Source organism: Haloarcula sp. CBA1131, from assembly GCF_008728975.1.
In the GTDB taxonomy this organism is placed as follows: Archaea; Halobacteriota; Halobacteria; order Halobacteriales; family Haloarculaceae; genus Haloarcula; species Haloarcula hispanica.
This window is the reverse complement of record NZ_RPCY01000001.1, coordinates 1,049,976-1,276,136: the sequence shown is the minus strand read 5'-3', so window position 1 is coordinate 1,276,136 and position 226,161 is coordinate 1,049,976. Positions and strand designations below refer to the sequence as shown.

220 protein-coding genes, 1 tRNA gene and 2 pseudogenes are annotated in these 226,161 nt (G+C 65.0%); 125 read left to right on the top strand and 98 right to left on the bottom strand.

Going from position 1 to position 226,161, the window contains the following annotated elements; translation table 11 throughout:
• Positions 1-107: 107 nt before the first annotated feature.
• Positions 108-1,034 carry a polyprenyl diphosphate synthase gene (gene uppS, locus Har1131_RS06525; protein WP_079980806.1) on the top strand — a complete coding sequence of 309 codons (927 nt, stop codon included), beginning with the start codon at positions 108-110 and terminating at the stop codon, positions 1,032-1,034.
• Between the two features lie 4 nt (positions 1,035-1,038).
• On the opposite strand, the gene Har1131_RS06520 is transcribed toward uppS, so the two are convergent.
• Positions 1,039-1,647, bottom strand: coding sequence for an undecaprenyl diphosphate synthase family protein (locus Har1131_RS06520; RefSeq protein WP_023843370.1), 609 nt, complete (start codon positions 1,645-1,647; stop codon positions 1,039-1,041).
• Between the two features lie 95 nt (positions 1,648-1,742).
• Between Har1131_RS06520 and Har1131_RS06515 the strand changes: the two genes are divergently transcribed.
• Positions 1,743-3,101, top strand: a complete 1,359-nt coding sequence (locus Har1131_RS06515; RefSeq protein ID WP_014040958.1) for a DUF92 domain-containing protein — start codon at positions 1,743-1,745, stop codon at positions 3,099-3,101.
• Positions 3,098-3,514: an N-acetyltransferase gene (locus Har1131_RS06510; RefSeq protein WP_050036884.1), complete on the top strand. Its 417-nt coding sequence runs from the start codon at positions 3,098-3,100 to the stop codon at positions 3,512-3,514. The genes Har1131_RS06515 and Har1131_RS06510 overlap by 4 nt, the downstream gene beginning before the upstream one ends.
• Here the strand turns inward: Har1131_RS06510 and dnaG are convergent.
• Both dnaG and Har1131_RS06500 read right to left on the bottom strand, forming a co-directional pair.
• Complete coding sequence (gene dnaG, locus Har1131_RS06505) at positions 3,511-4,848, bottom strand: DNA primase DnaG (RefSeq protein ID WP_050036885.1); 1,338 nt, start codon at positions 4,846-4,848, stop codon at positions 3,511-3,513. The two genes, Har1131_RS06510 and dnaG, sit on opposite strands and share 4 nt — an antisense overlap.
• 180 nt (positions 4,849-5,028) lie before the next feature.
• Complete coding sequence (locus Har1131_RS06500; protein ID WP_050036886.1) at positions 5,029-5,739, bottom strand: sugar phosphate isomerase/epimerase; 711 nt, start codon at positions 5,737-5,739, stop codon at positions 5,029-5,031.
• A gap of 51 nt (positions 5,740-5,790) precedes the next feature.
• Here Har1131_RS06500 and Har1131_RS06495 point away from each other — a divergent pair, with 51 nt between their 5' ends.
• The 7 genes from Har1131_RS06495 to Har1131_RS21660 all read left to right on the top strand — a co-directional run bounded on the left by Har1131_RS06495 (position 5,791) and on the right by Har1131_RS21660 (position 12,693).
• The gene (locus tag Har1131_RS06495) at positions 5,791-6,135 is read left to right on the top strand and encodes a tRNA-binding protein (RefSeq protein WP_050036887.1); all 345 of its coding nucleotides are present in this window, start codon (positions 5,791-5,793) and stop codon (positions 6,133-6,135) included.
• A 75-nt stretch (positions 6,136-6,210) separates the two neighbouring features.
• Positions 6,211-6,420 (top strand): DUF3311 domain-containing protein, encoded by a 210-nt coding sequence (locus Har1131_RS06490; protein ID WP_004957724.1) that lies wholly within the window; start codon positions 6,211-6,213, stop codon positions 6,418-6,420.
• A gap of 1 nt (position 6,421) precedes the next feature.
• Positions 6,422-7,948 (top strand): sodium:solute symporter, encoded by a 1,527-nt coding sequence (locus tag Har1131_RS06485; RefSeq protein WP_014040963.1) that lies wholly within the window; start codon positions 6,422-6,424, stop codon positions 7,946-7,948.
• A 102-nt stretch (positions 7,949-8,050) separates the two neighbouring features.
• Positions 8,051-8,476 carry a DUF2892 domain-containing protein gene (locus Har1131_RS06480; RefSeq protein WP_008312632.1) on the top strand — a complete coding sequence of 142 codons (426 nt, stop codon included), beginning with the start codon at positions 8,051-8,053 and terminating at the stop codon, positions 8,474-8,476.
• 72 nt (positions 8,477-8,548) lie between these two features.
• The gene (locus Har1131_RS06475; protein WP_014040964.1) at positions 8,549-9,466 is read left to right on the top strand and encodes a DUF6293 family protein; all 918 of its coding nucleotides are present in this window, start codon (positions 8,549-8,551) and stop codon (positions 9,464-9,466) included.
• Positions 9,467-9,696: 230 nt separating this feature from the next.
• Positions 9,697-12,420, top strand: a complete 2,724-nt coding sequence (locus Har1131_RS06470) for a valine--tRNA ligase (RefSeq protein ID WP_151145569.1) — start codon at positions 9,697-9,699, stop codon at positions 12,418-12,420.
• Positions 12,421-12,516: 96 nt separating this feature from the next.
• Positions 12,517-12,693 (top strand): hypothetical protein, encoded by a 177-nt coding sequence (locus Har1131_RS21660; RefSeq protein ID WP_008312626.1) that lies wholly within the window; start codon positions 12,517-12,519, stop codon positions 12,691-12,693.
• Positions 12,694-12,728: 35 nt separating this feature from the next.
• Here the strand turns inward: Har1131_RS21660 and Har1131_RS06465 are convergent, their stop codons facing one another.
• Entirely contained in the window at positions 12,729-13,499 is a 771-nt protein-coding gene (locus Har1131_RS06465) for a DUF1405 domain-containing protein (protein ID WP_146417049.1), read from the bottom strand.
• Positions 13,500-13,665: 166 nt separating this feature from the next.
• Between Har1131_RS06465 and pdxS the strand changes: the two genes are divergently transcribed.
• On the top strand, positions 13,666-14,574 hold the full coding sequence (gene pdxS / locus Har1131_RS06460) for a pyridoxal 5'-phosphate synthase lyase subunit PdxS (RefSeq protein WP_050036890.1): 909 nt from the start codon (positions 13,666-13,668) through the stop codon (positions 14,572-14,574).
• A 93-nt stretch (positions 14,575-14,667) separates the two neighbouring features.
• On the top strand, positions 14,668-15,891 hold the full coding sequence (locus Har1131_RS06455) for a mechanosensitive ion channel family protein (protein ID WP_008312620.1): 1,224 nt from the start codon (positions 14,668-14,670) through the stop codon (positions 15,889-15,891).
• 1 nt (position 15,892) lies between these two features.
• On the opposite strand, the gene Har1131_RS06450 is transcribed toward Har1131_RS06455, so the two are convergent.
• A complete protein-coding gene (locus Har1131_RS06450) occupies positions 15,893-16,201 on the bottom strand; it encodes a hypothetical protein (RefSeq protein ID WP_050007027.1) in 309 nt (102 codons plus the stop codon).
• 213 nt (positions 16,202-16,414) lie between these two features.
• Here Har1131_RS06450 and Har1131_RS06445 point away from each other — a divergent pair, with 213 nt between their 5' ends.
• Positions 16,415-16,996 carry a DUF2150 family protein gene (locus Har1131_RS06445; protein ID WP_014040970.1) on the top strand — a complete coding sequence of 194 codons (582 nt, stop codon included), beginning with the start codon at positions 16,415-16,417 and terminating at the stop codon, positions 16,994-16,996.
• A gap of 46 nt (positions 16,997-17,042) precedes the next feature.
• Entirely contained in the window at positions 17,043-19,058 is a 2,016-nt protein-coding gene (locus Har1131_RS06440) for a PKD domain-containing protein (protein ID WP_050036891.1), read from the top strand.
• A gap of 19 nt (positions 19,059-19,077) precedes the next feature.
• Here the strand turns inward: Har1131_RS06440 and Har1131_RS06435 are convergent, their stop codons facing one another.
• Positions 19,078-19,827, bottom strand: coding sequence for a CAP domain-containing protein (locus Har1131_RS06435; protein ID WP_014040972.1), 750 nt, complete (start codon positions 19,825-19,827; stop codon positions 19,078-19,080).
• Positions 19,828-20,008: 181 nt separating this feature from the next.
• Between Har1131_RS06435 and Har1131_RS06430 the strand changes: the two genes are divergently transcribed.
• From Har1131_RS06430 to Har1131_RS06420, 3 genes are all read left to right on the top strand, one after another.
• Complete coding sequence (locus Har1131_RS06430) at positions 20,009-20,695, top strand: hypothetical protein (protein WP_014040973.1); 687 nt, start codon at positions 20,009-20,011, stop codon at positions 20,693-20,695.
• Between the two features lie 98 nt (positions 20,696-20,793).
• Positions 20,794-22,131 carry a hydroxymethylglutaryl-CoA synthase gene (gene hmgB / locus Har1131_RS06425; RefSeq protein ID WP_008312608.1) on the top strand — a complete coding sequence of 446 codons (1,338 nt, stop codon included), beginning with the start codon at positions 20,794-20,796 and terminating at the stop codon, positions 22,129-22,131.
• A 292-nt stretch (positions 22,132-22,423) separates the two neighbouring features.
• A complete protein-coding gene (locus tag Har1131_RS06420; RefSeq protein WP_151103656.1) occupies positions 22,424-22,945 on the top strand; it encodes a GrpB family protein in 522 nt (173 codons plus the stop codon).
• Positions 22,946-23,065: 120 nt separating this feature from the next.
• On the opposite strand, the gene Har1131_RS06415 is transcribed toward Har1131_RS06420, so the two are convergent.
• Genes Har1131_RS06415 through Har1131_RS06405 form a run of 3 tightly spaced genes read right to left on the bottom strand, consistent with a single transcriptional unit; the run spans position 23,066 to position 24,998 of the window.
• A complete protein-coding gene (locus Har1131_RS06415) occupies positions 23,066-23,773 on the bottom strand; it encodes a helix-turn-helix domain-containing protein (protein ID WP_151145566.1) in 708 nt (235 codons plus the stop codon).
• A 52-nt stretch (positions 23,774-23,825) separates the two neighbouring features.
• Entirely contained in the window at positions 23,826-24,374 is a 549-nt protein-coding gene (locus Har1131_RS06410) for a type IV pilin (RefSeq protein WP_079980807.1), read from the bottom strand.
• Positions 24,375-24,428: 54 nt separating this feature from the next.
• Complete coding sequence (locus Har1131_RS06405) at positions 24,429-24,998, bottom strand: hypothetical protein (protein ID WP_050036892.1); 570 nt, start codon at positions 24,996-24,998, stop codon at positions 24,429-24,431.
• Between the two features lie 99 nt (positions 24,999-25,097).
• Here Har1131_RS06405 and Har1131_RS06400 point away from each other — a divergent pair, with 99 nt between their 5' ends.
• The gene (locus Har1131_RS06400) at positions 25,098-26,624 is read left to right on the top strand and encodes a replication factor C large subunit (protein ID WP_050036893.1); all 1,527 of its coding nucleotides are present in this window, start codon (positions 25,098-25,100) and stop codon (positions 26,622-26,624) included.
• Here the strand turns inward: Har1131_RS06400 and Har1131_RS06395 are convergent, their stop codons facing one another.
• The 5 genes from Har1131_RS06395 to Har1131_RS06375 form a co-directional block, all read right to left on the bottom strand.
• Positions 26,625-27,605: an amino acid ABC transporter permease gene (locus Har1131_RS06395; RefSeq protein ID WP_050036894.1), complete on the bottom strand. Its 981-nt coding sequence runs from the start codon at positions 27,603-27,605 to the stop codon at positions 26,625-26,627.
• A gap of 3 nt (positions 27,606-27,608) precedes the next feature.
• Positions 27,609-28,361 (bottom strand): amino acid ABC transporter ATP-binding protein, encoded by a 753-nt coding sequence (locus tag Har1131_RS06390; protein WP_050007030.1) that lies wholly within the window; start codon positions 28,359-28,361, stop codon positions 27,609-27,611.
• Positions 28,358-29,038, bottom strand: a complete 681-nt coding sequence (locus Har1131_RS06385; RefSeq protein ID WP_014040983.1) for an amino acid ABC transporter permease — start codon at positions 29,036-29,038, stop codon at positions 28,358-28,360. The genes Har1131_RS06390 and Har1131_RS06385 overlap by 4 nt, the downstream gene beginning before the upstream one ends.
• A 3-nt stretch (positions 29,039-29,041) precedes the next feature.
• Positions 29,042-29,839, bottom strand: coding sequence for a basic amino acid ABC transporter substrate-binding protein (locus tag Har1131_RS06380; RefSeq protein WP_151145563.1), 798 nt, complete (start codon positions 29,837-29,839; stop codon positions 29,042-29,044).
• 64 nt (positions 29,840-29,903) lie between these two features.
• Complete coding sequence (locus tag Har1131_RS06375) at positions 29,904-30,392, bottom strand: COX15/CtaA family protein (protein ID WP_014040985.1); 489 nt, start codon at positions 30,390-30,392, stop codon at positions 29,904-29,906.
• Positions 30,393-30,520: 128 nt separating this feature from the next.
• On the opposite strand from Har1131_RS06375, the gene Har1131_RS06370 reads away from it, so the two are divergent.
• Positions 30,521-32,434, top strand: a complete 1,914-nt coding sequence (locus Har1131_RS06370; RefSeq protein WP_151145554.1) for a methyl-accepting chemotaxis protein — start codon at positions 30,521-30,523, stop codon at positions 32,432-32,434.
• A 171-nt stretch (positions 32,435-32,605) separates the two neighbouring features.
• On the top strand, positions 32,606-34,858 hold the full coding sequence (locus Har1131_RS06365) for an NADP-dependent malic enzyme (protein WP_151145550.1): 2,253 nt from the start codon (positions 32,606-32,608) through the stop codon (positions 34,856-34,858).
• A 283-nt stretch (positions 34,859-35,141) separates the two neighbouring features.
• On the opposite strand, the gene Har1131_RS06360 is transcribed toward Har1131_RS06365, so the two are convergent.
• The 4 genes from Har1131_RS06360 to truD all read right to left on the bottom strand — a co-directional run bounded on the left by Har1131_RS06360 (position 35,142) and on the right by truD (position 38,945).
• A complete protein-coding gene (locus tag Har1131_RS06360; RefSeq protein ID WP_151145547.1) occupies positions 35,142-35,402 on the bottom strand; it encodes a hypothetical protein in 261 nt (86 codons plus the stop codon).
• A 333-nt stretch (positions 35,403-35,735) separates the two neighbouring features.
• On the bottom strand, positions 35,736-36,398 hold the full coding sequence (locus Har1131_RS06355) for a hypothetical protein (RefSeq protein WP_014040988.1): 663 nt from the start codon (positions 36,396-36,398) through the stop codon (positions 35,736-35,738).
• 398 nt (positions 36,399-36,796) lie between these two features.
• A complete protein-coding gene (locus Har1131_RS06350) occupies positions 36,797-37,492 on the bottom strand; it encodes a phosphoribosyltransferase (RefSeq protein ID WP_014040990.1) in 696 nt (231 codons plus the stop codon).
• A 70-nt stretch (positions 37,493-37,562) separates the two neighbouring features.
• Positions 37,563-38,945 (bottom strand): tRNA pseudouridine(13) synthase TruD, encoded by a 1,383-nt coding sequence (truD, locus tag Har1131_RS06345; protein ID WP_151145544.1) that lies wholly within the window; start codon positions 38,943-38,945, stop codon positions 37,563-37,565.
• Between the two features lie 146 nt (positions 38,946-39,091).
• Here truD and Har1131_RS22485 point away from each other — a divergent pair, with 146 nt between their 5' ends.
• Complete coding sequence (locus Har1131_RS22485) at positions 39,092-39,220, top strand: hypothetical protein (RefSeq protein ID WP_255355537.1); 129 nt, start codon at positions 39,092-39,094, stop codon at positions 39,218-39,220.
• Positions 39,221-39,233: 13 nt separating this feature from the next.
• On the opposite strand, the gene Har1131_RS06340 is transcribed toward Har1131_RS22485, so the two are convergent.
• Together Har1131_RS06340 and Har1131_RS06335 are read right to left on the bottom strand one after the other, a co-directional pair.
• Complete coding sequence (locus Har1131_RS06340) at positions 39,234-40,583, bottom strand: MFS transporter (protein WP_151145541.1); 1,350 nt, start codon at positions 40,581-40,583, stop codon at positions 39,234-39,236.
• Between the two features lie 78 nt (positions 40,584-40,661).
• Positions 40,662-42,065, bottom strand: a complete 1,404-nt coding sequence (locus tag Har1131_RS06335; protein WP_151145538.1) for a short-chain fatty acid transporter — start codon at positions 42,063-42,065, stop codon at positions 40,662-40,664.
• A 159-nt stretch (positions 42,066-42,224) separates the two neighbouring features.
• Here Har1131_RS06335 and Har1131_RS06330 point away from each other — a divergent pair, with 159 nt between their 5' ends.
• A complete protein-coding gene (locus Har1131_RS06330; RefSeq protein ID WP_014040994.1) occupies positions 42,225-43,196 on the top strand; it encodes a C-terminal binding protein in 972 nt (323 codons plus the stop codon).
• Between the two features lie 21 nt (positions 43,197-43,217).
• Here Har1131_RS06330 and Har1131_RS06325 read toward each other — a convergent pair whose 3' ends face one another.
• Positions 43,218-44,141, bottom strand: coding sequence for a thiamine-phosphate synthase family protein (locus tag Har1131_RS06325; RefSeq protein WP_014040995.1), 924 nt, complete (start codon positions 44,139-44,141; stop codon positions 43,218-43,220).
• A 196-nt stretch (positions 44,142-44,337) separates the two neighbouring features.
• Here Har1131_RS06325 and tenA point away from each other — a divergent pair, with 196 nt between their 5' ends.
• The 5 genes from tenA (at position 44,338) to Har1131_RS06305 (ending at position 47,871) form a co-directional block, all read left to right on the top strand.
• A complete protein-coding gene (gene tenA, locus Har1131_RS06320; protein ID WP_146417038.1) occupies positions 44,338-44,997 on the top strand; it encodes a thiaminase II in 660 nt (219 codons plus the stop codon).
• Entirely contained in the window at positions 44,994-45,758 is a 765-nt protein-coding gene (locus tag Har1131_RS06315) for a TenA family protein (protein WP_151145535.1), read from the top strand. The genes tenA and Har1131_RS06315 overlap by 4 nt, the downstream gene beginning before the upstream one ends.
• Complete coding sequence (locus Har1131_RS06310) at positions 45,759-47,267, top strand: sodium:solute symporter family protein (protein ID WP_151145533.1); 1,509 nt, start codon at positions 45,759-45,761, stop codon at positions 47,265-47,267.
• Positions 47,264-47,392, top strand: a complete 129-nt coding sequence (locus Har1131_RS22480; RefSeq protein ID WP_004957827.1) for a hypothetical protein — start codon at positions 47,264-47,266, stop codon at positions 47,390-47,392. The genes Har1131_RS06310 and Har1131_RS22480 overlap by 4 nt, the downstream gene beginning before the upstream one ends.
• A gap of 83 nt (positions 47,393-47,475) precedes the next feature.
• Positions 47,476-47,871: a universal stress protein gene (locus Har1131_RS06305; protein WP_151145530.1), complete on the top strand. Its 396-nt coding sequence runs from the start codon at positions 47,476-47,478 to the stop codon at positions 47,869-47,871.
• A 56-nt stretch (positions 47,872-47,927) separates the two neighbouring features.
• Here Har1131_RS06305 and psmB read toward each other — a convergent pair whose 3' ends face one another.
• The 3 genes from psmB to pth2 form a co-directional block, all read right to left on the bottom strand.
• Positions 47,928-48,620 carry an archaeal proteasome endopeptidase complex subunit beta gene (psmB, locus tag Har1131_RS06300; RefSeq protein WP_151145527.1) on the bottom strand — a complete coding sequence of 231 codons (693 nt, stop codon included), beginning with the start codon at positions 48,618-48,620 and terminating at the stop codon, positions 47,928-47,930.
• Positions 48,620-49,354: an archaeal proteasome endopeptidase complex subunit alpha gene (psmA, locus tag Har1131_RS06295; protein WP_007188840.1), complete on the bottom strand. Its 735-nt coding sequence runs from the start codon at positions 49,352-49,354 to the stop codon at positions 48,620-48,622. Before psmA ends, psmB begins: the two co-directional genes overlap by 1 nt.
• Before the next feature lie 69 nt (positions 49,355-49,423).
• Positions 49,424-49,762, bottom strand: coding sequence for a peptidyl-tRNA hydrolase Pth2 (gene pth2 / locus Har1131_RS06290; protein WP_146417035.1), 339 nt, complete (start codon positions 49,760-49,762; stop codon positions 49,424-49,426).
• A gap of 98 nt (positions 49,763-49,860) precedes the next feature.
• Here pth2 and Har1131_RS06285 point away from each other — a divergent pair, with 98 nt between their 5' ends.
• Genes Har1131_RS06285 through Har1131_RS06270 form a run of 4 tightly spaced genes read left to right on the top strand, consistent with a single transcriptional unit; the run spans position 49,861 to position 52,788 of the window.
• Complete coding sequence (locus tag Har1131_RS06285) at positions 49,861-50,583, top strand: YIP1 family protein (protein ID WP_225308087.1); 723 nt, start codon at positions 49,861-49,863, stop codon at positions 50,581-50,583.
• 41 nt (positions 50,584-50,624) lie between these two features.
• On the top strand, positions 50,625-51,212 hold the full coding sequence (dcd, locus tag Har1131_RS06280) for a dCTP deaminase (RefSeq protein ID WP_008312536.1): 588 nt from the start codon (positions 50,625-50,627) through the stop codon (positions 51,210-51,212).
• Between the two features lie 32 nt (positions 51,213-51,244).
• Entirely contained in the window at positions 51,245-52,141 is an 897-nt protein-coding gene (locus Har1131_RS06275; RefSeq protein ID WP_014041004.1) for a thiamine-phosphate synthase family protein, read from the top strand.
• Positions 52,138-52,788, top strand: a complete 651-nt coding sequence (locus Har1131_RS06270) for a class I SAM-dependent methyltransferase (protein WP_151145524.1) — start codon at positions 52,138-52,140, stop codon at positions 52,786-52,788. Before Har1131_RS06275 ends, Har1131_RS06270 begins: the two co-directional genes overlap by 4 nt.
• A gap of 83 nt (positions 52,789-52,871) precedes the next feature.
• Here Har1131_RS06270 and Har1131_RS06265 read toward each other — a convergent pair whose 3' ends face one another.
• Both Har1131_RS06265 and Har1131_RS06260 read right to left on the bottom strand, forming a co-directional pair.
• On the bottom strand, positions 52,872-53,744 hold the full coding sequence (locus Har1131_RS06265) for an ABC transporter permease (protein ID WP_014041006.1): 873 nt from the start codon (positions 53,742-53,744) through the stop codon (positions 52,872-52,874).
• Entirely contained in the window at positions 53,741-54,808 is a 1,068-nt protein-coding gene (locus Har1131_RS06260; RefSeq protein WP_151145521.1) for an ABC transporter ATP-binding protein, read from the bottom strand. Before Har1131_RS06260 ends, Har1131_RS06265 begins: the two co-directional genes overlap by 4 nt.
• 89 nt (positions 54,809-54,897) lie before the next feature.
• On the opposite strand from Har1131_RS06260, the gene Har1131_RS06255 reads away from it, so the two are divergent.
• Positions 54,898-55,572 carry a helix-turn-helix domain-containing protein gene (locus Har1131_RS06255; protein ID WP_225308086.1) on the top strand — a complete coding sequence of 225 codons (675 nt, stop codon included), beginning with the start codon at positions 54,898-54,900 and terminating at the stop codon, positions 55,570-55,572.
• Here the strand turns inward: Har1131_RS06255 and Har1131_RS06250 are convergent.
• A complete protein-coding gene (locus Har1131_RS06250; RefSeq protein WP_151103665.1) occupies positions 55,569-56,330 on the bottom strand; it encodes a DUF7001 family protein in 762 nt (253 codons plus the stop codon). The genes Har1131_RS06255 and Har1131_RS06250 overlap by 4 nt on opposite strands.
• 149 nt (positions 56,331-56,479) lie before the next feature.
• Positions 56,480-56,968 carry an HTH domain-containing protein gene (locus Har1131_RS06245; protein WP_044951969.1) on the bottom strand — a complete coding sequence of 163 codons (489 nt, stop codon included), beginning with the start codon at positions 56,966-56,968 and terminating at the stop codon, positions 56,480-56,482.
• A 210-nt stretch (positions 56,969-57,178) separates the two neighbouring features.
• Here Har1131_RS06245 and Har1131_RS06240 point away from each other — a divergent pair, with 210 nt between their 5' ends.
• Positions 57,179-57,883 carry a class I SAM-dependent methyltransferase gene (locus Har1131_RS06240; protein ID WP_014041011.1) on the top strand — a complete coding sequence of 235 codons (705 nt, stop codon included), beginning with the start codon at positions 57,179-57,181 and terminating at the stop codon, positions 57,881-57,883.
• Positions 57,884-58,015: 132 nt separating this feature from the next.
• Here Har1131_RS06240 and Har1131_RS06235 read toward each other — a convergent pair whose 3' ends face one another.
• Positions 58,016-58,951 carry a sulfide-dependent adenosine diphosphate thiazole synthase gene (locus Har1131_RS06235; RefSeq protein WP_008312519.1) on the bottom strand — a complete coding sequence of 312 codons (936 nt, stop codon included), beginning with the start codon at positions 58,949-58,951 and terminating at the stop codon, positions 58,016-58,018.
• Positions 58,952-59,107: 156 nt separating this feature from the next.
• Here Har1131_RS06235 and Har1131_RS06230 point away from each other — a divergent pair, with 156 nt between their 5' ends.
• A complete protein-coding gene (locus tag Har1131_RS06230) occupies positions 59,108-60,529 on the top strand; it encodes a YjiH family protein (RefSeq protein ID WP_064288885.1) in 1,422 nt (473 codons plus the stop codon).
• Here Har1131_RS06230 and Har1131_RS06225 read toward each other — a convergent pair.
• Complete coding sequence (locus tag Har1131_RS06225) at positions 60,524-61,168, bottom strand: helix-turn-helix domain-containing protein (RefSeq protein ID WP_050036910.1); 645 nt, start codon at positions 61,166-61,168, stop codon at positions 60,524-60,526. The genes Har1131_RS06230 and Har1131_RS06225 overlap by 6 nt on opposite strands.
• 81 nt (positions 61,169-61,249) lie before the next feature.
• Here Har1131_RS06225 and hutU point away from each other — a divergent pair, with 81 nt between their 5' ends.
• The 4 genes from hutU to hutH are packed head-to-tail and all read left to right on the top strand — an operon-like array spanning position 61,250 to position 66,748.
• Entirely contained in the window at positions 61,250-62,998 is a 1,749-nt protein-coding gene (gene hutU / locus Har1131_RS06220) for a urocanate hydratase (RefSeq protein ID WP_151145518.1), read from the top strand.
• Complete coding sequence (gene hutG / locus Har1131_RS06215) at positions 62,995-63,918, top strand: formimidoylglutamase (RefSeq protein WP_050036912.1); 924 nt, start codon at positions 62,995-62,997, stop codon at positions 63,916-63,918. The genes hutU and hutG overlap by 4 nt, the downstream gene beginning before the upstream one ends.
• Positions 63,915-65,177 carry an imidazolonepropionase gene (hutI, locus tag Har1131_RS06210; protein WP_151145514.1) on the top strand — a complete coding sequence of 421 codons (1,263 nt, stop codon included), beginning with the start codon at positions 63,915-63,917 and terminating at the stop codon, positions 65,175-65,177. The genes hutG and hutI overlap by 4 nt, the downstream gene beginning before the upstream one ends.
• Positions 65,174-66,748, top strand: coding sequence for a histidine ammonia-lyase (gene hutH, locus Har1131_RS06205; protein WP_151145510.1), 1,575 nt, complete (start codon positions 65,174-65,176; stop codon positions 66,746-66,748). The genes hutI and hutH overlap by 4 nt, the downstream gene beginning before the upstream one ends.
• Before the next feature lie 7 nt (positions 66,749-66,755).
• Here hutH and Har1131_RS06200 read toward each other — a convergent pair whose 3' ends face one another.
• Positions 66,756-69,308, bottom strand: a complete 2,553-nt coding sequence (locus tag Har1131_RS06200) for an AAA family ATPase (RefSeq protein WP_151145507.1) — start codon at positions 69,306-69,308, stop codon at positions 66,756-66,758.
• A complete protein-coding gene (locus Har1131_RS06195) occupies positions 69,305-70,054 on the bottom strand; it encodes a 4-phosphopantoate--beta-alanine ligase (RefSeq protein WP_151103671.1) in 750 nt (249 codons plus the stop codon). Before Har1131_RS06195 ends, Har1131_RS06200 begins: the two co-directional genes overlap by 4 nt.
• 142 nt (positions 70,055-70,196) lie before the next feature.
• Here Har1131_RS06195 and Har1131_RS06190 point away from each other — a divergent pair, with 142 nt between their 5' ends.
• From Har1131_RS06190 to Har1131_RS06140, 12 genes are all read left to right on the top strand, one after another.
• Entirely contained in the window at positions 70,197-71,108 is a 912-nt protein-coding gene (locus Har1131_RS06190) for a PhzF family phenazine biosynthesis protein (protein ID WP_050036917.1), read from the top strand.
• Between the two features lie 121 nt (positions 71,109-71,229).
• A complete protein-coding gene (gene ppsA / locus Har1131_RS06185) occupies positions 71,230-73,539 on the top strand; it encodes a phosphoenolpyruvate synthase (RefSeq protein WP_151145504.1) in 2,310 nt (769 codons plus the stop codon).
• Positions 73,540-73,597: 58 nt separating this feature from the next.
• Entirely contained in the window at positions 73,598-74,500 is a 903-nt protein-coding gene (locus tag Har1131_RS06180) for a chemotaxis protein CheY (RefSeq protein WP_050036918.1), read from the top strand.
• A gap of 144 nt (positions 74,501-74,644) precedes the next feature.
• Complete coding sequence (gene mfnA / locus Har1131_RS06175) at positions 74,645-75,697, top strand: tyrosine decarboxylase MfnA (RefSeq protein ID WP_050036919.1); 1,053 nt, start codon at positions 74,645-74,647, stop codon at positions 75,695-75,697.
• 114 nt (positions 75,698-75,811) lie between these two features.
• Positions 75,812-76,396, top strand: coding sequence for a YqaA family protein (locus Har1131_RS06170; protein WP_050036920.1), 585 nt, complete (start codon positions 75,812-75,814; stop codon positions 76,394-76,396).
• 46 nt (positions 76,397-76,442) lie between these two features.
• The gene (locus tag Har1131_RS22115; protein WP_225308085.1) at positions 76,443-76,865 is read left to right on the top strand and encodes a hypothetical protein; all 423 of its coding nucleotides are present in this window, start codon (positions 76,443-76,445) and stop codon (positions 76,863-76,865) included.
• A gap of 38 nt (positions 76,866-76,903) precedes the next feature.
• Entirely contained in the window at positions 76,904-77,119 is a 216-nt protein-coding gene (locus Har1131_RS22110) for a hypothetical protein (RefSeq protein ID WP_394345218.1), read from the top strand.
• Positions 77,120-77,190: 71 nt separating this feature from the next.
• Positions 77,191-79,335, top strand: coding sequence for a methionine--tRNA ligase (gene metG, locus Har1131_RS06160; protein WP_151145501.1), 2,145 nt, complete (start codon positions 77,191-77,193; stop codon positions 79,333-79,335).
• A gap of 45 nt (positions 79,336-79,380) precedes the next feature.
• Entirely contained in the window at positions 79,381-79,737 is a 357-nt protein-coding gene (locus Har1131_RS06155) for a hypothetical protein (protein WP_050036923.1), read from the top strand.
• Positions 79,738-79,810: 73 nt separating this feature from the next.
• Positions 79,811-80,413, top strand: a complete 603-nt coding sequence (locus tag Har1131_RS06150) for an NfeD family protein (protein ID WP_014041028.1) — start codon at positions 79,811-79,813, stop codon at positions 80,411-80,413.
• A 71-nt stretch (positions 80,414-80,484) separates the two neighbouring features.
• On the top strand, positions 80,485-81,672 hold the full coding sequence (locus Har1131_RS06145) for an SPFH domain-containing protein (protein WP_050036924.1): 1,188 nt from the start codon (positions 80,485-80,487) through the stop codon (positions 81,670-81,672).
• Between the two features lie 52 nt (positions 81,673-81,724).
• Positions 81,725-82,330 carry a MarR family transcriptional regulator gene (locus Har1131_RS06140; protein WP_050036925.1) on the top strand — a complete coding sequence of 202 codons (606 nt, stop codon included), beginning with the start codon at positions 81,725-81,727 and terminating at the stop codon, positions 82,328-82,330.
• A gap of 19 nt (positions 82,331-82,349) precedes the next feature.
• On the opposite strand, the gene Har1131_RS06135 is transcribed toward Har1131_RS06140, so the two are convergent.
• Both Har1131_RS06135 and Har1131_RS06130 read right to left on the bottom strand, forming a co-directional pair.
• On the bottom strand, positions 82,350-84,230 hold the full coding sequence (locus Har1131_RS06135) for a PAS domain S-box protein (RefSeq protein ID WP_151145498.1): 1,881 nt from the start codon (positions 84,228-84,230) through the stop codon (positions 82,350-82,352).
• Positions 84,231-84,430: 200 nt separating this feature from the next.
• On the bottom strand, positions 84,431-84,673 hold the full coding sequence (locus Har1131_RS06130; protein ID WP_050007044.1) for a hypothetical protein: 243 nt from the start codon (positions 84,671-84,673) through the stop codon (positions 84,431-84,433).
• Positions 84,674-84,926: 253 nt separating this feature from the next.
• Here Har1131_RS06130 and Har1131_RS06125 point away from each other — a divergent pair, with 253 nt between their 5' ends.
• Positions 84,927-85,325: a TRAM domain-containing protein gene (locus tag Har1131_RS06125; protein WP_050007045.1), complete on the top strand. Its 399-nt coding sequence runs from the start codon at positions 84,927-84,929 to the stop codon at positions 85,323-85,325.
• A 2-nt stretch (positions 85,326-85,327) separates the two neighbouring features.
• Here Har1131_RS06125 and Har1131_RS06120 read toward each other — a convergent pair whose 3' ends face one another.
• The 3 genes from Har1131_RS06120 to Har1131_RS06110 are packed head-to-tail and all read right to left on the bottom strand — an operon-like array spanning position 85,328 to position 87,178.
• Positions 85,328-86,077: a YkgJ family cysteine cluster protein gene (locus Har1131_RS06120; RefSeq protein WP_050007046.1), complete on the bottom strand. Its 750-nt coding sequence runs from the start codon at positions 86,075-86,077 to the stop codon at positions 85,328-85,330.
• A gap of 33 nt (positions 86,078-86,110) precedes the next feature.
• A complete protein-coding gene (locus Har1131_RS06115) occupies positions 86,111-86,899 on the bottom strand; it encodes an MBL fold metallo-hydrolase (protein WP_050036927.1) in 789 nt (262 codons plus the stop codon).
• Between the two features lie 9 nt (positions 86,900-86,908).
• Complete coding sequence (locus Har1131_RS06110) at positions 86,909-87,178, bottom strand: helix-turn-helix domain-containing protein (protein ID WP_004591318.1); 270 nt, start codon at positions 87,176-87,178, stop codon at positions 86,909-86,911.
• Between the two features lie 249 nt (positions 87,179-87,427).
• Here Har1131_RS06110 and Har1131_RS06105 point away from each other — a divergent pair, with 249 nt between their 5' ends.
• Both Har1131_RS06105 and Har1131_RS06100 read left to right on the top strand, forming a co-directional pair.
• Positions 87,428-88,132, top strand: a complete 705-nt coding sequence (locus Har1131_RS06105) for a class I SAM-dependent methyltransferase (protein WP_014041035.1) — start codon at positions 87,428-87,430, stop codon at positions 88,130-88,132.
• Between the two features lie 93 nt (positions 88,133-88,225).
• Positions 88,226-89,131 (top strand): glycosyltransferase family 2 protein, encoded by a 906-nt coding sequence (locus tag Har1131_RS06100; protein WP_014041036.1) that lies wholly within the window; start codon positions 88,226-88,228, stop codon positions 89,129-89,131.
• 55 nt (positions 89,132-89,186) lie between these two features.
• On the opposite strand, the gene Har1131_RS06095 is transcribed toward Har1131_RS06100, so the two are convergent.
• Entirely contained in the window at positions 89,187-89,996 is an 810-nt protein-coding gene (locus Har1131_RS06095; RefSeq protein WP_014041037.1) for an amidohydrolase family protein, read from the bottom strand.
• Between the two features lie 175 nt (positions 89,997-90,171).
• On the opposite strand from Har1131_RS06095, the gene thsA reads away from it, so the two are divergent.
• On the top strand, positions 90,172-91,731 hold the full coding sequence (gene thsA / locus Har1131_RS06090; protein ID WP_014041038.1) for a thermosome subunit alpha: 1,560 nt from the start codon (positions 90,172-90,174) through the stop codon (positions 91,729-91,731).
• A 73-nt stretch (positions 91,732-91,804) separates the two neighbouring features.
• Here thsA and Har1131_RS06085 read toward each other — a convergent pair whose 3' ends face one another.
• Complete coding sequence (locus Har1131_RS06085; protein ID WP_050007049.1) at positions 91,805-92,236, bottom strand: DUF371 domain-containing protein; 432 nt, start codon at positions 92,234-92,236, stop codon at positions 91,805-91,807.
• A 26-nt stretch (positions 92,237-92,262) separates the two neighbouring features.
• Complete coding sequence (locus Har1131_RS21655; protein ID WP_165353761.1) at positions 92,263-92,436, bottom strand: hypothetical protein; 174 nt, start codon at positions 92,434-92,436, stop codon at positions 92,263-92,265.
• A gap of 108 nt (positions 92,437-92,544) precedes the next feature.
• Here Har1131_RS21655 and Har1131_RS06080 point away from each other — a divergent pair, with 108 nt between their 5' ends.
• The 3 genes from Har1131_RS06080 to Har1131_RS06070 all read left to right on the top strand — a co-directional run bounded on the left by Har1131_RS06080 (position 92,545) and on the right by Har1131_RS06070 (position 96,283).
• On the top strand, positions 92,545-94,389 hold the full coding sequence (locus Har1131_RS06080; protein ID WP_151145495.1) for a hydrolase: 1,845 nt from the start codon (positions 92,545-92,547) through the stop codon (positions 94,387-94,389).
• 267 nt (positions 94,390-94,656) lie between these two features.
• A complete protein-coding gene (locus Har1131_RS06075; RefSeq protein WP_014041042.1) occupies positions 94,657-95,547 on the top strand; it encodes a coiled-coil protein in 891 nt (296 codons plus the stop codon).
• Between the two features lie 37 nt (positions 95,548-95,584).
• Positions 95,585-96,283, top strand: a complete 699-nt coding sequence (locus Har1131_RS06070) for a LysE family translocator (RefSeq protein ID WP_050036929.1) — start codon at positions 95,585-95,587, stop codon at positions 96,281-96,283.
• On the opposite strand, the gene Har1131_RS06065 is transcribed toward Har1131_RS06070, so the two are convergent.
• Entirely contained in the window at positions 96,278-96,994 is a 717-nt protein-coding gene (locus Har1131_RS06065) for an HD domain-containing protein (RefSeq protein WP_008312457.1), read from the bottom strand. The two genes, Har1131_RS06070 and Har1131_RS06065, sit on opposite strands and share 6 nt — an antisense overlap.
• Before the next feature lie 287 nt (positions 96,995-97,281).
• On the opposite strand from Har1131_RS06065, the gene Har1131_RS06060 reads away from it, so the two are divergent.
• Positions 97,282-97,479 (top strand): hypothetical protein, encoded by a 198-nt coding sequence (locus tag Har1131_RS06060; protein ID WP_008312456.1) that lies wholly within the window; start codon positions 97,282-97,284, stop codon positions 97,477-97,479.
• Here Har1131_RS06060 and Har1131_RS06055 read toward each other — a convergent pair whose 3' ends face one another.
• The 8 genes from Har1131_RS06055 to Har1131_RS06020 all read right to left on the bottom strand — a co-directional run bounded on the left by Har1131_RS06055 (position 97,480) and on the right by Har1131_RS06020 (position 106,487).
• Positions 97,480-98,208 carry a GNAT family N-acetyltransferase gene (locus Har1131_RS06055; RefSeq protein ID WP_014041044.1) on the bottom strand — a complete coding sequence of 243 codons (729 nt, stop codon included), beginning with the start codon at positions 98,206-98,208 and terminating at the stop codon, positions 97,480-97,482.
• Between the two features lie 283 nt (positions 98,209-98,491).
• Positions 98,492-98,564 (bottom strand) — tRNA-Gln (locus Har1131_RS06050).
• 120 nt (positions 98,565-98,684) lie between these two features.
• The gene (locus tag Har1131_RS06045; RefSeq protein ID WP_014041045.1) at positions 98,685-99,119 is read right to left on the bottom strand and encodes a metal-dependent transcriptional regulator; all 435 of its coding nucleotides are present in this window, start codon (positions 99,117-99,119) and stop codon (positions 98,685-98,687) included.
• Complete coding sequence (locus tag Har1131_RS06040) at positions 99,116-99,598, bottom strand: hypothetical protein (RefSeq protein WP_008312442.1); 483 nt, start codon at positions 99,596-99,598, stop codon at positions 99,116-99,118. Before Har1131_RS06040 ends, Har1131_RS06045 begins: the two co-directional genes overlap by 4 nt.
• A gap of 342 nt (positions 99,599-99,940) precedes the next feature.
• Complete coding sequence (gene sufD, locus Har1131_RS06035; RefSeq protein WP_151145492.1) at positions 99,941-101,152, bottom strand: Fe-S cluster assembly protein SufD; 1,212 nt, start codon at positions 101,150-101,152, stop codon at positions 99,941-99,943.
• A gap of 2 nt (positions 101,153-101,154) precedes the next feature.
• The gene (sufB, locus tag Har1131_RS06030; protein WP_064288868.1) at positions 101,155-102,585 is read right to left on the bottom strand and encodes a Fe-S cluster assembly protein SufB; all 1,431 of its coding nucleotides are present in this window, start codon (positions 102,583-102,585) and stop codon (positions 101,155-101,157) included.
• Positions 102,586-102,621: 36 nt separating this feature from the next.
• Positions 102,622-103,554: an ABC transporter ATP-binding protein gene (locus Har1131_RS06025; protein WP_014041049.1), complete on the bottom strand. Its 933-nt coding sequence runs from the start codon at positions 103,552-103,554 to the stop codon at positions 102,622-102,624.
• 125 nt (positions 103,555-103,679) lie between these two features.
• A complete protein-coding gene (locus Har1131_RS06020) occupies positions 103,680-106,487 on the bottom strand; it encodes a DNA-directed DNA polymerase (protein WP_151145489.1) in 2,808 nt (935 codons plus the stop codon).
• A gap of 107 nt (positions 106,488-106,594) precedes the next feature.
• On the opposite strand from Har1131_RS06020, the gene Har1131_RS06015 reads away from it, so the two are divergent.
• The 3 genes from Har1131_RS06015 to Har1131_RS06005 are packed head-to-tail and all read left to right on the top strand — an operon-like array spanning position 106,595 to position 107,683.
• Positions 106,595-106,786, top strand: a complete 192-nt coding sequence (locus Har1131_RS06015) for a hypothetical protein (protein WP_004517169.1) — start codon at positions 106,595-106,597, stop codon at positions 106,784-106,786.
• Between the two features lie 42 nt (positions 106,787-106,828).
• The gene (locus tag Har1131_RS06010; protein ID WP_044951976.1) at positions 106,829-107,233 is read left to right on the top strand and encodes a hypothetical protein; all 405 of its coding nucleotides are present in this window, start codon (positions 106,829-106,831) and stop codon (positions 107,231-107,233) included.
• A 27-nt stretch (positions 107,234-107,260) separates the two neighbouring features.
• Positions 107,261-107,683, top strand: coding sequence for a hypothetical protein (locus tag Har1131_RS06005; protein ID WP_050036933.1), 423 nt, complete (start codon positions 107,261-107,263; stop codon positions 107,681-107,683).
• A 25-nt stretch (positions 107,684-107,708) separates the two neighbouring features.
• Here the strand turns inward: Har1131_RS06005 and rad50 are convergent, their stop codons facing one another.
• The 3 genes from rad50 to Har1131_RS05990 form a co-directional block, all read right to left on the bottom strand.
• The gene (rad50, locus tag Har1131_RS06000; RefSeq protein ID WP_151145485.1) at positions 107,709-110,384 is read right to left on the bottom strand and encodes a DNA double-strand break repair ATPase Rad50; all 2,676 of its coding nucleotides are present in this window, start codon (positions 110,382-110,384) and stop codon (positions 107,709-107,711) included.
• 13 nt (positions 110,385-110,397) lie between these two features.
• Positions 110,398-111,654 carry a DNA double-strand break repair protein Mre11 gene (gene mre11, locus Har1131_RS05995; RefSeq protein ID WP_050036935.1) on the bottom strand — a complete coding sequence of 419 codons (1,257 nt, stop codon included), beginning with the start codon at positions 111,652-111,654 and terminating at the stop codon, positions 110,398-110,400.
• Between the two features lie 69 nt (positions 111,655-111,723).
• Positions 111,724-112,092 carry a hypothetical protein gene (locus Har1131_RS05990; RefSeq protein ID WP_050007877.1) on the bottom strand — a complete coding sequence of 123 codons (369 nt, stop codon included), beginning with the start codon at positions 112,090-112,092 and terminating at the stop codon, positions 111,724-111,726.
• 190 nt (positions 112,093-112,282) lie between these two features.
• Between Har1131_RS05990 and Har1131_RS22475 the strand changes: the two genes are divergently transcribed.
• The 13 genes and pseudogenes from Har1131_RS22475 to Har1131_RS05930 all read left to right on the top strand — a co-directional run bounded on the left by Har1131_RS22475 (position 112,283) and on the right by Har1131_RS05930 (position 125,561).
• Positions 112,283-112,405, top strand: a complete 123-nt coding sequence (locus Har1131_RS22475; RefSeq protein ID WP_255518464.1) for a hypothetical protein — start codon at positions 112,283-112,285, stop codon at positions 112,403-112,405.
• 91 nt (positions 112,406-112,496) lie between these two features.
• A complete protein-coding gene (locus tag Har1131_RS05985) occupies positions 112,497-113,009 on the top strand; it encodes a hypothetical protein (protein WP_151145482.1) in 513 nt (170 codons plus the stop codon).
• Positions 113,006-113,478, top strand: a pseudogene (locus Har1131_RS22670) (hypothetical protein). Before Har1131_RS05985 ends, Har1131_RS22670 begins: the two are co-directional and overlap by 4 nt.
• On the top strand, positions 113,471-115,330 hold the full coding sequence (locus Har1131_RS05975; RefSeq protein ID WP_129755486.1) for an ATPase, T2SS/T4P/T4SS family: 1,860 nt from the start codon (positions 113,471-113,473) through the stop codon (positions 115,328-115,330). Before Har1131_RS22670 ends, Har1131_RS05975 begins: the two are co-directional and overlap by 8 nt.
• Complete coding sequence (locus Har1131_RS05970; protein ID WP_050036939.1) at positions 115,327-117,072, top strand: type II secretion system F family protein; 1,746 nt, start codon at positions 115,327-115,329, stop codon at positions 117,070-117,072. The genes Har1131_RS05975 and Har1131_RS05970 overlap by 4 nt, the downstream gene beginning before the upstream one ends.
• Positions 117,073-117,106: 34 nt before the next feature.
• Positions 117,107-117,568 carry a hypothetical protein gene (locus Har1131_RS05965; RefSeq protein ID WP_014041061.1) on the top strand — a complete coding sequence of 154 codons (462 nt, stop codon included), beginning with the start codon at positions 117,107-117,109 and terminating at the stop codon, positions 117,566-117,568.
• Positions 117,549-117,944: a hypothetical protein gene (locus tag Har1131_RS05960; protein WP_014041062.1), complete on the top strand. Its 396-nt coding sequence runs from the start codon at positions 117,549-117,551 to the stop codon at positions 117,942-117,944. Before Har1131_RS05965 ends, Har1131_RS05960 begins: the two co-directional genes overlap by 20 nt.
• A complete protein-coding gene (locus Har1131_RS05955; protein ID WP_186764062.1) occupies positions 117,941-118,813 on the top strand; it encodes a hypothetical protein in 873 nt (290 codons plus the stop codon). Before Har1131_RS05960 ends, Har1131_RS05955 begins: the two co-directional genes overlap by 4 nt.
• Positions 118,801-121,803: a hypothetical protein gene (locus tag Har1131_RS05950; RefSeq protein WP_151145479.1), complete on the top strand. Its 3,003-nt coding sequence runs from the start codon at positions 118,801-118,803 to the stop codon at positions 121,801-121,803. Before Har1131_RS05955 ends, Har1131_RS05950 begins: the two co-directional genes overlap by 13 nt.
• Positions 121,804-121,853: 50 nt before the next feature.
• Positions 121,854-122,282 (top strand): DUF5791 family protein, encoded by a 429-nt coding sequence (locus tag Har1131_RS05945; protein WP_151103688.1) that lies wholly within the window; start codon positions 121,854-121,856, stop codon positions 122,280-122,282.
• Positions 122,279-123,169, top strand: coding sequence for an SDR family oxidoreductase (locus Har1131_RS05940; RefSeq protein WP_064288854.1), 891 nt, complete (start codon positions 122,279-122,281; stop codon positions 123,167-123,169). Before Har1131_RS05945 ends, Har1131_RS05940 begins: the two co-directional genes overlap by 4 nt.
• Positions 123,170-123,218: 49 nt before the next feature.
• Entirely contained in the window at positions 123,219-124,403 is a 1,185-nt protein-coding gene (locus Har1131_RS05935) for a bifunctional oligoribonuclease/PAP phosphatase NrnA (protein ID WP_014041067.1), read from the top strand.
• Between the two features lie 72 nt (positions 124,404-124,475).
• Entirely contained in the window at positions 124,476-125,561 is a 1,086-nt protein-coding gene (locus Har1131_RS05930) for an aldo/keto reductase (protein ID WP_014041068.1), read from the top strand.
• On the opposite strand, the gene Har1131_RS21650 is transcribed toward Har1131_RS05930, so the two are convergent.
• The gene (locus Har1131_RS21650) at positions 125,562-125,732 is read right to left on the bottom strand and encodes an HVO_0758 family zinc finger protein (RefSeq protein WP_004517187.1); all 171 of its coding nucleotides are present in this window, start codon (positions 125,730-125,732) and stop codon (positions 125,562-125,564) included. It lies immediately after the preceding gene.
• 119 nt (positions 125,733-125,851) lie between these two features.
• Between Har1131_RS21650 and Har1131_RS05925 the strand changes: the two genes are divergently transcribed.
• The 5 genes from Har1131_RS05925 to Har1131_RS05905 all read left to right on the top strand — a co-directional run bounded on the left by Har1131_RS05925 (position 125,852) and on the right by Har1131_RS05905 (position 130,161).
• On the top strand, positions 125,852-126,988 hold the full coding sequence (locus Har1131_RS05925; protein ID WP_044951980.1) for an MFS transporter: 1,137 nt from the start codon (positions 125,852-125,854) through the stop codon (positions 126,986-126,988).
• Between the two features lie 32 nt (positions 126,989-127,020).
• Positions 127,021-127,491, top strand: a complete 471-nt coding sequence (locus tag Har1131_RS05920; RefSeq protein ID WP_014041070.1) for a hypothetical protein — start codon at positions 127,021-127,023, stop codon at positions 127,489-127,491.
• A gap of 89 nt (positions 127,492-127,580) precedes the next feature.
• Positions 127,581-128,201: a CoA pyrophosphatase gene (locus tag Har1131_RS05915; RefSeq protein WP_014041071.1), complete on the top strand. Its 621-nt coding sequence runs from the start codon at positions 127,581-127,583 to the stop codon at positions 128,199-128,201.
• A gap of 70 nt (positions 128,202-128,271) precedes the next feature.
• Positions 128,272-129,057, top strand: coding sequence for a luciferase (locus tag Har1131_RS05910; RefSeq protein WP_014041072.1), 786 nt, complete (start codon positions 128,272-128,274; stop codon positions 129,055-129,057).
• Positions 129,058-130,161, top strand: coding sequence for an FAD-binding oxidoreductase (locus tag Har1131_RS05905; protein ID WP_014041073.1), 1,104 nt, complete (start codon positions 129,058-129,060; stop codon positions 130,159-130,161).
• A 30-nt stretch (positions 130,162-130,191) separates the two neighbouring features.
• On the opposite strand, the gene Har1131_RS05900 is transcribed toward Har1131_RS05905, so the two are convergent.
• Positions 130,192-130,704, bottom strand: a complete 513-nt coding sequence (locus Har1131_RS05900) for an Hsp20/alpha crystallin family protein (RefSeq protein ID WP_014041074.1) — start codon at positions 130,702-130,704, stop codon at positions 130,192-130,194.
• A complete protein-coding gene (locus Har1131_RS21645; protein ID WP_004517194.1) occupies positions 130,701-130,859 on the bottom strand; it encodes a hypothetical protein in 159 nt (52 codons plus the stop codon). The genes Har1131_RS05900 and Har1131_RS21645 overlap by 4 nt, the downstream gene beginning before the upstream one ends.
• 105 nt (positions 130,860-130,964) lie before the next feature.
• Between Har1131_RS21645 and Har1131_RS05895 the strand changes: the two genes are divergently transcribed.
• From Har1131_RS05895 to Har1131_RS05885, 3 genes are all read left to right on the top strand, one after another.
• Positions 130,965-131,762, top strand: coding sequence for a DUF429 domain-containing protein (locus Har1131_RS05895; protein WP_050036946.1), 798 nt, complete (start codon positions 130,965-130,967; stop codon positions 131,760-131,762).
• 69 nt (positions 131,763-131,831) lie between these two features.
• Positions 131,832-133,754, top strand: a complete 1,923-nt coding sequence (locus tag Har1131_RS05890; protein ID WP_151145476.1) for an ABC transporter ATP-binding protein — start codon at positions 131,832-131,834, stop codon at positions 133,752-133,754.
• Positions 133,755-134,026: 272 nt separating this feature from the next.
• Positions 134,027-135,481 (top strand): Na+/H+ antiporter NhaC family protein, encoded by a 1,455-nt coding sequence (locus Har1131_RS05885; protein WP_050036948.1) that lies wholly within the window; start codon positions 134,027-134,029, stop codon positions 135,479-135,481.
• Between the two features lie 59 nt (positions 135,482-135,540).
• Here the strand turns inward: Har1131_RS05885 and Har1131_RS05880 are convergent, their stop codons facing one another.
• The gene (locus Har1131_RS05880; RefSeq protein ID WP_004957999.1) at positions 135,541-135,879 is read right to left on the bottom strand and encodes a hypothetical protein; all 339 of its coding nucleotides are present in this window, start codon (positions 135,877-135,879) and stop codon (positions 135,541-135,543) included.
• A 148-nt stretch (positions 135,880-136,027) separates the two neighbouring features.
• Between Har1131_RS05880 and Har1131_RS05875 the strand changes: the two genes are divergently transcribed.
• The 7 genes from Har1131_RS05875 (at position 136,028) to Har1131_RS05845 (ending at position 144,775) form a co-directional block, all read left to right on the top strand.
• Entirely contained in the window at positions 136,028-137,746 is a 1,719-nt protein-coding gene (locus Har1131_RS05875) for a radical SAM protein (RefSeq protein WP_014041080.1), read from the top strand.
• Positions 137,747-137,814: 68 nt separating this feature from the next.
• Positions 137,815-139,632: a flippase-like domain-containing protein gene (locus Har1131_RS05870; RefSeq protein WP_014041081.1), complete on the top strand. Its 1,818-nt coding sequence runs from the start codon at positions 137,815-137,817 to the stop codon at positions 139,630-139,632.
• A gap of 380 nt (positions 139,633-140,012) precedes the next feature.
• Positions 140,013-140,774: a DUF726 domain-containing protein gene (locus Har1131_RS05865; RefSeq protein WP_225308081.1), complete on the top strand. Its 762-nt coding sequence runs from the start codon at positions 140,013-140,015 to the stop codon at positions 140,772-140,774.
• Positions 140,775-141,110: 336 nt separating this feature from the next.
• Positions 141,111-142,076 carry a transcription initiation factor IIB family protein gene (locus tag Har1131_RS05860; protein WP_004517203.1) on the top strand — a complete coding sequence of 322 codons (966 nt, stop codon included), beginning with the start codon at positions 141,111-141,113 and terminating at the stop codon, positions 142,074-142,076.
• Positions 142,077-142,519: 443 nt separating this feature from the next.
• Positions 142,520-143,548, top strand: a complete 1,029-nt coding sequence (locus Har1131_RS05855) for a site-specific DNA-methyltransferase (RefSeq protein WP_146417001.1) — start codon at positions 142,520-142,522, stop codon at positions 143,546-143,548.
• Between the two features lie 36 nt (positions 143,549-143,584).
• The gene (locus Har1131_RS05850) at positions 143,585-144,274 is read left to right on the top strand and encodes a type I 3-dehydroquinate dehydratase (RefSeq protein WP_151145473.1); all 690 of its coding nucleotides are present in this window, start codon (positions 143,585-143,587) and stop codon (positions 144,272-144,274) included.
• Positions 144,275-144,358: 84 nt separating this feature from the next.
• Complete coding sequence (locus Har1131_RS05845; RefSeq protein WP_014041085.1) at positions 144,359-144,775, top strand: zinc ribbon domain-containing protein; 417 nt, start codon at positions 144,359-144,361, stop codon at positions 144,773-144,775.
• 36 nt (positions 144,776-144,811) lie between these two features.
• Here Har1131_RS05845 and Har1131_RS05840 read toward each other — a convergent pair whose 3' ends face one another.
• The 5 genes from Har1131_RS05840 to trpC all read right to left on the bottom strand — a co-directional run bounded on the left by Har1131_RS05840 (position 144,812) and on the right by trpC (position 150,040).
• A complete protein-coding gene (locus Har1131_RS05840) occupies positions 144,812-145,978 on the bottom strand; it encodes a 3-dehydroquinate synthase II (protein WP_014041086.1) in 1,167 nt (388 codons plus the stop codon).
• Positions 145,979-146,206: 228 nt separating this feature from the next.
• Positions 146,207-147,010, bottom strand: a complete 804-nt coding sequence (locus Har1131_RS05835) for a 2-amino-3,7-dideoxy-D-threo-hept-6-ulosonate synthase (RefSeq protein WP_151145470.1) — start codon at positions 147,008-147,010, stop codon at positions 146,207-146,209.
• 26 nt (positions 147,011-147,036) lie between these two features.
• Complete coding sequence (trpA, locus tag Har1131_RS05830) at positions 147,037-147,918, bottom strand: tryptophan synthase subunit alpha (RefSeq protein ID WP_050036951.1); 882 nt, start codon at positions 147,916-147,918, stop codon at positions 147,037-147,039.
• The gene (gene trpB, locus Har1131_RS05825; protein WP_050036952.1) at positions 147,918-149,228 is read right to left on the bottom strand and encodes a tryptophan synthase subunit beta; all 1,311 of its coding nucleotides are present in this window, start codon (positions 149,226-149,228) and stop codon (positions 147,918-147,920) included. Before trpB ends, trpA begins: the two co-directional genes overlap by 1 nt.
• Positions 149,225-150,040 carry an indole-3-glycerol phosphate synthase gene (gene trpC / locus Har1131_RS05820; protein WP_151145467.1) on the bottom strand — a complete coding sequence of 272 codons (816 nt, stop codon included), beginning with the start codon at positions 150,038-150,040 and terminating at the stop codon, positions 149,225-149,227. The genes trpB and trpC overlap by 4 nt, the downstream gene beginning before the upstream one ends.
• A gap of 129 nt (positions 150,041-150,169) precedes the next feature.
• Between trpC and Har1131_RS05815 the strand changes: the two genes are divergently transcribed.
• The 3 genes from Har1131_RS05815 to Har1131_RS05805 all read left to right on the top strand — a co-directional run bounded on the left by Har1131_RS05815 (position 150,170) and on the right by Har1131_RS05805 (position 153,722).
• The gene (locus tag Har1131_RS05815; protein ID WP_044951990.1) at positions 150,170-150,667 is read left to right on the top strand and encodes a GNAT family N-acetyltransferase; all 498 of its coding nucleotides are present in this window, start codon (positions 150,170-150,172) and stop codon (positions 150,665-150,667) included.
• A gap of 100 nt (positions 150,668-150,767) precedes the next feature.
• On the top strand, positions 150,768-151,955 hold the full coding sequence (locus Har1131_RS05810; protein WP_014041092.1) for a redox-regulated ATPase YchF: 1,188 nt from the start codon (positions 150,768-150,770) through the stop codon (positions 151,953-151,955).
• Between the two features lie 126 nt (positions 151,956-152,081).
• Positions 152,082-153,722: a methyl-accepting chemotaxis protein gene (locus tag Har1131_RS05805; RefSeq protein ID WP_151145463.1), complete on the top strand. Its 1,641-nt coding sequence runs from the start codon at positions 152,082-152,084 to the stop codon at positions 153,720-153,722.
• A 63-nt stretch (positions 153,723-153,785) separates the two neighbouring features.
• On the opposite strand, the gene Har1131_RS05800 is transcribed toward Har1131_RS05805, so the two are convergent.
• The 3 genes from Har1131_RS05800 to Har1131_RS05790 form a co-directional block, all read right to left on the bottom strand.
• On the bottom strand, positions 153,786-154,325 hold the full coding sequence (locus tag Har1131_RS05800) for a hypothetical protein (RefSeq protein WP_050036954.1): 540 nt from the start codon (positions 154,323-154,325) through the stop codon (positions 153,786-153,788).
• 105 nt (positions 154,326-154,430) lie between these two features.
• On the bottom strand, positions 154,431-155,030 hold the full coding sequence (locus tag Har1131_RS05795) for a hypothetical protein (protein WP_151145460.1): 600 nt from the start codon (positions 155,028-155,030) through the stop codon (positions 154,431-154,433).
• Positions 155,027-155,683 (bottom strand): thioredoxin domain-containing protein, encoded by a 657-nt coding sequence (locus tag Har1131_RS05790; protein WP_151145457.1) that lies wholly within the window; start codon positions 155,681-155,683, stop codon positions 155,027-155,029. Before Har1131_RS05790 ends, Har1131_RS05795 begins: the two co-directional genes overlap by 4 nt.
• A gap of 296 nt (positions 155,684-155,979) precedes the next feature.
• On the opposite strand from Har1131_RS05790, the gene Har1131_RS05785 reads away from it, so the two are divergent.
• From Har1131_RS05785 to Har1131_RS05755, 7 genes are all read left to right on the top strand, one after another.
• On the top strand, positions 155,980-156,231 hold the full coding sequence (locus tag Har1131_RS05785) for a hypothetical protein (RefSeq protein ID WP_014041097.1): 252 nt from the start codon (positions 155,980-155,982) through the stop codon (positions 156,229-156,231).
• Positions 156,228-156,698, top strand: a complete 471-nt coding sequence (locus Har1131_RS05780) for a hypothetical protein (RefSeq protein ID WP_014041098.1) — start codon at positions 156,228-156,230, stop codon at positions 156,696-156,698. Before Har1131_RS05785 ends, Har1131_RS05780 begins: the two co-directional genes overlap by 4 nt.
• A 313-nt stretch (positions 156,699-157,011) precedes the next feature.
• Complete coding sequence (locus Har1131_RS05775) at positions 157,012-158,031, top strand: glycine betaine ABC transporter substrate-binding protein (RefSeq protein ID WP_044951992.1); 1,020 nt, start codon at positions 157,012-157,014, stop codon at positions 158,029-158,031.
• Positions 158,032-158,037: 6 nt separating this feature from the next.
• Positions 158,038-160,470, top strand: a complete 2,433-nt coding sequence (locus tag Har1131_RS05770) for a methyl-accepting chemotaxis protein (RefSeq protein WP_225308080.1) — start codon at positions 158,038-158,040, stop codon at positions 160,468-160,470.
• 267 nt (positions 160,471-160,737) lie between these two features.
• Positions 160,738-161,382 (top strand): helix-turn-helix domain-containing protein, encoded by a 645-nt coding sequence (locus Har1131_RS05765; protein WP_151145454.1) that lies wholly within the window; start codon positions 160,738-160,740, stop codon positions 161,380-161,382.
• A gap of 119 nt (positions 161,383-161,501) precedes the next feature.
• Positions 161,502-163,091, top strand: coding sequence for an oleate hydratase (locus tag Har1131_RS05760; RefSeq protein ID WP_050036957.1), 1,590 nt, complete (start codon positions 161,502-161,504; stop codon positions 163,089-163,091).
• 56 nt (positions 163,092-163,147) lie between these two features.
• Positions 163,148-164,524, top strand: coding sequence for a hemolysin family protein (locus Har1131_RS05755; RefSeq protein ID WP_050036958.1), 1,377 nt, complete (start codon positions 163,148-163,150; stop codon positions 164,522-164,524).
• Between the two features lie 65 nt (positions 164,525-164,589).
• On the opposite strand, the gene Har1131_RS05750 is transcribed toward Har1131_RS05755, so the two are convergent.
• The 3 genes from Har1131_RS05750 to Har1131_RS05740 form a co-directional block, all read right to left on the bottom strand.
• Positions 164,590-165,309, bottom strand: a complete 720-nt coding sequence (locus Har1131_RS05750; RefSeq protein ID WP_225306778.1) for an aspartate/glutamate racemase family protein — start codon at positions 165,307-165,309, stop codon at positions 164,590-164,592.
• 104 nt (positions 165,310-165,413) lie between these two features.
• On the bottom strand, positions 165,414-166,604 hold the full coding sequence (eis, locus tag Har1131_RS05745; RefSeq protein WP_151145451.1) for an enhanced intracellular survival protein Eis: 1,191 nt from the start codon (positions 166,602-166,604) through the stop codon (positions 165,414-165,416).
• A gap of 79 nt (positions 166,605-166,683) precedes the next feature.
• Positions 166,684-167,748 (bottom strand): Brp/Blh family beta-carotene 15,15'-dioxygenase, encoded by a 1,065-nt coding sequence (locus tag Har1131_RS05740; RefSeq protein WP_151145448.1) that lies wholly within the window; start codon positions 167,746-167,748, stop codon positions 166,684-166,686.
• 149 nt (positions 167,749-167,897) lie between these two features.
• Here Har1131_RS05740 and Har1131_RS05735 point away from each other — a divergent pair, with 149 nt between their 5' ends.
• Entirely contained in the window at positions 167,898-169,421 is a 1,524-nt protein-coding gene (locus Har1131_RS05735; RefSeq protein ID WP_050036961.1) for an NAD(P)/FAD-dependent oxidoreductase, read from the top strand.
• Between the two features lie 118 nt (positions 169,422-169,539).
• Positions 169,540-170,088, top strand: coding sequence for a hypoxanthine/guanine phosphoribosyltransferase (gene hpt, locus Har1131_RS05730; protein WP_014041107.1), 549 nt, complete (start codon positions 169,540-169,542; stop codon positions 170,086-170,088).
• Positions 170,089-170,106: 18 nt separating this feature from the next.
• Here the strand turns inward: hpt and Har1131_RS05725 are convergent, their stop codons facing one another.
• Complete coding sequence (locus Har1131_RS05725) at positions 170,107-170,409, bottom strand: hypothetical protein (protein WP_014041108.1); 303 nt, start codon at positions 170,407-170,409, stop codon at positions 170,107-170,109.
• Positions 170,410-170,526: 117 nt separating this feature from the next.
• On the opposite strand from Har1131_RS05725, the gene Har1131_RS05720 reads away from it, so the two are divergent.
• Positions 170,527-170,946 (top strand): disulfide bond formation protein B, encoded by a 420-nt coding sequence (locus tag Har1131_RS05720; RefSeq protein ID WP_014041109.1) that lies wholly within the window; start codon positions 170,527-170,529, stop codon positions 170,944-170,946.
• Between the two features lie 62 nt (positions 170,947-171,008).
• The gene (locus Har1131_RS05715) at positions 171,009-172,040 is read left to right on the top strand and encodes an aldo/keto reductase (protein ID WP_050036963.1); all 1,032 of its coding nucleotides are present in this window, start codon (positions 171,009-171,011) and stop codon (positions 172,038-172,040) included.
• Positions 172,041-172,149: 109 nt separating this feature from the next.
• Here the strand turns inward: Har1131_RS05715 and Har1131_RS05710 are convergent, their stop codons facing one another.
• The 5 genes from Har1131_RS05710 to Har1131_RS05690 all read right to left on the bottom strand — a co-directional run bounded on the left by Har1131_RS05710 (position 172,150) and on the right by Har1131_RS05690 (position 178,874).
• Entirely contained in the window at positions 172,150-173,463 is a 1,314-nt protein-coding gene (locus tag Har1131_RS05710; protein ID WP_064288832.1) for an MFS transporter, read from the bottom strand.
• 119 nt (positions 173,464-173,582) lie between these two features.
• The gene (nth, locus tag Har1131_RS05705) at positions 173,583-174,416 is read right to left on the bottom strand and encodes an endonuclease III (protein WP_014041112.1); all 834 of its coding nucleotides are present in this window, start codon (positions 174,414-174,416) and stop codon (positions 173,583-173,585) included.
• A gap of 567 nt (positions 174,417-174,983) precedes the next feature.
• The gene (locus Har1131_RS05700) at positions 174,984-177,452 is read right to left on the bottom strand and encodes a DUF5059 domain-containing protein (protein WP_050036965.1); all 2,469 of its coding nucleotides are present in this window, start codon (positions 177,450-177,452) and stop codon (positions 174,984-174,986) included.
• A 79-nt stretch (positions 177,453-177,531) separates the two neighbouring features.
• On the bottom strand, positions 177,532-178,308 hold the full coding sequence (locus tag Har1131_RS05695; RefSeq protein WP_050036966.1) for an S-adenosyl-l-methionine hydroxide adenosyltransferase family protein: 777 nt from the start codon (positions 178,306-178,308) through the stop codon (positions 177,532-177,534).
• The gene (locus Har1131_RS05690) at positions 178,308-178,874 is read right to left on the bottom strand and encodes a nicotinamide-nucleotide adenylyltransferase (protein ID WP_014041115.1); all 567 of its coding nucleotides are present in this window, start codon (positions 178,872-178,874) and stop codon (positions 178,308-178,310) included. The genes Har1131_RS05695 and Har1131_RS05690 overlap by 1 nt, the downstream gene beginning before the upstream one ends.
• 170 nt (positions 178,875-179,044) lie before the next feature.
• Here Har1131_RS05690 and lonB point away from each other — a divergent pair, with 170 nt between their 5' ends.
• Together lonB and Har1131_RS05680 are read left to right on the top strand one after the other, a co-directional pair.
• The gene (gene lonB, locus Har1131_RS05685) at positions 179,045-181,174 is read left to right on the top strand and encodes an ATP-dependent protease LonB (RefSeq protein WP_014041116.1); all 2,130 of its coding nucleotides are present in this window, start codon (positions 179,045-179,047) and stop codon (positions 181,172-181,174) included.
• Positions 181,175-182,002: a CPBP family intramembrane glutamic endopeptidase gene (locus Har1131_RS05680; RefSeq protein WP_014041117.1), complete on the top strand. Its 828-nt coding sequence runs from the start codon at positions 181,175-181,177 to the stop codon at positions 182,000-182,002.
• Here the strand turns inward: Har1131_RS05680 and Har1131_RS05675 are convergent.
• From Har1131_RS05675 to Har1131_RS05665, 3 genes are all read right to left on the bottom strand, one after another.
• Entirely contained in the window at positions 181,999-182,502 is a 504-nt protein-coding gene (locus tag Har1131_RS05675) for an MGMT family protein (protein ID WP_023843387.1), read from the bottom strand. The two genes, Har1131_RS05680 and Har1131_RS05675, sit on opposite strands and share 4 nt — an antisense overlap.
• Positions 182,503-182,960: 458 nt before the next feature.
• Entirely contained in the window at positions 182,961-183,962 is a 1,002-nt protein-coding gene (locus tag Har1131_RS05670; RefSeq protein WP_014041119.1) for a glycerophosphodiester phosphodiesterase, read from the bottom strand.
• Positions 183,963-184,079: 117 nt separating this feature from the next.
• Positions 184,080-185,087: a deoxyhypusine synthase gene (locus Har1131_RS05665; protein ID WP_023843388.1), complete on the bottom strand. Its 1,008-nt coding sequence runs from the start codon at positions 185,085-185,087 to the stop codon at positions 184,080-184,082.
• 168 nt (positions 185,088-185,255) lie between these two features.
• Here Har1131_RS05665 and Har1131_RS05660 point away from each other — a divergent pair, with 168 nt between their 5' ends.
• Positions 185,256-185,948 (top strand): AzlC family ABC transporter permease, encoded by a 693-nt coding sequence (locus Har1131_RS05660; RefSeq protein WP_050036967.1) that lies wholly within the window; start codon positions 185,256-185,258, stop codon positions 185,946-185,948.
• The gene (locus Har1131_RS05655; RefSeq protein WP_014041122.1) at positions 185,938-186,267 is read left to right on the top strand and encodes an AzlD domain-containing protein; all 330 of its coding nucleotides are present in this window, start codon (positions 185,938-185,940) and stop codon (positions 186,265-186,267) included. Before Har1131_RS05660 ends, Har1131_RS05655 begins: the two co-directional genes overlap by 11 nt.
• Here the strand turns inward: Har1131_RS05655 and Har1131_RS05650 are convergent, their stop codons facing one another.
• The 4 genes from Har1131_RS05650 to Har1131_RS05635 form a co-directional block, all read right to left on the bottom strand.
• A complete protein-coding gene (locus tag Har1131_RS05650; protein WP_151145445.1) occupies positions 186,268-186,831 on the bottom strand; it encodes a SprT-like domain-containing protein in 564 nt (187 codons plus the stop codon).
• A 4-nt stretch (positions 186,832-186,835) separates the two neighbouring features.
• Positions 186,836-187,603, bottom strand: coding sequence for a Nif3-like dinuclear metal center hexameric protein (locus Har1131_RS05645; protein ID WP_014041124.1), 768 nt, complete (start codon positions 187,601-187,603; stop codon positions 186,836-186,838).
• Between the two features lie 51 nt (positions 187,604-187,654).
• The gene (locus tag Har1131_RS05640) at positions 187,655-188,398 is read right to left on the bottom strand and encodes a hypothetical protein (RefSeq protein ID WP_151145442.1); all 744 of its coding nucleotides are present in this window, start codon (positions 188,396-188,398) and stop codon (positions 187,655-187,657) included.
• Positions 188,399-188,531: 133 nt separating this feature from the next.
• Positions 188,532-189,503: an alpha/beta fold hydrolase gene (locus Har1131_RS05635; RefSeq protein WP_151103714.1), complete on the bottom strand. Its 972-nt coding sequence runs from the start codon at positions 189,501-189,503 to the stop codon at positions 188,532-188,534.
• 104 nt (positions 189,504-189,607) lie between these two features.
• Here Har1131_RS05635 and Har1131_RS05630 point away from each other — a divergent pair, with 104 nt between their 5' ends.
• On the top strand, positions 189,608-190,633 hold the full coding sequence (locus Har1131_RS05630; protein ID WP_151145439.1) for an amidohydrolase family protein: 1,026 nt from the start codon (positions 189,608-189,610) through the stop codon (positions 190,631-190,633).
• A gap of 36 nt (positions 190,634-190,669) precedes the next feature.
• Here Har1131_RS05630 and speB read toward each other — a convergent pair whose 3' ends face one another.
• Positions 190,670-191,473, bottom strand: coding sequence for an agmatinase (speB, locus tag Har1131_RS05625; protein WP_050036973.1), 804 nt, complete (start codon positions 191,471-191,473; stop codon positions 190,670-190,672).
• Positions 191,474-191,475: 2 nt separating this feature from the next.
• Entirely contained in the window at positions 191,476-191,856 is a 381-nt protein-coding gene (locus tag Har1131_RS05620) for a translation initiation factor IF-5A (protein ID WP_004515075.1), read from the bottom strand.
• A 183-nt stretch (positions 191,857-192,039) separates the two neighbouring features.
• On the opposite strand from Har1131_RS05620, the gene Har1131_RS05615 reads away from it, so the two are divergent.
• The 7 genes from Har1131_RS05615 (at position 192,040) to Har1131_RS05585 (ending at position 197,480) form a co-directional block, all read left to right on the top strand.
• A complete protein-coding gene (locus Har1131_RS05615) occupies positions 192,040-192,678 on the top strand; it encodes an HAD family hydrolase (RefSeq protein ID WP_050036974.1) in 639 nt (212 codons plus the stop codon).
• Entirely contained in the window at positions 192,672-193,595 is a 924-nt protein-coding gene (locus tag Har1131_RS05610; RefSeq protein WP_050036975.1) for a CobD/CbiB family cobalamin biosynthesis protein, read from the top strand. The genes Har1131_RS05615 and Har1131_RS05610 overlap by 7 nt, the downstream gene beginning before the upstream one ends.
• On the top strand, positions 193,586-194,389 hold the full coding sequence (gene cobS, locus Har1131_RS05605) for an adenosylcobinamide-GDP ribazoletransferase (RefSeq protein ID WP_151145436.1): 804 nt from the start codon (positions 193,586-193,588) through the stop codon (positions 194,387-194,389). The genes Har1131_RS05610 and cobS overlap by 10 nt, the downstream gene beginning before the upstream one ends.
• Entirely contained in the window at positions 194,389-194,928 is a 540-nt protein-coding gene (locus Har1131_RS05600) for an NTP transferase domain-containing protein (RefSeq protein WP_191907487.1), read from the top strand. Before cobS ends, Har1131_RS05600 begins: the two co-directional genes overlap by 1 nt.
• 64 nt (positions 194,929-194,992) lie before the next feature.
• Positions 194,993-196,051, top strand: coding sequence for a threonine-phosphate decarboxylase CobD (cobD, locus tag Har1131_RS05595; protein WP_151145429.1), 1,059 nt, complete (start codon positions 194,993-194,995; stop codon positions 196,049-196,051).
• Complete coding sequence (locus Har1131_RS05590) at positions 196,044-196,760, top strand: adenosylcobinamide amidohydrolase (protein ID WP_151145426.1); 717 nt, start codon at positions 196,044-196,046, stop codon at positions 196,758-196,760. Before cobD ends, Har1131_RS05590 begins: the two co-directional genes overlap by 8 nt.
• A gap of 69 nt (positions 196,761-196,829) precedes the next feature.
• Positions 196,830-197,480 (top strand): cob(I)yrinic acid a,c-diamide adenosyltransferase, encoded by a 651-nt coding sequence (locus Har1131_RS05585; RefSeq protein WP_008308206.1) that lies wholly within the window; start codon positions 196,830-196,832, stop codon positions 197,478-197,480.
• On the opposite strand, the gene Har1131_RS22095 is transcribed toward Har1131_RS05585, so the two are convergent.
• Together Har1131_RS22095 and Har1131_RS05575 are read right to left on the bottom strand one after the other, a co-directional pair.
• Complete coding sequence (locus tag Har1131_RS22095; RefSeq protein ID WP_014041135.1) at positions 197,477-197,755, bottom strand: hypothetical protein; 279 nt, start codon at positions 197,753-197,755, stop codon at positions 197,477-197,479. The genes Har1131_RS05585 and Har1131_RS22095 overlap by 4 nt on opposite strands.
• Before the next feature lie 158 nt (positions 197,756-197,913).
• Positions 197,914-198,555 carry a SatD family protein gene (locus Har1131_RS05575; protein WP_186764061.1) on the bottom strand — a complete coding sequence of 214 codons (642 nt, stop codon included), beginning with the start codon at positions 198,553-198,555 and terminating at the stop codon, positions 197,914-197,916.
• Positions 198,556-198,723: 168 nt separating this feature from the next.
• Between Har1131_RS05575 and Har1131_RS05570 the strand changes: the two genes are divergently transcribed.
• Genes Har1131_RS05570 through Har1131_RS05560 form a run of 3 tightly spaced genes read left to right on the top strand, consistent with a single transcriptional unit; the run spans position 198,724 to position 201,584 of the window.
• Positions 198,724-200,202: a cobyric acid synthase gene (locus tag Har1131_RS05570; protein WP_151103718.1), complete on the top strand. Its 1,479-nt coding sequence runs from the start codon at positions 198,724-198,726 to the stop codon at positions 200,200-200,202.
• Between the two features lie 60 nt (positions 200,203-200,262).
• Positions 200,263-201,030: a P-loop NTPase gene (locus tag Har1131_RS05565; protein ID WP_050036982.1), complete on the top strand. Its 768-nt coding sequence runs from the start codon at positions 200,263-200,265 to the stop codon at positions 201,028-201,030.
• The gene (locus Har1131_RS05560) at positions 201,027-201,584 is read left to right on the top strand and encodes a hypothetical protein (protein ID WP_151103719.1); all 558 of its coding nucleotides are present in this window, start codon (positions 201,027-201,029) and stop codon (positions 201,582-201,584) included. Before Har1131_RS05565 ends, Har1131_RS05560 begins: the two co-directional genes overlap by 4 nt.
• Before the next feature lie 207 nt (positions 201,585-201,791).
• Here Har1131_RS05560 and Har1131_RS05555 read toward each other — a convergent pair whose 3' ends face one another.
• From Har1131_RS05555 to Har1131_RS05545, 3 genes are all read right to left on the bottom strand, one after another.
• Positions 201,792-202,025, bottom strand: coding sequence for an HTH domain-containing protein (locus tag Har1131_RS05555; protein ID WP_008308192.1), 234 nt, complete (start codon positions 202,023-202,025; stop codon positions 201,792-201,794).
• A 312-nt stretch (positions 202,026-202,337) separates the two neighbouring features.
• Positions 202,338-203,153 (bottom strand): winged helix-turn-helix domain-containing protein, encoded by an 816-nt coding sequence (locus Har1131_RS05550; protein WP_050036983.1) that lies wholly within the window; start codon positions 203,151-203,153, stop codon positions 202,338-202,340.
• A gap of 68 nt (positions 203,154-203,221) precedes the next feature.
• Positions 203,222-204,826: an FAD-binding domain-containing protein gene (locus Har1131_RS05545; protein ID WP_151145423.1), complete on the bottom strand. Its 1,605-nt coding sequence runs from the start codon at positions 204,824-204,826 to the stop codon at positions 203,222-203,224.
• Between the two features lie 142 nt (positions 204,827-204,968).
• Here Har1131_RS05545 and Har1131_RS05540 point away from each other — a divergent pair, with 142 nt between their 5' ends.
• A complete protein-coding gene (locus Har1131_RS05540) occupies positions 204,969-205,481 on the top strand; it encodes a hypothetical protein (protein ID WP_050036985.1) in 513 nt (170 codons plus the stop codon).
• 59 nt (positions 205,482-205,540) lie between these two features.
• Here Har1131_RS05540 and Har1131_RS05535 read toward each other — a convergent pair whose 3' ends face one another.
• The 7 genes and pseudogenes from Har1131_RS05535 to Har1131_RS05505 form a co-directional block, all read right to left on the bottom strand.
• Positions 205,541-206,074, bottom strand: a complete 534-nt coding sequence (locus Har1131_RS05535; protein ID WP_050036986.1) for a hypothetical protein — start codon at positions 206,072-206,074, stop codon at positions 205,541-205,543.
• A complete protein-coding gene (locus Har1131_RS05530; RefSeq protein ID WP_151145420.1) occupies positions 206,071-206,475 on the bottom strand; it encodes a hypothetical protein in 405 nt (134 codons plus the stop codon). Before Har1131_RS05530 ends, Har1131_RS05535 begins: the two co-directional genes overlap by 4 nt.
• Positions 206,468-207,171: pseudogene (locus Har1131_RS05525) on the bottom strand (hypothetical protein). Before Har1131_RS05525 ends, Har1131_RS05530 begins: the two are co-directional and overlap by 8 nt.
• Positions 207,168-207,614 (bottom strand): hypothetical protein, encoded by a 447-nt coding sequence (locus tag Har1131_RS05520; protein ID WP_014041146.1) that lies wholly within the window; start codon positions 207,612-207,614, stop codon positions 207,168-207,170. The pseudogene Har1131_RS05525 and the gene Har1131_RS05520 overlap by 4 nt, the downstream one beginning before the upstream one ends.
• On the bottom strand, positions 207,607-208,332 hold the full coding sequence (locus Har1131_RS05515; RefSeq protein ID WP_014041147.1) for a hypothetical protein: 726 nt from the start codon (positions 208,330-208,332) through the stop codon (positions 207,607-207,609). Before Har1131_RS05515 ends, Har1131_RS05520 begins: the two co-directional genes overlap by 8 nt.
• Positions 208,329-210,221 (bottom strand): type II secretion system F family protein, encoded by a 1,893-nt coding sequence (locus Har1131_RS05510; RefSeq protein ID WP_151145417.1) that lies wholly within the window; start codon positions 210,219-210,221, stop codon positions 208,329-208,331. The genes Har1131_RS05515 and Har1131_RS05510 overlap by 4 nt, the downstream gene beginning before the upstream one ends.
• Positions 210,211-212,448: a type II/IV secretion system ATPase subunit gene (locus tag Har1131_RS05505; protein ID WP_151145414.1), complete on the bottom strand. Its 2,238-nt coding sequence runs from the start codon at positions 212,446-212,448 to the stop codon at positions 210,211-210,213. Before Har1131_RS05505 ends, Har1131_RS05510 begins: the two co-directional genes overlap by 11 nt.
• Before the next feature lie 377 nt (positions 212,449-212,825).
• Here Har1131_RS05505 and Har1131_RS05500 point away from each other — a divergent pair, with 377 nt between their 5' ends.
• From Har1131_RS05500 to Har1131_RS05480, 5 genes are all read left to right on the top strand, one after another.
• Positions 212,826-213,347: a hypothetical protein gene (locus Har1131_RS05500; RefSeq protein ID WP_014041151.1), complete on the top strand. Its 522-nt coding sequence runs from the start codon at positions 212,826-212,828 to the stop codon at positions 213,345-213,347.
• A gap of 83 nt (positions 213,348-213,430) precedes the next feature.
• Positions 213,431-214,108, top strand: coding sequence for a helix-turn-helix domain-containing protein (locus tag Har1131_RS05495; RefSeq protein ID WP_014041152.1), 678 nt, complete (start codon positions 213,431-213,433; stop codon positions 214,106-214,108).
• Between the two features lie 96 nt (positions 214,109-214,204).
• Positions 214,205-214,978: an SDR family oxidoreductase gene (locus Har1131_RS05490; protein ID WP_014041153.1), complete on the top strand. Its 774-nt coding sequence runs from the start codon at positions 214,205-214,207 to the stop codon at positions 214,976-214,978.
• Between the two features lie 235 nt (positions 214,979-215,213).
• Positions 215,214-216,437 carry an FAD-dependent oxidoreductase gene (locus Har1131_RS05485; RefSeq protein WP_151145411.1) on the top strand — a complete coding sequence of 408 codons (1,224 nt, stop codon included), beginning with the start codon at positions 215,214-215,216 and terminating at the stop codon, positions 216,435-216,437.
• 87 nt (positions 216,438-216,524) lie between these two features.
• The gene (locus Har1131_RS05480; RefSeq protein WP_014041155.1) at positions 216,525-217,376 is read left to right on the top strand and encodes a translation initiation factor eIF-2B; all 852 of its coding nucleotides are present in this window, start codon (positions 216,525-216,527) and stop codon (positions 217,374-217,376) included.
• A 6-nt stretch (positions 217,377-217,382) separates the two neighbouring features.
• Here Har1131_RS05480 and malQ read toward each other — a convergent pair whose 3' ends face one another.
• Complete coding sequence (malQ, locus tag Har1131_RS05475) at positions 217,383-218,873, bottom strand: 4-alpha-glucanotransferase (protein WP_151145408.1); 1,491 nt, start codon at positions 218,871-218,873, stop codon at positions 217,383-217,385.
• 141 nt (positions 218,874-219,014) lie between these two features.
• Here malQ and Har1131_RS05470 point away from each other — a divergent pair, with 141 nt between their 5' ends.
• Positions 219,015-220,070 (top strand): glycosyltransferase family 4 protein, encoded by a 1,056-nt coding sequence (locus Har1131_RS05470; RefSeq protein ID WP_044952006.1) that lies wholly within the window; start codon positions 219,015-219,017, stop codon positions 220,068-220,070.
• Positions 220,071-220,084: 14 nt separating this feature from the next.
• On the opposite strand, the gene Har1131_RS05465 is transcribed toward Har1131_RS05470, so the two are convergent.
• The 3 genes from Har1131_RS05465 to Har1131_RS05455 form a co-directional block, all read right to left on the bottom strand.
• Positions 220,085-220,414 (bottom strand): hypothetical protein, encoded by a 330-nt coding sequence (locus Har1131_RS05465; protein ID WP_011223949.1) that lies wholly within the window; start codon positions 220,412-220,414, stop codon positions 220,085-220,087.
• Positions 220,415-220,543: 129 nt separating this feature from the next.
• Positions 220,544-221,488 (bottom strand): sugar phosphate nucleotidyltransferase, encoded by a 945-nt coding sequence (locus Har1131_RS05460; protein WP_050036994.1) that lies wholly within the window; start codon positions 221,486-221,488, stop codon positions 220,544-220,546.
• A 50-nt stretch (positions 221,489-221,538) separates the two neighbouring features.
• Positions 221,539-226,074: a glycoside hydrolase family 15 protein gene (locus Har1131_RS05455; protein ID WP_151145405.1), complete on the bottom strand. Its 4,536-nt coding sequence runs from the start codon at positions 226,072-226,074 to the stop codon at positions 221,539-221,541.
• Positions 226,075-226,161: the final 87 nt, after the last annotated feature.

Here is a 226,161-nt window from a genome sequence, read left to right as displayed (position 1 = left end):
GAACGTTAAGCCGGGGTATATTAAAACTATGCGCATATATTTCGATAGATTAGGTGGGAAATAACTGTACCCAGTCCCTTCCACAAAGCCCTTATTGAGTGGTTGAAATGTACACAACGATGCTATCGAGGGGGAAGCGACTGGGATATGCGGCCTACGAGCGATTGCTCCAGTGGGAACTGTCAGGGACGCCCGACCACGTCGCAGTCATTATGGACGGGAACCGAAGATACGCGGAAAAGCAGGGCGCCAAAAAACAGGAAGGCCACAGAGAAGGAGCCCAAACAACGGAGGCGCTGCTGAACTGGTGTGACGAACTCGGCGTTCGTGAGGTGACGCTGTACACGTTCTCGACGGAAAACTTCGACCGCGACCCCGAGGAACGCGAACACATCTTCGACCTCGTCGAACAGAAGCTCCGAACATTTGCCGACGCCGACCGGGTCCACGAGGCCGGCGTGTGTATCCGCGCCATCGGCGAGACAGAGATGCTACCCGACCGGGTCCGAGACGCTGTCGACTACGCTGAAGGGCGAACCGCCCAGTACGACCAGCTCAACCTCAACATCGCGCTGGCCTACGGCGGCCGGGCCGAACTGCTCGGCGCGGCCCGCAACGTCGCCACTGCCGTCGAAGACGGAACCCTCGACCCGACGGACGTCTCCGCGGAGACTATCGAAGCGCGGCTCTACGAGGGGCCGACCCGCGACGTTGATCTCATCGTTCGAACCGGCGGTGACGAACGCACCTCGAACTTCCTGCCGTGGCACGCCAACGGCAACGAGGCTGCCACGTTCTTCTGTACGCCCTACTGGCCCGAATTCCGGAAGGTCGACTTCCTGCGAGCGATTCGGACGTACCAGAACCGAGAGCAGTCCTGGCGGACGACCCGTGCCGAGCGCTCGCTGGCACTGGTTCGTGCCATCGAGCAGTCGGAACTCCCGACGGCCAAACGGATGCTCGGACGGTTCCGGGACGCGCTCCCGAGCGCCGAGCGCGAGCAACTTGAGGACGAGTACGAAATCGCAGACTGACCTCTTACCGACCGAACCGCCGCTGGCGCTCCTGGTAATCCCGCAACGCCCGCAAGTAATCCCGAAGCCGGAAGTTCTGCCAGTTCACGTCAGTGAAATACAGCTCCGAATACACGGACTGCCAGATCATGAAATCGGAGAGCCGCTCGGCCCCGGTCTTGATCACCAGATCCGGGTCGGTCGGGAAGACGAGATGCTCCTCGACCGCAGCCTCGTCGATATCGTTCGGGTCGAGTGAGCCTGCATCGACGTCTTCCGCGAGCTTCTGGACGGCCGTCGCGAACTCCGACTGTCCGCCGAGGCCGATGGAAATCTGGATCGGGGCGTCGGCCGTCGTCTCGTCGTCCGGTACTCTGACCGCTATCTCCCGTGGCGCGGTGACACTTTCGAGTTCACGCTGCAGCGTCGGGATCGCTTCCTCGTCGAGGACACTCACGTAGACGACGACGGTATCGGTGCCGTACTGAACGGCCCAGTCGAAGAATCGCTCTAAGGTCCGGTATGCACCGTCTCCCAGGAGGTCCCGCTCGGTGATCACCAGCGCGACCGTCTCGGGCAGGTCGGCGTCGCTGCGCCGAACGCGCATCGCGAGATATCGGTCGTATAGTCCCACGCCCGCCGGTATGCTGACAGCCCCAGTAAATCTCACGGTACCGTCGCCTCCGCAGTTCGGAAAGGGTAAGTGCCTCTCGGGGATACCGGTGGGACGTGACTGGCACAGTCCGTCGGGCAGGCGCGTTCGCCGCCGTGGGGACCCTCGCGGTCGCCGTCCCGGCCGCAACGGGCTTTCGCTCGCTCGAACTCGCGACTGTCGCCGCTATCGCACCCTTCGTCCTCGTCGCCGCGCTCGGCGTGACGGTCATCGGGCAGGACTCGCGGCTGTTCGACCTGTTCGCCCGTCCCGGCGACTACGAGGACGGGAAACTGTACGGCCTGGCGGCCTTCTCGCTTGCCGCCGCCGGGCTCGCGCTGCTTGCCGTCCGATTCAGTCTACCGGTGCCGGTGTTCGTCGGCGTCGTCGTCATCGTCGCCTACGGGAACCTCGGCCAGCGACTCGCCTACACCGTCCGCTCCGACGAGGTGGTCGCAACCGCAGGCTTCGTGCTCGTCGGCTTCGTCGCCGGCGTCGCGGGACAGGTGGCGGGAACGCGGATTCAGGCCGCCGTCGGCGAGGGAGCGGCCGCCGTCGACATTCCACTCGTGCTGTTTCTCGCCGCCAGCGGCGCGTTCGTCGCTGCCCTGCTTCGCTCGGTCCTGTTCGAACGGGACGACCCGCTGGTGATGCTCACGGTGGGACTGCTGCTGTGGCTGTTTTTCGAACTCGACCCGTCGGTGACTGCACAGCGCGTCGTCATCGCGCTCGCCGTGACAGTACTGCTCGGCTATCTCTCCTACGCGCTCGACACGGCGTCCCTCCCGGGGATGCTCACCGGCGTTCTCCTCTCGTTTTTGACCATCGTTCTCGGCGGTTTCGGCTGGTTCGCCATGCTGATTTCCTTTTTCGCGCTCGGTGGCCTCTCGACGAAGTTCCGCTACGAGGAGAAACTGGACCGCGGCATCGCCGAGGAGAACGAGGGCGCACGCGGGAGCGGGAACGTGCTCGCGAACTCCATCGTCGCGCTGTTCGCCGTCGTCGCCGCGGCGGCGAGTCCGAGCCACATCGCCGTCGACCCGCTGCTGTTCTTCTATGCCTTCGCCGGGGCCGTCGCCGCCGCGATGACCGACACGTTCTCCAGTGAGTTCGGCGGGCTCTACGACAACCCGCGACTCATTACGACGCTCAAACCAGTCGAGCCGGGCACTGACGGCGGCGTCACCTGGCAGGGCGTGGCCGCCGGGGCCATCGGGGCAGGCATCATCGCTGGCATCGCCGCGCTCACGCAGGACATCAGTACAGTCGGCAGCGGCGTCATCCTCCTGTGTGGACTGGTCGGCATGACCGTCGACAGCCTGCTGGGTGCGACCGTCGAGGGCTCGGTCGTCGGCAACCAGGGCGTCAACATGCTCGCGACCCTGGCGGCCGCGCTGACCGGCGCTGGCGTCGTGCTGACCGCCGGCCTCCTATGATCCGGGAGGCTCGTTCCGAAGACGAGGTTCGTCTTCGGGCCATCCAGACGGACGCGCTCGACGAGCCGTGGCCGGAGCTCCTCGGCGTCGGAATCGACGGCCCGCCGCTCGTGCTGGTCCTCGATATCGGCGAACCGCTCGGCTACGCGCTTGTCGTGCCGGACCACCCGGTCGCGTACCTGGCGGAGTTCGCCATCACGCCCGGCAAACAGGGGCAGGGCCTCGGGACGACACTTATGCACGGGCTTCTGGACAGGCTCCGGACTGGTGGGTTCGAAACAGCGAGACTCACCGCGCGCGCTGACGACGAGCGAGCGCGCTCCTTCTACGACGGGTTCGGGTTCTCGGTCGCCGACGAGCTACCCGACCACTACGACGACGGCGACGGTGTGTTGCTCGTTCGCGAACTCTAGTCCTCGATGCGAACCTGTACGGCCGTCGGCTGTTTGACGTACTCGCCGTGGCCGGCAGCGACGACGACATCGACGCCGCGCTGGGCGGCAACGTCGAGGAGCTTCTGCGTGCAGTCGGCATCGATGACGACGGTCTTGGGAACGGCCTCAGCGGCTGCAAGCAGCGAGACGACGGTATCAGCATCGCCTTCAGCGAGCAGCGTCGCGTCCTCGTCGACCAGCCTGGCCGTCCCGCTGTGGTTCTGAATGACGGCCTCGATGTGGTCCGAAAGCGAGGGGATGGTCGGTCCGTCGCCGCTTTCGGTCGACTCCTCGTCGGCTGCGGCATCCGCCACAGCGGTTGCGTTCGAGTTGTCCGCGACACTCGTCGCCCCCTCGGTCGTTTCGGCCTGCGCCGACCCGGCCTGCGGAGCGGGCGCGGGCTGGCTGTCTGCGGTGTCCTCCGACGTCGCGGCCGCCACGGCACCGCCGTCAGCGGTCGTCGACTCCTCGGGATGGGACATCTCCTCGCGGATGCTGTCGAGGCTCTTGGCGCTTGCGACCGTCTCGTAGGGAACCTTGTCCCGGAGCGCCGACATCACCTCGCTGCGTGAGAGGTCCTCGACGGACTTGCCGGTGGGAGTGACAGCGACATAGTCAACGTCGCCGACCTGCGCGAGTTCCTTCAGAATGAGGTCCCCGCCGCGGTCACCGTCGAGGAACGAGGTCACCGTCCGGCCGGCCGTCAGGTCCGCAATGGCGTCGGGGACGTCCGTTCCCTCGACTGCGACGGCGTTTTTGATGCCGTATTTGAGCAGTTGCATCACGTCCGAGCGACCCTCGACGACGACAATCGCGTCGGAGTCGGCCACCCGCGGGCCGGCCGGGAGTCCCTCGTAGTCGGTCACGTCGGCGACCCGGACCTGCTGTCTGACCGTCTCGACGATGTCCGCGGTCTGGATCGACTTCTCCTCGAAGTCGTTCAGGAGTTCCGTCGCGCGCTCGACGACTTCGCGCCGCTTGGCGCTGCGTACGTCCTCTATCTCTGAGACCTCGATTTCGGCGCGACACGGCCCCACCTGTTCGATGGTCTCCAGTGCTGCGGCGAGGATCGCTGTCTCGACTCTGTCGAGACCGCTCGCGACGGTGATCTCGCCGAAGGACTGTCCGCCTTCGGAGCGTATCTCCACGTCGATGCGGCCGACCTTCTTCGAGTCCTGCAGGTCCCGCAGGTCCAGTTCGTCGCCGAGTAGCCCTTCCGTCTGGCCGAACACCGCGCCGACGACGTCGCTCCGCTCGACGACTCCCGCCGCCGTGATGTCGGCATGTATCAGATATTTCGCCGTATCTTGCATGATTGTCCTGTTTTCCAGCCCGTCGAACGCTGTTCCGACGGACTGCTGTCACTATACTGATGTTGGGAAGTACAGCGGAATAACCTTGCGCACGCGAGTCGGTGGAGGAAAACCTCACTCAGTTGACTTTCGAGCCGACACTGCCTCGATGGATCGCTGTGCACCAGACGGGTCAGCCACTCACTCCAGCAACGGGCGCATACCGCCGATACCCGCCTGGATGGCGTCGACCGGGTCCTCGGGGTCGTCGTGTTCGAAAACGAGCCATTCAGTCCCGGCCTCGCGGGCCGCATCCACCACGGCCTGGAGCGGGACGACCCCCTCGCCGAGAGCGGTCGGCTCCCCGTCCTCTGTCATGTCCTTGAGGTGGACGACGGGAACGCGCCCGTCGAGTCGCCGAATCAGGGCGGCAGGGTCTTGACCCGCCGCGTGCGCCCAGCCGGCGTCGAACTCGAAGTCGATCGTCGTCCGGTCGACGAGCGCGTCGAAGGCGGTGCCATCGCCGAGCGGGACGAACTCGTGGTCGTGGTTGTGATACAGCAGGGGTCGGTCGAACTCCGTGTCGAGCATCCCGAGCAGCGTCGCGGTCGACTCGACGGCGCGCTCGCTCGCGAAATGGTCGTCATCGAGATACGGAAGGACGATGGACGGCGCGTCGAGCGTCCGGGCCTGATTCTCAACGGTGCGAGAATCGGACTGCAGGTCCTCCAGTTGGACGTGGACGCCGGCGATACCGAGCCCCGCCTCGTCGAGCGCACGTCGGGATGCGCCCGGGTCGCCGATGCCGGCGAACTCCACGCCGTCGTAGCCGGCGGCGCTGATGCGGTCGAGCACGTCCGATAGCGGCTCCCGGAGTTCCCGGAGCGTCCAGAGCTGGATCGCTGTCTGCATACCGTTGCTGCGAACGCTGTCGTAAAATAACTGGACGGACTACCGGGGGGCATGGGATTCACTGAAACGGAGATCGACCCCGCGCGGTTCCTCGAAGACGTAGAGATGCGTATCGGCGAAATCGTCGACGTCGGACCGTTCCCCGAAGCCCGCAAAGACGTGTACAAGCTCGACGTGGCGTTTGGCGACGAAACGCGCCAGTCCGCCGCAGGGCTGACAGACGTGTACGATCCTGAGGACTTGCTCGGGTCGCAGGTCGTTGCCGTCGTCAACCTCGGGACGGTCTCAATCGCCGGCTTCGAGAGCGAGTGTCTGGTGACCGGGGTCGACAGCGAGGACGGCGTCGTCCACCTGACGCCCGAACGGGACGTCGAACCCGGGACCCGCGTGTATTGAAGAATATAGTTCTTCAACGGCTGTCGGTGAAGGTTCGTTACCCATTAGTACCGCCAGCGGCTAGACTGTCGTAATATGAGTACAGTCAGGGCCGCTGGGTGGACAGTCGTCGCGCTCGTGTTGATGGCGCTGGCAGTGCCGTGGTTCCTCTGGGACACCAGCACGGTCGCGGCCGGGCTGCCCGTATGGCTGTGGTGGCACGTTGGATGGATGGCGCTTGCGAGCGTCGTCTTTGCTGTCTTTGCGCGCACCGACTGGGGCCTCGGCGTCGAGGAGGTGAACTGACGTGGCCGATACTGCGCTCCAGTTGGGTATCGTCGGCGCGTACATGGTCGTCGCGCTCGCGGTGGGCGCAGTCGCCTACCGGCTCACCGAGCGCACCGCCGAGGACTACTACCTCGCAAGCCGGACGCTCGGCACGGTCGTGCTGTTGTTTACCACCTTCGCGACGCTACTGTCGGCGTTTACCTTCTTCGGCGGCCCGAACCTCGCGTTCAGCGCCGGCCCCGAGTGGATTCTCGTGATGGGGCTGATGGACGGCATCATCTTCGCCGTCCTCTGGTACGTGCTGGGATACAAGCAGTGGCTGGTCGGCAAGCGCCACGGCTACGTGACGCTCGGCGAGATGCTGGGCGACCGGTTCGGGTCGACGGCGCTCCGCGTTGTCGTCGCCGCTGTGAGCCTCGTCTGGCTGTTCCCGTACGTGATGCTCCAGCAGAAGGGGGCCGGCCAGGCCATCGTCGGCCTCACGAACGGCGCGGTTCCGTTCTGGGTCGGAGCCGGCGGCATCACGCTGTTCATGATCGCCTACGTCGCGCTCTCGGGCATGCGCGGCGTCGCCTGGACAGACACGCTTCAGGGGCTGTTCATGCTCTCGCTGATCTGGGTCGCCGTCGCCTGGGTCCTGTCGGCCGTCGGCGGCGCGGGTGAGGCGACGGCCCTGCTGGCGTCCGAAAAGCCGGCGTTTGTCGGTCTCGGCGGCGGCCTCTACACGCCGCAGTACATCATCTCGACCGCAGTCAGTATCGCCTTCGGCGTGACGATGTTCCCGCAGATCAATCAGCGCTTCTTCGCCGCCGGCTCGAAGAAGGTGCTCAAGCGCACGTTCGCGCTCTGGCCGGTACTGGTCCTGCTCCTGTTCGTCCCGGCGTTCATGCTGGGGGCGTGGGCGGCCGGGCTTGGTATCACCGTCCCAGAGGGCGGCAACGTCATCCCGGCGCTGCTGGGCGAGTACACGCCGACGTGGTTCACCGCGCTGGTCATCGCCGGCGCGATGGCCGCGATGATGTCCTCCAGCGACTCGATGTTGCTTTCGGGGTCGTCGTACCTCACCCGTGACCTCTACCGGCCGCTGACCGGCCGCGACGATGCCAGCGACGAGGCGACCGACCGTCGCGAGGCGCTCGTCGCCCGCCTCGGTGTGGTCGCTTTCGCCACCCTCTCGTTCATTGCGAGCCTCTACACGCCGGGGACACTGGTCCAGATTGGTGACACCGCCTTCAGCGGCTTCGCCCAGCTAACTGTCCCAGTCGCGCTGGCGCTGTACTGGCAGGGAACCACACGCACCGGGATGTACGCCGGCGTGGTGGGTAGTCAGGTGTTCTACGGCCTGCATGTCTTCCCGGTCATTGCGACGGTTGGGGGACTGGTCGGCCTCGACGTCGCCCTGCCGACAGCGTACCTGGGCTGGACGCCCGGCATCGTCGGCATTCTGGTCGGTCTCGTGTTGACAGTCGCCGTCTCGCTGGTGACTGCCCCCGCCGCGACCGAGAATCGCACTGCCTACGCCGTCACCGGTATCGAAAGCGACTGAGACACGGTCGGTCTGCGTGCCGCCCTCCGGCACGGCAACCACTGGACGGCGGCCGCCGGCAGACATGTAAACCTACAAAAGCGTCCAGACCAATGTGCCGGTATGGACTCCGACCAAAACGTCGGCGGTCGCGACCGCCTGATCCGAGCGGTGCTGGCAGTCGTTCTGACAATCGTCTCCCTGCGCTGGCTTCGCAGCGGGAAGCGCAAGCGCGGCCTGCTCGCCGGAATCGGCGCGCTCGGCCTGGGATTCAACGCCTCGACAGGCTACTGTGGGTTCAACGATACGCTCGACATCGACACGTCGGCCGATGACGACGACGTGTTTGCCCCGGATGCGGACGACGAGCCGGCAGCCGACGAGTCGACGGACGTGAGCGTGGACTTCACCTCCTCCGGCGATACCGAGGCCTCGAACGGCCACGCCAGCGGTAAGCTGACCTGCGCCGTCTGCGAGGACCCTATTGTTCCCGGGGAGCGCCGTGGGCCGAACGATGACGGCGCTATCGTGCACGAAAGCTGCGAGTAACGCGCCGCCCCGATACGCGCTCGGCAGCCCGAGTCTGGTTCTTTTTATAATCACCGTCCCAGTCTTTCACGTATGCAGACCCACATCGTCCCGGTCGGATTCGACTACGACCGGCTCATCGCGCCGCTCGTGCGCGAGCAACTCGACGTTGACCGCGTCATCCTGCTCGAGGGCGCGGTCGGCAGCGAGGCCAACGTCGAGTACTCGCGAAACCTCGCCGAGAAGTTAGAGAAGGACTACCAGAACCTGCTCGGAGCGGAAACCGAGCGGTTCGTCGTCGCCGACGTGTACGACTACGACGAGGCCTTCGAGCAGGCCTTCGAGCTCATCAACGCCGAACTCGACGCGGGCAGCGAGGTGTGGGTCAACGTCTCCGCGATGCCTCGGACTGTCTCGTTTGCCTTTGCGACCGCAGCCCACTCGATCATGGTCGAGCGCGAGGGCGACCGGGACCGCATCCACACCTACTACACGGTCCCCGAGAAGTATCTGGAGACGGAACTCGCCGAGGAACTGCGCAAGCAGATCGACATGCTAGAGGACATGCGCACGGGCGAAGAAGTCGACGAGCGAATTGACGACCGACTCGAAACCGCGCGGGACCTGCTATCGGAGTTCGACGAGCGGGGGACAACCATCGGCGCGAAGGAGATCGACGGCTCCCACATCGTCGAACTGCCGGTCGCCTCCTTCTCGAACGTCAAGCCCTTCGAGGAGGTCATCCTCTTCACGCTGGGCGAACACGGCGAGTTCGAGTCCGTCTCCGAACTGGCCCAGCAGTTGGCCCGGGATCTGGGTGAGGAGTACACCGACTCCTTCCGCTCGAAGGTCATCTACAACGTCGACCGGCTCGGCCCCGGCGGAAAGGGGTACATCGAGCAGGAGGAACACGGGAAATCCTACCGGACGACGCTCTCCCGCATCGGGCAACTGTGGGTCCGGGCCCACTCCGCCGAGGACCGCAAGCACCGCGAGTCCGACCTGCCGTGAGCTGGTCGCTGGTATGAGCCCGTCGGGACGCTGGCGAAAACCGAAGTCATTAATCCTGCCGTAGGTCGAGTATTGTACAGATGGTGCGTCGACTCTCCCGAACGCTGGTTCTCGCGCCCGTCGGTGTAGGGGCCCCCACGCCCCACACCACCCCCACCTATCGACGCACGCACCGCTGATAACCACGCCGCAGTCCGATGCGACCCGGGTGTTACACCCACAGTTTGAATATGAGTGACACACAGGACCCACCGCAGGACGAATCGACCGCAGACGAATCAGAAAACGCCCTCGACGGGGAGTACGACCCCCGCGAGGTAGAGCCGGAGTGGCAGGACCAGTGGGTCGCCGACAAGACCTACGCCTACGACGAGGACGCCGACACCCGCTTTACTATCGATACGCCGCCGCCGACGGTGTCGGGGAACCTCCACATGGGCCACCTCTACCAGTTCACGCTGCAGGACTTCGTCGCCCGCTTCCACCGGATGCGCGACGACACCGTCTACTTCCCCTTCGGCTACGACGACAACGGCATCGCCTCGGAGCGGCTCACCGAGCGCGAACTCGGCATCCGCCACCAAGATTACCCGCGCCGAGAATTCCAGGAGAAGTGCCGAACGGTGTGTACGGAGTTCGAGGACGAGTTCACCGAGGACGTGCAGTCGCTGGCGATTTCTATCGACTGGGACAACACCTACAAGACCATCGCGCCGGACGTGCAGCGAGTCTCCCAGTTGTCCTTCCTCGACCTCTACGAGCAGGGTCGGGAGTACCGCCAGCGCGCGCCGACCATCTGGTGTCCGGACTGTGAGACGGCTATTTCACAGGTCGAGCAGGAGGACAAGGACAAGCACACGAAGTTCAACGACATCGCCTTCGATCTGGTCGAAACCGGCGAGGGACCAGCCGACGAGGGCGCGACGTTCACGATTTCGACGACCCGGCCCGAGCTACTGCCGGCGTGTGTCGCCGTCTTCGTCCACCCCGACGACGACGAAAACCAGCACCTCGTCGGTGGCTCCGCGCGGGTCCCGATCTTCGAGCAGGAGGTGCCCATCATCGCCGACGAGCGCGTCGACATGGAGACCGGCAGCGGCATCGTGATGTGCTGTACCTTTGGCGACCAGAACGACATCGAGTGGTATCAGGCCCACGACCTGCCGCTACGGCTCGCCATCGACGAGTCCGCGACGATGACCGACCTCGCCGGTGAGTACGAGGGGATGCATACCACCGAAGCTCGCGAGGCCATCATCGAGGACCTCGGCGAAGAAGGGTCGCTGCTGGAGAGCCGCGACCACGACCACACCGTGCAGGTCCACGAGCGCTGTGAGGAGGAAGTCGAGTACCTCGTCACCGAGCAGTGGTACATCGAGCTACTCGACAAGAAAGAGGAGTACATCGAGGCCGGCCGCCAGATGGAGTGGTTCCCCGAGAAGATGGCGACCCGCTACGAGCACTGGATCGAGGGCCTCGAATGGGACTGGTGTATCTCCCGGCAGCGCGATTCGGGGATTCCGATTCCGGTGTGGTACTGCGACGACTGCGGCGAGCCCGTGATGGCCGAGCGCGAGCAGCTGCCGGTCGATCCGCTGTCTGACGACCCGCCGGTCGATGCCTGTCCCCACTGCGGCCACGACTCGCTGACGCCCGAGGAGGACGTCTTCGACACGTGGGCAACCTCGTCGCTGACGCCGCTCGTGAACGCCGGCTGGGACTGGGATGCAGACAGTGAGTCGTTCACCATGGAACTGCCCGAGCTGTACCCCTTCGACCTGCGCCCGCAGGGTCACGACATTATCTCGTTCTGGCTGTTCCACACCGTCGTCAAGTGCTACGAGCACACCGGCGAGGTGCCATTCGAGAACGTGATGATAAACGGGATGGTGCTGGACGAGAACCGCGAGGCGATGTCCAAGTCCAAGGGCAACGTCATCCCGCCCAGCGAGGTGCTTGAAGAGTTCCCGGTCGACGCCACCCGCTACTGGGCCGCCGGCACCTCCATCGGCGACGACTTCCCGTACAAGGAGGGAGACCTCGAAGCTGGTGAACGGCTCCTCCAGAAGCTCTGGAACGCCTCCCGGCTGGTCGACCAGCTCACGCCTGCGAGTCAGCCAGACGAGCCAGACGACTTCGCCGCAGTCGACGAGTGGCTGCTGGCCGAACTGGACGCGACCGTCGAGTCAGTCACGACGAAGTTCGAGGACTACGAGTTCTCGAAGGCCCGGAACGAACTCCGGTCGTTCTTCTGGAACACGTTCTGTGACGACTACCTCGAAATCGCCAAGCAACGGCTGTCTGGCGAGGCGCGGAGCGCCTCGGAACAGTCGAGCGGGCAGGGCCCGCGAGACGAGGGTGACGACGCGTCGACCGAGTTCACGCTCCTGCAGGCCCACCGGACCTTCCTGCAACTGTTCGCGCCGTTCCTCCCGCACATCACGGAGGAACTGTGGGAGCGGTGCTACGAGGAAGATAGCTCAATCCACACGACGGACTGGCCGACCTCGGGCGGCTACGATGCCGACCTCGAAGCGGGCGAGACGGCGATGGAGGTCGTCTCCGCGCTCCGGCGGTACAAGACCGAGAACGGACTGCCGCTGAACGCCGACCTCGACCACGTCGAGGTGTTCGGCCACATCGCCGGCTTCGAGGACGCCGTCGCCGAGGCGATGCACGTGGCGCAACTGGACACCTACGACGAGGCCCCGGACATCACGACGGAAATCAGCGGCATCGACCTCGATTACTCGCTCGTCGGTCCCGAGTTCGGCAGCGAAGTCGGCTCGATTGACGACGCTATCGAGAGCGGCGACTACGAGATCGACGGCGACACGCTGCGGGTCGCCGGCGTCGAACTCGACGACGAGATGTTCGCCGTCGAGGAGTCCCGGACCTACTCCGGCGAGGGCGAGATGACCGAAACCGAGAGCGCAGTCGTCGTCGTTCGGTAAGCTCGCCGCGTTTTTCCGACATCCGGCACTCCTATCCGGTCGCACCCATCGCCGCGACCAGTAGCATCAAGACCTGTGGGTCCGGTCATTGGAACCATGCGAACAGAGGAGACGATCCGGGACCGCATCGAGGCGCTGCAGGACGAGTACGACAGGCACGACCCGCCGTCGACCGAGCTAGAAGACGAGGCCGAGGTCGCCATCCTGCGCGCTATCGAGGAACTAGAGTGGGTCCTCGACGAGCGCGAGGCCGAGGACGGGTTCACGACCTGAGACCCGAGGACACCACTAGCGGAGGACAGCGCCGGTCACGCCTGCCGCTTCACTTTCTCTACGCGCGTCGCCAGTGCGAGAAACGTCGCCATGAGCGTCAGCACGACCGCCCAGCCGCCCGCGAGGTCGTGGGCCAGCACCGTGTGGTCGAACCCGCCGGCTGCGGCCAGCGGCTCGGCCCGCAGCCAGGTGTGGTGTGGCCCGTCGAGAACCGGGACGAAGTAGTCCACGATGTCGTTGAAGCCGTACCAGAACACCGCAACGGCGACGGACACGACGGAAAAGCTCGCGTAGCGGTGGATGAGGAAGGCCTCGGCGGCCATCGCCAGGTGGCTCAGAATCAGGAACCAGTAGAGCCACAGCGGAATCCCACCGGGGCCGTTGAGAACGAGTTGGACGTACGGCGTCCACAGACCGAGCTTGATACAGCCGAAGAAGCCGAGCATGTGGAGCCATTGCGTATCCCAGTCGAGCCGCCAGGCCACCAGCGAGAGCCCGATGAACATCGTCGCGACGGGCGAGTCCGGAATCAAGGGGTAGGCGGCCAGCGGAGCCGCGCCGAGTTGGCCCTCCACGAGCGGCGGCGCTGTGTTCAGCGGGCGGCCGGCGTAGTACCAGAAGCCGAACAGCGTCCCGACCAGATTGACGAGCGCGATTGGCCAGGCGAGTCGAAGCCCGACGTTCTCCAGCCACGCCGGCAGCGGCGCGACGTACCGCGGGAGCCCTTCGGCGTCTGGGAGCCGACGGCTGAACACCCGTGCGACAGCCGCGTCGATGCGCCCGCCGACACCCTCGTCCGTAGCCATGTCGATGCAGTGGGGAGACGCGATGAAAACGGTAGTGGTCTCAGCCCCGTCCCCTGGAGAATATTGTGGTCGCTGGCGCGATATCGGGGCCTCTGCGCGTGGGTCAAACGCCGTTCTGTCCCTCGAAAGGACACGCGTTAAGTAAATCCAGTCCTAAGTCTGGGTAATGACTGAAGAGACCGACCTCGAGGACCTCCGTCGCGGGACTGACCTCGTCAAGCGCGGCTTCGCGAAGATGCAGAAGGGCGGCGTCATCATGGACGTCGTCAACCGCGAGCAAGCCCGAATCGCCGAAGACGCTGGCGCAGTCGCCGTGATGCACCTGGAGTCGGTGCCGGCCGACATCCGCAAGCGAGGCGGTGTCGCCCGGATGGCGGACCCCGGCAAGCTCGAAGAGATCATCGAGGAAGTGTCGATTCCGGTGATGGGCAAGGCCCGTATCGGCCACACCGCCGAGGCCCAGATTCTGGAAGCGGCTGGCGCGGACATGGTCGACGAGTCGGAAGTGCTGACACAGGCCGACGACCGCTACCACATCGACAAGCGGGAGTTCACCGCGCCGTTCGTCTGCGGGGCGCGGAACCTCGCCGAGGCGCTGCGCCGCATCGACGAGGGCGCGGCGATGATTCGCACCAAGGGCGAGGCGGGCACCGGCGACGTGAACCAGGCCGTGACTCACCAGCGCAACATCCAGCGCTCCATCGGGATGCTTGAGGGGATGGCCCACGAGGAGCGCGACGAGTGGGCACGCGAACACGGCGCACCGCGGCGACTCGTCCACGAGACGGCGGACCGCGGTCGGCTGCCGGTCGTCAACTTCGCGGCTGGCGGTATCGCGACGCCCGCCGACGCCGCACTGATGATGCAACACGGCTGTGACGGCATCTTCGTCGGCTCGGGCATCTTCGGCGCGGAGAACCCCCAGGCCATGGGCGAGTCCATCGTCGCGGCGGTCAACAACTACGATGACCCCGAACAGCTCAAGGAGATCGCGAAGAACCCCGGCAAGGGCATGAAGGGACAGGCGAACGCGGACCTAGACGAGGAAGAGCAGTTGCAGGGCCGCGGCGTCTAACTGGGGCCGCGACCAGCCGTATTTTCTCCGGTGTCAGGTTCATTACAGACGGCCGCTCAAAGACGAAGACACAAGTTCCTACGGCGGCGATAGGTGGCTGTGCAGGGGACGGCCACGCCGACGCCAGCGGCCAACGACACCGGGGAAGGCCTTTTGGAACTCTTTACCGTGTTACAGCGGTCGCTGGACCAGTTGGTCGCGACGCAGGGGCGACTCGTCGCGACGCTCATCCTCCTGGTCGTCTTGCTTTTCAGTGTCGTCGTCGTTCCAGCAGCCCTCTCCCGGCTTCGGTCTGTCACGTCAGACCGAACTGGCGACTGGCTGCAAGTCATGGCCGACTACACGCCGACGACCATCCGGGGTGTGTTTCTCCGGATCGCCCAGTTCTCGATGGTCGTCCTCGTCGTCGTCTCGTTTCTCATCGTCTGGGGAGTCCTCGATGTAGTCCAGACAGTAGGTCCGTACCTCGACGGGAGCGACCAGTCGGTGCTGGCGACGATACAGACGGTCGTCCTCGTCATGCTGGCCTTTGTCCTGTCCGACCAGATGCAGCGGTGGATCGGCCGGTTCAGCCAGGCCGTCACTGGCTTCACCGAACACCAGGAAGAGATCCTCCTCCGACTGGGGCAGGTCACTGTGTTCGTCACCATCGGCGCGACGATCTTCGCCGTCTGGGGCATCGATCTCAGCGGCCTGCTCGTCGGGGCCGGCTTCCTCGGTATCGTGGTCGGTCTGGCCGCCAGACAGACGCTCGGGTCGCTCATCGCCGGCTTCGTCCTGATGTTCTCCCGCCCGTTCACTATCGGCGACTGGGTGCTCGTCGGCGACCAAGAAGGGATCGTGACCGATATCACCATCTTCAACACGCGGCTGGAGAACTTCGACGGCGAGTTCGTCATCATTCCGAACGACCGCGTGAGTGACCGCGCGGTGACGAACCGTAGCCGCAAGGGGCTGTTGCGTCTCACGGTCGACATCGGTGTGGACTACGACACCGACGTTGACCGGGCGATGGACCTCGCTCGCGAGGCGATGGCCGACATCGAACACGTCGTCGATTCGCCGACGCCGGACGTCGTCCCGAAAGATTTCGGGGACTCCGCTGTGGTGATGGAACTCCGGTTCTGGATAGACCACCCGACGCCACCGCGGAAGTGGCGCGCCATCTCGGCGGTCGTCCGGGGTGTGAAAGCCACCTTCGACGACGAGGACATCACGATCCCGTTCCCCCAGCGGACCCTCTCGAATCGCGTGGACGCGGCGGACGAGGAGTCGCTGGAAGGCGGCGTGGAGATGCGTCCGGACGGCGACGGTTGACCTACAGGTCGAGGCCGTCGAGAAGGAGTCCCAGTCCGAGAACCCAGCATCCCAGTGCGGTCCCGAGCGTGCTGACATAGAACAGCAAAGACAGCCCATGCTCTGTTGTCAGCGGCCCACTCATCGCGGCAGTCGCGGCATCGCTCGCGGCCAAGAGCGACCCAGAGGTCAGAACCATACCGGCGAATGTGCCGACGGCGACCGGTAACGCCACGGCGATCAGCACCAGACCGACACGTTCGGCCAGCGCGGCGACTACAGCCGGGTCGAGGGATCGGCCACAAGTCGGGACCGGCTGCCGCTGTGCCATGTTACTTCATAACATATTCGAATGACATAAAAGTGCGTTCCTCGACAGAGACCGTGACACATATTCGGAGTGCACAGCCGATCCGGTAATCACACAGAACAGCTGCCTTAGGCGCTAAAAATGGTGTTTGCTGTTCGCTCTGGACGGTAGACACGCCGCGGCGGAACGGCCGCCGGTCGAAACTACTATCCCCAACGGGACGAACGGAGTGATATGAGCACTCCGCCGGGGGAGTATTACACCGAAGAACGCTGGCAGAACTGGCTAGACCGTATCGAGGAAGAAGAAGTCGACCCTGAAGACGAGGATTCGGCGCGGCTCCTGTTGAACCTCCAGGACGACGCCGCGATTGCGGTCGCGAAGATCCTCACGGACTACGAGGACGGACCGCTCGACGAAGAGGCGACCATCGACGAGCTTACCGGTGTCCGGGAGATCGTCCTCGACGACATCGACATCGACGACGAGGAGACCGTGATGCTGATCGACGGCGTCCAGACCTCGCTTTTGTGCGTGTTCTACGCAGCCGAGGAGTTCGTCGCGGAAGGTCCCGCGGACGACGCAACCATCACGGACTACATCGAGGCCGCCGCAGACGCGGAAGCGGAGGAGGACCTCGACGCAGCGCTCGGTTACTGTGTGCAGGCCGGCACGCAGATCATCGGCGGGTCGGAGCTCCCGATGGAGGTCGCCGAGGACCTCGAATACGGACTCGTCTCCGAGTGGGTCAACGGACTCGACAGTCTCCAGACCGCGATGAGCGACCCGGAAGTCGTCGAAGAAGACGAGAGTTGATAATTCGGCAGTCAGGTTTTTACCGCCGTCTCCGCAACTCATCGGCATGACTTTCACGGGCGATGAGCGCGCGCAGTCAGTGCAGGTCGGGGCTGTACTGCTGTTCGGCGTGCTTATCATCGCCTTCTCCTCGTACCAGGCGTTTGCCGTGCCGGAGCAAAACCGGGAGGTGGAGTTCAACCACAATCAACAGGTACAGACGCATTTACAGGACCTGCGGAACGCTATCGTCTCCGTCCCGGGACAGCCGAGTCAGCAAGCCGTCTCAGTGCAGTTGGGGACGCGATACCCGAGTCGGCTGGTGGCGACGAATCCCGGACCGCCGTCGGGGCTGCTGTACACGGACGGAACGACCAACGAGTCGCAGAACCTCACGATTCGTAACGCCGAGGCGATTAACCCCGAGACGGCAGATTACTGGGACGGAACCGCACCGCGGCACTACAACACAGGGGCCATCGCCTACAAGCCGGAGTACAACGTCTACGGGGAGGCCCCGGAGACCGTGTACGAGCACTCGGTCGTCTACAACCAGTTCCGCGAGGGGAACATCACGCTCTCGGAACAGGCGATGGTCGATGGGCGCGACATCACGCTCGTCGCACTCAACGGGTCGATGAGCCGCTCGGCGAGCGATTCGGTTACGGTCGACGTGCGGCCGACATCGCAGTCGTCCCGAACGGTTCGCGTCACGAACGCGACAGAGACGTCGAACGTGTCGGTCTCGTTTCTCTCCCGGCTCCCGGCGGAGGAGTGGAGAGTGCTTCTCGAAGACGAAATCGACCCAAGTCCGGGTAACAAAAGCAACGACCGGTACATCGCAAACGTCATCGAGGCCGAGGGGCCAGGCTCGCTCTACAACGTCACAGTCGTCTTCGAGCGGGGAGCCACATATCGCCTGAAGATGGCGAAAGCGGGCGTCGGCACTCGTGTTGCCTCTGAAAGTGACGCGTACCTCACCACTGTCGGCAGTGAGAACGTTACTGTCGCAAAGGGCGACGACGAAGAGATTGTGCTGGAGGTTCGGGACGCGTACAACAACCCCGTAAGCGATGTCGAAGTGAACGGCTCAGTCGATGGGAGTAACGCGGGGTCGCTTACCACGGACACAGAGTCATCCGACAGCGACGGTCGCGTCAGGTTCGTCTACGAGACAAGCCAGTCGACGACAACTGGAACAGCCACCGTCCAGTTCAGCCTCGACGAGATCAATGGTTCGTTCGACGGCGAATCTCCTGAAGACGTCTCAGTGCCGGTGACAGTGACGGAAGCGAATCCCGGATCTGGGGGCGGGTCCGGCAACACAGGTCTCATCTACAACGAGGACGCTATTGCCCTCAACAGCAATGGGAACACTGATGGGGGCGTTGATGGGGGCGTCCAGTTTAGTGTCACCAATGAATTAGGCGAGGAGATCACAATAACGACGGTGGCAATCGACCCGGTTAACGACGATATAATCCGACTCAGTGACACCTTTAGCAACGACCGTGACCCAGCACCACAAGAGAACGAAGTATATATTCAGGCAGACACTAACGGATATACCGACTTCGGTGGCGGAACAGATGTCCCACGGACTGTTGATGTCGACAGTGATGGCAGCCTGAACGGTCCAAACCCAGTGCTGTCCGATACGTCAACGGCGACATTCCACCTGTTCGAGTTTATTCAGGATACCTTGTTTGGCTCTTCCGAGATAGATATGACTGGAGAGAGCGTCACGATAACCGTCACCTACGAGCTATCGAGTGGTGGTACCGATTCGAAGATGTTCACCGTCACTCCCGGAGGTGCGAACACGAACGAGCAACCGAACGCCGACTTCACGATAACCTCTGACGGGTCGGAATCGAATGGCAAGTGGGACTTCGACGCCAGCCCGTCCAGCGATCCGCAAGGCGACATCGTGACCTACGAATGGGATTTCGACGAAGACGGTATCTTCGAAACGACCGGCCAGACAGTAGAAAAGAAAAGAGTGGACTCCGGCACAGTGGTCGCACTCCGCGTCGTTGACTCAGAAGGGAATGCCGACACTGTCCGCAAAGAGGTTCCGTAACGGCCGTTCTCACCGCCCCTCAGCAGAGACTCACGGTAATGTAGACGACGCCGTCAGCGGTGGCCGCACCGACGCCGATGTGGTTCGCGTTCGCCACGTACAACGTGTCACGGGGGCCAGAGAGGTCGAACCAATGGTCGGCGACGGCGTCGGCCGTCCGAGTCGCGTTCGCGCCGTTGGGGTCGACGCTCGTGACCAGTTCGAGGTCGGTTACCGGGCGGATGTACGCGTTTCCTTCGTGGCGGAGGCGACACTGCTCGGACAGTCCGGCGGCCGCGTACCGGTCCGCCGTGTCTGACCCGTTCGCGATCGGTGAGGCCGACCCCTGCGCGGCCATTCGCTCGCTGTGGTTGCCGGCCATGGCTGACAGCGTCTGTCCGGTTTTGGTCTCATCCGAGAGGGAGCCGTCGAAGGCGTCGTTGGCAACCGGGTTGCCGCGTCGGTCGTTGATCGCCGCCACAAGCCGGTCTTCGAGGCGGACCGTATCGATAGCCGTCCCCGAATCAGCTGGCGTGGTCTGTGCCGCGTCCGGGGTCGCGGTCGGTTCTGCGGACTGCGTCACTCCGGCCGCAGTCGCCTCGGTACTCGGCGTCACCGGTGACGCACTTTCTGCACTGGGCGTCGCTGCCAGTGACGGCTCCGTGGATTCCGCCGGCGCTGACTCGGTCGCGTCTGCACCAAGCGTCCCTTCGACTGCTACTCCTGCGAGTCCCGAGACACTGAGTGCCGCCAGAACAATCAATCCGAATGTGATGACCGATCTGTTCATGTGAAACGTTCCTGTCCTGTTCCGAGAGATGATAGCTGAGATACAGTTCTCTCGGGACTGGGTCGAACGGCGTAGATTCGGCTCTCTCTCCACAAATATGTTTGGACAGAATCGGCGTTCTGATTACCAGCGACGAAAACCTGCCCGTAAACATCTTTACTGTGGCTGCGTGTGCTGAGGTATGGGTGACCTGTCGCGGCGCGGCTTCGGGGCCTCGGTGCTCGCCGCGCTCTCCGCCGGCTGTCTCGGGAATCGACCGACACAGGAGTCCGAGACGACGCCAGTTCCGGAACCGACAGCGTCACAGCGTGCTGCTACAACTGACCACGCCGGGGCTGCCTCGACGCCAGCGGCGGACAGTGCTGCGGCTTCAGCGGACCCCCCGACAGCACAGCGCGCCGAGGCGTCGCAGACGAATAGCTCGACGGAAACGTCGGCACGGCTGCAGGTCGAAACCGAGACACCGACGCCGACACCCGAGCCGAACCACCGGTCGGTCGATACGACGTTCCGGCTGGAGGAAGACGAGTACCAGGATTTCACGGTCGAGGCGACCGGCCAGACGACGCTCACCTACGACCTCATCGTTCGGCGTGGCCCGGCCGTCGATGTCATGCTGTTCACCGAGGAAGAGTACCGGGCGTTCCAGAGCCGCTACCGGGCCAGATACGCCGGTGAGGTGTCGCGGTTCCACGAGACGAACATCCGCGACAAGCGGATCACCATCTCGCCGGGGACGTATCGGCTCGTAGTCAACAACACCGACTGGTCGCGTGCCGTTCCGTCACCGGATGAGCCGTACGACGTTCTCGAAGGCGAATGCATGGTCGATTTCTCTTTTAGTACGGAACCGGCGACCAGCGAGTAACTGTCCCACAGAGAGTTCGCGGCCCATCGGCGCAATACTAGTCAACCGTCGAAAAGCCAGTCGACAAGCCCATATACATCCACGCTGACGCTAGACTCATGACTGCAGTCGGTATCGACGCCATGGAGATCTGGACCGGGAAGCTCAAACTCGACCTCGCGGAGACGTTCGCGCCGGCTCAAGGAGACGACCCGGGGAAGTACACGAAGGGGCTCGGCCTGCGCGCGTCGTCGTTCCCGGACGTGTACGAGGATATCGTCACGATGGGGGCGAACGCGGCCCATCGCCTGATGGAGCGCAAGGGGCTGACGCCCGAGGACATCGGCCGGATCGACGTGGCGACCGAGAGCGCCTTCGACAACTCGAAGCCTGTCTCGACGTACATCGCGGGCTGTCTCGAACAGGTGTACGACGAGAACTTCCACCACGCCAACAAGGGCGAGCGGAAGTTCGCCTGTATCTCGGGGACACAGAGCCTTGACGACGCCTACAACTGGATCCGCGCCGGACGGAACCGCGGCCGAGCCGCACTCGTCATCGCAACTGACACCGCACTGTACGCCCGCGACGACCCCGGCGAGGCCACGCAGGGGGCCGGCGCGGTGGCGATGCTCGTCGATGAAGATCCGAATCTGGTCGAACTCTCGACCGAACAGGGGTACGGCAGCGCCGACGAGACTGACTTCCTCAAGCCCAATCAGCAGTTCCCGTCCGTCGACGGCAAGCGCTCGGTGAACGTCTACCTCGCCCGTATGCGCGAGGCGCTGGAGGACTTCGCGGAGGTGGCCGGCGACATCCACCCGGGCGACTACGAGATGATTCCGTTCCACACGCCGTTCCCGGGGATGGTCCGGAAGGCCGCGGCACTCGGCTACCGACACATCATCCGCGGCACCGACGTGGGCGACCTGATGGCCGAGGAAATCGGTCACCAGCCCATGCGCGCGGACTTCGAGACCGACGACGAATTCCACGCCGCTATCAAGGAGTACACCGACGCACTCACGGAAACCGAGCGCTATCAGGACTGGTACGCTAACACCATCGAACCGACGCTTGCGATCTCCCGCGAGGTCGGCAACTGGTACACCGGCTCCGTCCACATCGCCCGCGCCGCCGGCCTGAAACACGCCCGCGAGAGCGGACTGGATCTGGACGAGGCCCGTTTGTTAGTTGCCTCCTACGGGTCCGGCGCACAGGCGGAAGTCCACGCTGAGACCATCGTTCCCGGGTGGGAGGAGGAAATCGGCGCGCTCAATATCGACGAGCAGATACGGAACCGCTACGACCTCTCCTTCGCCGAGTACGAACAGGTCCACGACGTCCATAATCACGAGACCGAGACCGATGTCGAGGAGTTCACCGCGCCCGAAGACGAGTTCGCCTTCGACGGCTGGGGCCGGATGGGTGAGCGGAAATATCGGTACGTGGAGTAGCGAGAGGCACGACCGAAGGGAGTGGCTCTCGAGTCGGAACGGCGACCGCAGGGAGCCGTGGAGAATAGCGAGAGCCCGAGCGAAGCGAGGGGTCTCGTACAGACGAGCGGCGCAGCCGCGAGAATAGCGAGGTTCGGAGCGAGCAGCGCGAGCGAGAACCTCGAATTGAGAGGGATATGTTATGGGCTGCTGCAAATATCCCAGCACTATTTGTGTCGGCAGTGAACAGTACGGAACAACCACCTGTCAGCTCGTCAACCAGATGCGTGCTTGAAACGTAACCAAGGAACCAATGATCGGATTGGAACGAGGGACAGTCGAACTCGTACCGTATCAAGAGGGGTGGAAAACCTCCTACGAGGAAGAGGTTGAGCGCCTGAAAACCATTGCCGGTGAGCGACTGCTCGATTTCGAACACATCGGTAGTACCGCAATTGAAGGCTTGCCAGCGAAACCGATAATTGATATCCTCGCAGTTGTCGAGAGCCTGGAAGAAGCGAGAGACTTGGTTCCAGTTCTTGAACAGAACGGGTATGAGCACCGGCCCGATGAAGACGTATGCGGTCGGCTATTCTTCGCCAAAGGCCCACGTACGAACCGGACGCACTACCTCTCACTCGTTGAATGTGACAGTGATTTCTATCACGAAAAAATCGCCTTCAGGGAGCACCTCAGAGAACATCCAGAGGTTGCTGAACAATACGCGTCGCTAAAGAGGGCACTAGCAGAGAAGTACCCGAAAAGGCGAGAGAGATACACTGCTGAAAAAGGTGATTTCATTCGAGATGTACTTGGCAGTGCAATGAATGAGTAGCAGTCCGACAGACGGTTGTGTCACGCTGTCCGGTGAACAAAGAGATCGCAGTCACGACAACAGTCGTTTTCCAGAGAGTACGTCGACGGGCGCGAAACAGCACGGCCGGAACCGGTGCGCTCAGGGAAGACGCCGCAGCCCGCCGAGCAGGTCCTCCAGATCGATATCGGTGATCGCAAGGGAGAAGTCGTCGATGCGGGCGAGGTCCTGTGCGTGCTCCCAGACCGCCTCGTCGTCAAGCCCGTGGAGGATAACCGCGTTCGGCGTCGGTGAGACGACACGGAGCGCGACCAGCGGGGATTCGCCGCGGGTCACGTTCGTGAACACGAGGGCGCGGTTCGTCGACTGCCCGTATAGCTGGTAAAACTCGTCCGAGGAGAGGCGCGTGATGGCGGCGATGGAGTTGATGACGGTGTGGCCCGCGACGGTGTCCTGACTGCCCCGGAACAGTTCTTCGGCGTCGATAGCGTCGTAGACGCGCTCGACGCCGACGTTGGCGGAGTACTCGCGGAGGTCGTGGACAACGTCGCTGTCGAACCCGGCCGAGAGCACGCGGGCGTGCTGGCGGATGTGGTCGCCGCCGCGATTCTCGTCGATGTTGAGCAGCGCAACGACGAGTCGCCTGACCACGCCGATACCGGGGTTGTCGCGCCGCCCGCTCTCGTAGTCCGAGACCACGGACGGAGAGACGTCGAGTTCATCGGCGAGTTCGGTCTGTGCAACGTCGAAGTCAGTGCGCCACTTCCGCAGGGTCGCCCCTGGGTCGTCGCTCAGTGCCACCTCACCCGCCATTTTCTCCGCGAGGTCGTCGCGTGCGCCCCCTGCCATTAGTTCACACGCTGGAGGGTCGCGAATAAAAGGGTATCGGAACCACGGGCGCTTACCGGCGGGCGGTCAGTTCGACCGCAGCGAGGACGCCGTTTGTGGGAGCGTGAACGACGCGCACTTCGATGCTATCGCCCGGGTCGACAGTGCCGCCGCCGGCGTTCAACTGAAAGGTGATTGCCCGGCCCGCTGACCACCGCTTGCCGCCATTGGCGATGACACCGCCGACACAGTAGTCGTAGACGATGTTGTCGGGGTCGTCGGTGTTGCTCGCTGACAGCGCCGTTCCGGAAACTGGCAGGTCGAGGATGCGGGCGTCGGTGTCTGGCAGTGCAACAGCGATTGCCAGTTCGTCGGCCGGGACCGGGTCGCCGCCGGCGTGTCGAATCGCTACTGTGTTCCCGCCGCATCCCCCCGACGGGCCAGTCACGAAGTTTCCGGTCGAGCGGGCGACGGTGGGCGTCCGCTGGTCCAGGTCGGTAGTCGCAGTGAGTGCGAACCCACCGACTGTCGCGGCTAAGAGGACGGTGACCGAGAGCATGAGCACCACGCCAATGACGGGGCTGACGCCGCGACGGTCTCGGCTGAGGCTGGAGGAATACACGACTGGGACGTACTGTCCTCCTTTTCGGTCAAAAGTCTCAGGAGTGGGGGCCCGCTATGAGTCCCCGAACGCGGTCGCGATTGCGGCCCCGACAGTCCCGAAGACGGCCGGGTAGACGATGCCGGCGAGGACAACTGCCGTCAGCAGCGTCGGCGCGCCCTGTCCGGAATCGCCGGCGCTGACAGTAAACAGCACCGCCCCGAGCGCCGCAAGCGGGAGGTAGCCCAGGACGACAGCGGGACCGACACGGACCGCACGGCTGAGGTCAGTTGTCCCGTCGATACGAGCCGTCGCGATCCCTGCGGCCGTCAGCACTGCCGGCGGGAGCAGGTACAGGATCGGCGACAGCGACTCGTTCTCGGCGATGAAGTTGACCGCCGACGTCCCGCCGAGGAAGGGGATGTTGACCGTAACTGTCGTTGTCACGAACTGGGCGTTGAAAAACACCCAGCCGACGATTTTCCAGGCCGCCCGGTCGTCGCCGAACGACTCGGCGATGTTCGTCAGCAGCGCGTCCTGAACGGTGGAGATGCTCAGGGCGTAGACGAGGACGTACGCCAGAACGAACGCCGCGATACCGGCGAGGGCACCGACCGCGTAGCGCTGACGGGGTGTGTCACTCATGACGGTTAGCCCGCGGCCAGTAACGGGGATATGTCTTCTGGCTTGAGGAGCGGTGTGGCTCCGCAATCCCTAAACGCCGGTCGCGCCAATCACGATCCAATGGATTGGACGGAGAAGTACCGCCCGACGACGCTGTCAGAGGTGCGGGGCAACGACAAGGCCCGCGACGCACTCAAGAAGTGGGCGGACACGTGGGACGACCACCGCGAGGCGGTCATCATCCACGGGTCCCCGGGTATCGGGAAGACCTCGGCCGCCCACGCGCTGGCAAACGACATGGGGTGGTCGACCATCGAACTCAACGCCAGCGACTCCCGGACCAAGGACGTTATCAATCGGGTGGCCGGCGAAGCTGCCAAATCCGGCACGCTGACCGCCGGCGGTGGCGGCCGTCGACTCGTCATCATGGACGAGGCGGACAACATCCACGGCAACGCCGACCGCGGCGGCGCGCGGGCCATCACCGCGCTGGTGAAGGAGGCCAGCCAGCCGATGATTCTCATCGCCAACGAGTACTACGAGATGTCAAACGGCCTGCGGAACAACTGTCAGGACATCGAGTTCCGGGACGTCTCGCCCCGCTCTATCGTCCCCGTCCTCCGTGATCTCTGTCGCCAGGAGGGCGTCGAGTACGAGTCCGACGCGCTGCAGGAACTCGCCGAGCAAAACAGCGGCGACCTGCGGGGCGCGGTCAAGGACCTCCAAGCTATCGCCGAGACGACGGAGCGCCTGACCGCCGACGACGTGGTGACCGGCGAGCGCGACACGACCGAGGGCATCTTCGAGTACCTCGACGTGGTACTCAAAGAAGCCGGCGCGCAGGAGGCGCTGGAGGCCAGTTACGACGTGGACGAGACGCCCGATGACCTCATCAACTGGATCGAGGACAACATGCCCAAAGACTACGAGGGGGCCGAACTGACCCGGGCCTACGAGTTCCTCTCGAACGCCGACCAGTGGCTCGGCCGCGTCCGCGAGACACAGAACTACTCGTTCTGGCGCTACGCCGGCGACAACATGACCGCGGGCGTCGCCGCGGCGCGGGACGGGACCAAGGGCGGCTGGACCCGCTACGGGCCGCCGAGCTACTGGTCGAAACTCGGTCGGTCGAAAGGAACCCGGAACACACGGGACTACGTCGCCCAGCAGATAGCCGCCATCGACGGCGTCTCGATGCGGACCGCCCGCCGGGAGATCATGCCCTTCCTCTCGACGATGACCCACCACTGTCGGAACCGCGAGCTAACGGTGGCGATGGCGGCGACCTACGATATGGAGGCCGAACACGTTTCCTTCGTCACCGGATCGGGCAAGGACACGAACAAGGTGCAAGACATCGTCGCTGACGCCGAGGCGCTCAAGGAGGAAGCCGCCGTCGAACACTCCGGCGGAGTTTTCGAGGGGGCGAGTGCGGACGGCGGTGACGGAGCGGGTGTGGCGGATGGCGACGAAACCGCCGACGCTGACGAGGAGAACGGCGACCAGCAAGTAACGCTTGCGGCCGACGACGAAGCAGGGTCCGATGACACCGGAGCAAGCGATGCGGCTGACAGCGACGATACCGAATCCGCGAGCGAGGCGGCCGAAGACGACGACCAGCAGTCCGGCCTCTCTGACTTTATGTAGTCACCGCCCGGTCGTGCCGAGACCGGGAATCGCGACACGGTCTTCGACGTACTCCATCAGGAGCGACGCCGAGATGACCAGCGCCAGGTACAGCAGGCCGGCGAGGACGAACAGCTCCGTATAGCGGTAGGTCTCACTGGCGATAGAGTCGGTTCGCTGGAACAGTTCGCGGACGGTAATGAAACTCGCGAGCGAGGAGTACTTGATGAGGTACACCAGTTCGTTCGACCAGCCCGGAATCGCGTAGCGCAGGCCCTGGGGCAGGACGACGTGCCGGATTCCATCGACCTTCGAGAGGCCGATAGCGCGCGCGGCGGTGAGTTGCCCCTCCGGGACGGAGTTCAGCGCTGACCGAATGTACTCCGACTGGTAGGCGGCGCTGTTAAGCGTGAACGCGATGACGGCCACCCAGAACGCCTGTGCGGGGATGAATCCGGTCCCGACGGTGGGTAGCTCGCGGATGATCGTCGTCAGCGGCGTCGCGAAGTAGAGGACGAACAGCTGAGCGAGCAACGGCGTCCCGCGGAACAGTTCGGTGTACCCCAGCGCGACCGAGCGGGTGGCGCTCCCGCCGTACACTCGGGCGACGCTGAGCGGGACGGCGATGACGAACCCGAGGGCGATACCCAGCAGCGTCAGCAGTATCGTCGCCCACACGCCGGTCGCCAGCGGTGGCAGGTAGGGGATCGACGCCGCCAGGAACTCGAAGAAGCCGGCGACCCAGCCGACGGGGAACCCGACCGGACCGAGACTCGCCGCGAGACCGCCAAGCGTCGACGCGGCCGACTCGAACGGTGCCGTCGGGAAAAACGACGTGTTGCGCTCGATGAGCGCGCCGTCCAGCAGGAAGTCGTTCGTCCAGCGCACGACGAGCCACGTCCAGAAAGCCCCGACAGTCAGCAGCGTCAGCGGCTGGTCGGTCAGTCCGGCGGCACGGGCGCGGATCGTTCGGCCGGTCGTCGTGGACTCCGGCGTCCCCATCGGTCACTCCCCCTCGTGGGTCGTCTCCAGGCGACTGAGGAACTCGCCGGTTCGGGCCGCCTGCGGGTTCTCGAACAGCTGTTCCGGCGGGCCGTGTTCGACGATTTCACCGTCGTCGAGGAAGATGATGTCCGACGCCGCCGACCGCGCGAACCCCATCTCGTGGCTGACGACGAGCATCGTGATGCCCTCGGCGGCGAGGTCGCGCATCACCGCGACGACTTCCCCGACGAGTTCCGGGTCGAGCGCGCTGGTCGGCTCGTCGAACAGCAGGAGCTTCGGGTCCATGGCGAGCGCGCGGGCGATGCCGACCCGCTGTTTCTGGCCGCCTGAGAGTTCGGCGGGGTAGGAGTCAGCCTGATCCAGTAGCCCGACCTGTTCGAGGTGTTCGTAGCCTTGCTCCTGAGCCGCCGCCTTGTCCATGCCGCGGACTTTCCGCAGGCCGAGCGTGACGTTCCCCAGCGCGGTGAGATGGGCGAAGAGGTTGAAGTCCTGGAACACCATGCCGACCTGTTTCCGGAGTTCGTTCACGTCGGTGTCGACATCGGTGACGCACTCACCATTGAGGTAGATGGCACCGCCGTTAATCTCGGTGAGACGGTTCACACAGCGCAGCATCGTCGACTTGCCGCTCCCGCTGGGGCCGATGACCACGTCGACGTCGCCGGCGTCCATCTCGAAGCTGACCCCGGAGAGCACCTGTTCCTCGCCGTAGGACTTGTACACGTCGTCGAGTTCCAGCAGCGGATCGCTCATGCACGCTCACCGCCGGGGATGCTGAAGTGATCGTCGACGTAGTCGAGCGAACGGTTCGTCACGAACGTGAGAACGAAGTAGATGAGGCTCACAGTCAGGAAAATCTCAAGCGCGGCCGTGCTCTGACCGCCCTGATAGAGGTTCTGGCCGACGGTCAGCAGTTCGCCGAGGCCGATGACGATGGCGATACTCGTGTCTTTCAGGACGATCGTGAACTCGTTTTGGAAGCCGGGCACGCTCCGGCGCAGCGCCTGCGGGACGACTACGCTGCGGATCGCCTGCAGTCGGCCCATGCCGACGGCGCGAGCGGCTTCCAGTTGCCCCTCGTCGACGCTCTGGAGCGCGCCACGGAATATCTGTGATTGATACGCGGCGCTCCGGAGTCCGAGCGCGATAGTCGCCGTCACGAAGGCGCTGCTCGACACCGAGAGACCGAAGAACAGCAGGATAATGATGACGAGCAGTGGCGTCCCGCGGAGGACGACACCGGCCGTCTCGACGGCGCGTTTGAGTGGGCCGCGGCCGTACACCTCGACGGCGCCCGCCGGGAACCCGAGCAGAAAGCCAAGCAGGATGCTCGCCGCTGTCAGGGCGACCGTGACACCCGTACCGACGAGTAGCAGGTCGAGGTTCCCGACAACGAACGCCCAGTCACTCTGCAACGGGAGGGGTGGCATCGGTTACTGCTGGCCGAACCACTTGTTCGTCAGGTCCTGGTAGGTGCTTCCATCCCTGACGGTGGACAGGCCGTCGTTGAGTGCCTGCGTGAACTCGTCGTCGCCATCGCGGACGCCGAAGCCGAAGTTCTCGCCCGTCTCGTAGGTGAAGGCGATGGTGACCGGGCGCTGGGCGGCGAATGTCTGTGCGACCGGCTCGTCGATGACGACGGCGTCGATGTTGCCGTTTTGGAGGTCCTCGACAGCCAACACGTAGTTGCCGTAGGAGTTGTAGTTCGACTCGTCGAGGTTCCCCGGTTCGATGAGCTCTGACTGGACCGTGCTCTCGCCAGTTGTCCCCTTCTGTGCGCCGATGGGGCGTCCGGAGAGGTCCGACAGAGACTCCGGCGAGAAGTCGCCGTCTTCACGGACGACGATTGCCTGATTGGAACTGTAGTACGGGTCGGTGAAGTCGATGGTCTCGTCGCGCTCGTCATTGATAGTCATCCCTGCGGCGACCACGTCGATGTTCTCGTTGGTCAGCGCAGGAATCAGGGACTTGAACTCGAACTCTTCCCAGCCGGCCAGGGTGTAGTCGGCCTCGTCGACGACCGCTTCAAGCAGGTCAATGTCGAACCCGACGAGTTCGCCGTCCTGCTTCATCTCGAACGGGGGGAAGCCCGGTGCAGTTCCGGCAGTGATTTCGGTAGTGCCGTCATCACCGCCACCGCCGCCGCCGAAACAGCCGGCGAGCGATACGGTCACTGCAGTTCCACCGACCGTGGAGAGATACTGGCGTCGTGAAAGGCCGTCGTCTGACATAATCCCCACCACACGACAGACCGGAATATATCTTACGTGTTAACCACGGGGGTGGTACTCGTGTTCAATCGTCTGCGCGTGCCGTGTGCTGGCTGTCGGCTGATTGCACCGACGGCGACTCCGCCGTATCGGTGTAGGCCCACGCCGTCGCCGCGACCATCGCGCCGAAGATGAGTTGTGCAGCCCCGTGGTGGAGGACCTGCGCCGTGGCACCGAAGTTGAAGATGGTGTTTGCGCCGAGGAGGACCTGCACCGGGAGCACGACCGTGGCGACGCCTGTTGCGAGCTTGATCCGCCGGCTGTACTCACCGCGCCACGCGGCGATTGTCGAACCGAGAATACCGAAGCCGGTGATCATCGCGACTAAACGGTGGAACCACTCGACGAAACTCGCCCAGTTTGCGGGGAACAGACCCATCCAGCCGTCACAGAACGGCCAGCGTGCCTCACAGGTCAGCCCGGCGCCGATAGCCCCGGTGTACACGCCAAGCAGGATGAGTGCGAACGTCAGCACCGTCGTCGTCGCCACCAGTCGGCGGAAACGGGTGGTCATACCTATATCTTCGGTTGCACGTACTTATGCTCTCTTTTCGCGCCTTGCCAGCGAGTACCATTATCTTTACTGATATTCTCGGAGTCATCTTTATCTACAGGTGTTCTGGAATGTAACATAGCTACCTTATGTTCGAACAGATCCGCACCTACATCTACGGCCAGGGGTCCCGTTCTTCGGACGCTGCGGCCCGACGGGCGGACGGAGGCCTCGTCGCGAGTGACGGGCAGACCCGCTTTCTGGCCGACGCCATCGACCCGGACTCGCCACGCCTCAACGACCGCTTCGACGACTCCGAGAAGGCCGCTATCGGGACCCAACACGTCGAGCGGCAGTTCGAACTCGAACCCGACGAACTCCGAGCGCTGATCGACGAATACGAAACCGCCGGAATCAGCCAGAGTGAGTTTATTGCGGCCCAGGGCTTCGTCACCGAATCGCTCGTCGAAGGCGCGTTCGAGCAGCTTCGGGACGAACTCGGCCCGGATGCACAGGCCGCTATCGACTCCGTCGAGGTGGAACTCCAAGAAGGGCTGGAAACGACACAGTCAGTCTCCCGGGCCGGTGTCGATGCGTTCACCGACTCTGCGGCGGACAGTGGCTCCGGCACGGGACTCGACTACCACAGCGTGTTGCATCACATCGGGACACCGCTCTTTATTCTGGATACGAACGGCGATATCCTCAGCTGGAACCGTTCGATCGAAAACCTCACCGGCGTCTCCGAGGCCGAAGCAAAGGAGATGGAGATGGCGAGCATGGCGTTCTATCCAGACGGTCGGCGCGGGAAGACCCTCGCCGACAAGGTTCTCGACGCCCCGGAGACCACCCATACGGAGTACGACGTGCCGAAGGTCGAGGACGAGGACTTCACGCTGTACCGCGACACGAGCGTGATGGCCGACCAGCACGGGAACGAACGCCACATCTCCTTTAGCGCCGCCCCGATTTACGACGACGACGGCGAACTCATCGCGGTCGTCGAAATGGTCCAGGACCGGACTGACGAGGCCAACCGCCACGAGGCCGTGACGAGTCTGGTCGATGAGATCAAATCGACCATGGCCGCGCTCAAGAACGGCCGCCTCGACGCCCGGGCGTCGTTCGACCGGACCGACGGCGGCGAGTACGTCGACGACCAGTTGTACGAAGTCGTCGGCTCGCTCAACGATATGGCCGAACAGGTCGAGCAGTTGGCGGACCAGGTGGACGCACAGGCGCAACAACTTGCGACCACTATCGAGCAGGCGAATTCGTCCGCAGAGGCCGTTGAAAGCCGGGTTACCGAACAGACCGACTCCCTTACCCAGGCGGCCGACAACATCCAGGATATCGGGGCTGGGATGGAAGAGGTCGCCGCGACGTCTAGCGAAGTGGCGTCGGCAGCACAGCGTGCGAAGGCGGCCGCGGAAGACGGGTCAGACGCCGGCGAAGCTGTCATGGACGTTACCGACGGGCTCGCCGAGACGAGCGAAGACCTCGTGGACACCGTCACAGACCTCGACGACCAGATGGACGAAGTGAGTGAGATCGTCGAGATAATCGCCGACGTGGCGGAGCAGACGAATATGCTCGCCCTGAACGCCAACATCGAGGCGGCCAGAGCCGGCGAAAGCGGGAGCGGGTTCGCTGTCGTGGCTGACGAGGTGAAGACGCTCGCTAACGAGACGAGCGAGTACGCGTCCGAGATATCGACGAGTATCACCACGATTCAGGACCAGGCGTCCGAGACAGCCGAAATGGTCGAGACGTCCCACGAGCAGGTCGAGCACGCGGAATCCGAGATCGCGGACGCCCTGGATGCGCTGGACGAGATATCCGACGCTGTGGAGGAAGCGACGAGGGGCATCCAGGAAGTCGCCGACGCCAACGACGACCAAGCGAGCGCTATCGAGAACGTGACTTCGATGGTCGAAGACGCACAGAACCACGCTCAGGAGGCCGAAACGGCGACGAAAGAGATTGTCAAAGCGACCGACCGACAGGAAGAGGCGGTCACCGAACTGACCGACCGGGTCGGCGAACTCACCAACACGAACTGAGGTCCGCGGCCGGTCCATCGGGCGGGTCCCCGGCGGCGGCTGTTTTCCAATTGATGGGACACGACCGGGGCAAAAACCGCTGCAACAAGGCGACATTCGACAACCGTCGTTGTACCGCTCGTCCGTTGACGGTAAACTTGTCTTTTTTACAGTAGGGTTCGACATCCGGATATGGGACTTGACGAGGACGCACTGGAGTACCACCGGAGCAAGCCGCCGGGGAAGATAGAGATTGCGACGACGAAGCCGACGAACACACAGCGAGACCTCTCGCTGGCGTACTCGCCCGGCGTGGCCGCACCGTGTGAGGAGATCGACAAAGATCCCGAGAAGGCCTTCGAGTACACCGCGAAGGGGAACCTCGTGGGCGTCGTCTCCGACGGGTCCGCCGTGCTCGGCCTCGGCGACATCGGCCCGGAAGCCGGGAAGCCGGTCATGGAGGGGAAGGGCGTGCTGTTCAAGCGCTTCGCCGACATCGACGTGTTCGACGTGGAGCTGGACACGGACAACGCCGAGGCGATGATACAGACGGTGGAGGCGATGGAGCCGACCTTCGGCGGTATCAACCTCGAAGACATCGCCGCCCCGGAGTGTTTCGAGGTCGAGCGCCGACTCAGCGAGAAACTCGACATCCCGGTGTTCCACGATGACCAACACGGGACCGCGATCATCTCCGGCGCGGCGCTGGTCAACGCGGCCGACATCGCCGACAAGGACCTGGAGGACCTGGAGGTCGTCTTCTCCGGGGCCGGAGCCTCCGCTATCGCCTCGGCGAAGTTCTACGTCTCGCTTGGCGTCTCGAAGGACAACATCACGATGTGTGACTCCTCGGGCATCATCACCGAGGAACGAGCGACCCACGAGGAACTCAACCGATTCAAACAGGAGTTCGCCCGCGACATCCCCGAGGGCGACCTCGCCGACGCGATGGACGGGGCCGACGTGTTCGTCGGGCTCTCCGTCGGCGGCATCGTCGACCAAGAGATGGTGCGGTCGATGGCCAGCGACCCCATCATCTTCGCGATGGCGAACCCGGACCCGGAGATCGGCTACGAGTCGGCCAAGGCCGCCCGCGACGACACGGTCATTATGGCGACCGGCCGTTCGGACTACCCGAATCAAGTCAACAACGTCCTCGGGTTCCCGTTCATCTTCCGCGGCGCGCTCGACGTGCGGGCGACCGAAATCAACGAGGAGATGAAAGTCGCAGCGGCCCGCGCACTGGCCGACCTCGCCAAGCAGGACGTGCCCGACGAGGTCGTCAAGGCCTACGGCGACCAACCCCTGCAGTTCGGCCCGGACTACATCATCCCGAAACCGCTGGACCCGCGGGTCCTGTTCGAGGTGACCCCCGCCGTCGCCGAGGCCGCCATCGAGAGTGGCGCGGCACGGACGAATATCGATACGGAGGCCTACGTCGAAGAGCTCGAAGCGCGGCTGGGCAAGTCCCGCGAGATGATGCGCGTCGTGCTCAACAAGGCCAAGAGCGACCCCCAGCGGGTCGTGCTCGCCGAGGGCCACGACGAGAAGATGATCCGCGCGGCCTACCAGCTGGTCGAACAAGGAATCGCCGAGCCGGTCCTCATCGGTGACGCCGACCGCATCGAGTCCACGCGCCGGAAGTTCGGCCTGGAGTTCGACCCCGTCGTCGTCGACCCCGAGACAGCCGACGTGGCAGACTACGCCGACCGACTGTACGAACTCCGCCGGCGGAAAGGCATCACCCGCCGCGAAGCCGACGAACTCATTCGGGACGGGAACTACCTCGGCAGCGTGATGGTCGAGATGGGTGACGCCGACGCGATGCTGACCGGGCTTACCCACCACTACCCCTCGGCCCTACGCCCGCCGCTGCAGGTCATCGGGACGGCCGACGACGCCGACTACGCGGCCGGTGTGTACATGCTGACGTTCAAGAACCGCGTCATCTTCTGTGCTGACACCACAGTCAATCAGGACCCCGACACGGACGTACTGGAGGAGGTCACCCGCCACACCGGGGAACTGGCCCGTCGGTTCAACGTCGAACCGCGAGCGGCGATGCTGTCGTACTCGAACTTCGGGAGCGTCGACAACCCCGGGACGAAGAAGATCCGCCGGGCGGTCTCGCGCCTGCAGGACGACGACCGCGTCGACTTCCCGGTCGACGGAGAGATGCAGGCCGACACCGCCGTCGTCGAGGACATCCTGCAAGACACCTACGAGTTCTCCGAACTCGACGACCCCGCGAACGTCCTCGTGTTCCCCAACCTCGAAGCCGGGAACATCGGCTACAAGCTCCTCCAGCGACTGGGCGGCGCTGAGGCCATCGGACCGATGCTCGTGGGCATGGACAAGCCGGTCCACGTCCTCCAGCGCGGCGACGAGGTCAAGGATATCGTGAACCTCGCGGGCGTCGCCGTCGTCGACGCTCAACAGGAGTAACAGACGCGAGCGTGGCGAGCGTTTTTCGCCGCCGAAAGACTCGCTGCCCTCGTCTTTCGAGCCCTCGTTCGCTCCGCTCACGAGAACCACGTTTTTCGAGGAGTGGTGTGCGAGTGCTGCGAGCACACCCGACGCTGAAAAAGGTGGTAGCGACATCGTGAACCTTGCGGGCGTCGCTGTCGTCGACGCACAGCAGGAGTAACGACTAGCGACTGCTTTTTTCGAGCTAGGTCGGAATCATCCGTCAGAACATAGCGTTCAGGCCCGTCGCCGGAACGCGATGTCACGTATCGTCTCGCCGTCGGCCGCGGGTCGGTGGGTGGACGAAGAGTGCGTCAATGACCGCCACAGCACCGACAACTGATGCGCCAGCGATCGCTACCTGCATCGAGAGGCCCAGAACGACCGCGGCGACGAGTGTGAGGACGAACACCGCGGGGATGACGGCGAGAACGAGGTCGTGCCGCGTCGGCGACTGACGCGGCAACAGCTGCTCGACGTACTGTCCGCTGAAACCGTCCGGTCCGTCAGTTCTGGTACTCAACGTTGCTCACCTCCCACTGCATACTATCTCATTTCTAATATATAAAATTTGGTCTGTGTGACGTTCCCCAAACGTACGCTAGAATGGTTCCAACTATCTACATAACTTATAGCGATTATCTTCTGTGAAACGTGACTGACAGAGAGCCTCGGAACCACCAGTTACGATGTTTTCTGGCTGTGGTCAGATTTATCCACAGAATCGCGGTCGTATGTGATATTTCAGGTACGACAGCTGTGTGCCGGTCGAAGGGCTGGTACGGCTACGTGCTACTGTCGGCAGCGGCGTGAGAGAATGGGATACCGTGGCCGGCAGGGGTGCCGGTGCGCTCCGTCAGTCAGATGCGCCGCCACGCTCCGCGCGTGATGGCGGCGGGACGCGTTCGTTTACCGTCGGCGCGTCAGGGAGGACACATCGGTCCGGCTCGCCGTTGACGTGAGCGTACTGGTCGGGTGCGTTCGCCAGCGGATGAGCGGGGTTACGGTCGCCGGAGATCCGTGCGGCACGGACCTCGCCGAACCCGTTGATACGTGCCTGGATTCCGCGCCAGTGCAGTCCCGTTGCCGGCGGGACCGACACGGAGTGTGGCGGGTCGTAAGCGGAGCCATGGGAGGCCAGCACCTCCGCGTTCACGTTCTCGGCGAGCTGGTCGTGGTCGATGAGCAGGCCGACGCGGGCGTTGGGCGGGGCCCGTCTCGCAAGCACGTCGAGCCCCAGATGGAGCGCCCGGTACTCCGCGACGTTGTTGTCGGGGCAGGTGTCTGGGACAGACAGCCTGACGACGCGCTCACCGTCGAGCGTTTCGACGACGACACCCAGCCCGCCTGTCGGGCTGTCCGAATCGCTGTCGGGCGATGTCGTGCCGCCGTGGGGCCTGAACGACCCGTCTGTGGCAACGTAGAAGTCTCGATGGTGACTCCGCGGCGGATGCGCGATGTGCGGCGTCGGTGATTCATCGAACAGGTCTCGAAGTGACGGCCGGCCGTAAGCGGCCATAGTTTCCGTTGGGTAAGCAGGGTATTAAATATATTCCCTCGACAGACTTCTCGTCTCAGTACAGCGGTTTGACGGCTTACTGGACGGGCTACTCTCTACTTCAGACCCGCACCCCGTGTCGAATCTGTTAGCTGGTGAGAAAGAGTTATATCTACACAGTTCCATGTTACCAACACACATGACTCCGACGAAAATTCGTGAGCGACTCGAAGAGGCAGAAGGCCGGGTCGACAAAGAGCAGTTCGTCAGCGCGTTAGAGTACGTCCGGGACGACGGTCGCACGCGTCGCTAACCGTATTTTTATCCTGGCTAGCGGAGGCGCGTACTGGGCCTAGCGATGGTGAGCGACGAGACTAGCGGATCTGAGCGATACCTGTTGGGCCACTTTGTGGCCCGGTTCAGTCGTCGGTGAGTTGCCAGCCGTCGCCGACCGATTCGACGACGCCGCGCCGCTCCATCTCGGTCGTGACCTCGCCCAGTCGATTCGGCTGTGCGATCTCTAAATTCGTGCGGCTGACGCCGTGGTACTCCCGCAGTAGCTGACGGATGTCGTCTTCGTTATGGGTCTGCTGGTCGCTCTTTTCCATCACGCCTGCGACGAGTTCGACCATGTCCTCGACGAAGTTCCAGGGGTAGACGACCCAGGTCCACTCCTCAAGGCGCTCGCCGACGAACTCCGGCTCGTGGTCGCTGGTCTGGAGCAACTGGAGCGTCGCTGTCCGGACGCTGCTCGGGTTTCGGTCGCGCACGCACTCGGCGGCCGTTTCGATGGACTGGCCAGTGTCGGCGATGTCGTCGACGACCAGCACGTCCTTCCCCTCGACCGCGCCGTCAGCCAGCGGGTATTTCACCTGCGCCTCCTCGCCTTTCGCCGCGGTCCCGACGTAGTGTTCGACTTTCAGGCTCGCCAGGTCGTCCAGCCCGAGGAAGTCACAGAGACAGCGCCCGCCGAACCAGCCGCCCCGTGCCAGCGCGACGACCACATCGGGTTCGAACTCGGCGGCCTTCACGTCGTCAGCCACGTCTCGACAGAGGCCGTAGATGTACTCCCAGTCGGTGATGGTACACGAGAACTCATCCGGTAGCTCGCCCATACGAGATGGCGTGTGTGGCCGGACTTAACCGTTGCATATTCCGCATCAGTTGCCGAGCACGGTTGAACCGCTACGCGTTCGGGTCGCCTTTCCGGAACTCCCGGAGGAGGACCGTCGCGTAGCTCCCCTTTGGCAGCGAGAACGAGAACGTCAGGTCGGCGTCGTCGCGCTCGACACCGAGGTCCGTTCGGAGCAGGATGGCCCGCCGCGTCCCGTCGCTGTCGAACGCGCCGGGGAGGTCGAAGTCGCCCTGTTCGAGGCCGACGTCGTCGAGGACTTCACGGGCGATGTCGCCCGGTTCGCCACTGCCCAGCTCAGTATCGGTCCCGACCAGCGGCGCGGTGACAAACGCTCTCCCGCGCTCGCAGTGGCGCTCAACGGTCGACAGCCGCTTGGCAGTGACTTCCTGGGTGCGGTCGGCGTCCGGAATCGGGAAGGCCTCGGGTGCGTCGCTGTCACGGAAACAGACTATGTCGCCTTCCACGGGCCGGTCGAAGGGGAGCCCGCGGTCCAGCCGCTCGGAAAGGATGCGGTTGAAGACGTAGGACTGGGCGGCGTTGACGAACAGCGACTGGAGGTTCGACGGCAGCGCCTCCAGCGCCTCGCGGAAGTCCGCCGGCTCGCTGGCTCCGTTCTCGACCAGCCGGTGACAGATGGAGCGCTCGTAACCCAGCGCGCCGGGCAGCCTGTCCAGCGCGCCGGCCCAGTCGTGGGTTTCGTCGACGTATGCTCGCGCCTCCTGCGTCGACTCCGGTTCGCGCTCATCCGGGTTTCCGACGTAGGCGAGGACTGCGTTCTTCCACTCGCCGCGGGCGATGGCCAGCCCGACCTCGTGGGTGACCGGCCGGCGAGACCCGAACCGCTGCTGGCCGAAGTAGTTGGGGACGCCGACCGTCGTGTCGCCGTCTGGCAGCGTGGCGTCGCTGGACCGGGCCCTGTCCCCCGTCGGGTCCTCTCCGCTGGCGAACGCCTGCAGGTCGGCCACCACGCTGGCGGCGTTGTCGGTGTTCTCGGTGTCCCGGACGACAATCTCGAAGGCATTGCCCGCCAGATCGCCGAAGAGGATGGGGCGGCCGGCGCGGCCGATAACCTCGATGTCCGTGCCGCCGATCTCCGGCAGGTCCTCGGCTGCGACTCCCTTTACCGAGAACAACTGGGTCGTGACCGCGCGCTTGTCTTTCGTTCCCGCCCACGACACCCGCTCGCGGGAGATACCCAGCCTGTCGGAGAGTTTGCTGGCAAAGTCGTTGGTCTCCCAGTTACGAAGCTCCGCCCGGAAAACGAGATGCGGATACGCCCCGGTGTCGGCGTCGACCGGTTCGGTGCCGAACGCCTCCAGTTCCCGAACCCGGAAGTCCGCAGGGGAAGCGCGGAGGTGGCCGCCCACCCCGTCGGCGTCGCTGACGTAGTACTCCATACCGACCGCTCGCTCGATTGGGTGGGCCGCTTGCATTGTGTGGCTGTTTGCGGGTCAGCGCTTAGGGCTGGCGTTTGCGGACGCACCCTCGTTTTACGCCGTTCCTCGCACCTAGTGTTATCACGACACACAATCTAGCTGTTTACAGGTCGTGGCTATGCGGGCGACCGGAGAGCACCACGATGCCAAAGCTAGCATGCGAGAGTTGCGGACGAGAGATAACGTTCGACAGGGACGGTCAGGAGTCCCGCGCGCCGATGCGGTACTGTCCACGCTGTGGCGAGGAGTTCCCGCCGCGCGACGAGTGGTAGGCCGGCACGGCGATTATCTGTAGGCCTCGAACTCCCGGCCGAAGATAGCGAAGTAGACGACGCCGACGAGGCCGACGACCGTAGCGACGCCGAAGGCCAGTTCCGGACCGGCCTGTATGACGACATCGCCAACGGGCACTGCCCACTCGCTCCCGTAGAGCCAGCCGCCGAGCGCTGCGCTCGGGATGACCAGCGTGTTCCGAAGCAGGTAGTACGTCCCGGTGACGCGGCCGCCAGCGTCCTGTTCTGCCGGGCCGACGATGAGCGCCTTGTGGGCGGGCAGGCCGGCAAAGCGCAGGCCGGAGAACGCGAACAGGAGCACCAGCACCCACTGGTTGCCCGGCGCGAAGATGAGCAAGAGCGGGAACACGGCGTAGACGAGAAAGCCCAGCGCGACGGCGGGCTTGAGGCCGGCCCACTCGGTGAGCTTTGCGACGGGAGCCATCGAGAGGATGGCGACGACCATCTCGACGCCGAGCAGGACGCCGAAGAAGGCGTCGGGCCGTAGCTCCACGCCAAAGCCGGTGAACCCCACCGAGAGAAATTCCGTGACCACGATGACGAAAAACACGTACACCATACCGTTGGCGAAGCGGACGAACGTATCGGCGACCAGAAGCGGTCGGAGTGTCGCCGGCATCGTCCGCAGGTCGGCGAGTATCTGGTCGATGCCCTCGAAGGACTTTCCGAGCGTGTCCTCGCTGGCGTCGTAGAGGAAGTGCTGTGCAACGGTGGCGACGAGACCACAGGCCAGCGCGACCAGTAGCACGCGCTGGAACCCATCGACGAAGGTCGCCGTCGTCGCGAGCAGCGCCGCGGCAGCGAGGGGCCCGAGCAAGAAGCCGATGCGGCGGAACATCTCCGTACTGGCAAACCCCATCGCAAGCCGCTGTGACGGGACGCTCTGTTTGACGATGGCGAAGGTCGCACCCAGCCCGAAGGACTTCCAGGCCTGTGCGAGAAAGAGCCCGACGAACACGAGCGTCCACGCCGGCAGCGTCGTCGCGCCGAGCGTGATGTCGCCGACGACCGAAGCGAGATACCAGATACCGAAGCCGACCGTCGCCAGCGTCGCGAAGGCAGTCAGTGCCAGCCGCGAGCCGATGCGGTCCGACACCGCGCCGCCCGGATAGGGATACACCGCGCTGATGAGGTTCCCGACGCTCCCGTACAGGCCGATGACGCCGGCGCTGGCCCCCAACAGCCGCATGTACTCGGGGATGTAACGGCTGGTCATCTGGAACGCGAGGCTGAACGCCAGCATGGACAGCGACAGCACGAGCACGTCCCGCTCCAGCGCGAAGAACTGCCGGAAGGAGTCGAGCAGGTCCACGTCCTCCTCGGCTCCCGTCTCGGTTGCCATTATCGGAGTGCAGTTTCTCTAACAACTTAACGCTCGAAGAAGAGGCAATCAGCCTCGGCTGTCCCGCCGGGTCCCTGCTCAGTACGGCAAGACGAACAGCACGACCGCCAGGAACGGCGTGAGCGCGAGCATCATCGCGATAGCGTAGCCGAACATCTCCCGGGCCTTGATGCGGGTGATGGCGAGCAGCGGCAGCGCCCAGAAGGGGTTCAGGAGGTTCGTGTGGGCGTCGCCGACGGCGTAGGCCATCGTCGCCTGCCCGGCCGGGACGCCGAGGTTCTGCGCGGCTTCGAGAATCGGCGGCCCGAGAATGATCCACTCACCGCCGCCGGACGGTGCGAAAATGTTGACCGTGGCACCAGTGAGCCAGGCGATGACCGGGAACGTCTGTGGTGTCGAGACCGAGATGAGCGCGTTGGCCATCAACTGCGCCAGCCCGGAGGTGGCCATCATCCCCTGGATGCCGGCGAAGAAGGGAAACAGCAACACGATGCCCGAGGCGGCGGTCGCCGCCTCGCCGAACTTCTCCCGGTAGGTCTGTGGGTCCATGTAGATGAAAATGCCAATCGTCAGGAAGCCGAAATTGACGATGTTCAGTCCGAGCGCGTCGATGCCGGACTGAACGAACTGCGAGGCGACCAGCGCGATGCCGGTCAGGCCGATAATCCCACCGAGAACGCGGCTGTGGTTGATGCGCTCGGCCGGGACCTGCTTGGATGTCGCAGTCGCTTCCACGCCGCCGTCGCTTGCGGACTCGAACAGGTCGTCTTCGGGGATGTAGTGCGTGATGCCCCGTGCCTGGTCGCCGGTCGGCGTGATGACGTAGAGGACGACGAGGGCGTAGGCTATCGAGAGGGCAGTCAGTATGAGGCCGTACGGGTGGAAGATGGTCTCCGAGGCGGCGACGACCACGTCGATGACGCCCTGCTGAATGAACTCGTTGCCCTCAGTCGCAAGCAGTAGCGGTGCGGACCCGGACAGCCCCCAGTGCCAGGTGAGGCCGAGGCCGAGATAGCCCGCGACACAGAGGACCGGATAGTGAACGTCGATGTCGTTCTCGTGGGCGGTCTTGCCCATCTCCCGGGCGAAAATCGCGCCGAGGATGAGGCTCAGTCCCCAGTGAACCCAGCCAAGCAGCATCGTCAGCAGGCCGACGAGAACGACCGCCTGTTTCCCGGTGTTGGGAATCTCCGTCAGCCGGCGGATGCCGGCGTTGATACGCGGGTGGTACGCCACGACGAAGCCCGTCATCAGGATGAGGACCATCTGCATCGAGAACGTCAGGAAGGCCCAGAAGCCGTCGTACCAGAACCCGACCATCTCGACGGGGCCGGACCCGGTGAGGCCGACACCGGCCAGAAACACGACGTAGCTGAGGATGAGCGCGAACAGGAACGGACTGGGCATCCACCGTTCCACCCACGCGGAGAGTCGATAGCCGATACGTTCGAGGGAAGTTTCATCTGTGTTACCAGCCGACATACTGTTGCCACCTCCTCGCGAATATATCATAAAAGTTTGCTGCTATTTTGTCAGTTCTCCGCTAGTCACCGCTGTGCAGCCACAGTCCGGTGACGCGATTCCGACGACCGGACCGATCCTGACAGATGATTTTATCTCGGGTCCGAAGCAAGTCAGAGTATGTCATACAAAGTCGTCGTCTCTGACACCAAAGTGATGGACGGGGAGACACGGGCGGCGGTGCTGAACGCGGTCGACGCGACTGTCGAAACGATAACGGCGAAAGAGCCGGCGGCAGTCGCACGCGCAGTGAAAGACGCCGACGCGTTAATCGTCGACGCCGGCACGCAGGTCACGGCCGAGGTCATCGACGCCGCCGACTCGCTCAAAGTGGTGGGCCGGGCCGGCATCGGCGTGGACAACATCGACGTCCAGGCGGCAGTCGAGGCCGGCGTGGCGGTCGTCAACGTCCCAGAGTACTCTGTCGAAGAGGTGTCGACCCACACGTTCGCGCTCGTACTCGCCTGCCTGCGGAAGATACCCACGTTCGACCGCTCGGTCAAGCGCGGCGAGTGGGAGTGGTCGGTCGGGCAGCCGGTCCGTCGCCTCGCCGGCAGCACCGTTGGCCTCGTTGCCTTCGGCAAGCTCGCCAGCCGGTTCGCCGCGAAGCTCCGGGGGTTCGACGTGGACGTCGTCGCCTACGACCCGTACGTTCCCGAGTACCGGATGGGCGACCTCGGCGTCGAGTCGGTCACGTTCGGGACGCTGCTGGCCGATTCCGACATCGTCTCGCTGCACGCGCCGCTGACCGACGAGACTCGGGGGATGATCGACGCGGACGCGCTCGACCAGATGCGCGACGACGCGCTGCTCGTAAACACGGCCAGGGGCGGGCTCGTCGACGAGACGGCGCTGTACGACGCGCTCGCCGGCGGCGACCTCGGCGGGGCCGGACTGGACGTTCGCGAGGCGGAACCGCCCGGTGACTCGCCGCTGCACGACCTCGACAGCGTCGTCTGTAGCCCCCACGTCGCGTGGTACTCCGAAGCGTCCCGGGTCGAACTGACACAGACCGTGGCCGAAGACGTCATCCGGGTACTGCGGGGCGAGGAGCCGGAGAACCCCGTCGACCCCGAGACCGGCTGGTTCTGACGGTCTCGGCGGCCGAGACGGTTATGTGTCGGCTTCGGCGAGGAGTTCGACCGCAAGTTCGGCCGCCTCGACCGCCGACTCGCCGAAGACGTAGGTTATCGGTTCGATGCCGAACGCGCCGCTGTGGTAGATGACACGGGGGACGCCGCCGCGTTCGCGGAAGGCCGCTTCGAGCCGTTCGTCCCGGTCCTCGTAGCCGGCGTCGAACTCCAGCAGCTCGATGCCCTGCTCGTGGGCGGCGTCGAGGACCGCCTCGTCAGTGCTCAGATTGAGCGCCGCCCGGCGCGAGGGGTCGACGGCCATCGCCGCCAGTATCGTCCCCGCGACGTGTTCCGACGCGCCGAACTCGGGGTTCGACGGGACGTTGACCCGCCCCCGCAGATCGTGAATCCGGCCGGGGACCGCCGCCACGTCGAGGGCGTCCCCGGCGTCCGGCAGCGCCATGCCGACGTTCATCCCCACGTTCGGGATGGCGTCGACGACGACGGCGCTGTCCGCCAGCAGTCGCGTGGCTCGCCGGACCGACGACAGCACGGCCCGTTCCGCTTTCACGGCGGTATCTGTTCCCCGAACACAGAGGTCACAGCCCATCCCCTGTAGCGCCGGCATCTCCTCCTCGTGGACTGCACAGATGGGTCCCCTATCCTCGAACTCCCGTACCAGGGCGAGCAGTTCGCCAAGCACCGCGAACTCGTCCATCTCGCCCGCGGCCAGTCCGTCGGCGATCCGCTCGATAGTCTGTTGCATCCGGGCGTCCTCTCGAAACCGCTCTTCTACGGTGACCGAGCCGCTGCCGTACTTGCTTACTGCGGCCTGTGTCACTCCGAGCTGGTCGGCGATCTCCTGCTGGGTCCACCCCTTCTCGTCGAGTCTCGTGGCGAGCATCGCCCGGGCCGTCGGGAGGAATCGCTCGACCACGATTTCGCTCGGCAACTGCAGTGTCATTGCCAGAAGTGAGGGCCGTAGTTCGTTTAGCAGTTTGGACTACGAAAGCTGCTGGTCGACTGCGGCGTTCTGGAAGCAGACAGCCGGAGGGGCCCGCTCGTACTCGGAGTTCGCCGTGTGCGTCACGAATTACCTTGTTACAACTTGGTTGTATTAGCAGGATATAATACGTCGGAGGTTGTTGTGTTGGCCACCAATGGCGTTCAGCGACCACCTGCTCGACACCGGCGAAGACATCTGGGACGCACAGAAGGACCACCCGTTCGTCCGCGAACTGGCCGACGGGACACTCGACGAAGCGGCGTTCGAGCACTGGGTGAAACAGGACTACCGGTACCTGCAGGACTACGCGCGGCTGTTCGCGCTCGCCGGCGCGACGGCAAACGACGAATCGACGATGACGCACCTGCTCGGGGTCGCCCATCAGGTGCTCGACACCGAGATGGACCTCCACCGGGAGTTCGCGTCGGACTACGGCATCTCGCGTCGTGAGTTGGAGTCTACCGAGAAAGCTCCGACCTGTCTGGCGTACACGAACTTCCTCGTCCGAACGGCCTATGAGGGCCACGAGGCGGAGATCGCCGCCGCGCTGTACCCCTGTATGCAGGGGTACCTCGACGTGGCCGAACACATGGCCGACCTGGCCGACGGCGAGCACCGGTACACGCCCTTTATCGAGATGTACACCAGCGACGACTTCCGCGAGGCGACGGGCTGGTGTCGGGCGTACGTCGACCGCTGTGGCGAGCGCTATCCCGGCCAACACGACGCCATGGAAGACGCGTTCCGCACGAGCGCGAAACTCGAACACCGGTTCTGGGAGATGGCCTACACGCAGGAGGGGTGGGAGCTATGACTGGCGAGACGTACTCGGCGTACGCCGACCGCGTCACAGACCCCCGATTCACCGACTGGCTCCGGGAGCAGAGTCAGCCGGACTGGGACGCCGCCGTTGGGCACCGGTTCGTCGAGGAACTCGGGGCCGGCACGCTCGACGAGGACGCGTTCGCCGCGTATCTGGTACAGGACTACGCCTTCGTCGGCGAACTCGTCGGGACGTTCGGCCACGCGGTCGGGCAGGCCCCGGACATGGCCGCCAAACGCCAGTTTGTGGAGTTCCTCGATACCGTGACCGACGAGGAAGACGACTACTTCGAGCGCTCCTTTGCCGCACTCGGCGTCGAAGATTCGCGCTGGCAGGACCCCGAGCAGACGCCGGCGACGAGGGCGTTCATCGACCTGCTCGCTCGTGCCGCCCGAGAGGGGGGCTACGCCGAGACGCTGGCCGTCCTTGTCCCGGCAGAGTGGATATACGAGTCGTGGGCGACGGCCGCCGCGGCGGCCCACGGCGACCCGGACAGCGACGGCCTCCCCAGCTCCGGGATGGGACTGCCGTTCTACTTCGCCGAGTGGGTCGATCTCCACGCCGTCGACTCCTTCGTCGCGTTCGTCGACTGGCTCCGGGGCGAACTCGACGCCGTCGGGCCGACGCTTTCGCCCCGCCGGGAGGCCCGCGTCGCGTCGCTGTTCGACCGCACGATCACGCTCGAACAGCAGTTCTTCGAGACGGCCTACGAGGAAACCGCTGAGACGCCCGACCACGAGGTGAGCCCGTAGATGGTATCCTCAGCTATCGTTCTCGGTCTGACCGCGGCGACCGTTCTCGTGTTCACCGGCATCGGCCTCTTCGCCGCCCGCGGCCGAATCGACTCGGTGGAGACGTACATCTCGGCCCGTGACTCGGCCGGTAGTGGGACCCTCGCTGCGACGGTCATCGCGTCGATGATGGGCGTCTGGATTCTGCTGAGCCCCGCCGAGGCCGGGGCCGCCTTCGGTGGGCTGCCCGCCGTGCTGGGCTACGCCATCGGCAGCGCGATTCCACTTCTCCTCTTTATTCCAGTCGGCGCTCGCATCCGCGAGGTGATGCCCGCGGGCCACTCGCTGACGGAGTTCGCCTACGCTCGCTTTGGCTCCGGGATGTACCTGCTCGTCCTGCTCGTCTCGGTGTTCTACATGTTCATCTTCCTCGCTGCGGAGATGACCGGCATCGCCGGCGCGCTCGCGCTCGTCGCAGACGTGCCGCTCTGGCAGACCTCGCTGCTCATCGGCGGCTTCGTCCTCGTCTACACGACCTACGGCGGCCTGCTTGCGAGCATCGTCACCGACACCGTCCAGACGCTGGTCATCCTGCCGCTTCTGGCCGTCGGCTTCGGCGGCGCGCTCCTCTCGCTGGGCGGGACGAGCGAGTTCCACGCGACGGTGGTGTCGGCCGACCCGACGCTGCTGGACCCCGGATTCGGCCCCGGCCTGGAGTTCGGGCTGTACGTGGCCTTCGCCCTTTTAGGTGCGAACATGCTGAATCAGGGCGTCTGGCAGCGGGTGTACGCCGCCGACGGTGACGGCGCGCTCCGTCGCGGCATGGGTATCGCCGCCGTCGTCGTCGTCCCGATGCTCCTGCTGTCCGGCCTGTTCGGCATCGCCGCGGCGGGATTAGGCCTCACAGAATCCGGCTCCGCCAGTATCGCCTTCTTCCTCGTGGTGGCGGAGGCGTTCCCGACGTGGGTGACCCTCGCCATCGTCGTCCTCGCCGTCTTGCTTGTGATGAGTTCAGCTGACACGATGTTCAACGCTATCGCCAGCGTTGTCACCGCCGACCTCGCTCGACTACTGGACGACTCCGACCAGCGGACCCTGTGGCTCGGCGGCCGCGGGCTGACAGTCGCTGTCGCGCTCGCCGCGATGTTCATCGGCGCGCAGGGGTACAGCGTCCTCCAGTTGTTCCTGACAGCTGACCTGCTTGCGGCCGGCGTCTTCGTGCCCTTCCTCGCCGGACTCTACACCGAGCGGCTCACCGGACCGGGCGCGCTGGTCTCTGGCATCGCAGGATTACTCGTCGGGTTCACGTACTTCCCGTCGCTCCGTGGCCTCATAGCCGCGATACCGGGCGTCGGGAGTATGCTGCCAGCGCCGTCGTTCCTCATTGCCTTCGCCGGCGCGACGCTCGTCTCGGCCGCCCTCACCGTGGTTGCGACGCTTCTCGGCGGGGCCGACGCCGACCTCGAAAGCCTCGGCCGGGAGGTCCGTGCGCTTGACGATCCGGTGGCCGACGGGGGGTCCGAGCAATGACGCTACCAGCCGTCCTCCCCCTCGCCGCGCTCGGGTCGACGGCGTTCGCGGCGCTGGCCTGGGGGTCGATTCTGCTTGTGCTCGCTGTCTTTCTCGCCGTCGGCTGGCTGGTCCTGACCGAGTAGTCCGGCGACCGTGAGAGTCCGGATATACGGCGTTTCGTGGTAACAAGACATATACTTATCATGATGGGTGAGGAACGTCGCATATGCAGACTTTCGTGCTCGCAACCAATTCCGAGACAGTCAGCCAGACACTGTGTTCGTACCTCGAAGACGTCCTCGACCCGGACGACAGCGTATACGCGGTCAACTCACAACCGGGCGGAGACAGGACGCCACCGGATGCGGTTGCCGACGGGAAGGCCGCACTCGAAGTCGTCTCGGACCGTCTGGGCGACCAGGTGTCCGTCGAGACCTACCAGATAATCCGGGGGAACAGCCCGGCTGAGGATATCTTCGACATCGCCGAGGAGGTCGATGCGGACGAACTCGTCATCGGCGTCCGGAAACGGAGCCAGACCGACCGCCTCATCTTCGGCAGCGTCGCCCAAAATATCATGCGACAGTCAGACTACCCGATGCGGGTCGTTCCGCGGGAGTGAGTAGCCACTGGCCGTTGGCAACTAACTGCAAAGAAACCGAAGCCGAGGCAGCCGAGTTATTCGGCCGACTCGTAGTCGTCGAAGGCGTCGATCTCGACACCCTCGCCGGTGATTTCCGCGAGCACGACACCGTTGCCGGACCCGGTGTCACGCTCGGCCGCGGCGTTGACCGCACGGATGGCCAGGTCGCGGGCCTCGGAGAGACTCATCTCGGGGTCGTACTGCCCTTCGATGGTCCCCGTCGCGACCATCGTCCCGGAGCCGGTGACGGTGTAGTCGTCTTCGAGCACGCCGCCAGCTGGGTCGACGCTGTAGACGTGGCTGCCTTCTTCGTCGACGCCGCCGACGATCGGGTTGATGGCGAAGTACGGGCCACCGCGGGCGAAGTTACCCGCGAGCGTCGCCAGCGCGTGAATCGAGAGCGGTTCGTCGCGGCGGACCTCGTAGAGGTCGGCCTCGGCGCGCAGCGAGCGGATGAACGATTGGGCCCCGCCGACGCTGCCGACCAGCGTCATCGCGGCCGTCGGGTGGATCTGCTCGACCTTCTGGACCTGCTTGTTCGAGACGAAACGGCCGCCCAGCGAGGCGCGGCGGTCCGTCGCGATGATGACGCCGTTCTCCGTCGAGATGCCGACGGTCGTCGTCCCGGTCTTGACGACGTTCTCCTCGTCGCGGCCGCCGTCCTCGTTCGGCAGGTTGCCGACCTCGGGTTCGTAGGCGTCGGTCAGTCGGTTCTCGGGGTCGTACATCAGTTCTCACCTCCGAGTTCGAACTCTTCCAGGCGCTCGGCGATGTCGTCCTCGGCGAGCTTTTCGAACTGCTCGCTTTCCACGTCGATGGTGGCGATGTCGACGCCGGTCGCGTCGAGGCCGTCCTCGTTGACCGAGGCCAGCGCCCGGAGCGCGAGTTCGATGCCGGCTTCGAGGTCCATCTCCTCGGCGTACTCGTCTTCGAGGAACGTCTGGATGTCCTCGCGGGAGCCGCCGATGGCGACTGCCTGCCACTCGTAGGGCGTTCCCGAGGGGTCTGTCTCGAACAGCCGGGGTTCGCCGTCCTCGATACCAGCGACGAGTAGCGCCACACCGAACGGGCGTGCGCCGCCGGTCTGGGTGTACTGCTGGATGTAGTCCGTAATCTCCTTCGTCAGCGACTCGACGGAGGCGGGCTCGTCGTAGCGCAGACGGTTGACCTGGGCTTGGCGGCGCGCCACGTCGATGAGCTGGCGCGCGTCGGCCACATGGCCCGCGCTGGCGACGCCGACGTGGGAGTCGATCTCGTGGATCTTCTCGATGCTGTCGCGCTCGATGAGCGGGGACCGGGCGTGGCGGTCAGCGGCGATGACCACGCCGTCCTCGGTGCGGACCCCGACGCTCGCGGTTCCGCGCTTGACGGCTTCTCGTGCGTACTCGACCTGATAGAGGCGTCCGTCCGGGGAGAAGATGGTAATCCCGCGGTCGTAGGCCTGTTGTTCGTTTCCTTGCATGATGTATCGTGTTGTTGTTCACCTGAGGTTAGGGTTGCTCTTATATAACCGTATCGCGGACCGCTGCCCTCAGAACAGCGGCAGGTCGCCGGTGACGCGGTCCACCAGCTCGTCCTCGGCGGGGCCGACGGCGAGTGCCGTGACGGTTCCCGGGTCGAGCTGTGTGTGGCCGGCGTCTCGGACGACCGCATGCGGCAGGCCTTCGCGCTCGGCCACGTCCGCGAGTTCGAACAGCTCGGACTCGCTGGTGACCTTCAGGACGACTTTCTTCTGCCCCGCGCCCTTCCAGGCTTTCCGGGGTTTCGGGCCGGCGTCTTCGTAGGCCGACAGCGAGGCGTGGGCAACCTGGGCGGCGAGCTTGCCCTCGCCCATGCCGATGTCGGTCCGCGCGACGATAGCCTGCTTCATACGATTACATGGCCACCCGTACTTAAACGCCCGTCGGACTCCCTCCACGGTTGCACATACCACAGAGTACATACGCCGTGGCCGAGCACACCCCGGAGATGCCCTCCATCATCCGAACGTTCCTCCTGCGACCGGGCGCGTTCTTCGAACAGCGACGTGACCGGCTGAACGGACTCCGTGGCGGCGGCCTCGCTCTCGGCATCGCTGTCGTCGTCACAATCGTTCTCGGAGTCGCGCTCCGGCTGTTCGCTGACCAGTTCACCGGCACCGTCGAGCGAGACAACCCCGCACGGCCGCCGGAACAGCTGTGCGAAGACGGCGGCGTCGGCGGAATAACCGTGTCCGGCTGTGACGAACCGGCGACACAGACCGTCGAAGTCGGGTCGTTCATCTGGGACTACGCGACTAGGGCCCTTCCAAGACTGTTTTTCGGCTTGATTATCGCCTGGATCGGACTGATGATCGGGCTGTATGTCGGCGCAAAGCTAGCCGGCGGCTCCGGGCGGTTCGGCGAGACGGCAGAGATCACCGCCTGGGGACTGCTCCCGTCCGTTGTCGGCGTTGCCGCTGGCGGTGCTGCACTCGTCTTCTTCGCTGCCACCACCGACCTCTCCGCGTCCTCGCCGGAGTTCCTACTCGAACAGGTACGGCGTCTACAGAACGGCCTCTCCGGACTCGTATTTCTCGCAATACAGGTCGGGACAGCGGCCTGGCAGGCGTACGTCTGGGCTGGCGGCCTCCGGGTCGTCCACGAGATCAGCAGGTACGCGGCAGTCGCCATCGCCGTCATCGCCGCGACGCTCCCCGTGATTGCCTCCTGAGAATCGGGGAGTTTAGGCTTCCGGCCGCACACGCCACTGTCATGATACTCTCAGATGCGGATATTCTCCGGCGGCTGGAACAGGGAGACCTCGTCGTCGAACCGCTCGACGACCCGGACATCCAGATTCAGCCGGCCAGCGTCGACCTCCGTCTCGGTCGTGAGTTCCTGGAGTTCCAGCACGCCAACATCCCCTGTATCCACCCGAACTCCGAGGACGAAGTCGCCGACTACGTCGAGGAGACTGTCGTCGAGGAAGACGAGGAGTTCATCCTCCACCCCGGCGACTTCGTGCTGGGGACGACCCACGAGCGCGTCGCCATCCCCGACGACCTCATCGCCCACGTCGAAGGGCGCTCCTCGCTGGGCCGACTTGCGATTGTGGTACACGCGACGGCCGGCCTGTGTGACCCCGGCTACGAGGGCCAGATTACCCTCGAACTGTCGAACCTCGGCACTGCGCCCGTTGCGCTCACGCCCGGAATGCGAATCTCGCAGCTCACCTTTACCGAACTCAAGACACCCGCCGACCGCCCGTATGGGGCCGAACGCGGCTCGAAGTACCAGGGCCAGTCCGGACCGCAGGCGAGCAAGATACAGGGAGATAGAGAATTCGGGGGCGACCAATGAACGGGACGGCTCACGGTGGAGGGCGGCGATAGATGCGGTTCATCGAGGAAATCGTCGTCGACGACTTCCTGCCGACGTTTCGCTCGCTGCTGGCCGACGCCCTCAGAGAGCGCGGGCTGACACAGTCCGAAGTCGCTGACCTGCTGGGCATCAGCCAGAGTGCGGTCTCGAAGTACGTCCACGGCGACGTGGCGCGCCACGACGACCTGCTGGCCCACCGCGGGCTGGAGGAACTGGTCGAGCGACTGGCCGACGGGCTGGCCGACGGCGATATGAGTTCCGTTCAGGCGCTGGTCGAAACGGAAGTGTTCATCCGCGAACTCGAACAGGGCGGCGTCCTCGCGCAGTTACACGAGGACGCGGTCCCAGAGCTGGGCGACTACGACGACGAGTTCGCTGTCCACGACCCGGACTCGCAGCTCCGGTCGGCCGAGCGGACGCTCGCGTCGGTGCGGCGGGGGCTCAGCGTGCTGGAAAACACCAGCGGGTTCGCGACGCTCATCCCGGCGGTCGGGTCGAACCTCGTCCAGTGTCTCCCCGAGGCCGACAGCATCGAGGACGTGGCCGCCGTCCCGGGGCGGATTCTCGACGTGAAAGGACGGGCAACGATTCCGGCGGATCCGGAGTTCGGCGTCAGCGAGCACGTCGCGTCGCTGTTGCTGGCGGCGCGGGCCGCCGGAAGCGACGCCCGCGCAGTGTTGAACGTCCGCTACGACGACGGTGTCGTGACCGCACTTCGAGATGCCGGTCGGACCGTGGTCGAGTTCGACGCCGAGGAGAGCGTCGAGCCGGCCGTTGCGGCCGCGCTGGCTGACGACCCGGGGGCCGACGTGCTCTACCACACCGGCGCGATGGGCATCGAGCCGGTGGTGTACCTGCTCGGGGACGACGCTGTGTCGGTCGCTGAAACGGCGCGCGAAATCCTGTGACCGACGCGCAATCATTCTACGGCCGGTGGGCGCGAGTGTACGACTGGGTAGCGAATGCCCCCGGCGTGGCGTCCTGGCGCGACCGGACGGCGGACGCGCTGGCGCTCTCGCCCGGCGACACCGTCGTCGAGATGGGCTGTGGGACCGGGGCGAACGTGCCGGTCCTCCGCGAGCGAGTCGGGCCGTCGGGTCGGGTCGTCGGCATCGATGTGACCCGAGCGATGCTCGACCGCGCACGCGAACGGCCCGCGAGAACCGGCGAGACCGTTCATTACGTGCAGGCCGACGCCGCCCGCCCGCCAGTTCGAGCGGCGGATGCCGTCCTGGCGACATTCGTTGCCGGTATCTTCGAAGACCCCGCTTCGGCCGTCGACGCGTGGTGTGACAGCGTTGGCCCGGGCGGCCGTGTCGCCCTGCTGAACTTCCAGCGAAGCCCCAGCGCTCTCGCCGCACCGTTGAACCTCGCGTTCGAGGGGTTCGTCCGCCTCTCCGCGCCGGGAACGCGCCTGTCCAGACAGTCACACGTCAGCGCGTTCGAGCGACGGGTGCGGGCGGCCCGCGAACGGCTCACCGAGCGGACGGTTGCGCGCCGCTACGAGACGATGGCCGGCGGGTTCGTCGGCCTGATCAGCGGGACCGTCGCGTAGCGCACGCGGGTTCCGGCGGGCACCGGGAGGGCCGAAACGCTTCCAGCGGATTCGGCGGGCGGAGAGGGGGCAGGGCGGCCCGGTCACGCCACCTCGGACCCCGTCGCACGGCCCATGAGCCAGACGGAGACGGCACCGAAGACGACATCGAGCGCACAGAGAACCGCGAGCGCCGGCACGAGGGTGTCGTAGACGCCGCCGAACGCCGTCACCTCGACGACTGTCAGCACGTCCCGACCGAGGACCAGCGCTCGAATCGCGTCGACGCCATAGGTGACCGGATTGACCGTGGCGACCACCTGCACCGACTCTGGCAGCGAGGACGCGGGGAGAAACGCCGAGGAGAGGAACAGTAGCGGGAACAGCAGGAGGTTCCCGACCGCGTCGAGCGTCTCCTCGTCCCGGGTCGCCACCGCGACGGCGTTCGAGAGCGCCATGTACCAGAGCGCGAAGAGGACACAGACGAGGACGATGCCGAACAGCCCCACGAGTCCGGTCTCGACGGTGGCGCCCATCGCCAGCCCGAGGCCGAAGATGACGAACACGTAACAGACGAGGCGGAACAGTTCGGCGGCGGCCTTGCCGGCGAAGACGGCGGTCCAGCGCATCGGCGAGACGGTCACCTTCTCGAACATCCCCGTCTGGAGGTCCTCGACCAGTCCGAGGCCGGAGGAGAGCGACGACGACATCGACACCTGGACGACGGCCGCGGGGAGGACGAAGGGGAGGTAGCCGACGCCCTCGAATCCGGCCCGTTCGAGAGCGAGAGTGCCGACGTCGCCGAAGACGGCCGTGAACATCAGCAGGGAGAACACCGCCATGAAGAGTTCGAGAAAGACGACGGTCGGATTCCGAATCGCCTTCCGGGTCCACCGCTTGAAATTGACCCAGATGTCTCCGACGAGGGAGTTTCCGGCCGACCGCGACGGACCGGCGTCGACGCCCGCGGAACTCATCGTGTCCCTCCGGACGGCCCCGGCCCGGTTTCGCCGTCGTCCCCAGCGGTGAAGCCGTCGGTTCGCCCGTCCGCGATGGCGAAGAAAACGTCGTCGAGCGTCGGTTCGTCCACGTCGAACCCGGTCACGGCAACGCCCGCCTCGCGGAGCGCAAGCAGGTAGTCCGTGCCGCGCTCGGCGGCGTCCGTCGTCGTCACCCGAACCGTGTCGTCGACGGTTTCGACCGTCGCGTCCGGACCGAAGCGCGTTCCCTCGCGGGCCACGTCGGCCGCCGTTTCGGCGGTCTCACGGCCGCCGTCCACGTCGACTTCGAGGATCTGACCGCCGACGCGGCGCTTCAGTTCGGCGGGCGACCCCGTCGCGGCGATGCGGCCGTCCCGGAGGACGGCGACGCGGTCACAGAGCGCGTCGGCTTCTTCGAGATACTGGGTCGTGAGGAATATCGTGGTCCCCGTCTCGTTGAGTCGGCGGAAGTGGTCCCACAGGCGGTTTCGTGCCTTCGGGTCCATCCCCGTCGTCGGTTCGTCGAGGAAGACGAGGTCCGGGTCGTGGACGAGGGCCGTCACGGCGTCGAGTCGCTTCTTCATCCCGCCGGAGAACCGTTTGGCGGGCGTGTCGGCGACGTCACCGAGGTCCGCGAGTTCGAGCAGTTCCTCGATTCGCTCTGCTCGCCGACCACGCGGGACGCCGTAGGCCTCGCAGGCGAACGCGACGTTCTCCCGCGCGGTCAGTTCCGCGTCGACACTCACGTCCTGTGCCATGTATCCGATGGTCTCCCTGACCGCCGTCTGCGCCGCGGTCGCGTCGTGACCGTTGACGACGACTTCGCCCTCGGTCGGTTCCAGCAGCGTCGCCAACACCTTTACCGCGGTCGTCTTGCCAGCACCGTTCGGCCCGAGGAACCCGAAGAACTCGCCACGAGGGACGGTGAGCGACACGTCCCGGACGGCCGTCGTTCCGTCCGCGTAGGTGACGCGCAGGCTGTCGACGCGTATCGCCGCCGTCGAAGCGGCAGCCGGCCGGTCGGGGTCGTTCGCGACACGTCGCTGTTTCGGTTTCGTCATCGCCGTCAGAGTGGTCGCTCGCCGGTACCGAGAGCGTTCTGTGACGTATGAGAGGTGGGTTTATGTGGCGGTTCCGGCACACATCGGACATGAAACACCTCCGGGTCACCGCTCGCATACCGCCCGACTACGCGCCGGAGTTCTTCGACCTGCTGGCGAACGACCCCGAAATCGAGGAGTCGCGCATCGTCGACTGGAACCGCACCCCCGAAGGGTGTGATACCGTGCTGTTCGCCATCGACGGCGACGCGACCCGGTTCCTCGACCGCGCGCCGTCGACGCCCGGCGTCGAGTCGGTGTTGCTCTCGGAGACTAAGCGGCGACGGACGTACGCACTCGTCGAGAATCGGCCGCTGTCGATGCCGATGTTCGACGCGATACACGACGCCAGCACTCGGCTCGGTATCGTCGTCCTCAAGCCGCTCATCTATCGCGACGGCACGGTCTCCTGCCGCGTGGTCGGCGAAGCGGGGCCGCTGCAGGATGCCCTCGACGAGGCTCCCGAACCCATCGACGTACGGGTGGACAGCATCAGCGCCGTCAGCGACGGACTGGCGCGACCGTCGTCCAAACTCAGTGAGCGTCAGCGCGAGGCCGTGAGGACGGCCCTCGCTCTGGGATATTACGACCGGCCTCGCGGTGCGACCCACGAGGACGTGGCCGCCGAGCTGGGGTGTGCCCCCGCGACGGTCAGCGACCACCTCCAGCGCGCCGAGGCGAAACTCGTCCGCGCCGTCATGGACGACTTCGGTCCGACGGTCTAGCGCCGATAGCGCCCGGCGTGGCGGGGACAGAACTCGGGTTCACGTAGCTGCGCGGTGACGACGCCGGGCTGGCGGTGAGGATTGTGGAGCCGGCAGGTCTCCTCGTCACAGAACGCCTCGCCCGTGTCGAGGTAGTGGTACGCCTGCAGAACGTACCCCTTGATAGCCTCGGTCGTCCGCGGGTCGTCCTCGACGAGGAACTCGCCCTCGACTTCGTTTTCCAGCACTTCTCGGGGCGGTGCGCCGCCCCCGAACAGGGCGTGTTTCTGCTGTTCCTTGTAGTACTGTTCGGGCTTTGCGGGGGCCTCGTAGAGTCCCGGCACCGAGACGACCGCGGACTGCCCGAGGACGTTTACGCGCTTGTGCCAGCGGCCGTCGTGGTCGCCCCAGGTGCCAACGACGCGGTCCAGCAGCGGGACGTGGAGGTGGTCGAGCGAGCGCTCGGCGTCGGGCAGTCGGTCGCCGAGGGCGCGCTGGACCGCCAGGCCGTCGTAGATGACGCCGCCGGCCCGCTCGGGCGAGTCGAGGGCGCGCTCCTCGTAGCGAACGATACCCAGCATCGTGTTGCCGGTCTCGCGGTCATAGGGCGAGAGCACGCGCGCCTCGGCGAACGACTCCGCCAGGGCCGAATCGCCGTGGCTGGCGAGAAACCGGTCGCGGACAGAGACAGTCGCATCGACACGGGCGTCCAGCCAGTCGGCGATAGCGTCAGCATCGGCGACAGTGGTCGGCGCGCGATACAGTGTGACAGACTCCATATATTGGCCGGTGGTATCGCCGAGTAATACCGTTTACGTCTCGTGGGCCCGGCGGATTTGATACCGGGTGGTGAGGGCGGCGCCCGATTCGAGTTCACCGGTGTCGGCGTCGCCCACTTCAGCGACAGACTGCCCGTCGCTGGAGTGAGCTACGATCCTGTTTCGTGGGGGAGTTCTGGACTCTCTTCGGTGAGGGCGTCGATGAGGTCCATGACCGACCACGTCGTTCCGTCGTCGGTACATGGGTACACCCCGACGAGGTCATCGTCAGCGTAGGCGGCGGCGACAAGCATCGGCAGTCGGAGCACCTCTGTACTCCCGCCGACCAGCAACGAAGACGTTCGCGTTTCGAACGGCGGTCGGAGACTCAGTCCGTGTTCCTCGGCCCACTGTTCGTACCGGTCGACGGTGGCCAGCACGTCACCGTGGCCCTGCTCCTGTGCCATCGGAACCTCCTCGGGCCAGGTCTGTACGGTGAACTCGTCGATGACCCCGGCCGCGTTGAGTTCGGTAAATCGGTCAATAGCCGTTGTTCGCGGCCCACAGACCGGCCGCCTGCTCCAGAGCTGGACGGTAAACGCCCGGGTGGCTGACTCCTCGGCGCTCTGGTCGGTGGTCCGCTGCATCTTTTCAGACATTGGTTGATAATTACTAACATGATGTTTCCATGCTACCATAATTGTTGGTATTTGTGCGATATTAGCGCCGCTATAGCACAAATAATGCAAATATAACCGCACATTTGGTCCCTTATTATCTATATAAGTGGACAGATTTCAAACCAGTAGCTATGGGACGGTATCGGTACCATGGGTGTTTTTATACATTAGTGTATAGAAGTGTCCATAATGGCAGACGCATTTGAAGTACAAGAGGAGTTCCGGTTCCTCGGCCGAACGTTTGCGGAGTACTGTCGGCTGTTCGGGCTGGACCCGTCGTCGCTCGGGGGCCACTCGGTGCTGGACTGTCCGGGCGGGCCGGGGTCGTTCACCGCTGTCGCGAGCACGCTGGCCAACAGCGTGGTCGCAGTCGATCCGATGTACGGCCGGACGGTCACTGACCTACAAACAATCTGTCATGACGCCGTCGAACAGACGGTGGCCCAACTGCAGGCACAACGCGAGGCCTTCGTCTGGAGCGAGTACGGCAACCCGGCGACACGGGGCCGGTATCTCAGGGCGGCCGCCGAGCGGTTTCTGGCAGACTACGCGCGACATCCCGGCCGGTACGTCCAGGCTGGCCTGCCCGAGCTCCCTTTCGAGTCGGACGCGTTCGATATTGTGCTGTCGGCGAATCTCCTCTTTCTCTACGATGACCGTCTGGACGAGCAGTTTCACGCTGACGCGATGCTGGAACTGGCCCGCGTCGCCCGCACCGAGGTCCGGGTGTTTCCGCTGCACTCCCTAGATGGCAGTCGCTCGGCGTTCGTCGACCCTGTCCGCAACCGAGTCGAAGACGCGGGCCTCACGACCCGCTTCGAGTCGGTTCCCTACGAGTTCCAGCCCGGCGCGACCGAGGCGCTGGTGGTGACAGACCCCGCCCAGTGGGTATGACCGGTCACAGACAGCGTCGGCTTCGTGCTGGCCTGTCGCTGCCTCCCAGCCCACTCGCTTACAGCGTCAGTCGCAGGAAAACCCTGAGAACTGCATCGCGCCACAGGAACGACCTACAGAGAAGGGAGGGCGTTAGTCGTCAGCAGGGGATGCGGCGTCGCGGCTCGTGACATCGACCGGTTCGGCGTCGACTTCCAGCTCGTCCAGCGCGACCTGCGCGGCGCGCTTGCCGGAGACGAGCATGGCACCGAACGTCGGCCCCATGCGCGGGAGGCCGTAGGTGGTCGCGGTGGCCATACCGGTGACGACGAGGCCGTCGTGGGCGAGGCCGGTGTGTTCGACGACGGCGTCCTCGCTCTCGCCGACCCACATGGAGTCGTGGCCGGGCGAGTCGTGGCCGGGCGCGCCGTAGGTGTCGTCGTCGGTCTGGTCCATGCCGCTGGCTTCGTCTTCGAGGCCCGGCGCGTTCAGGACACCGCGCTCGTCGAGTTTCTTGACGGCCATCGCGTCGTGGCCCGTCGCGTCGATGACGAGGTCGGCCTCGACGGCGATTGGGTCGACGCAGGTGATTTCGCGGGGCAGTGCGTGGACAGGTGTCCAGTTCATGACGATGCCGCCGACGCGGTGGTCCTCGCGGATGACGATGTCGGTGAACTCCGTCATGTTCTGCATCTTCGCGCCGGCGTCGCAGGCGGCCTTGATGAGGCCGGAACAGGCCTCAGGCCCGTTGGCGACGTAGAGCCCCTCGCTGTCCTTGGACTGCTTGTGGTCGACGTCGAGTTCGTCCAGCACCTGCTGGGCCGGGTCCCGAACGGTAACCTTGTTCATCAGGAAGCCGCCGAGCCAGAAGCCGCCGCCGAGGTAGTTGTTCTTCTCGACGACCATCACTTGCACGCCGCGCTCGGCGAGTTCCTTTGCGGCCATCAGCCCCGATGGGCCGCCGCCGACGATGATGACGTCGGAGTCCGAGAAGTCCATGAACTCCTCGGTCCACTCCTGCCCGATTGCGCGTGTGACCTCTGCTTCGCCGACGTCGCTGAACTGTTCGAATGAATCTGAATCGCTCATACCACCTAGTGATATTCTTTGGTGGTACATAGTCGTTCTGATGGCCTCGTCTGTTTGCTGAATCTCGCGCACGGCCGCTGGCGTGGAAGGCAGTAATAAAAATGGTTCCACACGGTGGTTTCAGGACTAACTATCAAATGAGAGTATTGTGTGCTAATGTCTACCGAAACAGGCAACACGTACACGGTCGACACTGAACCGGCGGCAAGAGACATCGACGATATCGACCTGCACGAATACGAAACGCGGCCGGTGCTGAAGTTCCTGATCGCGTTTCTCATCGGCGGGGTGTTCTTTCTTCTGCCGGTCCCGTACCAGGGCGAGGTAACAGTCCCGTTCGACATCGTCGTCAGCAACATAACCGGGGCGTTCCCGAACGTCATCGGCGTCTACTCACTGGCGATCATCCTCGCCGGCGGGATACTGACGACGCTCGCGATGGCCAGTGACGGCGAGGTCGCGGGGTACGACCTGTCATCCTTCGAAACCTCGGGAGTCTTCTGGGCGCTCCGAGTCGCCGGCGTGCTCGTCGCGCCAGTGATGTTCTTCAAACTCGGTCCAGAGTGGCTCCACACACCCAGCACCGGCGGGCTGATGTGGGGGACGCTGGTGTACAGCGTCGGCGTCATCATCCCCATCGGGGCCATTTTCATCACGATATTCGTCGAACTCGGCGGGCTGGAGTTCGTCGGAACGCTTGCGAGGCCGATAATGCGACCGTTGTTCAAGGTCCCGGGGCGGGCCGCACTGGACAGTCTCGCATCGTGGGTCGGCTCCTACAGCGTCGGCCTGTACGTCACCCGCAATGTCTTCGAAGACGGCGGCTACCACAAGCGCGACGTGTTTACCATCGCGACGTGCTTTTCGACGGTGTCAATCGGCTTCGTCGGCGTCGTCGCCGCCACGCTCGGGATGCTCCCGAAGTTCCCGCTCATCTTCGGGGCGTACTTCTTCTGTGTCGTCGTCACCGGCGTTATTCTGGTCCGGGTGCCGCCTATCTCCAGGATTCCCGAGGAGTACATCGCTGAACCCGACCCGGAACTCGCCTTCTCCGGGACGCCGTCGGATTACGTCCGGCTGGCGGTCAGCGAGGCCGTCGGCAAGGCCAAGGACGGCGAGACGTTCGCACAGGCAGCCAAGCGAGGCTTCGTCGACGGCCTGAAGCTCACCAGTCTCATCCTGGGAACCATCCTCGCTGTTGGACTCGCCGCGACGCTGCTCTCGGCACACACCCCAGTCTTCGACATTCTGGGTCGCCCGTTGACGCCGGTCATCGCTGCGCTCGGAATCCCGAACGCAGAGGTGGTCGCGCCGGCGACCATCGTCGGTATCACCGAGATGTACGTCCCCGTCCTGCTCGTGAGCGAGACAGCGACGAAGGCAAAGTTCTTCGTCGGCGTGCTGGCCGTCTCTCAACTCATCTTCTTCTCCAGCGTCGGCCCGATGATGATGGACATGTTCAGTGACGTCCCCATCCGGTTTCGGGACCTCGTAGCGTTGTTCATCATGCGGACGGTGCTTCTCGTGCCGCTCATCGCCGGCATTACTCACGCTCTCGCTGCGCTGGGCCTCCTATAGGTATTCGACCAGCGCTTCAGCCAGTTTCTTTTCCGCCCGCCGCAAGTGGTCCTCCGCGGTTCGGCGCTCCACGCCCACCTGCTCCGCAATAGCCGCCGTTGTCGTCTCGCGGGGCAGTTCGTAGTACCCCTGCTCGTAGGCCGTCAGGAACACCTCACGCTGCCGCGGCGACAGATCGGGGAGCATAGCATCGACGGTCAAAAGCGGTGCGTCCGGCGTTACGGAGGTAATCTCACGTTTCGATTCGACGGTAACGTCGAACTGTCCTGCCAGGGACTGGTACACTCTGGCCAGTGCGTCGGGGCTGAGACCGAGTGCCCGGACGAGCTTACCACCGCTGGCGTATTTCAGCGGCGGGACGAGCAGACAGCCTTCACTCGCCAGAAAGCGTTCGACGTTGTTGTCGAGCTGTGCTTTCAGACACTCCTCAGTGACCAGCACCTGCTCGTCGCCGTTTTCCAGCCGCTCACCGATACCGACGGTGGTGCGGACCTGTTCGATGACGTCCCCGACGTCTCCGCCGCTAACGTGCAGAAGGTCGCTGTGGTCGTTACACCACAGCTCGATGCGGGTGCCGGTCCCGTCGGTTGCCGCCTCGTAGGCCCCGTCGCCGTAGACACGGAACAGTACTTCGTACATAGCTAGCGGTGCACAAGAATATATAAAAACAGTTCCGAACGGTGACGATCTGCTAACACGGTTCTCCACTAATGGTGTGGTATGGCACAGCAGTCTTCCCCAGACACCGACCACGACGTCGGGACGCCCTCGGAACAGTGGCGCGAGTACCAGGGTTCACCCACCGGCACCGGCATCGAGTGTGAAGGGTGGCGACAGGAGGCCGCGCTCCGAATGTTGAACAACAACCTCGATCCCGAAGTCGCCGAGAAACCGGAGGAGCTAGTCGTGTACGGCGGGACCGGGCGTGCGGCCCGGTCGTGGGACGCCTACGATACTATCGTCGACGAACTCCGTGAACTCGGCGACACCGAAACCCTCCTCGTCCAGAGCGGCAAGCCGGTCGGTCGGTTCGAGACCCACGAGAAAGCCCCGCGCGTCCTCATCGCGAACTCGAACCTCGTCGGCAAGTGGGACACCTGGGAGCACTTTCACGAACTCGAAGCAGAGGGACAGATCATGTACGGCCAGATGACTGCCGGCTCGTGGGCCTACATCGGCACACAGGGCATCATCCAGGGGACCTACGAGACGCTGGCCGCGCTCGCCCGGGAACACTACCCGGACAACGACGGGCTCCGCGGGAAGATTGTCGTTACCGGCGGCCTCGGCGGAATGAGCGGTGCGCAACCGCTCGCGGTGACGATGAACCACGGCGTCTGTATCGCGGCCGAAGTCGATGAGGACCGTATCGACCGGCGCATCGAAACGGGGTACTGCCAGGAGAAAACCGACGACCTCGCGACGGCCATCGAACGCGCACAGACGGCCGCGGCGAACGGTGAGCCCTACAGCGTCGGCGTCCACATGAACGCCGCGGACATGCTCGCGGAGATGTTGGACATGGGGTTCGTCCCCGATGTAGTGACCGACCAGACGAGCGCTCACGACGAACTCGAAGGGTACTACCCCGCTGGCTACACTGTCGAGGAAGCCGACCGACTCCGCGAGCGCGACCCCGAGACGTACGTCGCGGAGAGTCTCGATACGATGAAGCGCCACGTCGAGGGCATTCTGGAACTGCAGGACAGGGGAGCCATCGCCTTCGAGTACGGCAACAACATCCGCGGGCAGGTCGAGGACCAGCGCGACCTCGACACAGCATTCGACTTCCCGGGGTTCGTTCCCGCATACATCCGCCCGCTGTTCTGTGAGGGCAAAGGACCGTTCCGCTGGGCCGCGCTCTCGGGCGACCCCGCGGACATCCACCGGACAGACGACGCGGTCAAGGAGCTGTTCCCGGAGAAAGACGACCTCCATCGCTGGATCGACCTCGCCCAGGAGCAGGTGTCTTTCCAGGGCCTGCCATCGCGAGTGTGCTGGCTGGGGTACGCGACCGAGGATGGGCTGACCGAGCGCGCCCGCCTCGCGCTCCGCATCAACGAACTCGTCGCCGACGGCGAGATTACGGCACCCATCGTCGTCACGCGGGACCACCTAGATGCCGGGAGCGTCGCCTCGCCACACCGCGAAACCGAGGCGATGAAAGACGGGACTGACGCCGTCGCCGACTGGCCGATTCTGAACGCCCTGCTGAACTGCGCCGCCGGCGCGGACATCGTCAGCGTCCATGACGGCGGCGGTGTCGGCATCGGCAACTCCCTGCACACGAACAACCACGTCGTCCTCGACGGGTCTGATCTCGCAGCCGAGAAGGCCCGCCGTGTGTTCACGACCGACCCCGGGATGGGCGTCATTCGCCACGCCGACGCCGGTTACGAAATCGCACAGGAGATGGCCGACAAGAACAACGTCGCGGTCCCGATGCGTGACCGCAACCGCGACCGATGACCGACCTGACAGACCCGTCGCCGTGGACCGGGCCGTCCAGCGACCCGAACGACGAGCAGTTCGGTGACATCGTCGAGACGGCCACGCTCGCGACCGCTGCCGAGTACGACGTGGTGCTGGTGGGCGAGCCGTACGACGGGGCCGTCATCGGACGGCCGGGCGCGCGTGCCGGCCCGGCGGCTCTCCGACGCGAACTCGGCGGAACGAAGACGCATCACATCGAACGCGGACCGGTCCGCTCGGTCGCCGACCTCGGCGACATCGAGATTCCGGCCGGCGGCGTCGAACGGGTCCAGAGCGCTGTCCGCTCGATGACGGCCGAGATTCACGCAACGGGCGCAGTGCCGGTGTTTCTCGGTGGCGACAACTCACTGACGTTCCCGAACGCCGCGCCGCTGTTGGCTCACGAAACGGTCGGCGCAGTCAGCTTCGACGCCCACCTCGATTGCCGCGCCGTTCGGGACGAGCCGACGAGCGGGACGCCGTACCGACAGCTCCACGATGCAGGCCTCGACGCACTGGCCGTTGTCGGCGCGCGCCACTTCGAAACCTCGACAGCGTACCACGACTACCTCGCCGAGCAGGGCGGGACGGTCCTGCCGCCGGAGTCGGTGGCTGGCGACCCTGCCGGCGCGGTGGACGATGCGCTTGCCGCGCTCGGCGATGTCGACGCCGTCTATGTCAGTCTGGACCTCGACGTGCTCAGTGCCGCGGCCGCACCGGGCGTGAGCGCACCGACACCGGGCGGCCTCTCGACGCGAGACCTGTTCCGGATGCTGGGCCGCGTGGCGGCCGACGACCGTGTCGCCGGGTTTGAGGTGGTCGAGTGCGCGCCACCGCTTGACGCTGGGAACCGGACCGCCCGCGCCGGGGCCCGCGCCGTCGCACACTTCCTCAGTGGCCTGGGAGGTGACCGATGACAGCCCCCGATGCCGTGGTCTACGGCGCGGCCGAACTCGTCGCGGGCCCGGCGGCAGACGGCCGCGGACTGGAGACCTACGAGGACGGCGCAGTCGCCATCGTGGACGGCACTGTCGCCGCTGTCGGTCCGACCGCGGAGGTGACTGCCGAATACCCGCCGGAGAGCGCCAACCACGCTATCGATGCCAGCGGTCAGGCCGTCATTCCGGGCTTCGTCGACCCCCACACCCACGCGCTGTTCGCCGGCGACCGCTCGGACGAGTTCGCCGCCAAACTGCGCGGGAAGTCCTATCAGGACATCCTCGCCGAAGGCGGCGGCATCCTCAGAACGGTCCGAGCGGTCAGGGAAGCCGACGAGGAAACGCTGCTGTCGAACCTGCTGGCCCATCTCGACACCATGCTCGCTCACGGGACGACGACAGTCGAGGTGAAGTCCGGCTACGGACTCGACACGGAGACGGAGCTACGGATGCTCCGAGTTATCGACAGGGCCGACGACGTCCATCCCGTCGACGTGGTCCCGACGTTCATGGGCGCACACGCTGTTCCCGAGGGGTGGGACGCCGACGACTACACCGCGGCGGTCGTCGACGAGCAGCTTCCGGCTGTCGAATCGCAGGGCATCGCCGAGTTCTGCGACGTGTTCTGTGAGGAGGGCGTCTTCTCGGTCGCGCAGTCCCGACGGGTCCTCGAAGCAGGCGCAGCCGCCGGGCTGACGCCGAAGGTCCACGCCGAAGAACTGGCCCACATCGGCGGGACACAGCTGGCGGCGGACGTGGGCGCGGCCAGTGCCGACCACCTCCTGCACGCGACCGGCGAAGACATTGACGCGCTTGTCGACGCTGCCGTAACGCCGGTGTTGCTCCCCGGAACGGCGTTCGGTCTCGGCGCAGCGTACGCGGACGCGACGGCGTTCCGCGACCGGGGTGCGCCCGTCGCGGTAGCGACGGATTTCAATCCGAACTGCCACAGCCACACCATGGGCTTTGCGCTGTCGCTGGCCTGCGTCGAGATGGGACTGACACCGGCCGAAGCGCTAATCGCTGGAACGAAACACGCCGCGCTCGCGCTGGACAGGACCGATGGGCTGGGGACGCTCCGCGAGGGTACGCCCGGTGACGTCGCCGTCCTTGCCGCGCCGAGTCACGTCCACATTCCTTACCAGTACGGGACCAACGTCGTCGACACCGTCCTGAAAGACGGCTCGGTCGTCAGCACCCCAACGCATGAGTCATACGCTCGGGATATGCAACCATGACCGCCGAAGTTGTCCTCGACGGCGAGTCGCTCACGCCCGCCGACGTGGTCGCCGTCGCCCGGAACGGCGCGACCGTCACCGTTGCCGACACCGCCCGCGAGCGAATCCGCGAGTCCCGCGAGCGCGTCGAGAGCGTGCTGGACAGCGGCGAGGCGGTGTACGGCGTCACCACCGGTTTCGGCGACCTCGTCGACGAGCGCATCCCACGCGAGGATCTCGATGCCCTCCAGCGGAACCTACTGCGGAGCCACGCCGCCGCGGTCGGACGGGAGTTGACGACCGAGGAAGTCCGGGCGATGATGGTCACACGGGCGAACACGCTGGCGAAGGGGTATTCAGGCATCCGTGAGTCCGTCGTCGATCTGCTGGTGGCGATGCTCGACGCTGGTGTCCACCCGGTCGTCCCGTCGCGGGGCAGCCTCGGCGCGAGCGGCGACCTCGCGCCGCTCGCCCACATGTCGCTGGTCCTCATCGGCGAAGGAGAAGCCGAGGTCGAGGGGGACCGACTCCCCGGCGACGAGGCGCTCGACGCAGTCGGCCTCGAACCGGTGACGCTCCGGGCCAAGGAGGGGTTGGCGCTCATCAACGGGACACAACTGACCGTCGGCGTGGCCGCACTCCTCCTCGCCGACGCGGAACGGCTGGTCGCCGCCGCCGACATCGCCGGTGCGCTCACGACGGAGGTGACCCTCTCCTCGACAGTACCGTCCCACGAAGCCATCACCGACGTCCGGCCCCACGCCGGCCAGGCCGCGAGTGCGCGAAACGTCCGGCGGCTGACGGCCGACTCCGACGTGGTCGAGTCCCACCGAAACTGCGACCGCGTACAGGACGCCTACGCGATGCGCTGTCTGCCGCAGGTCCACGGCGCGGTCCGCGACGCCGTCGCCCACCTCCGGGAGGCCGTCGAGGTGGAACTCAACAGCGCGACCGATAATCCGCTGGTGTTCCCCCGTGAGGCGGTGGGGGACCGGGCCTCCGGCTCCGACAGCGCGGGCGTGCTGTCCGGCGGGAACTTCCACGGCGCGGTACTCGCCATGCGCCTCGACTATCTGACGAACGCGCTCACCGAACTCGCGGCCATCTCGGAGCGCCGGACGGACCGGATGCTCAATCCGAATCTGCAGGAGCCACACCTCCCGCCGTTTCTCACCGAGCGAAGCGGCGTCCGGTCGGGCTACATGATCGCACAGTACACCGCTGCCGCACTGTTGAACGAATGTCGGTCCTTCGGCCGGCCCTCGATGGACAACACGCCCGTCAGCGGCAATCAGGAGGACCACGTCAGCATGAGCGCGCAGTCGGCCTATCTGGCCCGAAAGGCAGCCCGAAACGCCGCCGCGATTCTCGGCGTCGAGCTGTGCTGTGGGGCGCAAGCCGCCGACTTCGTCGACGACGCCCTCGAACTGGGCGTCGGGTCGGCCGAGGCCTACGACGCCGTCCGTGCAGTGGTCCCGAAGCTAACGGCGGACCGACCCATCCACGAGGACATCGAGGCCGCGGGCGCGCTCGTCGAGTCGCCGGCCTTCATCGAGCGGGTTGCTGCGGCGCTCGACGAAGGGCTAGAGTGACCCGGCCTCAGGACCCAAGCCCCAGGTCCGCGGTCCCTTCAGCCCCCTGATAGCGCTCCCGGTCGTCCCAGTCGGCGATACTCGAATGGGTCTCCCGGACGGCGATTTCGAGATGCTCCTGTGTTATCTCCGAGCCGTCTCGCAGGGCGTGCCGCGCCGCGTCCTCGGCGACGAGTTCGAGGTCGCTGGCGGCGTAGCCAGCCGTCGGTTCAATGATGGCGTCCCAGTCGATGTCACCGGCGACGGGCCGGTCCTGCAGGTGAATCTCCAGAATCTGTTTGCGAGCCTCGGCGTCCGGTGGCGGGACTTCCACGCGCTCGTCGAAGCGGCCCGAGCGCCGCAGCGCCGCGTCGATGTCCTCGACGAAGTTCGTCGCGGCGACCACGACGATGTCGTCGGCCGCCGCGCCTTCGAGTTCGGTGAGCAGTTGGTTGACCAGTTGCTGCTCGCTCGTGTTCATCGACCCGCGCCGCGAGCCCGCGATGCCGTCGATTTCGTCGATGAACAGCACGCAGGGCGCGTTCGCGCGGGCCACCTCGAACACCTCGGCGACGTTGCGGGCCGGCTCGCCCATCCACTTGCTAGTCACGTCTGCGGGGCTGATCTCGACGAAGCTGTGGTCGAGTTCGCCAGCGAGCGCGCCGGCGAGGTGGGTCTTCCCGCAGCCGGGCGGACCGTACAGCAGCAGGCCGGAAAGCACGTCGATGCCGTACGTTTCGTATTCCTCGGCGTTCTCAAGCGGATCGAGGACCGTGTCTTCAAGTCGGTCCTTCAGTTCACCCATCCCGCCCACGTCGGCGAAGTCGCGTCCGGCGTCAGTCTCGACGAGCGAACTGGCCTGCAGGTCGACGCCGTCGGGCTGGACGACGCCGTTCTCGGCGACCATCTCGGGGTCGACCCAGTCCGGGATGCTGGTGTCGGTCTCTGTGGCGGCCTGCAGCAGATGGTCCGTCCCAATCGGGGCGTCGGCCCGCAACGCCTTTCGGGCGGCGTCCTCGGCAAGGAGTTCGATGTCGCTGGCCGCGAAGCCGGCCGTCTCCTCGACCACGGGGTCGAGGTCGATGTCGGCCGCTGTCGGCCGGCCGGCGAGGTGAATCTCCAGAATCTGCGTTCGCGCCGCGGGGTCCGGCGGCGGGACCTCCACGCGCTCGTCGAACCGGCCCGAGCGGCGGATCGCGTCGTCCACGTCCTCGACGAGGTTCGTCGCGCCCAGCACCACCACGTCCTCGTCGGCGATCCCTTCGAGTTCGGTGAGCAGTTGGTTGACCAGTTGCTGCTCGCTGCTGTTCATGTTGCTGTCGCCGTCGCGTGCGCCGGCGATGCCGTCGATTTCGTCGATGAAGAGGATACAGGGGGCGTTCGCGCGGGCGATCTGGAACAGTTCCTCGACTTTCTGTGCGGGTTCGCCCATGTACTTGCTGGTCACGTCGGCGGGCGTGACCTCGATGAAGGCGTGGTCGACCTCGCCCGCGAGTGCGCCTGCGACGTGTGTCTTCCCACAGCCGGGCGGGCCATGCAGCAGGACGCCGTTGACGACGCCGATGCCGTACTCTTCGAAGGCGCTGGGGTCCTGCAACGGCCGGACGACCTTGTGGTTGAGCGTCTCAAGTAGCTCGGACATCCCACCGACATCGGCGAAGCTCCGGGACGGGTTTGGGTCGACCAGCCCGTCGGCTTGCATATCGACGCCGTCGGGCTGGACCACCGTCCCGTCGTCCGAGGGTCGTTCGCGGTTTATCGAGGGCGGGCCGTCGGTGCTGTCGGAGCCAGAATCGCCGCCCATCCCGGCCGTGCCGGATTCGTCGGACTGGTCGATCCGCTCCCGGATGTTCCGTTCGAGGCGGTCCGGGTTGACCTCGTAGCCGTACTCGGCCAGCCGTCGGGGTTCGGCGCTGAGGAATTCCGCGAGCCAGCCGTGGCGCTGCAGGTCCTCGGTCGGGGCGTCCGGGTCCCGGAACGTGACGAGCTTGACGTCCGAGCTGTCGGGCGAGTGGTACTCGGCGAGCCAGAAGGGGAGATACAGGCGCTCGATGCCGGTCACGCCGTCGAATCCGTCGGGGTCGAAATCCCCGGGGAGCCCGTAGGACTCGCGAAGCTTCCGGAGGAACACGTTCGCCGCGCCCGAGGCGGAGTCGTGGCGCTGCTCGCGGTACTCGGCGACACGCTGGGGTAGTAGCGACCGGGCGTCGTCGTCGGTGACCTGGAACTGCAGCAGGACGGAGCGGCCAAGCGCGGGGTCGTCGCGGCCGAAGTCGTAGTCGCCCGTCGGCCGGCGGACCACCGAATCAGTGTCCTCGACGTACTGCGAGACGGCCCGGTCGTTGTCCGCCCAGAGACCGTCGAGGAACGCGGTCTCGGATCGCGTCGTCGTGCCGAACAGCTTCCCCTCGCCGGTCTCGTACTCGTAGTCGACTTTGAACACTGGATAGAACACCCGGTGGAGCCGTTCGAGTCGTTCGGTATCGCCGAAGGCGGTCATCGTCCGCTGGTCGAGCGTCTCTCTGACAGTGTCCTCGTCGGGGACCCGACGGTCGGCGTAGATGTACGGCGGCAGGCTCATTCGAGGTCACCCTCCCGAATCGTCCGCTCGGCGGCAGTCAGGGCGCTATCGGCGTCGAACGTGTCGATGGCATCCTGCTGGGCGTCCGGGTCGCCACGGAGGTCGCGGGCGTGCTCGGTAATGTTCGGTATCGCGCGAATGATGTTGTCGATGATGGGCACTGTTGCCACCTCAGCCGAGCGGCTTCGAGGGTTGAGGTCGATGACGAGTTCCGTCTTGCCCATCTCGCCGAGCGCCTCGGCGCGGTCACCGTCCTCCAGCGGCACCAGCACCACGTCCGCTGCGCCGATGCCGTCGGCGTCGACCTTCGCGCGCTCGTGGTCGAGGCCGGGAATGCGCCCGTCGGCGGTGAGCCCCTTCACGTCCGTCGCCCCGTGCTCGCGAAGGTAGTCGGCGATGGCCTCGATGCGTTCCTCGGTCCGGTTGAACAGGTTCACTTCGAGGTCTGCGCGGGTCACCTCGGCCAGTTCGACGAGTTCGCCGGGCACGAGGGCGGCGGCGTTGCCGTTGACCGAGACGACGGCGTGCTCGGCGGACAGAAGGTGTGCCGCGGCGGCACGCTCGGCGTCGTCGGCGCTGTCGATGGTGCGCTCGCCCAGCAGGTAGTCGAAGGCTTCGCCGCGGCCCTGTGCGATGAGGCCCTGCCGGGAGGTGATACCGCGGTCGACGCCCGCTTCGATACGGTGGCGGGTCAGAAGCGACTCGTAGCGGGGGTGGCTTTCAGGGAGGTCGACGTCCTCACTCATACGTTCCAGTGATAGCTCCCTGTACTAAAGTCGTCCGTCAGGCGCGTCCCGGGCGTTGTTGCGTGTCTCACCGGAACCGATCACCGGACGACGATGGCTAGCTCCGGAAAAGATTATCTGCGGGTCAGCACAACTCCGTGCCATGGATACCCGACAGGCGTTGCTTGTCGACGCGTTCGCCGCGGAGCCGACGGCGGGCACACCGACCGGCGTCGTCCCTGAAGCCGACGGACTGACCGACGACCAGATGCAGGCCGTCGCCAGCGAACTGGGGGCCACCGAGACGGCCTTTGTCCTGCCGGCGGCGGACGCCGACCGCCGACTTCGCTGTTTCTCGCCGACCGAGGAACTGGCGCAGGCAGAGACGGCGACAATCGCCGCGTACGCGGCGCTCTACGAGCGTGGTGAAGTCGACGCCGCCGAATTAACGGTCGCCACAGCTGGAGGCGAAATCGCCATCGAAACCAAACCGAACGGCATGGTCTGGGTCGAGCAGGGCCGGGCCGACATCACCGAGGTCGATATCCCCTACAGCGATGTCGCGGACGCGCTCGGACTCGACGCGGCCACGCTCAAGGACGTGGGCGCGGACCTCCCGCTCGTGACAGCCGACGCGAGTGAGTCGTGGCTCATGGTCCCGGTCAACTACTTCGAGCATCTGAGCACCCTCGCCGTGGATGGGACCGCCGTCGCCTCGCTCTGTGACCGCGCGGACGCAGTCGGCGTGTACCCGTTCACCTTCGACACCATTGGCGGCGACGCAACGCGCCGGTCGACGTTCCACGGGCGAGCCTTCCGCGCGGGGAGCCGGACAGAAGAGCCGGTAAGCGCGGCAGCATCGGGGGCCTGCGCGGCGTTCGTCCGCCGCTACGGGGCGCTCGATGACACCGTCGAACAGATCATCGCCGAGGGCGGGCATTTCCGCGACCGACCCGGGACGGTGTCAGTCGATACCGACGGGACCGAGGTGTGGGTCGGCGGTCGCGGCGTGACCGCATTGGACGGCACGGTAACTGTCCCCGCTGTTGACGACGACGATATTATCGAAGCGTGACCGTCCACACCGCACCGGCAGCCTGACCGCCTAATTCACTCGAAATCGAGTGAAGAGCGATCTCTCACTGGTTGCAACCGGAACATCCTTAATTGTCGTTGAAGATGGTACGAATGAGTCCATGCCAACACTGTGGCTCGACGAAATCGGTGCCGACGACCTGGCGCGGGTCGGCGGCAAGGCGGCGTCTCTCGGAGAACTGACCGGAGCGGGCCTGCCCGTTCCGTCGGCGTTCGTCGTTACCGCCGACACGTATCGGTCGTTCATCGAAGCAACTGGAATCGACGAGCCGCTGTTCGAGGCCGTCGATGTCGACAGCGACGACTCGCAGGCGCTGGCCGAGGCAGCCGAACGCGCTCAGGAGTTGATCCTGGAAACCGACACCCCACCGTCGGTCCGCGAGGACCTGCTGGCTGCATACGACGAGATGGGCGACGAGGACGTTGCGGTGCGGTCTTCGGCAACTGCCGAGGACCTCCCGGACGCCTCCTTCGCCGGCCAGCAGGACACGTACCTGAACGTCTCGCGTGCGGACCTCCTGCAGCGAGTCAAGGAGTGCTGGGCCTCGCTGTTCACACAGCGGGCTATCTACTACCGCAACGAGAACGACTTCGCACACGACGCCGTGGACATCGCCGTCGTCGTCCAGCAGATGGTCGACGCGGAGAAATCCGGCGTCATGTTCACCAGTCATCCCTCGACCGGTGGCCCGACGGCCATCATCGAGGCCGCGTGGGGACTGGGCGAGGCGGTCGTCTCCGGTGCGGTTTCGCCCGACAACTACATCGTCGACCGCGAGACGGGCACCATCGACGAGGTGACCGTCGCCGACAAGAAGGTGATGTGTGTTCGGGGAGAAGACGGCGAGACAATCGAGCGCTCCGTCCCCGAGGAGAAGCGCAACGAGCGCGTCCTCTCGGAGGACGAGATTCACCGGCTCATCGAAATCGGTGAGCGCGTCGAAGACCATTACGATACACCACAGGACGTGGAGTGGGCGGTCTACGAGGGGGAGGTGTACCTGCTGCAGTCCCGCCCGATCACCACTATCGACGATCCTGAAGGGAGCGCCGGCTCGGCCAACGAAGCCGAGAGTCAACCGCCGGGGGCAAAATCGAGTGTCGCCGACGGCGGAGCGATGGAGAGCCAGTCGGAGTCGGTCCGGCTCTCCGGAATCGGCTCCGCGCCGGGCCGGGTCACTGGCGTCGTCCGCATCGTCGACAAACTCGACAACCTCGACAAGGTCGAGGACGGCGACATCATCGTCGCCGAGATGACCACGCCGGACATGGTCCCGGCGATGAAACGCGCCAACGGTATCATCACCGACGAGGGCGGGATGACCAGCCACGCAGCCATCGTCTCCCGTGAACTCGGCGTTCCAGCCGTCGTCGGTGCCGAGGACGCGACACAGAAACTCCGGGACGGCGAAACGGTCACGCTCGACGGCGACAAGGGCACAGTCGAGAAAGGGGCCAAGGTTCCCGAGACGACCGGCGAGGAAGAGGATGCCGGGCCGGTCGAGGCACACTCGCCAGTCAAGCCGATGACCGGAACGGAAGTCAAGGTCAACGTCTCCATTCCGGAGGCCGCGGAGCGAGCGGCTGCGACCGGTGCCGACGGCGTCGGCCTGCTGCGCATCGAGCACATGATCCTCTCGACGGACAAGACGCCCTCGCGCTACGTCGAGGACCACGGCGAGCGCGCCTACGTCGACGAAATCGTCGAGGGGGTCCGCTCGGTTGCCGAGGCGTTCTACCCGCGGCCGGTCCGCGTCCGGACCCTCGATGCCCCATCCGACGAGTTCCGCCAGCTCCAGGGCGGCGAAGACGAGCCGAGCGAGCACAACCCGATGCTCGGCTATCGGGGCATCCGGCGCTCGCTTGACCGACCCGGCGAGTTCAAGCTCGAACTCCGGGCGTTCGAGCGCCTGTACGACCTCGGCTACGACAACGTCGAACTGATGCTCCCGCTGGTGACCGACGCCGAGGACATCCTGCGGGCGAAGGCGCTGATGCAGGAGGTCGGCATCGACCCCGAGAAGCGCGACTGGGGCGTCATGGTCGAGACGCCGGCGAGCGCGCTGTCCATCGAAGACATCTGTGAGGCCGGTATCGACTTCGTCTCCTTCGGGACGAACGACCTCACGCAGTACACGCTGGCCGTCGACCGCAACAACGGCAACGTCGCCGACCGCTTCGACGAACTTCACCCGGCCGTTCTCGAACTCATGCGCCAGGTCATCGGGACCTGCCGCGAGCACGACGTCGCCACGAGCATCTGTGGCCAGGCCGCCTCGAAGCCCCAGATGGTCGACTTCCTCGTCGACGAGGGAGTCACCTCTATCTCGCCGAACATCGACGCCGTCCGCGACGTACAACACGAGGTCAAGCGCGTCGAACAGCGCCTGCTGCTGGAATCGGTCCGCTGAGGCCGCGGCCGCCCGACGTAGCCAGCAGATTTTTTTGCACCGTTCGCTTCGTTGCGGTATGGCACCCGAATCGACACCGGAAGCCAAGAGTATCAGTTCCGGTGTGTCCTACATCCCTTTCGGCATCCCCGGACTGGACGGACAGGTCCGCGGGATTCCGACCGGGAGCACGGTCCTGCTGGCCGGGGCGTCGGACGCGGGCGGCGATGCGTTCACCTACACGAGTCTCGCGACGCTGATGCTCGCGAAACACCGGCCCGAGATGGTCCCGAACAGCGTTGCCCGGCGCAGCGAGGCGATTCCCAACTCGGTGACCTACATCACGCTCTCGCACGACCGCGAACACGTCTACAGCGAACTTGACGCCGTGCTCGACGGCTATCAGTTCGACACGCTCACGGACAACATGACCGTCGCGGACTTCTCCCAGCGTTTCATGGAGCTGTTGCCGGTTCCGGAGCCGCTGTTCGATGCGCGACGGAGCGACGCCGAAATCGAACAGCCCGACGCGGAGCCACCAGAGTCGGAGCCCGACGAGGAGACCTTCGAGAAACTGCTCGCCGACATCAGCGACCGGGTGAGCGACGCCGCGGAGACGCTCATCGTCATCGACTCGCTGACCGACCTCGAACGGGCGACGGAGTTCGGCCTGCCCCAGAACCACGAAATCGCGTTCCTCATGGGGCTCCGGGAGGCGGTCGTCAACTGGGGGACCGTGGCCTTCGTCAAACTCGACCGGCCCGCGAGCGACGTGCGCTCGGACGAACTCATCCACGGCCTGCTGCACGGCAGCGTCTACTTCTACTCCAACGACAAGGGGTTCGAGACGTACCGGACGATGCGGGTCGGCTCCTTCGGCGGCGCGCTCGACACCGAGCGCCAGACCGTCTTCGAGTCGCTGATCGGTCCCACGGGCTTTCGAGCGAAGGCGACGAAGAAGATCGGGCCGTCGAACTGGTAATTCGGTCGGGACGAGCGCTACAGGACCAACTACGGACGGCTGCCCCGTTCTGGCCACCGTTTCGCCGTCAGGGCGAATAAACAGCAGACAACGGACATGCCCGAGCACAACGGCTAAACCGCTCCCCCTCTATACTCGCGATAGATGCTCCAGCGGGCAGAGCCACAGGACTTCGAGCGCGTCCTCTCGTCGATGTGTACGGTGCCGCATCCGTCGGCACGCGAAGCGGCGGAACGCTTCCTCGCGACGAACCCCGGGGACCCCGGTACGTACGAGACCATCGCCGATCTGGAACGTGAGGCCGTCGATTGTCTCGGCGAAATCACCGGGCTCTCAAACCCCGCGGGCTACGTTGCTTCGGGCGGCACGGAGGCCAACCTCCAGGCGATACGTATTGCCCGTAACCGCGCCGATACGGACGACCCGAACATAGTTGCGCCCGTCCACGCACACTTCTCCTTTACCAAGGCCGCTGACGTACTCGGTGTGGAACTGCGGACCGCGCCAGCGACGGACTACCGCGCCAACATGGAAGCGATGGGTGAACTCGTTGACGAGGACACGGTGTGTGTCGTCGGCGTCGCCGGCTCGACCGAATACGGCTACGTCGACCCGATTCCGGCCATCGCCGACCTCGCCGAGACGGTCGACGCACTCTGTCACGTTGACGCCGCGTGGGGCGGTTTCTACCTCTCCTTCACCGACCACGACTGGCACTTCGGCCACGCGAACATCGACACGATGACGATTGACCCGCACAAGGTCGGGCAGGCGGCGGTCCCCGCCGGCGGGCTACTCGCGCGCGACCGATCACTGCTTGATCAACTCGCCGTCGAAACGCCATATCTGGAGTCGACTGACCAGCTCACGCTGACCGGCACGCGCTCGGGCGCTGGCGTGGCCTCCGCCGTCGCGGCGATGGAGTCGCTGTGGCCGGCTGGCTACGAGCAGCAGTACGAAACGTCGATGGCCAACGCCGACTGGCTGGCCGACCAGCTGTCGGCGCGGGGCCACGACGTGGTCGGCCCCGAGCTTCCGCTTGTCGCGGCCGATCTCTCGATGCCGATGACCGACGAACTCCGGGACCGCGGCTGGCGGGTCTCAAAGACCGGGGCTGGCGAGATGCGTGTCGTGTGTATGCCCCACGTTACGCGGTCGATGCTGCGGTCGTTCGTGGCGGACCTCGACTGGTACTGAATCGCGGACCTCGACTGGTACTGCGTCGCCGCCCTCGGTCCCGAACATACTGGTATTGACTACTCCCGAGAAGACATACGAAGGTTTAGAAGTGCCTGTTTGCTACAGAGGGTCGTGGACCTGGTAGTACCGACCACAGCGTTCATTGCCTTCATCGGTGACTGTACGACCGCCGGCACTCCACTGTCGCCGCTGGAAGAGGCCGTCTGTACGGCCACCGGTCCAACCGGACTGGGTATCATCGCGGTGTACTCGTTTCTGATCGCGTTCATTCTCCCACTCCCGAGCGAAGTTGTACTAGTTCCGGCCGAAACGCTTCGGCTTGGACTCTCTACGAACGGGAATCTGGTGGCGATTATCCTCGTCAGTGGTCTCGGGAAGGCGTTCGGCAGTCTCGTCGCCTTCCACATCGGTCAGGAGGCAAAGGAGTACGGCCCACTCGTGCGCTGGATCAAGCGCTCACGGTTCAATATCATCGAATGGTCGGAGAAGAAGACGGTACAGCTCGCACAGAAGTACGGCTACGTCGGTCTGGCGCTCGCGCTCTGTGTTCCCTTCTTCCCCGATACGATCTCTATCTACGCGTTTACCGTCCTCGAACGCGACTACTATCGGTTCGGCGCGGCGACGTTCTTCGGCAGCGCCGGGCGGCTTGTGGTGACACTCGCACTCGCAGGCGGCACGCTCGTGCTGCTGTGAGCGGCCGGCACACAGATTTATGTAATCTGTTTGAGTAAATGCACGCATGTCCCGAAGCCGTTTGGCGGCCCAGACCCTCCTCGGCGGAATCGTCGTGTTGATCGGCCTGGCGCTGCTCGGACGGTCGACCGGACTGTTCGACGCCAGCGCGCTGTTCGTCTACGTCCCATCGTTGTTCGTCCTCGTCGGCATCTACGCGCTAGTGTCCGGCGGGCTACGGAACCTCGTGGGTCCGCTGCTGGTCATCCTCGTCGCTGGCGCGTGGCAACTGGTCACGCTGGGCGTGCTCGCCGCCCGTGACGTGGTGCAGTTCTGGCCGCTGTTAATCATCCTGTTTGGACTATCGCTCCTCCTCGGACAGTACCGGGCGAAAGACGATCCGAGCGGAGCGATCACGTCCTGCTATTCGCGTTCTTCGGGGGCGCGGAGCGACGCATCACGGCCGACGCCTTCCGGAGCGCGGACCTGACCGCGCTGTTCGGCGGGATCGAACTTGACCTCCGGGACGTGAGGAGCAGCGACGCGCCGGCCCACGTCAGCACGACGACCATCTTCGGCGGGACCGAGATACGGGTCCCGCGGGAGTGGAACGTCCGCCTCGACGTGCTACCGCTGTTCGGCGCGGCGGAAGACTCTCGCCCTCGTTCCGACGAGGAACACAAGGATGTCGACCTCGTGATCACCGGGTTCGTCGCCTTCGGCGGTCTGGAACTGCTGGACTGACGGACAGCAGCCCGTCCAGCGCGGCGCCGAAACCAACCCCCTTTTGACCCGTCGGTGGCACACGAACAGGTATGAGCAACGACGAGTTTCCGACGGACCAGCCGGCGGTCGTGACCTGTGGGTTGCCCTACGCGAACGGTGACTTGCACGTCGGCCACCTCCGGACGTACGTCGACGGGGACGCGCTGTCGCGCTCCCTCCGACGGATCGGCCAGCAGACGGCGTTCGTTTCGGGGTCGGACATGCACGGTACACCGGTAGCGGTCAACGCCGCCGAGGAGGGTGTCGAGCCGCGGGAGTTCGCGCTTGACTTCCACGAGACCTACGCCGAGACGTTCCCGCAGTTCAACATCGAGTTCGACAACTACGGGCACACCGACGACGAGACCAACGTCGAACTCACCCAGGAGTTCGTCCGCTCGTGGGTCGAAAACGACCACGTCCACGAGAAGGAGATCGAGGTCGCCTGGGACACCGAGGAGGACCAGCCCCTCCCCGACCGCTACGTCGAAGGGACCTGTCCCTACTGCGGGGAACAGGCCCGCGGCGACGAGTGCGACGAGGGGTGCCAGCGCCACCTCGAGCCCGGCGAGATCGAGGACCCGGTGTCGACGCTGACCGGCAACCCCGCCGAGTACCGCACCCGCGAACACAAGTTCCTCCGGCTTGCAGACTTCCAGGAGTACCTCCAGGGCTTCCTCGACCGCCTGGAAGGCACCGACAACGCCCAGAACCAGCCCCGCGAGTGGATCGAGGGCGAACTGCAGGACCTCTGTATCACGCGGGACATGGACTGGGGCGTCGATTATCCGGAGGACGTCGATGGCGGCGACGAACTGGTGCTGTACGTCTGGGTCGATGCACCAATCGAATACGTGGCCTCGACGAAGCAGTACGCCGAGCGCGTCGGCGACGACGAGTACGACTGGGAGCAGGTCTGGAAGGTCGACGGCGAGGAGCACCACGGCACCGAGTGGGACGACGAGTGGTCCGACGACAACGGCGAAATCATCCACGTCATCGGGCGCGACATCATCCAGCACCACGCGGTGTTCTGGCCGGCGATGCTTCGCGGGACGGGCTACAACGAGCCCCGGTCGATTCTGGCGACCGGGTTCGTCGGCATCGACGGCAAGGCGCTCTCGACCTCGCGCAACCGCGCCGTCTGGGCCGACGAGTACCTCGACGCCGGCTTCCATCCCGATCTGTTCCGGTACTACATCGCGACCGGCGCTCAGATCGATACGGACGTGGACTTCTCCTGGGACCGCTTCCAGGAGCGGGTCAACGGCGAACTCGTCGGCAACGTCGGCAACTTCATCTACCGCTCGCTGCTGTTCGCCGAGCGCAACTACGACGGGACGCCCGACGCGCCCGTCAGCGACGACGTGCGCGACCGAATCGAGTCGGCCATCGAGGACTTCGAGGCCGCCGTTCGGGAGTACGACGTGCGCGAACTCGCCGAAATCGCCATCGAACTCTCGAACTACGGCAACGAGTACATCCAGCGCAACGAGCCCTGGAACCTCGTCGACGACGACCCCGAGCGCGCCGAGCAGGTCATCCGTGACTGCGTCCAGCTAACGAAGGCTGTCGCGGTGCTCATGCAGCCCGTTCTGCCAGGCAAGGCCGAGCGCCTCTGGGGCCAGCTCGGCGAGCAGGGCTCCGTCGCCGACGTGACCCTCGACAGCGCGCTCGAAGCGCCGCCGGCCGAGTTCGGCGAGCCCGCGGAACTGTTCGAACAGGTCGAGGACGACCACATCGAGGCGCTCAACGAGGAACTACAGGAGCGCGTTGAGGCGGCCAGCGACGACGAGTCCGAGGACGATGACGGCGAAGCCGCCGGAGACGAAGGAGATGACGACGCAGAGACCGCCGACCTCCAGCCCCTCGTCGAGGACCGCATCAGCTTCGAGGACTTCGAGGGCGTCGACATGCGCGTCGGCGAGATCCGCAGCGCCGAGCCGGTCGAGGGCGCGGACAAGCTCCTGCGGCTGGAAGTTGACATCGGTCACGAGGTCCGGCAGGTCGTCGCCGGCCTCCGACAGCTCCACGACGCCGAGGACCTCCCCGGAACGCGGGTCATTCTGCTTGCCAACATGGAGAAAGCCGAACTGTTCGGCATCGAATCCAACGGCATGGTCCTAGCCGCTGGCGACGAGGCCGACCTGCTGACGACCCACGCGGACGCCCCGCTGGGGACCCGCATCAAGTAAGCCCAGTCGCCAGCGCTTTTGTAGTCACGGCACGTACCGCGAACCATGGATGACGACGGGGCCGCACGAGACGATGCGGCCGCTACGGGTGACACGTTCACCGAGGAGTACGAACTGGCGACGGAAGCCGACGTGATTCAGGTCGACGGTGACGCAGCCGACGAGGAGGAGGGCGCGGTCGCCGGCTCGTTCGCCCCGGACCTGGAAGTGACTCCCGATGCGCCGAAGCCTGAGAACGTTGTCTTCGTCGCGCTAGGGGTCTGCATCGCGATTCTCGCCCTCGGACGGATGTTCCTCGGGGCGGAGATGTACGCGCCGTCCATACTCGGCGGCGTGGTCCTGTCTGTCGCGCTCGGAACCGCTGTACTGTACGGGTTCTTTGTCCGGACGAGCGACGCGTAAGACCTGCACCGGTGCCTTCAGAGTCGCGCTCTCTACCCCGACACTTAATCCTGCTCCGACACTAAGTCGGGGCATGGTGAACCCGCTGGCGGCAGTTGCCCCACTGCAGGCCGAACCACTGTTAGGTATGTCGCTCTCTATTCTGCTGTTTCTGGCCGGCGCGGGCCTCATCGTGGGCGAAGCGCTCGCCCCTGGGACCCACTTTTTCGTCCTCGGCGTGGCCCTGCTGACGGCGGGGCTGGTCGGGCTGTTCATCCCAGCGAGCCTGGGTATCCTCGCGCCACTCATCCTTACTGTCGTCGTGCTTGCAACGACGGCGGTCACGCTCTGGGGATATCGAAAGCTCGATTTCGCTGCGCCGGGCCGCGGCCAGACGCTCAGTTCTGACTCGCTTACGGGCCAGTTCGGAACCGTTACCGAGCGCGTGACCCGGAGCGACGGCCAGGTCAAACTGGAAGACGGCGGCTTCAATCCGTACTATCAGGCCCGCAGTTCCGGCGACCCGATAGAGGAGGGAACGGAGGTCATCGTCATTGACCCCGGCGGCGGGAACGTGCTGGATGTCGAGCCGGTAGAGTCGGCGAGCGACGAAATCGACCGCGCACTCGAACGTGATCGAAACCGGGGCAACGAGAGCGACGACACCGAACCGGAGCGAGAGTCGGAGCGGGCGTAGGTGTGTAATTCGGTAGTTTGTGACAGGGACACCGAAGCCTTTTCCTTGAGCGCTCCGGAGGTTTGACTGTCATGTTCCCCGCGACAGCACCGCTACAACCCGGAGGACTCATCGGTTTCGTTACCGTAATCTTCCTCCTGATCGCCATCGCGCTGGTGTACTCCAGCGTCGTGATCATCCGCCCGTACCAGAAAGGTGCCTACACGGTCCTCGGCACCTATCGCGGCGTCCTCGACCAGGGGATTCACTTCATCTACCCCTTCGTCTCAGACGTGACGCGGTTCGACATGCGGACCCAGACACTCGACGTGCCACGGCAGGAGGCTATCACCCGCGACAACTCGCCGGTGACCGCCGACGCCGTCGTCTACATCAAGGTGATGGACCCGAAGAAGGCGTTCCTCGAAGTCGATAACTACGAGCGTGCCGTCTCCAACCTCGCTCAGACGACCCTCCGTGCCGTGCTGGGTGACATGGAACTGGACGACACGCTGAACAAGCGGGGCGAAATCAACGCCCGAATCCGGAAAGAACTCGACGAACCCACCGACGAGTGGGGTGTCCGCGTCGAGAGCGTGGAGGTCCGCGAGGTCAACCCGTCCAAGGACGTCCAGCAGGCCATGGAGCAACAGACCTCCGCCGAGCGGAAACGCCGTGCCATGATCCTGGAAGCCCAGGGTGAACGGCGCTCCGCCATCGAGACGGCGGAAGGTGACAAGCAGTCCAACATCATCCGCGCGCAGGGTGAGAAGCAGAGCCAGATTCTGGAAGCCCAGGGTGACGCAATCTCGACCGTCCTCCGCGCGAAATCCGCCGAATCGATGGGCGAGCGCGCCGTCATCGACAAGGGGATGGAGACGCTGGCCGAGATCGGCCAGGGCGAGTCGACGAAGTTCATCCTCCCGCAGGAACTCACCTCGCTGGTGGGCCGCTACGGCAAGCACCTCCAGGGCTCGGACGTGAAGGAGAACGGGCACGCGCTGGAAGCGCTCGACTTCGACGACGAGACCCGCGAGATGCTCGGTCTGGACGACATCGAGGAAATCCTCGGCCAGATCGACGAGGAAGCGCAGGTCGACGTCGAAGCGATGGAAGAGGAAGCCCAGAAGATCAAGGAGGGCCAGGACAGTGGCCTCGACAGCGCCGACGAGATGATTCAGGAGATGGACGCCGAAATCGACGACGACTCGGGCACGACTGACGTGGCCGGCGGCCCCGACGACACGACGCGAACGTCGGAAGTCGACAAGGACGACTAGTCCTGATAACCAGGCGAAGACGTTTTATTACCGACCCACCTTTTCGGTAGCAATGACGCGTGAGGGCGACGTGGACGAGGACAAGCGGGCGACGCTCCGTCGCTTTGCCGCCCTCGGTGCAGCGAGCCCGTTTGCCCGCTTCGGCGATAGCGGGAGCGAGAGCGACGCGCCCGACGCCATCGCCGGGTACGTCTCCGCACATCCCGGGACGCACTTCTCGAAGCTTCGCGACGACCTCAAACTCGGGACCGGCGAGGCCCAGCATCACCTCCACCGGCTGGAAAACGAGGACGTCGTCGCCTCACAGAAGGACGGCGACTACCGGCGGTACTTCCCGGCTGGCCAGTTCTCCGAGTTCGAACAGGTGGCGCTTGGCTACCTGCGGCGGTCGACCGCCCGCGGGATGCTCGTCACGCTCCTTCGCCGTCCGGACGTGACGGCCTCTGAACTGGCCACCGAACTGGACGTTTCGCGGCCGACGGTGAGCAACTACGCCGGCGACCTGGAGTCCGCCGGACTGCTGTCCCGAGAAGACGGGTACGCGGTGACCGAGCCAGAGACAGTGTTGACACTGCTTATCCGGTACGCCGATTCGTTCGATGACGATGTTGCCGAGCTAGCGGGCGAGGCCGACTCACTGCTGCGGTACGATCCCTGAGCTGATTCTTTCCGCCGAGTTACGTCTCTCGGTCAACACCGGTAATTTCGAACCTGGCTCCGCCCGACTCGCTGTCGGTCACACTGACATCCCAGCCGTGGACGGCGGCGATATCGGCCACGATTGCGAGGCCGAAGCCGGTGCCTTCGGGCGCGGTCGAGTAGCCCGCTTCGAACACCGTGTCTCGCTCGTCTTCTGGAACCCCCGGACCGTCATCAGCGACGTAGAAACCGCTGGCGTCGTCGATGTCACCGACAGTAACCGTCACTCCGGTATCGCTTTCGACGATCTCGTCGGACTGTCCCGGACTGCCCACAGAGCCCTGCTCCATGCTGTTTTCGTGCATCTGCGAGAGCGAGGGTTCCGACCCGTGTGCCACGCAGTTCCGAAACAGGTTTTCCAGCAGGCGCTGCAATCGGCGGGGGTCAGCAACGACGACACTGTCCGTACCGGTCACCAGAGTCCCGTTCTCTGTCCCGATAGTCTCCCAGCACGCGCTTGCGGCGGTCTGTAAACTGACGGGCTCGGTGGTCGTCGCCTCGCGTCCGTCCCGTGCCAGCGTCAGGATATCGTCAATGAGCGTCTGCATCCGCTCGTGGGCGTCGTCGATACTGTCGAGGTGGTCGTTGGTCACTGCCTGTTGGGCCAACTCCAAGTGGCCCTGTGCGACTGTCAGTGGCCCCTGAAGGTCGTGGCTGACGACGCTGGCGAAGGACTCCAGTCGATCGTTCTGAACGCGGAGTCTGCGTTCGCGCTCCTTCTGGTCGGTGATATCCTGGATGAACCCCCGAACTGTCCGCTTCTCCGCGCCTTCGACGCGTTTGCCGTGGGTCCGGACCCACCGACAGTCGCCTGTTGCGGTGATGAGCCTGGTCTCGATATCGTACGGTTCCCCGTCTTCGAGGGCCGCATCGACGGCGTCCGAAACCATCTCCCTGTCTTCGGGATGATAGAAGGACAGTCCCTCTTCGATTGTCGGATCGAAGTCGTCGTCGACTCCGTGGATACGGCGAGTGCCCGCTGTCCAGGTCAACGTCCCGGTTTCGTCGAACTCCCAGGCACCGAGGTCGCCGAGTTCCTCCGCCTCGGCGAAGAAGTCCCGTAACTGGGCGAGGTTCTGTTCGTGCTCGATGCGCTCCGTGACGTCCTGGCAGTGCGAGAAGATGGTAACGACATCGCCCGAGTCGTCAGTGACGAGGCGATTGTGCCACTCGACCATGATACGCTCCCCGCCCTTCCGGACGTTCTCGTTGACGCTGTGGTAGCCACCGCTGGCCTCGCTAAGTGCGGACGTGACCGCGTCGACGTGGTCGTAGCTTTCCTCGCTGACGAACACCTCCCACGTCTCGCCGACCAGTTCCTCCTCGGTGTAGCCGAATATCTCTGTGAGAGTGTCGTTGACGCGGACGATTTCGAAGTCTTGGTTATACTCGACGAACCCGAGCGGCGACTGGTCGATAAACAGCGAGAGCCTGTCTTTACTCGCTTCGAGGGCGCGCTGTGACCGGTACTGTTCGACGGCGTTGACGATGCGGTTCGCGAGAAGGGCGTAGTGGCTGGTGTCTGACGTCTTCTGTAGATAGTCTGTGACGCCCGCGGAGATAGCGTCACCGGCGACTGCCTCGCTGCCGCGACCTGTGTACAGGATAAACGGGAGGTCAGGGTAGTCCTCGCGGACAGATTCGAGGAAGTCGATGCCGTTCTCGCCGGGCATTTCGTAGTCGGAAACGATACAGTCGACCGGCTCTGTTTCGAGCAGACGCAGGCCCGCTGCTGCACTCGTTGCGGTCTCGATGTCGAACGCAGGACGCTCTCGCGTGAGGAATGCCGCTGTCGTCTCTGCGTACTGCCGGTCGTCGTCGACGTGAAGCACCCGGATAGCGGAGCCAGCCTCGCCCATTGATGTGTACAACTATGGCTTCAATGGTTATCAATATAGACATTCACCACTTACAATATGTCTGGATATATCAGGGATAAATCGTCTGAAACGATGAATGAGCGACGGCACCGAGCCTTCTCTAGAGTAAGATACAGTTTGCACTCACTCGGACGACCGAGTGAGAGTGGGGATGTATCCGCGGTCGAACCGGCACCGGTTCAGGTCTCGACCATCCACGTCGTCGAGGAGGAGTAGCCCCACTTCTCGACGGCCAGATCGTGGTCGCCGTCGGCGATGGCGGTCATATTGGTCCCGACCTCCTTGGCCGAAAGGTCGAGTTCGTCGCCGATAAGCCGCGATTTGAAATACGTCTGGTCGTCAGCATTGGAACGGAGATACTCCAGAATACGTCGCTGCTTGTCCGAGAGCGGACTGTCGGGGGTTTGTGCGGTGGCGCTCATTAGTACAGGTACTAGCAGTACCGAGACACCCTTATGGGATTTGGTACAGACGGTTAACGGCTCGCAGTCTTGCGGTTTTCACTCGCTCCAAGCGGGGATACTGCCGCGAGTTGGGCCACGCGACAGGTAGTTGGTACAGGCGGGAAACACCGTGAGCGCCCGTCGTCGCTCCGCAGTTGAGACGGTCACAGTCGTTCGCTCCGGCAGTTCTTTAGTAATGGCCCGTTTTGTGGCCGAACGGAGGTCTATCACATTGGAAATCTCGGATCAACTGCTGTGTCTGTTCAGTGCCGATATCCGCGACGAGGGGGACCGGTACGTCGTGGAGGTCCCGCGTCGAGAGATCGAGACGGGCGCAGTCGACTCGGGCAGTACCTATCGTGTTGCGCTCATCTCCGCAGACGAGGGGACAGAGACGGAGGAGGAGACGGTGTCAGACACGCCACCGGACCAGCCACAGCCGCCGGTCGAACCGGGCGAAACGCGCTACGTCGAGATCGAAGACATCGGGAAGCAGGGCGACGGCATCGCCCGCGTCGAACGCGGCTACGTCATCATCGTTCCGGGGGCCGAAATCGACGAACGAGTCAAGATCGAAGTTACCGAAGTCAAGTCGAACTTCGCGGTCGGCGAGATCATCGACGACGTCTGAAACTACTCGTAGGCACTGCCGTCGGGGCGCTTTGCCCCTTCGGAGTCGTGGACGACGACCTGTCCGGCTGACGGGTCGACGGGCCGGTAGTTGTCGCGGACGCCGATGGCTTCTTCGAGTTCCCGAACGGCGCGTTCCTTGAGCGCCGCCGCCAACTCCTCGGCGTCGGCTCTGGAGATATCCCGGCCGAGTCCCTCACATTCGTGAGCCCGGACCATCCCCTCCTCGTCGACGGCTTCGCCCATCGGCTGGCTCGTCCCGCCCAGCGCGACGCTGAACGGGTAGGTCCGGCAGATGAGCGGGCGGTCGCCGTGGACCGTACAGGCACCCGTGCCATCGTCGTCTTCAGCGTAGAACGTGCAGTCGCCGCAGTCGTCAGTCTGGAGCGCCCACTCGAACGTCTCACCCTCGGGGCCGTCCGGGCCGTCGGCCAGTCCGTACGGCATCGGGCGGGCGACGTCACGGAAGTCGTACTCCCCGGCGGACTGTAGCTGCCTGATCTCGTCGGGAAACACCGTCGCCGTGTGGGGTTCGGCGTCGGTTTCTCCAGAGCCGTCGTTCTCATTCTCACCGGCACCACCGGCGACTCTGTCCGTCTCGTCGGCACCCTCTCCCCTCTCGCCACACGCCGACTCGGCCTTGCAGCAGGCCCCACAGCGGGTGCATTCGAACCCGATGGTCTCGATAGCGTCGGCCAGTTCCGACTCGTCGAGCGCGCGGGCCCGTTCGAGTTCGGTTTCCAGGGAGTCCACAGCCGTGGTAGCGGGCCGACGGGCAAAAAGGCGTCACTCCGCCGGGTTCGGTATAGCCCGGGCACCGTCCCACGAAACAGTGCCCTCGACGGCGAGCTTTTCGAGGTGAGCCAGCACTGTCGCGCGGGCCAGGTCGCGCACCCCGGTAAGGTCCTTTTCGTAGGCGGCGTCGAGGATTTCGTCGAGTGTGTCGGCCCCGTCGTCGTTGACAGCCGCCCGAACACGTTGCTCGCGCTCCAGTCGGTGGCTGATGAGGCGCGCACAGGTCTCCCGCGGCGTCTCGATACGCGGGCCATGGCCCGGTAACAGCACGTCGGGGTTTCTGGCGTGGAGTCGCCGCAGTGACGCGAGATAGGCCCGAACGTCGCCCTCTGGTGCGCCGACGACGACGCTGCCCTCGGCCACGGCGAGGTCGCCGGAGACGACGGTCCCGTCAGTTGCGAAGGCGACGTGCTCCGGCGCGTGGCCCGGCGTGTCGAGGACGGTCACCGGGCCGGCGTCGGTCGGAATCGTCGTCCCGTCGCTGAACAGTTTGTCAGGGGTAACGCCGGTCGCAGCCTCGAATGCGGTCGCCCGGCCACGCCGCGCCCAGACCGTCGCGTTCGTCTCTCTGGCGTAGTGTGCGACGGCACCGGCGTGGTCAGGGTGGTAGTGTGTGAGCGCAATGTGAGCGAGGGTGCGGTCACTGAGAAGCGAATCGAGCGCATCATCCGTATCCGCGGGGTCCACGAGAAGAGCCGCCTCGTCGCCGCAAACGTATACCGCCGTGGTGCCGGTCGGTGCCCGCGTCGGGACGGGCACGTCGGCCCGCTGCCAGTCCATACCGACGGGTCAGACTGTGAGGAAATAAACCTGTTTGCGTGCGTCAGTGAAGCTGTACCGCGAGTCGACCAGCTCTGACTCCTCCAGTCGGTTCAGGGCGTACCTGACAGTCCGGTCCGGGAGCAGCGAGTTCTCGGCTAGTTCGCCCTGTGACAGCGGGGCGTCGTCCTCCAGCACCTTCGCGACGAGCTTCGCGCTCGGCGGGAGTTCACGCAGGGTGTCGCGGAACTCCTCGTCGGTGAAAGGTGCTGGTGCAGCGTTTTCAGTTAATGCGCTCATAGTGGCTGATATTCCAGACTTACTGGTAAAACTTGGCTATATGCATGACCAAACAATACAGATTCTATGAAGTGTTTAATGTGTCCTTATACAGAACCGCCATCGTGCGGTTCTCGTCGCTATCCGGAAAGTACGACCAGAACTATCAGGGCCGAGAGCGCGAGCGGATCTGACCTGACTGGAAAACAGCCAAACCGATGAAAGGGGATTCCAGTATCGTTTTATCCCCCGCGGGGTGAGCAATACACCGTGAAAGGGCAGGAGTGGTATCAGGCCGACACCGTGGCCGAAGAGTACGAGGCCAAGCGGTTCTCCCGTGGCGGTCGGCTTATCGACCGACGCGAGAAACAGGCCGTCCTCGACGCAATCGGCCCCGTGGCCGACAAGGACGTGTTAGAGGTAGCTTGCGGAACCGGACGGTTCACTGTGATGCTGGCCGAGCGCGGCGCGAACATCACCGGACTGGACATCTCAGGACCGATGCTCCAGCAGGGCCGTGAGAAAGCACAGGCGACTGGTGTCGACGACCGTGTCGAGTTCATGCGGGGTGATGCGGCCCGGCTCCCGTTCCCGGACGACCACTTCGACACCGTGTTTGCGATGCGCTTTTTCCATCTGGCGGACACGCCGGCGGCGTTCCTCGCTGAGATGCGCCGCGTCTCGAAGGAACAGGTCTTCTTCGATACGTTCAACCGGTTTTCGACCCGGTCGATATACAACTGGGCGCTCCCGATGGGGTCGCGGCTCTACTCCCGCTGGGAGATCGACCGGCTGCTGGACGGAGCCGGACTGGAACTGACCGAGGCGAACCACGACTGGCTGCTTCCCTACGGATTCTACCGGAAGATTCCGAACGAACTGGCCGCCTCGTTCCGCTCGCTCGATACGGCGCTCGGCGGCACGCCACTCGGCGAAAAGCTGGCATCGGTGTCGTACTGGAACACCCATGTGTAGCTCGCCGCCGCTCGGACAGCCCGTTTTCCCTGAATGGATGTCGCCGTCCGTCTCCCGCGACTTTTAAGCGCCTTCGCCGCCGTACCCAGAGGTATGGATATCTCGGTAGTGGTCCCGACGTTGAACGGCCGGGAGGAGCTGTCCGGCTGTCTGGACGCACTCACCGAGCAGGTTCCCGATGCCGAAGTGATTGTGGTCAACGGCCCGTCGGCCGACGGCACGACGGGCATGGTCCGCGACCGGGACGACGTGTCGATCCTCGTCGAGATCGCCGACCGCTCGGTCACGGTCGCCCGCAACGCAGGGATCGACCGGGCAACGGGAGACGTTATCGCGCTCGTCCACCAGGCTCTCTCGGTCGAGTCCGGCTGGGCTGACGCGGTGAAAAACGGGCTCTCGGGGGCAACCCAGGCCATCACCGGGCCGACACACCAGCAACTCTGGGCCGGAATGACGACCGAAACCGAGGAGACGCGGACGATAGCCGGCCGCGACGTGACGTATTTCAATCCCGGAAACGTCGCGTTCGACGCGGAGGTGCTGGAAGCGCTCGACGGGTTCGACGAGTACCTGAACGTTGGCAGCGCCCGGGACTTCGCGCACCGGATGGCCGCCAGTGATTACGGCGTCGACTGGAGCACGGCGATGTGCGTCAGCCGCGAGTTCGAGGCCGACGGCGGCACCACGGAGACCGACTGGAACTGGAAGTACCGCTCGCTCGCCTACCGGCTGGTGAAGAACTACAACGTCCGCCCAACCGTGTTGCGGCGACTCCTCAGCCACGCGGTGAGTGACGCGACGGACGCGCTGATCGATGTCGTGCGCGGGGAGACGACGCCGTCGCAGTGGCTCGGCAACGGGCAGGACGTGTTCGGCGGCGTCGGGTCCGGCATCGTCGACGGCCTCCGCGCACGCGTGACCGACCGGACACCCTGTCGGAACCCGAACGGCCGCTCCGCGCGCGCGGACCGCGCGGTGACTGTGTACGACTGGCGGTAGTAGCGGTAACCGGTACTGGCCGCAACCGTTCGACCGGAATAGGAGTTGTCGGCGGTCAGGGGGCCAGCGCCTCGATGACGCGGTTGGGATTGTTCGAGAACACCTTTCGCATCGCGTCTTCGGGAACGTCCAGTGTCAGAATCTCCATCACGGCCACGTTCGGGTGGACGCTGGGGACGCCGCTCCCGAAGAGAACGCGGTCAGGGTGTTCCAGAATCGCCCGCTCCATCGGCCGCCGGTAGCGGACCGCACTGGTGTCGAGATACAGATTGTCGTGGGTCTCCAGCAGGTCGATAGCTCGTTCCATCAGGTCCCGCCGGAGCGGGTGGGCACCGAAATGCGAAAGGATGACCGGGAAATCGTACGCTAACAGCGATTCGGCGACAGTTTCGGGCGGAAACCCTTCGCCGCCGTGGACGATGACGGGCAGTGATACGGACGCCAGTTCTGCGAGGACTTCTTCGTCGGGTAGTCCGTCAGTCGGTGGATGGATCTTGAAGCCATAGAACCGGTCGTCGTAGGCGTACTGCTCGATGTCCTCGGGCGAGGTGTGTTCCTCCGTGCGACTGCTCGCGAGGTTGCGGAGGGTCGACCCGGGACCGGTCCCCGGGTCCCGAGCGCCGTTGACTCTGGCGAAGGCGACCATCGGCCGCTCGACAGTCATCCGGGCGACGGCGTTGTTCGCTTTCAGATACGAGCCGTCTCGCTCGCCGGGAAAGACGACGGAGCGGACGACACCGGCCTGGTGCATCTCCCGTTCCAGTTGCTCCGGGTCACCCATACCGTCTCGGGGTCGGCGCTGCTCGTCGGGTTCCAGTCGCGCGTGCACATCGACCACCCGAAAGCCGTGCTCCAACTCCAGCATCTACTATACGGTGTGTATACACCCATATTAAAAGGTGTGTAGGTCCAGCCGGGATTACAGGGACAGCACGGCGCTGTCACCCGACGAGCGGTCTACGCCGTTAGAAAGTTTTATATAGAACCGCTTGCCTTGTCTTAAGTGAGGTTCAACACATATGTCATCTGGCCAGCGACGCATGGGCGGCCAGCCTCTTTTCATCCTTGATGAGGACGCCCAGCGCACACACGGGAAGGACGCACAGTCATCGAACATCTCCGCCGGAAAGGCCGTAAGCGAGTCCGTACGGACCACGCTCGGTCCCCGCGGCATGGACAAGATGCTCGTCTCCGACGACGGTGATGTGGTCATCACCAACGACGGGGCGACCATCCTCTCCGAGATGGACATCGAACACCCTGCGGCCCAGATGATCGTCGAAGTCGCCCAGACTCAGGAGGACGAAGTGGGCGACGGAACGACGACGGCGTCCGTGCTGGCCGGGGAACTGCTGACGAAAGGCGAGGACCTGCTCGACGACGACGTCCACCCGACAACAATCGTCGAGGGGTACTCTGCCGCGGCTGAACTCGCACAGGACGCTATCAACGAGCTCGTCCTCGACGTCGACCTCGACGACGAGACGCTGGTCGAGGTCGCCGAATCCTCGATGACCGGTAAGGGCACCGGTGACGTCGAGGCCGAGAAACTCGCCGAAGTCGTCGTCGACGCCGTCCGCCACGCCAAGAGCGACAACGGCGTCCGCCGGGACAACATCGAAGTCCACACCCAGACGGGTGCGGCTTCCTCCGCGACCAAGCTCGTCGAGGGCGTTATCGTCGACGAGACGGCCGTCCACGACAACATGCCGACCTCGGTCGAGGACGCGTCCATCGCGGTCATCGACACCGAACTCGACGTCCGCGAGAGCAACATCGACGCCGAGTACAACGTCTCCAGCGTCGACCAGCTCAACGCCGCGCTCGACGCCGAGGAGCAGGAACTCAGCGGCTACGCCGAGGAAGTCGTCGAAAGCGGCGCTGACGTGGCCTTCGTCACCGAGGACGTCGCCGACCGCGTCGCCTCCCAGCTCGCCAAGGAAGGCGTCTTCGTCGCCGACAGCATCGGCTCCTCGACCGCCAAGGACATCGTCGAGGCCACCGGCGCGAAGCGCGTCGGCTCGCTGGAAGCCCTCGACGAGGACTCGCTCGGCCACGCCGACAGCGTCGACGTCGAGAAGCAGGGTGACGACGACGTGACGTTCATCACCGGCGGCGCGACCGCCGAGTCCGTCACGGTCATCGCCCGCGGCTCCACCGAACACGTCGTCGACGAGCTCGAACGCGCGCTCAACGACGCGCTCGACACCGTCATCGCCGCGCTCGACGCCGGCGGTGTGGTCCCCGGCGCAGGCGCGACTGAGATCGCTATTGCCGACCACATCCGCTCCGAAGCGGCGTCCATCGAGGGCCGCAAGCAGCTCGCCGTCGAAGCGTTCGCCGACGCCGTTGACGTGCTGCCCCGCACGCTCGCGGAGAACACGGGCCTCGACGCAATCGACGCGCTCGTCGACCTCCGTGCCGAACACGAGAGCGAGGGCATCGCCGGCATCATCAGCGAAGGCCAGACCGGCGTCGTCGGTGACCCCGTCGACTACGGCATCCTCGACCCCGCCGCTGTCAAGCGCGAAGCGGTCGACTCCGCCACCGAGGCGGCGACGATGATCGTCCGCATCGACGACGTTATTTCGTCGAGCTAAGCTGGTTTAGACATCAAACCTGTTTTCTTTTGACCGCGCCAGAGAGCGGCGCGACCGCTGTAGAAACCACCGCTCAGTCGCCGCTGGGCTCGACAGAAAGCGTCAGCGTCGCATCGGCCCCGTCAGCGAGCGCTTCGACGAGGTCCCGGTCAACGTCGCCGGCCGCCGCGTCGGCGTTTACCATCACAGTCCGGTCATCGACGTAGTCGCTCGTCCGCAGGACGTGGCTCCGGTCGTTCTCGAAGGAGAGGTCGGGATGGCCGGTTCCGGTCACAGTAACGGTCTGCTCGCCGGCTTCGATAGTCGCTGTAATCGTCGCGTCGGCGTCTTGGCAGGCCGTTACGAACTCGCTGTCGAAGTCGGCAGGAACACGGTCGGCCTCGATAGCGAGGATGCAGTCACCTGCAGGGGTTAGAAAGTCGTCGCTCGTCACTTCCAGCGTGCTGGCGTGCTCGCCGGAGACGTTCTCGTGGCCCTGTGCACGGACCACTTCCTCGAGTGTCATACCTCCCGGTCACTGCCGGGCGTACTTCAGCGGGACGACTCCGACCTGACGACGGTAATCGTCACCGCACCGCAGGCGCACTCGTGGGCCTCGCGGCGGCCGGCCTCGGTCTCGAACACCAGCGCTGGCTCGCCGAGCGGGCGCTCGCAGTGCTGGGCCTCGCAAGTCGGTGTCGCCGCCTCGTGTAGTTCGGTGAGCATATCTGGATAGTAGATGGCTACCTATGTCAAGGCGAGCCATCCCCGTAGTGAAAGTGAAAGTGAAGCCGTGGGGCAAAGGATATGCCCCCGCGGAACGGGCCACAAGGTATGTCGCTGGAGTGGCGCGGCGCGGCGGTTGCGCCGGACGACGAGATGCCGTCCCCGGAGTCGTGGGAACCGGTGTCAGTGCCCGGCCGGCCCGAGGGGTTCGCCGGCGCCGAGGCCGTGGCCTACGAAACGACGTTCTCGGACCCGCGGGACGAGAGCGATGCACACACGCTGCTGGTGCTGAACGGAGCGTACGCGCACACACGCGTGTGGTGCAACGGTGATCTGCTCACCAGCCACGACACCTACTTCGAGCCGCTCCGGGTTCGACTCCCCGAAAGCGAGGAGTACCGGATCGTCGTGGAGTGTCGCGCGCCGGCGGACCGTTTCGGCGGGTTGCACGCGACCGACCAGCTACCGCCGGAGCGCTGTGTCCCGGGCATCTGGTGGGACGCACGGCTCGAAACCCGGCCCGACCCCTGCGTGAGCGAGCTTTCGGCCCAGCCACAGGTATCGGAAGCCGACGTAACCGATGCGACAGTGGAAGTGTCGGCGACTGTCCTGTCCGAAGAGCCGCTTGACGACCGGATTACGCTCTCACTCCGGCCGGAGGGTGACGTTCGTGGCGGCGGGATGATGGACCGCGCTCGCGTCTCGACTGACGAGGAGACGACGTCGGTGACCTACACGATAGACGTGCGCGACCCGTCGCTGTGGTGGCCCCACGACCGCGGCGAGCAGTCCCGCTACGTCCTCAGCGCGAAGCTCGATGACGACGAACACTCGGTGACGACGGGACTACGTACTGTTTCGTACGACGACGGCCTGCAGGTCAACGGCGAGGAGGTGCCGGTTCGCGGCGTGACACTGCTGGACCCGACCGCGGAGGACGTCGTGCGGGCCGTCGACGCCAACGCAAATCTGGTCCGGGTTCGGGCACAGGGGACGCCGCCCGAAGTGGCCCGCGCCTGTGACGACCACGGCGTCCTGCTCTGGCAGGACCTCCCGTTGTCGGGCCCCGGTTCGTTCGACAACGAACGGGGAACCAATCTCGCGGCACGGCTCGATGCGACCTACGCGCAGCATCCCAGTTTCGCGGCGGTCGGCGTTCACGACGAGCCAGTGTCACCCTACGCCGACGGCCTTGGGTCCGGGTTCCTCGACCGACTACGCTTTCGCTGGCGGGCCTGGCGAACCGGATACGACAGCACCGAGGCCGAGACCGTGGCTGGGGCCGTGGACTCCGTCCCGACGTTCCCGGTGGTCGGCCCGCCCGGAATCGACCCCGACGCGGCCACGCTGTACCCGGGGTGGCGGTACGGCGACACGGCCGACCTCCCATGGCTCTGTTCCCAGTTCGGCGTCGGCGACGTCGTCGCCGGCTTCGGGGCCGGCGCGCTCGGGACGGCCGACCCGGTGGATACCCCGGGGTTCGACCGCGCCCGGCACGACCGCCACATCGACGACGGGGTGGCTGGGTCACAGGCGTACCAGGCTGACGTCGTCCGCGAGGTGGCCGAGGGATTGCGCCAGCGCCGCGCACCGGTCGTCGTCCTCGACAGCCTCCGGGACGTCGGCGACGCGGGCATGGGTGTACTCGCCGCTGACGGGAGCGAAAAGACGGCACACGACGTGCTCGCCGACAGCTACGAGCCCACACAGGTCGTCCTCTCCGCACCCAGTCCCGGAGAGCGGGACGTCGTCGTCCTCCACGACAGGCCGGAGAGCACGAACCTCACCGTCGAGTGGGACTGCAACGGCGAGCGCGAGCAGGCCGAACACACTGTCGGTCCTTTCGCCCGCGTCCCCGTCGACACGCTCACGCTGTCGGCCGGCGACGAAGTGACACTCGCCGTCACCGACGGGCAGCGGGTCGTCAAAAACGAATACACCATTAGCCAGTAATATATGTCCGTGATATACAAGGGTAATCCGGTGAGGTTACGACCGGTTCACCCGCCGAATTGGGGCGTGTGAGACGTTGACGCGGTATTCAATGCACCGGAATGTTTAAACAATATCCACCTCTATTTGTAGACACCAGAACGCTTCCGCGTTCAGGCAGTATCGCTTTCAGCCCAACATGAGAGGGAACCCTTGTTATTGGTGTCAGCCCCTCAGTAGTGGGCCGACTGTCTGTGCTGAAGCGGTGATGGCATAGAGGATTCAACAATGGCAGACTCGATAGACGAATCAAAGAACGTTACAGTAACCGAAGAGGATCTCGAAAACAAATCGAAAGGCGAGCTCATCAAACTCGCCGGCCAGCTCCGCGACCGACGGAACGAGCTGAACCAGATGGCGTCCGAGCGGGCCTCCGCCCGTGACGACCTGAACGCGAAGACTCGCGAGAAGGTCGATGAGGCCCAGGAACACCGCGAGAAGCGCGACGAGCTCAACGAGCAGGTCCAGGAGCACAAGGACCAGCGCAACGAGCTCAATGCGGAAGCAAACGAGCTGTTCGACAAGGTCGACAACCTGAAAAACGACCTCGAACTCGACGAGGGCACGTCGGTCGAACAACTCAAAGAGGAGATCGAAGACCTCGAGTTCAAGCAACAGACCGAAGTACTCTCCTCGGAGGACGAGAAGGAGCTCATCGAGAAGATCGAGACCAAGCGCGAGAAGCTCCAGGAGAAACAGGAGAAGCTCGACCAGGGCGGCGACCTCGAAGAGCTCAAAGAGGAAGCGGAAGAGGTCCGCTCGGAAGCCTCAAAGCACCACCAGAAGGTCACGGAGCTGGCCGACGAGGCCCAGAAGCACCACAACGAGATGATCGAGGCCTACCGCGAGGCCGACGAGATCCGTGACGAGGCCGACGAGAAACACGAAGAGTTCGTCGAAGCGCAGGAAGCGGCCGACCAGCACCACGAGGACTTCGTCCGCGTCCAGAAGCGCCTCCGCGAGCTCGACAAGAAGGAAGAGGAGCAGGAGCGCTCCCAGCGCGAGGAGAAGCAGGAAGCCGCTCGCGAGGAAGCCGAGGAGATTTATCAGAAGTTCAAGGAGGGCGAGACCCTCGACACCGAGGACCTGATGAAGCTCCAGAAGGCCGGCAAGCTGTAAGTCTGTAGGATTTTCTCTCTGTTTTCACCGATTGTAGATGCATCACTCACTCGGCCTGCTCCAGCTCAGCGCGCTCTCGCTCGTCCCGACAGCTCTCGGTGGAGTCCTGTTCGGCCTCGCACTCGCCGCGCCACCGGGTCCGATGAACGCCGTCATTGCTGAGGAGAGCGCACTGCGGGGCTGGCGGGCCGGCTTTTTCGCCGGCCTCGGCGCGATGACCGCTGACGCCTGTTTCCTCGTGCTCGCCGTGCTCGGCGCTGCGACAGTCATCACCGAGACGCCAGGCGTTCGGCGCGTGATGGTCGGGGCCGGCGGGCTCCTGATGCTCTGGTTCGCCTACGGTGCAGTCAAAGAAGCGAATACAACAGTTACCGAGGGGGACTCGTCGGTCACGTCTGGGGACAGTCGCGGCTTTCGCAAGGCACTCGTGCTGGCGCTGACCAACCCCTATCAGGTCGCCTTCTGGCTCACCGTCGGCGTCGGCCTCCTCGAACCCGGTGTGGTCGACGTGGCGTCGTACGTGCCTGCGGTCGGGACTGATGCGCTAACCGTCCAGACCGGACATCCGGTGCTGCTGGGTGGGTTTTTCGGCGGTATCGGCCTCTGGATCACGGGGTTTCCGGCGGCGATTGTCGCCGCGAGAACGCGTATCGAGCGGCTCGCACCGCTAATCGCGTGGGTCAGCGCTGCTGTTCTCGCCGGGACCGGCGTCCTGTTCCTGCTGCGAGCGCTATGAGTCGCCCATCCCGGTCGCCACGTCATCGAGGTCGTCTTCGACGGCCATTTCGGCGACCTCCATCGTCAGCCACTCCTGGAACCAGCGGGTCCGCTTGAGCCGCTGGTGGACGATGGACTCAGCGGTGTCGCTCTGAACACGCTCGCGGGCATCCTCGCCGCGCTCGATGACCCGGTCGACCATCTCGGCCGCGTCCATGTGCGTCCGGGACTCATAGCCCATCCGCAACAGCATCAGGGCGGTCCCGTTCGCGCCCACCTTATCCAGAATGTCCGCCTCGATGAGACACTGTACTTCCAGGGGTAGGTCGTCCAGCGGCCCCTGATACGAGTGGGCATCGACGGCGGAGCAGACCTGTTCGATAAACGATTCGGGGTAGTCACCGTGTGCCTTCAGGTACTCGCGTGCGATCCGAGCGCCGGCTTCCGCGTGGAGGTCCTGCTCGGCTTCCAGTTTCGCGATGTCGTGAAACAACGCTGCCACGCGAGTCACGTCCACGTTCGCCCCTTCCTTGCGGGCGATTTTTGTCGCGATGTCGACGACGTTGAGGATGTGGTTGAAGCGGTATTCCGCGGAGTGCCACGGGTACCAGCGCATGCGGCCGCCCTCTTCTTCGTTTTCGACGCTCGCCGCAAGGTAGTCGTGGACGAACTCCTTCATATCCTCGAACGCGTCGGCTGAGACAGGTGACTCCCTAATCTCGACGCCCACAGCACCACCTCCGGAGACGGATTTCGATAGTCATCTTACACATATAGACGTACGTTCGACTCTTTAGCGTTACGACAGGGAGAACGGCTGCCACACCCGGTATTTCTGTCTGCAAACAGCGTCACAGAACCGGCCTTCGGAGCGGTTGTCCGGACGCCGGACAGCCACCATCCCTGGCCCCGACTCCGTGTCGAGTTGGGTCGCTGTCGGGTGACTGCCGACGACTGGTTCTCAACGGCTGAGAACATTAGTCCGGCTTTTTACAGCTAATAGATAAATCAGTACATATGCCTCTCCAGCCACTCCACACGCCCGTCGGCGATGTGTCGATCGTTACCCACGCGATAAACGAACACGCAGTGACTGACGTACTCGTCGGCGTCGGTATCGCCCTGTGTCTGTTCGGACTGTACTACAAGCTGATACTGGTCCCGGCGAACAGGCAGGAATCGTCACAGCGCTCGGGAGACCAGTCGCCCCCGTAATTACAGGTAGGCGGCGTCCCAGCGCATCGGCTTGCGAACGTTCCCGCAGTTGTCACATTCGATGCGCCCCATCGAGTCCATCGCGTTCGCCAGCGTCTCGCAGTTACTGCAGTAGTAGCCGTAGCGGTCGCTGCCCTCCTCTGTGACGTGGACCACATGGAACGGCGCCATCGACCCTGACTCGTGGTTGTTGTGGTCGACGTAGACCGTCCGACCGTCGTCAGTTACGGGTTCGCGACCGAGTTCGTCGGCGTCGGTGTAGAGGTTCTCGACGTAGGTTCGTCCGGCGATGTCGACTTCACCCGTGCCGGCGCGTTCGAAGCCGCGGTCCTCGTAGAAGCTGTTGCCCTCGACGTTGTCGGCCAGCACGCGCCCCTGGAGTGTCTCGGCACCCCGGTCATGGAGTTCCCCGTGGGTCTCGTCGAACAACGCTGACCCAATCCCCTCGCCGCGGTATGCCGGGTCGACGTGCAGCCAGAGAATCGTCCCGATACTGTCGCCCGACAGGACGCTCTCGGAGAGGCCGACCACCTGCCCGTCCTGCTCACCGACGAGAATCAACCGATTACTATCGTCGTCCAGCACTTCCTCGATGCGCGCTTCGTCGTACCACTCCTCGATAGCGCTCGTAATCGCCTTCGGCCCCAGCGAATACGACGCCTCTAGTGAGCGACGCGCCACGTCACGGATAGCCGGCCGATCCGACGGCACTGCCTCCCTGATTTTCATATGCCACTAGTTGGCACGGAACATCATAAATCTACAGTTCAGTGTCAGAATTTGTGACACCCGTTGGGCTATTCATGCGAGGACACCGCGAATTGTGACCTCGACCGGCCTGTAGCTATCCTGTCCACTCGCTTGCGCGTCGGACAGGAATGCGGGCGCTGTTCGTGCTCATGTCGTAGGGTACTTCGGGCGGATTCGAACCGCGGTCGCTCCGCGTTGCTCCACTCCCTGCTTTGAATCCGCTGAACATATTTGTCGCTCGCGGTGTTGCTCGCGACAAAAGTAGTCCCGGGCGGATTCGAACCGCCGTCAAGGGCTCCAAAGGCCCTTATGATTGGCCACTACACCACGGGACTTCGCTTCGCTCGTCCCGCGTACCTCGCAGAACCGTCCGGTTCTGCTCACCACCACGGGACTGCACTTACCGCGTTCGGAATAATCGACGGAACGCACTTGAACGCTTCGAGAGCGGGCGGTCAGTCGCTGGTGACTTCGGCCTCGACTTCGAGCAGGCCACAGACGTCACCCTCGGGGTCGAAACAGTCCGGACACTGCGGTTCGCGGTCGATAATCGTATCGAGGCGATCAGCGACCGTTTCGTCGATGACGCCCTCCAGTTGTTTTGCCTCGGCCTGGAACTCCTCGACCTCTAGCACTTCGATGAGGAACCGCTCGATGATGCAGTAGTTCTGGAGCGCCTCGCGAGCCTGTGCGATGCCGTCGTCGGTGAGGTCGACGCCCTTGTACTTCTCGTGGTTCAGCAGCCCTCGGTTTTCGAGTTTGCCGATCATCTCGTTGGCGCTGGCCGGACTGACATCGAGCATGTCGGCCACGTCGCCGGTGGATGCCGGACCGTCTTCTTGCTGTTGCGTGAGATAGATCGCTTTCAGATACTGGGCCTGCGTGTTCATTGATAGTCCTCCATCAGGTCGGTCACGTCTTCGACACCCTCTGCTTCGTCCTCGCGGATATCCGACAGCACGGCAAGCAGCCGCTCGCGGTCGATGGTGAATGTCACGTCGGACGCCTCGATGGCTTCGATGAGGTCGTCGTAGAACTTGTACGCCGTCTCCTCGTTACAGAGTTGGTCGTACAGCACGCCGTCGAAGTCCTTGTCGGCCTCGTACTGGGCCTCGACTAGCATCTCGATTTCCTCGAACGGGACGGTGTCCGCTTCGAGGTCGTCGATGAGCGCCTCCAGTTGCCGGCGGTGCTCGGCCGACTCCGTCTCGGCGTGCGCGAGGAGGTCGAGCACCGCCTGTTCGTGCTCTCCGCTCGTTTCCTCGGCATGCTTGGCCGACCGTGCCTCGACGACCTCTTCGAGGACGATACCGATCTGTAGCAACCGGGCGAGCTGATGGTCGGATGCGACCGGCTGTGTGAGACTCACGGCAACACCCCCACTCGGCACTGTGCTGCAGTCATACACGTAGTTCGGGGAGGCCCGGACTTAAGCGGTTCCCTGTCGTCGAGCCCGCGTTTCACTCCGGTAGGGGACGTTCTCAATCTCCGCCTGCCGAGCACTCGTATCAGGCGGACCGCCACGATACCGGCGCGAATGAAATGAGCGTAGACGACATCAAGCAACGCTCTGATGAGCCCGCGTTTACAGCCCTACGGGCTATTCACGAAGACGCCGCGGGAACAGAGTTCCCGCGAGCCTGTGCTCGCGTTACTCGTGCAGACACCGGGTGAGCAAAGCTCTCCCGAGACTTCGTTCGTAGCCTACCGGCTACTCACGAAGACGCTCGTAAATCAGCTGGTCGAGGTCCTCGCGGAGTTCGTCGACCTGCACTTCTTCGAGCACGGGGACGTAGAACCCTTCGACGAGCATGTTCTTCGCTCGCTCAGGGTCGACACCGCGGGAGGTCATGTAGAACATGTCCTCTTCGTCGACCTGCCCGACCGTCGCGGAGTGGGAGGCCTCGGTGTCGTGGTTGTTGATGATGAGCTTCGGCGACGCGTCGGCCTCGGAGTCGTCAGAGAGCATGAGCGTGTTCTCACGCTGGTACGACGACGTGTCCCAGGCCTCGCGACCGACGTCCTGAACGCCCTCGTACACCGAACGGGCGTCGTCGTCGAGGACGCCGCGGGTGACGAGGTCGGCGATGGTGTGTTCGGCCTCGTGCCAGACACGCGACGCGATGTCGAAGTGCTGGTCCTCGTGGCCGAAGAAGGCCCCGAGAATCTGGGACTCCGAGGAGTCGCCGAGCAGTCGGGTCTCGACGTTGGACTTGGTCAGGCGGGAGCCGATGTTGCCGTCGATCCAGTTGACCGTGGCGTAGGTGTCGGCGTGGCCGCGCTTGACCTGGAAGTTGTAGGTTTCCTCCGAGAGGTTCTGGAGCGCGCCGTACTGGACGTAGGCGTTCTCCTCGGCGACGACCTCGACGATGCCGGAGTAGTACTGGTCAGCGTCGGTCGTCTCGCCGGTCCCCTGACGTTCGAGAATCGTCACCGACGAGGATTCCTCGGCGAGGACGAGCGTGTAGTTGAACAGCGACTGGCTGTTCATCGTCGTCCGGATCTTCACGTCCTCGGCGTCGACGCCCTCAGGGACGTAGACGACTGTTCCAGCCGAGAACAGGGCCGTCGACAGCGCAGTGAGATAGTCCCGCTGCGGGTCGACGACGCTGCCGAAGTGGTCCTTGACGAGGTCCGCGTGCTCGTCGAGCGCCTCGCTCCAGGACAGCACTTCGACGCCCTCTGCGTCGACGCGGTCCTTGTCCTGGGCGTAGTCGAGCGGGTCGACCAGCGACTCATATTCGAGCGCGTCGAGGTTCGTCCAGGTGCGACCCGGCGTCCGGATGACGTCCGGCATGTCGAGCTCTTCGAGCGCTGCGAGCGCGTCCTTTCGCGTCTCGAGCAGCCACTCGGGCTCGCCGAGGTCGTCTGAAATCTGTTCCACCTGGGTCTCTGTGAGATTGGCGTGTACCTGCGTACTCATGGTTATCCGAGCGACCCCTCCATCTCAAGCTCAATGAGGCGGTTCAGCTCAACGGCGTACTCAATCGGCAGTTCCTCCGTGATCGGCTCGATGAAGCCGGCGACGATCATCTGCTTCGCGTCGTCGTCGTCCAGTCCGCGGGACTGGAGGTAGAAGACGTCCTCGTCGCCGATCTTGCCGACGGTCGCCTCGTGGGCGACGTCGACTTTGGACTCCTTGATCTCCATGTACGGCATCGTGTCCGACGTGGACTCGTTGTCGAACATCAGGGCGTCACACTCGACGGAGGTCGAGGAGTCCTCGGCTCCGTCGGCGATGTGGACGAGGCCACGGTAGTTCGTGCGGCCGCCGTCCTTGCTGATGGACTTGGACTCGATGGTGGATTTCGTATCAGGCGCGTTGTGGTAGACCTTCGCGCCCGTGTCGATGTCCTGGCCCTCGCCGGCGAAGGCGATGGTGATGTGGTTGTCCGTCGCGCCGGGACCCTTGAGAACGGTGGAGGGGTACAGCATCGTGGCCTTCGAGCCCATGCTGCCCGAGACCCACTCCATCGTGCCGTCGGCCTCGCAGATGGCGCGCTTGGTGTTGAGGTTGTACGTGTTCTTCGACCAGTTCTGCACCGTCGAGTACTGGACGTGCGCGTTCTCCTTGACGAACACTTCGACGCCGCCGGAGTGGAGGTTGAACTCGGAGTACTTCGGGGCGGAACAGCCCTCGATGTAGTGGACCTCGGAGTTCTCCTCGGCGATGATGAGCGTGTGCTCGAACTGGCCCATGCCGTCGGAGTTCATGCGGAAGTACGCCTGGACCGGCATGTCGACCGTGGTGTCCTCGGGGACGTAGACGAACGACCCGCCGGACCAGATGGCACCGTGCAGCGCCGCGAACTTGTTGTCGCTCGGCGGCACGGCCTTGGTCATGAAGTACTCTTTGAGGATGTCTTCGTGCTCCTGGACGGCCTTGTCCATGTCACAGAAGATGACGCCCTTGTCCTCCCAGCGCTCCTGCATGTTCTGGTAGACGATCTCGGACTCGTACTGCGCGCCGACGCCCGAGAGGGCGTTCTTCTCGGCTTCCGGGATGCCCAGTTTGTCGAAGGTGTCCTGAATCTCTTCGGGGAGATCGTTCCAGTCGTCGACGCCGCCGCGTGTCTCGATGTCGGGGCGAATGTACGGGACGATCTCGTCCACGTCGACCTCGGAGAGGTCGGGTGCGCCCGGCCAGCCGGTCGGCATCGGCATTTCCTGGTACTGCTCGAGCGCGCGCAGGCGGCGTTCGAGCATCCACTCGGGCTCGTCCTTGTCTTCGGAGATGACCCGGATGGTCTCCTCCGTGAGGCCCTTCTCGGCTTCGAAGGCGGACTTCTCCTCTTTCTTGAACTCGAAGCGCTTCTCGGTGTCGGTCTCTTTGAGGTGGTCTTGATCTGAACTCATAGTGTGTGTAATGTTATCGCTGTGTACGGAAGGGCGTTACGCGGCCTCGTAGGCTTCCTCTCGGACCCAGTCGTACCCTTCGTCTTCGAGCTTTTCGGCGAGTTCGGCACCGCCGGAGGTGGCGATCTGGCCGTCGAGCATTACGTGGACGTGGTCGGGTTCGACGTAGTCGAGGATGCGCTGGTAGTGGGTGATCTGGAGGATGCCCGCGCCCTGCTCGTCACGGAGCGCGTTGATGCCGTTGGAGACGTCCTGCAGTCGGTCGATGTCCAGCCCGGAGTCGATCTCGTCGAGCACGGCAACGGAGGGCTCGAGGATTGCGGCCTGAAGGACTTCGTTTTGCTTCTTCTCGCCGCCCGAGAAGCCGGCGTTGAGATACCGGGACGCGAACTTCTCATCCATATCTAGCTGCTCCATCTTCTCCTGGAGGATCTCCTGGAACTCGGCGACGCCGATTTCGCCCTCTTCGACGTTGCCTTCCATCGGGGAGGTGTCGTAGCCGGCGGCGTCCTCGTTGGTGTCGCCGCCCTCTGCGTCGGCTTCCGCTTCTTCGTCGTCATCCTCGAAGAGTTCCTCGCGCTCTTCGAGCTTGGCGTTGAGCGCGGTGCGGAGGAAGTTCACCATCGTGACGCCCTCGATCTCGGCCGGGTACTGGAAGCCGAGGAAGATGCCGAGCGCGGCGCGCTCGTTCGGTTCGAGGTCAAGCAGGTTCCAGGTGCGGAGGTCCTCCGGGATTGCCTCGTCACCGAACTCGTTCTCGTCGAGGTGGATGAGCACTTCCCCGTCAGTTACTTCGTAGGCGGGATGGCCGGCGATGATCTTCGCCGTCGTCGACTTCCCCGAGCCGTTGGGACCCATCAGCGCGTGGATCTCACCGGACTCGACTTCGAGGTCGACACCGCGGAGAATCGTCTCACCGTCCTCTTCTGCGACTTCTGCGTGGAGATTGTTGATTTCGAGTTTAGCCATAGGTATCTCTTAGGTCAACCGAAAGAAGGTACGTTTCACCCATGAAGCTTTCGCATTGCTGTGAACTCAACTTCTGCATATGGAAACAATATTTCCCGTAGAGGTAATTGCCCGTATTCTGTGGGTTACATGAAGCTCCCGAGTCCCGTCTGTTCCTGACCGGACTTGACCTCCTCCCAAGAGATATCCATGGCTTCCAGAATCCGAGCAATCGGGCCTTTCAGCGTCTTATCGAGCATCTTGTCCCAGTCGATTTCGAACTCTTCCGGGATCTGGTCCGCGTACTCGAAGCAGATGACGTCGGGGTCCCGTCGGAATTCGCCGTACAGCGGGTCCCGCTGTGGGTCCAGTCCCTCTTCTTCCTCGATGCGCTGGAAGAAGTCCGAGTGGACGCGGTCGAGGTACAGCCGCTTGGGCTTGGAGCCGCTCTGGAAATTCGTCCCCAGCAGGAGGTTGGCGTACTTCGCGCCCCGGACCTGCGCGGTGTCGGTGTCGTAGTTGTCGAGTTTCTTCCCGATGCCACCGGGAATACCCACGTCGTCGTAGTTGACGTTGCCGTCCTGATAATCCTCGATGACGTCGCTGACATACTGCTTGATGGACTCGGCATCCTCACCGCGGACGATGCGGTCGATGACCTCTTTCTGGACCCGTTTGGTGATGGGGGCGATATCCGAGCGCTGGTACTCGAAGCCGGTGATGTCGATGTCGTCGACGTGCTTGCCCTCCTTCCAGACGATGTTGCCCGCGTATCGCTTCTTTTTCCCCGCCTGGAAGAACCGCCGGTAGAGCTTCTCGAACTCGATCTCGAAGCGGTGGAACTCGGCGTTGAGCTGCTCAATCGCGAACTCGTCGTAGGAGGCGTTGATCGTCTTCTCCAGTTCGAACCCTTTCTGAATGGTCGTGGCGATGAGTTCGAGTTCGTCGTCACCCATTTCGGGGTGCTTCTCGCGCATCTCGTCGGTGATTTCGACGTCGCCTTCTACGTCGTTGGGACCCACATCGCCAAGCTGGAGCATGACGGAGTCGGTGTCGCCGTAGACGACCTCGTACCCCTCGTCGGCAACGACTTCGTCGGTGTAGTCGATGACCTCGCGACCGGTGGCGGTAACGGCGGCTCCCATCTCCTTGTCGTAGAGGCGGAAGCGATCCCATCCCAAAACGCCGTATAACGAGTTCATTATCACCTTAACTGCCGCTTGCTGGCGGTCTAAGCGCCCATACTCCGGGTTTTCGGGATCGAATTCATTTCGCTTGGTCTTCTTTTCCTCTCGTTCTGACAGGAGTTCGTCGACCATCTCCCGGATGACGCCGTCCGGTTCTTTCCGGAAGTGGGTGCCGTTGGGCGCGCGGTAGGTGTCGCCGTCGTAGGCATCGGGGTCGACCTTTGTCTCCGGGCTGGCGTTAGTCGTCACCATGCACATCGGGTACAATGATTTCAAGTCTAGAACCGTGACATTTTCACGAACGCCGGTGATGGGGTCGAACACGGCCCCGCCCTCGTAGTCCTCGCTCTCCTGTTGGCCTTTCGAGGGGAGCGCGAACTCGCCGTGGAGCTTGTGGAGGACGTACATATCCACTGCGTCGCCGGGCGTCGTCGCGTCCTCCAGTTTGCAGCCGACGAAGGTGCGGACCTCGTCCCAGAAGTCGATGATGTCCTGCTCGCGGTCGAGTTCGACACAGAGCTCCACGTCCCGGAGGTTGTACTCCAGCAACTGCTCGGGGTCCTGCTCCCAGAGGTCACCGATGTCGCCAGTGTAGCGTTCCTTGCCGACGCCGAGTTCCTGCTCGCCGACGGCGTCAAGCCGGTAGGATTCGAGTTCAGTGAACTGCGTTCGCTTGTAGGCATAGAGGAGGTCGAAGACGACACGGCCTTTGATATCGGGGCCACCCCAGCCCGAACGCCAGACCTCGTCGACCCGCGAGAGTCGGTCTATCTGGAGGTCGAAGTCGTGGTTGTAGCTCTGGAGTTCCTCCAGCCGGTCGAGGAAGTACGGCGCGTCGAAGTCGTCGAAGTTCCAGCCAGTCAGCACGTCAGGGTCCGTGTCGACGATGTAGTCGACAAAGGCCTCCAGCATGGCCTCCTCCTCGTCGAAAACCCGAACGTCGGCCTCGAAATCTTCCCGAATCGGCTCGTAGCCGGCCAGCGCCTCGGGGCCGTCGATGCCGTCGGGGGACTCGTACAGCCAGACGACATACTCGTCGCGGTAGGAGTCGTGAGAAGTGAGACAGATGATGGGCTCCTCGCCGTCCTCGGGGAAGCCGTGGCGGTCGTCGACCTCGATGTCGAAGGTGTTGACCCGCGGGTCGGCGTGGGCTTCGACCGGCGTTATCTCCTCGTGATGGACTTTCAGGCTGCCGTCGTCGAGTTCGCGGGCGGGGACGCGAACGCCGCTCGTGATGTCCTTGTCGATGAGCAGGCGGTTCGGAAAGAGGATGTCCGCCTCGTAGTGGTCGAAGTCGTCGCGGATTTGCCCCACGTCGCGGGGCGTCCGTCCGAATATCTTCGTCAGGCGCTCACCGCGAATCGACTCGTAGGGCTCGCCGTCCTCGTCGGCCGCTTCCCAGTCGGTGATGCTGTCGTACTGGCGGAGCTCGTCCTCGGTGACGCTGTCGGTCGGTGCGTAGAAGTACGGCTTGAAATCGAAGACCCGCGCGTGTATCGGTTCGTTGTCGTCGGTGCGCCCGAAGACGTGGACGACCGGGAACTCGTCGTCGCCCTGCCCTTCGATGGTGTAATCGACCTGCGTGACGACGAACTCGACGGTCTCCTCGACCGGCGGGAACTGGCGCTCGTCGAGGTCGACGACGCTCGTGTCACCGTCGTCGCTCCCACCGTTGCCCGCGATGGCCGCCGCTTCGTCGGCGACCGGGCGATCCTCATCCGCATCTTGCTCGAAGTCCCCCAGCGTGCCCTGGGTCCCGTCACTCATTCTTGGCCTTGTTTCGAGATGCCGCATAAAAACACCGGCGGTCGACGGGGTATTGCCACAGGCAGAAAGTATATGCCATCGAGTACCATACCCAAGTTTGACGGCCAATGTCGCACCACGCATCCCCCCACGGCGAGGCGGATAGGTCCGAAGAACTGCGGTCGGAGCCGGCGCTCCCGGACGCCATCCAGACGACCGAGACCTACGAGACCGAGGAGGGGACAGTGTTTTACGACGCCGAGAACCCTCTCGCGTGGCTGCAGACCGATACGGCGCTCACCTTACAGGAGATCGCCTGACACAGAGTCCTTTTATTTGCCGGACGACGTAATGCGCCTGTGATGGATATCCCCGGCGAGGACGACCCCAACCAGAGCCCGGGGGTTCTCTCCGAAAAGAGCGAGCACGAACCCGCTGAGTTCGATCCGGAGAGCCTCGGCCCGGACGTACCCTCGCCGTCAGACAGCGATTACGACGGCGAGGCCACGGGCCTGTTCGTCAGGCTCGTTATCGTGTTCAACGTCGCGCTGCTGGCCCTCTCGCTCGGGCCGATGCTGGCCTACTTCGAGGGGCAGGTCGACCTCGGGATTCGTATCTTCCTCGTGGGCGTCATCGCCTTCGGCTACGGCACGTTTCGGTACGTGAAGTTCGAGCGGGAGCGCAAATCGGACGACGACGAGGGCGAAACAGCCGAGACAACGGATACCCAGCCTGACAGCGCGGAGTCAGGCGACCACAACGGCTAACCGGCCCGATCAGCTACGGACGGCCATATGCGTACTGTGCGGGACAACGACGGCACGCGTTACTTACTGCTGAAGGAGTCCACCGAGTCGAGTCTGGTCCGGGACCCCGAAACCGGCGAACAGCGCCACGTCCCGAACGCCGATCTCGAACCCATCGAGGGTGAGTCACCGCTGGCCACGGCCGCCGCAGCGGTTCCCGACGCCGCTCGTCGCGTCCTCACAGCGGCCCACGACGACCAGGCACTTGGCCTGCTCGTGGAACTCGACGAGCGTGGGCCGGTCTCCGTGGCAGAGCTGCTTTCGGCCTACGACCTCTGTGAGAGTGACCTGCATGGCCTGCTGGCCGAGTTCCGCGCCGCCGGCCTGCTTACAGAGGCGACGGTCCACGGCCAGCGAGGCTACGACACAACTGAGACTGCCAGCGATGGACTGGCTCATCTCCGCGACTGAGGCCAGCTCAGCGTCGTGACTGCGTTCAGGCCAGTTCCGCGACCGTTGCTTCGACCTGCTCGACCCGTGAGCGGTTGGTCGTGGCGTCTTTCTCAACGCGGACGAGGTCGTCCGCCGCACCGACCAGTTCTTCGTCGTGGCTGACCACCAGAATCTGCTCGACGCCGACCTCGTCGCGCATGTACTCCACGAGGTCAAGCAGTTGCGTGACGTGGCCCGAGTCCAGAAACACCGTCGGCTCGTCGAGGATGAGCGGCGGCATCGGCGCTGCGCCTTCGATACCCTCCGCGAGCAACCGGTAGATGGCACATCGCAGGCTGAGGTTGAACAGCGCCCGCTCGCCGCCGGAGAGCTGTTCGGGCTCCAGCGGCTCGCCGTCCTTTTGATACACCGTCAGCTGGTACTGCCCGTCGAGTTCGATGTGGGAGTACGAGTCGTTCTGATACACCAGATCGAACGTCTGATTGAGCATCCGTTCGAGCGTTTCGACGTTGCGCTGGCGCAGTTCCGCCCGAAGTGTGCCGTACATTTCCTGTAGTTCCTCTGTCTCCTCGTACAGCGTTTCGAGTTTCTCTAGGGTCGCTTCGAGGTCCTCGCGGCGCTCCCGTAGCGACTCCAGCTCCTCGATCTCGTTTGTGACGCCGCCGATGGCGTTCTGGAGTTCGTCGCGCTTTTCGCGTTTCTCCGCCAGTGCTTCCTCGGCCTGCTCGATGTACTTTTTCGCGCGCTGCTTCTCACTTCTCGCTTCTTCGATACGGTCCTCGTCGAACGACTCAGCCAGGTCCTGCTTGCGCTCGCGTTTCTCCGCGAGCTGTTCGCGGCGCTGGTCGTTCAGTTCGGCTTGCTGACTGCGCTTCTCGCGCAGGCGCTCGATGTCGTCGTCGCAGTCGTCGATGTTCCCAAGGAGGTCTTCGACCCGCTCCAGATGCTCGATTGACTGCTTGACCTGCTGGCGCTCCTGGTTGCATTCGGCGACGACCGAACGGCAGTCCTCGGCCTGTTCGCGGGCCTCGGCCGCCTTCTCGCGTTTCGTCTCGGCCTCGGACTCGTGGTCCGCTGCTTCCTTGCGGAGCGTCTCGATGCGCTCCTGATCCGCGTCCAGCCCGTTCTCCTTCTCCTCGACGAGTTGGACGATATTCGAGCGGTTGTTTTCGAGCGTCGATAGCTCGTCGGCAGTCTCGACCAGCGCTTTCGCCGTCTCGTGTTTCGACTCTAGGGCTTCGACGTCCTCGCGGGCGTCGGTAAGCGTGGCCTCCAGCTCCGATATCCGCTCGCGGTCGTCCTCGATGGAGTCGACGTGGGGCGACTCGGCCACGTCCTGCCCGCATTCGGGGCACTTGCCGGCCTCCAGCAGCGCCTCGGCTTCTTCGAGTGACTCCCGCTCGTTCTTTAGCTTCGTCTCCAGTTCGGTTACCCGCTTCCGGGCCTCTTCGAGGTCACTGGCGACGGATTCCTTGTACGACTGTGCCTCCTCGCGGCTGGTCGGCCCATCCTCGAACTCGGCTTCGAGGTCAGCGGTCTGGTCATCGATGTCGCTGATCTGTTCGCGGCGCTCGGCGATGGTCTCCCGCGCCGCTTCGAGATCGGATTCGAGCTCGTCGGCCTCCTCGCGCTTGTCCTCGGCCCGCGATTCGAGGTCGGTGGCGCTCTCGGCCAGCGCGTCGGCGGTGCTGCTGTGTTCCTTCGCGTCCACGCGCTGGTCCTCGATTCGGTTCTGTAGTTCGTCGTCGCGGGACTGCAGTTCGTCGAGTCGCGCGTCGACGGTGTCCGGGTCCGGCTCTGCGCTGTCGAGGTCTGTTTCGGCCACCGTTTCCGAGAGCTCCTCCCGTAGCGACTCCCGGTGGTCCTGCAGGTCGCTGATCTGCTCTTTGAGCTCGGTTCGTTCCGTCTCCGTCTCGGTGATGGTAGCTTCGAGGTTCTCGATATCGGCTTCGAGGGTCGACAGTTCGTCGCGTTTCTCTTCGTACTCTTCGAGGACGGACTCGGCCTGGGTGAGCGTCTCCTCAGCGGTGGCCTTCTGGTCCTCGATGTGCTCGATCTCGTCCTGCAGATTGGATTCCTGCGTTTCCAAACTGTTCAGGCGCTCGTGGAGCTCTTTCTCCTCTTTCTCCTGAATCTGCTCGTCGAGTTGTGAGAGTGCCCCCTGTTTGTCATCGCGCACGCGGCCGACGCCGACACGGGCGTCGCTGGCCCGCTCCCGGTACGCCTCCAGTTTCCCCAGTTGCAGGAGGTCGTCGAGCATATCCTGCCGGTCGCCGGGGGAGGCGTTGATGAGTTTGTTCACCTCGCCCTGACGGACGTAAGCGCAGTTGACGAACGCCTCGCTGTCCATCCGCAAGAGTTCCGTAACGCGTCGGCGCACATCGCGCGCGCCTTCGTAGTTCCCTTCGGGCGTCTCCAGAACGCATTTCGCCGTTGTCGGCTGCGCTCCGGTCGCGCGGACCCGGCGCGTGAGGTGGTAGTCGCCGCCGGCGTGGGAAAACCACAGTTCGACAGTACAGTCGTCGGCCCCGATGGTGACCACGTCACCGAGGTTTTCGTCCAGCGCTTTCGAGCCGTACAGCGCGAAGAAACAGGCCTCAAGCAGGGAGGACTTCCCGCTCCCGTTGAGCCCGTGGATGACGGTCACGCCGTTGTCCAGTCGCAGGTCAGCATCGTCGTAGCACTTGAAGTTGGATAGTTTGACGCGTTCGAATTTCATTGTCGACCCTCCATTACAGGAACTCCTCGACGCTCGCCTGGCCATCGTCGTCTGTGCCGTCGGCCTCGTTCACCGCCGCTCCGTCTTCAGTATCGTCCTCGTCCGTGCTTGCGGCCGCATCTGTGCCGTCTGCTCCATCGCTCGCGGCCGTCTCAGCGTCGGCTGCGAGGGCATCTGAACCCTTAGAGAGCAGTTCACGAACGTGCCGTTCAACCTCGTCTTTGACGTTCGCATCGGCGACCTTCGAGGCGCGAATGGTCTCGTCGATGTCGTGGGCGGCCTCACTCAGTCCGAGGTCGCGGACGCGCTCGGTGACGGCGTCGTCGGGGTCGGCGAAGCTGATATCCGTTTCTTGCTCCTCGGCCGTGATTTCCCGGTGGTCAGTAACGCGAGCCACGAGCGCCCCTCGGTCAAGCGCGAACGATTCGACGCTGGCTGGGGTCACTGGGTCGCCGTCGCCGCTGATAGAGACGATGACGACGGCGTCCTCCAGGTCGTGCTGGCCGACGCGGCTCCGGACCCGTTCGACACCCTCTTCGGGGCCGAGGTCAACGTCGACGAAGACGAACTCGCGGGTGTCGAGGCCGCGGCGAGTGATACGGACCTCATCGTCGAAGGTGACGATATTGTAGCCGCGGTCCTCTCGTTCACTCGCGCTCGCGCGCTCGGTCGACCCGCAGTAGGTGACCCAGGCGTCCTCGACCTGCTGTTTGCCGGGGTCGTGGTTGTCGCCGAGCAACATCGCGTCGAAGGTCACCGACGACTCGGCCAGGATTTCTTCGGCGTCCCAGTCGCCGTAGTCGAAGGGCTGGAACAGGCCGTGAGTGACCAGCGCGGCGCTGTCGGCGTCGTGGGCGGCGAAGTCGTAGTCGAGGTCGTCGCGCTGCGAGCGCGGGACGAAATCGAGGCCGTAGAAGGCGGTGTCGCCGACGACCGTCGGCTCGTCGTCGAGCCGCGTCGCCAAGCCCAGCGACTCGTACAAATCGAGCCACTGGGCGTCCCGTTTGGCTTCATGGTTACCCACGACGGCGAGAAACGGAACATCGGCTTCGGAGAGTTCTTCGAGAACGGTCAGCGTGCCCATGATATCAGCCAGCGCCGGACGGCGGTCGTGGAACAGGTCACCGGCGTGGACGACGGCGTCGGCGTCGTCCGCGATGGCGTCTCGGACCACCTGCCGGAACGCATCGAGGAAGTCGTCCCGTCGGTCGGGGACGTTGTACTGCTGATACCCGACGTGGGTATCGCCGGTGTGTATCACCCGTGTCATTTGCCCATCCGTAAGCCAGCGCCACCTAAAGGGGTATCGTGACCGCAGTGAAAGTGGTCGACCCGGTGGCTACGACCCATCGCTGGGCCCCGCCGCGGCGTCCCGGTACCGCCGGAACGCTCGCAGAGCCGCCCGGCCCTCGTCGGCCAACCCGCTCACTTCGTGTTCGGCCTGTGCGACGGCCGCTTCGAGTCGCCCGACACCGAACGTCTCGACGAAGGCGACCGCCTCGTCTAAATCGTCGGTCGCCTGGGTCGCTCGCTCAATGACTGTCCGATAGTCGGCGTTGCCGCCTGTATCGTGGGTTCCAATCCGGCCTGCGCTACAGTCGCCCTCTCCGTCGGCTATTCCCATCGTCCCGCCTCCGTCGTCGCTGTTGTCGCCCTCCCCGTCAGCGAGTGCCGCGAGTGCCGCTTTCACCTGGTCGCTATCGGCCATAGAACGGCGTGGCCACGGCATCCGAAATAAACGTTTGCTGGCTCCGGGTCAGTTGATGGCACGTTCGAGAACCCGTTCAACTCGAACCGATTGAAAAAGCGTACAGTTTGGTGACGTAACCGGTTCGATAGAACTAACAGCCCAGTCCCGGTGGTACAGGACGAAAATCCACTGTCGGATGGCCTCCACAATGTCTCTACGCGCACTCCGCTCCGACGACAACGCGCTCTCTCCGGTCACAATCGTCGCGCTACTGATTCTGGCAACCCTGCTCATTTCCGTCGTCCTCACGCTGTTCATCCTCGGCGGGTGAGGCGGGACGAGCACTTGCTGGCAGCAGCCGGTACGTTTCCCGCAGTCCCCCGTCCGAGCATTCAAATACTAACACGCGACCAGGGACGGGCATGACAGATATCGAGACGCTGGCCGAACGGCTCCGCACGGTCGAACGCGCGGTCACGGACGGAACGACTGAGTTCCCGGAGGTGACGGAACTCGCTGAGTTGGAAAGCCGCGTGGACTCCGTTGAGCAGCGTATCGACGACATCGACGAGCGGACGGCGGAGCTCGAAGCCGCCACGCAGGCCCTCCGCGGCTACGTGGGGAACATCCGCGCGGTCAACGAAGATGTCGAGCAACGCGCCGACGCGGCGCTGGCGGCGACCGACCGACTGGAAGTCCGACTCGACGAGGAACTGGCATCGCCGTCGGCATCTGACCCATCAGCGGCGGGGACCGACCAGTTACGGGCGGAGGCGGTACAAGGCCATCCAGGCTTGTCGGATAGCGGCGAGCACACAGAAGCGAACGCCACGACCGGGAAACCGACCGATTTCTCCGCCATCACCGACGGCGGTGACCCCGACGATGAGACCACTGATACGGGCGTTATCGGACGTATTCGTGCGCTGCTGTGATATACCGGCTGGTTCTCGCCGTCGCAGTCATGACCGCACTTGTCGGTGCAACAGCGCCAGCGCTATCGACGGCCCGAGCAGACGCAGCCAGTGGTGCCATGGAGCGTCAACTGGACGAACTGGGGGCCGAATTGACCACTTTAGTCGAGACTGACGACGCGACGGCGAACGGTGACGCGCGGCGCGCGGTGGAGATACGACTCCCCCGCGGACCTACACGAATGCCGGCGTCAGTCACCTGCAGTTCGCGGAGCGGGCTGGTGTCGGCGTCGTGACATGGACAGTCGAGTCTCGGAAACAGACCGAGCGGCTGGTCGGTATCCCGATCCGAACGACAGCGACGACCGACCGGCTCGACGAACCCGGTACACATCGACTCGTGTTCGTCTTGACGCGGTCGGACGGCCAGCGGGTGCTGCGGGTCCATCGGTTTAAGTCCGAAGCCGCGGCGAGGGGGAGCCATGCGTGAGTGGCTCTTCGGGTCATCGGCGTCGGACTGCCGCTGTGAAACGGCAATCGAGGGTGAGCGGCTGGTAGTGACGGCGGACCAGTGTCCGGGCGGTGGTGACCTCGCCGCGTCGGCTGACTGCCGGGCGACGGTCGTCGATTCGCTCTCGTCGACCGGTATCGATACCGTTGTCACGGAGCAAGCAGGACAGGAGCGAGTGTACGTCGACCGGGCGGCAGCGGTACTCACCGCGGCTGGCCGGTTCGCGACCAGAGTCGCCTCGCTGGACGACCGCCTCGCAGACCGCGCTCGCCGGGACCCCGTCGCTGCCGCCGCGGAGGCAGTCGGCCGAGCGGGGCCGGTCGCTGACCTGGCAGCGGAGACCGGGTTGGCGGTCGCCACAGAAAGCTTCGATACCAGCGAGCAGGCGCTCACTGCATACACTGGGCCAACGATTAGCGACACCCGCGTCGGGGCAGCGCCACCAGTGGACGCAGCGCTTCGGGACCAGCAGACGCTCCCGACAGAGGCCGTCGTTCGGCGATACGACACGCGCAGCGACCACCTGCCGATGTATCATATCGAGCCCCGCGAACAGCGGTTCGACGCGGACACGATGGAGACGCTCGTCGAAGCGTACGAGCGAGTCGCCACCGCTGCCGCCGACGGCGGCTGTCACCCGTACGACGCAGCTACCGCGGTGGCCGGCGACAGTACGACGGCAACCGCTGTCGGTGCCGTGCTGGAGAAACACACGGGCGGGCTCGGGATTCTGGAAGATATCTTCGCCGATCAGCGGGTGTCCGACGTGTTCGCGACAGCCCCAGTGAGTGATACCCGGCTCCGAGTGCGTTGTGACGGCGAGACGATGCGAACGAATGTCCGCCTGACGCCGGCGGGCGCGAACACGCTGGCGTCGACGTTCAGACGGTCGAGCGGCCGGGCGTTCTCGCGAGCGAGCCCGACGCTCGATGCAACGGCGACGGTGGCTGACCGACAGATTCGCGTCGCTGGCGTGAGCGAACCGGTCAGCGACGGCATCGCCTTCGCCTTTCGCGCCCACGACAGCGACGTGTGGCGACTGGCCGACTTCGTCGACAACGGGACGATGCCGACAGCCGTCGCCGGGCTGCTCTCCGTCGCCGCGGAGCGCGGCGGGGCCTGCCTCGTCGCCGGCCCCCGCGGCGCGGGCAAGACGACGACACTCGGGGCGTTGCTCTGGGAACTCCCCCACGAGGTCCGGACGCTACTCATCGAGGACACGCCCGAACTGCCGGCGTCGTCACTGCAGTCCGACGGCCGGGACGTACAGGCGCTTCGGACCGCCAGCGGAGAGGGGCCGTCGGTCGACGCCACGGAAGCCCTGCGGACCGCGCTCCGGCTCGGCGAGGGCGCGCTCGCCGTTGGGGAGGTCCGCGGCGAGGAGGCCAGCGTTCTCTACGAGGCGATGCGTGTCGGTGGCGGCGACGGGGCCGTCCTCGGGACGATTCACGGCAACGGCCCCGAAGCGGTTCGGGAACGGCTGGTGTCGGACCTCGGCGTCCCGGTGCAGTCGTTCGCTGCGACGGACCTCGTGGTGACGCTGGCTCCGCCCGCGTCGGAGCACGGCCGCGGCATCGCATCTGTCGCGGAAATCGTCTCCCACGGCGACGACGTTTCTTTCGAGATGCTCTATGAGCGCAATGGGCCGACAGCGACAGCCACCGGTCGCTTAGAGCGGGGTAGCAGCCGTCTGGTGGAGTCGCTCGCCGCACCCGGCGAGTCCTATGCTGAGGTACGCGACACTATCGAGGCGCGAACCGAACGATTCGAGGAGTCAGTGGCTGTCGAGACACGCGGGAACGAACCGCCCACAGACGAGGCCCAGCCGTGAGACACGCCAGCGGTTCAGACGACTCCGGCGACAGCGCGAGCACGGCACCAGCCGCACCACTCACAACCGCGGTCGGTGCGACCTATCCTGACACTATCGAGGTACCAGACGACTACCGGCGAGCGTGTCGGCTGCTCTCGGTTTCGGCCCCGCCTGAAGCACTGCTGACGGCGAGCTACGCCGTTGCGGTGTGTGGCTCCCTGCTCGCACTGCTCGCCGCTGTGACGGTGACCGGACTGCTGGCGACGACTGTCAGCCTCGGACTCCTCGCTCTGTCCCTGAGCGTCGCGGCGCTGGGACGGTACGGCGTGCCGTTCGCCGCCGAAGCAAAGCGGATTCGAGCGCTGGGGACCGCGCCGTCGCTCGTCACGACACTGGTGCTCGGCGCAACGCTGTGGCCCAGTGCTGAGCGGGCGGCGGCGTTCGCCGGACGGGCCGGAAACGGCCTGCTCGCCACACGGCTGCAACACCATCGACAGCGAGCCGCGGGCACGCCACGGAGCGGTCTGGGAACGTTCGCGGCGGCCTGGAGCGACCGGTTCCCGGCGCTCGAACGCGCAGTCGGACTGGTCGAGAACGCGACGGCGGCCCCAGCCGAGGAACGGCCCGAGGTCCTCGAACGCGCGCGGCGATGCATCCTCGACGGGACGCGCGACGAGATGGCGGCCTTCGCGGCCTCGCTCCGCGGCCCAGCGACCGGCCTGTACGCGTTCGGTGTGCTCCTACCGCTGGCGATGGCGTCGCTGTTGCCCGCCGCCGCTGCCGCGGGTGTGCCAGTGACCGCCCCTGTGCTGGTCGGGACCTACGTCGTGGTCTTGCCCGGCGCACTGTTGGTCGCCTGTTGCTGGCTCCTGGGCCGGCGACCGGTCGCGTTCCCGCCGGCGACAATCCCGCGAAGCCACCCGGACGTGCCGGCATCGGCACTCCCGTCAGTTGTGGTCGGCATCGTCGCCGGAATCGGGGGGTGGCTCCTTGCCGGCGCGCTCGTCGCTGCGTGGGCGTCTCCTATCGGGGCACTCGGGGCCGGCGTCGGGAGCGCGCTCGTCAGCTACTACCGACCCGTCGCCGAGGTCCGGGCCCGTGTCACCGACATCGAAGCGGGCCTCCCCGACGCGCTGTCTGCCGTCGGTCGACGGCTGGGCCGCGGCCAGTCAGTCGAAGCCGCGCTCGTCGAGGCTGTCGACGAGACTCCCGAACCGACCAGCGCCGTCATCGAAGCCGCCGTCGCGCGTCAGGAGCGTCTCGGCACCAGTGTCGAGGGGGCGTTTCTGGGTCCCGGCGGCGCGCTCGCTGATGTTCCGAGCCATCGGGCCCGTCGGGTGGCGACACTGCTGGATACAGCCGCAACAATCGGGCCACCAGCGGGACCGTCCGTGGCGACGATGGGTGAGCATCTGGATGCGCTCCGCACCATCGAGCGTGAGACGCGTCGTGACCTCTCGCAAATAACCGAAACGCTGTCGAACACGGCCGCGCTGTTCGGTCCGCTGATCGGCGGCGCGACGGTTGCGCTGGCCGGGTCGATGGGCGGCGGCGAGCAGTTCAGCACTATTTCGAGCGCGCTGCTGGGCCCGGTCGTCGGCTGGTACGTTCTCGTCCTAGCTGTCCTGTTGACGGCGCTGTCGACGGGCCTGCACCGGGGCCTCGACCGGGCGCTCGTCGGCTACCGAACCGGTCTGGCGCTCCTGTCGGCCACGGCCACCTTCCTCGTCGCCGTGGTCGCTACCGGGCTGCTGGTCTGAGTGTTTAAATCGGAGGCCGCGGCCAGGCCGTTCTATGTTCGAGACGTACGTCGATACGCTGTACCTCTGGGTCGGTCTGGGAACGGTGAGCGTGGCCGTTCTTGGCGTCGTCGTCGGCCTGCCGACGACCGCACCGCCGGACGCGACGGCGACAGCCGCAACTATCGATGAGGTCACCACCAGCCCGCCCGGGTCCGTCGCACACCGACGAGTCGTCGCTACGGAGTGGCGGTTTAACGGGCGTGACCTCCGCCTTCGCAACGACGGCGGGACAGCCACCGCACGACTGATCCGAGCGGCTGTCCCGGCGCGGACCGACCGGCTACAGGCTGTGTTGAACGGTGAGCGACCGAAGGCGGTGTACGACTCGCCCGACGCCTTCCGTCGGGACACCCGCCAAACTCGGGCCGGTGACGACGGGTGGCGACCGGCCCCCGACCGACTGACGGTCAGGCACGTCGCCTGGGGAGGGACCGATGTCACCATCGTCGGATAGAGCGACGACGGAGCCGCTGGCCGCACTCGTCGCCGTCTTCGCCGTCACGCTCGGCGTGGCGCTGTACGCCGGCGTAGTAGACGAAGCATTCGGAACGCTCGACGACGACCGCAATATCGCCACCCCGACCGCCGATGCTGTGGAACAGCGGCTCTCGTCGGCCGGCATCGTTCAGCCCGGCGCGCTCGACACCGCGCTCGATGCAGTGCCGGCGAATTACCACGGGAACGCGACCATCACGGCGACGGCTGGCGGGCGATGGAGCAGTGGCCAGAAGCCACCGAGCAGCGCCGACACCGAAACCAGAACAGTGAGCGTGCAGGTCGGGCCGGGGGCAGTCCGCCGGGGAACGCTCACCGTTCGGGTGTGGCGATGACCCGAGCCATGAGCGCCGTCGCCGACGTGACGGTGTTTCTTCTGCTCGTCGGTGCGGCCGCAGGGACTCTCGTGAGCGGTGTCGGGGTGGAAAAGCCGGTAGCAACCCCAAACCCTGCGGCCGAGCAAGCGTCGGCGCTGGCGACGAGCACCACGAGCGTCGAGTACGATTTGCTCGTCCCACCGTCCGACCGCCACAGGCCACCCGACCACGCCACGCGACGGCAGCGGACGAGCCACGGGACCGTCGCGGAACTGCTCGGTGAGGCGGCGATGAGCGGTGTCACCGTGGACGGCGAACGGGTATCGAGCGCCGGCACGGACTTCGAGTCACGAGTCGCTGCGGCAACGCGTGACAGACTCCACAGCCGCGGGCATCGAACGTCCGTCCGTGTCACCTGGGCACCGTATCCCGGTGCGCCAGTCAGCGGCGAGTACCGTGTCGGCGACCGGCCCCCTGACAGCGTGGACGTTCGGGCGGCGACGGTAACAGTTCCGAGCGGGATGGAGGCCGTCTCGGAGCCGGCCCGTGAAGCAGCAAAGACAGGCGGCTACGACGGCGTGGCGACGGTCGTAGCTCGGAGCGTCGTCGACGGGCTGTTCCCGCCGACACAGTCGCGGTACGCTCTCCGTGGCGACTACCCCTCGGACGTGCTGCTGGCCGCGCGGTACGAGCGCATGGCCGACCTGACGGGGGCGAGCGTTGCCGTTGAGCAGCAATCGGCGACAGAAATGAACCGCGACCTGACCGCGGCGCTCGCCGCCCGGCTTCGGACCGACATGCGGTCGCGGTACGACTCGCCAGCGGACGCCGCCCGCGCCGTTCGAGTGAGCCGTGTCCGCGTAACTGTCAGGACGTGGTCGCCGTGAGAGACGACACCCGCGGCCGGATCCCGTTCGCGTTGCTCGGCGTCCTCCTTCTGGTAAGCAGCCTCACGCTGGCCCCGACGTTCGTTAGCGAGCCGGCCCCGAGCGAAACAGCCGTCGAGCGGGCGCTGAATCAGGCCACGGCGGAGACGCAGGTCGCCGTGCGGGACGGCGTCTCGACGGCCGGCCGGCAGGCGGCCGCGAACCCGGTCGTCACGCTGGCCGATACGCCCACTGGCCGGGTGCTGAACGGCTCGACGGCGTTCCGGGACTCGCTCAGAATCCGCGCCTATCTCCGGGTTGCGGACCGACTGGAGCGCGTCACCGGCCGAAGCGGTGACGTAACCGTGACCGCCAGTTTGCCGACGGTTTCTAACGCGAGCGACCTCCGGGCTGCGAAACGTCGCGTCTCGGTCGAACGCGCCGGGCCGAACGAGACCGCGATGCGGGCGACGGTCGAGAATATCGTTCTGACGGTTCGGCGCAACGGAGCGGTGGTCTCGACACGGCGGGTTTCGCCGACCGTCGTCGTTCCGAACCAGGCGCTCATGCTCCACGACCAGGTGTCAACCTACCAGACGCGGTTGAACAACGGTCTGGACAAGCCGGGCCTGAGCCAGCGGATGACAGCGCGGCTGTACCCGATGGCGTGGGCGAGAGGATATGCCCAGTACGGCGGCGCAGGCGTCGAGAACGTCGTCGCGAACCGGCACGTCTCGCTGGCGACGAACGGCGCACTGCTCGGCGTCCAGCGGTCGACCTTCGGGCGGAGTGACCCCGCCGGTCGTCGTGCTCTGACAGAGGCGACAGCGATGACGGGAATCGAAGACGTCGTTCGGGGGAGCAGGGGTTCCGCTGTCTCCAGCGACGTGCTCGATCAGGCCGACTACAAACCGGTCAGCGAGACGCCGCCGCGCCCGAAGTCCACGGCCAGTCCGAGCCCGGGGGATTCGATGACCATCGGCGTCAACGAGACGGCCGACACCGCGTTCCGGTCCGTCACCGAGCCGTCGGCGCTCAACGAAACGCTCGAAGACGCGTACACCGTCGAGGTAGCGCTGGAAGTCGACGAGCACCGACTGGGCGGGGGGCCGCCGGGGAAGCCGGCCTCGCCGGGCAGCGAGTGGACACTAGTCGCCGACCGGACGACTACATCCGTTGAGGCGGTCGGGAACGCCAGCGGGGGTGTTGCGACGCCGGACGGCTGGCACAGATTGGAGACGTTCAGCCGGACCGTCGAGCGACAGTACACGCGGACCGCCGTCTGGCAGAACGGGTCAGTGCGTCGGCGCACGACTGTGTCGAGCACCGCGCGCTATCGCGTGACCGTCGCCGTCGTCGGCCGCCATCACGGCCGCTCAGTGGCACCGAACCGCTCGATTCGGACCGCACACGACGCCAGCGCAAGCCCGTTGAACGGGTCGAACCTCGCCGATGTGGAGCCGAAAGCGATGGACAGGCTCGTCGGCCACGCCGGGGGGAGAGACGAGACCGCCGAGCGAGTCGTCGACGACAGCCTGGGCCGGACGGAAGCGACGGTGACGGCCGACCGACCACCGGAACTGCACGAGTGGGTGTATCGGGACCTGATGGCTCTACGGGAGCCAATCCGCAACACGACCGTCACCGTCGAGCGCGGACGTGTAGGGACCTTCGAGACGAATCCCCCGCGGGAACTTCGGGAGCGGGTCGCACAGCGCCGTGCCGACCTCGCGGCCGTGCCGGACACCTACGACAGTACGGCCCAGAAGGCCCGCGCCGCGGCCCGGCTGACCTATCTGAATGCAGTGTTGACGGAGCTAGATAGGCAGGCCTCGGTTCGGGACAGTAACCGGAAGCGAGTCGACGCACAGCTAACGGAACGCACCGAGGGGTCGCTGCGTGCCCTCCGGAAAGGATTGACGGCCCGTGAGACGCGCGTCCCCCGGTCACGCCCGGTCCCGGTCGGTCCGGCCGGTCCCGTCAGGACGCGGGTCGATACGCAAACGCCGTATCTGACGCTGGCCGAACTGAACGAGAGTCGGTATCGCGCGCTGGACGGAAGCGAGCATCCGCTGGTGGCGCGGAACGCGAACGTGTTCACGGTCCCCTACGGCGACGCCGCCGACGCCGTCGTTGGCGGTGCGTTCGAGGGTGGCGATAGGGTGCGCCTTGCAACGGCAGCGAACGCACTCGCAGCCGCGAACGAAACCCTCGAAGACGAGTCGAGCGCCACGCTCGCTTCGGAACGTGATGCGCTCCAGCGGGAGGTGGAAGCGGCCAACGAGGAGCTGACGACGACGCTCTGGCTGGCAGTCTCCCAGCACACTGAAGCTGAACAGGGCGAGAGCAAGGCCATTGTCACTGAAGCGCTGTCGCCATGGGACACACCGGCGGCCCGAGCGCTGGCGCTGACCAACGGCTCCGCGCAGGAACGGGTCGCCCACGTCGCCGGTGCCCGGCTGAACCTCACGCGGGTCGAACGCGACCGTCTCCGCCTGACGCTGCTCTCAGTCGACACGCCAGCGACCAGACCGACGCTGGAGTCGACAAACGGGACGGCCTCGGCGGTACGGTCCGTTGCGAAAGACGAACTGAGCAAAGCGCTGGCGAACGCAGGGGAACAGAAGGTCCAGCAGTTCGCGAAGAAGCGTCTCGGAACGGACAAACTGCCGGCTGGCCTCCCGCTGGCCCCGCCAGTCACCCCCTGGTACGCGACGGCGAACATCTGGTGGGTTACCGTCGAGGGCGAGTACGCCAGGTTCGCCGTCTCTGCGAGTCACGGCCCGCCGAGCGAGCCAGGCGCACGGACCACCTATGCGCGTGACGGGCACAACGTCACGCTCGACGTGGACGACGACGGATCGACAGAGCGATTGGGTACCGCCGACCGCGTCTCGTTCAGCGCCGATACGGGCGTTGTCGTCGTGGTACCGCCCAAACCGCGCGGGGTCGGTGACAAGGGCGGGACCGCCGTGGAGGAATCGAGCGGGTGGCCGCACGCAGGTACCTGACCCCGGGCCGCATAACGGAAGTGAAATACCCCGGGGCCATACCGACACCCATGCTTCGAGGCGAGTTTCCGGACGCGGGCGAGCAGTCCCACGAGGAGTTACTGGCGGCCTACAGCACTGTGCTGGCCGAGACAGTCGAGACAGTCGGCATCGAGGAAATCATCGCCGAGACCGATCTCGATCAAGCGACAGTGACAGCGTTCGCCGACAGCGATATCGGCGACCGAACGCTCGATGAGGCGGTCTCGGTCCTGGCGACCCACCCGAACCGGCCGGACGCCGACGCGCTGCAGGCCGAGGCGCAAGACATCCTCCTGATGGGGATGACGACAGCCGTAATGGACGTGGAATCGCTGGCCTCCGGCATCGACGACGAACTGGAGCCGAAGGAGATCCAGCAGAAAATCGAGGGTAGATACCCGGTGACACTGGCCGAGTACGCCCTCCTGCACAGCTACATCGAGGGGGAGAAGCGGTGACGGAACGCGTCGCCATTCTAGGCTGTGGCTACGTCGGCTTGGAACTCGGACGGCAGTTGCGGAGCAGCCACGAGGTCGTGGGCGTTCGCCGGTCCGACGACGGCATCGCAGCTATAGAGGACGCCGGCTTCGAAGCGGTCCGCGCCGACGTGACCGACCCCGAGTCGCTGTCGGCGGTGCCGGACGCCGACTGGCTCGTCTTCGCCGCGAGTTCCGGCGGCAGGGGAGCTGAGGCCGCCCGCGAAGTGTACGTTGAGGGACTCCGGACGGCTATCGACCACTTCTGGTCGCGGGCGGACCCGCCCGAGCGACTGGTGTACACCTCCAGCACCGGCGTCTACGGCGACCACGACGGCGCGTGGGTCGACGAAGAGACGGGGCTGGACCCACAGACCGAGAAGACCGAGGTACTGGCCGAAGCAGAGCGCGTAGCCCGTGAGCGCCCCGTGGAACACGGCGGCCACGGCTCGGTCGCTCGCTTCGCCGGCCTGTACGGCCCGGACCGCTACCGACTGGAGCGGTACCTGGAGGGACCGGTGACGGCCGGCTACCTGAACATGGTCCACCGGGCCGACGCGGCCGGGGCCGTGCGCCACCTGCTGACGGGAGACCACCGGGAGGAAGTCGTGCTGGTCGTCGACGACGAACCCGTCGAGAAGTGGGCATTCGCCGACTGGCTGGCCGAACAGTGTGACGTCCCGTTCCCGCCGAAACAGACGACAGCGGAACGACTGGCCGACGACAGCCTCTCGGAGACGGCGAAGCGCCGTATCCAGACGAGCAAGCGATGCTCGAACAATCGGCTTCGGGAACTGGGCTACGAATTCGAGTACCCGACCTTCCGGGAGGGGTACCGCGACGCCGTCCGGGAATACCGGCAAAATTAGCTGTATCGGGGGCGAACTTTATTACTGATAGGCTGGCGAACAGCGTGGTATGACACGCGTTGCCGCCGGCGGACTCCAGATCGACGCCGCCGCGGCGTTCGCTAGCGAGAACCCCCTGCTGGTCGCTGGTGTCGCTGTGGTTCTTCTCGCCCTCCTCGGTGCCGGCATCTGGTTGCGTCGGTATCTCAGCCGAACGCCCGGCGAGCGACTGCGTCGGACGCTGACCGGCTACGACCGGATCGCGGTGTTGATGCACCCGAACCCGGACCCGGACGCGATGGCCTCCGCGCTGGCCGTCAACCAACTCGTCGCCGGCACTGATACGTCAGCGTCGTTGCTGTACCCCGGGGAGATACGCCGCCCGGAGAACCGGGCCTTCCAGACGGTGCTGGATCTGGATTTCGACCACATCGAGACTGTCGACGACATCGACGGCGAGGCAGTCGTCCTCGTCGACCACAACACGGCACGCGGCTTCCCCGGTGCCGAAGAGATAGAACCGGTCGCCGTCATCGACCACCATCCCGGCAACGGCAGCGGGGACGAGTTCACGGACATCCGGTCCGATTACGGGGCCTGTGCGACCATCTTCGCGAGCTACTTCAATCAGTTGGAGTTCGAGTTCAGCGACACACAGGGGAACGGGGGTATCGATATCGACGCGTCACCGGCAGAGACCATCCCCTGTGCGCTGGCGACGGGGCTGATGTACGGTATCCAGTCGGACACCCGGTCGCTGACCAACGGGTGTAAGTCCGAGGACTTCGCGGCTGCCGCGTACCTCTACGATGGGATGGACAGCGACCTGCTCAACCGCATCGCGAACCCGCAGGTCGACGCCGAAGTCCTCGACGTGAAATCCCGAGCCATCGGGAAACGAGAGGTGCGAGCGCCCTACGCGTTCAGTGATGTGGGCGAGGTGTCGAACACGGACGCGATTCCGCAGGCGGCGGACGAACTGGAGACGTTAGAGGGCGTCTCAGCGGTCGTCGTTGTCGGCGAGAAGAAAGGGACCATGCGCATCGCCGGGCGCTCGCGGGACGACCGGGTCCACATCGGCCGGGCGATAGAGGCCGTCGTCGACGATATCCCGATGGCCGAGGGCGGCGGCCACGCTCGGATGGGCGGCGGCAAGGTCCCGGTCGAGCACATGGCCGGCCTCGGCCCCAGTAACGGCGTTTCCCGGGAAGATTTCCGCGAGCGGGTGTTCGATGCGATGAGCGGCGAACTGTGACAGGCGACTCCTGCGCTGTCGCCGACTCCAGTGAATCTCTGTCCTTTTGTCACTGCCCGACCAACACCCGGTATGGCCACACGGGAGGCGACCTGGGCGTACCGGGACGACCACGACGAGTTCGCGCGCACGTTCTACCGGCGGTTCGGCGACGGCGTCGTCTCCAGCATCGGCATCGGAACGTACCTCGGCGACCCGACCGACGAGCGGGACGCGAGTTACCACGACGCTATCGTGACGGCACTCGAATCCGGCATCAACGTCGTCGACACGGCGATAAACTACCGTCACCAGCGCTCCGAGCGGGTCGTCGGCGACGCCGTCGCGGACGCCGAGGTGGACCGCGATGCGATTGCCGTTGCGACGAAAGGAGGGTTCATCCCGTTCGACGGAGAGCGCCCGGCGGACCCCGGCGCGTTCGTCCGGTCGGAGTACCTCGACACCGGCATCGTGGACCGCGACGACCTCGTCGCGGGCCAGCATTGCATCGCGCCCGACTACATTGACGACCAGGTCGACCGCTCGCTCGCGAATCTGGGGCTGGACACCATCGACCTCTACTACGTCCACAATCCGGAGACGCAACTGAAATCCAAGTCCCGTGAAGCGGTGTACGACCAGCTAGAGGCAACCTTCGAGCGACTGGAGGAGCGCGCTGCAGCCGGCGACATCGAGCACTACGGTGTCGCGACGTGGGAGGCGTTCCGCGTGGCCGCTGCCCACGACAGCTATCTCTCGCTGCCCGAGGTCGTCGAGCGCGCACGCGCCGCGGCAGAGACGGTCGGCAACGCGGCGACGCATCTCCGCGCGATTCAGTTGCCGTTCAACGTCTCGATGGCCGACGCGTTCACCGTCGAATCCCACGACGGCGCGGAGGGGGCGCAGTCGGCGCTGTGGTTCGCTCACGAGGCCGGGCTGGACGTGTTCACCAGCGCATCCATCATGCAGGGCAAGCTGGCCGCAGCGGTCCCAGACGACGTGGCGGCGAAGCTCTCGGGCGAGACGAGCGCACAGCGCGCCATCAACTTCGCACGCAGCGCGCCGGGCGTGACCTGCTCGCTGGTCGGCACGGGCTCGGTCGAGCACGCCCGGGAGAACGTCGATGCCGGTCGGTACGAGCCGCTCGGTGCGGACGCGTTCGACGCCGTCTTCGAGTAGCTAGCTGAGTTCCTTCCACTTACCGTCGCACTCGGGGCAGACGCGCACTTTCCCGACCTCGTCCGGGTCGTTCTCCGTCGCGAGCGGCTCGTCACAGCTGGTACAGGAGAGCCGTCCGTAGTTGTCCTTCTCGACGTCGCCGGCCCGGAGGGCCTTCCTCACTGAGTCCATACCTGCCAGTGTGCTACCCGCGTGTAAAAACCCCGTGGCGGCGTTCCGGAACGTTGTTCATGGCTTCCGGTCTATCACCGGTCGTGTCTCGTCGCCGTATCTTCGGCTCGCTGTTGGGGATGGTGTTCTGCATCAACCTCGCGAGAGTCGTCTTTGCACCACTTATCGAGCCGATCCGGGCGACGACGGGTGCGTCCGATGCGACGCTCGGACTGCTCGCAACGATGGCCTGGGCCGGGAGCGCCCTCCCGAGGCTTCCCACCGGCGTCCTGCTGACCCGGATATCGCGGGCGAAGGTCATCTTCGGCTCCGGTGTCGTGTTGACGCTCGGGACGACGTTCACCGCGTTCGCGTTCGACCCGACGTTGTTGCTCGTCGGCGCGTTCACTATGGGGCTTGCCAGCGGCGTCTACCTGACTGCGGCGAACACGCTGGTCAGCGAACTGTACCCGGAGCGGCCCGGCCGCGCCCTCGGGCAACATGGGGTCGCTTCCCAGCTCGCCGCCGTCGGCGCGCCGGCGCTGATCTCGTTCGTACTCATCGTCGGAACGTGGCGGACCGCGCTGCAGGGGATAGCGGTCGCCGCGGGACTGGTGACCATCGCGTTCACGCTCATTGCGAGACGCTCGCAACTCCCCGACGCCGGGAGCGAAGACCGCGACCTCCTCGGCGCGGCGCGCGCCCAGTGGCACATCATCGTCACCAGCGTCGCCACCATCGGCGTCGCGGGCCTGGTCTGGAACGGACTGTTCAACTTCTACGTCACCTACGCCACGAGCGTTGGGCTGTCCGCGGGGTTAGGTCGAACGCTGCTGTTGCTCGCGTTCGGCGCCGGCGTACCGGCCTTCTACGTCAGCGGTCGGCTGGCCGACCGTCTCCCGTCGATTCCGTATCTCCTGACGATTCTGGCGGCCTTTACCGGCTGTGTGCTGGTGCTCCCGTCACTGACCGGATTCTGGTCGCTGGCCGCGTTCAGCGTCGTCGTCGGCTACGTCATCCACAGCATCTTCCCGGCGGTGGACGCGTACCTGCTCGGCTCGCTCCCGGACCGCCACCGCGCGAGCGCCTACGCCACCTACGGCGCGGGAATGATGGTGATGCAGGCCCCCGGGAGCGCGCTCGTCGGCCGACTGCTTGATGCCGGCGTCACGTTTCCGACACTGCTTCGCGGCATGGGAATCGCGTTGCTCGTCGTCCTCGTTGCGATGGTGTCGCTGCACCTCGACGGTCGCCTGCCGAGCGCAGCCCGAGCCTAAAGGCTGAAGCCGCTCGGTGCCGCGTCACCTGTATGGACCTGCAACCGGACGAGCTGGCTGGCGTCGTCGACCTCTTCGGCTCGCTCACCAGAGCGGAACTCGTCGACGCCTGCGGCGAACTCGCCTTCAAGCAGGGCGTCGACGCCGACCCGGACGCGGTCGCGGCGGCCATCGACGGCGCTATCGACTCGTATCACCTCGTCGCCGTCGACGACCACGCCGCCGATACAGACGAGACGCTGCTGGTAGTCGGCCCGGTCGCGTTCCCGGCCCTGCCCGACGGCGCGGCCGACCTCCCGCATATCATGGACGTCCCGTCCCGCGACCTCGCGCGCGACGCTGTCATCGAGGCCGTCAAGTCCCGTTTCCGGGAGGACGCGGTGATGGCCGTCAAGAACGGCGACGAGGACCGCGTCGAGACACTGCTCGACGTGAGCTACGACATCGAAGCCTGGGAGAGCGTTGAAATGGACGGCCTCCGCGACCGTCTGGACGACGTGTGAGCCCGACATCCGTATTCTGCACCATTAAATCGGCTAGTTCGCAGGAGTGAGCCACCCGAATTAAGACGCTCGGGTACCTACGATGTGCTATGCAGTTCGACCGGGTCGCGGCCCACGAGCCAGTCGTCGTGGACGACGAGCCACAGGAGGCCGCCGTCATCGCCCCGGTGGTCACGCGACCCGAGGGCGAGGCGATACTGTTCACGAAACGCGCTGACCACCTGTCTGACCACCCCGGGCAGATGTCGTTCCCCGGCGGCGGCCGCGAACCCGAAGACGAGGACCTGCTGCGGACGGCGCTCCGGGAGGCCAACGAGGAGATCGGACTCGACCCGCTGGCAGTCAACGTCGTCGGCCGGCTGGACGACATCAGGACCATCACGCGCTACTCCGTGCGCCCGTTCGTCGGCCGGATCCCGGACCGCGACTATCTGCCCTCGGACGAGGAAGTCGCCGAGATCGTCCCCCTGCCGGTGTCGGAGCTGACGGACCTGGACAACTACGAGTCCGAACACCGCGACCATCCCCACTACGGCGAGATACGGCTCCACTTCTTCTACGTCGACGGCTACACCGTCTGGGGCGCGACGGCTCGGATGCTCGTCCAGTTGCTCGAACTCGCAACCGACTGGCGGATGCCGCCCGAGCCGGACCGCTACATGGAGCCGGACGACGACCTCCCGCCGAGCGTGCGCGACGAAGCTGAGTGACACAGAGTGGGTTGTGGTAGGGCCGAGAGCGACAGGATTTTGCGACCCCGAGACGTTGATCGCGTACTGGATGACCACGCTTACCGGTGCGACACTGGCGGCCGCCGGCATCGACGCGGTGGCGCTCAAGCCGACAGAAGTGGACGTGTCGCGGGCGACAGACCTCGACATCGAGACGCTCGCAATTGACTACGAGGGGGCGGCCCACGTCCCAGAACCGGACATTATCGAGCGACTGGCATCGACCGCCGACGTACGCGTCACCACGCCAGTCCGGGCCGACGGCTTCGATCCGCTGGGAGACGACAGCGGGTTCGACGCGCTGCCGGCCGGTGCGGGACACGTACTGGTCGCCGGCCACAGCGCGTATCTCTCGGAGGACGAGGCCGAACGGGCCGTCGCACCGCGGTTGCGGGCGGCCGTCGACGACGCCAGCGACCCCTGGGTCGGCACCGAGGGCATCGAACGCCTCGCGCTGGCGGTCGGGGGCACGCAGTACGAACTCCTCTCCCGGACGACGGCCCGCGACGTGCGGACGCTCCGGACGGCCGGCTTCGAGGGATCGATTGCCGTCTACGCCCCGCTGGTGCTCTCGAACAGCGAGGACGCGATGCTGGACGCCGTCGGCGACTACGCGGCCCGGCGCGGTCCGGTCCGGAACGCGCTGCCTGACGGTGCGCCGACGGACAGCCGAGCGACGGGTCGGGCCAGAGACGTACTCAAACAGGCCATCCGCGACTACGCGCTCGTCGGCTCCGTCGAGACAGTCGCCGAGCGAACCGAGCGACTCCACGACATCGGCGTCGACACAATTGTCGGCTATCCGGCGCGTGGGCTTGACCCCTTCCTCTCGTAAATGAACGTCGCCGTCGTCGGCGGCGGGGCCGTCGGTCTGTCGACCGCACTGACGCTGGGCCGTCACGGCGCGTCGGTCACGGTGTTCGAACGCGATGAACTGGGCAGCGGTGCGAGCGGCCGCGCCGCCGGCCTCTGCTACGACGCCTTCGCCGACGACGTGGACGCGGCCGTCGCCGCGGACGCGATCACTCGCTACCGCGACCTGGACCTGTTCGAGCCCCAGCCCTACGTCTGGGTCGCACGAGACGAGAGCGACGCCGCGGCCGTCCGCGAGCAGATCGCGGGGATGCAGCGAAACGGCGTCGCGGTCGAAGCGCTCACGCCGGCGGAACTCGGCGACCGCTACCCGGCGCTGGACACGAGCGGCATCGAGGTGGCCGGCCTCGCCAGCGACGCCGGCGTGCTCGACCCGGACGCTGTGGTAGCCACGCTCGCCGAAACAGCCCGCGAAGCGGGCTCGACCATCGAAACGGAAACCCCGGTCTCGCTCGCGTCGCCGACGACCGTCGAAACGCCGGACGAAACGCGGACGTTCGACGCGGTAGTGGTCGCGGCCGGCCCACAGACGAAGCCACTCGTTGCCGACATCGGCGTCTCGCTTGCGCTGAAAGCTTACCGGGCGCAGGCGCTCGTGACCGAGCCGGTCGACGCCGCGTTGCCATCGTTCTACGACGCGACGCGTGAGTTCTACTGGCGGTCGAAAGCCGACGCGCTGCTGGTCGGCGACGGCGCACACGAGGTCGACCCGACGGAGTGGAACCCGGAGGCTGACGCCGAGTTCGTCACTCGGAGCCTCGACCGTGTCGAGCAGTCAACGGCGCTCTCGCCGGCTTGTGACCGAGCCTGGTCTGGTCTGTGTACAGCGACGCCAGACGGCGCGCCGCTGGCCGGGCAGGTCGCCGACGGGCTCTGGGTGGCGACCGGCTGGCAGGGCCACGGGCTCATGCGCGCGCCAGCGATGGGCGACTATCTCGCCGCAGACGTTCTCAATCGCCCGAATCCGCTCTCCGAGCATTTGCCCGACCGGGTCGACCCAACGCGGTTCGACGGCTCCGAAGAGTTCGCCGCGCTGGACGACCCGACGCGTGACTGGGACGAGTAAATGCGCTGTGAGAAAGTGTATACGCTCCAATCAGGAGTCGTCTTCGCCCTCGTCAGCTGATTCGGCTTCGCCTTCGACATCGGTATTTGCATCCGCTTCGGTTCCCCCGTCAGTCCCGCTGTCGTCGGTTTCAACGCCCACATCCGTTGCCGCGTCCTCGTCGTGCCCAGGCTCAGCCTTCGGGACGCGGACGTGGAGCGTGCCGTTGCTCTTGAGTGTGGCCTGGGCCGTCTCCGGGTCGACAGCGGCGTCGCTCGGCAGGGTGACGCTTCCGTCGAGCGCGAGCCCGCGGCCGGGGTAGCGCATCTCGAAGCCCTCGTAGAAGTCACGGAAGCGGTCGATGCGGACCTCCACGCGGTCGTCGACGTACCGGACCTGAATGTCCGACGCCGTCGTGCCGGGCGCGTCGAAGACGACGAGGTAGGCGTCGTCCGACTCCAGCAGGTCCGAGGCCAGCGGCTTGTTCTCCTGCACCCGGCCGGCGGCCCGGCCGATGTTCTCGAAGATCGCGTCGCTGATCGAGGAGCCGATGTCCCGCATCATAGTTCCACTTCGTCGAGACAGTCCGTCCCGCCACAGTACGGACAGGAGAACGCCGCGAGTTCGACATCGTCCGGCATATCGTACGTGTAGTGCATCTCGAACATGTCGAGTTCGCAGCTGTCGTCCGTGCAGACGACCTCCATAGTGGCTGGCATACTATTCCGTTGGTCCGTCGGGGACAAACCCCTTACGGACGGGGAAGGGGCCACCCCGTTCGTGCCAGTCCCAACATTGATACCGTCACCGGCGTACTCGGGTGTATGAGTAAACGCGTCCTCGGGGTGGATTTCAGCGGCGCAGCGACCGCTGGCGACGCGCTCTGGGTCACCGAGGCGATCCCGACGGAAGACGGGCTGACGATTCAACGGTGCTACCGCGGGACGGACGAATGGGGCCGGGACCGTGAAGCGGCTCACGCTGGCCTTTTCGATCGCATCACCGACGATGATGTGGGCGCTGTCGGGCTGGATTTCCCGTTCAGTCTGCCACAGGCGCTGCTTGACGCGCAGTGCGGGGGGACCTGGGACGGCTTCGTCGACTGGCTTGCGAGCGGTAGCGGCCCGACTGACCCGGGGTCACTCTCAGAGGCGTGCCGGCACACCGCGGAGATGGCGACCGGCAACCGGGACCTGCGCCGGGAGACGGATTTCCGCCGCGGGGTGCTGTGTCCCTACACGAATCGGACGCGCAGTATGACCTTCTACGGCGTCCGGGACGTACTCGGAAAACTGCGAGACGACGACGCGACAGCCGTCGTGCCGATGCAGGGCTGGGATGCCGACACGCTGGTCGCGGAGGTGTACCCCGCGGCGACGTTCGGCTGGCTGGGCTGCTACCGCGAGGGGTACAAGAACGTCGATGACCCCCGGCAGCGCCGAGAGGCAAACGTCGCAGCGGTCGAAGCCTGTAGCGTTACGGTCGGCGATCACCGCGACACCTACCTCGGGAACCACGACGCGCTGGACTCGCTGGCCGCCGTGGTTTCGGCGGGCCGGCTGGCCGACGGTGCCGGACCGCCCGTCTCGGGTCCCGACAGTGAAGGCTGTATCTACGTTTGACGACGCAGTGAAGTCACCGTCTCCGGGTCGAAGCCCGGCATATATCAGTTTCCGGACCAACTAGCGTCTATGCCTGACGACCAGGGCGGCTTCGAGGGCGTCCGCGAGAACGTCGACGGCCACCCGATGGTCAACCTCGTCGGCTACGCCACCCCCTACTGGCTCCGTCTGCTCGTCGGCATTCTGGCGGCGTTCTGTACCCGGTTCGCCCGCCTCGTGCCGCCGATAATCGTCGCCGCGGCCATCGACCGTGTCGTCCTCAGCAGCGGCGAGCCGGGGCTGCTGACGGATGCCGGCCTGTTGCCGCCCGGCCAAATCACGGGCGAAGCCGCCCGTATCGCGTTCCTCCAGCGGCTGGTCGCCATCGCAGCCATCGCCTATCTCCTTCGGTCGGCGACGCGCTTTGCCTCCAGATATCTCCTCCAGTCGAGCGCCCAGAAGATACAGCGGGACCTCCGGAACGACACCTACGACCACCTGCAACACCTCTCGCTGTCCTTCTTTGCGAACCACCAGACCGGCGGGATGATGTCGATACTCAACAGCGACATCAACCGGCTGGAATCGTTCCTCAACACGGAGTTCCGCCAGATGATTCGGGTGGTGGCGACCGTCGGCGGTATCGCGGTCATCCTCTATCGGTACTCTCCGAAACTGGCGCTCATCGCGCTCGGCCCGGTGCCACTCATCGGCATCGCCAGCGGCTTCTTCCTCACCTGGATCGAGCCGAAATACCGCTCCATCCGCCAGACAGTGTCCCGGCTCAACACCCGGTTAGAGAACAACCTCAGCGGCGCGCCAGTCATCAAAGCGTTCGACCGCTACGACTTCGAGCGCAAGCGGGTGACCGACCAGAGCCAGGAGTATCACGACCAGAAGGTAGCCGCCCTGCGTATCCGCCGGGCCTTTTTCGCCGGCCTGCGACTGCTTACTGGTATCGCGTTCGTCCTGATTCTGTACGTCGCCGGGATGGACTTCATCACGGCTCCCGAGAGCGAAGCGGCGCTGTCGACCGGGGCGTTTGCCCTGTTTTTCCTGTATATCCGCCGGCTGTACTCGCCGATGCGCCGAATCGGGCGCTCCGCAAACAAGTACCAGCTCGCCAAGTCCAGCGCCGAGCGCGTGTTCGGGCTGCTGGGTCAGGACCCCGAAGTCACCGACCCCGCAGACCCGTACGAACCCGACAACATCGACGGGTCGGTCGAGTTCGACGACGTGACGTTCGGCTACGGTGACGAACCGCCGGTCGTCCGCGACGTGTCGCTTGACGTGCCCGATGGCGCGACAATCGGCCTTGCTGGGGCGACCGGAGCCGGCAAATCGACCTTGCTGAAACTGGTGCCGCGGTTCCACGACGTGGATGCTGGTGCGGTCCGGGTGGATGGCGTCGACGTGCGCGAGTACGGCCTCCAGAGCCTCAGGGGCGAAATCGCCATCGTCGAACAACAGCCGTACCTGTTCTCGGGGACCGTCGCCGAGAACATCGCCTACGGCGACCACGAGGTACTCGACGCCGAACAGTTGGACGAGGAGACCGAAGAGGTCGGCTGGGAGACCGCACGCGACCGTGTCCGCGATGCGGCGAAAGCCGCACAGGCCCACGAGTTCATTCAAGACTTGCCGGATGGGTACGACACGCAGATCGGCGAGCGGGGCATCAAACTCTCGGGCGGCCAGCGGCAGCGGGTCGCCATCGCTCGCGCTCTGCTGAACGACCCCGAGATCATCATCTTCGACGAGGCGACCAGCGACGTGGACACGGAGACGGAAGACCGGATTCAGGAGAGCATCGAACAGTTGGTCGCGGACCGCACCGCCTTCGTCATCGCCCACCGCCTCTCGACAATTCAGGACGCGGACCGTATTGTCGTGATGGACGACGGGGAAATCGTCGAACGGGGTAGCCACGCTGACCTGCTCGCGGTCGACGGCGATTACGCCGATCTCTGGCACGCCCAGGCCGACGACCGAACGGTCAGCGCCGACAACTGAGACTGCGTCTGTTCGGCCGCCGCCGGTACTGGGTCAGCAGCGCCGAGATGCCCTAGTACCGTCGAGAACCCATTGAGTAGCCCGTTAAGCCCGGTCCACACCAACCAGCGTGAGCCGCTGGAGGGACGCATACTAAGTGCACATTAGTCCCGCTTTGCGTCTGTGATAGTGGTACTTGATAACAGTGCCTTCGAAAGAGATACTTTCTCATATGCACTACAGAGATATTATCGCTCTTTTTAATACATATGAGTTATTAGGTCGGCGTAAGCGTGACATCACTCACTCTCGAACCGCTGACGTACGAGGACATCCCGTCGGAGCGCCGTCCCGGGGTACTCCAAGCGTTGGTCCCCGTACTCGGTGTCGTTCTGTTCCTCGGCATCGGGTCCGGGTATCTGAAGCTGGCCCCACACGGGCCGTTGCTCTGGAGCATCGTGCTGACTGGCGCAGTCGGGAAATACTGGCTCGGCTACTCGTGGGACGACCTCTACGAGGGGCTCGCGGACAGTCTGCTGATGGGACTGCAGGCTATTCTCATTCTGTTCGTTATCTACGGGCTCATCGCGACGTGGGTCAGCGCGGGGACTATTCCCGGGCTGATGTACTACGGGCTCTCGATACTGACACCGGACGTGTTCCTGCCGGCGACAGCGCTGCTTGCGATGGTCGTCGCGTTCTCCATCGGATCGTCCTGGACGACGGCTGGCACCCTCGGCGTGGCCTTCATCGGCATCGGCTCCGGTCTCGGCGTGCCAACACCGATGACTGCCGGTGCCATCCTCTCGGGTGCCTACGCGGGCGACAAACAGTCCCCCCTCTCGGATACGACGAACCTCGCGGCCGCCGTGACGAACACCGACCTCTACGACCACATCCGGGCGATGCGCAACGGGACCGTGCTGGCGTTTGGTCTCTCAGTCCTGCTCTACGCTGCGCTGGGGCTGCGTACTGTCGGTGAAATCCCAACCGGGCGTGTCGCCGAAATACAGGGCGCACTCGCGGGCAGCTACGACCTCTCGGTGCTGGTACTCCTCCCGCTCGTTGTCACCTTCGGGCTGGCGCTGTACGGGATCCCCGCGCTCCCGACGCTGGTCGCCGGGGTCTTTGCCGGGACCTTCACGACCATCTTCGTTCAGGGCCGGTCGTTCACTGCCGCCTGGACCGTCTTTCTCGACGGGACGGCCCCTGAGACAGGGATGGACCTCGTGAACGACCTGCTGGCAAGCGGTGGCATCTCGGGGTCGGCCTGGACGATTGCTGTCGTCGTTGCGGCCCTCAGTCTCGGCGGACTCCTCGAACGGACCGGCGTCCTCGCCGTGCTCGCACACCACCTTGCGACTGCTGTCCGCGGCCCGCGCAGCCTTGTCGTCGGGACCGGCGTTTCGGCGATTTTCGTCAACGCCTTTTCCGCCCAGCAGTACATGAGCATCGTCGTTCCCGGACTCACGCTCCGGAACCTCTACGACGAGTACGGCCTGGCCAGCGACGACCTCTCACAGGCTATCGAATCCGCCGGAACCCCGACCGGCGCGCTCTTCCCGTGGCACGCCGGTGCCGTCTATATGTCCGCAGTCTTCGGGGTCGGAACGCTTGCCTACGCCCCGTACTACTTCTTCGCGTTCCTCTCGCCGCTGATCCTGTTTGCGACAACGCTGTTCGGCGGACGGTATGACGGGTCCCAACAAGCTGATTCAGCCCCGTCGTCTGCTGTCGCCGACGACTGAGTTCGTCTGCCCCCGGGTGATTCTGTCACTGCATCATCCCCTCCGGAAGCGCCGCTGGCCTACATCCGTTCGACAGTGAGATTGCGGTCCTCACAGAACGTTTCGAGTCGACGCCTGACCTTTCGAACCTCCTCGGATTCACGACCACCCGCATCGGCTGTCAATCCGTATCCACCGCCGCCAGCGATGATCGTCACCTCGCAAGTTGTCTCATCTATTAGCTCCAGCACGGTCGTCGCCTGTACCTCAGTGAGTTCCATGCGGTAGTGGTTCTCCGTAACCGCCACAACGAACCCGTTGCCGTCATACAGCTCGCGGGAATCTTCGGCGATATCGTGGAACGCTCTGGGCAGCGTGCTGGCCCCTTCGCCACGGACCGTAAATTCGACCCGTTCCATACACATCCATGGCACGGGCTGGGAGAAAGTGATTTTGTACCATGGGTGGCCGTGGTGCTGACTACGCCCTCTTTAGCTCGCACATGACCGTTCCTGTTTCCACGGCCGACCAGACACGGTTTTAGGCATCGAACGTCAAGCGAGGGGTATGACTGACCCCGAGACGCTCGACGTGACCATCGTCGACGGCTACGTCGACGAGCCCGCACACTTCGGGGTGCCGCCGTACATCTCGACGTACCCGCGGTACGCCGCCGGCGCGCTCGTCGATGCCGGCGTCCCCCGCAAGCAGATAACGTATCACACTATCGACGAACTCCGGGAGGACAACGCAGTCTGGCGAGACGTTGAGGCCGCCGACCTCATGGTGTACGTCGGCGGGATGACCGTCCCCGGCAAGTACGTCGGTGGGACGCCGGCCGAACCCGACGAGGTACGGGAACTCGCGTGGACGGCCGACGGGACTTCCATCATGGGCGGTCCGGTCCGATTCGGCGTCGGCGAGGCCAACGAGGGCGCGAGCGAGACGGCCCGCGACGACCTCGATTTCGACTTCCTGGCGATGGCGGACGTCGAGGCCGCAGTGTTCGACCTCGTGGACTCCGGCCTGGAGGGGTTCAACGACCGGTACCGTGACATCGAAGAGGAGACACGGTGGGCCCGCGCCGGCGCGTTCGTTGTCGAACAGCATCCGAATCACCCTGACTACCTCATCTGCGAGATGGAGACTTCCCGGGGCTGTCCGTACCGGTGTTCCTTCTGTACGGAGCCGATGTACGGCAACCCGGACTTCCGGCCGCCCGAGAGTGTTGTCGATGAAGTCGATGCCCTCTCGGACCGCGGCGTGAAGCACTTCCGACTGGGCCGGCAGGCCGATATCCTGGCCTACGGCGGTGACGGTGAGGCACCGAATCCCGACGCCCTGCGGCGGCTCTACGGCGGTATCCGCGACGTTGCGCCGGACCTTGAGACGCTGCATCTCGACAATATGAATCCCATCACGGTTGTGAAGTGGCCCGAGAAGGCTCGCGAGGGGATTCGCATCATCGCCGAGCACAACACGCCCGGCGACACCGCCGCGTTCGGCCTGGAGTCGGCCGACCCGAACGTGATGAGCGACAACAACCTCAACGTCACCGCCGACCAGTGTTTCGAGGCGGTGAAAATCGTCAACGAGGTGGCTGGCTGGCGACCCGGAGGAGATAAAGACACTGCCCCCAACTTTGGCGACGACGCCGCTCGGCGGCTCCCCAAACTCCTGCCCGGTATCAATCTCGTCCACGGGCTGAAAGGCGAGACGCGGGAGACCTTCGAGCACAACAAGCGGTTCCTCCAGCGGGTGTACGACGAGGGGCTCATGCTCCGGCGGGTGAACATCCGGCAGGTGATGGCCTTCGAGGGGACCGACATGGCCGACACCGGCGCAGAAATCGCTAAGGACCACAAACAACTGTTCAAGCAGTACAAACAGGAGGTCCGTGAGACCATCGATAACCCGATGCTCCAGCGGGTCGCACCACCGGGGACGGTACTCCCCGACGTGCATCTGGAGTATCATCAGGACGGCAAGACGTTCGGCCGACAACTTGGGACCTACCCGCTCCTCGTGGGCATCCCTGGCGAGCGCGAACTCGGCAGCGTCGTCGACATCGCAGTCACCGACCACGGCTATCGGTCGGTCACCGGCGTTCCCTACCCACTTGATCTCAACAGCGCGTCGATGAACGAACTCACCGCGATTCCCGGTATCGGCCGGAGCACCGCCGGCGACGTGGTGGTAAACAGACCCTACGAGTCGGTCGGAGATATCGACGTCGCGTCAATCGAGCGGTTCGCAACCACCCAGTCGCAGGAAGGCGCTGACTAACAGCCGGTTTGGTCCCGAAAGCATACCGAACGGAAAGTACTTTTCACTCCGGGGATGACCAAGAGCGTATGACTGCGGTCGAGGTGAGCGTCGTTCTCCCTGCCTACAACGAGGCAGACACCATCGAGCAGACGGTCTCGATAACGCTGGAGACGCTCGCCTCGTTTCTCCCCGAAGACGCGTACGAAGTCATCGTCGCGGAGGACGGCTGCTCGGACCGCACACCCGAAATCGCGACGCGACTCGCGAACGAGGACAGTCGGATCCGACACGTCCACAGCGACGACCGCCTCGGACGCGGCGGCGCGTTAGAGTACGCCTTCGACCAGGCCGACGGCGACACACTGGTGTATTTCGATACCGATCTGGCGACGGATATGTCGCATCTCGAAGAACTGGTCAACGCCGTCCGAATCGACGGCTACGACGTGGCGACGGGGTCACGGTGGATGCCCGAAAACCGAGCCGACCGGCCCGCAAAGCGTGGCATTCCGAGCTTCGGCTATAACACGCTCGTTCGGACGGTCCTCCGCTCGGATCTTAAGGACCATCAGTGCGGGTTCAAGTCGTTCGACCGGCAGGCACTGGAAACGCTGTTACCCATCGTTCAGGACGAGCACTGGTTCTGGGACACGGAACTGCTCGTGAAGGCCCAGCGCAACGGCTATCGGGTGAAGGAGTTCCCCGTCGACTGGACGCCGAAGGGCGATTCGAAGGTCGACATCGTCCGGGACGTGTTTGGCATGGGCAGTCAGATACTCCGGACCTTCTGGGAACTGTCGGTTAGCCCCCGGATTACACGCGAGGTGTCGCTCGGCGCGGGGACGATGCTGGTCGTCGTCGCACTCCTGTTGATGACGCAGTATCTCGACCCCGACCGCGTGCTCGCGGAGATGGCGGGCGCAGCGCCGGAAATCGTCGCGCTGAGCGCCGTCGTCTATGCCGTCTCGTGGCCGCTCCGGGGTATTCGCTACCGGGACATCCTCGTCTCGATGGGGTATCGGGAGCGGTGGGGCTTCCTGACGGGTGCAATATTTATCAGCCAGACCGGGAATCTCGTGTTTCCGGCGCGGGCCGGTGATGCGGTTCGGGCGTACGTCATCAAGGCCCGGCGTTCGATTCCGTACCCCTCCGGGTTCGCGTCGCTGGCCGTCGAGCGCGTGTTCGACCTGCTGACGATCACGCTGCTTGCCGGCGTCGTCATGATCGGGCTGGCTGTAACGGGGTCGGCCGAGCAGTTGCTGACCGCGCTGACTGGTGATACCGTCGGCGGCGACGCGGCCAGCAGCGGGCGAACTGCCGTGGCCGTGGCCAGCGGCGTCGGCCTCGCGGCGATCGGGGCGGTGGTGGCTATCGTCGCCAGTGCCCGGAGCGACCGGAACTTCGTCCGGGCGGTCATCGGGCGGCTGAGCAGCGACTCCTACGCCGACTACGTCGCCGGCGTCATCGAAGGGTTCGTCGGCGACGTACAGACGGTGGCTGCCGACGGGTCGGCCTTCACCCGTGTCGGCATCGGAAGCCTCCTCATTTGGACGTTCGACGTGATAACGGCCCTGATCGTCTTCGCGGCCTTCGGATACAGCCTGACGCCGTCGCTGGTGGCCGTTGGCTTCTTCGCGGTCAGCGTCGGGAACCTCGCAAAGGTCCTGCCGCTGACGCCCGGCGGTGTCGGCCTCTACGAGGGTGCGTTCACCGTCATCGTCGCGTCCCTGACGCCGGTCGGCGTCGCCGCGGCTATCGGCGTCGCTATCGTCGACCATGCGGTCAAGAACGTCGTCACCATCATCGGCGGCGTCGCATCGATGGCCTGGCTCAACGTCTCACTGACGACGGCCGTCGAGGAGTCCCAGTCCGCCGACGCTATCGAACCGGAAACAAACGACTGAGCGCATTCTGACGCGCCCCGAAATAGCACTCCGTCGCTACTGGGATTGCGCTGGTAATACTCGGGACAGTACAACAGCACTCTACTGAGATTGCTCTTCTAGAGTAACAATTGAAACGATTTCCACACTGATCACACTGCCGTCCTGCGATCCGGTGTGCATTGATTTTCAGTGGCTACTGTAGCTACCAGTCTCCAGAGCGGCGTATTTCTTTACTAATATTATAAATAAGGGCCCTTTTACCAACAACGTTAATTATAATAGTTAATATTATATAATACGGAAAACTACGCAGTTCTGCTATGTTTCAACGTAGCATACAATCGAGCGAACTGGGCAGGCAAACGCGACGCAGTTTCCTCAAGGCCTCGACCGGTGCTGTGGCATCGGTAGCAGCACTCGGTACGAGTGGCGCTGTACGGGGCGGCAAGTTCGGCGGTGATGACGGAGAGTACACAGCTCCAGCGGAGTTCCCACTCGTTTCGACGCGTGATCAGTTCACTGACGACGCTGAACTGAAGTCCGAGTATACAGAGACAGAGTACGAAACAGTGGGGGATTGGGAGTCGACCCGGGCCAGCGACGATACGGAACTCGTCATCTTCGTCCACGGCTGGAGTCTCGGAGAGACGGATGCCAGAAACGCCGCCTACACCTGCCAGATCGGGCTTGAAGAGAACGAGTACGACCAGTTCACCGTGGGGTTCACCTGGGATGCCGATAAGGGCGACGGCATCGGCTGGAGCGAGGGTGTCGCCATCGCCAAACAGAACGGTCCGAAGCTCGCACAGTGGGTTGCCGACCACAACGACAGCGGTGGGCTTCCAGTCCGGGTAATCGGACATTCGCTCGGCGCAAAGGTGGCTGTTGAAACGATGGCGTCGCTTCACGAGCGTGGACGCGAAGACGCAGTCGAGTCGGTGACGTTACTGGGTGGCGCTATCGGTGAATCCGTCGTTGAGCTCGACGAGGCATACGGCGAGTCCATCGAGTACGCCACCACGTCCTTCGACAACTTCCACAAGGACGACGACGCGGTGCTGGGGACTGCATTCAGTGCTGCCGAGTGGGCGGAAGCGGTCGGTGAAACGGGTGTGCAGAGTCCCGATGACGCCCCGAGAACTACACCGAGCACGATGTAACAGAAACCGTTGCGGACCACAATTCATACTACGAGCCTGGCGAAGGGTGTCTGCCCACTGTCGTTGAGACGTTCGAGTAGAGAGGGACGTGGCGGCGGTGACGCTACCAGTTGTATACGATTATAACCGGGTTGTGGGAAATCAGTCAAAAATACCCGGCAGCTATTATATGAATGGTCATGCGACTAATGCACAAACGTGGGTTTCGTGACGTGTATCGGTGGTCTCCATGACAATACCGGAATGTTTTAATGACTTTCGTTCGAATACAGTGTTACCGACTGCCTCCGGGTTCTGTGATGTCTCCCACCCGGTGAGCACCCGCCTTCGCAACCAATGAGTGAACACACACGGACGCGACAGCAACACGAGGAACAGACGACTGAGTCGACGGAATCGGAGAGCACTGCGTGCCCGGAGTGCAGTGGCTCGCTCGTCATCGACGACGAACACGGCGAAACGGTCTGTGAGGACTGTGGCCTCGTCGTCGAGTCCGACGAAATCGACCGCGGCCCCGAGTGGCGCGCATTCGACTCCAGCGAGAAAGACGAGAAGTCCCGCGTCGGCGCACCGACGACGAACATGATGCACGACAAGGGCCTCTCGACGAACATCGACTGGCGCGACAAGGACGCCTACGGCAACTCCCTCTCTGGCAAACAACGCCAGAAGATGCAGCGTCTCCGCAAGTGGAACGAGCGGTTCCGCACTCGCGACTCCAAGGAGCGCAACCTCAAGCAGGCCCTCGGTGAAATCGACCGTATGGCCTCCGCGCTCGGACTGCCAGAAAACGTCCGCGAGACGGCCAGCGTCATCTACCGCCGCGCGCTGGACGAGGACCTGCTCCCCGGCCGCTCCATCGAGGGCGTTTCGACGGCGTCCGTCTACGCCGCCGCGCGACAGGCTGGCGTCCCACGCTCGCTCGACGAGATTACGGAGGTCTCCCGCGTCGAGAAGAGCGAAATCGCCCGGACCTACCGCTACGTCGTCCGCGAACTCTCGCTCGAAGTCCGCCCCGCGGACCCCGAGAGCTACGTCCCGCGGTTTGCCTCCTCGCTGGAACTGTCTGACGAGGCCGAACACCGCGCCCGCCAGCTCCTCCAGAACGCCAAGGAACAGGGCGTCCACTCCGGCAAGTCCCCGGTCGGCCTCGCCGCTGCCGCAGTGTACGCGGCCGCCCTGCTGACCAACGAGAAGACGACCCAGGCTGCCGTCTCCGAGGTCGCCGACATCTCCGAGGTCACCATCCGCAACCGCTACCACGAACTGCTGGAAGCCGAGCAGGACCTCCCCGTCGCGTAATTCGCGTTGAATCGCTGTGAGAATCAGTTTTTGTTTGATGTTTCAAGCGGAGTATTTGCTACTGCAGCGGACAGTCTGAACAGCCAGAAAGCCCCGGCCGGCTGAACTCGGGGGACTCGCTGTGGTCCTCGCTCGCCATGCTCACTGCGGTCCTTACTTCGTCCGCCTTCGTTCAGCCGCCCGCCCCTTTCAGTCCCACCCGATGTCAGATGGCCAATCAGCTACGGGTGGGAGTGAAAGGGGCCGACCCGCTCCGGGAACCTCAGCGATGTAAGCACCTACTGGAGCGCAACGAGCCGGGGGACCGAAGCGGGTCGGGAGCTTTCTGGCTGTTTTCGGACGGTATTTCAAAATAAGGCACGGCCACCACAGAGCGACACACATCAACGACTCCCCCGACCGATAACCGCAAGACTAGAGTCGTCTCATCTGCTGGGACCGGTATGGAGACGACACACCGGGTTCGAACCGGTGACGCCCGTACGCTTGAGTGTCCCGACGACAGCGTCGAATTGGTGGTCACGTCCCCTCCGTACCCGATGATCGAGATGTGGGACGACATCTTCGCGGACCTGGACCCCGACATCGGGGCGGCGCTGGACCGCGGCGACGGTGACCGAGCGTTCACACTGATGCACGACGTGCTCGATGCGGTCTGGGCAGAGCTGAAACGCGTGCTGGTTCCCGGCGGCATCGCCTGCATCAACGTCGGGGACGCGACGCGGTCCCTGGAGGACGGCTTCCGCTCCTACCCCAACCACGCCGAAATAACCAACCGGCTGACCGACCACGGCCTGCGCGCGCTTCCCGATATTCTGTGGCGCAAACCGACCAACAGCGGCGCGAAGTTCATGGGCTCGGGGATGGTGCCGCCGAACGCCTATCCGACCCTGGAACACGAGCACATCCTCGTGTTCCGCAACGGGGAGCGCCGCCGCCTCGAACCCGGCGCGGACCGTCGCTACGAGAGCGCCTATTTTTGGGAGGAACGCAACGAGTGGTTCTCCGACCTCTGGGAACTGCCCGGCGAGACGCAGGGCATCGACGACGGGCTCCGGGACCGCTCGGGTGCCTTCCCGCTGACCGTGCCATACCGGCTCATCTCGATGTTCTCGGTGTACGGTGACACCGTACTCGACCCGTTCCTCGGGACCGGGACGACGACGCTGGCAGCGATGGTCACCGGCCGGAACTCGGTCGGAGTGGACCGCGACCCGGACCTGCTGTCGGCGCTCGAAGACCGGGTCGCGGCCGCCCCGGAACGCTCTCGGACCATCGCTCAGGAGCGTCTCACCGACCACCGCTCGTGGGTAGAGCAACGGCGTGCCGACGGGAAAGAGCCGGGCTACGAGGCCGAACAGTACGACTTCGCGGTCAATACGAAACAGGAGCAACGGATTCAGTTCTACGCGGTCGACTCCGTCACGACGACCGATGACGGCTTCCGGGCCGCCCACGAGCCGGTCGAGTAAGCGCGGCTTTTTGTGTGGCTCCGTCGAAGCCGACCTATGGACTTCGAGTCGTTCACCCTGCTCGCCGCTACAGACGACCTCGGGGTGGAGCCGGCCGCCCGCGCTGACGCCGACGGGCTGGAGCTACGGATGGATTTCGCCGACGAGCCGCTGGCACAATTGGACGCCTACGACGGCGACCTCCCGATACTCGTCACGAACCGGCCGACGTGGGAGGGTGGCGAGGCCGCCGACACCGCGGGCCGCCTCGGCGCGCTCGAAACCGCGCTCGAACACGACGCCGTGACGGCCGTCGACCTCGAACTCGCGGCGCTTGCGGGGGCTGGCGACCACGATGCCGGCCGCGTCGCCGACGCTGCCCGCGACCGCGGCGCGTCTGTCGTCGTCTCGACGCACAACTTCGAGTCGACGCCGGACCGCGACAACATCGTGAGTCGACTCGAACGGGCCTGTGCTCGCGGTGACGTGGGGAAAATGGCCAGCACAGCCCAGTCGCCGGACGACGTACTGGCGATGCTCGGGGCGACCCGCGAAATGACTGCCAGAGGCGAGCAGGTCGCCACGATGTGTATGGGTGCAGCCGGTCGTCACTCCAGAGCCGTCGCCCCTGTGTATGGCTCCCGCATCGGCTACGCACCGGTCGACCCCGCTGACGCAACCGCGCCGGGGCAGTACGACCTCGCGACGCTCCGGACGCTGGTCGGACAGCTACAGAGCGACGCCTGAACCGGTGGCCGCCGGTCACGGGGTTTTCCTCCGGACGGTGATCCTTCGGAAGATATAGGGGTATGCGAGACGGATTCGCGGAGTATGACTGACACAGGACGCAAGCGGCCGTTACTGGCCGTGGTGCTTGCGTTCATCTTCCCTGGGTTGGGACACTTCTACCTCCGCAAGTGGGGACGGGGACTGCTGTGGCTCGGGTTATTGTTCATGCTGTCGGTGGTGTTCGTCGTCACTGGCGCTATCGACCCCGTCACCCAGTTGAGCCTAGAGGCTATCTCGTCGTCGTATCAATCCAGACCCACCGAGGTGACAATCGGTTCGGTCGTGATCACGACGCTCAACGTCGTCGACGCCTACTGGGTCGCGGTCAACGAGAACCAGACACAGGAGGTCGAAGCCGGTATGACGTGTCCGAACTGCGGCAAGGAACTCGACGAGGACATCGATTTCTGTCACTGGTGTACAACGCAACTGGAACCGGTCGAGGCGGACCAGCAGTAACCTCCGGCTTGCGGTCCGTTCCGGGCCGAAGCCGGCTTACTTCTCGATGATACTTTCTTCGATCCGCTCGCCGAAGTGCGTCGCCGTGTCCTCGTGGTAGATGAGGATTTCGTCACCGGGTTCGAGGTTCGTGACGGCAGTTCGCCCGTCCCGGGTGTGGACTTTGATGGTCTCGGCGTTCTGGAGCAGCGTCTCGATGCGGTCGCCGTCCTCGGTTTCGGCCTGCACGCGGAACATCGGACGCTTCTCTATCTTCGCGCGGCCGACGATGGCCTCGCGAGTGTGCCCGTCTGCGTCGACGATCTGTACCTCGTCGCCGGACTGGAGTTCCGAGAGGTACTTCGTGCCGCCGTCGGGGGTCCGGACGTAGGCGTGGACCGCGCCAGCGTTGACGCGGAACGGCCTGCTGGCGACGTAGGGGGATTCAGCCGTCTCGGCGTGGACGAAAAAGAGCCCACGGGCCATCGAGCCGACGAGCATCCCTTCGTCGTGTTCCATCAGGCTGCCCGTGTCGATGCAGACGCGGTCAGCGGAGCCGGTCTGCTCGATAGCGGTGACCTCGGCGTACTCCAGGTCGAGCGATTCCCGCCCCATCTCGTCACGGACCTCGACCGTCTTGCGGATTTCGTCGAGGTCGTCGGTGTCCAGCAGGACGCCGTCAGCCCCGATTTCCAGCGTCTCGTAGGCCGTTCGTGCGTCCTCAGCGGTCCGGACACCGGCGATGAGGTCCGTCTCCTCGCCGACCCGGGCGATGAGGTTTTCGAGCGGAATGATCTGCCAGTTCTCGCCGATGACGATAGTGAAGTCGGCTTCGGCGGCGACCGCCTCGGCGAAGGCCTCGTAGTCCTCGTCGAAGATGCGGACGTAGCCGCCGTCGGGGGCGGCCCCGTTCTGCCGGAGCGTCGAGAGGTCCGCGGAGCCGGAGAAATCAGACGGGAGGTCGACCGTGCCGTCGCCCTCACCGTCTTTGCCGACGATGGTCGCATCGGCCCCCGAGTCCTCCGCCTCGGCCTCCATGACGTGGACGTCGCCATTAGTGAACGCGGCGATGTTTATTTCTCCGAGTTCCGAGGCGCGGTCGACATCTTCCTCGTCGACCAGTACCCAGTCGACGCCGGCCTCGATACCGGCGGTTATCCGTCGCTTGCGTGTCTCCCAGTCGCCGACTTCGCTGTCGGCCTTGAGCCAGACGCTTCGAGTCATACGCCCACGTGTGCGACGGCGGGGCTTGAACGTGGCGGATTGTGGGATTGAGCGACGCTTCGGGTGGTTGTGAGCCCGCCGGCAGGGAGTGGTCTCAAATAAACGGGACCGCCGCGGCTGTGTTCAGAGCCGGTCGGCCCGACGGGTGGTGACAGTGTGACCGGGCTAGCTGTCGCTATCGGAACGTCCAGCGTCGCAAAACCGATTCGCAGACGGCCTGCTCGGACCTCAGGCCTCGACGGCCAGTCCGGCCTCGCGAAGCGCTTCCTCGGTGGTGGCGTCGTCGTGGACGACGGCGGAGACGGCACGGGCAATCTTCTCCGGTTCGTCGTGCTGGAAAATAGAGCGGCCCATCGAGACGCCGGACGCCCCGGCGTCCATCGTTCCCCGGACCATACGAACGGTGTCTTCGTCAGTTCCTTTCGAGCCGCCGGCGATGACCACTGGCAGCGACGTGGACTCGACGACGTGCTGGAAGGTCTCGGCGGAACCGGTGTAGCCGGTCTTGACGATATCCGCGCCAAGTTCCTCGGCCAGCCGGACGGCGTGGCCGACGGACTGGTTGTAGTCCTCGTTCTCGGAGTCGATGTCGGGGCCGCGGGCGTAGGCCATCGCCAGCACCGGCAGGCCGTACTGGCTGGCCTCAGTCGTCAGTTCGGAGAGTTCCTCGATCTGTTCGGGTTCGTACTGGCTGCCGACGTTGATGTGGAACGAGACGGCGTCGGCCCCGGCGCGGATGGCGTCTTCGACCGTGCCGGTCACCCGTTTGTCCTGTTCGTCCGGGCCGATAGTAGTAGAGCCGTTGAGATGCGTGATGTAGCCCGCGTCGTTCTTGTTCGGGTGGACTCGTCCGGCGATACCCCGCTGGGTGAGGACGGCGTCCGCGCCGCCGCTAGTGACCGCGTCGATAGTCGGTTCGATGTCTTTGAGGCCCTTTACGGCCCCCATTGTGATGCCGTGGTCCATCGGGATGATGACGTATGTGTCGTCTGTCCCGATGCGTTCGAGTCGTGCGCGTTTTCCTGCAGTCATGATATGAGACAGTGTGGCAAGTACGATTATGTGCGTTCCGGTTGCGGTCGTTCTGCCGCGCCCCGGAGCGCACCGTCTTTGAGTTCACGAGCCTTCGTTTCGAGCCGGTCGGCCACTTCGTCGACGGGGTCGCCGTTCTCGTGGCCCTCGGCGACAATATCGACCAGCGCGGAGCCGACGATGATACCGTCAGCGCCGGCAGAAACGATTCGCTCGGCGTGGTCGCCCGTCTTGATGCCGAACCCGACGGCCTTGGGCACGTCCCAGTCCGAGAGCCGGGCCAGCGATTCCTCGGTGGCGTCGTCCACGTCCTCGCGCGCGCCGGTGACGCCCAGGCGCGCCTGGACGTACACGTAGCCCGACACCTGTTCGAGCATCCGTTCGAGTCGGTCGCCTTTCGTCGTCGGCGCGACGATGAACACCAGGTCGAGACCGAACTCGTCGCAGGCCTGGCGGAGCGGGGCAGCCTCCTCGGCGGGCAGGTCCGGAACGACGAGGCCCTCGATGCCGACCGCGGCGGCTTTCTCGACGAAGGGGCGTGGACCCTGGCTCGCGGTTTCACCGCTCGCGTTTTCCGAGTCGCTTCGCGACTCGCTATCTCCCTCACCATACTGATAGATGAGATTGTAGTATGTCATACACACCAGCGGCACGTCGACGTCGAGATCCTCGACGAACTCGAAGAAGCGGTCGGGCGTCATCCCGGCTTCCAGCGAGCGGACGATAGCGTTCTGGATGGTCTTGCCCTCCGCGATTGGCTCGGAGAACGGCAGGCCGAGTTCGATGACGTCTGCCCCGCCGCGGGCCAGCGCCTCGACGTACTCCAGTGAGGCCTCGTAGCTCGGATCGCCGGCCGCGAGGTACGGGACGAAGGCGGGCTCGTCGGCAAAGGCGCGTTCGAGGCCCATCAGAGGCCACCTCCGCCGACCCGCTCGAAGATGGACATGTCCGGCGCGATGTCGAGGTCGCGCTTGCTCGTCTCCTCGATGACCGTTTCGAGGTCCTTGTCGCCGCGGCCGGAGACGTTGACGATGACGGTGTCACCGACCTCGTCGTGGTGCTCTTCGAGATAGCCGAAGGCGTGGGCCGTCTCCAGGGCCGGGATGATACCCTCATCCTGGGAGAGCCGGTGGAACGCTTCCAGCGCGATATCATCGTCGACGTTAACGGGGATGACGCGGTCCTCGTCGACGAGGTGGGCCAGTTCCGGGCCGACACCGGCGTAGTCAAGCCCCGCGGACACGGAGTGGGATTCCATGATCTGGCCGTCCGAGTCCTGCAGGAGCTTCGTGCGCGCACCGTGAAGAACGCCCTCGTCGCCAGTCGAGAGGGTGGCGGAGTTGGGCGCGACGCCCTCCTCCTCGTCGACCTGGAGCGAGGAGCCGCCGGCCTCGACGGCGTAGAGGTCGACACGGTCTCGCGGCTCGTCGTCGCTCGACTGTTCCGGGGAGCGTGGCTCCCCGTCATCGTCGACGAAATGGGCAAACGTGCCCATCGTGTTCGACCCGCCGCCGGCACAGGCGAGGACCGAATCGGGCAGCCCGCCGGTCTTCTCGATGGCCTGCTCGCGGGCCTCCTCGGAGATGACCGCCTGGAAGTCCCGAACCATCTTCGGGAACGGGTGCGGCCCGACGATGCTCCCGATGACGTAGTGGGTGTTCTCGACGGTGGTCGCCCAGTCCCGCATCGTCTCGGAAATGGCCTCCTTCAGCGTGCCGCGGCCGACGGTCACCGGATTCACTTCGGACCCGTTGATCCGCATCCGGAACACGTTGGGGCGCTGGCGCGCGATGTCGGTCTCGCCCATGTAGATCTCACAGGGCATGTCCAGATGGGCCGCCGCCATCGCCGTCGCCGTGCCGTGCTGGCCGGCCCCGGTCTCGGCGATGATGCGCTCCTTGCCCATGTACTTCGCCAGCAGCACCTGGCCCAGCGCGTTGTTGAGCTTGTGCGCGCCGCCATGCAGCAGATCCTCGCGCTTGAGATACACGTCCGTGTCGTACCGGGCCGAGAGCTGGTCCGCGTACTGTAGCGGCGTCGGTCGGCCGCCGAAGTCGGCCAGCCGCTCCCGGAACTCGTCCATGAAGCCGTCCTCGTTTTCGAGCACGTACCGCTGGTAGGCGTCGGTCAGCTCCTCGATAGCTGGCATCAGCGCCTCGGGCACGTACTGTCCACCGTACTCGCCGAACTTGGGGTCGTGTGCGTCGTCAGTACTCATGTGTCTGTAGTCGTCGTTTCAACCGCATCAGTGTCCGCATCTGTTAGTCGCCGCGTGTTCGCTTCCACGTCCGTCGCCGCGTCGTGGTCCATGATCGCCGAGCCGATCAGCAGCGCGTCCGCACCGGCGTCGCGCATCCGTGTAACGTCGTCCGGCGTCTGTATGCCGCTTTCCGCAATGAGTGTGACGCCGTCCGGGACTTCGGGCGCGACGGCTTCGAACGTTCCGAGGTCGACCTCCAGCTCCGCGAGGTCGCGGTTGTTGACGCCGATGATGTCCGCGCCCGTGCCGAGTGCTTTCTCGACCTCTGCCGCGGTGTGGGTCTCCACGAGGACCTGGAAACCGCGCTCGCGCGCGGCCGTGAGGAGATCAGCAAGGTCGTCGGTCCCGTCCGCTTCGAGAAAGCGGACGATGAGCAGGACGACGTCCGCTTCGACGACGTCCAGCTGGCTCTCGTGGAGGACGAAGTCTTTCCGCAGGACGGGCACGTCGACGGCGTCGCGGACCCGTTCGAGCGTCGCCGCCGACCCGCCGAAGTGGTCCGGCTCGGTCAGCACGGACAGCGCCGCTGCGCCGCCCGCAACCATCTGTCGAGCGAGGTCGACCGGGTCGTCGGTCCGCTCACCGTCCGCGGTCGGGCTCGTAGGCTTGATCTCCGCGATGACCGGCGTCCGCCCAGCATTCTCGGCCGCTTCGAAGGCATCGGCCAGCGACCGGGGTGTCGCCGAGACCCGGTCTCCGCCGCCACCGCGCTCCCGCGCCGCGTCGAGAATCGACTGGACCGCTGGTGCAATCTCCTCACTGTAGTCCATTACTGAACACTAACGTACAGAAGTGTACATAAGAGTTGCCCTATTATCTCAGGGGACGCAGAACGCAATAGTTCCTCGCGTTGTCAAACAGGCCACAGTTCTATATTGTTCCGCGGTGCATGTTCACATATGTCGTTCCAGACAGCCATCCGGCCGGCCGAATCGGTGGACATCGCGGATATACGGCGGATCGCCAGGACCACATGGCATACCGTGTACGACGACATCCTCGGAGCAGAAACCGTGGAAGAGCACCTCAAAGAGGGGTATGCGCCGCCGCTATTGGAGCAGATGATTGAACTCGAAGAGGTCGGCCTGTTCGTCTCGACGGCCGACGACGACGTGGTGGCGTACATGAGCTGTGGGATGACGGACGCGACCGGCTTCGGCGACCTCGATCTGTACGTCCACCCGGACTACTGGGGGGAAGGTATCGGGACGAAGCTGCTGCATCGCGGGGAACAGCACTTGCACGAGCTCTCCGTGCGGAAAATCCGCGACGAGGTGCTGGCCGAGAACGAGGTCGGGAACGCGTTCTACCGCGCACACTTCGAGAAGGTCGGCGAGCGGACGACCGAGGTCGGCGGACAGGAACACCCCGTCAACGTGTACGAGCGGCGATTGTAAACGCCGGCTCGCATTCGCAGCCCGCAGTACGTGTGTGACTCACACGCTCTCGTAGCTCGTGTAACAGCGTTTAAGCCGCTGAAACCGCTTCATCGGTGCAATGAGCTACAAGATCGGACTCGTCGGCAAGCCCTCTGTCGGCAAGTCCACGTTTTTCAATGCGGCGACGATGAACGACGTGCCCGAGGGCGCGTACCCGTTCACGACAATCGACCCGTCGATGGGCGAGGCGTACGTCCGCGTCGACTGCGCGGCCCCGGAATTCGATCACACCTGCACCCCGAATCACGGCTACTGTACCGAGGGCGTCCGGTTCGTCCCGACGAAACTCGTCGACGTGGCCGGCCTCGTCCCCGGCGCACACGAGGGGAAAGGGCTCGGAAACCAGTTCCTCACGGACCTCAACGAGGCCGATGTGCTCGTCCACGTCGTCGACTTCACCGGTGAGACTGATCTGGAGGGTGAACCCACCGAGGACCACGACCCGCGCGAGGACATCGACTTCCTCGAAGACGAGCTGGATATGTGGTATCTCGACATCTTAGAGAAGGGTATCGAGCGCTACCGCTCGGGCTATCACGGCGAGGACAAGGCCATCGAAGACGACCTCGCCGAGCAGATGTCGGCGTTCAAGATCAACGCCGACGAGATTAAACAGGTCGTACTCGCACTGGGCCTGGAACTCGACCCCGACACCTGGGACGACGAGGACAGAGAGGCACTCGCTCGGGAGATCCGCATCCGGACCAAGCCGATGCTCATCGCGGCGAACAAGATGGACACCCCGGAGGCTCAGGCGAACTGGGAACCGATCACCGAGGACCCGGAGTACGAGCACCTCACGTTCGTCCCCGTCTCGGCCCACGCGGAGAAGGCGCTGAAAAACGGCAACGAGCAGGGCGTACTCGACTACCGGCCCGGCGACGAAGATTTCACCGTGACGGCGGACCTGCCCGAGGAGAAGGCCGCGGGGCTGGAACAGATCCGGGAGTTCGTGACCGAGTTCGGCGGCACGGGCGTCCAGCAGGCGCTGGAAACCGCGCTGTTCGAGGAACTGGGCGCAATCGCGGTGTTCCCCGGTGCTCGCAAGCCCCAGGAGGACGGCACCTTCCTGCAAGACTGTTTCGTCCTCCCCGACGGGTCGACAGCCGAGGACTTCGCGTACTTCCTGCACACCGATATCGGCGAGGGATTCCTCCACGCCCACGACGTGCGCACCGAGCGACAGATCGGTGCTGACACCGAACTCGACCACCGCGACGTGGTCGAAATTACGACAACGAATTGACACTGCAAAACTCACCGCTGATACTCCGGGGGTGCGATTTTTCATGGGACGGGAGTGAACGTGTCACATGCACCCCGAAAGGTCCAGTTCCGTAGTCTGTTTGGAATCGATGTCGAGGCGGTTTCGATGACGACGGCAGATGATGCGACGGGCCCGCTCGGCCGACTCATGCTTGCGGTCGGTACTGTGCCGATGACAATCGAGCCGTACCTGCCGACGCCACTCCGTCGGACGTTCAGCGTCCGTGTGTTCCTGCTGGCAGCAATGTCCATCGTGGGCGCACCGGCGCTGGCTATCGTGCTGTTTTCCTCCGTGACAGCCGCCGCGGTGTTCATCGGGTTTGTCGTCGCCGTGACCGGGTTTCTGGGCTACTGTGAGATGTACCGCGCGATAATCGAGATCAACCGAAAGGCGACGGCAGTCGACAACGGCCAGTACGACATCGACTTCGGTGTCGACCGGATCGACGAGGTCGGAGACGCATACACGAAACTCGAACGGGCCGCGGCCTCGCTCGGCCGGAACATCGAGGAGGCAAACGAAGCCCAGGAACGCGCCGAGGAAGCGCGCGAAGCAGCCGAAGCGGCCCGTGAAACCGCGGAGTCCGAGCGCAGTGAGATGGAGGCGCTGAGCAGTCACCTCGAACTGAAAGCGACCCAGTACCGGACGACGCTCGACGAGGCGGCCGACGGCGACCTGACCGCACGCGTCGACACCGACAGCATCAGTGACGCCATGGCGGCCGTCGGGACCGCGATCAACGGGACGCTGGCTGCCCTCGAGACTGCCATCGGCAGCGGCCAGTCGACCTCGACACACATCGCAACCGAGAGCGAAACCGTGTTGACTGACGGTCAGCAGGTCCGTGACGAAACGCAGTCCGTGGCCGACACCGCGTCCGACATCGCGGACGGAGCAGAAACCCAGCGCCAGCAGCTAGACGACGCGGCGAGCGAACTCAGCGACCTCTCGGCAACCGTCGAGGAAATGGCCTCCTCCGTGGCCGAGATCGCCGACCAGAGCAACACTGCCGCAGACCTCGGCCGAGATGCACAGCAGTCCTCGTCGGAAGCCCAGAGCGCCGTCGACGAGATCCGACACCACTCGACGAGCGCCGCGAGCGAGGTCCAGCAACTCGACGACATCGCCGAAGACATGGCCGAGATCGTCGAAGTCATCGACGGCATCGCCGAGGAGACGAACATGCTCGCGCTGAACGCCTCCATCGAAGCTGCGCGTGCCGGCCAGGCAGGCTCGGGCTTTGCCGTCGTCGCGGACGAAATCAAACAGCTTGCGACCGAGACACAGGCCGCCACCGCCGATGTGGAGGACCTCATCGGCTCGCTGCGGTCCCAGGTCGGGACGTCCGTCGACGCCATGGAGACGATGGAAGACGCTGTCGACCGCGGAAGCAACACTATCTCCGAGACCATTACGACGCTTGAAGACGTGGTCGACGCCACTGTCGATGTCAACGGCGGCATTCAGGAGATCGACCGGGCGACCGACCAGCAGGCGACCAGCGCGCAGGAAGTCGTGCGGATAATCGACGACATCAACGATATCGCCGGTGACACCGCAACTGACGCCCGTGAGATGGCCACCACGGTCGATCAGCAGGGCCAGACCGTTGCCGGGATGGTCGACTCGGTGGAGCGGTTCGCCGACGACGCCGACACGCTCCACGACGAACTCTCACAGTTCGAGACCGCCGAGACCGACGTCGTGGACACGCCCGCCGGCCCCGGCTCCGCTACGAGTGACTGAGACGAATTGGGTACCCGTATCCCAGTCGCGCCAGCCAACACTGCCGTCCAACGGTTTGGAACTCTACAGCAGGAGGTGCGCCAGCAAGGCAATGATGGCAACTTTCTTGACGAGAATAACACCGATAATCAGTTGCGTCGTCGAGAGCGCCCGGACGCGCTCGATGCCCCGCCGGAGGAACGCGGGCGACTGGGCGAGTTCACGCACCAGCAGCCGTACCTCCGCGCGGAACGTCTCGACCGCCGACCCCTCGCCATCAGTGTAGGCGGCTTCCGGCCGGGGCAGCCACTGCGACCCCGTGTATTCGAGTTCGACCAGCGACCCCTCCAGATGACTTGCCTGCTCGAACTGCAGGCCGTTGGCTTCACAGAGGCGCTCGACCTTGGCGATGTCGCGGTCGCTGTTCAGGTCGTACCGCCGCTGTATCGGGTCGGTCGCCCAGTCGAACTGGAACCGACAGACGAGTTCGCTCTCGCCGACCCACACGTCGACGATTTCGGCCAGTTCGACCGTGCCGGCCGTCTCTTTCCGCTTTTTCTGGAGGTGCTCGTACTCGGTGGGGGACTCCATCGAGGCCGTCACCTGGGACTCCGTCTCGGGCATACCTTCTCGACACGAGTGTTCGGCTGACGACACTATACGTTTTCTCCCGCCGGAACGGGTTGGACTCCGTAACCGGGGCGAAACGAGGACCTGCCAACGAGACAGTCAGATATCCACCGGACACCCGTTGATCTCGCCGCCGCGCATCCCTTCGGCGAGCCAGTAGATAGAGAGGGTCAACACCGCGAGCGCCAGCAGCGCGAATTCCAGCCCATCCAGTGGCAGAAACAGCAACGAGGTCGAGACGCCGAGCAGCGACAGCAGGCCCAGCAGGACCGCCGACCCACAGGCCGCACAGCCCGCGCCGAGCGTTCCGAGGACGACACCCGCGACGCCCGCGCCGCCCTGCTGGAGGTCGAGGCCGTGTTCGCGGAAGTGGTAGGTCACCAGCCCGACGTCGACGCCGGTGAGGGCGGCGACGACGACCAGCAGAATTCCCTGTGCAGGGTTGAACGACGTGCCGATGAAGGGATACAGCTCCCCGAGCACGCGCAGCCGACTGGCGAGCGGGAGCGACCCACCGACTACGAGGTCAAGCACCAGCGGGACGTTCAGCGAGACGACGAACAGAGTCAGCGAGACGATTGCGGCGATCACGGCGACCGCCGCGTAGACTGGCAGCGTGAGCACGAGCCTGACCGTCCGGCCCATGAGCCGCCAGTCCCCTCGCGTCGTCGGCAGGCGGAGCCCCTCTGCGGTGCTCATCCGTCGTGCTCTCCCAGCGCCTCCGCGATGAGTTCGTAGCTGACGCTCCCGTTGACCTTCGTCACGAACTCACCGTCCTCGAACAGCAGGATAATCGGCGTCGTCTCACCCAACCCGGCGTCCTCGGCCGCCCGGATGTCGGCCTGGACAGCGTCGTCGTGTGCCCGATCCCGTGCGTCGCTTGCGACCGCCTCGCCGTCGATGTCGGTCTCCTCGGTGAGAAACGTCGCCGTCCGCGCCAGAACGTTGTCCGGGTCGAACGACGACTGCTCGGCGAAGTAGTGATCGAACAGCGACCAGTACGCCTCGCTGTCGCGGGCGAACGTCGATTCCAGCGCCTGCGTCGCCGGCTCACCCCAGGGATAGATCACGGGGTAGGTCCGGACGACGTACGCGCCTTTGCCCGCGTCCACGATGTTCTCCCGAATGTCCGGCAGCGTGTTCTCGTGGAAGCGGCGACACGTAGGACAGGAGGGGTCTTCGAACGCCAGGATGACGTGGCCGCCCAGTTCGCCGCGGCGGGGCTGGGCGTCGAGGTCGGCGGCCGCCGGATGGCTGTCGACGGATTCGACGCTGTCCGCCTCGCTACTGCACCCAGCGACTGCGCCGACGACACCCACCCCGGAAAGTGCTAGAAAGCGTCGTCTGTTCATATACGACTGGTTGGCCCGCGTTGGTTTAGCGTTTGTTCCACTATGTGGCCACGATGAGTAACCGTCTTGTCGCCAGCGGCGGTAGCATCTGCCGGCCGATGACGACGACTCACGGGGCCGAACCGGGGTGACTCCCCGGTGGTGACGAGCCCTATGAGTGCCGAGGCCGCTATTTTTGACGGTAGAAGTTGTCTCTGGGGCAGTCTGGTTGTGGCCACAGTAGACATAGGCCCCGGTCAGGGCTGCGCCGGACTGGCAGACGCGGATTTATGAACGGTGCCGAGCAAACGTATAGTATGGCCGCCGAAATTTCCGACCGTGTTCGAGAAATCGCGGAGGCCCGCGGCCTTCCGGAGTCCGAAGTGTTCGCGCGGGCACTCGAACGCGGGCTCGAAGACCTGTGGGAGGACCTCGTGCTCGCACAGTACCTCGATGGGGAACTCGACCGCGAGGAAGCCATCGAGCACGTCGGGCGGACGAAAGTCGAGCGAGCGGAGCGAGAGCGTGAGGTCGTCGAGGAAGACGTTGACTGGGGCTTGAACGCGTGACGCCTGCGGCCGTTTCGGACGCAGGACCGCTCATTCACCTCGCCGAAAGCGGTTCACTCGAACTGCTCTCGACGTTTGACACGCTCCTTGTCCCGGAGACGGTTTACGAGGAGGTCGACGCCGGTGGTGTTCCGGACGGGGTGGTCGACCTCTCGTACGAACTCGTCGAAGCCGACGAAAGCCGAGTCGGAACTGAGGAACTGGACGCCGGAGAATGCGCCGCGATTGCGGTCGCAATAGAGCGGGGCGTTGTTCTTCTAACCGACGATCTCGCCGCCCGAGAGACAGCATCCGACGCGGGCGTCGAAGTACGCGGTTCTATCGGCGTTATCGCGCTCGGGTATGGTCGCGGATTGCTCGACAGAGACGAAGCGGCATCCCGTATGCGAGCACTCCAGCGTGAGACGAGTCTTTTCGTGACCGAGGCGGTTGTGGAGCGCGGCATCCAGATGCTGGACGAACAGTAACGGGATGAGTGGACTCTATAGACGCTGTAAACACATTCACTATGGATAGATTGTGAGTCTTGAGTGCCGAGGCTCTTACCCCAACTGGTAGCTGTAGCTGACGACCGTTTGCCACGGGTATTTCTGCGGTTCGGTTGCAACTGACATGATCTGGATCTGGGACGACAGCGACTGCGATGACTCTCCTGTAGAGAGTCCCTCTGTGGAGATCCCCAACAGTTAGGGACTAAATTGTACACGATTTTATTGTTTTGCTATCAATGTTGATATTCTCGGCAACGGTTTTTTGACTATCATTAGCTCAGGTTGAGCAATGATAGATGAGAGAGGAGAGCCATGGACTGGGAGCCGGCGACGGTTACTCGGGATGCTCGCAACTGGCGGAACAGCCACGCTGGTCGGCTGTTCGACTGGCGGAGAGACGGAATCAAGTACAGCCGAAAGCGGGGGCGAAGCCGCCGGGTCGACCGACGGCTCGCTGTCAGTCGTTGTCAGCTCGAAAGGCTACACAGAGCAGTTGAACCTCGGGTACATCGCCTACGAATTGCTCGCCAACAACACGGGTGTGAGTCTTGTGGACGAAACCGGCTTCGGCGGGAACGCTGCACACGCCGAAGCGTATCAGGCCGGCGACATCCACGCGTACTACGATTACATGGGGTCACTGTGGGCTGCGCACCCGCCCAAGCACGACGAAGCCGACTTCGAGACACCTGACGAGCAGTACGAAGCGCTGAAGTCCGAGATGGAGTCGGAACACCCGATACGGATTCTCGACCGCGCGGACTGGCAGAACACATGGGCCGTGTTCATCCGCGAGGACGCTATCGAAGGGACCAGTATCGAGACAATCAGTGACCTCGCCGGTTACGTCAACGACGGGAACTACGACATTAGACCGGCGTTTGGCGACGGATTCAGGACTCGTAGCGACGGCTTCGATGCTTTGCTTGAATACTACGGGTTTGAGGGCGAGCATGTGGAGCGCTGGGAGGCAGAACAGGAGTTCATCGAGGCGGCGTCGGCGCAGGCGGCTGGCACGGCTGTCGACGAAGGCTACGCCGATCTCAGCTTCGGGTACAGCACCAGCGCGTGGCTCACAACCGTTGAAGACATCGTGTACCTCGATGACGACCGGAACTTCTGGCCGTTTTTCCACCCGGTCGGCGTCGTTCACGAGGACGTCGCGACGGACGCCGTGGTGTCGGCGCTGAACAAGATGCCGGACGCCATTCCGGACGCGAAAACGATGCAAGAGCTGAACAGTCACGCAACCGAGGTCGGCAGCCAGCAGGCGGTTGTTGACCACCTCACGGCCAACGGCTTCATCTGAATCAGTATGGAAGAATCTACAGCACATTCAGGCGACGGTGACGACGAATCAGCAGACGCGACAGCGTCAGCGGCCTCGGACACGACAGCGCTGGAGCGAGTGAAAGCCGTTGCGCTGCTGCCAGTCCGGTCGTACCTCGTCAAGTTCGCTGTTGCGTTGCTCGTGATCGTGGTACTCATCGCGGCCGGCGGGTTCTGGGTGCAGGGGAACGCAACTGCCACACTCGAAGACGACACGGCACAACAGCTCGTACAGGAGGTCAACGCCGAGTCCGGCCTGTTGAACGAGTGGATTGAGCGCAACGAACGGCCGGTGCTCGTCGCGTCAAACAATCCGCTGCTCGGTTTCAACGCGACGCGCGAAGACCAGCAGGCCTACACGGAACGGCTCGCCGCGGATGAGCTCCAGTCCGACCGCGTCGCTGCCGTCCACCTTGCAGACCCCACTGTCGGCACAGCGGGGGAGGCAAAGATTGTGGCGAGTACTGACGAAACGCTCCGCGGAACGCGTGTCACATCGGACGCACATCCGTGGGTCGACCGGACTCGGTCTATCGGCCGCGACACAGTGGTTTCATCGAACCCGTACACGAACGCGAACGGCAAGCGAGTGGTCAGTTCGATGAGTGTCGCCGCCGACTTCACGCACGTACTCGTGGTCGAGTACGACGCCAGCGACCTGAGCAAGCAGTTCAGCACTGGTATCGACGGGACGTTCACACAGGTGGTCCGCCCGACATCGAGTTCGACTGAGGTGTTGTTCTCCGACGCCGGCACCGATGCCGTCGGACAGCCGTACATCCCGAACCAGTCACAGTCCGACATCCCGGAGATCAGCACGGCTACCGAACAGGGCACCTTTACCGACACGCCAGCGAAGGACGCAGTGCTTGACACCGACCACGTCGCCGCGTACGCGACCATCCCCGGCACAAACTGGGTCGTCATCAAGCACACGCCTGCGGCGAACGCGTTCGCGCTGAGCGAGCAGATTCGGACCGATATCCTGGCGTTCATCCTGCTCGCGCTCGGTGGCGTTGTCGTCGTGGGTGGAACGATTGGACGGAACACGGCGACATCCGTGCAACAGCTCTCTGCGGCCGCTACTGCCATCGAGCAGGGAGAGTACAATGTCGACGTTTCGAGCTCTCGCCGGGACGAAATCGGTCAGTTGTTCACGTCTATCGGGAGTATGCGCGACGCACTCGTCTCGAAAATCGACGAAGCCGAGGCTGCCCGTGAGCAAGCAACAGACGCCCAGGAGGAGGCGGAAGAAGAGCGAGCCCGCGCCGAGCAGGCAAAGGAAGAGGCTGAGACGCTCGCGGCGGAACTCGAACAGCAAGCAGAGGTATACAGCGACGTGATGGAAGCGTGCGCGGACGGTGACCTGACCCGGCGTCTCCCCGAAAGCGAGACCGACAACGAGGCGATGGCGGCTATCGCGTCGTCGTTCAACGATATGCTCGCACAGTGGGAACGCACTATCGTCGACATTCAGGAGTTCGCGGAGACCGTCACAGCCGCCAGCGAGGAGGCCGAAGTCGGGGCGACTGACGCCGAGCGTGCGAGCGGCGAGGTCAGCGAATCGGTTCAGGAGATCGCGGCTGCCGCCGACGAGCAACGCGATATGCTGGACACAGTCTCGGGAGAGATGACTGACCTTTCGGCAGCTATCGAAGAGGTAGCTGCGTCCGCTGACTCGGTTGCGGAGCACTCGAATCAGACCGCTGACGTCGCCCGAAAGGGCGAAGACACGGCCAGAGACGCGCTCGAAAGTTCACGCAGAGTACAGGAGGCAATCGACACGACTGTCGAGAACGTCGAACAGTTAGACGAGCAGATGGCGGAAATCAGCACCATCGTCGAGCTGATCGCCGACATCGCCGAGCAGACGAATATGCTCGCGCTGAACGCGAACATCGAAGCTGCTCGTGCCGACAAAGACGGCGAAGGGTTCGCCGTCGTGGCCGACGAAGTCAAGGAACTCGCCGGGGAAACGCAGGCATCGGCGACCGAAATAGAGCAACTCATTACCGATGTCCAGTCCCAGACGGAGACGACTGTCGACGAGGCCAGAGTCGCTGAGGAGTCGATGGAAGCAGGCATCAGTGCGGTCGAAGAGGTCATGGAAGCGTTCACAGAAGTGTCGGAGTACGCCGACAAAACGGACGCCGGCGTCCAGGGGATCAGCGACACCACTGACGATCAGGCCGCCAGTACTGAAGAAGCGGTATCGATGACCGAGGAAGTCGCCGACCTCAGTGAATCCACTGCCGATGAGGTACAGAGCGTGTCCGCCGCCGCAGAGGAGCAGGCGGCCTCGATGTCGGAGATCAACGACAGTATCAAATCGCTGAGCGGGCAGGCCGAGCAGCTCAAGGCGCTCCTGTCGGAGTTTGACGTCGCTGTCGACGAAACCGAGCGATCCCGAGACCGCTGATCGACAACAGCGTGAGCACAGACTGACGCTCGGAGCGGTTCGGCACACGCGTTTTCCTGTACCGTTTCGCCGCGTGTATCCACCACAACGCGCAACGCGTCCCAGTACGAGCAGTGATGGAGTCGCAATCCGCGTTGCAGGGACAGCGTGAACCGCCTCGGCCTGCTCCGCCTGTGGATGTTCGTCGAGCGGCTCCGACCTCGCCGGTCGGTTTCGGCGCGTGGGAATCCCCAGTACGCCTTTATTTTGGTCGGGCGAGCAACACATATGAGCGTCATCTGTGAGTTCGAGTTGCAGTCCGCGGATATGCCGCTGTGTGCGGTCGCTGCCGAACTGGACACCCGGCTGATCGTCGACACCGTCGTCTCCGGAACGACCGCGGAGCCGGCACTCGTGTTCTCCGCGACAGGCGTCGAACCGGATGCCCTCGAATCGGCGTTGCTCGGCGACGAGTCCGTCGTGGAGTTTGTCGCCATGGACTCGGCTATCGTCGAGTCCCGCTATCGGATCGTCCTCGATACGGACTACGTCGAGATGTACACCCAGCTCGTCGACCGGCAGACGTATCCGATGGGTGCGCTCGTGACCGAACACGGGTGGAAGGTGAGTACGCAGTTCGCCGACAGAGCGGACCTCGAAGCGTTCCGGGACGCCTGTCAGTCCAGCAGCGTCACGTTCCGCCCGCATCGGCTCTGCGAGACGGAACACGGCGGCGATGACTACGGACTCACCGCCCCGCAACGAGAGGCGCTGCTGGCAGCCCACCGACTGGGCTATTTCGCCGTCCCTCGCGGAGCAGACCTGACGGAACTCTCGGCAGAACTCGACGCGACCACGTCCGCGATCTCGGAGCGTCTCCGACGTGGAACGGACCAGCTGATCGACCACACGATTGCCAGCTCCGAACAGTGACAGCGGGCTACCCGGAGCGCGGCTATGTCGGCGAGATGTCCCCTCTTATAAACTGCTGTACATATGTTGGCAACGGTTAGGGCTGGGAGTTGCGTAGTACTACATGACGGTGACCCAAAATGACCATCCACCAGCACCCACACGTCACTGACCGCGACGCACACTTCGTCGGCGGCGGTATTGCCTCCCTCGCTGGGGCGGCGTTCCTCGTACGGGACGGCAATATGCCCGGCGAAAACATCCATGTCTACGAAAAGCTGGACGTCGTCGGTGGCGCGATGGACGGCGCTGGCGACCCGGACGAGGCCTACCTGATCCGGGGCGGCAGGATGTTCAACTATCCGGCGTACGAATGTACGTGGGACCTCTTCGAGTCCATCCCGTCGCTCGAAGACGACTCGCGGTCGGTCAAAGACGTGATGGACGAGTTCAACGAAGCGCACCCCTCGTACGCGAAAACGCGGCTGATGCACGAGGGCGAACGGATCGACGCGGGCGAGTACGGACTGACGAGCCAGCATCGACAGTCGATAGCTCGGTTGCTCCTCACGCCCGAACCGCGACTCGGTGACACGCGCATCGAAGAGTGGTTCGACGAGTCGTTCCTGGAGACGAACTTCTGGTACGTCTGGGCGACGATCTTCGCGTTCCAGCCGTGGCACAGCGTCGCCGAAGTCCGGCGGTACATGTACCGGTTCCTGCACGAGTTCCCGCGCCTGCACACCATGGAAGGTATCGACCGGACGAAGTACAACCAGTACGACTCGATGATCCTCCCGCTCCGGCGCTGGCTCGAAGACAGGGGCGTCTCCTTCGAGTACGGCCACGAGGTGACCGATATGGATATCGTCCCGTCGCGGACGGGGCGTACCGTCGAGCGGCTCTACTGTGAGACCGACAGCGGCACCGAGACGGTCCCCGTCGAGCCGTCCGACCTCGTGTTCGTGACGAACGGGTCGATGACCGACGGCTCGTCCATCGGCGGGATGGACGAGGCCCCCGAACTGAACGAAACCGGGGCGTCGTGGGAGCTGTGGAAATCCATCGCCGAGGACAACCCACAGTTCGGCAACCCGTCGGTGTTCGCGGACAACGTCACGGAGACGAAGTGGGAGTCGTTCACCGTCACCCTGCACAACACCGAGCTGTTCGACCACATCGTCGATTTCACGAACGAGGAACCGGGCAACGGGCTCGTCACCTACCTCGGGTCGAACTGGCTGTTGTCGACAGTCGTCGCCGCCCAGCCACACTTCGCGAACCAGCCGGACGACGTGAAGGTATTCTGGGGCTACGCGCTGTTCCCGGACCGCGAGGGGAACTACGTGGAGAAACCGATGTCCGAGTGTACCGGCCGGGAGATCCTCCAAGAGCTGTGTTACCACCTGCAGTGCGAGGACCGGCTCCCGGGGCTACTCGACGACGTGACCTGCATCCCGGCGATGATGCCGTTCATCACGGCGCACTTCCAGCCCCGGGAGCCCGGTGACCGACCCGAAGTCGTTCCTGACGGGTCGAACAACCTGGCGTTCCTCGGACAGTACGCCGAACAGCCGCGGGACGTGGTGTTCACCGTCGAGTACTCGGTCCGGTCGGCGATGACCGCCGTCTACGAGATGCTCGACCTTGACCGGGAAGTCCCCCCGGTGACCAAACACTACCGGAAGCCCGGTGTCGTCGCGGACACTGTCCGCGCCGCGTACCGCTGAGGGAGGCGACGGCGGTACGGGCGCGGACATTCCAGCACTTTAGTACGGTGACGGAGATGGGTGTGTATGAACACACCGCCGCTCGCCGTCCGGAGGCTGCGATGGTAAACCTCGCGCTCTCGGCGGCACAGCTCGTCTTGGCGCTGGTACTCGTGGGACTGAACGGCTTTTTCGTCGCCGCGGAGTTCGCCTTCGTTCGCGTTCGCGGCACCTCTGTCGAACAGCTCGCTGACGAGGGGAAAGCCGGTGCGGGCTCGCTCCAGGCAGTGATGGCGGACTTGGACAACTACCTCGCGGTGACCCAGCTCGGGATTACGCTCGCCTCGCTGGGGCTGGGGTGGGTCGGTGAGCCCGCCGTGGCGGCGCTGCTGGAACCTGTTCTGGCACCGATACTGCCGGAGACCCTCCTCCACCTCGTGGCGTTCGCGATTGGGTTTACAATCATCACGTTCCTCCACGTCGTCTTCGGCGAACTCGCACCGAAGACGTTCGCGATTGCCCAGACCGAGCGGCTCTCACTGTTGCTCGCACCGCCGATGAAGCTGTTTTACTACCTGTTCTATCCTGGTATCGTCGTCTTCAACGGCTCGGCGAACGCCTTTACGCAACTGCTCGGCGTCCCGCCGGCCTCGGAAACGGACGAGACGCTCGGCGAGCGTGAGATACGCCGGGTGCTGGCTCGGTCCGGCGAAGAGGGGAACATCGACGCGGCGGAGGTCGACATGATAGAGCGCGTGTTCGACCTCGACGATACGGTCGTCCGGGAGGTCATGGTCCCGCGCCCCGACGTCGTGAGCGTGCCGGCCGACGCCACGCTGTCGGATATCCGGGCAGTCGTTTTCGACGAGGGACACACCCGCTATCCGGTGGTCGATGCCGACGACAGCGACCAGATCGTCGGGTTCATCGACGTCAAGGACGTGCTACGGGCCGGCGAGGAAGGCAACGAAAACACGACTGCCGGCGATATCGCCCACGAGATACCGGTCGTCCCGGAGACGACCGCTATCAACGACCTCCTGTTGCAGTTCCGGCAAGACCGCCGGCAGATGGCCGCGGTCATCGACGAATGGGGGTCGCTCGAAGGCATCGCGACCATCGAGGACGTGGTCGAGGCCGTCGTCGGCGACCTGCGCGACGAGTTCGACGTCGACGGCCGCGAACACGCCATCCGCAAGCGAAGCGACGGGAGCTACGACGCCGACGGCGGCGTCCCGCTGTCGACAGTAAGTGAGGCCCTCGGTGTCGACCTCGACAGCGACGCAGTCGAAACCGTCGGCGGGCTGGTACTGAGTCATCTCGACCGCGCGCCGGAAGTCGGTGATACCGCCGAAGCGGCCGGACACGCGTTCGAGGTGACAAGCGTCGACGGCACCCGTATCTCGACGGTTCGGATTCGAGCGAACGACGGCGACACCCCGACCACCGACTGAGCCGGTCCCAGACCCGGGTGACGAGAACAGGGCCAGTCACGGAGTGCCGCCCGTCTACAAGGGCATCAGTCCACGACGGCCGCCAGGCTTCGGTCAACGGCTCGCTCGACGTGCAGCGCCGTCGTGTCGAACAGCGGCGTGTCGGGGCAGTCCGACTGTTCGACGAGGAGTTCGATTTCGGTACAGCCGAGGACAATCCCTTGTGCCCCCGCCTCCACCAGCCCGTTGATGACGTCGAGATACCGCGCTCGTGAGTCGGGGCGCACCTCGCCGGCGGTCAGCTCATCGAAAATAATCCGGTCGACATCCTCACGGGCGCTCGGGTCGGGGACGACCGTCTCGATGCCGTGTGACGCGAACCGGTCGTGGTAGAACGCCCCCGACATCACGGCGTCCGTCCCCAGGACGCCGACGGTCTCGATGCCCGCAGCACGGATTGCCTCCGCCGCCACGTCGACGATGTGGAGGAACGGCACCGAGAGTGCCTCGACCAGTTGGGGCGCGACCCGGTGCATCGTGTTCGTCGCCATCACTACGAAGTCGGCTCCGGCGGCCTCCAGGTCCAGCGCCGCATCGACGAGGATTGACGCGGCGCTGTCCCAGGCCTGGTCACGGATACACTGCTCGATGGCGGCGAAGTTGACGCTCCGGATGACGATATCGCCTGCACTGTGCCCGCCGAGTACGTCGTTGATTCTGTGGTCGATACGCCGATAGTAGGTCCGCGTCGACTCGCTACTCATCCCGCCGAGGACGCCGATTGTCTGCATCTCGTCTAGTGGCATCGTGGTGACACTCAGTGGCCCCTTCCCAGCGAGTTCGCTTAGCGGTTCCGCCCCCAAGCTCGCCAGTGAGCGTCGACTGGGAGGAGCTGTCTTGGGGAACGCTCTCAGAAGAACTCGCCCAGATACACCGGCTCGGACTGGAACACGGTAGCGAGCGGGTCCCGAACCGAGTCGTCGCGTATCTCCAGGCCGGCCACTCGTTCGGCGGCGTCGACGCCATGGGTCCCGACGGCCAGTTGAGAGAGGGTCGCGATGTCGACGCTCACGTCGGCCGCCGAATCGCTGGCTGGACGCGGGTCGACTGTCGCAGTGCCGCCGCTCACTGACAGTTCGAACAGACCGTCATTGCGGTCGAGCAGCGGGTCGCTGACCGAGAGCGTGCAGTCGAGGCCCCCATCGGGCCAGTCGAGGCGTTCAAGATGAGATATGTCGGTCAGCCGCACCATCGGCCCGGGCTCGACGGTACAGTCGACCGCGCCAGGGTCGTCGACGCGATGGAGGAGGTCGGCGTCGGGTGGCAACTGGAGCGTGACGCGCTCTATCTGTGCGCCGTGGGTCCCGAGGAACGCGAACAGCTCGCGGCGGGCCTCCTCGTCGGCGGCCGCGAACTGTGTGGCCGAGAGCGTGCGGTCGGCATCGTCCGCGACGGTGTACACGACGTACCCACGGAGGTCACCGTTGCGTTCGTAACCGTAGCAGTACGGGACGCCGTCGTCGTCCCAGTCGGCGAGCGTCCGCTCGCGCCACCACGCTTCTGAGCGGCGGAGCGAAAGCGCCGTCCCGGCGGCTGAAGCGGACTCAACCTGACGGAGACGCTCCCAGTCGTCGGCGTCGAGGCGGACCATTTGTCCGGCGGTGTCGTGGTCTGGAAGTGCCGACGGCGGCAGATCGAAGCGGCGATATGTGTTCGCCGTGCTCCAGCCCAGGCGGCGGTAGAACGGCGTCGAGAACGGCCAGAGGGTGACGAACCCGACATCGGCCTCGCGGTACTCGTGTAAGGCGTGCCGGCAGAGGTCGGCGGCGTATCCTTTTCGGCGGTGTTCGGGCGGCGTCGCAACCGCGCCGAGGCCGCCGACCGTCGCCGCTTCGCCGCGAACGGTCGTGTCGAGATGGTACAGTTTGCAGACTGCTCGAAGCGTGTCACCGTCGTAGAGGCCCCGCTGGTCGAACAGCGACGGCGGCCAGTCACTATCGGGGTCCGGCGTCACCGGACCCGTTTCGGGCGCGAACGCGTACTGAAGTATCCGCTGGCAGGCTTCGCGGTCAGTCGTCGGGACAGGGCGGAATTCGGACATACCGACGCAGGCGTTCGCCAGCTACAGAAACCTAGTCATCTGTGGACCGACGCCGTGGCTGTCTCCGAATACTGCGCCGTCACGGCACGTACCAGATACCCCGGTCACGGTCGAGGACCGACCCGACGATGATGTGCGGGAGCGCGACGATACTGATGAACACGCTCCAAAACGCCACCGCGCCGGGGAGCAGGTCGCTCGCCCCCAGTGGGTTCGGGAACGCCCAGTAGACGGCGGCGAGGACGCCGAAGGTGGCCAGCGCCCCGACGACGAGGACGACCCAGGCGCGCAGTGCGACGGTCGAGGCGTCCGCGCCGCCGAGCAGGTCCCAGCGCTCGTCGCCGACCGGCTCTTGTTCCACGGATGCCGTCCGCGCCACCTGCCGAGCGGAGTACCAGAACGGGAAGTACAGGCCGACGGCGACGAGGACCGGAACGAACGCGAAATACGCCGCGAGCAGCAGCGACTCCCCGGCGTCGACAAGCCAGGAGCGGCCGCCGCCGCGCACGTAGCCAAGCAGGATATGCGCCGTCAGTGCGAGCCCGTAGCTCGACCCGATGACGAGCCGGGTCGTGTCGAACAAGCCTGCATACGACGAGAGCGCCCCAGGTTCGACGAGCCCGACCATCAGCGCACTGAACGCGTGGAACGTCTCCGGCCAGAACACGATGGGGACGAGCATCACCGCGCCGCCGCGGACGGCCGCCGCCAGCCCGCGCTGGAACCGGGTCTTGAGGTGCTCGGTGCCGCTCGTGGCTTCCAGCACCTGCAGGCCGCCGATTCCGCCCTTCGCCATGGCGACGGTCAGCGCCAGCGCGAGGCCGGCGACTGGCACAACGAGGAACAGGCCGACGAACCCGCCGATGGCCGCCAGATACACCGCGACGTACCGCCAGCGAAACGAGGGGCGACGGCGGCGGAGGTTCTCGAAGTGCTCGTACCCGCCGTGGGGGAGATTGAGCGCGACCATCCCGACGAGATACACCACCATCTGGGCCCGGAGCGGAACCCTGACGCCGACGGTGCCGAGGAGACCGAACGTGACGGCGAGTACCAGCAGGCTCGCCCGCGAGAGCCAGAGCGACGGATGGCGGTCGGTGTCCCGATGCCGCTGCCAGACGGACCCCAGGCCGGTCGTGGGCATATCGTGGCCCTAGGGAAATACTCACAATAAACGAGACAAGCGATTCCAGCGAACTGGGAACGGCCCAGTGGATTAATGATGACAGTGTCTGTTGTGAGGTCTTGAGAATCCAGACAACCCTTTTTCAGTCATAGTCGCTAGCGGCTGCTATGCGTGATGGCCTCCCTCGCGACCGGACGGTGACCGTCGTCGGCGGCGGCTTCGGCGGCCTCTCGGCTGCGTGCTATCTCGCTGACGCCGGGGCCGACGTGCGACTGGTCGAACGCCACGACCGCCTCGGCGGCCACGCGGGCGTCCTCGAACGGGACGGCTTCCGGTTCGACACCGGCCCGTCGTGGTACCTGATGCCCGACGTGTTCGAGCGCTTCTTCGGCCACTTCGACCGCGAGCCCGCGGACTACTACGAACTGGAGCGACTGGACCCCCAGTACCGGGTGTTCTGGAAGGACGGGGACCGCGTGACGATGCAACCGAACCGCCAGAACGCCCGCGAGGTGTTCGAATCCTACGAGGACGGGGCCGGCGACGCACTGGCTGACTATCTCGACACGGCCGAGCGCAACTACGACCTGGCGATGGACCGGGTCGTCTACGAGGGCCGCGAACGACTGCGTGACTACGTCGACACCGACCTCCTCCCGCTTGCGCCGCGGGCGCGGCTGTTCGGCTCGATGGACGACTACGTCGGCCGCTACGTCGACCACCCGAAGCTCCGGCAACTGCTCGAATACACGCTGGTGTTTCTGGGCGGGGCGCCACACAACACCCCGGCGCTGTACAGCATCATGAGCCACGTCGACCTGAACATAAACGTGTTCTACCCGGAGGGCGGCATCGCCGGCGTCGTCGACAGCCTCGGGTCGCTGGCGCAAGAACTCGGTGTCGACATCCGGACCGGGACCGAGGTCCAGCACATCGCCGGCGAGGCGGGGGCGTTCGAACTGACTATCGACGACGGCGTCGTCGCCTCCGACATCGTGGTCAGCAACGCCAACCCCGCCTACACCGAGCAGAATCTGCTCGACCCCGCCGTTCGCGACCACGACCCGGACCACTGGGACGACCAGACCTACGCGCCATCCGCGTTCATGCTGTATCTCGGCATCGAGGGCGACGTGGGTCCGCTGGCGCATCACTCGCTGGTGCTGCCGACAGACTGGGACGACCACTTCGAGCAGATATTCGACCGTCCGGCGTGGCCCGACGACCCCGCCTACTATCTCTCGGTCACGTCGAAGACCGACGAGACGGTCGCCCCTGACGGTCACCACGCCGTCGTCGTCCTCGTCCCCATCGCACCGGGGCTCAACGACGGCCCCGAGATTCGACAGGAGTACCGGGAGTTCGTGCTGGACGACCTCGCGGAACAGACCGGCGTGGACCTCCGTGACCGCATCGTCGTCGAGGAGTCGGCCTGCGTGAGCGAGTTCGCCGAGCGCTTCGGCGACCCCCAGGGGACGGCGCTCGGGCTGGCCCACACGCTGTTCCAGACCGGGCCGCTTCGCCCCGGCCACCGCGCCGGCCTCGAGGGGCTCTACTACACCGGGGCCTACACGACCCCCGGTATCGGGATGCCGATGTGTCTTATCAGCGGCGAGCACACCGCCCGGGACATCATTGAGGACAGCCCCTTCGAGACGAAACAGGACCGTTCGGCCTCGACGGCGGACTGACGCCGTCGCTTTCGGTTCGTCGTTTGTGTGGACCGTCCGAGTCACAACATGATACTGTAACGCACAGACCGCAGCCCAGCCTCGAACGGTTTATTGTCCCGCTTCAGGTAACGGGGGCATGGAGAAGCTCCGCGAGTCGCTGCACGAAGCCCCGATCATCGACAAGGACGGATACTCCTACCTGGTCCACCCGCTCAGCAACGGCGTCCCGATGCTGGAGCCGGAACTCCTCCGCGAGGTCGTCGTCGGCGTGACGCGGGCGGCCGACCTCGACGTGGACAAGATCGTCGCGCCGGAGGCGATGGGTATCCACATCGCGACCGCGCTCTCGCTCCAGACGGACATTCCGCTCGTGGTCATCCGCAAGCGTTCCTACGGCCTCGACGACGAGGTCCCGCTGCACAAGACCACCGGCTACTCCGAGTCGGAGATGTTCATCAACGACATCGAGGCGGGCGACGACCTGCTCATCGTCGACGACCTGCTCTCGACCGGCGGCACGATGGCCTCCATCTGCGAGGCGCTCGACGATATCGGGGCGGATATCTCGGACATCGTCGTCGTCTTCCGGAAACAGGGCGAGTCAGCGCTTGACGACACCGACTACGAAGTGACCAGCCTGCTCGATATCTCGGTCGATCAGAACGGCGTCACCATCCACGACTGAGAAGACTGCTGTCCCTGTTTACGCCTGCTCGACAGCGGCGGCCATGTGCTCTCGGGCTTCCTCGGGCGTCATCCCGCGAACGCCACACGCACAGGAGAGCAGTTCGGGGTCGGTCAGGTCGTCGACCTCCTCGGCGCTGGCCCGTTCGAGCGCGTCGTCCGCGGCGTCGTAGTCGAAGGTCACCCGATATGTGACCTGTGCCACCCCCTCGATCTGGTGGGACTCGTCGGGGTCGGGGTTTGCGATGGCCTCAGCGTGCTCTTCCTGCATCGCGGACTTCCACTGTTCGAGGTTCGCCTCGGGGTCCGAATCATCAGGCATACGCTGGCTGTCGGCGGCAGGCCTGAAAAAGCGAGCGCTGGCGCTCCGGTCAAGCGGGAGCCGAGAAAGAGGGCGACTCTCGGAACGCTTTTTCCGCCAGCAAACGCTGGCTTCCCTGTGGGCGATTCTCGATCCGATTCCGACCGAGCCCGGTTCCTGTTGGCCGCGGCGACTACCGTCGCCACCGTTGCGACGGCCGGCAGCCTCTATCTCTCGCTGGGCCTCGGGCTGACCCCCTGTCGGCTCTGCTGGTATCAGCGAATCCTCATGTATCCGCTGGTGGTCGTCCTCGGCGTCGCCGCCGTCGAGAACCGGCCCGGTGTCGTCCGGACGGCGCTGCCGCTGGCGGTGCCGGGGGCCGCCATCGCGGCCTACCACTCCTGGCTGCAGGTAAGCCAGACCACTTGCGGTCTCGGGGCGGTTAGCTGTGCCCAGATACAGTACCGGGTGTTCGGCCTGACCGTGCCGAACCTCTCGCTGACGGCGTTTCTCCTAGTGACCGGGCTGGTCGTCGCGGCGTCCGTGAAGCGGTCGTAGAGTACCGGTCAGCCTTCGCCGCGACCAAACCCCTTTTTCGGGTAGCCCCGCGTGGCTCCGGTATGGAATACACCAGACTCGGTTCGACCGGAACGACGGTTTCACAGCTGTGTTTCGGCACCTGGCGCTTCGGCCGGGAGACCGGCGGCGTCGTCGAAACCGACCGCGAGGAGGCCCACGAACTGCTGGACGCGGCGTGGGAGCGGGGCATCAACTTCATCGACACCGCCAACGTCTACGGCAACCCCAACGGGACCAGCGAGGAATACATCGGCGAGTGGCTCGACGACTACGACCGTGAGGACTTTGTCATCGCCTCGAAGGTGTACTTCCCCTTCGACGGTCGCGGCGAGCCCGGCCCCAACGACTCTGGTCTCGGCCGCAAGCACATCCGCGCACAGATCGAGGGGACGCTGGACCGCCTCGACACGGACTATCTCGACCTCTACTACATCCACCGCTGGGACGAGCACAGCGACATCGAGGAGACGCTGTCGACGCTCGACGACCTCGTCCGCGCGGGCAAGGTCCACCACCTCGGCGCGTCGACGATGGCCGCCTGGCAACTGACCAAGGCCCTCTGGAAGAGCGACGTCGAGGACTACGAACGCTTCGAGGTGACACAGCCGCTCTTCCACGCCGGCTACCGCGATGACGTGAAAGACTACCTCGATGTGTGTGCCGATCAGGACATCGCTGTCTGTCCGTACTCGCCGCTGGCCGGCGGCTTCCTCACGGGCAAGTACGAGCGCACGGACGACGACGACCCGACGGCCTTCGAGGGGCCGGAAGGCTCCCGAGGCTCGCTGTCCGACCGCTTCGAGGATTTCTACCTCTCGGAGCGCGGCTGGCACGTCCTCGACGAACTCCGCGCCGTCGCGGACGAACTCGACGCCACCCCCGCCCAGGTCGCGCTCCGCTGGCTCATCGAACAGCCGGATATCACCTGCGTCCCCATCGTCGGGGCCCGCACCGTCGACCAGCTCGACGAGAACGTCGGCGCGGCCGACATCTCGCTGTCCGACGACCAGTTCAACCGGATCGTGAGTGCCCGCTACGCCGAGGACGGCGAGCGCTGGGGCCACCGGGCGTAATCTACAAACTGACCGAACCGCGTTGTAGTCGGGATAGTCCGCTGTCGTTCGGAGGGGACTGGGATATACTCCTGACCCGGTCGGAACGCCCGGCCGACTGCCGACGGCTCTATGATGCCGATTTGCTGGCCCTGTCACCGGACGCAGTCACTGCCTCAGGCGCAATCGCCCCGAACAGCCAGACTGCGCCGCCAGCGACGAGAAACAGGCCGCCAAGCGCCGCAACTGCTGTGGTCGCCGTGGTTGCATCCGCCGCCACCCCAGCAGCAAGTGCCAGCGGCGTCCGGAGAGCCATATACGACATCGAGACCGCTGATAGCAACGTCGCCCGCCCGACCGCCTCGACATGGTCGTTAATATACCCGTTTGCGATGGGCTGGACCAGCGGCTTCGCGGTTCGGACTGTCGCGAACGTCGGTAGTGCCACCAGCGCAATCCACAGCGGTACCACGAGCGCGACAGCCGTCAGGGCTGGCACGACGATCACGGCTTTGCGGACGCCGAGACGGGCCTCAATTGCGCCGGCGTAGTAGCCGCCAGCGGACGAGACTGCTGTCAGGGCGGCGTATAGCACACCCAGTCCGAGCGCGAGCGCCGCGCCGGCCTCACCTGCTCGCGCCGCCGCGATCGGACCACCAGCGGGGACCTCTACGCCGAGAGTGGCGACGTACGGCCCCAGCGTCTCGACCGCCATCGGCTGGACGTAGGTGTGAGAAACGCTCAACACGGCATAGAACAGTCCGATGTACAGTATCAGTGCTCGGAGCGGCGGTCGAGCCAGATGCGTGCGGATGACGGCGACGGTTTCCAGCGGATCGAGACGGTCGCCGGAGTCAGAGTCACCACCCCGGTCTGCGTACTGCCGGTTCTTCGGCAATGAAAGCAGTGCGACGGACCCGAGGCTATTGAAACCGACCGCAGCAACGAACGGATAGATCGGGTCCAGCCCGTATAGCAGGCCACCGACAACCATTGAGACTGCCGCAGTCCAGTTCTGCATCGCGTCACCCCGGCCGCGGATATGGCTGAACTGCCCGCTATCGAGTCGTTCAGAGAGTGTATCGTACAGCCACGCATCCATACTCCCCGAGCGTAACGTCAGCGCCAGCGCCCACAGCGCATAGAGGAAGCCGTACCAGAGAAACCCCGAAGCGAGAACGAAGCCTGCGAGTGAGGTAACGGTGAACAGCACGCTGAGAAGGAGGCTCGCACGCCGCCCGAGCCTGTCACCGACGTAGCCTGTTGGTATCTCGCCGACGACTGACAGCGCCGAACAGACCGCTGAGAGGACACCGACCTGTGTGAACGTCAGTGTTCGCAGGAGAAACAAGGTGAAAATGGGAGTTATGAATCCGACCGAAATCGTGGCACGGTACAGGTAGTACCGGCGCACTAACCCACGGTCGGATACCGGTCCGAACATACGGACGTTGTCACTTTCGGGGGACTAAAGCACTTCCTGAAACGTGATTCAGTGCGATTTTTGACAGGAGAGTGCAGATATCAGCACCCAACGATAGTACTGCAGGGTACTGTGAAGCGTTAGACCGTTTCCGATGGGTCGGTGACCTCGTCAGCGGCCGGATACACGCCGACCTGGTCGCAGTGGCCCGCCAGCGGGCAGGCGTCGGGGTCGTCCAAACAGGCCGGCTTCCGGGCGCTACAGTACTCCCGACCGAACTGGATCATCGCGGTATGTCCGAAGCCGCATTTCTCCCCAGGGACGTCGCGTTCCAGATACTCGCGGACAGTCTCGTGGTCGGCGTCGGGCGGGGCCAGCCCCATCCGGCGGGCGATGCGGTGGACGTGTGTATCGACGGGGAACACACCGCCGCGACCGCCCGCGAACAGCAGGACGCAGTCGGCGGTCTTCGGGCCGACGCCGTTCATGTCGAGCAGCGTTGACCGCACCTTCTCGGGGTCGCTGTCGCGGACGAACTCGTCGAACCCGGCCTCACCGCCGTACTCCTCGCAGATACGCTGAGCGAGGGCGATGATGCGCTCGGACTTCTGGTTGTAGAGCCCGGCTGAGGAGATGGTCTCGGCGAGTTCGGGTTGGTCGGCGTCGGCCAGCGCGCGGGCGAGGTCAGCATCGGTGCCGCCACCGCTCGCAGCCCCGCCGCCGCTCCCGTACCGCGCCATCAATTCGTCGTGGGCCGGCTGGCTCGCCTTGTCGGAGGTGTTCTGGCTGAGAATCGTCCGGACCAGACACTCGAAGGCGTCCCGGCCGCCGTAGGTCTTCGTCCAGTACATTTCGCCGAGGCGGTCCACGATAGCTTCGGCCCGCGTCCCAGCCGTTTCCGGGTCGAACGTGGCTGACTGGCCGCCGCCAGCGGTCCCGCCGCTGATGTTCTCCGCTGGTTCCTCGTCGCTCATATCCAGTGCCAGGGCCGGCGGACTCAAAACGCCTACCCCGAACCGTTCGCATGACGGCGGCATCGCTTCTTCGCCGTCGCTATCGTCGTCAATGGTATGATGAACGGGAGTGATTGGCGGCGGGACCTATCCGGGCCGAGCGTCATCACAAAAGTGCTGATACAGACGATGTGAGATGGGTTCTCGTACTCTCCAGACACCATCCGCTGGGCGGACCGATAGTTCCGGTGTGGTCCACAGCAAAGGACCTGAAATGGGGCGTCCTTGGGGCGAGACGCCCACGGGACAGACACGAAAAACTCGTGGCGCGCGGCGACGGGCTATGCCCACGGTGGTCGTCGCCGCGAAAGATGGTCGAGACTGACAGGTCAATACCCGGTCACGTCCTGACTCTCACCTCCTGTAGGGCGGCGTTTGCGCGGACGACAGGGACGGCAGTACCCGACTCGCTACGGCGACAGATATCCCGTCTCGATGTGGCCTGTTCGTCCGGCATACAATTGTTTAGGCTACCCTAAAATACAAAAAGCCATCGGTTTCTAGGCGAGCCAAAAAGTAGAGCGTCGATTACTCCTCGACGATGACGGTGCCAACCATCCCCGCGGCTTCGTGCGGAATACAGACGTAGCCGTGCTCGCCAGCCGTCTCGAACGTGTGAACGTAACTCTGGCCGGACTGCACTGCCCCTTCCCCGTTCTCCCATCCCTCGCGTGCGGCCGACTCGCTCTCGAATCCGCCGGAGGCCCAGTAGGTCGCGTCCGACGGGATTTCGTCCGCCACAGCGGTGACCGAGTGCGGTTCGCCGCCGACGTGTTCCCAGGCGACTTTATCGCCGACGCTGACAGTGAGTTCTTCCGGCGCATACGCCACTGCTTCCATGTCGACGACGTGGTCGGCGTCGTCGGGAACGCCCTCGACGACGTTCGGGCCGCCGGACAGCGACGTCTCGGTCTCCTCGGACTCCTCGCTACCGTGGCCTCCGGACCCGCTCGGGGCGCTGTCGACAGCGCCGACGACAGCGAACTGCCCGGTTCGTGTGGCATCCGCCATCCGTGTCGGGTTGCCGTCGCCGTTCGTCAGCCCTTGCGAGTAGTCGCTCAACGCAGCCTCGAAGTTCTCGTAGGCGTCGTGGTCCGCTTCCTCCAGCATCTCGTGAACCCGTGCTTCCTCGAAGGTCGCGAAGACGTCCTGTACGATGGCTGTCGCGGCCTCCCCGTTGCCGCCGGCGCTCCCGGCGATGGCATACGCCGCCGCGATGGCCTCGTCGTTGAACGCTGTCGCCGCGCTGGTGACATCCCCACCGTCCTGAGCGGCAGCACGAACGTCGGAAAGCGTCGATTCGAAGCTCTCGTAGATTTCCCCGTCGGTTTCTTCCAGCGCCTCGTGGAAGCCCGCCGCGCCGCTCTCGAAGTGGGCGAAGGTATCCTGGATGACGGTCGCCGCGCGGTCGGTTTCCGACAGCGCCGCGAGGCCGGCCGCGTCGAAGGCCCGCCCGATCATGTAGTCCGCCTCCGCTCCGCTGGCGACAGCCGTCGACAGGGCCGCTTCGAAGTCAAGCAAGGCCTGCTGGACCCCGTCGTGATGGGTCGCCACGGCTTCGCTGTCGTCGTTCTCGTAGGCCGACTGGAGTGCCACGAGGTGTTCCTCTTCGAAGCGATGGTAGAGGTCCTCGCTCTCGTGCTCCATCGTCTCGTGGAAGCCGAGTTCGTTCTCCTCGAAGCGGGCGAACACGTCTGAGACGATAGTCGCCGCGCTGTCGGCGTCGCCGAGGCGATACAGTTCGCGAGCGTCCGCAATGCGCGCACGGAAGAAGGCGGACTCCAGCGCCGCCCGGGCGTCCTCGCCGCCGACCAGCGCTTCGATACCAGTCACGAGGTTCGTATCGACCGTTTCGACGGCGCTGTCGATGCCGTCCGCGCTCCCGTTCTCGATGGCACTGGAAAGGTCCTCCAGTCCGCCCTCGAAGGCTTCGTAGGCCTCGCCGTCGGCCTCCTCCAGCGCGTCGTGCGCGTTCGCTCCCTCGAAGTGAGCGAAGACGTTCTCGACGGCCGTCGACGCTGCATCGGCCGCGTCGTTGGCGGCGAGCCAGTCCGCATCGGCAATCCGGGCACGGTAGCTGTTCAGCGTGACCGTGTGCGCGTACGCCTGCCCGGGACCGCCGGCGGACGCGAGTGCGGCCGCGTCCCAGCCGCGGGCCTGCATCGTCGCGAGGTGACCTGCACCAGCGACCGCCTCTTGCTGGACCAGCGCATACGCACCTGTGACAGTCGCATCGAGCGCGGCGCGGGCCTGTTCGGTGACACCGCTCGCGTCTTCACTGCCCGCGGCGGAACCGATGCCAGCCAGTGCGTTCTCGAAGGCTTCGTAGGACTCCGCGTCCGCAGTCTCTATTTTGCTGTACACCAGCGCGTCCTCGAACGCGGTCATCGTCTCCTCCGCGATGGTAGCGGCCGCTTCGAAAGCGCCCAGCGTCCCGGCCATGGCGGCATTGCTCGCCCGACTACCCAGCACGAGCAGGTCCAGCACTCTGGTGGCCTGCTGTCCGGCAGCGGCCTGCTGCGCTGTCTGGAGGTGGCCCGACGCTTTGTCTGCGGCCGAGGCGGCTCCGGACACGTCGCCCTCGGACAGCGACGACTGGACGGACCCGAGCGCGTCCTCGAACCCCTCGTATGCCGACTCGGACGTGGCTTCTAGCTGTTCGTGGGCTCCGTACTCGCCCGACGCCCCCTCGAAGCGGGCGAAAACGCTCTGGGCGACAGTCGCCCCGGCACCGGGTGCGCCGGCCCGGCCCAGCGCGACGGCGTCGTACAGCCGCGCCCGGTAGACGTTCCACTCAGTCGCGACAGCGGTCATCGGCCCGACCGAGACGCCGCTTTCGTCCCCCTCGTCGGTTTCCGCACCCGTTACCTGTTCTGTCGCTGCTTCGGTATCAGCTGACGCCGTGTTCGGTTCGGACGACCCCTGGCTTGGACAGCCAGCAAGGAGTCCCGTCGCAGCGATCCCCACCGTCTTCAGCAAGTCGCGTCTCTGTGGCATACAGTCGATTAGGCAGGCCTAAAAGACTTAACAGCACCGATTTTTCGGCGAGCCTAAAACCCTTCGTAGTTACACGTCATCACAGTGATACGGAAACTGTGTCGCCGGTACTGACACCGAACGCTTCGTCGCCGCGGCCGCGGTTGACGGCGAGTTCGACGTTCCCATGGCTGCCAACAGTGACGAGTCGCTGGCCCTGGTCGACGGCGGCGTAGGCCCGTCGGACTGGAGCCTCAACGCCGTCGACCGAGACCACCCCGCCGAACCGCTCCGCAAGTACCGCACCGGGTATGTTCGTCACGGCGTTCCCGAAGTCATCGACGACGAGTACCTCGCCGGTCGCTCCGTCACCTTCGACTGCGGCTGCCGGGAACCGAAGGTCGACGTAGTCGTCGGTCGGCTCGATTTCGGGCCGTGTTTCAATGGTATCGACGCCGGTGTCGTGGACGGCCGCCGCGGCGGGCGCAAACACGTCCCGCCCGTGGAACGTCGTACTCGCCGGGTCGTCGTAGGCCCAGGTGAACACCTCGAACGCGTCCGGGGCGTCGTTCTCGGTTTCAGCCAGTTCGCGGGCGACTGGCAGGAGGACGCCGTTGTCAGGCCCCACGAGCGCGTGGTCGCCCGCACGGACGACGATGGCGTCTCTGTCGGTTCCGACGCCCGGGTCGACGACGACACAGTGGACTGCCGGCGGAAAGTACGGGAGCGTCTGCGTGAGCCAGAACGCCGCTGCCCGCACGTCCTGCCGTGGGAAATCGTGAGCGATATCCGCGATACGCGCGTCCGTCGCCCGACAGATGACGCCCTTCATCGCCGCCGGATACGGTGATCCGAAATCAGAGCTGAGCGTAATCATCAGTCGTCGAGGTCATCGATGGATTCGGTGACGGACTCGCCGCTGGCGGTGTATCGTTCGAGCGAGTCACTGTCTGAGACGTGCTGGAGTCGCTTGATGCCGTGGATCTCCTCGATGACTTCCACAACAGATGCCGGGACCCGGTCACGCCAGGACTCGTCGTCGATCATCCGCTGGCGGATCTCGCTGCCCTCCAGTCGGTCGCGGTCGAACATCGGCGACTGGCGGACCTCGATACCGGCCTCCTCGAACAAGCGGACGACAAGCGGATTGTTCGAGTACGCCACGTCGAAGTCCGGGCACATACTCTCGACGTGGCTCACCCAGACGGCGTTGCGGTTGATGTCCTCAAGGGGGACGACATAAGTCGTCAGGTCGTACTCCGCGACGGCCTTCGTAATCATCATGATTCGCTCGCCGGCCGTGAAGGGGTCGTGAGTGGTGTGTGAATCGTCGGCGCTTCCGATGCCCAGGACGAGTTCGTCCACCTCATCGGCGATACGTTCGACCATCGAGTGATGGCCGTTGTGGTAGGGCTGGAAGCGACCGATGTAGAACCCACGCATATTCCCCAGTGGGTGTGGTGGTTTGATAAACCCGACGACGCGGTACCGCCGGAATACAAGCACACCCAATTCGGGCGCTGTACTGCGGTTTCCGGGGTGTTGCAACAACCGACACGGGGAGAAAGTATATCAGTCGACAGGCCTTCCGTGAGTATGTTAGCAACGTTTGTATGAGCGACAACACCGACACCGACGCGACTCCCGACCCTGACCGGGAGGCATCCGACGCTGGGGAGGAAGAGGCGTCGACCAACGGGGCCAAACAGGACCCCGACGAACCCGCCTCTGAGCCCTCGGCCGACGAGCCATCCGACCCGTCCGAGGAGCGATGGGGCGGCGAGGGAGAAACGTCCGAAACGACACTCGGAAGCGATGTCCAAGTTGACGGCGAGTCCGAACTGGACGGAGACGAGGAGAATCTCCTCGGCGGTCTCGAAATCGAGTCGACCGCCGACATCGAAGTGCCAGACCGACTCGTCGACCAGGTCATCGGGCAGGACCACGCCCGTGACGTGATCAAGAAGGCGGCCAAACAGCGCCGCCACGTCATGATGATCGGCTCCCCCGGGACGGGGAAGTCGATGCTGGCGAAAGCGATGTCCCAACTGCTTCCGCGGGAGGAGCTGCAGGACGTTCTCGTCTATCACAATCCCGACGACGGCAACGAGCCGAAAGTTCGCACCGTCCCCGGCGGCAAAGGGGAACAGATCGTCGAGGCCCACAAGGAGGAGGCCCGCAAGCGAAACCAGATGCGGACCTTCCTCATGTGGATCATCATCGCCATCGTCATCGGCTACGCCCTCATCCTCGTCCAGCAAGTCCTGCTGGGGATTCTCGCGGCCGGTGTCATCTATCTCGCGTTCCGCTACGGTTCGCGCGGTAGCGACGCGATGATCCCGAACCTGCTGGTCAACAACGCCAACCAGAAGACTGCGCCGTTCGAGGACGCAACGGGCGCTCACGCCGGCGCACTGCTGGGCGACGTTCGCCACGACCCGTTCCAGTCAGGCGGGATGGAGACGCCGAGCCACGACCGCGTCGAACCCGGTGCCATCCACCAGGCCAACAAGGGCGTGCTGTTCGTCGACGAGATCAACACGCTCGACATCCGCAGCCAGCAGAAGCTGATGACGGCCATCCAGGAGGGCGAGTTCTCCATCACAGGCCAGTCCGAGCGCTCCTCGGGCGCGATGGTCCAGACCGAGCCCGTTCCCTGTGACTTCATCATGATCGCGGCGGGGAACCTCGACGCGATGGAGAACATGCACCCCGCGCTGCGCTCCCGTATCAAGGGGTATGGGTACGAGGTGTACATGGACGACACCATCGAGGACGACCCCGAGATGCGACGGAAGTACGCCCGGTTCATCGCCCAGGAGGTCGAGAACGACGGGCGGCTCCCGCACTTCACCGAGGAGGCCGTCCAGGAACTCATCCTGGAGGCCCGGCGTCGCGCCGGCCGCAAAGGCCACCTCAGCCTGAAGTTCCGTGACCTCGGTGGGCTGGTCCGCGTCGCCGGCGACATCGCCCGCGCCGAGGACCGCGACCGCACCGAGCGAGCGGACGTGCTACAGGCCAAACGCCGCTCCCGGTCCATCGAGCAACAGCTCGCGGACAACTACATCGAGCGCCGCAAGGACTACGAGCTCACCGTCAACCAGGGCGACGTGGTCGGCCGCGTCAACGGGCTCGCCGTCATGGGCGAGGACAGCGGTATCGTCCTCCCTGTCATGGCCGAGGTCAGCCCATCACAGGGTCCCGGTCAGGTCATCGCCACCGGACAGCTCAAGGAGATGGCCGAGGAAGCCGTACAGAACGTCTCGGCGATTATCAAGAAGTTCTCCGACGAGGACATCTCCGAGAAGGACGTCCACATCCAGTTCGTTCAGGCCGGTGAGGGCGGCGTCGACGGCGACTCCGCCTCTATCACCGTCGCCACCGCGGTTATCTCCGCGATAGAAAACGTTCCGATCAAGCAAAACCTCGCCATGACCGGCTCACTGTCGGTCCGGGGCGACGTGCTCCCGGTCGGCGGCGTCACGCACAAGATCGAGGCGGCCGCCAAGTCCGGCCTCGATACGGTCATCATCCCCGAGGCGAACACGCAGGACGTGATGATCGAGGACGAGTACGAGGACATGATCGAGATCATCCCCGTCTCGCACATCTCTGAAGTCCTCGAAGTCGCCCTCGCCGGCGAAGCCGAGAAGGACTCGCTGGTCGACCGCCTCAAGTCCATCACGGGCAAGGCGCTCGATCACGAGGTCGGCCGGCAGAGCGGCAGCCCAAGTCCCCAATAGATGCCCGAGTGGGCCGCGTTCGTCGGCCTGACGGGGTTTCTTTTAACCGCGCTTCTCGGTCTCGCACGGCTCTCGCAGGGAGCCGTACGGTCCGACGGCGGTGTCTCGTCGACAGTCGACGGTACTTCGATGGCCACCGAACCCCAGGACCCGACTCTCCCACGCTTCGAGACACAACGGGCGGCGGCCCAGCGACGGCAGATGCAGGATACGCTCGCCCCAAGTGACCTCTCGACAGGGGCCTTACTTGCCAACGTCGCGTTCACGCAGGGGCTGTTCGGCGTGTTGCTGGTCGCTGGCGCGTTCTACTTCGAAATCCCGGCCAGTGCGTTCGGTATTACTGCGGACGCTCTCTCGACTGGACTGCCGGCGATAGCCGTCGGCATCGGCGCTGGCGTCGGGTTCTGGCTGGGCAACGAACTCGCCGCGGCGCTGGCCGACGGCTTCGGCGTCGCCTTCGACGAGTCGCTGCGGGAACTGCTCGCCCCGGACTCGGCCGGCGGCTGGGTCGTCCTGCTGGGCGGTGTCCTGCCGGTCATCGCCATCGTCGAGGAACTCCTCTTCCGGGCGGCGGCTATCGGCGTTCCCGTAGCCGGCCTCGACGCGCCGGCGTGGGCGATGGCCATCGTCGCCTCCGTCGCCTTCGCGCTGGGCCACGGTGCACAGGGTCGGATGGGCATCGTCGTCACCGGCACGCTGGGGCTGGCGCTCGCGGGCCTGTTCATCGCGACAAACAGCCTGCTCGCCGTCGTCGTCGCCCACTACCTCGTCAACGCCCTCGAACTGATCGTCCACGAGGGGCTGGGCGTCGACCGGCTCTGGGCCTAGAGGCCCTCGATAGCGCGGAGTTTCTGCTCGACGGGCGGCGGCGCGGCGCTCGGTCCGTCACGGACTCTATGGTCCGGAATCAACAGCGGCACGGGGTTCGCGGCCAGTGCCTTCCGGACCTGCGCAAGGTCGTCCTCGTCGTCGTCGTCCAGATCCGGCGTCATCCGCGCGACCTGTGCAACGGTGGCGTCCTCGCCGTACGGAATCTCTTGGACCGCTTCAAGCACTGTGCGCTGGTCCGTCGGGACGGTGAGGCCGACGGTGACGTCCGCGAAGTCGTCCTCGACCCCCTGAAGATACTCGTCGATGCGGTCGAGCAGCGCGTGGTCCGCCCCGGCGTCGTCCTCGGGCTGGGACGGAAACGACAGCGAGATGATCCGGTCGCCGGCCTCACCGAGCTGGACGTACCGGTCGAGATACGACGACTCGCGGGCGTAGATTCCTGCGTCCCCGGTCGGTGCTTCCATACTAGCGTCGTCGGCCGGTCGCCCCTTCAACATTCGGCCTTGGATTGATTGAAGAGACAGACTGGGAAGCGATTTCGAACAGCCAGAAAGCCCCGGCCGGCTCCGGTCGAGGGCCTCGTTGCGCACTTCTTCGCTCCCTACGGTCGCTCATGCAGTGCTTACATCTGCCGTCTTCCCGGAGCCGGCCACCGGGAGACCAGAGGTCTCCCGAGCAGTCGGCGTGGTCCGAGGGAGCGGAGCTCCCTCGTCATCACGAAAGACGCGAAGCGTCTTTCGAGCGACTTCGCGCCGACGACGCCCCTTTCAGTCCCACCAAAGCCCGTTGGACAATCCAGGCTGGGTGGGACTGAAAGGGGCGAGGCGCTGGGCTACTGCGACTCGCTGCGCCCTTCGCTCACTGCGTTCGCTCCAGTGCTTGCGTCGCCTCGTACGCCCAGCGCCTCGGGGCTTTCAGGCTCTTTGAGGAAACACAACGAAAACGAGATCCGCCGTCAGTCCTGAACGGAGAGCACGCTGGGGTAGTCAGAGATGAGCCCGTCGACGCCGGCCCGGACCAGTTCACGGGCCTGATACCACGTACTGATCGTCCAGACGTTCAGATCACGGCCTTCGTCGGCAGCGACGTCGACGAGGTCGATATCGCTCAGATTGGACTCGATGTAGCCGTCGTCGTTGAAGAAGGGCGTTCCCTGAACCATGTTCCGAGGGACGTGCATCGCGTCACAGTCGTAGCGGCGGGTAATTTCCAGCCCCGCCTCGATGTCATTCCAGAAGAGGCAAGCGATGGGAATCGAGTCGTCGTAGTCGCGGACGGTCGCGAGCGCGGCCTCGTAGAACGACGAGACGAGGATGTCGTTGTCGTACTCGCTGACGAGGTCGAGCGCGCGCTCGGTGTAGGGCCGCCACACCGCTCGCTGCGCCGACAGCGCCTGGTCCGGCAGCGACTCAGCGAAACGGAGGTCCTGACTGCCGGGGTTCTTGAACTCCAGATTGACGGCGACGCTCGGCGGAATCGAGTCCATGACCGTTTCGAGCGTCGGGACCGTCTCCCCGGTGCCGAGAACAGTCGCACTGGTCACAGTATCGGTGTCGGTCTCGAAGACGAGCCCGTCAGCGTCGGTCAGACCGCGCTCGCCGCCGTCACGCTCGGCCAGCCCGTCGTCGTGAAAGGTGACGAGCGTGCCGTCGGCCGTTGGCACGACATCGACCTCGATCATGTCGGCGCGTCGGTGGGCCGTCTGGGCTCCCGGACCGCCGAACGAGGACGCCTCGACGGCCAGTTCCGTGTTCTCCGGGTAGACGCCGGCGAATCCGCGGTGAGCGATGAGCGTCGTGTCGTCAGTCATCGCTTTGCGCTCGCTGTCGTCGGTGTCACTGTTGGTTGTGTCAGTATCATCCGATTCCTGGGGCGTTGCGCTCCCCACGAGTCCCGCGCTCGCCAGCGTCGCCGCTGTCCCTCCGACGAACGTCCGTCGGCCGATGTACCGTGACATGCTAGGTACGGCTGCCGAGCGGTTGTGAAAGACCGTTTATATGAGGGATATATGCCTCTCAGTAGACGTGCCCCACAATGTCCAGACCTGTCGCCGTCTACGGCGGCGTGGTCACGCTTACGCGCTGTGCCGCTCGCGGGCCGCGGCCACGACCAGCGGGAGTGTAATCGTCGCGTCGGCATACACCGAGACATTCCGGGCGTCCTTTTCAAGCTTCCCCCACGAGCGGGCCTCGTCGAGCGTCGCGCCGGAGAGGCCGCCGGTGTTCGATGGGTCCATCGTCAACTGGACGGCGTAGTCGTAGGCATCGGGCGAGACCAGCATCGTCTGGAGGACGTAGTTCTTCGGGACACCGCCGCCGACGACCATCGCGCCGGCGCTGTCGGCCTCGTACGCGATATCGGTTATCTGTGTCATGTCCGCCAGCGCGTCGACCGTGAACTCGCTGGTCTGGGAGTACATCCACGCCTGCAGCCCCAGCACGGAGTCCTGAAAGGCCGGGCAGTACACCGGCACGTCGTTCTCGTAGGCCGCCGCCAGCACGCCAGCGTCCTCGGGCACGTCCTCGCGCTCGTTGACCTCGCTGTTGGCTCGGCCCAGTTCCTCCGTCATGCGCTGGATCGAGACCGCGCCCTCGTCTTCCAGCGTCGAGAACACCTCGTCCCGGAGGTGGTTCTCGAACAGGGCGAAATGCTCCTGGGGGAGGTAGACGTTGTAGATCCGGTCGACGCCCTCGTCACGGAGCGTCTCGTCGTGTTCGCGCTCCGTTTGCCCCTCGGGTGTCACCTCGCCGTGGTGGTGCTTGCCGCCGATGGCCTCGATGCTGTCGTGGGTGCAGTTCGCGCCCGTCGTCACGAGTACGTCGATGTGGCCGTCGCGGATGAGTTCGCTGACGATGGCCCGCATCCCGGTCGGGACCATCGCGCCGGCCAGCCCGAAGAAGGTCGTCACGTCGTCGTCGAGCATCTCGCTGTAGATGTCGACGGCCTCGTGGATGTCGTTCGCGCCGATGCCGGCCTCGCCGTAGCTGTCAGCCAGTTCGCCGACCGTCATTCCGGCCCGGGCTTCCGCGTGCCCGATCGGATCGTGATGGAACGTCTCCCGCTCGTCGGTGTGGTCGCTCATTACAATGCAGTCGAATGGCGTCGGGTTTCAACGTCGTGGTTCGCCGTGACGGGTAGAGGCCGTTGTCGACGTGCCGTCACACACCGCGGACGGCCCATGCATCGACGTGCCGTCACACACCGCGGCTGAAACGGAGGGCTTAGACGCCCCTGCGTTGGATTGGGAGCTATGGATACTGCTGCGTTCAGGCGCGGCGTTCGGGATGTTGCGCCGCTGTTGCTAGGAATTATTCCGTTTGGCCTCGTTGCCGGCATCGCGACCGTCAACGCCGGACTGGGGCTGCCGACCGCAGTCGGGCTGTCGGTGGTCGTCTTCGCCGGCGCATCACAGCTCGCGGCGCTGGAACTGCTGGGACAGAACGCTCCGCTGACGGTCGTTGTCGCGACAGCCGTCGTCATCAACCTCCGGCTTCTGATGTACTCGGCGTCGATTGCCCCGTACTTTCGGGAATTCACTGGTCGGTGGAAGGCGGTGCTCGCCTACGTGTTGACCGACCAGGCGTACGCGCTGTCGGTCGCCAGCTACCGGTCCGACCGTGAGACGGACCGGAAGTGGTACTACCTCGGCGTCGCCGTGACGCTCTGGGCGGTGTGGCAGGTCACGACTATCGCGGGGGCGCTACTCGGGACCGGCGTCCCGGACGCCTGGGGTCTCGAATTCGCTATCCCGCTGGTCTTCCTCGCGATTCTGGTCCCTGCAATCGAGGACGCAGCGACCGGCATCGCCGCTGTCGTCGGTGGAACCGTCGCCGTCGTCGGCGCTGGCCTCCCGCTCAATCTCGGACTGCTCGTCGCGGCCGGGGTTGGCATCACGGCTGGCGTTCTCACGGAATCCGCCACGGGAGGGACCGATGGCGACTAATTACGGCCCGGTTGAGATAGCCGGTGTCGTCGCTGTCATCGGCGTGTTGACCTACGCCTGTCGCCTCTCGTTCATCGCGCTGTTCGGTCGGCTGGACGAAATTCCGCCGGTCGTCGAGCGGGTGTTGCGGTTCGTCCCCGCCGCCGTCCTCGCCGCGCTTGTTCTCCCCTCGTTCGTGACACTCGACGCCGGTAGTTTCGCCGCGGACAAGTTCGTCGCCGGAGCGCTCGCGGCAGGCGTCGCCTGGCGGACCGAGGACGTGTTCGCGACAATGGTGACCGGGATGGGCGTCCTCTGGGCCATCAGGTTCCTGCTGTAGTCAGCTCAGTTCCAGCGAGGCCCCACAGCAGTCAGACCGGTACTGCTCGCGTCGCTCGACGAGCTTGCAGTCCTGATAGCGGCGGGCGACGAGGTCCCCACACGCCCCGCAGGTGAGGACGTGCTTGGGATCGGAGAAGGCCGGACAGTGGACGTCGGTGTCGAGCTGGTCGGCCCGTTCTTGAAACGCCCGGCCGTGGTCGGTCGTCCCGTCGCGCTGATATTGCTCGACGTGAATGAGTTCGTGGCGCAGTGTTGCCTCCCAGGCGTCCCGCTCGAAGGCCGAAAAGGCGTCCCAGGTCAGCGACACCGTACATCGAAGCGGGCGGCCGTCGCTCCCGTCGACGCTGTCCCAGTCGTACCGCTCACCGATGGTGGCGTCGTCCAGTTTCGGCCGCTTGACTGCGGCGGCGCGACGCTTGGCGCGGTGGGACACTGTCCAGTCGACGAGGTCGAACCGAACCGAGACGCCCTGCTCGCGGCGGACCCCGCGACAGTACTGTTGCGACCAAGCGATGAGGTCCGCATCCGAGCTAACGCCCTCGAACGAAACGACATCTACCATCGCCTTAGAGGCCGGTCGGGCAGTCGATATAGGTCGTCTCCAGCCCCCAGTCCTCGACGACGGTCTGGAGCGACTGAACGCCGAACGTCTCCGTCGCGTAGTGGCCGGCGAGAATGACGTGGAGTCCCTGCTCGCGCGCCTCGTGGAAGGCCTGCTGTTTCCCCTCGCCAGTGATGAGCACGTCGGCGTCCGTCTCGACTGCCTCCTGCAGCCAGTCGACGCCGCTGCCGGTGACGATGGCGACGTCCTCGACAGTCGACGGGCCGAAATCAAGCACTTGAATTGGCTGTCCGCCAGTATCCAGATTTCCTTCGAGGGTTTCGGCGAGTTCGGAGACCGTCTGTGGTTCTTGGAGGGAGCCACGCTGGCCGATGTGCTCGCCGCCCATCGATCCGAACGGCGCACGGTTGTCGAGGTCCAGCAGGTCCGCGACGCCGGCGGCGTTGCCAAGCGATTGATGGCCGTCTAGCGGGAGATGCGCGACGTACAGCGCGAGGTCGTTGTCGATCAGCGGTGCGACCCGGCGGTAGTTGGTTTCCGTCACGCGCTCCATCCCGCCCCAGACGATACCGTGGTGGGTCACGAGCAGGTCAGCGCCCGCGTCGGCGGCGCGGTCGATGGTCTCGACGGCCGCATCTACTGCGAAAGCGACGTGCTCGACCGGCTGGCTCGCCGGCCCGACCTGCAGACCGTTCGGACTGGCGTCGATGTCGGCGTAGGCCTCGATGTCGAGTCTGTCGTCGAGACGCGTCGCGATGTCGCCTGCGTTCATGGCGCGGACTTCGAGATGACCGGTGGTATGTTTTTCTCTACCGGCGACGGGCTACCCATCCGATTCGACCAGCTGGCCGTTTTCCTGACCGATGAGGTCCCGGTCCACCGCGGCGTCGATGATGGCGTCGAACTGCTCCCCGTCGATGTCGTAGGCGTTGACCGCGACCTCGCGGATTTCCGCGCGGTCAACGGGCATCTCACGGTTCTGGAGGAGGCGCATCACCTTGTTGTACTCCAGTTTCGTCAGCGAGGGGCCGTCAGCGCTGTCGTCGCTGTCCGTACCGCGTTCGGTGTCCTCGCTCCCAGTGTTCGCCGCCGAGTCATTCGACTCGGTCGGCTCCGCCGCTTGTCCGTCCGTGGTGTCCGATACCGCCGGGTTCGTTGCATCTGGCTCCGCAGTCGCCTCCGTCGTCGCCGCTGACTGCGCCGACTGTTCCTGTCCCGCCGCGCTCGCGCCGTCGTCGCCCAGCAGCGAGCCGTCATCAGCCGGCTCGACCACGCTGTCGGTGGTCGCCTGTGCGTCGCCTGCCGTCGTTCCAGAATCATCCAGTAGCCCCGGCGGCTCCGTGGTCCCGGCGTCGCCAGTCGTTTCCGCTGTCTCGCGGGCGTCCGCCTTCGCCGCCTCGACGGCCGGTTCGACGATGGTTGCGAGCTTCTCTCGGCAAGTCGAGCAGAGAACGACCGTCCCCTGCTTTTCGGCTTCCGGGTCCAGCGATTTCGGGATAATCGGATATTCGGAGAGCGAGACGTCGAGCGCGCCGCCACAGAAGTAACACGACGATAGCTGGTCCATGCTCTCAACCGAGATGGCCTGTTTACTAAAAGACTACTTGCTGTGTCGGATGCCGAGCAAGTGGTGACGGCCACGGCGGTCCGAACAGCACTGACGCTGAGCGATTGTTTGCGGTGTATTATAACGAAAACGCTCAGTTATCGAAGAATCCTCGGACCAGTCCAGCGACTTCATCACCTGGTTCCAGCCACGGCGTATGACCGTGTCCCGGGAGTTCGTGGAACTCGGCGTCGGGCATCTTCTCGGCGACGGGGCGACCGACGTCAGGCGGATAGAAGGCGTCCTCCGTCCCCCAGACGAACTGCGTCGGGCAGTCGATTCCAACGATTTCGTCCCTGATGTCGAACAACGGGTGGACACGGCCGTACGAGCCCTGTGCGGTCGCTAGCGACCGCTGGCTTTCCGGCCGGCCGGGCAGATCCTGGCCGGCGGCGAGCAGTTCGTAGAACACGTCCGGTATCGCTGCGGCGTCAACGACGTTGACCCGCTGCATCGACTGCCTCGCGTTCTCGACTGGGTCACCACGGCTGAGCAGCCACAGCAACACCCGGTTGAGGCCACGAACCGTCAGCAGGCGAAACAGGAGCGGGAGGTCTCGCGAGACGCCGCCCGGCGCGCCGACCAGTTGCAGTCGGTCCACACGGTCGTGGTCGATTGCGAGCAGAAGCGACTGCAGGCCGCCGTGGGAGTTCCCGGCGACGTGGGGACGGTCGATAGCGAGGTCGTCGAGCAGTTCCAGCAAGTATGCGACCAGAAACGAACGGAGGTCCCGGTCCCGGTAGCTCGGCGCGGCTGAGAGGCCGAGGCCGGGCCGGTCGGGAGCGTACACGCGGTACTCGTCGGTGAGCGCCGGGAACAGCGGGAGCCACGTCGCTGCTGGCGTTCCGACACCGTGGAGCAGAAGTACGGGGTCGCCGTCCTGATTCCCACCCACCAGATAGTGAACGCGACCCGCGGCGTCCGTCTCGGTCACTCTGGACTCGACGGAATGGTCGTAGTGGTCCACAAGACGGGCCTGTGCGTCCGCGTATCGGCGCTCGGCCGGATGGGACCAGTCGTCTGGCGACAGCGCGCAGTCCTCGGAAACTGTGGTACTGCCACTCATACTCGAACTGTCCGGCGCCGTCCGCATCAGTCTACCGCGGCCAGTGCTACATGGCAAGATTGCGCCTCCATGAGACACATATAGCTCCGCTTCCTCGCACCCACATGGAGGCTATCGAAGGAACCGTCCTTGCCGGGCGGTCGTTCGAGCCGGTCCACGGCAGCGTTGTCGTCGAGGACGGCTACATAACGGCCATCGAGGAGACGTCCGAGCGCGAGAGCGACCACGACCGCATTGTCTTGCCGGCGTTCGTGAACGCCCACACGCACGTCGGCGACTCAGTCGCCAAGGAGGCCGCTGTCGGTCTTGGCTTGGAGGAGGCAGTGGTGCCACCGGACAGCCTGAAACACCAGCAGATCGCAGCGGCCGACGACGAGACGCTGATTGCCGCGATGCACCGCACACTTCGATTCATGCAGCGAACCGGCACCGCGGCGTTTCTCGACTTCCGGGAGTTCGGCGTCGACGGGGCACGGGCACTACGCGAGGCCGCCGAGGGACTCGATATCGAGGCCTTCATCTTCGGGAGCGATGACACTGCGGTGCTGGACGTGGCCGACGGGTTCGGTGCCAGCGGCGCGACCGACGACGATTTCACCGCCCGGCGGACCGCCACCGGGGAGCGCGGGGCCCCGTTCGCTATCCACGCCGGCGAACCGGACGCCACTGACATACACCCGGCGCTGGATCTGGAGCCGGAGTTGCTGGTCCACATGGTCCATGCCGAAGCAGAACACCTCGAACGGGTGGCCGATCAGGACGTCCCTATCGCGGTCTGTCCCCGTGCGAACCGCGTCCTTGAGGTCGGCCGACCGCCGATCGAGACGCTTCTGGAGTACACTGACGTGGCACTCGGGACTGATAATGTGATGCTCAATGCACCATCCATGTTCCGTGAGATGGAGTACACCGCGAAGACGTTCGACCTCCCCTCGCGGACGGTGCTTCGGATGGCCACGACCGCTGGGGCCGAAGCGGTCGGCCTCGACTGCGGTGTCATCGAACCCGGCCGCCGGGCCGCGCTACTGGTCCTCGACGGCGACTCGGACAATCTCTCGGCCGTCGCCGACCCAGTCGACGCGGTTGTCCGGCGAGCGTCGCCGCTGGACATCAACCGAGTTGTCTGCTGAAGCCGACGGCGAGAATATTCCCCGATACATCTCGGATTAGCGCTGGTCCGCGTGGGCGAACACGAACGCCCGGAGGAGTTTCGCGGCCAGCGTCGCCGTCTGACCGTCGTCGCGGTCGTTGACCTCCACTACGTCGAAGCCGACGGTCTGCGGTGCGACGGCTCGGACCACGGTGTGCATCTCCCGCGGATCGAGGCCGAACGGTTCCGGCGTCCCGGTGCCCGGCGCGAACCCGGGGTCGGCGGCGTCGATGTCGACTGAGAGGTACACCCGCTCGTCGTCGAACGCAGGCGACCAGTCGGCCACGTCCTCGGGCGGGACGACGGTCACATCGGGTTCGTTCGCGCGGTCCCATTCGGCTTCCGAGCCAGTGCGTGCGCCCAGCACAATCGCTTCGTCAGCCACCGAGAGCGCGTGGTGGGTCACCGTCGCGTGGGAGTACTCGTCGCCGGCGTAGGACTCGCGCAGGTCGAGATGCGCGTCCAGACAGACGAATATGTCGGGGTCAAGGGCGCGCACGCCGGCCACAGAGACGGTGTGTTCGCCGCCGACGACGAGCGGGACGGCCCCCTCGCTCTCGAAATCCGAGAGAGTGCCCTGGAGGAAAGTGAGGTACTCGGCAACGTCGGCCGTGGGGCCGATATCGCCGTGGTCGTAGACGGAACAGTCAGTGAAGTGCTGGTCGGTGCGGTGGTCGTAATCGTCGAACTGCTGGCCGAACTGGCGGATGCGGCGTGGGCCGAACCGTGTCCCGGGGCGAAACGACGTCGACGCGTCGAGTGGTGCGCCCACGAGCGCGTAGTCGGCCGCCCCGCGGTCGGCCCCCGCACCGGGCAACATCGTTACGAGCGTGTGATCTTGCGCTGTTCCTCGTACTGGAGGTACTCGATTTCGTCGTCAGGCTGGAGGTCGATGTCCTCGGGGACCCGCATCGTGAACGTGTCGTAGGTGTCGAGGTCCATCACCTGTGCGTCGTTGCCGTCCGTGGAAACGACCTGCCCCTGCTTTCGGTTGACAATCGGGACCCAGACCTTCGCGTCGACGGGCTGGGACAGCGAGCGCTTCTTGCCGTCGAAAACGCCCTTGGCGTCGATTCGGGCCTTGGCGCTGCCGTGCTTGCCCGGCTTGGCCGTGCTGTAGGAGTTAATCTTACACGGCGTGTCTTCGATCATGACGTAGCTTCCCTCGTCGAGCTCTCGAACTTCGGTCTGCTCTCTTGCCATACCGCCGGATTACCCCTGTTTGGGTATAAACGGTTTGGAATGCCGCAGGCCAGGTCTGTCGCTGGGCTCGTCCGAGGTAACGAGTCCTCCAGCGGCCGGAACTCCTCGACAGCAGCCCGACTCCCACAGCAGTTCCCACGTCTACCCCCACAGTTCAAGTGAGCTTGCACTAACCACACGGGTGTGGCACTCTCGTTCGACCTGTTCGGGACGCTCGTAGCGGCAGACCGGCCGTCAGAGCCGTGGGACGCCGTTGCGGAGACGCTTTCGGCCCGGTCGGTTCGGGTGCCGGACGACTGGGAGGACGCCTATCGCTCGGCCCACCGCGAGTACGACCGCGGCCGGGAAGCGCCGCTGGACGAACACGTTCGACTGGCGCTTGCCAGCCGCGGAGTCGAGGTTGCCGAGGAGACGGCGACCGAGGTCGTCCTCGATGCCTTCGACAGCCCGGAGACGGTCCGCGAGGGAGCCATCGAAGCGCTGGACGCCGCAGCACAGCGTGGCCCGGTCGCTATCTGTTCGAACTGCAGTGTCCCTGGATTGGTCGAGCGAACGCTGGAGCGAGCGGCCATCGAGAATCAGAGCGGCCACGCGTTCGACGCCGTCGTCACCAGCGTCGACTGCGGCTGGCGGAAGCCGCATCCGACCATTTTCCAGTCGACCGCCGACGCACTCGACGTGGCGCTTGCCGACCTCGTCCACGTCGGCGACGACGCCCGAACGGACGGCGGCGCGGGCCGCGTGGGCGCGCAGTCGATTCTGCTGGAGGACCACTCGCTGCCGGCGATAGCCGAGAAGCTCCGGGAGGGAACGCTGTGTTGAGCGCGCTGGCGGTGGCCGTCGCCGGCGGGCTGGAACTCGCAATCGGTGAGCCACCGACCCGATTGCATCCCGTTGCGTGGTTCGGACGGCTCGTCGGGGCGGTCGACCGCGAGTGGGACCACCCGCTTGCGGTCGGAGGGTTCGCCGCGGCGCTGTTGCCCGTCGGAGTTGCTGTCGTCGTCGGTGGCAGCGTCGCACTCGCCGCCACTCGCGAACCGCTGGCCGCCGTCGCGCTCGCCGGCCTCGCGCTGTTCCTGACCACGAGCCTCCGCAGTCTCCTCTCGACCGCTCGGGGCGTCATCGCCGACACCGAGGCCGACCTCGCGGCTGCTCGGGACGGGCTGCTCGCACTCGCTGGCCGCGACGCCAGCGCGCTCTCTGCGGGCGAGGTTCGCAGCGCCGCCGTCGAGAGCGCGTCGGAGAACCTCGCCGACGGCCTCGTCGCGTCGCTGGCCGCGTTCGTCCTGGGCGGGCTCGCCGCTGCGGGCGTCGGCCTTCTACCGCTTCCCGTCGCTGCCGGGACAGCGGCGTGGATCAAGGCCGTCAACACGATGGACTCGATGCTTGGCTACCGCTCGAAACGCGTCGGGACGCCTGCGGCGCGGCTCGACGACGCCGTGATGTGGCTCCCGGCGCGGGCGAGTGCGCTCCTGCTCGCCGTCGCCTGCGGGTCGCCCCGGTCGGTGGCCCAGGCCCGGGACTGGCTGGACGGCGTTCCCTCGCCGAACTCCGGGTGGCCGATGGGGACGGCCGCCGCGGCGCTGGACGTTCGACTCGAAAAGCCCGGCGTGTACGTCCTCAACCCCACGAGACACCTCCCCGATGTGGCGACAGCCCAGCGTAGCGTCACGCGGGTTGGCGTCGCCGGGGTGCTGGCGTATCTGCTGGCCGGTCTGGGGGTGCTCGCGTGGTTCTGACCGCGGTCCGGGGGGCGCTCGGCTTCCTCTCACGGCTCCCGGTCGGCCACAGCGAACGGGCATGGGACGCCTTCGTCGGGACACCGGCGGCGTTCCCGATGGCCGGCTACGTCGTCGGCGGCCTCGTCGCGCTCCCGTTCCTCGCCGCCGGCCTGCTCCCGGCCCCGGTCGTCGCCGCGGCCTACCTCGGAGCCGTCGTCCTCGTCGCCGGCGTCAACCACGCCGACGGCCTCGCGGACCTCGGGGACGCCGCCGTCGTCCACGGCGACCCCGCGGAGCGCCGCGACGTGATGCGGGACACGACTGTCGGCGTCGGGGCCGTCCTCGCGCTGGGGACCGTCCTCCTCGCGCTGGCGTTTGGCGCGCTGGCCGCTGCCGGGCTCCCGCCGCTGGTCGCTGTCGCGCTGGTCCTCGCCGCCGAGGTGGGGGCGAAACTCGCGATGGCGACGCTGGCCTGCGTCGGACGCCCGAGCCACGAGGGTTTCGGGTCGACGGTCATCGACGGGAACAGCCCACGCCACCTCGTCGGCTCGCTCGCCGTCGCACTCCCGGCCGCTGTCATCGCCGTTCCAGCAACCGCAGTCGTCGTTCTCACCGGCCCGCTGCTCGCTCTTGGCCTCTCTGGCTGGGCGAACCGCCGACTGGGCGGCGTCAGCGGCGACACGTTCGGCGCGGCCAACGAACTCACGCGCGCTGTCGCGCTCCACGTCGGCGTCGCCGCGTGGTCGCTCTTCGGCGGCGTCCGGTCGGTACCGCTCGTCGACTGGGAGGTGCTCGCATGGACGCTCTCGTGATGTGTGGCGGGCGCGGGACGCGGCTGGACACCGAGGCCGAGAAACCGCTCTTTCGGGTCGGCGGTGTCCCGATGGTCGACCGGGTCGTCGGCGCACTGGAAGACAGTTCCGTCGAAAGAGTTATCGCTGTAACGTCGCCGAACGCACCGGAAACGCAGTCACATCTGGACGTGCCCTGTATCGAGACGCCGGGTGAGGGGTACGTCGCCGACCTCGACGCGGCGCTGGCCGACGGCCGACTCGCCCGGCCGGTGCTGACCGTCGCCGCCGACCTGCCGCTGCTTGACGGCGAGATAGTGGACCGCGTGCTCGACGAGCACAACGGGGGCTCGCTGACGGTCCTGGTCCCGGCTTCGCTGAAGCGTGCCCTCGGCGTGAGCGACGACACGACGTTCGACAACGGAGGTCGGGAGGTCGCGCCGACAGGCGTCAACGTCGTCAGCGACGGCCCCGACGACGCCTGGCTCACGCGGGACCGACGCGTCGCGGTCAACGTCAACACGCTTGCTGACGCGCGCGTGGCTGAGCAATGGCTGTAACGGCGTGGGGCGGAGGCCGAACGCCGCGAAACCTTCTCCACACCGCCCGCCGTAGCCCCCGTCAATGGACCCTGATTCGGTCGAGGGCTTGCGGGCGAGTGGCGGCAACGGGGCCGAGGACGCCATCGGGCCGGACGGGCGCGTCCCACACGGCAGCAGCGACGACCCGGACCTGCTGGATTTCAGCGCGAACACGAACCCCCGCGTCCCGCCGGACGCCGCGAAGACGTACCGGGAAGCGTTCGAGGCCGCCCGCTCGTATCCGGCGGACGACTACCCCGAGTTCCGGGCGGCCGCGGCGGCCTTCGTCGACTGCGAGCCGGAGCAGGTGATACCCACGGCCGGCGGCCTCGAAGCGATTCGCCTGGCGATCCAGACGACGGTCCGGGCCGGCGACAGCGTGCTCGTCCCGTATCCCAGTTTCGGTGAGTACGCCCGCGAGGTCCGGCTCCAGGACGGGACGCCGGAGTTCGTCCCACACAACGACCTGCTGACCGCCGACCCGGACGGTCATGCGCTCGCCATCGTCTGCAACCCGAACAATCCGACCGGCGAAGCGGCCGACCCGTCGGCGCTCCGAGCCTTCGCCGACGACTGTCTCTCTGCTGGGACGACACTGCTGGTCGACGAAGCCTTTCTCGGGTTCACCGACGAGCAGTCGCTGGCGGGCCGTGAGGGCGTCATCGTCGCGCGCTCGCTGACGAAACTGTTCGGCCTCCCCGGCGTCCGGATGGGCTACGCCGTCGGAGCGGGCGCGGCCAGGGACCGCCTCGCCACCGCACGCCGCGCCTGGTCGATGAGCGCGCCGGCGGCCGCGGTCGGCACGCACTGCTACGGGCAAGGCGGGTTCGTCGCGGAGACGAAGGCCCGTGTCGCCGACGAGCGAGCCCGTATGCGGGACCGACTCGCGGCGCGGTTCGACGTGTGTCCCTCCGATGCGCCGTTCCTGTTGTTGTCGGTCAGCGACGCCGACGAGTCTGTCGACGACATCCTTGCCTCGGCTCGCGAGGCTGGTATCGCACTCCGGGACGCCCGAACCTTCCGCGGGCTGGACTCGCACATCCGCGTCGCCGTCAGAGCCTCCGAAGAAAACGACCGGCTGCTGGACGCGCTGGATGTTTGAGACGACCGTTCGGGACGGCGTCTGTCAGGTCCGCCGCGAGGGTGCCAACTGGCTCTCGACGGCGTGGGACGGGGGCTACCGGACCGCAGACGCCGTCTACAACGTCACCGTACCCGAGGGGTTCGAGCGGACCGACCTCGACGCCTACCGCGCGGATCGACTGTCCGCGACCGGTTTCTCCCTCGGCCCGACATTGCTCACCGGCGTCCACATGGAGCACGCCCGATGTGCCCGGAGCGGCCCGGTGTCGGTGCTGGCGACCGCGGGCCTCTCGAACCCCGCCGCGCTGCCGATGTCGGGAGAGGGTGAAGCGGACGGCTCAGACGAGGCCGCCGGAAATCCGGCAGACAGCCCCGACTGGCGGCCCGGCACGGTCAATCTCGTCGTCGGCGTCGACCGCGCGCTGGACGACGGCGCGCTGGCAACGCTGCTCGCCACGGCTGTCGAAGCGAAGGCCGCGACGCTGCTCGACGCCGCGGGCATCCCCGGGACCACCTCGGACGCGGCCATCGTCGGTTGTGTCCCGAGCGCTGAGTCCGCACCGTTCGCCGGCAGCGCAACTGAAATCGGGGCGGCCGCTCGTGTCTGTGTCCGCGACGCTGTCCGGGCGGGTCTGGCCGCCCGGTACGACGGCGACAGCCTGCCGACCGTCGACGACGCGGCGTACGGCGTGGTCACTGACCGTGAGACGGAGGTGTTCGAACCGTGAAAAGGCCGTTTATTACACGCCATTCCCGAAGACCAAACGGCTAAACAGAATCCGGGCGAACGGACTGATATGAGTGACAACACGGCCGGACCGACCGCCGAGCCCATCAGTCCAAGTGCGCCCGAGGAGTTCGGGCTGGTGCAGGTCTGGTGGGGCGACGGCAAGGGCAAGACCACGGCGGCGCTGGGGATGGCGACCCGCGCCGTCGGCCACGGCTACCGCGTCCACCTCCTGCAGTTCATGAAGGGCGGGACAAGTACCGTCGAAGACGTGCGCGGCGAGTACAACGCGATTGCCGCCCTGCCGGGCTTCTCATACGAGAACGCGGGCCACTACGGCTGGCACGGCTTCCTCGACGGCAGCGAGGACGACGAGCACGAGGCCCGTGCGAAAGGCGCACTCGACCGGGCACAGGAACTCGTTCAGGCCAGCGCCGACGCCGACCTCTCGACGCCGCGGGACGCCGACGGGCCGCCAGAGGAGGGCGTCAATATGCTCGTCTTCGACGAGATTCTCTACGCCGCGAACCGCGGCCTCGTCGATCCGGCGGACGTGATTGGGCTCATCGAAGCAAAGCCCGACGACCTCGAACTGGTCCTGACGGGCGGGCACGAGCGACCAGAATTTCTGACCGACCATGCCGATCTCATAACGGAAGTCAACAAGGAGAAACACCCCATCGACGCCGGGCAGGGCGCGCGGAAGGGAACGGAGTTCTAGAGGGTTCCAAGCAGATAGTCAAGACAGACGCCGAAGACTAGCGAGTACGTCACGTTGGCGATACTCCCCGTGAGATAATACGTCGTGTTCCCACTGGAGATGTCTTGCCAGCGGACAATTGACTTTGCGGTGAACACCAGTCCCAGTGCCGTGTATGCGCCGAGTAGCGTCAACGTGAGTATCAGAATATTCTCTACTTTCCCGACCGCACGTCCCGTATCCGCTTCTTTTTCACTCACATCGGCACCGGCGTATTGGAGAGCAGCGGATACCATGGTCCCACTTGTCGACAGCAACAGAGCGTACCCGGCACCAACTACGACCGCTGAGCGAAATGAGATAGACGAAATCAAATCACCGGTCGCCCAGACAAGACCAAGAATAGCACCGACTGTGACTACGGCCGACGCTGGTGTCCGCCAACTCACAGAACTCATTCCCAGACCTCTGTCATGGCCGCTTCAAGATTTGCTTCGGTTGACAGTACCATCTCCGCCTTTGCCCGCGAAAGCGTCTGTGAGACGGCCTGAATCGAGACGTCTCGGTCGTCAGCCAACGCCTGCATACTCTTTCTTTCGCGGTACTCATGGACGATCGACGCCTGGTGTGGCGTCCATTCCTGTTTCCACGCAAACAGCAGGTGTATCTGGTCGGCAAGCAGCGAAAGTAGCCAAGACTTCACGACAGGATCGTGCAGCGCAACGGCCCGACCGTTTTCCGTGATGTCAGCTAGCAACGTATCTGCTTTGTGGAACGCAGGGCCATCCATCTCTGAAACCTCGCTCGTTGTCATCCCCACGTCAACTTCTCCGTGGACAACCGCAAACCGAATCGCAGTCGGGTGTATCGATTCGGTGATTTCCCGGATAGCGCGGTAAGCATGTCCAGGGTTTCTGATGACTCCTCCGACCTCGTCAACCCCCTTCAACACCGAGAACGGCGCAACCGTCTGGTCGGCGAGTGCGTCGGTCGCTCGTGACACACCCTGATTGAGCGCCGCTCGCAACGCCTCTCTATCTGTGACCGACCGTGACTCGATGACATCACCGATGATGACGCACCATCGCTCCGCCATAGTCATCGACTCAACCCAATATCGTTTACTTGTTTCGGTTAAACCGTTTCACGTTGAGTACCGTGTGAACGGCTAATCCGGATTCAGTTGATTGGGCAGTGTTAAATCGATATGGGTTTAGTGATCTGAGCGAAAGACACCAGTGCGTTCGTCTCCCAACACAGCCTAATGGCCCACACGCTGCTGGTCGCCGGAACGGCGAGCCACGTCGGCAAGTCGACCGTCGCGGCCGGGCTCTGTCGCTATCTGGCCGACCGTGGTGTCTCGGTCGCACCGTTCAAAGCCCAGAATATGAGCAACAACGCCCGGGCGACACCCGGCGGCGAAGTCGGCGTCTCGCAGTACGTTCAGGCCCGCGCGGCCGGCGTCGCGCCGTCAACCGACCACAATCCGGTACTCCTGAAACCGCGAGGGGACGGCGAATCCCAGCTCATTCTGGATGGCGAGGCGGTCGGGCATTTCGAGGCCCGTGGATACTACGACGAGCACTGGGAGGACGCGCTGGACACCGCCCGCGCGGCCCACGACCGACTCGCCCGGTCCCACGACGTGATTGTCGCCGAGGGCGCGGGATCGATTGCCGAAATCAATCTGCACGACCGCGACCTGGCAAACGTCGAAACGGCGCGCTTCGCCGACGCCGACGTGTTGCTCGTCGCCGACATCGAGCGCGGCGGCGTCTTCGCCTCGCTCGTCGGGACGCTGGAACTGGTTCCCGACGACATCCGGGACCAGGTGGCCGGCGCCGTCATCACGAAGTTCCGCGGCGACCGCTCGCTGTTGGCTCCCGGCATCGACGAGTTCGAGGACCGGACCGGCGTGCCCGTCGTCGGCGTGATTCCCTACGACGACCCCGGACTCCCCGAAGAGGACAGCGTTGCGCTGCCGCCGGTCGGCGAGCGGTCCGTCGTCGGCGCTGACGATGGCGTCCCCGACGACGGGAGTGTTACTGTCGCCGTGCCGCGACTCCCGCGCATCTCGAACTTCACTGACCTCCAGCCACTCGCCCGCGAACCCGGCGTCAGGGTCGCGTACGTCCCACCCGAAGCCGCCCTCGACGACGCCGACGCGGTGGTCCTGCCGGGGAGCAAGAACACGGTGGACGACCTGCTGGCGCTTACCGGCGCTGGGTTCGGTGACCGCCTCCAGTCGTTCGACGGCCCCGTCGTCGGCCTCTGTGGCGGCTACCAGATGCTCGGTGAGGAAATCACGAACGCCGCAATCGAGGGGACCGGCGACGCGGACCGCGTCGAGGGTCTGGGCTTGCTCCCGGTGACGACGGAATTCAGCGAGTCGAAGACAGTCGAACACGTCCGGCGGGACCTCCGTGGCGTCGGCCCGCTTTCCGGGGCGAGCGGGACTGTCGAGGGCTACGAGATCCACATGGGCGACTCGACGCTGACCGACGAGGCGGCCCGGCCGTTCGACGGCGACGGGGCGGCGACCGACAGCGTTCTCGGCACATACCTCCACGACCTCTTCGTCACCGAGAGTGCCAGAGGTGCCTTCGTGCGAAATGCGTTCGAGAGTGCTGGTGTTAACTCCCCAGCGGCAAACGAGCGAGAGAGCGGCGACCCGTACGAGCGAGCCGCCGGCCTCGTCGCCGACCATGTCGACCTCGGCCCGCTCGGACTGGCCGATTGGTGACCGTTTGATACTTCTTCAAATTCCGGAAATTTATATACATCTAGCTCGCAATATTCTCCAATGGTCGAAGTGTTCGCGGTCGCCAGTGGGAAGGGCGGGACTGGCAAGACGACGAGCACCGTCGCCCTCGGGATGGCGCTGTCCGACCGCTACGACGTGACGGTGGTCGACGCCGACACGGGGATGGCGAACCTCCTCTTTCACGCCGGCCTCTCCGACGCCGAGACGACGCTGCACGACGTCCTGGCCGACGACGCGCCCGTTGAGGCGGCCACGTACGACCGGTTCGGGCTGACCGTCGTTCCCTGTGGAACGAGCCTGGACGGTTTCAGAGACGCCGACCCGGACCGCCTTCGAGACGTGGTTGCGACGCTTGCAGAAGATACTGACATCATCCTCCTCGATTCGCCGCCAGCGCTCGACAGCCGGACCGCCGTCCTTCCCATCGTGCTAGCCGACCGCATCGTCGTCGTCCTCCAGCCGACGATCCCCGCCATCTCGGACGGGCTGAAGGTCCAGGAGTACGCGACGACCTACGACACGGACGTTGCGGGCCTCCTGTTCAACAAGGTCCGCGAGTCCGAATCCATCGAACAAGTCTCAGAGAAGACCGAACGGTACTTCGACGGGCCGACGCTGGCCGCGGTCCCCGAAAGCGAGCGGGCCCGTGAGGCACGCCGTGCTGGCCGGCCGCTCCTTGCCCACGCCCCCGAATGCGAGGCGTCGACGGCCTACCGAGAGGCCGCCGAATCGCTTACCGTGCGGGATGGGGCGGCCGCCGACGCCGCCGACCGGTTCCAGAGCGCCGTCATCCCCGAGTCACTATGAAGTTGCCCCGCGGCCGACTCGACAAGTCCCGCGTCGTCACGGACCCGCGGGACACGCTGGCCGACGTGCTCGACCGCGAACTGACCGGCTATGCCGTCTTCGAGTCCCAGGAGACGCTCCTGCTTGACGGCGAGGGCCGGGGCGTCATCACGTTCACCGACGGCGTGCCGGTGCTGGCCTACCACACCGGCACGGACCGCGGCGGTCCGCCGGCGCTCGCGGACCTCGCCATTCCCGGGCCGTACCACGTCTCGTTGTACACGCTTGACGCCGCTGACCTCGAATCGGCACACGAAGCAGCCAACCTCCGAGTCCCACCCGGGATGCCCGCCGAACGGCTGGGCGGCGACCCGGCGCTGGCCGACAGTACGCGACGGGCGGCTCCCGACGAGCGGCTGCCAGCGATGGGCGACGGCGACGCGGCAGCAGCCGAGGACGGAACCACCGAACAGAGTGCCGTCGAAGCGTTCCTCGACGATGCCGAGAAAATCGAGGCCATCAAACAGCAGGCGCGCTCGGAGGCCCGCGAACGTGCTCAGCAGTGGGAGTTCTGAATGGTCCCGCTTGCGTGGGGTTCTATACAGCCAGCCATGAGATCAGTCTGCTTTGCTACAGGTCTTCAGTGTGTCCGTCGTGACACGGCCCCAATCCCACTCCAAGAGTAAACCGCCTGACGGCACCGTCGCATAGTTGTAGCGATGTACCGATCTGTGTCGACTCCGAAGTCGGTACTATCGGGAAATAGTCGACAACAATCCGCATCAATCCGCTCGCACGGGGATCCACCACACCCGCGACCGGCCCCCGACTTTCTTGCTCGTGATATCTGTCTCCGATTCGAGGTCGTGGAGTTTGTTCAGCGCAGTCCGTCGCGAACAGCCGAGTCTGTCCGCCACCTCCGACGCCGTGAGTGGCTCCGCGTAATCGTTTCGGTGTCTGAACACCTCGATAACGTCCGATTCAGTGTACTGAATCTCCCGTCCAGGCGGAGACATACTTCTGTCAACGATTGCCACATACTTATACTGTCGGCTATTATTTCATTCTGGGTGAAAGTATAGAAACACAGCCCGTTGTTGTCGCAAAACGAACCCGGACGTCGGATCAGAATAGCATGAACGTTCTAAGCTGTTACAGCCCCTGTAACATGTGTTGTGTCCCGAAACAGTTACAGCGAATAAGTATAGGCCCCCACCGGCTATACCATGCTCCGGGGATACGCCATCCCGCCCTCCAGTGAGTGCTGGCGCGCCGACCAGTGCTCCCTTCGGCCCTTCCACACCGGATTCCATCCGTGAGCGACTGGATTATTGCTTGTTTTCTTGCACCGACAGGACCGATTCAAGCGGCTGTGACCGCGCTCTGTATCGGTCGAACACCGTCTCAGCCCAGCTATACACCGCTGTGGCGTCGGATTCGGCTATCGCCCGGACGTTGTTCCGGTCGTCGTAGGCCGCCAGACAGACCCGCGAGCGGTCCAGTGCGAGGCCGATATCAAGCGGAGTATCGTGGACGTACGTGTCGATGTTCTCGTGTTCGACGCCTCGTTCCAGCGCGTCTGCGAAGTCCGACGCTGACCGTTCGAGGACGCTGTGATCGATGATGAACTCGATACGCGTCCCCGTTTCGAGCAGGTCCACCGCGACGTCGTTGAACACCGATGTAACGATCGGCGAGATGGCCCGAACGTCGCCGTCGACCTCGTGCAGCCAGTCCGTGAACCGATCAATCGCGGCCAGCGGGTTCTGTTCGGAACTCGTCGTGAGACAATCGGGGTCTAACAGCTCCGCCGGGAGATCCGCCGCGATGGAACCGAGGTGGGCTGCCAGCGGACCGACCGCCCGAGCCCGTTCGATCTCGCTCATGAGTGCCGTGTACTGGTCCAACACCCGCTGTCCAGTCACCGTGAGCCGGTACTCGCCGTCCCGTTTGACGACCCACTGCCGCTCGGAGAAGCCCGCGAGTATCCGCTGGATCGTGGTCCGAGTCGCGTCCACCGCATCGCACAGATCGGTGGGCCGTGCCGGACGCTCCCGGAGCTGGGCCAGTACTGCGAACCGCTGTGGTGACCCAGTAAGGAACTGGCAGTCCTCGAAAACGGTGTCGTCCGGACCCTCCGCCATTGGATACGTCTGCGTGGGCAACCGTCTTAGCCTCTTTGGCGTTTGGCAACACTGAACGAATTGTGGAGCTACTCGTCGCCGAACGAGCCGAGGGTGCTTTGGGTCCCGCCGTCTTCCGCGCCGTTCGACGCATCCGTCCCGTGTTCCGCGGCGATGCGTGCAGCGGCTTCGCGGCCGCCGGAGAAGGAGGCACGGCGCGCAATAGCCGAGTCCTGCAGGGCGTCGGCCGCGTCAGCGCGGACCTCCTCGTAACGCCTGCGGAACGCCTGTCTAGCCGCGTCGTAGTCGACGACCGGGTGCGGGTAGTCTTCGCCAATGCTGACGCCACAGGACGCCTGTACGTGGACCGGCGTCCCCTCGGGCCGGTCGAGGTACTCGTCGGGGAGCGAATCGAGTTCGGGCACCCACCGACGAATGAACTCGCCGTCCGGGTCCTGGTCACGGACCTGCTTTCGAGGATTGTACAGCCGGAGCGTCGGTTTGCCGATCAGTCCACATTGTGATTGCCACTGTGTGTAGTTGATCGCCGCCGAGGCGTCGATGAGATGGTGGTAGAACCAGTCCGCGCCGATCCGCCAGGGCTGCTGGAGCAAGTGGTAGTAGACCGAGGCACACATCGCCCGCATCCGGAAGTTGAGCCAGCCCGTCTCCTTGAGACACCGCATCGACGCGTCGACCATCGGGAACCCGGTCCGTCCGTGCTTCCAAGCGGCCACCAGATCGGGGTCATACTGTGCCGTGTTGAACCCCTCGAACACCGGGTTCACCGCCGTATCGAGCCAGCCGGGCCAGTCTTCGAGTTTCTGTTCGTAGTGTTTGTTCCAGAACAGCCGCGAGACGAACATCTCTTTCCCGCGGCCGTCGGGCGCGTGGGCCTCGATGTACTGGATGACCTGCCGCACGGAGAGACAGCCGAAGGCGAGGTACGGCGAGAGCCCGCTGGTCCCGTCCCGCGCGTCCGTCGGCGCGGAGATGTTCCCCGGGTAGTCGTCGATCCGCTCGGCGAACGCAGACAGCCGTTTGCGTGCTGGCCCGGTTCCGCCGCGCGGCACCGCAGATTTCGACGGCGTGAGGTCGTAGTGTTCCTCAATCGTGCTGATGTCGATGCCGCTATCGAAGCTCCGAGAGGTGACCGTGCTCGGGTCCCAGTCGTACTGGTCGGCGGAGAACCACGCCGACACGTCGTCCTGCCACCCGTTGCGGGTCTCCGCTCGGTCCCGAACCAGCCCGTCGCCGTCGACGAATGTGACGCCACACTGTTCCCGAACGCGGCGGTCCCGCTCCCGGCCGTAGCGTCCGGTGGGAACGGCCATCGTCACGATGTCCCAGCCGGCCTCGCGGAACCGCCCCAGCACGTCCACCGGGTCCCCGTGGGCGTAAGTGAGCCCGCGGCCGGTCACAGTGTGGTACTGGTCTGCGAGGTCGGCCAGACAGTCGTGCAGGAAGCGGATACGGCTGTCACAGGCGAGGCCGTCCGCGCCGTAGAACGCCGGGTCGAACACGAACAGCGGGAGCATATACTCGGACGTTGCAGCCCTCGCTACCGCGGCCTGATCGCGAATCCGAAGGTGTTCGCGATGCCAGACGACTGTGCCGGATACATCGCTCTCAAGCGTCGGAATCGCGTCCTGTCGTGGCGCGTCCAGCGTCTCGTCCGACTCCAGTCCCGGCATACGCGCTATTGATTCGTCATTGGACCACAGGCACCACTGTCTTTCGTCTCTCGAAGCCACAGTGTTCGAGAGGGCAGCCCAGTGGAGTGAGCCGCGGTCGGCTACCAGAAGGGTTACACCGCGAGACCCGCGCTAGTCGATAATGGAATTCGAGTCCACACGCCGACGATTCATGGAACTCGCCGGAGCGAGCGCGACAGTGTCGCTCGCTGGCTGTAACGCCCTTCAGGGAGGCGACAGCGACGGAACGAACACGGGTACAGGGCCACAGAGCCAGAGCGCGGACGCGGACTCCGCGACCGTGACGGTCGTGGTTGAACCGGACCAGACACAGTTGCGGGAACGACAGCAGGAGATCCAATCTGAACTCCAGGCAGGGAATCTCACACAAAGCGAGGCACAGGCGGAATACCGTACCGCACAGGAGAACCTTGGCGAAGACGCAATCAGTTCTTTCGAGGAGCGTGCGACAGCAGACTTCGGTCTCACTGTCGACGATTCTGTTCCCGAAGCGAGTGCGCTGTTGGTCACTGGCCCACCAGCCGGCCTCATTGGTACCCTTTCAATCGAAAGTGTCACCGGGATCCTCTCGCAAGCGACGTTCGAACAGATCCGGTCGCAGGTTCGGACCGAGACGCCGGGTGCGACGGAGTAACGAACGCTACGGACCGTCTCCTGATTTGCGGCGAGGGGTGCAGCTTTTGTTCCGGACTCTCACCACGAGGACCGACCGCTGGTCTCCAGAACCACGGTGACGGTGGTTTCGCCGCGTTCGGTCGTCGTCGTCACGTCGAAGCCGACGGCGAGGACGTGCGTGCGGCCGACCCGGTCCTGAGCGACGACGCCGCGGTCGGCGACGCAGTCCCCGAACTGGCGGTCCGGCCCGGACGGACAGTTCGCGTCTTTCCACTGCCGCGTTGCAGTGCCGTTGTAGGTTATATTGTAGTGAACACCGTCTTCGATTCGGGAGGTCTGGAGTCGGTCGAGCCGAGGCTGCAACCCCGTCCGAACGGCCGCCACTGCCGAATTGTTCGCGGCCCAGGCGTACTGGCTCGGGATGGACGTGCTCTCCGTCGCGACGGCTCGCTCAAGCACCCGAAGCGCGTCAGCAGACGGGTCGTCGTCGTAGTCTGCCGTCGCCCGAACGTCGTCGTGATAGCCCAGTTGGAGTGAGGCGAGCACGATTGGGACCAGCGCTACAGCGATAACCGTGGCCGCAACGAGGACTAGCTGTCCGCGCCGGGTCATGTGTACCACACGATGATTTGGACACTCCCGTGTCCCGTCGGCACAGTTGCGGTCCCAGTGCTGACGCCCTGTGGCGTCGGTGTTCCGACCGCTCCGTGCGGTGTTTCGACCCGGAAGAGGACGTTGTCGGGCAGGATACGGGCGACCCGGTTCGAAAGCGCGTCCCGTTCGCGGTCGAACGCCGTCGGACTCGACACGATCTCCTGCAGTCGCGTCGCTCCGCTGTGTCGCGGCGGGTCGTTAGCCAGCAGCGCCGCCGTATCGGAGGCGTAGGCGTCGAGCTGTGGCCCCTGTCGGTCCGGCGCTGGCGTCCCCAGGGCAAACCCGATCGCGACGCCGAGAATCAGTACTGTCCCGAAGGCAACTTCCACGAGCGACAGCGGCAACTGGGCTCTACGCATCAACGGTCACCACCAGAGTTTCCTTCGTCGACCGCGGGGCATCGTAGCTGACGGTCACGTTCCCAGGTTCGAGTTGCCCGGCCCGCTGGAAGCGCAGTTCCGTCGTCTCGTAAGGGACCAGTGGGACCTCGTAGCTGCCATCCAGCCCGCTTCGGTTATGCAGGACGACCCGGTCGTTAGCGCGGACCGTCCAGACGGTCGTGCCGGCCGGCGGGTCGATAGTTACTGTGGCCTGTGCGCTCCGGCGAGGGAGCGTCACCGCGTCGGTCGTTGCCAGATCAGGCGTGAGGGTGCGTTGCACCTGAGACTCGACTACGACGAGACGGCTGATTCGCGTGCCGCCGTGAACCGTACCGCTGCGTGCGATCTCCTCGTCAGCCACCGCGACGCTGACCGCGTACTCACCGGCCGGCGGTGCGCTCCCCTCCAGCGCCGACTGGTCGAAGTCGTCCACCCGAGATTGGTTGAGGACGTTGCTCCGAGCGGCCAGCGGCCCGTCCGCCGCGACGAGTCGGTCAGCGACAGCGGCGGCGACCCGCCGCTCGTCGGGGTTCTATCCGCGCTGGCAATCGCGGTGTCGGCCATCGCGACCCCCAGTCCGGTGACGACGGTCAGCAATACAAGCGCGATGCCCAGCGCTGGTAGCGACGTCTGTGCGCGAGTAGAATGGGCACAGCGACGGTTCGACAGGGTCATCGCTCCGCCTCCAGTGTCACCGTCACGCTCCCCCGTGTTCCGGAGACAGCGACGACGGTCGGACTGCCGCTCTGCCACTCGCCTTCGAAGGTATCGACTCTGTCGGGCAACAATGGCTGTGTTCGGCCGCCGATTTCGGGGTCGGGATGGTCGAGGACGAGAGCATCCCCGTCAGTCCGGATGCTGTATCCTGCGCCGTCGATGGTCTCCGGCAGCGAAACCCGAACAGTGGCCGAGACGGCCCGAGCATCCGGCGGGATAGCCTGCTCGACGCGGGCCGTGGCTTCGGCGAGCGTTCGGTCGCCGAGTTCCGCCCCAACGGCGGATTGGTACGCTGGGACAGTGCCGCCGTACAGCGTAGTCGTCACTAGTCCGATGTACAGCAGCACCAGTCCCATGCTCAGCAGTTTCTCGACGACGGTGCTGAGCGCACGGTTATCCATGCCCCACCTCCGTCCGCATATCGTGGCGGACCAGATACAGCGTCCGGCGGCCCGGGAACGTCGCCACGACGCTCTGAACGCCGTCGCCGTCGATATCCCTGACTCGCGTGGTTGCGCCGACACGCTGGAAGGACTCGGTAAACGGACGGGGCGTCTCCGTCTCGATAGCCACGCTATAGTTGTCGGCCGGGAGCCGTTCGCGTTCGTGGCTGACGTTCTGGCGGATATGTGCGGAGACGCCGCCCGTTCCGGACACCGTGCCGCCGCTGGCGTTGACGAGCGGTGCACCGACGATGACCGCCGTGTCGTCCCGCGTCGCCGTCACCGGCGGGTCCGATTCGAGCCAGGCGTTGCCCGCTGTCCCGCGGACGACACTGCCCCCGAGAAACCGAACGCGGCTGTCGCCGGAGTCGTACACTATCGCGTCGATGGGAACCGTCCGCTGAACTCCCGAATCGTTGAGGACTCGGAGTTCCCGCTCCGCAGTGGTCAGCCGCCCCGCAGTAAACCGGACGCGAGCAGTCTGGTGGCCCGTCTGCTCGACCGGCCGGAACGTCGTCTCGAACGTGTTGGCGACGCGGGTCTCATCGGCAGTCGCAGTGTGGCCGTCGACGACGGTCCCGACGACAGCCGTCAGTCCACCGAGCGCGACGACGGTCAGTCCCAGCAGCAACACCACGCCGACGACGTGTGACTGAGCGTCGGTGTCGGGAATCAAATCAGACCAGCCCCCGCGAAAACGACGTAGGCGACGAGTACCAGCCCCGAGGAGTGTAACAGCGCTTCGTAGACGCCGCGACTCGCCGTGCCGGCGAACCAGCCACAGGCCAGCATCGTCGCCTGCGTGACGACGTAGAACCGGTGTTGCTCCCGGACGGGTTTGATTGCGGTCGGGTCGAAGGCAATGTTCGCGCCGCCCGAGACCGACGACAGTTGCGCGAAGCTATCGAGGACGTAGACGTTGACGGCGACGGTGATCCCGATGACGAGCAGCGCCGTCGTCCAGCCGACCGCAACGTAGACGAGCAGGGCCGATCGGATTGATTTCCGGAGGTGATAGAGCTGGCCGATTTCGGTCTGGAGCGTTTCGAACACGTCCTCCGCGTCACTCCCCGTATCCAGTGCGCCGACGACCAGCCCGATGGTCTGTTCGGCCATCGGCGTGCCGACGCGGTCGACGAACTGGTCCAGCGCCGCGGCCCGGCGGTCAGCCGCGGCGTCGCCGGGGCTATCGCCCAGCGACAGTGTGAACGCGAGCGACTGGACATCGCTGGCGAGCGCACCGAGTTCCACGTCGTCGGCGACGCGTCGGACCGCCTCTGGAAACGGGCGGCCCAGCGCGACGTGGCCGGCGACGGCGTGAACGAAGTCCTGAATCTCCCTGTCTTTCGCGTCGTCCGCTCTGGCCCGGCGGACCGTCACCACGCCGACGGGGACGCCAACGGTAGCATACGAGAGGAGCGCGACGTTGACCGGCCGGTAGCCCAGTGACCAGAGGCCTGCCGCGACGACCGCACCCAGCGGCGCGCAGGCGAGAAGCGCGCTCGCAGGGTTCGAGGGGATCGAGGTGAGTATTGCCACGGGACCGTCCGGGAGGCTGTAACTCGGGGCAGCCGTGTTCCGTGGTCGGAGCGTAGCGACGACAAAGGCTGCCAGCAGCCCAGCAGCCATCACGAACGCCGCGCTCCCGTAGACGACGATGGCACGGACAGTCGTCTCGCCCAGCGGCGTCGCAACGGGCTCAGAGAGGCCGGGCGCGAGAATACCCATCACGGTGACGATGAGCACCACGAGCGCCGGCAACACCAGCAACACGACGAATAGCTCCGCAAGCAGTTCGAGATAGCCGGTCGCCCGCTCGTGCTGCCGGCTCTGCTCGTGGGAGAGCAAGCGGCCCTCCATCTCCAGGTACCCCTCAAGCGCCTCGGCGCTCTGGTTCGCGTGTTCACGGAACTTCAGCAGAAACGGTGCAAGCAGGTCCCGTGAAGGGGTTTCGCTAGCGACTCGTTCGATACCGGTGTCGAGACTGCCGGTGAGAATGCCCTGATTGAGTGCGCGCCGGAAGGCGACCGCCGTCTCGCCGTATGCGTCCTGTTCGGCAACGGCGCGGAGCATCTCGCGGCGGTCGTGGGTTCCGGAGGCGAGCACTCTGAGGTATCGGACTGCGCCAGGGAGCGTGGCCGCGATGTCCGCGCGCCGCGCGCTGGCCACCCACGAGAGATACCGGTTCCCGGCGACGAACACGCCCCGCTTGAGCGTGAGTCCAGCGACGGTTCCGATGCCGGTGGCCACGAGAAGTCGAGGGACTTCCGGCAGCGCCAGCCGATTGATGACCGGGAGGCCCTGCTGGAGCACCGCGACGAACGAGTCGAAGGTCCCCGGCGGCACGAGCATCGCTGTCGTCGCGGTTCCGACGACGCCCACAACGAGTGCCAGCCACGACAGCCCGTACACTCTGGCGACGTAGACGCCGAAGCCGGTGCTCGGATAGGCGGCCCGGTAGCGGTCGCGGGTGCTCGCGTGCCGGTCGTCCTCGGCGTGGTGGGCAAACAGAGCGTACAGGCCCCGGTCGAGCAAGCCAAGTGTCCCGCCGCCCTCAGCCGTCACCCGTACTGACCTCCAGTTGCGGGTCGTCGGGCGTCCCGGCCTGTCGCCGCAGTCGCTCGACGGTCGCTGCCTCGTTCGTCTCTAAGTCGGCCAGCACGCCGAACAGGTCGTCGAAGTCGGTCACCTCCTCCTGAACGAGATACTGCACGTAGCGATGGCGGCGGTGGAACGCGTCCTCGACGGCCGACACCGGTTCGTCCCGGAGGTCCGAAAGCCGGTCGAGAATGCCGGTGTCGACCTGCCGCTGCTCGTCGCCGAACTGCGGGTGGTCGTAGGCGAGTTCGAAGCTTCCGTCCGGTCGCCGCCAGCAGACGCTGTTCCAGTGGATGGTCGTCCCGTCCTTGTGTATCGTGCCGCTCCGGTCGGTCCCGCTCTCGACCATCGATGGGTCGTCGACGAACTCGACCACTTCGCCGACGTAGCGCTCTCCGCCGACGTGGCGGGGGAACACGACGAGGTCGATCTCGTTGAGCAGATAGGTCGGCAAGCCCTTCTCGATGACGCGATTGACCAGCGACTCGATATCGTCGGCGTGGGTCGTCCCGAGGACACCGTGACCCGTATTCAACGTCTCAGCGAAGGTTTCGAACGACGCGGCCGTGTTGATCTCCGCGATGACCTCGACATCGGGGTTCAGGTAATTGCACTGCGTCATCAGGTCGGCCATCGTCACGCGGCGGTGGTCCCGCTCGTGGTCTCTCGTGGTGAGCGAGACGCCGGTCTCGTGGGGAATCCGAACCTCACGCGACCCTTCGTCGATACTGATGGGACGGTCCCGATACGGGATAAACGGCATATGCGCGTTCATAAGGGTCGTTTTGCCGGCTCCCGTGGGTCCCGAAAAGAGGACGACCCCGTGAGACTCGTACAGGAGCCACAGCAGCGCGACGAGTTCCGTCGGCAGTGAGTCCCGCTGGACCAGATCGACCGGCGTCATCGCGTCGCCCGACTGTTTCCGGATGGAGATGTGTGGACCGCCTTCGCTAATAGTCGGCAAGGCAACTGCACAGCGGATGGTGTCGTCGGCGTCGTGGAGGCTGTCCCCGTCCGGGTCGATGTTGACCTTCGCGCTCGGGTTCGAGGCGTTGAGTTCGACGCCGTCGTCGGCGGCCAGTTGCGTGACGACGTTGACGAAGGCCGCCTCGGAGTCGAAGGCGAGGTTGGTCGGCACCCGGCCGTCGTGGCCGAGATCGGCGCGTGGGAGGACCTTCACGCGCTCGTCGACGCGGTTCGCCTCGATGTCTTCCAGCGTGTGGTCCCGGATGGGAACGGTGAGCTTTCCGTAGCCGACGAGGTCTCGAAGCACGTAGTACAGCAGGTCGTCGAGGCGGTCGTCGGCGAACCGATGGTCGACCGGCGGCACGGCCAGGTCGAGTTCGGCCAGCGCCGACCGCAGCCGGTAGCGGGCGGCGTCGACCCACTCGGTCGTGTTGCGGACGGTTAGCTGCCGGGCCAGGAGCGAGCGGGCACGCTCCCGCACGAACTCGACACGGTCCTGAACGACGCCGTCGACGCCGGTTTCCCAGACGCGCTCCTTGCACACCTCGATGAGTTGCTCGTCGCCGGGGAGCAGGTCCGGCTCTCGAACCGCGTACTTCGTCGTGAACGGGTCGGCACCGAGGAGATGCTCGCGGTAGACGACGACCGGAATCTCGAAGCCCTGAAAACGGACGGTGTGGCGCTCGACACGCTCGCTCGCGAACCGGTTAAGATACGCCGGGTCCGGGCCAAGGTCAGTCTCCGCCGGAGCGTAATCGTCAGTGTGGACGACGACGCCGTCGTCGGTCACGTCAGCAACGTCGATGCGGGAATCCAGCGCGTATGGGGTCAGGTCGTCGAAACACGCCAGCGACGAGAGCGCATGGTACTCGATTCGACGGCGGCTCGCTGGCGACGCGTCGATCAGTCGGTCGATTACCCGGCGGTGTTTCGCGTCGAACCCCCCGTTCATCCGCTCGACGGCCCCCTCACGCGTCCGCGGTCGCTCGATGTTCGCACCTGCGAAGTGTGATTCGACAGTCGACAGTGCGTCAGCCTCTGCCGCTGAAAGTACCGGATCACGGACATCGTACCGGAACCCGCTGCGTTCCCGTCGGACGGTCACGACGACGCCCGGATACACCTCGTCTTGCTCACGAACGTCCGGCGCGTACCAGGCGTCGGCGGCGTCCGGTGGCGTCGGTGCGGGAACCACCGGTGCGGTCTCCGTGCCAGCCTGTGCGGTCATACGCAGTTTTAAACTAGCTATTGTACTTAAAGTTGTAGACTTAGTTTTGCGGAATTTAATTAAAATATAATCTCCCTATATGGAGAATGTGAGTTGGAGTACAGACCATGAAAACACTCTGTCAGCATAGAGGCATACGAGCACAATAGGGGTGTCTGATAACATCAAAAAACCACTAATTAGGAGATATGATCCCGCTTTCGGGTCCGCTCTCTCCCATAACTCGGTGTTTCGAGATATGCACCAGAATTATCATAACTGTGCCAGCGGATCAGTTCACGTGGATGAAAGGAAAGGAGTCAGCGACGAGCAACGATAGCACAAAATCGGCAACTACCACACGACGACGGCTCCTCAAAGGAACACTTGGCACAGCAGTGACCGCGGCCGCGGTTCCGAGCCTGAGCGGCGTCGCGGCGGCCCACTTCCCGGTCGAGATCACGGTCGACGTCCAGCCCGAGAACGCGGAGAACTTCATCGACCTGTCGGAACACGACACCATCACCGTCGCAGTCGAGCAGTCAGAGTTCGTCAACAGCGACGGGGACAGCGAGACCTTCGACCCCACGGAGCGGGCCGTCCGCTATCGGTTCGGCTCGCGTCTCGCGCTGGAAGACGGCGAGGGGGCGCGTCCCGTCGAGGATGGCGAGATCAGGGAACCGGACGACGATGCTGCGGACGGCCAGGCGTCGCTCGTTCTCACATTCCCAGTCGATGAGATGGGCTTCGATGGTGGGGAGGAGACAGCATGGCTGTACTGGGAGCGGGACGAATCCGGGAACCACGGGTACGCGGGCTTCGATTCCGTGCGGGTGTATCGTGGGCAGCCCGCAAGCCGCTCGTTAATCGAACAGCTACAGCGATTGCTGGGTGGTGAGACAGCGTCCAGTTCTGACTGAGCGGCTGCGAACCGGAGCGGGGCTGTCAGTGCGCCTGTAATCGCAATGCTGGCGACTATATACGTCGACTCCGATGGCACGCTATGGCCATCGTTGCTGAAATCCTCCTCGCGGACGAGACGCTTCCGCTGGTCGGCGTGGCGGACTCGATTCCGAGCGGCGAACTCTCGATTTCGAACGCCGTCGGCCTCGAAGACGGACGACTGCTGCTTACAGTTAGCGTCGACGCTGGCTCCCGCGACGCCTTCGAGCGAGAACTCGACGCGCGGCCACAGATCACCGACGCGGCGGATATCGGGCAGACGGCCGATGGCTGGTTCTACAAGGTGGTCGTCGACAACGCACCGGATCTCATCGCGTCACACGACCCGGAGGAGTTCGAGGGCGTTGCGATGGACGCGACGGTCACCGGCGACGGGATACGGGAACAGAAGGTGTTCTCCGACTACGACGCGTTCAGTGCGCTACGGGACCGGTGTGCGGTCAACGACATCCCGCTCGAACTACTGCACATCGCTTCGGACCCCGAGAACCCCGGGGAACGCGACCAGTTCGGACTCACGGACAGGCAGTATCGGGCGATGTCCGTCGCCCTCTCCTCGGGGTACTACGACTCACCGCGTCGCTGTTCGACGGCGGAACTCGCCGACAAGCTCGATGTGTCGGCCGCCGCGGCCTCTGACCTCTTGCGTCGAGCCGAAAAACAACTCATCAGTTCGACAGTCGGCCCCGACCAGTTCCGGAACGCGCTCGCACAGTAGCCGCCAGCCTGTGCGACTGCGCTGTTGCAGCCAGTATATAAATGGGCTTATCAGTAAGCAAAGGACGCTCGTGGCTGTCGCACTGACTAAACAGCGATGTCAGACGAATCTGCAGCAGACGATCAGGACGCACAGCGGCTTGCAGGCGACGTGGCGATTGTAACCGGCGCATCGTCGGGAATCGGTGAGGCAACCGCGGAGGCGCTGGCCGACGCGGGCGCGAGCGTGGCGCTGGCGGCCCGCCGCGCTGACGAGCTAGAGGCTCTGGCGGACCGAATCGAGTCGGCTGGCGGGGATGCGCTGGTTGTGCCGACCGACGTGACCGACGAAGACGACATCGACTCGCTGGTCGACGCGACGACCGACGAGTACGGTCGCATCGACATCCTCGTCAACAACGCCGGCGTGATGCTCCTCGAACCACTGGAGCGGGCAGATCGCTCGAACCTCCGGCAGATGGTCGAGGTGAACCTGCTCGGACTGATGAACCTCACCCACGCAGTGCTTCCGGTCATGCAAGAGCAGGAGAGCGGCCACATCGTCAACGTCTCCTCCGTCGCGGGACGCCGGGCCTCGGCCGATTCGAGCGGCTACAACGCGACAAAGTTCGGTGTGAACGCGTTCACCGAGGCAGTCCGGCAGGAAGTGACGACACAGGGCATCCGGACGACGGTTATCGAACCGGGTGCTGTCGATACGGAACTCGCGACACACGTTCCGGACGAGCAAGTGCTTGAGCGGTTCGCGGAGATGGACCTCCCAATGCTCCACCCCGACGATATCGCTCGCGGCATCGTGTACGCGACGAGCCAGCCCGCCCGCGTGGACGTGAACGAACTCCTGATCAGGCCGACCGGGCAGGATATCTGATCGAGGCAGGTCTTGCGAGTGGGAGACAACGGAGAAACGGAGCAGCCACCATTTACGCGGTCACACAGCCGACGACAACGGCTACTGGAACCGTGTCTCACTCGTTCGATCCGGTAGCACTTTACCGGGTTCGTGTCCACCGGCCGCGGTCAGTTTCCGGGGGTGAAACTGGACGCACAGTTGTCGAAACCCCCGGTATCGGAGGAATCTTACGTCGTCTACCCTAACCAGACACATGGCAATTGAGACGGATGTCCTCGTCGTCGGTGGTGGCGCGACCGGCGCTGGCGTCGCTCGTGACCTCGCACTCCGTGGCATCGACGTGACGCTTGTCGAGCGTGACGGGCTGACAAGCGGTACCTCCGGACGTTCGCACGGGTTGCTGCACAGCGGTGCCCGCTACGCCGAGGCAGACCGGGTCGGTGCCGAGGAGTGCATCACCGAAAACCGGATACTCAAAGAAATCGCCGGGGCCTGCATCCGTGACACCGGGGGCCTGTTCGTCCAACTCGCCGGGGACGACCCCGACTACTTCGAGGCCAAACGGGCGGCCTGTGAGGACATCGGCATCCCCGTCGAGACGCTGGACAGCGATGCAGCCCAAGAGCGGGTTCCCGACCTCGCCGCGGAGGTTGAGCGCGCGTTCGAGGTCCCTGACGCCGTCATCTACCCGTCGCGCCTGGTCGCCGCGAACGCCGCCGATGCTCGCGACCACGGCGCAGCGATACACCCGCACGCACCTGTCGAGGACGTGCTCGTCGAGGACGGACAGGTGACCGGCGTGCGGGTCGGTGGGGCAATCAACGACACTATCGAGGCCGACTACGTCGTCAACGCGACCGGTGCCTGGGCGGGCGAGTTCGCCGCGATGGCCGGCCTCGACGTCGAGATGCAACCGACGCGGGGCGTGATGGTCTCCGTCGAGTACGACGACCTCGGGCCGGTACTCAACCGCTGCCGGGACCCCGACGACGGCGACATCGTCGTGCCACACGAGCGCGAGGCTGTCCTCGGAACGACGAGCGTCCCCGTCCGCGACCCGGACGAGTACGAGACGGAGCAGCGGGAAATCGAAGAGAGCATCGAAGAGTGTGCGGCGATGCTGCCGCCAGTTGCAGACGCCCCCGAGGTCCGAACCTGGTGGGGCGTCCGGCCGTTGTACGCCCCAGACGAGGACGAGCGCGGCGGCCGCGGCATCTCGCGTGGCTTCTTCCTGCTCGACCATGCCGACGACGGCGTCGACAACATGGCGAGCATCGTCGGCGGTAAACTGACCACCTACCGGCAGATGGCCGAGGCGACGGCCGACCTCGTCTGTGACGGCATCGGCGTCGATGCGGACTGTCGGACTGCGGACCGAAGGCTCCCGAGCGTCGACGACCCGGCGCAGTTGGACGCGCTCGTGGCCGAGTTCGACGGTCAGGGACCGACCGACGAGGACGTGGTCGGGTCGGTGTGACCACGCCCGTCGTGGCCCGTTGCAAGCCGCGGGAACGGGCTGTCAGCCGGCTGTAGCGTTATAAGGGAGGCAACCGCACGTACACTCATGATAAACGAGACCGTGCGGCAGATCGAGGAGATGGAGACACAGAGTTCCTCGATTGCCGCCGTGAAAGCTGCGAAGGCGCTCCGCGAGCTAACAGACCGCGAGTGCCACACGGTCGAGGACTTCCTCCGCGTGGTCGAGCGCAACAGTAGTGCGCTCCAGCGGGCGAACCGCTCGCACGCGCCGCTGTACACCACACAGCAGCGTATCGTCACGGACCTGAAAGACGCCGACCTCGACTCCGTCTCAGAGGCCAAGGAGCGATTGCTCGACACAATCGACGAAGTCGTCACGGAAATCGAGACCAGCAAGGACCGCGCGGCGGAGCGGGCGGCGACGCTCATCGACGACGGCGACGTGCTGGTGACTCACGAGAACTCCTCGACGGTGATGGCGACGCTCATGGCGGCGCTTGACGACGGCAAGGAGTTCCACCTGTACGCCAGAGAGTCGCGGCCGCATTTCCTGGGCCGGCGAACCGCCCGCCAGTTGGCCGACCGGGACGGGGCCGACGTGACGCTCATCGTCGACGGTGCGGCGGGCCACTACCTCTCGGAGGCCGACCGCGTGTTCGTCGGCATGAACTGCCTCATCGACGACACGGTGTACAACCGTATCGGGACGTTGCCACTGGCCGCGACGGCCAACGAGATGGACGTCCCCGTGACCGTCGTCGGGACCTCGTCGAAGTTCATCGGAAGCGGCTTCACCTTCAGGAACACGTTCCGGCAAGGTTCTGACGTGATGCTCGAACCGCCAGAGGGGTTCGATATCGGGAACCCGGGCTACGACGCGACGCCGACCCGCCTGCTCGATACGGTCGTCACGGAAGACGGTATCCTGCAGTTCTGAAGGTACTCAGCGGATCGTTCTGTCGGTGACCTGTCTGAGCCGTTCGGCGACCTCGTCGTTGATGGCGTCTTCGGTCACCCGCCACTGCCAGTTCCCGGTCGCCGTGCCGGGGACGTTGAACCGGGCGTCGCTGTCGAGGCCGAGCAGGTCTTGCATGGTCGTCATCGCGACGACGGCGTTCGAGTTCCACACCGCCTCGATGAGGTCCCAGTTGATCTCGTCTCCGTCGGTGCCGAGGTTGTAGTGGAGGCAGTCCCGTTGCCGGTCCGCGAGGTCGCGGTAGTAGCCGACGATAGTGTCCGTATCGTGGGTCGAGGTGTAGCCGACGGCCGACTCCGGGTAGTGCATCGGCTGGTACATATGCCCCTCCTCGCACCAGTCGGCGTACTGTGGCACGCGCATGCCGGGGAAGCCGAACCGGTCCCGAAGCGCGACGATGCTCTCGTCGAGAAAGCCCAGATCCTCGACGAAGAACGGCAGTTCGCCGAGCCGGTCTCTGACCGTCTCGAAGAAGTGCGCGCCGGGGCCATCCCGCCACTGCCCGGCGGCCGGGTCGTCCGCCTCGGCTGGAATCGACCAGAACTCGTCGAAGCCCTTGAAGTGGTCGATGCGGGCGATGTCGACGAGGTCGAACAGCCGCTCGAACCGGTCGACCCACCAGCCGTAGTCGTTCTCTCGCAGGGCGTCCCAGTCGTACACCGGGTTCCCCCACCGCTGGCCGTCGTCGCCGGGATTGGGCGGGACGCCGGCCACCTCTGCAGGGTGGTGGTCGTCGTCGAGTCGGAACACCTCTGGATACGCCCAGACGTCCGCCGAGTCGAGGCCGACGTAGATGGGGAGGTCGCCGACGAGGCCGATGTCCCGTTCGGCCGCGTACTCGGCCAGCGCCTGCCACTGGCTGTCGAAGCACCACTGGACGAACTTGTGGTAGCGCACGTCGTCGGCCAGTTCGTCCCGGTATCGCTCCACGGCCGCCGGCTCGCGCGTTCTGATATCGTCCGGCCAGTCCATCCAGCCGGCATCGTCGAACTCGGCTTTCAGCGCCGTGAACAGCGCGTAGTCGTCCAGCCAGCCGGCCTCGCGCTCGCAGAACTCGGCGAACGACTGCTGGTCCGCATCGCTTGCGCTCTCGTCGAAGCGCTCGTACGCGGTCCGGAGCCGGCGCTCCTTGAACTCGGTCACGCGGTCGTACTTGACGTGCTGTTGTGAGAAATCCTCGGGCGGGTCGACCTCGTCCGCTGTGAGATAGCCGCGGTCGACGAGGTCGCGGAGGTCGATGAGCAACGGGTTTCCGGCGAAGGCGGACGACGACTGGTACGGGGAGTTCCCGTGGATGCTTGCCGTGGGACCGAGCGGACAGAACTGCCACAGCGACTGGTCGGCCCGGTCGAGAAAGTCGACGAACGCCCGCGCGCCGGCACCGAGGTCGCCGATACCGTGTGGCCCCGGGAGCGACGTTTGGTGGAGAAACACGCCACTCTGCCGTTCGAATTGCATACGCACCTGTTGCCCTGACAGGCATTTCAATGGGCGGGGTCGGTGACTGCCATCGTGTCTGCTTGCGGGGCCGGAGAAGGGCGCACGCAAACATATATATTGTATCCATTTGATGCTATGGTGAGAGAGCCAGTTACAGAGATGCCACCGAACGTTCTGATGCTTGGCTGGGGGTTCCCACCCAACATCACCGGCGGGCTTGATACCGCTATCGGGGAGCTGTTCGAACAGCTTGAACCGAGAGACGACGTCGAGTTCGAGTTGGTGTTGCCCGCGGAGTACGCGCCGCCGGACCGCGACGGCATCCACGGCGTCTCGACGGGAAGCGGCGACATCGTCACTCGCATCGGCCGGCTGGCTGGAGAGTTCGCCGACGAGGCGGCCGATGCCGACATTATCCACACGAACGACTGGTTCGGCTACAACCCCGGTTCGCGAGCCAAATCGGCCCACGACGTCGAATGGATCTCGACCTTCCACTCGCTGTCGGCGGACCGGAACGTGACGCCGCCACAGCGGGAAGTCGAGACGGAACAGCGGGTCGCCAACCGCTCGGACCACCTCGTCGCGGTGAGCGAGTTCACCCAGCGACGGATACGCGAGCAGTACGACGCCGACTCGACGGTCATCTACAACGGGTTCTCGTCGGTGGAGCCGACGGGCCGGGACATCAAAGCGGAACTCGGTATCGACGGGAAGATGCTGTTTTTCGTCGGCCGACACACCGACCAGAAAGGGCTGTCGTACCTGCTGTACGCGCTCTCGAAGCTCGGTCGGGACGACGTGAGCCTAGTTCTCGGTGGCTCGGGGCATCTCACTGAACAGCTCGAACGGTTCGCGGAGCTGCTGGGCGTCGAGGACCGAGTCTACTTCCCGGGGTATCTCCCCCAGTCGGAACTCGGGGACTACTACAACAGCGCGGACCTGTTCGTCTCGCCCTCGCTGGCGGAGCCGTTCGGCATCACCATCGTCGAAGCGCTATCGGTCGGGACGCGCGTCGTCGCCTGCGAGAGCGGGGCCGCGGAGCTGTTGAACGAGGACTGCGTCATCGAGGTCGAACCCGATTCGGACTCTATCGCCGAAGGGATCGAGCGCGCTCTATCGCTGTCGACGCCCATCGACTACGATGTTCGGACCTGGGAGGAAGTAGCCGACGAACACGTCGAGTTCTACCACGAGGTTCTCGACGAAGCCTGACGACGACCGAACGCTTACCGGAGGAAGCGAACGTCAGTGACCGGTTCCGGGTGAACGATGAGGTAGCCGTCGGCGGTCGGCTCCAGCCCTGTCACGGACGTCGTATCGGTTTGTGTCCGGTACGGGCTGTCTGCGGTCCCGTCAGCCGACTGGTAGGGGCTGTCGTACGGTGTCTGCCTGTCCTCTGGGGGGCGGTCGAAGTCCTCCGGCGGCAGGTATATCTTCTCGCCCGATTTCGAGCGGACCACGACGGCCGTGTCGCGGTCGCCCGAGACGTCGATTCTGGTCCGGCCGTCGTCGATTGTCATCTCGAACGTGACTGGCTCCGTTTCTGGTTGTGCCATGTTGTCAGATAACTTTCGTACGGCGAGTAGACGGCGCTGTGTCACTTAGTCCTTCGCCAGCAGTGCGGTGGCTGGCGGCGAATCGTGTCGCGTCCTGCACTCGAACGGTGGCCCCATCGCCGCGAGCCATCAGCGGTTGATGATGAGCGACCCGGACATGTTGTACCCCTCGACGTGGACGTTCTCGCCGAGAATCGTTTCGTCGATATCACAGTCGTGGACCTCGGCGTCCGGGAAGATGATGGCCCGGTCGAGGCTGCTGTCGGTCACTTCCGCCCCGGCCATCACGTGGACGGTGTCACCGATCTCGGAGTTCTCGACGGTCGCGTCGGGGTGGATGAGCGACCCGCCGTCGAGTTTCCACTCGACCGTTTCGAAATACGAGTCGGGCGTTCCGATGTCGAACCAGACGTCGTCGAACGTGAACGCGGACACCGGCTCCTGCTGTTGCAGCCAGTCGATGTACCAGCCCGGTTCGTCGGGGTTGTTGTCGCCCGAGAGGTACTCCTCAAAGCGGAGCGAGTCGGCCGGGAAGGCGTAACAGGCAATCGAGACGAGCGTGCTCTTGGGGTTGTCGGGCTTCTCCTGGAAGTCGACGACGCGCTCGCCGTCGAGTTCGACGAGCCCGTAGGACTTGGCTTTCTCCCGTGAGCCCACGTCGTAGGCGGCGAGTGCCGGCCCGTCGCGCTCCTCGAAGAAATCCAGAAACTCCGAGGGGTCGAAGCCGATGAGGTTGTCGCCGCCGATGACAAACAGGTCGTCGTCGATGCCCTCGCGGTCGATCAGTTGCGCGAGCGCGCCGACGACGCCGAACTTCTCGTCTTCGTCCGCCGTACTCTCGACGGAGAGCTGGACCTTCTCGTAGCCCATCTCGTCGATGTGAGCCTCGAACTCGTCGGCGAAGGCCTCGTTCGTGCTCAGGTACGTCGTCTCGATTCGGTCGTCGGCTTCGAGTGATTGCAGAACTCCATCGATAACCGTCGTCTCGCCGACCGGGAGCAGCATCTTCGGTCGACGACGGGTGATCGGCCACAGCCGTGTCGCGTAGCCGCCAGCTAGAACTATCGCGTCCATATCCCACAGTCAGACCCGAGTTATAAAGTGGTAACTACTTGTTGGAGTGGCTAGAGGTTGAGCTGCCAGACGGTTGTCCCGGCGGTGACCAGATCCTCGTCGTCCGCGGCGGCAACGATCACCTGGTTCTCACCGGGGTCGACGTCGACCGCGACTTCGAACTCCCGGTCTTCGACGGGGATGTACGTGATATCAGCGGGCGTTTTGACGACGACACAGACGCCGGTCGTCTCGCCGGAGACGACCAGTTCGTTCCCGCGGAACTGTGTATCGACGCGAAGCGCGGGGCTGCGGTCGGGCGTGTGGGCTCGGCGCTCCCGGTAGCGGTCGTCGACGAACGCGGGCGTCTCGACCGGTTCGCCGGCGCTGACGCCGTGGGCCAGCCGCACGTACTGGGCCATCGACCACGCCAGCGGCGTCGCCGAGCCGGTACCTTCGGCGAACTCCCAGTCATAGTCGGTCGCGTGGCCCCGGTCCCAGATCTGTTCGGCAATCATCCGACCCGAGTTCGCTACGTCCTGCATCATCCGGAGGCAGTTCTCGGGCGGGATGTCCGGGTCGTCACGGTGGAGTTCGTACTCCGCGCGCTCGCCGGTGAGCAGCGGCCAGAGGCGACCCTTCCCCTTGTGTTCGACCGTCCACGGCGCACCCTGATCGTCCCGGCCGCGTTCGCCGTAGCCGTCGCCGTTGTACCGGTAGAATCCGGGCGCATGCTCCGTGTCGACGCTGATTGTGTCGTCGACCTCGACGAGCGAGTTCCGGATGGTCTCGTCGTCATCGGGCTTGACACCCAGCCGGACGAGTTCGAGGAAGCCGCCGTCGATGATGTTGCGTTCGTCCAGCGTCGGGCCGTCGTTGGCGAGCGTGCGGAGGTGGCCCATCTCGGGGTTCCCATCGAGCGTGACCCGCGTGTAGTAGGGCGTGGTGGTGTGGCGTTCGGTCCCGGTCTCGGTCGCGGTCCAGGCCTCGACGTTGTTCGCCCACTGGTCGGCCAGCGACAGCCAGACGAGCGCGTCGGCCTCGTGGCCGGTGTCGAGCGCGAGCTTCGCCGCACACGCGAGCCCGGCGATTTCGGCCGCAATCGAGGACGGCGAGAAGCCGGCCTCCTCCTCCCAGCGCTCCTGGGCGGTCTCGGGGCCGTGGCGGACGACGTACTCGGCCGACCGCCGGACGTTCTCGTAGCTGTACTCGACATCGTCAAAGTCGACGCCACCCTCGGCGAGGCGGTACGCCATCACCTGCGGGAACGAGATGTTGTCCATCTGTTCGCCGCCCCAGCGGGTCGTCCCGTTGACGTAGGTGTTCTGCGGGATGAAGCCAGCCTCGTCCTGCTGGTACTCGTAGATGTACTCCAGTTGCTCCGTGGCGATGTCCAGCGACCCGATAGCGTCGAACACGCTGAACACCTGATACAGGTCCCGGGACCAGACGAAGTTGTAGCCGTACCCCTTGGGCTCCTCGGCGTGGACGGCCTCGCCCCACGGCACGGACGGCGAGGCGATCGACGCGCCGCGGTAGGTCTTGTCCTCGACCGCTAGCAGCGTCATCAGCGCGGTTCTGTACTGGTTCGCCAGGTCCTCGTCGCCGGCGACCGACTCCGGGAGTGGCTTGTCCGAGAGGAAGTCGGCCCAGCTGTCGGCGTACTCGGCGCTGACCGTCTCGTAGCCGCGGTCGAGCGCGCCGTCGGCTTCGCCCAGCGCGGCGGCGGTGTCGGCCTGCCGCGCGAAGCCGAGCGCGACCGTGTCGCGGACTCTGGTCCCCGAGTCCAGCCGGCCGATGAGGACGAGGTTCGTCCCGTCGATTGATTCGACCGGGTCCGGGAGGTCACCGTCGGAGTACAGCCCGTCGAGGCGGTCGCTGCCGGCCGCGCCGACGGTGGCCCAGTCGAAGCGTCCGGCCGCGGCCATCGCCACGGCGATGGAGTAGGCGTCGCCGTTCTCGTCGACGAGCAGGTCGTTGTCCGTCTGGTCGGTGTAGGCGCGGGGGTTCCGACCGACGAGGTGGTAGCTCCCGGGCTGGCCGTATCTGATGGCACGGTCCTCGGTGACCGTGCTGGTGAGCGCGATGTCGGCGACGGAGAACACGTCGTATGATTTGCCGTCCTCGGCGCTGAAGGACACGTCAGCGACGATGGCGTCGTGCTGGGGGTCGGTCGCATAGTCGACGGTCAGCGTCCACTCGTGGCCCCGGCCGTCGCCGGTCTCGGTGAAGACGTGGCGATAGAGCAGCGCCTCGTCGTCGACCGGTTCGACGCGACGCCGGACAGTATCGTCGGTCCGGCGGTTCTCCCGGTGGGTTCGGACGGCGTAGTCCGTCTCGTCCGTACACCGGACCAAGAAATCCAGCGTCCGAAGGTTCATCAGGTCGACCTGCGGGTAGCGGGCCTCCGTCAGCGCGCCCTCGGTGAGCGTGAACCAGACGCGGGACGGGTCCTGCTCGTCGTGGTCTGCGACGGTGCCGACGCCGTACTTCTCCCCGGTCGTCCAGGTCGGGCGCTCGCTCGGCCCCTCGGTCCCGGCCGATGTCGTCGGGAGCGCGTTCAGCTCGTCCAGACGGGCAGTCGCGTGGAGCCGCAACGCGTGGGACCAGCCAAGCGGCGTCGCGCTGTCGAGGTCGCCGTCGTCGAAGGCCTGTTCGGCGAGGTAGCCGGCGTCGGTCGTGAGCGGCCCGTCGTCCTCGAGCAGTTCGTACAGGTCGCTCGCGCGGTCGAGGTAGGCGTCGCCGCTCCCGTCGCGGTCGTTCAGCATATCGCCGACGCGGGCGGCGGCGAGGGCCCCCATCGCCGTCGTAACCGTCCAGACCTTCTCGCTGTCCTGATGACCGGTCCGCCAGCGGTCGCCCTCGTAGCGGGCCAGTCCCGCAACCTGGCTCTCGGTGGGGTTCCGAAAGAGTGTATCGAGCGTCGTGCTCACATGATCGGCCAGGCGGATGATGTGCTGGTCAGCAAGCGTGGTCGACTCGACGCTGTCGTACTCCTGCAGCGCGTCCGCGAGGTGGAGCCCCGCGGCGTCGATGCGGTGGTCCGGCGTCCCGTTTGTCAGCCCCATCACGTACACGCCCAGATCACTGTCCCAGAGCGTATCCAGCCCGTCTAGCAACCGGTCGGCTGCCGCCAGACTCTGCTCACAGACCGATTCGGGCATCGGGGCGCGGGTCACCGCGGCGAAGGCCTCGATGAACGTCGCAGTGGTGTGCGTGAACTGGCCGACCGAGTCCTCCCAGACGTTCTGACACGGCTCGGGCAGGTCGTTGGCCGCGATGTCTTCGATGAGCGTGTCGACGGCCGCATCGATTGTCTCCCGAACCATCGCCGTCAGTTCGGCGTCCATCTTGCCGCGGTGTGTTCGCAGCAGCGTCGCGAGGAAGGCGGTGACGGTCGCGGTCTGGTCGGCCTGGTACTCCGGCGATTCGGCGTTGTGCTCGACTCTGGCGTTGGCCCAGCCCGGCGCGATAGCCCCGGTATCGGCCCAGACGCGGTGGGGCCACCGCCCGTCGGAAAGCTGGCTGTCACAGAGGAACGCCGCGCTCTCGGTCAACATTTCGACGGTGTCGATATCGAGTCGGTCGCCGGCTTCGAGCAGATGCCGGGAGACCGAGGCGTCGTCGCGGAACCAGACGTAGCCGTAGCCGCCGGAGTTCGAGTAGAACGGGTCGAACTCCGGGGCGGCGATGCGACCGCCGGTCGGCGAGGACAGCAGGTCAAGCACCCGCAGGTCCATCCGTATCGAATCTGACCGCGGCGTCGATTCGGCCACGTCGATGCGCGTTCGCTCCCGCCCGGCCTGCCGGAGATCGTCAGACGTCGTGTGCTCCGTCACACAGTCGGCGAGGTCGAGGAGTGCCGTCTCCCGGTCGACCTCGTCGTGGTTCGAGAGCTGACTGACCAGCGTCGTGTCCTTGCTGCGTCCGGACCGGTCAAGCGGCGCGGTCACGAGGAAGTCACCGGTGAGGCGGGTCTGGTCGCGTCGCTCGACTGGCTCCGACCGCGGGAACGCAATCGGGCTGCCGTCGAGTATCTCCGCGAGGCGTTCCGGCCGCTGTCCGGCGACGGCGTCCAGCCCGGTCGACGAGGCGAGGTAATCGTGCTCTCGCCGATGGTACACCTCCAGTACGCGCGAGTCGTCTGGCCCGGCGTCTTCGTGAATCAGCGAGCCGACGCCGCTGTCGCTGCTGTCGGGGGCCAGCGTGACGAACGCCACGAGCTTGGCGTCCTGTGGAACCGCCCCGCGCATCGCGACGTGTGTGACGTGTGCCCGTCCAAGCGTCAGGTCGTACTGGTGGACGGTGAACGACCCGGCGTCGTATTCGGTCTCGACGAGCCGCGTCTCGCGGTAGTAGTGCTGTCTGATCGTTTCCAGGTCACTGAACCACCGTGTTTCGTCCCCAAGCATAACCCCGAGCCTGGAGCGGTCAATACCGGAGAGCCCGGAGAGCGAATCGGAATAGTCCTTCAGCGTGCCGTCTTCGCCGACGTGTACGAGCCGATCACCGTGCCCGGAGAAAGAGCCTGAAACAGTCCTGCGTTCTTCTGGAAAGCGCTCGTGACGAGTCCGCTTGTATTCGTTGAGCGCTGTCGAAAGCCGCATACACATCAAAGCAGACCAATCTCTATAAACTCCTGTGGTTCGGACAAATTAGTGATACTTCGAGGGAGTAGCTGCATATCCCGGGAG

Bases quoted from the DNA above. Each gene is read 5' to 3' on its own strand.
- Har1131_RS05455 (WP_151145405.1), bottom strand. From the start codon at position 226,074: ATGCGGCTTTCGACAGCGCTCAACGAATACAAGCGGACTCGTCACGAG.
- Har1131_RS05755 (WP_050036958.1), top strand. From the start codon at position 163,148: ATGGGTGTGTATGAACACACCGCCGCTCGCCGTCCGGAGGCTGCGATG.
- Har1131_RS06380 (WP_151145563.1), bottom strand. From the start codon at position 29,839: ATGTCAGACGACGGCCTTTCACGACGCCAGTATCTCTCCACGGTCGGT.
- Har1131_RS05935 (WP_014041067.1), top strand. From the start codon at position 123,219: ATGACACGCGTTGCCGCCGGCGGACTCCAGATCGACGCCGCCGCGGCG.
- Har1131_RS05990 (WP_050007877.1), bottom strand. From the start codon at position 112,092: ATGGCCGATAGCGACCAGGTGAAAGCGGCACTCGCGGCACTCGCTGAC.
- Har1131_RS05740 (WP_151145448.1), bottom strand. From the start codon at position 167,748: ATGCCCACGACCGGCCTGGGGTCCGTCTGGCAGCGGCATCGGGACACC.
- nth (WP_014041112.1), bottom strand. From the start codon at position 174,416: ATGAGCGACGAGGAACCAGCGGAGAACATCAGCGGCGGGACCGCTGGC.
- Har1131_RS06500 (WP_050036886.1), bottom strand. From the start codon at position 5,739: ATGCAGACAGCGATCCAGCTCTGGACGCTCCGGGAACTCCGGGAGCCG.
- Har1131_RS06155 (WP_050036923.1), top strand. From the start codon at position 79,381: ATGGATGACGACGGGGCCGCACGAGACGATGCGGCCGCTACGGGTGAC.
- Har1131_RS05650 (WP_151145445.1), bottom strand. From the start codon at position 186,831: ATGGTAGATGTCGTTTCGTTCGAGGGCGTTAGCTCGGATGCGGACCTC.
- Har1131_RS05915 (WP_014041071.1), top strand. From the start codon at position 127,581: ATGCAGTTCGACCGGGTCGCGGCCCACGAGCCAGTCGTCGTGGACGAC.
- Har1131_RS05875 (WP_014041080.1), top strand. From the start codon at position 136,028: ATGACTGACCCCGAGACGCTCGACGTGACCATCGTCGACGGCTACGTC.
- Har1131_RS05560 (WP_151103719.1), top strand. From the start codon at position 201,027: ATGAAGTTGCCCCGCGGCCGACTCGACAAGTCCCGCGTCGTCACGGAC.
- eis (WP_151145451.1), bottom strand. From the start codon at position 166,604: ATGTCCGAATTCCGCCCTGTCCCGACGACTGACCGCGAAGCCTGCCAG.
- truD (WP_151145544.1), bottom strand. From the start codon at position 38,945: ATGCAAGCGGCCCACCCAATCGAGCGAGCGGTCGGTATGGAGTACTAC.
- Har1131_RS06430 (WP_014040973.1), top strand. From the start codon at position 20,009: ATGGGTGACCTGTCGCGGCGCGGCTTCGGGGCCTCGGTGCTCGCCGCG.
- Har1131_RS05700 (WP_050036965.1), bottom strand. From the start codon at position 177,452: ATGCCACAGAGACGCGACTTGCTGAAGACGGTGGGGATCGCTGCGACG.
- Har1131_RS06420 (WP_151103656.1), top strand. From the start codon at position 22,424: ATGATCGGATTGGAACGAGGGACAGTCGAACTCGTACCGTATCAAGAG.
- trpA (WP_050036951.1), bottom strand. From the start codon at position 147,918: ATGGGCCTCGAACGCGCCTTTGCCGACGAGCCCGCCTTCGTCCCGTAC.
- Har1131_RS05815 (WP_044951990.1), top strand. From the start codon at position 150,170: ATGTCGTTCCAGACAGCCATCCGGCCGGCCGAATCGGTGGACATCGCG.
- Har1131_RS06055 (WP_014041044.1), bottom strand. From the start codon at position 98,208: ATGAAAATCAGGGAGGCAGTGCCGTCGGATCGGCCGGCTATCCGTGAC.
- mfnA (WP_050036919.1), top strand. From the start codon at position 74,645: ATGCTCCAGCGGGCAGAGCCACAGGACTTCGAGCGCGTCCTCTCGTCG.
- dcd (WP_008312536.1), top strand. From the start codon at position 50,625: ATGATACTCTCAGATGCGGATATTCTCCGGCGGCTGGAACAGGGAGAC.
- Har1131_RS06405 (WP_050036892.1), bottom strand. From the start codon at position 24,998: ATGAGTGACACACCCCGTCAGCGCTACGCGGTCGGTGCCCTCGCCGGT.
- cobD (WP_151145429.1), top strand. From the start codon at position 194,993: ATGGACCCTGATTCGGTCGAGGGCTTGCGGGCGAGTGGCGGCAACGGG.
- Har1131_RS06250 (WP_151103665.1), bottom strand. From the start codon at position 56,330: ATGGAGTCTGTCACACTGTATCGCGCGCCGACCACTGTCGCCGATGCT.
- speB (WP_050036973.1), bottom strand. From the start codon at position 191,473: ATGTTGCCCGGTGCGGGGGCCGACCGCGGGGCGGCCGACTACGCGCTC.
- Har1131_RS05790 (WP_151145457.1), bottom strand. From the start codon at position 155,683: ATGAACAGACGACGCTTTCTAGCACTTTCCGGGGTGGGTGTCGTCGGC.
- Har1131_RS05570 (WP_151103718.1), top strand. From the start codon at position 198,724: ATGGCCCACACGCTGCTGGTCGCCGGAACGGCGAGCCACGTCGGCAAG.
- hutU (WP_151145518.1), top strand. From the start codon at position 61,250: ATGGCACAGCAGTCTTCCCCAGACACCGACCACGACGTCGGGACGCCC.
- Har1131_RS06230 (WP_064288885.1), top strand. From the start codon at position 59,108: ATGTCTACCGAAACAGGCAACACGTACACGGTCGACACTGAACCGGCG.
- Har1131_RS05775 (WP_044951992.1), top strand. From the start codon at position 157,012: ATGATAGATGAGAGAGGAGAGCCATGGACTGGGAGCCGGCGACGGTTA.
- Har1131_RS06325 (WP_014040995.1), bottom strand. From the start codon at position 44,141: ATGACACTGCAGTTGCCGAGCGAAATCGTGGTCGAGCGATTCCTCCCG.
- Har1131_RS05835 (WP_151145470.1), bottom strand. From the start codon at position 147,010: ATGACTGCAGGAAAACGCGCACGACTCGAACGCATCGGGACAGACGAC.
- ppsA (WP_151145504.1), top strand. From the start codon at position 71,230: ATGCCAACACTGTGGCTCGACGAAATCGGTGCCGACGACCTGGCGCGG.
- Har1131_RS05860 (WP_004517203.1), top strand. From the start codon at position 141,111: ATGAGTGAACACACACGGACGCGACAGCAACACGAGGAACAGACGACT.
- Har1131_RS05760 (WP_050036957.1), top strand. From the start codon at position 161,502: ATGACCATCCACCAGCACCCACACGTCACTGACCGCGACGCACACTTC.
- dnaG (WP_050036885.1), bottom strand. From the start codon at position 4,848: ATGCAAGATACGGCGAAATATCTGATACATGCCGACATCACGGCGGCG.
- Har1131_RS05690 (WP_014041115.1), bottom strand. From the start codon at position 178,874: ATGCGTGGGTTCTACATCGGTCGCTTCCAGCCCTACCACAACGGCCAT.
- Har1131_RS06305 (WP_151145530.1), top strand. From the start codon at position 47,476: ATGCAGACTTTCGTGCTCGCAACCAATTCCGAGACAGTCAGCCAGACA.
- Har1131_RS05680 (WP_014041117.1), top strand. From the start codon at position 181,175: ATGCCCGAGTGGGCCGCGTTCGTCGGCCTGACGGGGTTTCTTTTAACC.
- Har1131_RS06080 (WP_151145495.1), top strand. From the start codon at position 92,545: ATGTCGCTGGAGTGGCGCGGCGCGGCGGTTGCGCCGGACGACGAGATG.
- Har1131_RS06070 (WP_050036929.1), top strand. From the start codon at position 95,585: ATGCATCACTCACTCGGCCTGCTCCAGCTCAGCGCGCTCTCGCTCGTC.
- Har1131_RS21650 (WP_004517187.1), bottom strand. From the start codon at position 125,732: ATGGACTCAGTGAGGAAGGCCCTCCGGGCCGGCGACGTCGAGAAGGAC.
- Har1131_RS22475 (WP_255518464.1), top strand. From the start codon at position 112,283: ATGTCTCTACGCGCACTCCGCTCCGACGACAACGCGCTCTCTCCGGTC.
- Har1131_RS06450 (WP_050007027.1), bottom strand. From the start codon at position 16,201: ATGGCACAGCGGCAGCCGGTCCCGACTTGTGGCCGATCCCTCGACCCG.
- Har1131_RS06275 (WP_014041004.1), top strand. From the start codon at position 51,245: ATGCGGTTCATCGAGGAAATCGTCGTCGACGACTTCCTGCCGACGTTT.
- Har1131_RS05785 (WP_014041097.1), top strand. From the start codon at position 155,980: ATGGCCGCCGAAATTTCCGACCGTGTTCGAGAAATCGCGGAGGCCCGC.
- Har1131_RS06145 (WP_050036924.1), top strand. From the start codon at position 80,485: ATGTTCCCCGCGACAGCACCGCTACAACCCGGAGGACTCATCGGTTTC.
- Har1131_RS05585 (WP_008308206.1), top strand. From the start codon at position 196,830: ATGAGTGACAACACGGCCGGACCGACCGCCGAGCCCATCAGTCCAAGT.
- Har1131_RS06330 (WP_014040994.1), top strand. From the start codon at position 42,225: ATGTCATACAAAGTCGTCGTCTCTGACACCAAAGTGATGGACGGGGAG.
- Har1131_RS05640 (WP_151145442.1), bottom strand. From the start codon at position 188,398: ATGGACCAGCTATCGTCGTGTTACTTCTGTGGCGGCGCGCTCGACGTC.
- Har1131_RS06015 (WP_004517169.1), top strand. From the start codon at position 106,595: ATGTCGCACCACGCATCCCCCCACGGCGAGGCGGATAGGTCCGAAGAA.
- metG (WP_151145501.1), top strand. From the start codon at position 77,191: ATGAGCAACGACGAGTTTCCGACGGACCAGCCGGCGGTCGTGACCTGT.
- Har1131_RS06490 (WP_004957724.1), top strand. From the start codon at position 6,211: ATGAGTACAGTCAGGGCCGCTGGGTGGACAGTCGTCGCGCTCGTGTTG.
- Har1131_RS05890 (WP_151145476.1), top strand. From the start codon at position 131,832: ATGCCTGACGACCAGGGCGGCTTCGAGGGCGTCCGCGAGAACGTCGAC.
- Har1131_RS05955 (WP_186764062.1), top strand. From the start codon at position 117,941: ATGACCCGAGCCATGAGCGCCGTCGCCGACGTGACGGTGTTTCTTCTG.
- Har1131_RS06395 (WP_050036894.1), bottom strand. From the start codon at position 27,605: ATGGGGACGCCGGAGTCCACGACGACCGGCCGAACGATCCGCGCCCGT.
- Har1131_RS06310 (WP_151145533.1), top strand. From the start codon at position 45,759: ATGGTATCCTCAGCTATCGTTCTCGGTCTGACCGCGGCGACCGTTCTC.
- Har1131_RS05660 (WP_050036967.1), top strand. From the start codon at position 185,256: ATGGATACTGCTGCGTTCAGGCGCGGCGTTCGGGATGTTGCGCCGCTG.
- Har1131_RS06095 (WP_014041037.1), bottom strand. From the start codon at position 89,996: ATGCTGGAGTTGGAGCACGGCTTTCGGGTGGTCGATGTGCACGCGCGA.
- psmB (WP_151145527.1), bottom strand. From the start codon at position 48,620: ATGTACGACCCCGAGAACCGACTGACCGACGCCTACGAACCCGAGGTC.
- Har1131_RS06100 (WP_014041036.1), top strand. From the start codon at position 88,226: ATGGATATCTCGGTAGTGGTCCCGACGTTGAACGGCCGGGAGGAGCTG.
- Har1131_RS05725 (WP_014041108.1), bottom strand. From the start codon at position 170,409: ATGCCTGATGATTCGGACCCCGAGGCGAACCTCGAACAGTGGAAGTCC.
- Har1131_RS06470 (WP_151145569.1), top strand. From the start codon at position 9,697: ATGAGTGACACACAGGACCCACCGCAGGACGAATCGACCGCAGACGAA.
- Har1131_RS06440 (WP_050036891.1), top strand. From the start codon at position 17,043: ATGACTTTCACGGGCGATGAGCGCGCGCAGTCAGTGCAGGTCGGGGCT.
- Har1131_RS22485 (WP_255355537.1), top strand. From the start codon at position 39,092: ATGCCAAAGCTAGCATGCGAGAGTTGCGGACGAGAGATAACGTTCGAC.
- pth2 (WP_146417035.1), bottom strand. From the start codon at position 49,762: ATGAAGCAGGCTATCGTCGCGCGGACCGACATCGGCATGGGCGAGGGC.
- Har1131_RS05470 (WP_044952006.1), top strand. From the start codon at position 219,015: ATGCCACCGAACGTTCTGATGCTTGGCTGGGGGTTCCCACCCAACATC.
- psmA (WP_007188840.1), bottom strand. From the start codon at position 49,354: ATGCAAGGAAACGAACAACAGGCCTACGACCGCGGGATTACCATCTTC.
- Har1131_RS05910 (WP_014041072.1), top strand. From the start codon at position 128,272: ATGACCACGCTTACCGGTGCGACACTGGCGGCCGCCGGCATCGACGCG.
- Har1131_RS05960 (WP_014041062.1), top strand. From the start codon at position 117,549: ATGTCACCATCGTCGGATAGAGCGACGACGGAGCCGCTGGCCGCACTC.
- Har1131_RS06150 (WP_014041028.1), top strand. From the start codon at position 79,811: ATGGTGAACCCGCTGGCGGCAGTTGCCCCACTGCAGGCCGAACCACTG.
- Har1131_RS05880 (WP_004957999.1), bottom strand. From the start codon at position 135,879: ATGGAACGGGTCGAATTTACGGTCCGTGGCGAAGGGGCCAGCACGCTG.
- Har1131_RS05645 (WP_014041124.1), bottom strand. From the start codon at position 187,603: ATGAACGCAGGCGACATCGCGACGCGTCTCGACGACAGACTCGACATC.
- Har1131_RS05655 (WP_014041122.1), top strand. From the start codon at position 185,938: ATGGCGACTAATTACGGCCCGGTTGAGATAGCCGGTGTCGTCGCTGTC.
- Har1131_RS05945 (WP_151103688.1), top strand. From the start codon at position 121,854: ATGCTTCGAGGCGAGTTTCCGGACGCGGGCGAGCAGTCCCACGAGGAG.
- Har1131_RS05520 (WP_014041146.1), bottom strand. From the start codon at position 207,614: ATGGATAACCGTGCGCTCAGCACCGTCGTCGAGAAACTGCTGAGCATG.
- Har1131_RS06365 (WP_151145550.1), top strand. From the start codon at position 32,606: ATGGGACTTGACGAGGACGCACTGGAGTACCACCGGAGCAAGCCGCCG.
- Har1131_RS05750 (WP_225306778.1), bottom strand. From the start codon at position 165,309: ATGCCACTAGACGAGATGCAGACAATCGGCGTCCTCGGCGGGATGAGT.
- Har1131_RS05485 (WP_151145411.1), top strand. From the start codon at position 215,214: ATGGCAATTGAGACGGATGTCCTCGTCGTCGGTGGTGGCGCGACCGGC.
- Har1131_RS22115 (WP_225308085.1), top strand. From the start codon at position 76,443: ATGTCCCGAAGCCGTTTGGCGGCCCAGACCCTCCTCGGCGGAATCGTC.
- Har1131_RS05600 (WP_191907487.1), top strand. From the start codon at position 194,389: ATGTGTGGCGGGCGCGGGACGCGGCTGGACACCGAGGCCGAGAAACCG.
- Har1131_RS05900 (WP_014041074.1), bottom strand. From the start codon at position 130,704: ATGATGCGGGACATCGGCTCCTCGATCAGCGACGCGATCTTCGAGAAC.
- Har1131_RS06335 (WP_151145538.1), bottom strand. From the start codon at position 42,065: ATGTCGGCTGGTAACACAGATGAAACTTCCCTCGAACGTATCGGCTAT.
- Har1131_RS06045 (WP_014041045.1), bottom strand. From the start codon at position 99,119: ATGAACACGCAGGCCCAGTATCTGAAAGCGATCTATCTCACGCAACAG.
- Har1131_RS05495 (WP_014041152.1), top strand. From the start codon at position 213,431: ATGGCCATCGTTGCTGAAATCCTCCTCGCGGACGAGACGCTTCCGCTG.
- Har1131_RS06435 (WP_014040972.1), bottom strand. From the start codon at position 19,827: ATGAACAGATCGGTCATCACATTCGGATTGATTGTTCTGGCGGCACTC.
- Har1131_RS05810 (WP_014041092.1), top strand. From the start codon at position 150,768: ATGAGCTACAAGATCGGACTCGTCGGCAAGCCCTCTGTCGGCAAGTCC.
- sufD (WP_151145492.1), bottom strand. From the start codon at position 101,152: ATGAGTACGCAGGTACACGCCAATCTCACAGAGACCCAGGTGGAACAG.
- Har1131_RS06370 (WP_151145554.1), top strand. From the start codon at position 30,521: ATGTTCGAACAGATCCGCACCTACATCTACGGCCAGGGGTCCCGTTCT.
- Har1131_RS06355 (WP_014040988.1), bottom strand. From the start codon at position 36,398: ATGGCCGCTTACGGCCGGCCGTCACTTCGAGACCTGTTCGATGAATCA.
- Har1131_RS05710 (WP_064288832.1), bottom strand. From the start codon at position 173,463: ATGTTCGGACCGGTATCCGACCGTGGGTTAGTGCGCCGGTACTACCTG.
- Har1131_RS06020 (WP_151145489.1), bottom strand. From the start codon at position 106,487: ATGAGTGACGGGACCCAGGGCACGCTGGGGGACTTCGAGCAAGATGCG.
- Har1131_RS06510 (WP_050036884.1), top strand. From the start codon at position 3,098: ATGATCCGGGAGGCTCGTTCCGAAGACGAGGTTCGTCTTCGGGCCATC.
- hutI (WP_151145514.1), top strand. From the start codon at position 63,915: ATGACAGCCCCCGATGCCGTGGTCTACGGCGCGGCCGAACTCGTCGCG.
- Har1131_RS06495 (WP_050036887.1), top strand. From the start codon at position 5,791: ATGGGATTCACTGAAACGGAGATCGACCCCGCGCGGTTCCTCGAAGAC.
- Har1131_RS06480 (WP_008312632.1), top strand. From the start codon at position 8,051: ATGGACTCCGACCAAAACGTCGGCGGTCGCGACCGCCTGATCCGAGCG.
- Har1131_RS06190 (WP_050036917.1), top strand. From the start codon at position 70,197: ATGGATACCCGACAGGCGTTGCTTGTCGACGCGTTCGCCGCGGAGCCG.
- Har1131_RS06130 (WP_050007044.1), bottom strand. From the start codon at position 84,673: ATGAGCGCCACCGCACAAACCCCCGACAGTCCGCTCTCGGACAAGCAG.
- Har1131_RS06025 (WP_014041049.1), bottom strand. From the start codon at position 103,554: ATGGCTAAACTCGAAATCAACAATCTCCACGCAGAAGTCGCAGAAGAG.
- Har1131_RS05675 (WP_023843387.1), bottom strand. From the start codon at position 182,502: ATGTTGAAGGGGCGACCGGCCGACGACGCTAGTATGGAAGCACCGACC.
- Har1131_RS06285 (WP_225308087.1), top strand. From the start codon at position 49,861: ATGCCCTCCATCATCCGAACGTTCCTCCTGCGACCGGGCGCGTTCTTC.
- sufB (WP_064288868.1), bottom strand. From the start codon at position 102,585: ATGAGTTCAGATCAAGACCACCTCAAAGAGACCGACACCGAGAAGCGC.
- malQ (WP_151145408.1), bottom strand. From the start codon at position 218,873: ATGCAATTCGAACGGCAGAGTGGCGTGTTTCTCCACCAAACGTCGCTC.
- Har1131_RS05535 (WP_050036986.1), bottom strand. From the start codon at position 206,074: ATGACCCGGCGCGGACAGCTAGTCCTCGTTGCGGCCACGGTTATCGCT.
- Har1131_RS05545 (WP_151145423.1), bottom strand. From the start codon at position 204,826: ATGCCGGGACTGGAGTCGGACGAGACGCTGGACGCGCCACGACAGGAC.
- rad50 (WP_151145485.1), bottom strand. From the start codon at position 110,384: ATGAAATTCGAACGCGTCAAACTATCCAACTTCAAGTGCTACGACGAT.
- Har1131_RS06375 (WP_014040985.1), bottom strand. From the start codon at position 30,392: ATGACCACCCGTTTCCGCCGACTGGTGGCGACGACGACGGTGCTGACG.
- Har1131_RS05795 (WP_151145460.1), bottom strand. From the start codon at position 155,030: ATGAGCACCGCAGAGGGGCTCCGCCTGCCGACGACGCGAGGGGACTGG.
- Har1131_RS06315 (WP_151145535.1), top strand. From the start codon at position 44,994: ATGACTGGCGAGACGTACTCGGCGTACGCCGACCGCGTCACAGACCCC.
- Har1131_RS06445 (WP_014040970.1), top strand. From the start codon at position 16,415: ATGAGCACTCCGCCGGGGGAGTATTACACCGAAGAACGCTGGCAGAAC.
- Har1131_RS05715 (WP_050036963.1), top strand. From the start codon at position 171,009: ATGGAATACACCAGACTCGGTTCGACCGGAACGACGGTTTCACAGCTG.
- Har1131_RS06010 (WP_044951976.1), top strand. From the start codon at position 106,829: ATGGATATCCCCGGCGAGGACGACCCCAACCAGAGCCCGGGGGTTCTC.
- pdxS (WP_050036890.1), top strand. From the start codon at position 13,666: ATGACTGAAGAGACCGACCTCGAGGACCTCCGTCGCGGGACTGACCTC.
- Har1131_RS06075 (WP_014041042.1), top strand. From the start codon at position 94,657: ATGGCAGACTCGATAGACGAATCAAAGAACGTTACAGTAACCGAAGAG.
- Har1131_RS06385 (WP_014040983.1), bottom strand. From the start codon at position 29,038: ATGCCACCCCTCCCGTTGCAGAGTGACTGGGCGTTCGTTGTCGGGAAC.
- Har1131_RS06140 (WP_050036925.1), top strand. From the start codon at position 81,725: ATGACGCGTGAGGGCGACGTGGACGAGGACAAGCGGGCGACGCTCCGT.
- Har1131_RS05630 (WP_151145439.1), top strand. From the start codon at position 189,608: ATGGAGGCTATCGAAGGAACCGTCCTTGCCGGGCGGTCGTTCGAGCCG.
- Har1131_RS05765 (WP_151145454.1), top strand. From the start codon at position 160,738: ATGAGCGTCATCTGTGAGTTCGAGTTGCAGTCCGCGGATATGCCGCTG.
- Har1131_RS21660 (WP_008312626.1), top strand. From the start codon at position 12,517: ATGCGAACAGAGGAGACGATCCGGGACCGCATCGAGGCGCTGCAGGAC.
- Har1131_RS05540 (WP_050036985.1), top strand. From the start codon at position 204,969: ATGGAATTCGAGTCCACACGCCGACGATTCATGGAACTCGCCGGAGCG.
- Har1131_RS06200 (WP_151145507.1), bottom strand. From the start codon at position 69,308: ATGAGCCTGCCGCCGTACATCTACGCCGACCGTCGGGTCCCCGACGAG.
- tenA (WP_146417038.1), top strand. From the start codon at position 44,338: ATGGCGTTCAGCGACCACCTGCTCGACACCGGCGAAGACATCTGGGAC.
- Har1131_RS06255 (WP_225308086.1), top strand. From the start codon at position 54,898: ATGAAACACCTCCGGGTCACCGCTCGCATACCGCCCGACTACGCGCCG.
- hmgB (WP_008312608.1), top strand. From the start codon at position 20,794: ATGACTGCAGTCGGTATCGACGCCATGGAGATCTGGACCGGGAAGCTC.
- Har1131_RS05965 (WP_014041061.1), top strand. From the start codon at position 117,107: ATGTTCGAGACGTACGTCGATACGCTGTACCTCTGGGTCGGTCTGGGA.
- thsA (WP_014041038.1), top strand. From the start codon at position 90,172: ATGGGCGGCCAGCCTCTTTTCATCCTTGATGAGGACGCCCAGCGCACA.
- Har1131_RS06005 (WP_050036933.1), top strand. From the start codon at position 107,261: ATGCGTACTGTGCGGGACAACGACGGCACGCGTTACTTACTGCTGAAG.
- Har1131_RS06265 (WP_014041006.1), bottom strand. From the start codon at position 53,744: ATGAGTTCCGCGGGCGTCGACGCCGGTCCGTCGCGGTCGGCCGGAAAC.
- Har1131_RS05665 (WP_023843388.1), bottom strand. From the start codon at position 185,087: ATGAGCGACCACACCGACGAGCGGGAGACGTTCCATCACGATCCGATC.
- Har1131_RS05575 (WP_186764061.1), bottom strand. From the start codon at position 198,555: ATGGCGGAGCGATGGTGCGTCATCATCGGTGATGTCATCGAGTCACGG.
- hutH (WP_151145510.1), top strand. From the start codon at position 65,174: ATGACCGCCGAAGTTGTCCTCGACGGCGAGTCGCTCACGCCCGCCGAC.
- Har1131_RS05845 (WP_014041085.1), top strand. From the start codon at position 144,359: ATGACTGACACAGGACGCAAGCGGCCGTTACTGGCCGTGGTGCTTGCG.
- Har1131_RS06235 (WP_008312519.1), bottom strand. From the start codon at position 58,951: ATGAGCGATTCAGATTCATTCGAACAGTTCAGCGACGTCGGCGAAGCA.
- Har1131_RS06475 (WP_014040964.1), top strand. From the start codon at position 8,549: ATGCAGACCCACATCGTCCCGGTCGGATTCGACTACGACCGGCTCATC.
- Har1131_RS05635 (WP_151103714.1), bottom strand. From the start codon at position 189,503: ATGAGTGGCAGTACCACAGTTTCCGAGGACTGCGCGCTGTCGCCAGAC.
- hutG (WP_050036912.1), top strand. From the start codon at position 62,995: ATGACCGACCTGACAGACCCGTCGCCGTGGACCGGGCCGTCCAGCGAC.
- Har1131_RS22095 (WP_014041135.1), bottom strand. From the start codon at position 197,755: ATGGTATCCGCTGCTCTCCAATACGCCGGTGCCGATGTGAGTGAAAAA.
- Har1131_RS06260 (WP_151145521.1), bottom strand. From the start codon at position 54,808: ATGACGAAACCGAAACAGCGACGTGTCGCGAACGACCCCGACCGGCCG.
- Har1131_RS05465 (WP_011223949.1), bottom strand. From the start codon at position 220,414: ATGGCACAACCAGAAACGGAGCCAGTCACGTTCGAGATGACAATCGAC.
- Har1131_RS06240 (WP_014041011.1), top strand. From the start codon at position 57,179: ATGGCAGACGCATTTGAAGTACAAGAGGAGTTCCGGTTCCTCGGCCGA.
- Har1131_RS05550 (WP_050036983.1), bottom strand. From the start codon at position 203,153: ATGGCGGAGGGTCCGGACGACACCGTTTTCGAGGACTGCCAGTTCCTT.
- lonB (WP_014041116.1), top strand. From the start codon at position 179,045: ATGAGCGACAACACCGACACCGACGCGACTCCCGACCCTGACCGGGAG.
- Har1131_RS05555 (WP_008308192.1), bottom strand. From the start codon at position 202,025: ATGTCTCCGCCTGGACGGGAGATTCAGTACACTGAATCGGACGTTATC.
- mre11 (WP_050036935.1), bottom strand. From the start codon at position 111,654: ATGACACGGGTGATACACACCGGCGATACCCACGTCGGGTATCAGCAG.
- Har1131_RS05925 (WP_044951980.1), top strand. From the start codon at position 125,852: ATGGTGTTCTGCATCAACCTCGCGAGAGTCGTCTTTGCACCACTTATC.
- Har1131_RS05895 (WP_050036946.1), top strand. From the start codon at position 130,965: ATGAGTAAACGCGTCCTCGGGGTGGATTTCAGCGGCGCAGCGACCGCT.
- uppS (WP_079980806.1), top strand. From the start codon at position 108: ATGTACACAACGATGCTATCGAGGGGGAAGCGACTGGGATATGCGGCC.
- Har1131_RS06245 (WP_044951969.1), bottom strand. From the start codon at position 56,968: ATGTCTGAAAAGATGCAGCGGACCACCGACCAGAGCGCCGAGGAGTCA.
- Har1131_RS06085 (WP_050007049.1), bottom strand. From the start codon at position 92,236: ATGACACTCGAGGAAGTGGTCCGTGCACAGGGCCACGAGAACGTCTCC.
- Har1131_RS05590 (WP_151145426.1), top strand. From the start codon at position 196,044: ATGTTTGAGACGACCGTTCGGGACGGCGTCTGTCAGGTCCGCCGCGAG.
- Har1131_RS05480 (WP_014041155.1), top strand. From the start codon at position 216,525: ATGATAAACGAGACCGTGCGGCAGATCGAGGAGATGGAGACACAGAGT.
- Har1131_RS06400 (WP_050036893.1), top strand. From the start codon at position 25,098: ATGGATTGGACGGAGAAGTACCGCCCGACGACGCTGTCAGAGGTGCGG.
- Har1131_RS05840 (WP_014041086.1), bottom strand. From the start codon at position 145,978: ATGACTCGAAGCGTCTGGCTCAAGGCCGACAGCGAAGTCGGCGACTGG.
- Har1131_RS06115 (WP_050036927.1), bottom strand. From the start codon at position 86,899: ATGGACTGGCAGCGGGCCGACGTGCCCGTCCCGACGCGGGCACCGACC.
- Har1131_RS06390 (WP_050007030.1), bottom strand. From the start codon at position 28,361: ATGAGCGATCCGCTGCTGGAACTCGACGACGTGTACAAGTCCTACGGC.
- Har1131_RS06350 (WP_014040990.1), bottom strand. From the start codon at position 37,492: ATGGGCGAGCTACCGGATGAGTTCTCGTGTACCATCACCGACTGGGAG.
- Har1131_RS06415 (WP_151145566.1), bottom strand. From the start codon at position 23,773: ATGGCAGGGGGCGCACGCGACGACCTCGCGGAGAAAATGGCGGGTGAG.
- Har1131_RS06225 (WP_050036910.1), bottom strand. From the start codon at position 61,168: ATGTACGAAGTACTGTTCCGTGTCTACGGCGACGGGGCCTACGAGGCG.
- Har1131_RS05770 (WP_225308080.1), top strand. From the start codon at position 158,038: ATGGAAGAATCTACAGCACATTCAGGCGACGGTGACGACGAATCAGCA.
- Har1131_RS22480 (WP_004957827.1), top strand. From the start codon at position 47,264: ATGACGCTACCAGCCGTCCTCCCCCTCGCCGCGCTCGGGTCGACGGCG.
- Har1131_RS05850 (WP_151145473.1), top strand. From the start codon at position 143,585: ATGGACTTCGAGTCGTTCACCCTGCTCGCCGCTACAGACGACCTCGGG.
- Har1131_RS05530 (WP_151145420.1), bottom strand. From the start codon at position 206,475: ATGCGTAGAGCCCAGTTGCCGCTGTCGCTCGTGGAAGTTGCCTTCGGG.
- trpC (WP_151145467.1), bottom strand. From the start codon at position 150,040: ATGGACTACAGTGAGGAGATTGCACCAGCGGTCCAGTCGATTCTCGAC.
- Har1131_RS06465 (WP_146417049.1), bottom strand. From the start codon at position 13,499: ATGGCTACGGACGAGGGTGTCGGCGGGCGCATCGACGCGGCTGTCGCA.
- Har1131_RS05695 (WP_050036966.1), bottom strand. From the start codon at position 178,308: ATGATTACGCTCAGCTCTGATTTCGGATCACCGTATCCGGCGGCGATG.
- Har1131_RS05985 (WP_151145482.1), top strand. From the start codon at position 112,497: ATGACAGATATCGAGACGCTGGCCGAACGGCTCCGCACGGTCGAACGC.
- Har1131_RS06180 (WP_050036918.1), top strand. From the start codon at position 73,598: ATGGCACCCGAATCGACACCGGAAGCCAAGAGTATCAGTTCCGGTGTG.
- Har1131_RS05735 (WP_050036961.1), top strand. From the start codon at position 167,898: ATGCGTGATGGCCTCCCTCGCGACCGGACGGTGACCGTCGTCGGCGGC.
- Har1131_RS05670 (WP_014041119.1), bottom strand. From the start codon at position 183,962: ATGTCACGGTACATCGGCCGACGGACGTTCGTCGGAGGGACAGCGGCG.
- Har1131_RS21655 (WP_165353761.1), bottom strand. From the start codon at position 92,436: ATGCTCACCGAACTACACGAGGCGGCGACACCGACTTGCGAGGCCCAG.
- hpt (WP_014041107.1), top strand. From the start codon at position 169,540: ATGGAGAAGCTCCGCGAGTCGCTGCACGAAGCCCCGATCATCGACAAG.
- Har1131_RS05805 (WP_151145463.1), top strand. From the start codon at position 152,082: ATGACGACGGCAGATGATGCGACGGGCCCGCTCGGCCGACTCATGCTT.
- Har1131_RS06060 (WP_008312456.1), top strand. From the start codon at position 97,282: ATGCCTCTCCAGCCACTCCACACGCCCGTCGGCGATGTGTCGATCGTT.
- Har1131_RS05490 (WP_014041153.1), top strand. From the start codon at position 214,205: ATGTCAGACGAATCTGCAGCAGACGATCAGGACGCACAGCGGCTTGCA.
- Har1131_RS06340 (WP_151145541.1), bottom strand. From the start codon at position 40,583: ATGGCAACCGAGACGGGAGCCGAGGAGGACGTGGACCTGCTCGACTCC.
- Har1131_RS05930 (WP_014041068.1), top strand. From the start codon at position 124,476: ATGGCCACACGGGAGGCGACCTGGGCGTACCGGGACGACCACGACGAG.
- Har1131_RS05975 (WP_129755486.1), top strand. From the start codon at position 113,471: ATGCGTGAGTGGCTCTTCGGGTCATCGGCGTCGGACTGCCGCTGTGAA.
- Har1131_RS05905 (WP_014041073.1), top strand. From the start codon at position 129,058: ATGAACGTCGCCGTCGTCGGCGGCGGGGCCGTCGGTCTGTCGACCGCA.
- Har1131_RS05620 (WP_004515075.1), bottom strand. From the start codon at position 191,856: ATGGCAAGAGAGCAGACCGAAGTTCGAGAGCTCGACGAGGGAAGCTAC.
- trpB (WP_050036952.1), bottom strand. From the start codon at position 149,228: ATGAGTACTGACGACGCACACGACCCCAAGTTCGGCGAGTACGGTGGA.
- Har1131_RS05855 (WP_146417001.1), top strand. From the start codon at position 142,520: ATGGAGACGACACACCGGGTTCGAACCGGTGACGCCCGTACGCTTGAG.
- Har1131_RS05800 (WP_050036954.1), bottom strand. From the start codon at position 154,325: ATGCCCGAGACGGAGTCCCAGGTGACGGCCTCGATGGAGTCCCCCACC.
- Har1131_RS06195 (WP_151103671.1), bottom strand. From the start codon at position 70,054: ATGAGTGAGGACGTCGACCTCCCTGAAAGCCACCCCCGCTACGAGTCG.
- Har1131_RS06135 (WP_151145498.1), bottom strand. From the start codon at position 84,230: ATGGGCGAGGCTGGCTCCGCTATCCGGGTGCTTCACGTCGACGACGAC.
- Har1131_RS21645 (WP_004517194.1), bottom strand. From the start codon at position 130,859: ATGCCAGCCACTATGGAGGTCGTCTGCACGGACGACAGCTGCGAACTC.
- Har1131_RS05565 (WP_050036982.1), top strand. From the start codon at position 200,263: ATGGTCGAAGTGTTCGCGGTCGCCAGTGGGAAGGGCGGGACTGGCAAG.
- Har1131_RS05460 (WP_050036994.1), bottom strand. From the start codon at position 221,488: ATGGACGCGATAGTTCTAGCTGGCGGCTACGCGACACGGCTGTGGCCG.
- Har1131_RS06110 (WP_004591318.1), bottom strand. From the start codon at position 87,178: ATGAGCGCATTAACTGAAAACGCTGCACCAGCACCTTTCACCGACGAG.
- Har1131_RS05920 (WP_014041070.1), top strand. From the start codon at position 127,021: ATGGACCTGCAACCGGACGAGCTGGCTGGCGTCGTCGACCTCTTCGGC.
- Har1131_RS05870 (WP_014041081.1), top strand. From the start codon at position 137,815: ATGACTGCGGTCGAGGTGAGCGTCGTTCTCCCTGCCTACAACGAGGCA.
- Har1131_RS05505 (WP_151145414.1), bottom strand. From the start codon at position 212,448: ATGACCGCACAGGCTGGCACGGAGACCGCACCGGTGGTTCCCGCACCG.